At 43.1% G+C, this 182,679-nt stretch carries 145 protein-coding genes, 1 tRNA gene and 1 pseudogene; 37 read left to right on the forward strand and 110 right to left on the reverse strand.

Annotation, left to right across the window (positions count from 1 at the left end; all coding sequences use genetic code 11):
• Nucleotides 1–305 precede the first annotated feature (305 nt).
• The 9 genes and pseudogenes from GTK07_RS15305 to GTK07_RS19290 all read left to right on the forward strand — a co-directional run.
• Complete coding sequence (locus GTK07_RS15305) at nucleotides 306–1,094, forward strand: hypothetical protein (protein WP_163636125.1); 789 nt, start codon at nucleotides 306–308, stop codon at nucleotides 1,092–1,094.
• On the forward strand, nucleotides 1,091–1,576 hold the full coding sequence (locus tag GTK07_RS15310; RefSeq protein WP_163636126.1) for a hypothetical protein: 486 nt from the start codon (nucleotides 1,091–1,093) through the stop codon (nucleotides 1,574–1,576). The genes GTK07_RS15305 and GTK07_RS15310 overlap by 4 nt, the downstream gene beginning before the upstream one ends.
• A 171-nt stretch (nucleotides 1,577–1,747) precedes the next feature.
• Nucleotides 1,748–2,095 carry a plasmid mobilization protein gene (locus tag GTK07_RS15315; protein ID WP_163636127.1) on the forward strand — a complete coding sequence of 116 codons (348 nt, stop codon included), beginning with the start codon at nucleotides 1,748–1,750 and terminating at the stop codon, nucleotides 2,093–2,095.
• Nucleotides 2,085–3,134: a relaxase/mobilization nuclease domain-containing protein gene (locus GTK07_RS15320; RefSeq protein ID WP_163636128.1), complete on the forward strand. Its 1,050-nt coding sequence runs from the start codon at nucleotides 2,085–2,087 to the stop codon at nucleotides 3,132–3,134. The genes GTK07_RS15315 and GTK07_RS15320 overlap by 11 nt, the downstream gene beginning before the upstream one ends.
• A gap of 11 nt (nucleotides 3,135–3,145) precedes the next feature.
• Nucleotides 3,146–3,451: a hypothetical protein gene (locus GTK07_RS15325; protein ID WP_163636129.1), complete on the forward strand. Its 306-nt coding sequence runs from the start codon at nucleotides 3,146–3,148 to the stop codon at nucleotides 3,449–3,451.
• A gap of 120 nt (nucleotides 3,452–3,571) precedes the next feature.
• A complete protein-coding gene (locus tag GTK07_RS15330) occupies nucleotides 3,572–3,769 on the forward strand; it encodes a hypothetical protein (RefSeq protein ID WP_163636130.1) in 198 nt (65 codons plus the stop codon).
• Nucleotides 3,770–3,829: 60 nt separating this feature from the next.
• On the forward strand, nucleotides 3,830–4,645 hold the full coding sequence (locus GTK07_RS15335) for a Fic family protein (RefSeq protein WP_163636131.1): 816 nt from the start codon (nucleotides 3,830–3,832) through the stop codon (nucleotides 4,643–4,645).
• 138 nt (nucleotides 4,646–4,783) lie between these two features.
• Nucleotides 4,784–5,617 carry a Fic family protein gene (locus tag GTK07_RS15340; RefSeq protein WP_203583819.1) on the forward strand — a complete coding sequence of 278 codons (834 nt, stop codon included), beginning with the start codon at nucleotides 4,784–4,786 and terminating at the stop codon, nucleotides 5,615–5,617.
• A gap of 112 nt (nucleotides 5,618–5,729) precedes the next feature.
• Nucleotides 5,730–6,506 (forward strand): annotated as a pseudogene (locus tag GTK07_RS19290) (recombinase family protein); the annotation flags it as partial.
• A 793-nt stretch (nucleotides 6,507–7,299) separates the two neighbouring features.
• On the opposite strand, the gene GTK07_RS15350 reads toward GTK07_RS19290, so the two are convergent.
• The 5 genes from GTK07_RS15350 to GTK07_RS15370 all read right to left on the reverse strand — a co-directional run bounded on the left by GTK07_RS15350 (nucleotide 7,300) and on the right by GTK07_RS15370 (nucleotide 11,101).
• Nucleotides 7,300–7,373, reverse strand: a tRNA-Arg gene (locus tag GTK07_RS15350).
• Nucleotides 7,374–7,476: 103 nt separating this feature from the next.
• Entirely contained in the window at nucleotides 7,477–8,355 is an 879-nt protein-coding gene (locus GTK07_RS15355; RefSeq protein ID WP_163636132.1) for a sugar phosphate isomerase/epimerase family protein, read from the reverse strand.
• Nucleotides 8,356–8,515: 160 nt separating this feature from the next.
• Nucleotides 8,516–9,115: a YceI family protein gene (locus GTK07_RS15360; protein WP_163636133.1), complete on the reverse strand. Its 600-nt coding sequence runs from the start codon at nucleotides 9,113–9,115 to the stop codon at nucleotides 8,516–8,518.
• A gap of 81 nt (nucleotides 9,116–9,196) precedes the next feature.
• Nucleotides 9,197–10,462: a hypothetical protein gene (locus GTK07_RS15365; protein ID WP_163636134.1), complete on the reverse strand. Its 1,266-nt coding sequence runs from the start codon at nucleotides 10,460–10,462 to the stop codon at nucleotides 9,197–9,199.
• Between the two features lie 33 nt (nucleotides 10,463–10,495).
• A complete protein-coding gene (locus tag GTK07_RS15370; RefSeq protein ID WP_163636135.1) occupies nucleotides 10,496–11,101 on the reverse strand; it encodes a YceI family protein in 606 nt (201 codons plus the stop codon).
• Between the two features lie 344 nt (nucleotides 11,102–11,445).
• Here GTK07_RS15370 and ppdK point away from each other — a divergent pair, with 344 nt between their 5' ends.
• From ppdK to GTK07_RS15390, 4 genes are all read left to right on the forward strand, one after another.
• The gene (ppdK, locus tag GTK07_RS15375; protein ID WP_163636136.1) at nucleotides 11,446–14,172 is read left to right on the forward strand and encodes a pyruvate, phosphate dikinase; all 2,727 of its coding nucleotides are present in this window, start codon (nucleotides 11,446–11,448) and stop codon (nucleotides 14,170–14,172) included.
• Nucleotides 14,173–14,322: 150 nt separating this feature from the next.
• The gene (locus GTK07_RS15380; protein ID WP_163636137.1) at nucleotides 14,323–15,219 is read left to right on the forward strand and encodes a cation diffusion facilitator family transporter; all 897 of its coding nucleotides are present in this window, start codon (nucleotides 14,323–14,325) and stop codon (nucleotides 15,217–15,219) included.
• Between the two features lie 97 nt (nucleotides 15,220–15,316).
• Nucleotides 15,317–17,047: an alpha/beta hydrolase-fold protein gene (locus tag GTK07_RS15385; RefSeq protein ID WP_163636138.1), complete on the forward strand. Its 1,731-nt coding sequence runs from the start codon at nucleotides 15,317–15,319 to the stop codon at nucleotides 17,045–17,047.
• Nucleotides 17,048–17,101: 54 nt separating this feature from the next.
• Entirely contained in the window at nucleotides 17,102–17,896 is a 795-nt protein-coding gene (locus tag GTK07_RS15390) for a hypothetical protein (RefSeq protein WP_163636139.1), read from the forward strand.
• Between the two features lie 102 nt (nucleotides 17,897–17,998).
• Here GTK07_RS15390 and GTK07_RS15395 read toward each other — a convergent pair whose 3' ends face one another.
• The 19 genes from GTK07_RS15395 to GTK07_RS15485 form a co-directional block, all read right to left on the reverse strand.
• Complete coding sequence (locus tag GTK07_RS15395; protein ID WP_163636140.1) at nucleotides 17,999–18,667, reverse strand: bifunctional 4-hydroxy-2-oxoglutarate aldolase/2-dehydro-3-deoxy-phosphogluconate aldolase; 669 nt, start codon at nucleotides 18,665–18,667, stop codon at nucleotides 17,999–18,001.
• 100 nt (nucleotides 18,668–18,767) lie between these two features.
• Nucleotides 18,768–19,817 carry a sugar kinase gene (locus tag GTK07_RS15400; RefSeq protein WP_163636141.1) on the reverse strand — a complete coding sequence of 350 codons (1,050 nt, stop codon included), beginning with the start codon at nucleotides 19,815–19,817 and terminating at the stop codon, nucleotides 18,768–18,770.
• Between the two features lie 135 nt (nucleotides 19,818–19,952).
• A complete protein-coding gene (locus GTK07_RS15405) occupies nucleotides 19,953–21,056 on the reverse strand; it encodes a bile acid:sodium symporter family protein (protein ID WP_235932890.1) in 1,104 nt (367 codons plus the stop codon).
• Nucleotides 21,057–21,083: 27 nt separating this feature from the next.
• Nucleotides 21,084–23,282, reverse strand: a complete 2,199-nt coding sequence (locus tag GTK07_RS15410) for a pyrroloquinoline quinone-dependent dehydrogenase (RefSeq protein ID WP_163636142.1) — start codon at nucleotides 23,280–23,282, stop codon at nucleotides 21,084–21,086.
• Between the two features lie 57 nt (nucleotides 23,283–23,339).
• Nucleotides 23,340–23,801, reverse strand: coding sequence for a nuclear transport factor 2 family protein (locus GTK07_RS15415; protein WP_163636143.1), 462 nt, complete (start codon nucleotides 23,799–23,801; stop codon nucleotides 23,340–23,342).
• A gap of 7 nt (nucleotides 23,802–23,808) precedes the next feature.
• The gene (locus tag GTK07_RS15420; protein ID WP_163636144.1) at nucleotides 23,809–24,753 is read right to left on the reverse strand and encodes an RraA family protein; all 945 of its coding nucleotides are present in this window, start codon (nucleotides 24,751–24,753) and stop codon (nucleotides 23,809–23,811) included.
• A 114-nt stretch (nucleotides 24,754–24,867) separates the two neighbouring features.
• Entirely contained in the window at nucleotides 24,868–26,367 is a 1,500-nt protein-coding gene (locus GTK07_RS15425) for a mandelate racemase/muconate lactonizing enzyme family protein (protein WP_163636145.1), read from the reverse strand.
• Between the two features lie 23 nt (nucleotides 26,368–26,390).
• Nucleotides 26,391–27,923 carry a SusD/RagB family nutrient-binding outer membrane lipoprotein gene (locus GTK07_RS15430; RefSeq protein ID WP_163636146.1) on the reverse strand — a complete coding sequence of 511 codons (1,533 nt, stop codon included), beginning with the start codon at nucleotides 27,921–27,923 and terminating at the stop codon, nucleotides 26,391–26,393.
• Between the two features lie 10 nt (nucleotides 27,924–27,933).
• Complete coding sequence (locus GTK07_RS15435; RefSeq protein ID WP_163636147.1) at nucleotides 27,934–31,437, reverse strand: SusC/RagA family TonB-linked outer membrane protein; 3,504 nt, start codon at nucleotides 31,435–31,437, stop codon at nucleotides 27,934–27,936.
• A gap of 91 nt (nucleotides 31,438–31,528) precedes the next feature.
• Complete coding sequence (locus tag GTK07_RS15440) at nucleotides 31,529–32,722, reverse strand: FecR family protein (RefSeq protein WP_163636148.1); 1,194 nt, start codon at nucleotides 32,720–32,722, stop codon at nucleotides 31,529–31,531.
• Nucleotides 32,723–32,807: 85 nt separating this feature from the next.
• Nucleotides 32,808–33,350 carry a sigma-70 family RNA polymerase sigma factor gene (locus GTK07_RS15445; RefSeq protein WP_163636149.1) on the reverse strand — a complete coding sequence of 181 codons (543 nt, stop codon included), beginning with the start codon at nucleotides 33,348–33,350 and terminating at the stop codon, nucleotides 32,808–32,810.
• 249 nt (nucleotides 33,351–33,599) lie between these two features.
• A complete protein-coding gene (locus GTK07_RS15450; protein WP_163636150.1) occupies nucleotides 33,600–35,351 on the reverse strand; it encodes a hypothetical protein in 1,752 nt (583 codons plus the stop codon).
• On the reverse strand, nucleotides 35,344–37,566 hold the full coding sequence (locus GTK07_RS15455) for a tryptophan-rich sensory protein (RefSeq protein WP_163636151.1): 2,223 nt from the start codon (nucleotides 37,564–37,566) through the stop codon (nucleotides 35,344–35,346). The genes GTK07_RS15450 and GTK07_RS15455 overlap by 8 nt, the downstream gene beginning before the upstream one ends.
• Nucleotides 37,563–38,837 (reverse strand): BatA domain-containing protein, encoded by a 1,275-nt coding sequence (locus GTK07_RS15460; RefSeq protein ID WP_262887589.1) that lies wholly within the window; start codon nucleotides 38,835–38,837, stop codon nucleotides 37,563–37,565. The genes GTK07_RS15455 and GTK07_RS15460 overlap by 4 nt, the downstream gene beginning before the upstream one ends.
• Nucleotides 38,837–39,736 carry a DUF58 domain-containing protein gene (locus tag GTK07_RS15465; RefSeq protein WP_163636153.1) on the reverse strand — a complete coding sequence of 300 codons (900 nt, stop codon included), beginning with the start codon at nucleotides 39,734–39,736 and terminating at the stop codon, nucleotides 38,837–38,839. The genes GTK07_RS15460 and GTK07_RS15465 overlap by 1 nt, the downstream gene beginning before the upstream one ends.
• Nucleotides 39,737–40,128: 392 nt before the next feature.
• Nucleotides 40,129–41,136: an AAA family ATPase gene (locus GTK07_RS15470; RefSeq protein ID WP_163636154.1), complete on the reverse strand. Its 1,008-nt coding sequence runs from the start codon at nucleotides 41,134–41,136 to the stop codon at nucleotides 40,129–40,131.
• Between the two features lie 10 nt (nucleotides 41,137–41,146).
• Nucleotides 41,147–41,767: a DUF4159 domain-containing protein gene (locus GTK07_RS15475; RefSeq protein ID WP_163636263.1), complete on the reverse strand. Its 621-nt coding sequence runs from the start codon at nucleotides 41,765–41,767 to the stop codon at nucleotides 41,147–41,149.
• Nucleotides 41,768–41,858: 91 nt separating this feature from the next.
• Nucleotides 41,859–43,175, reverse strand: coding sequence for a TldD/PmbA family protein (locus GTK07_RS15480; protein ID WP_163636155.1), 1,317 nt, complete (start codon nucleotides 43,173–43,175; stop codon nucleotides 41,859–41,861).
• 24 nt (nucleotides 43,176–43,199) lie between these two features.
• Nucleotides 43,200–44,840, reverse strand: coding sequence for a TldD/PmbA family protein (locus GTK07_RS15485; RefSeq protein WP_163636156.1), 1,641 nt, complete (start codon nucleotides 44,838–44,840; stop codon nucleotides 43,200–43,202).
• 343 nt (nucleotides 44,841–45,183) lie between these two features.
• Between GTK07_RS15485 and GTK07_RS15490 the strand changes: the two genes are divergently transcribed.
• Nucleotides 45,184–45,873 (forward strand): aspartate/glutamate racemase family protein, encoded by a 690-nt coding sequence (locus tag GTK07_RS15490; protein ID WP_163636157.1) that lies wholly within the window; start codon nucleotides 45,184–45,186, stop codon nucleotides 45,871–45,873.
• Here the strand turns inward: GTK07_RS15490 and GTK07_RS15495 are convergent.
• Entirely contained in the window at nucleotides 45,851–46,897 is a 1,047-nt protein-coding gene (locus tag GTK07_RS15495) for a zinc-dependent alcohol dehydrogenase family protein (RefSeq protein ID WP_163636158.1), read from the reverse strand. The two genes, GTK07_RS15490 and GTK07_RS15495, sit on opposite strands and share 23 nt — an antisense overlap.
• Nucleotides 46,898–47,056: 159 nt before the next feature.
• Here GTK07_RS15495 and cls point away from each other — a divergent pair, with 159 nt between their 5' ends.
• Nucleotides 47,057–48,463, forward strand: a complete 1,407-nt coding sequence (cls, locus tag GTK07_RS15500) for a cardiolipin synthase (RefSeq protein WP_163636159.1) — start codon at nucleotides 47,057–47,059, stop codon at nucleotides 48,461–48,463.
• On the opposite strand, the gene GTK07_RS15505 is transcribed toward cls, so the two are convergent.
• The 11 genes from GTK07_RS15505 to GTK07_RS15555 all read right to left on the reverse strand — a co-directional run bounded on the left by GTK07_RS15505 (nucleotide 48,458) and on the right by GTK07_RS15555 (nucleotide 57,600).
• A complete protein-coding gene (locus GTK07_RS15505) occupies nucleotides 48,458–49,465 on the reverse strand; it encodes a 2-hydroxyacid dehydrogenase (RefSeq protein WP_163636160.1) in 1,008 nt (335 codons plus the stop codon). The genes cls and GTK07_RS15505 overlap by 6 nt on opposite strands.
• A 22-nt stretch (nucleotides 49,466–49,487) precedes the next feature.
• Nucleotides 49,488–49,931 carry a hypothetical protein gene (locus tag GTK07_RS15510; protein WP_163636161.1) on the reverse strand — a complete coding sequence of 148 codons (444 nt, stop codon included), beginning with the start codon at nucleotides 49,929–49,931 and terminating at the stop codon, nucleotides 49,488–49,490.
• Between the two features lie 54 nt (nucleotides 49,932–49,985).
• Nucleotides 49,986–50,426, reverse strand: a complete 441-nt coding sequence (locus GTK07_RS15515) for an Hsp20/alpha crystallin family protein (RefSeq protein ID WP_163636162.1) — start codon at nucleotides 50,424–50,426, stop codon at nucleotides 49,986–49,988.
• A gap of 68 nt (nucleotides 50,427–50,494) precedes the next feature.
• Nucleotides 50,495–50,899, reverse strand: a complete 405-nt coding sequence (locus tag GTK07_RS15520) for a hypothetical protein (protein ID WP_163636163.1) — start codon at nucleotides 50,897–50,899, stop codon at nucleotides 50,495–50,497.
• An 81-nt stretch (nucleotides 50,900–50,980) separates the two neighbouring features.
• Complete coding sequence (locus tag GTK07_RS15525) at nucleotides 50,981–51,394, reverse strand: hypothetical protein (RefSeq protein WP_163636164.1); 414 nt, start codon at nucleotides 51,392–51,394, stop codon at nucleotides 50,981–50,983.
• Nucleotides 51,395–51,406: 12 nt separating this feature from the next.
• A complete protein-coding gene (locus GTK07_RS15530; RefSeq protein ID WP_235932891.1) occupies nucleotides 51,407–52,276 on the reverse strand; it encodes a universal stress protein in 870 nt (289 codons plus the stop codon).
• Between the two features lie 40 nt (nucleotides 52,277–52,316).
• Nucleotides 52,317–53,132, reverse strand: a complete 816-nt coding sequence (locus GTK07_RS15535; protein WP_163636165.1) for a universal stress protein — start codon at nucleotides 53,130–53,132, stop codon at nucleotides 52,317–52,319.
• 3 nt (nucleotides 53,133–53,135) lie between these two features.
• The gene (locus GTK07_RS15540; protein ID WP_163636166.1) at nucleotides 53,136–53,984 is read right to left on the reverse strand and encodes a universal stress protein; all 849 of its coding nucleotides are present in this window, start codon (nucleotides 53,982–53,984) and stop codon (nucleotides 53,136–53,138) included.
• Between the two features lie 104 nt (nucleotides 53,985–54,088).
• Nucleotides 54,089–54,925: a universal stress protein gene (locus GTK07_RS15545; RefSeq protein ID WP_163636167.1), complete on the reverse strand. Its 837-nt coding sequence runs from the start codon at nucleotides 54,923–54,925 to the stop codon at nucleotides 54,089–54,091.
• 88 nt (nucleotides 54,926–55,013) lie between these two features.
• Nucleotides 55,014–56,063, reverse strand: coding sequence for a response regulator (locus tag GTK07_RS15550; protein WP_163636168.1), 1,050 nt, complete (start codon nucleotides 56,061–56,063; stop codon nucleotides 55,014–55,016).
• The gene (locus GTK07_RS15555; RefSeq protein WP_235932892.1) at nucleotides 56,041–57,600 is read right to left on the reverse strand and encodes a sensor histidine kinase; all 1,560 of its coding nucleotides are present in this window, start codon (nucleotides 57,598–57,600) and stop codon (nucleotides 56,041–56,043) included. Before GTK07_RS15555 ends, GTK07_RS15550 begins: the two co-directional genes overlap by 23 nt.
• A 56-nt stretch (nucleotides 57,601–57,656) precedes the next feature.
• Here GTK07_RS15555 and GTK07_RS15560 point away from each other — a divergent pair, with 56 nt between their 5' ends.
• The gene (locus GTK07_RS15560) at nucleotides 57,657–58,064 is read left to right on the forward strand and encodes a hypothetical protein (protein ID WP_163636169.1); all 408 of its coding nucleotides are present in this window, start codon (nucleotides 57,657–57,659) and stop codon (nucleotides 58,062–58,064) included.
• Here GTK07_RS15560 and GTK07_RS15565 read toward each other — a convergent pair whose 3' ends face one another.
• The 3 genes from GTK07_RS15565 to GTK07_RS15575 form a co-directional block, all read right to left on the reverse strand.
• Nucleotides 58,065–58,886 (reverse strand): universal stress protein, encoded by an 822-nt coding sequence (locus tag GTK07_RS15565; RefSeq protein WP_163636170.1) that lies wholly within the window; start codon nucleotides 58,884–58,886, stop codon nucleotides 58,065–58,067.
• A gap of 160 nt (nucleotides 58,887–59,046) precedes the next feature.
• Nucleotides 59,047–59,337, reverse strand: coding sequence for a chaperone modulator CbpM (locus tag GTK07_RS15570; RefSeq protein WP_163636171.1), 291 nt, complete (start codon nucleotides 59,335–59,337; stop codon nucleotides 59,047–59,049).
• A 4-nt stretch (nucleotides 59,338–59,341) separates the two neighbouring features.
• Complete coding sequence (locus GTK07_RS15575; protein WP_163636266.1) at nucleotides 59,342–60,250, reverse strand: DnaJ C-terminal domain-containing protein; 909 nt, start codon at nucleotides 60,248–60,250, stop codon at nucleotides 59,342–59,344.
• Between the two features lie 195 nt (nucleotides 60,251–60,445).
• Here GTK07_RS15575 and upp point away from each other — a divergent pair, with 195 nt between their 5' ends.
• Nucleotides 60,446–61,099, forward strand: coding sequence for a uracil phosphoribosyltransferase (gene upp, locus GTK07_RS15580; protein WP_163636267.1), 654 nt, complete (start codon nucleotides 60,446–60,448; stop codon nucleotides 61,097–61,099).
• Nucleotide 61,100: 1 nt separating this feature from the next.
• Here the strand turns inward: upp and GTK07_RS15585 are convergent, their stop codons facing one another.
• The 7 genes from GTK07_RS15585 to GTK07_RS15615 form a co-directional block, all read right to left on the reverse strand.
• Nucleotides 61,101–62,471: an MBL fold metallo-hydrolase RNA specificity domain-containing protein gene (locus GTK07_RS15585; protein ID WP_163636172.1), complete on the reverse strand. Its 1,371-nt coding sequence runs from the start codon at nucleotides 62,469–62,471 to the stop codon at nucleotides 61,101–61,103.
• A gap of 7 nt (nucleotides 62,472–62,478) precedes the next feature.
• The gene (locus GTK07_RS15590) at nucleotides 62,479–63,321 is read right to left on the reverse strand and encodes an ATPase (RefSeq protein WP_163636173.1); all 843 of its coding nucleotides are present in this window, start codon (nucleotides 63,319–63,321) and stop codon (nucleotides 62,479–62,481) included.
• Nucleotides 63,322–63,534: 213 nt separating this feature from the next.
• The gene (locus tag GTK07_RS15595; protein ID WP_203583820.1) at nucleotides 63,535–64,062 is read right to left on the reverse strand and encodes a hypothetical protein; all 528 of its coding nucleotides are present in this window, start codon (nucleotides 64,060–64,062) and stop codon (nucleotides 63,535–63,537) included.
• Nucleotides 64,063–64,102: 40 nt separating this feature from the next.
• Nucleotides 64,103–64,363, reverse strand: a complete 261-nt coding sequence (locus GTK07_RS15600; RefSeq protein ID WP_163636175.1) for a heavy-metal-associated domain-containing protein — start codon at nucleotides 64,361–64,363, stop codon at nucleotides 64,103–64,105.
• A gap of 18 nt (nucleotides 64,364–64,381) precedes the next feature.
• A complete protein-coding gene (locus tag GTK07_RS15605; RefSeq protein ID WP_163636176.1) occupies nucleotides 64,382–64,873 on the reverse strand; it encodes a hypothetical protein in 492 nt (163 codons plus the stop codon).
• 24 nt (nucleotides 64,874–64,897) lie between these two features.
• On the reverse strand, nucleotides 64,898–65,563 hold the full coding sequence (locus GTK07_RS15610; protein ID WP_163636177.1) for a hypothetical protein: 666 nt from the start codon (nucleotides 65,561–65,563) through the stop codon (nucleotides 64,898–64,900).
• 173 nt (nucleotides 65,564–65,736) lie between these two features.
• Nucleotides 65,737–66,882 carry a helix-turn-helix transcriptional regulator gene (locus GTK07_RS15615; RefSeq protein ID WP_163636178.1) on the reverse strand — a complete coding sequence of 382 codons (1,146 nt, stop codon included), beginning with the start codon at nucleotides 66,880–66,882 and terminating at the stop codon, nucleotides 65,737–65,739.
• Nucleotides 66,883–67,095: 213 nt separating this feature from the next.
• Here GTK07_RS15615 and GTK07_RS15620 point away from each other — a divergent pair, with 213 nt between their 5' ends.
• Both GTK07_RS15620 and GTK07_RS15625 read left to right on the forward strand, forming a co-directional pair.
• Entirely contained in the window at nucleotides 67,096–67,671 is a 576-nt protein-coding gene (locus tag GTK07_RS15620) for a DJ-1/PfpI family protein (protein WP_163636179.1), read from the forward strand.
• A 206-nt stretch (nucleotides 67,672–67,877) separates the two neighbouring features.
• A complete protein-coding gene (locus tag GTK07_RS15625; RefSeq protein WP_235932893.1) occupies nucleotides 67,878–68,201 on the forward strand; it encodes a winged helix-turn-helix domain-containing protein in 324 nt (107 codons plus the stop codon).
• A gap of 18 nt (nucleotides 68,202–68,219) precedes the next feature.
• Here GTK07_RS15625 and GTK07_RS15630 read toward each other — a convergent pair whose 3' ends face one another.
• From GTK07_RS15630 to GTK07_RS15675, 10 genes are read right to left on the reverse strand one after another with little or no spacing between them, the layout of a single operon-like run.
• On the reverse strand, nucleotides 68,220–68,975 hold the full coding sequence (locus tag GTK07_RS15630) for a sulfite exporter TauE/SafE family protein (RefSeq protein ID WP_163636181.1): 756 nt from the start codon (nucleotides 68,973–68,975) through the stop codon (nucleotides 68,220–68,222).
• 1 nt (nucleotide 68,976) lies between these two features.
• Nucleotides 68,977–70,143, reverse strand: coding sequence for a molybdopterin molybdotransferase MoeA (locus tag GTK07_RS15635; protein ID WP_163636182.1), 1,167 nt, complete (start codon nucleotides 70,141–70,143; stop codon nucleotides 68,977–68,979).
• Nucleotides 70,143–71,135: a GTP 3',8-cyclase MoaA gene (gene moaA, locus GTK07_RS15640; protein WP_163636183.1), complete on the reverse strand. Its 993-nt coding sequence runs from the start codon at nucleotides 71,133–71,135 to the stop codon at nucleotides 70,143–70,145. Before moaA ends, GTK07_RS15635 begins: the two co-directional genes overlap by 1 nt.
• On the reverse strand, nucleotides 71,128–72,024 hold the full coding sequence (gene moaCB, locus GTK07_RS15645) for a bifunctional molybdenum cofactor biosynthesis protein MoaC/MoaB (protein ID WP_163636184.1): 897 nt from the start codon (nucleotides 72,022–72,024) through the stop codon (nucleotides 71,128–71,130). The genes moaA and moaCB overlap by 8 nt, the downstream gene beginning before the upstream one ends.
• Complete coding sequence (locus GTK07_RS15650) at nucleotides 72,025–72,468, reverse strand: molybdenum cofactor biosynthesis protein MoaE (RefSeq protein WP_163636185.1); 444 nt, start codon at nucleotides 72,466–72,468, stop codon at nucleotides 72,025–72,027.
• On the reverse strand, nucleotides 72,458–73,474 hold the full coding sequence (locus tag GTK07_RS15655) for a HesA/MoeB/ThiF family protein (RefSeq protein ID WP_163636186.1): 1,017 nt from the start codon (nucleotides 73,472–73,474) through the stop codon (nucleotides 72,458–72,460). Before GTK07_RS15655 ends, GTK07_RS15650 begins: the two co-directional genes overlap by 11 nt.
• The gene (locus tag GTK07_RS15660; RefSeq protein ID WP_163636187.1) at nucleotides 73,471–73,707 is read right to left on the reverse strand and encodes a MoaD/ThiS family protein; all 237 of its coding nucleotides are present in this window, start codon (nucleotides 73,705–73,707) and stop codon (nucleotides 73,471–73,473) included. Before GTK07_RS15660 ends, GTK07_RS15655 begins: the two co-directional genes overlap by 4 nt.
• Nucleotides 73,707–74,306, reverse strand: a complete 600-nt coding sequence (locus GTK07_RS15665) for a nucleotidyltransferase family protein (RefSeq protein WP_163636188.1) — start codon at nucleotides 74,304–74,306, stop codon at nucleotides 73,707–73,709. The genes GTK07_RS15660 and GTK07_RS15665 overlap by 1 nt, the downstream gene beginning before the upstream one ends.
• Entirely contained in the window at nucleotides 74,303–75,457 is a 1,155-nt protein-coding gene (locus tag GTK07_RS15670) for an XdhC family protein (protein WP_163636189.1), read from the reverse strand. Before GTK07_RS15670 ends, GTK07_RS15665 begins: the two co-directional genes overlap by 4 nt.
• Nucleotides 75,454–76,608, reverse strand: a complete 1,155-nt coding sequence (locus GTK07_RS15675) for a cysteine desulfurase family protein (protein ID WP_163636190.1) — start codon at nucleotides 76,606–76,608, stop codon at nucleotides 75,454–75,456. Before GTK07_RS15675 ends, GTK07_RS15670 begins: the two co-directional genes overlap by 4 nt.
• A gap of 180 nt (nucleotides 76,609–76,788) precedes the next feature.
• On the opposite strand from GTK07_RS15675, the gene GTK07_RS15680 reads away from it, so the two are divergent.
• Both GTK07_RS15680 and GTK07_RS15685 read left to right on the forward strand, forming a co-directional pair.
• A complete protein-coding gene (locus GTK07_RS15680) occupies nucleotides 76,789–77,199 on the forward strand; it encodes a DUF3052 domain-containing protein (protein WP_163636191.1) in 411 nt (136 codons plus the stop codon).
• A 29-nt stretch (nucleotides 77,200–77,228) separates the two neighbouring features.
• Nucleotides 77,229–78,281, forward strand: coding sequence for a glycoside hydrolase family 43 protein (locus GTK07_RS15685; protein WP_163636192.1), 1,053 nt, complete (start codon nucleotides 77,229–77,231; stop codon nucleotides 78,279–78,281).
• A gap of 27 nt (nucleotides 78,282–78,308) precedes the next feature.
• Here the strand turns inward: GTK07_RS15685 and GTK07_RS15690 are convergent, their stop codons facing one another.
• The 18 genes from GTK07_RS15690 to GTK07_RS15775 form a co-directional block, all read right to left on the reverse strand.
• Entirely contained in the window at nucleotides 78,309–78,992 is a 684-nt protein-coding gene (locus tag GTK07_RS15690) for a potassium channel family protein (RefSeq protein WP_163636193.1), read from the reverse strand.
• Between the two features lie 11 nt (nucleotides 78,993–79,003).
• A complete protein-coding gene (locus tag GTK07_RS15695) occupies nucleotides 79,004–80,791 on the reverse strand; it encodes a TrkH family potassium uptake protein (RefSeq protein ID WP_163636194.1) in 1,788 nt (595 codons plus the stop codon).
• 136 nt (nucleotides 80,792–80,927) lie between these two features.
• Nucleotides 80,928–82,808, reverse strand: a complete 1,881-nt coding sequence (locus tag GTK07_RS15700; RefSeq protein ID WP_203583821.1) for a helix-turn-helix domain-containing protein — start codon at nucleotides 82,806–82,808, stop codon at nucleotides 80,928–80,930.
• A gap of 464 nt (nucleotides 82,809–83,272) precedes the next feature.
• Entirely contained in the window at nucleotides 83,273–86,629 is a 3,357-nt protein-coding gene (locus GTK07_RS15705; protein WP_163636196.1) for a VCBS repeat-containing protein, read from the reverse strand.
• Between the two features lie 138 nt (nucleotides 86,630–86,767).
• The gene (locus GTK07_RS15710) at nucleotides 86,768–88,522 is read right to left on the reverse strand and encodes a RagB/SusD family nutrient uptake outer membrane protein (protein WP_163636197.1); all 1,755 of its coding nucleotides are present in this window, start codon (nucleotides 88,520–88,522) and stop codon (nucleotides 86,768–86,770) included.
• 21 nt (nucleotides 88,523–88,543) lie between these two features.
• The gene (locus tag GTK07_RS15715; protein WP_163636198.1) at nucleotides 88,544–91,750 is read right to left on the reverse strand and encodes a SusC/RagA family TonB-linked outer membrane protein; all 3,207 of its coding nucleotides are present in this window, start codon (nucleotides 91,748–91,750) and stop codon (nucleotides 88,544–88,546) included.
• Nucleotides 91,751–92,000: 250 nt separating this feature from the next.
• Nucleotides 92,001–92,708 carry a gluconate 2-dehydrogenase subunit 3 family protein gene (locus tag GTK07_RS15720; protein ID WP_163636199.1) on the reverse strand — a complete coding sequence of 236 codons (708 nt, stop codon included), beginning with the start codon at nucleotides 92,706–92,708 and terminating at the stop codon, nucleotides 92,001–92,003.
• Between the two features lie 3 nt (nucleotides 92,709–92,711).
• Nucleotides 92,712–94,433, reverse strand: a complete 1,722-nt coding sequence (locus GTK07_RS15725) for a GMC family oxidoreductase (protein ID WP_163636200.1) — start codon at nucleotides 94,431–94,433, stop codon at nucleotides 92,712–92,714.
• A gap of 164 nt (nucleotides 94,434–94,597) precedes the next feature.
• Entirely contained in the window at nucleotides 94,598–95,827 is a 1,230-nt protein-coding gene (locus tag GTK07_RS15730) for a multiheme c-type cytochrome (protein ID WP_163636201.1), read from the reverse strand.
• Between the two features lie 16 nt (nucleotides 95,828–95,843).
• Nucleotides 95,844–97,265: a glucuronate isomerase gene (gene uxaC, locus GTK07_RS15735; protein WP_163636202.1), complete on the reverse strand. Its 1,422-nt coding sequence runs from the start codon at nucleotides 97,263–97,265 to the stop codon at nucleotides 95,844–95,846.
• A 49-nt stretch (nucleotides 97,266–97,314) separates the two neighbouring features.
• The gene (locus GTK07_RS15740) at nucleotides 97,315–98,511 is read right to left on the reverse strand and encodes a Gfo/Idh/MocA family protein (protein ID WP_163636203.1); all 1,197 of its coding nucleotides are present in this window, start codon (nucleotides 98,509–98,511) and stop codon (nucleotides 97,315–97,317) included.
• A 6-nt stretch (nucleotides 98,512–98,517) separates the two neighbouring features.
• A complete protein-coding gene (locus GTK07_RS15745) occupies nucleotides 98,518–99,846 on the reverse strand; it encodes a Gfo/Idh/MocA family oxidoreductase (RefSeq protein ID WP_163636204.1) in 1,329 nt (442 codons plus the stop codon).
• A 4-nt stretch (nucleotides 99,847–99,850) separates the two neighbouring features.
• Nucleotides 99,851–101,215 (reverse strand): 3-keto-disaccharide hydrolase, encoded by a 1,365-nt coding sequence (locus GTK07_RS15750; protein ID WP_163636205.1) that lies wholly within the window; start codon nucleotides 101,213–101,215, stop codon nucleotides 99,851–99,853.
• 38 nt (nucleotides 101,216–101,253) lie between these two features.
• Entirely contained in the window at nucleotides 101,254–102,549 is a 1,296-nt protein-coding gene (locus GTK07_RS15755) for a TRAP transporter large permease (protein ID WP_163636206.1), read from the reverse strand.
• A 5-nt stretch (nucleotides 102,550–102,554) separates the two neighbouring features.
• Nucleotides 102,555–103,013 (reverse strand): TRAP transporter small permease, encoded by a 459-nt coding sequence (locus GTK07_RS15760; RefSeq protein ID WP_163636207.1) that lies wholly within the window; start codon nucleotides 103,011–103,013, stop codon nucleotides 102,555–102,557.
• On the reverse strand, nucleotides 103,013–103,993 hold the full coding sequence (locus GTK07_RS15765) for a TRAP transporter substrate-binding protein (RefSeq protein ID WP_163636208.1): 981 nt from the start codon (nucleotides 103,991–103,993) through the stop codon (nucleotides 103,013–103,015). The genes GTK07_RS15760 and GTK07_RS15765 overlap by 1 nt, the downstream gene beginning before the upstream one ends.
• A gap of 34 nt (nucleotides 103,994–104,027) precedes the next feature.
• The gene (gene uxuA, locus GTK07_RS15770; RefSeq protein WP_163636268.1) at nucleotides 104,028–105,233 is read right to left on the reverse strand and encodes a mannonate dehydratase; all 1,206 of its coding nucleotides are present in this window, start codon (nucleotides 105,231–105,233) and stop codon (nucleotides 104,028–104,030) included.
• A 13-nt stretch (nucleotides 105,234–105,246) separates the two neighbouring features.
• The gene (locus GTK07_RS15775; RefSeq protein WP_163636209.1) at nucleotides 105,247–106,065 is read right to left on the reverse strand and encodes an SDR family oxidoreductase; all 819 of its coding nucleotides are present in this window, start codon (nucleotides 106,063–106,065) and stop codon (nucleotides 105,247–105,249) included.
• 109 nt (nucleotides 106,066–106,174) lie between these two features.
• On the opposite strand from GTK07_RS15775, the gene GTK07_RS15780 reads away from it, so the two are divergent.
• Complete coding sequence (locus GTK07_RS15780) at nucleotides 106,175–106,873, forward strand: NUDIX hydrolase (RefSeq protein WP_163636210.1); 699 nt, start codon at nucleotides 106,175–106,177, stop codon at nucleotides 106,871–106,873.
• A gap of 111 nt (nucleotides 106,874–106,984) precedes the next feature.
• A complete protein-coding gene (locus GTK07_RS15785) occupies nucleotides 106,985–108,322 on the forward strand; it encodes an alpha-L-fucosidase (RefSeq protein ID WP_163636211.1) in 1,338 nt (445 codons plus the stop codon).
• 196 nt (nucleotides 108,323–108,518) lie between these two features.
• Here the strand turns inward: GTK07_RS15785 and GTK07_RS15790 are convergent, their stop codons facing one another.
• From GTK07_RS15790 to GTK07_RS15855, 14 genes are all read right to left on the reverse strand, one after another.
• The gene (locus tag GTK07_RS15790; RefSeq protein WP_163636212.1) at nucleotides 108,519–109,409 is read right to left on the reverse strand and encodes a PorP/SprF family type IX secretion system membrane protein; all 891 of its coding nucleotides are present in this window, start codon (nucleotides 109,407–109,409) and stop codon (nucleotides 108,519–108,521) included.
• A 32-nt stretch (nucleotides 109,410–109,441) separates the two neighbouring features.
• Nucleotides 109,442–114,880 (reverse strand): T9SS type B sorting domain-containing protein, encoded by a 5,439-nt coding sequence (locus tag GTK07_RS15795; RefSeq protein WP_163636213.1) that lies wholly within the window; start codon nucleotides 114,878–114,880, stop codon nucleotides 109,442–109,444.
• A gap of 11 nt (nucleotides 114,881–114,891) precedes the next feature.
• Entirely contained in the window at nucleotides 114,892–115,440 is a 549-nt protein-coding gene (locus tag GTK07_RS15800; protein ID WP_163636214.1) for a DUF4347 domain-containing protein, read from the reverse strand.
• 478 nt (nucleotides 115,441–115,918) lie between these two features.
• The gene (locus GTK07_RS15805; protein WP_163636215.1) at nucleotides 115,919–116,566 is read right to left on the reverse strand and encodes a Crp/Fnr family transcriptional regulator; all 648 of its coding nucleotides are present in this window, start codon (nucleotides 116,564–116,566) and stop codon (nucleotides 115,919–115,921) included.
• A gap of 283 nt (nucleotides 116,567–116,849) precedes the next feature.
• Entirely contained in the window at nucleotides 116,850–118,097 is a 1,248-nt protein-coding gene (locus tag GTK07_RS15810) for a YdcF family protein (RefSeq protein WP_163636216.1), read from the reverse strand.
• Between the two features lie 60 nt (nucleotides 118,098–118,157).
• A complete protein-coding gene (locus tag GTK07_RS15815) occupies nucleotides 118,158–119,834 on the reverse strand; it encodes a RagB/SusD family nutrient uptake outer membrane protein (RefSeq protein WP_163636217.1) in 1,677 nt (558 codons plus the stop codon).
• A gap of 7 nt (nucleotides 119,835–119,841) precedes the next feature.
• The gene (locus GTK07_RS15820) at nucleotides 119,842–123,210 is read right to left on the reverse strand and encodes a SusC/RagA family TonB-linked outer membrane protein (RefSeq protein WP_163636218.1); all 3,369 of its coding nucleotides are present in this window, start codon (nucleotides 123,208–123,210) and stop codon (nucleotides 119,842–119,844) included.
• Nucleotides 123,211–123,301: 91 nt separating this feature from the next.
• On the reverse strand, nucleotides 123,302–123,895 hold the full coding sequence (locus tag GTK07_RS15825) for an RNA polymerase sigma factor (protein WP_163636219.1): 594 nt from the start codon (nucleotides 123,893–123,895) through the stop codon (nucleotides 123,302–123,304).
• Nucleotides 123,885–124,871, reverse strand: a complete 987-nt coding sequence (locus tag GTK07_RS15830) for a FecR family protein (RefSeq protein ID WP_163636220.1) — start codon at nucleotides 124,869–124,871, stop codon at nucleotides 123,885–123,887. Before GTK07_RS15830 ends, GTK07_RS15825 begins: the two co-directional genes overlap by 11 nt.
• Before the next feature lie 792 nt (nucleotides 124,872–125,663).
• A complete protein-coding gene (locus tag GTK07_RS15835; RefSeq protein WP_163636221.1) occupies nucleotides 125,664–127,118 on the reverse strand; it encodes an alpha-L-fucosidase in 1,455 nt (484 codons plus the stop codon).
• A 140-nt stretch (nucleotides 127,119–127,258) separates the two neighbouring features.
• The gene (locus tag GTK07_RS15840) at nucleotides 127,259–128,968 is read right to left on the reverse strand and encodes a SusD/RagB family nutrient-binding outer membrane lipoprotein (RefSeq protein WP_235932894.1); all 1,710 of its coding nucleotides are present in this window, start codon (nucleotides 128,966–128,968) and stop codon (nucleotides 127,259–127,261) included.
• 10 nt (nucleotides 128,969–128,978) lie between these two features.
• Complete coding sequence (locus tag GTK07_RS15845) at nucleotides 128,979–132,074, reverse strand: SusC/RagA family TonB-linked outer membrane protein (protein ID WP_163636223.1); 3,096 nt, start codon at nucleotides 132,072–132,074, stop codon at nucleotides 128,979–128,981.
• Nucleotides 132,075–132,503: 429 nt separating this feature from the next.
• Entirely contained in the window at nucleotides 132,504–133,613 is a 1,110-nt protein-coding gene (locus tag GTK07_RS15850; protein WP_163636224.1) for a glycoside hydrolase family protein, read from the reverse strand.
• Nucleotides 133,610–134,650 (reverse strand): carbohydrate-binding family 9-like protein, encoded by a 1,041-nt coding sequence (locus GTK07_RS15855; RefSeq protein WP_163636225.1) that lies wholly within the window; start codon nucleotides 134,648–134,650, stop codon nucleotides 133,610–133,612. Before GTK07_RS15855 ends, GTK07_RS15850 begins: the two co-directional genes overlap by 4 nt.
• Before the next feature lie 202 nt (nucleotides 134,651–134,852).
• Here GTK07_RS15855 and GTK07_RS15860 point away from each other — a divergent pair, with 202 nt between their 5' ends.
• Both GTK07_RS15860 and GTK07_RS15865 read left to right on the forward strand, forming a co-directional pair.
• Nucleotides 134,853–135,935: a sensor histidine kinase gene (locus GTK07_RS15860; RefSeq protein ID WP_163636226.1), complete on the forward strand. Its 1,083-nt coding sequence runs from the start codon at nucleotides 134,853–134,855 to the stop codon at nucleotides 135,933–135,935.
• The gene (locus tag GTK07_RS15865) at nucleotides 135,932–136,624 is read left to right on the forward strand and encodes a LytR/AlgR family response regulator transcription factor (RefSeq protein WP_163636227.1); all 693 of its coding nucleotides are present in this window, start codon (nucleotides 135,932–135,934) and stop codon (nucleotides 136,622–136,624) included. The genes GTK07_RS15860 and GTK07_RS15865 overlap by 4 nt, the downstream gene beginning before the upstream one ends.
• 251 nt (nucleotides 136,625–136,875) lie before the next feature.
• Here the strand turns inward: GTK07_RS15865 and galK are convergent, their stop codons facing one another.
• The 5 genes from galK to GTK07_RS15890 all read right to left on the reverse strand — a co-directional run bounded on the left by galK (nucleotide 136,876) and on the right by GTK07_RS15890 (nucleotide 144,685).
• Entirely contained in the window at nucleotides 136,876–138,006 is a 1,131-nt protein-coding gene (gene galK / locus GTK07_RS15870; protein WP_163636228.1) for a galactokinase, read from the reverse strand.
• A gap of 39 nt (nucleotides 138,007–138,045) precedes the next feature.
• Complete coding sequence (locus tag GTK07_RS15875; RefSeq protein WP_163636229.1) at nucleotides 138,046–140,490, reverse strand: glutaminase family protein; 2,445 nt, start codon at nucleotides 140,488–140,490, stop codon at nucleotides 138,046–138,048.
• 18 nt (nucleotides 140,491–140,508) lie between these two features.
• On the reverse strand, nucleotides 140,509–141,708 hold the full coding sequence (locus tag GTK07_RS15880) for an aldose epimerase family protein (protein ID WP_235932895.1): 1,200 nt from the start codon (nucleotides 141,706–141,708) through the stop codon (nucleotides 140,509–140,511).
• A gap of 32 nt (nucleotides 141,709–141,740) precedes the next feature.
• Nucleotides 141,741–142,808, reverse strand: coding sequence for a cellulase family glycosylhydrolase (locus GTK07_RS15885; protein ID WP_163636230.1), 1,068 nt, complete (start codon nucleotides 142,806–142,808; stop codon nucleotides 141,741–141,743).
• 422 nt (nucleotides 142,809–143,230) lie between these two features.
• On the reverse strand, nucleotides 143,231–144,685 hold the full coding sequence (locus tag GTK07_RS15890) for a glycoside hydrolase family 43 protein (RefSeq protein WP_163636231.1): 1,455 nt from the start codon (nucleotides 144,683–144,685) through the stop codon (nucleotides 143,231–143,233).
• Between the two features lie 697 nt (nucleotides 144,686–145,382).
• Here GTK07_RS15890 and GTK07_RS15895 point away from each other — a divergent pair.
• The 8 genes from GTK07_RS15895 to GTK07_RS15930 all read left to right on the forward strand — a co-directional run bounded on the left by GTK07_RS15895 (nucleotide 145,383) and on the right by GTK07_RS15930 (nucleotide 155,923).
• A complete protein-coding gene (locus tag GTK07_RS15895) occupies nucleotides 145,383–148,334 on the forward strand; it encodes a sensor histidine kinase (protein WP_203583822.1) in 2,952 nt (983 codons plus the stop codon).
• 74 nt (nucleotides 148,335–148,408) lie between these two features.
• Nucleotides 148,409–149,152, forward strand: coding sequence for a LytR/AlgR family response regulator transcription factor (locus tag GTK07_RS15900; RefSeq protein ID WP_163636233.1), 744 nt, complete (start codon nucleotides 148,409–148,411; stop codon nucleotides 149,150–149,152).
• 217 nt (nucleotides 149,153–149,369) lie between these two features.
• On the forward strand, nucleotides 149,370–149,996 hold the full coding sequence (locus tag GTK07_RS15905; protein WP_163636234.1) for a hypothetical protein: 627 nt from the start codon (nucleotides 149,370–149,372) through the stop codon (nucleotides 149,994–149,996).
• Nucleotides 149,997–150,000: 4 nt separating this feature from the next.
• On the forward strand, nucleotides 150,001–151,389 hold the full coding sequence (locus GTK07_RS15910; RefSeq protein ID WP_163636235.1) for a hypothetical protein: 1,389 nt from the start codon (nucleotides 150,001–150,003) through the stop codon (nucleotides 151,387–151,389).
• A 110-nt stretch (nucleotides 151,390–151,499) separates the two neighbouring features.
• The gene (locus GTK07_RS15915; protein WP_203583823.1) at nucleotides 151,500–151,844 is read left to right on the forward strand and encodes a hypothetical protein; all 345 of its coding nucleotides are present in this window, start codon (nucleotides 151,500–151,502) and stop codon (nucleotides 151,842–151,844) included.
• Between the two features lie 9 nt (nucleotides 151,845–151,853).
• On the forward strand, nucleotides 151,854–153,677 hold the full coding sequence (locus GTK07_RS15920) for an OmpA family protein (RefSeq protein ID WP_163636237.1): 1,824 nt from the start codon (nucleotides 151,854–151,856) through the stop codon (nucleotides 153,675–153,677).
• Between the two features lie 52 nt (nucleotides 153,678–153,729).
• On the forward strand, nucleotides 153,730–154,380 hold the full coding sequence (locus tag GTK07_RS15925) for a hypothetical protein (RefSeq protein ID WP_163636238.1): 651 nt from the start codon (nucleotides 153,730–153,732) through the stop codon (nucleotides 154,378–154,380).
• 448 nt (nucleotides 154,381–154,828) lie between these two features.
• Complete coding sequence (locus tag GTK07_RS15930) at nucleotides 154,829–155,923, forward strand: formylglycine-generating enzyme family protein (protein WP_163636239.1); 1,095 nt, start codon at nucleotides 154,829–154,831, stop codon at nucleotides 155,921–155,923.
• A gap of 2 nt (nucleotides 155,924–155,925) precedes the next feature.
• On the opposite strand, the gene GTK07_RS15935 is transcribed toward GTK07_RS15930, so the two are convergent.
• The 4 genes from GTK07_RS15935 to GTK07_RS15950 all read right to left on the reverse strand — a co-directional run bounded on the left by GTK07_RS15935 (nucleotide 155,926) and on the right by GTK07_RS15950 (nucleotide 159,896).
• Nucleotides 155,926–156,099 (reverse strand): hypothetical protein, encoded by a 174-nt coding sequence (locus tag GTK07_RS15935; RefSeq protein ID WP_163636240.1) that lies wholly within the window; start codon nucleotides 156,097–156,099, stop codon nucleotides 155,926–155,928.
• A gap of 38 nt (nucleotides 156,100–156,137) precedes the next feature.
• The gene (locus GTK07_RS19485) at nucleotides 156,138–156,335 is read right to left on the reverse strand and encodes a YaiO family outer membrane beta-barrel protein (RefSeq protein WP_163636241.1); all 198 of its coding nucleotides are present in this window, start codon (nucleotides 156,333–156,335) and stop codon (nucleotides 156,138–156,140) included.
• A gap of 340 nt (nucleotides 156,336–156,675) precedes the next feature.
• Nucleotides 156,676–159,216: an ABC transporter permease gene (locus tag GTK07_RS15945; protein ID WP_163636242.1), complete on the reverse strand. Its 2,541-nt coding sequence runs from the start codon at nucleotides 159,214–159,216 to the stop codon at nucleotides 156,676–156,678.
• 2 nt (nucleotides 159,217–159,218) lie between these two features.
• On the reverse strand, nucleotides 159,219–159,896 hold the full coding sequence (locus GTK07_RS15950) for an ABC transporter ATP-binding protein (RefSeq protein WP_163636243.1): 678 nt from the start codon (nucleotides 159,894–159,896) through the stop codon (nucleotides 159,219–159,221).
• A 78-nt stretch (nucleotides 159,897–159,974) separates the two neighbouring features.
• Between GTK07_RS15950 and GTK07_RS15955 the strand changes: the two genes are divergently transcribed.
• A complete protein-coding gene (locus GTK07_RS15955) occupies nucleotides 159,975–160,655 on the forward strand; it encodes an arylesterase (RefSeq protein ID WP_235932897.1) in 681 nt (226 codons plus the stop codon).
• Between the two features lie 130 nt (nucleotides 160,656–160,785).
• On the opposite strand, the gene GTK07_RS15960 is transcribed toward GTK07_RS15955, so the two are convergent.
• A complete protein-coding gene (locus GTK07_RS15960) occupies nucleotides 160,786–161,709 on the reverse strand; it encodes a hydroxypyruvate isomerase family protein (protein WP_163636245.1) in 924 nt (307 codons plus the stop codon).
• Nucleotides 161,710–161,966: 257 nt separating this feature from the next.
• Between GTK07_RS15960 and GTK07_RS15965 the strand changes: the two genes are divergently transcribed.
• Nucleotides 161,967–162,785: a PIG-L deacetylase family protein gene (locus GTK07_RS15965; protein ID WP_163636246.1), complete on the forward strand. Its 819-nt coding sequence runs from the start codon at nucleotides 161,967–161,969 to the stop codon at nucleotides 162,783–162,785.
• Between the two features lie 197 nt (nucleotides 162,786–162,982).
• Here GTK07_RS15965 and GTK07_RS15970 read toward each other — a convergent pair whose 3' ends face one another.
• The 10 genes from GTK07_RS15970 to GTK07_RS16015 all read right to left on the reverse strand — a co-directional run bounded on the left by GTK07_RS15970 (nucleotide 162,983) and on the right by GTK07_RS16015 (nucleotide 178,546).
• Nucleotides 162,983–164,416, reverse strand: coding sequence for an SLC13 family permease (locus tag GTK07_RS15970; protein ID WP_163636247.1), 1,434 nt, complete (start codon nucleotides 164,414–164,416; stop codon nucleotides 162,983–162,985).
• Between the two features lie 82 nt (nucleotides 164,417–164,498).
• A complete protein-coding gene (locus tag GTK07_RS15975) occupies nucleotides 164,499–167,114 on the reverse strand; it encodes an exo-rhamnogalacturonan lyase family protein (RefSeq protein WP_235932898.1) in 2,616 nt (871 codons plus the stop codon).
• A gap of 58 nt (nucleotides 167,115–167,172) precedes the next feature.
• Complete coding sequence (locus tag GTK07_RS15980; protein ID WP_163636249.1) at nucleotides 167,173–168,009, reverse strand: ROK family protein; 837 nt, start codon at nucleotides 168,007–168,009, stop codon at nucleotides 167,173–167,175.
• A gap of 4 nt (nucleotides 168,010–168,013) precedes the next feature.
• Entirely contained in the window at nucleotides 168,014–169,276 is a 1,263-nt protein-coding gene (locus GTK07_RS15985) for an MFS transporter (protein WP_163636250.1), read from the reverse strand.
• A gap of 52 nt (nucleotides 169,277–169,328) precedes the next feature.
• Nucleotides 169,329–170,216 (reverse strand): PIG-L deacetylase family protein, encoded by an 888-nt coding sequence (locus GTK07_RS15990; RefSeq protein ID WP_163636251.1) that lies wholly within the window; start codon nucleotides 170,214–170,216, stop codon nucleotides 169,329–169,331.
• A gap of 198 nt (nucleotides 170,217–170,414) precedes the next feature.
• The gene (locus tag GTK07_RS15995; protein ID WP_163636252.1) at nucleotides 170,415–171,794 is read right to left on the reverse strand and encodes a RagB/SusD family nutrient uptake outer membrane protein; all 1,380 of its coding nucleotides are present in this window, start codon (nucleotides 171,792–171,794) and stop codon (nucleotides 170,415–170,417) included.
• 17 nt (nucleotides 171,795–171,811) lie between these two features.
• Nucleotides 171,812–175,336 (reverse strand): TonB-dependent receptor, encoded by a 3,525-nt coding sequence (locus GTK07_RS16000; protein WP_163636253.1) that lies wholly within the window; start codon nucleotides 175,334–175,336, stop codon nucleotides 171,812–171,814.
• 43 nt (nucleotides 175,337–175,379) lie between these two features.
• On the reverse strand, nucleotides 175,380–176,582 hold the full coding sequence (locus tag GTK07_RS16005) for a FecR family protein (RefSeq protein WP_163636254.1): 1,203 nt from the start codon (nucleotides 176,580–176,582) through the stop codon (nucleotides 175,380–175,382).
• A 147-nt stretch (nucleotides 176,583–176,729) separates the two neighbouring features.
• Entirely contained in the window at nucleotides 176,730–177,317 is a 588-nt protein-coding gene (locus GTK07_RS16010; RefSeq protein WP_163636255.1) for an RNA polymerase sigma factor, read from the reverse strand.
• A gap of 29 nt (nucleotides 177,318–177,346) precedes the next feature.
• Nucleotides 177,347–178,546, reverse strand: a complete 1,200-nt coding sequence (locus tag GTK07_RS16015) for an NAD(P)/FAD-dependent oxidoreductase (RefSeq protein WP_163636256.1) — start codon at nucleotides 178,544–178,546, stop codon at nucleotides 177,347–177,349.
• 253 nt (nucleotides 178,547–178,799) lie between these two features.
• Here GTK07_RS16015 and GTK07_RS16020 point away from each other — a divergent pair, with 253 nt between their 5' ends.
• The gene (locus GTK07_RS16020) at nucleotides 178,800–179,654 is read left to right on the forward strand and encodes a MurR/RpiR family transcriptional regulator (RefSeq protein WP_163636257.1); all 855 of its coding nucleotides are present in this window, start codon (nucleotides 178,800–178,802) and stop codon (nucleotides 179,652–179,654) included.
• Nucleotides 179,655–179,900: 246 nt separating this feature from the next.
• Here GTK07_RS16020 and GTK07_RS16025 read toward each other — a convergent pair whose 3' ends face one another.
• Together GTK07_RS16025 and GTK07_RS16030 are read right to left on the reverse strand one after the other, a co-directional pair.
• Complete coding sequence (locus GTK07_RS16025) at nucleotides 179,901–180,785, reverse strand: dienelactone hydrolase family protein (RefSeq protein ID WP_163636258.1); 885 nt, start codon at nucleotides 180,783–180,785, stop codon at nucleotides 179,901–179,903.
• A 512-nt stretch (nucleotides 180,786–181,297) separates the two neighbouring features.
• Complete coding sequence (locus GTK07_RS16030) at nucleotides 181,298–181,810, reverse strand: DUF5004 domain-containing protein (RefSeq protein WP_235932899.1); 513 nt, start codon at nucleotides 181,808–181,810, stop codon at nucleotides 181,298–181,300.
• A 422-nt stretch (nucleotides 181,811–182,232) separates the two neighbouring features.
• Here GTK07_RS16030 and GTK07_RS16035 point away from each other — a divergent pair, with 422 nt between their 5' ends.
• Entirely contained in the window at nucleotides 182,233–182,559 is a 327-nt protein-coding gene (locus GTK07_RS16035) for a sugar-binding protein (protein ID WP_163636260.1), read from the forward strand.
• The last annotated feature ends 120 nt before the right edge of the window (nucleotides 182,560–182,679 follow it).

Genomic DNA, 182,679 nt, shown 5'->3' on the forward strand with positions numbered 1-182,679 from the left:
GAATCAATGAGAAAAAAAATTAAAAATAAACGTTAACTTCAGCACCAAAATGAGTCGATCTCGTGCACTTGATTTGCACTGCTCACTTTCATCCGCCGCAGGTGGTATACATTGACCGCCCTATCCACCTTGATGGATTTGTACGGTCTTCCCATTTATAAGGAAGAAGTTATAGACTATCTTTTGGAGGGTAATTGCGATAATCAGTTTCTGCTATTTATGTTCTCTTCAAAAGGGTGGATACGGCCAAGAACGAAGAGATGTATTATTTGAATCTTTTCCGTTACATTGATTAAATTTATACCATGTCGGAAACCCTATATAAAGTACTGGATTTCAGTTGGCCGATAGGCCGACAGTCGTTCAGGGAAGTCATTAGTGAACTGAATGGTCATTCCCCTTCCCACAAAAAGTCTGCGCTTTCAGAAGGGCAACTGAAAACCCTTATCGCGGCTATCTTTACGTATGGACTTCATTATGACGAAGTCCCCAAAGAGCAAAGGGAACTGCTGTTAAAGGCAATTTTGGAAGATAAACAACCGCTGTTTGACCTGTCCCAAACCTTTGGAAGACATCTGATGAACAACCTGGGTAATTCTGCGAAATTACAGCTGGAAGCACTAAAAAATATCGAATATGACTTTAAACGGCCATTGTCCAATGAACCGCTAGTGGATTTTGTAGAAATGGAACTCTTGGATCAGACCACCTCGTACCGGAAATGGGAATATGGCCGATTCTCCGTAGTTTACATGGCCGCTCATTTATCGAAGCATGTCGGATGGGAAAGTATGGAGAAAACCGTGAAAGAAAAGAAGCTCCTTCCCGAAGGTTATCTCAAAAGTCTTGGTAAGGAATTGGAAAATGCCCGCTATGGTCTCGATGCCCACGAACAATTACTGCTACATCTTATCGTAAAGGCCAAGCTCTGGCCAAAAAAGACTACCATGGCCGATTATTTATTGGCGGGTTCGATAACACAACAACACATTTTGGGCCTCTCCCTCCGGTCCGAAAAACTTGCCAACGCTTTGGTAAATGCTATAGAGCGAACTCCAACCATAAACAGACGCAGGGGCGGCCCTAAATTATGATTCCATCGGAAAAACTGCTCAGCTATCTGGAAGATTTGGCCAAGAAGGAACATCCCGAGGTCAACGGCAAGGAATATTCCCGATTACAGGTCCTATTGGCCGAGCGTTTGGTACGCGATGTACAAAATGCCATCGGCATCGCTTCGCAGAAACCGAAACTTTCCCGCAGGAGGGCCTTTATCGTAATCTTGGAAGAACTTTATTACAATGTCCCCAACTATCCCAAAGATCTTACCCTTCAAGGTATCCACAGAAGGGCTTCCCAACGGTTCGAATTTATGAACAGAGACGTAAAATCCTTTACAACGCCCATGGAGGTGCATCCTAAAGACCCCTGTACTTTTTATGAGGACAACGCACATGGCAAGGCACGCTATAGATCCGCATTAAAGCATCTCGTATTGGAATCCCATAGATACTTTGAGGTTCCTGAAGCGGAGGCTTCCCTTAAAATCCTTTTTGAGGACGTAAAACTCTGCTGAATCGATTTACCGTACAACACTCCGTGTACGGCAAAGCCCTTATTGACTTGCGATATGTTTTAGGTTTGGCCTAAGTTAATCGGAGGTCACGTAGCAAGTTGTGTTTTTGTAAACAAAAACTGCGCACTTCGTTTACAAGTGACCTTTGGAACAATACCAAATTCATGGCAAATGGCAAGACCTAAAAAGGACATATCAAAACAAAGGACGATTGTCATCGCTTTTAGGGTTTCACAAAGCGAATACTTGATCATTACCAATAATGCGGAGACAATTGGATTATCCGTTGCCGAGTATATCCGAAGAAAATGTACAGGAAAATCCTTGCCGACCAAAAAGGTAAGCCCATTGGACCGGAAACTTTTTGTCGAGCTGAGCCGGGTGGGAAACAACCTGAACCAACTTGCAAGGGTGTCAAACTCAGGTATCCGTGACCCGTTCAATATCATTAAACAATTGGAGGAGGTAAAAATGCTATTGAAACAGCTCAAATCAAATATAGCGAACAATGATAGGTAAGATAACAATAGGGAAAGATTTCTATGGTCTTCTGGTCTACAATGAAAAAAAGGTAAACGAAGGAGTAGGATATGTCATCGATTCCAATATCGGGCATTCCACAGCGGTAAACATGACACAGGAATTCAATTTGATCAGGCAATTGCGTCCGGGACTTGGGAATGCGGTCCTTCATGTCTCCCTAAACCTTCCTTATTCGGATTTCTTGGACGATAAGGAGTTCGCCTCGTTCGGTTGCGACTATCTGATGGAGATGGGTTTTGACAACAACCAGTTCATCATGTACCGCCATACCGACACAGAACACGAACATATCCATATAGTGGCCAACAGGGTCAGGTATTCTGGCAGGATAACAAGTGATAGCATCATCAAAAGAAGAAGTCGGGAAGTGCTCAATGATCTGGAAAGGAAATATGGACTGACCCAAATTCTGTTAAAGAACGGAACCAAAAAGTCACTTAGCCAAAAGGAAATCGAGAAAACCCTGAGAACAGGTAATCTGCCCATCAAACTTATCCTTCAGGATAAAATTGGTTTAGCAATCGAAAAAGCATCGAATACGTCTGAATTTATTTCAATGCTCGAATCGAACGGTATTTCGTCCAGGTTCAATATAAGCAAGACCACGGGCAGGGTCTCGGGCATATCGTTCAACCATCAGGGCATAGTGTACAAAGGCAGTACGCTTGGCAAAAAATATTCATGGAACAGTATCGTAAAACAAATCGATTATGGGCAAGACAGAGACCGTTCAATTATACTATCGGCTAATGGAAAAGAACGGGGAACTGATAGAGTTGGCGAAGGAAACCTTGGAACGGCAATCAAACCTGAGCCAAGAAGTGAGGGAGTTGCAAAAGGCACTGAAGATCTTGCTCAACAATCAAAAGGTCATGTGGGAAAAATTGAGGGAAATGGAATGACCGGGCCTGTGGCAAATGAAACGGAGTGGACCCCTTTCAAACTGGAACTCAAAGATGATATTAATAAGAAAAAGTCCAAAAGAAAGAAGAAAAGGAAAGGGCTGGGTCTGTAGAACATGAACTTATGAAAGATAACAACAAGCAGGAACATTCAGGATTGTCCCCTTCCGAGATCCAGGTATTGGAAATGGTACGCAGCAAAAGGTTCCTATCCATCAAACTGATCATCAAAAATGGGGAGGTCGATGCCATTGAAGGTCTGGAACGATTGGACACAGGGGAGCGTATCATTGATATGTTGAAACAACATGATTTTCAAAATCTGGAGATCAAACAGAGCAATGGTAAGATTGTCTGTGTGAACAGGATCTTTAGAAAAAAGATCGGCCCTGCTCAAAAAACCCAAAAGTTGTTGACCGACAACCCATAAGTATGGAATAAAACAATGATCCCACAAGGGATCAGATCGATTAAAAAAGGTAAATTAAAGCCTGCTTTACAAATACGGTAGTGACCTTCAAGATTCAGGAGCTATTGCCATTTATAGGAAATGTCAAACCCGATAATCGAGCTAAAGCGGAAAAACAGAACATTCAACAGTACGTGGCTCAAGACATTTAATGGTTTTGAGGATTGTTCGGAGGAAGAAGCGGAAAAGATTGTGGAGCAACTCAAACAACTGGCCGATATAGTCTGCGGCCATGTCCAAAGAACAGAGCATGAACGTACCGATCAAAAAGGCTTTTGACTTTTTTGCAAAGAACAGGGATAAAGTTTTAAATTAGATTGCCATAAAATAGATGGAGCCATGAGAAATGACCTTAAAGAGCTGATCGATATAAAGGAAAGGTACCTGGAACTGTCCAAGGGCGTTCTGGACTACGACAAGTTCAACCAATATGCCATTACCCATCACAGCACCGTGATCGAAGGGTCGACCCTCTCATTGGAGGAAACGTTCATTTTGCTGGACAAAGGCCTGACGCCCAACAACCGTCCATTGGAACACTCCCTAATGGCCACGGACCATCTCAAGGCCCTCAAGCTGATCATCGAGTGGGCCAAATCCAAAAAAATCCTTGAAAGCAAGGATATCCGGGAGCTATCGGCAACTATAATGAAAGGGACCGGCTCCAAGATATCGACCATGGCCGGGGATTTTGATTCGTCCAAAGGGGATTTCAGAAAGGCGACTGTCAGAAATGAGGATAGGATCTTTATGGATCAGGCCAAAGTTCCCGGAGAGGTCGATCGCCTAATGCGGGAACTGTCATCGACCATCAATGGGAAAAAGGACTTTGTCGGCAGCAACCTACTTGCATTTGACATCCATTTCCAGATGGTCTCGATACATCCCTTTGCCGATGGCAATGGAAGGCTCTCCAGATTATTGATGAACTATGTGCAACTTTTTCATGGCCACCCTATGACGGTAGTTTTTCCGGAAGACAGGAGACAGTATTTTGATGCCCTGGAAAACACAAGGAGAGGCGAGGACATTTCAATATTCAGGAATTTTATGTTAAATCAAGCAAAAAAATATTTTGAACGGGAAATAGGGATTTTGAGCAAGGAGCAAAAACGTTCCAAATCAAAAGACCGTGGAATTTCATTTATCTTTTGAATATAAATGACCAATGATCGGACGGGTACCGGAAACAATTATTGGATATTTGAAGGGCAGTCCAAGAGCGGCCCACGACCCGATGGCAATTCGTGTCATTTCATTGACGATTGCCTTAATATCATAAATTTTGAATTAATGATGGAAGGAAAGGATCCGTTTGTAACGATCAGAAAAGAATACGATTCATTGAGGGAGGAATACGATGAAACCATCGTATCGGCCTTTGATGCAGATGATTTCAAAAGATACAATGAAATCCTGTTCTCGGCCCATAGTTGTGGCATTGAGGGCAATAGCTTCAGTGTCGACGATACCAGGGAGCTTAAGGAAAAGGGATATGCCGTTAACCTTGTCAACAAGACTTTACTGGAGGCCTTCGAAATAATGGATCATTTCGATGCGTACGGTCATATGCTGGAAAACCATGGTTCCGAATTGAACGAATCCTTTGTCAAAACTATCCATAGAATAGCCACCAAAAATACTTTGCCATATAAAGGGCATAGGCCCGGGGAATATGCCAAGACCCAAATGGCCGCCGGCGATACCATATTTCGTGACACAAAAAGGGCCATAGCGAACATGCCCAGGCTTTTGTCCAGTTTTGACGATGCAATCAGAGACAGAAAAGTGCCCCCTTTGGAGTTGAGCGCCATATTCCATAAAATGTTCATTTACAGCCATCCCTTTCCCGATGGCAATGGAAGGGTGGGCCGGTTGATATCCAATTTTATTCTGGAGAAATTCAAACATCCCCATGTGATCATTTTGAAGGAGGAAAGGCAAAACTATATCGATGCCCTCAAAGCTTCGGAGAAGCACAACAATATGTTGCCGATAATCAACTTCTTTTATGATACCTCCATCAAAAGGATGCAAAAGGAAATAGATCAAAAAAAAAACCTTTCGAAGAATTTCAACCTGGGTATCAAAAACGGAAGAAAGAGTAACAAGGGCATTTCATACTGAAGTGTGGAAAATGAACAGATTTTGCTAGATGGATTGTCCATGGCAAGGGGCAATACCGAGGAAATCTTGGAACAACCTAAAAAACTGATAACATAGCCCAAAAAGAGAGCATATGAACTTAGAGGTATTCGGTCAATTTGCGAAAAAGGAAAAAGGAAGGATAATAGGGAAAAACAACACGGCCGTTATCTACACCCGTGTTTCCAGTAAGGAGCAATTTGACAACAATGCCAGCCTAACGACCCAACTCAAATATTGCCAGGAATATGCAATTCGAAAAGAATTGGAAGTATTGGAATATTTCGGGGGCACCTATGAATCCGCAAAGAGCGATGAGCGCAGGGAGTTCCAAAGGATGCTCAGCTATGTCAAAAGGAGAAAGGACATCGGCTATATCATCGTCTATTCCTATGACAGGTTTTCCAGAACGGGTGCGAACGGTGCCTACATCAGCGAACAGTTAAAAAAGCAGGGGGTGGCCGTTATCTCGGCCACCCAGGAAATCGATGTGACCACAAGTGCGGGTACGTTCCAGGAAAACCTGTACCATATGTTCTCCCACTTCGACAACCAGATCCGTAGGGACAAATCCATTACCGGAATGCGGGAGAAGCTGCGGAGGGGCCATTGGACGGGTGCCTATCCATTTGGGTATACCAATACGAATCCCGGGAAAGGGAAGATCCCGAATTTTGTGGTCTCGGAGGAAGGAAGATTGCTCAAACAGGCTTTTTTATGGAAGGCAAATTCCAATATGTCCCATGTCGAGATTGCAGAACGACTTAAAGACAAGGGCCTGGACATACATGCAAAAAGATTGACGGACCTTTTCAGGAACCCGTTCTATTGTGGGCTTATCGTGAACAGTCTTATTCCCGGTGAAGTAATCCAGGGGAAACACGAGGCCCTCATATCGAAAGAAATGTTCCTTAAGATCCACAATCTGCTCCATGCAGGTGAACCACCGAAGAAATATTCGTTCGATGACGAAAACCTGCCGTTGAAGATGTTTGTCAGATCTTCGGTCTGTGGAACGCCCTACACTGGATATATCGTGAAGAAAAAAGGCCTGTACTATTACAAGAACAGGCGCAAGGGCAGCAAGGAGAACAGAAGTGCCAATAAGCTCCATAAAGAGTTCCTGAACGTATTGGGCAGGTTTACACTGGCCGACAAAAAGTATATCGGACCTTTGACCGATATCATACACGATACCTTGATCGATAAAAACCAAGAGGCACTTGAGGATCAAAAGCGGTTGACCAAAGAACTCGGCCAACTTAAAGAAAGGATGGACACATTGGAGAGAAGATATGTCTTGCTGAACGAGATCACAAAGTCCCAGTACGACCTTTTCATGCCGGAACTGAAAGCCGAACAAAGGGAACTGGAGGTGAAAATGGAAAATGGGGAAATAAATAGTTCGAACCTCAAAAAGTCCGTGAAATTGGCACTTCATTACGCCTGTAACCTGCCTTCATTGTGGAAGTTAGGGGATTTGGAAACCAAAAGGGCCATACAATATATGGTGTTCCCCGACGGGATTGGGTATGACTTCAAAAACAAGCGAGTTCGAACTTTTCGGGTCAATGAGATTTTTGGCGCAATCTCTTTGTTTTCAGGGGATTTGAAGGGCAAAGGAAAAGGGGACTTCCACTCAATTTGCAGAAAATCCCCTTTAGTGATCGCGGAAGGATTCGAACCTTCGACCGTCTGCTTAGAAGGCAGATGCTCTATCCAGCTGAGCTACGCGACCCAACTTTGCGGGTGCAAAGATACTAATGTCAACCGTTGTAAAAAATATTTTTTTTGTTTCTTCTAAGATTTCAAGAAATCACCGATCAAACATTCATTAAATATTAGTCGAAACCTATCTTTTTAAGACCTTCGTGGCTGATCACGATCACTTCCAAAGGTTTTTTGTCCCAACTCATATCCTGTTCCACAAAATACTTTACCATCCCAGAGGTTTTCTTTTCTTTTAAAATCCTGCCAAAATCAATGGTTCCCTCTCCTACTGGTGCAAACTTGCCTTCCTCATCCATATCTTTTACGTGCCAGGACTTGAACCTACCAGGGTATTTCTCGAAGTAGGCAACAGGATCCGCTCCTGCCTTGGTTACCCAAAACAAATCCATTTGAAAATTCACGTATTTAGGATCGGTGTTCTCCAATAAATAAACGATTGGAATTACACCCTCGGCATTTTCTTTGAATTCAAAATCATGATTGTGGTATAACAATTTTAAACCAGCTGCCTCACACTTTTTACCTATTGTTGTCAATACATTGGCAAAATCCTCCATTGTGCCTTTCATTCCCATGGTTCTTGTACCTGGGTCAAAAGTGAACATCCCCATTGGAGGCACGGGAATTGTGAAGTATTCAAACCCTACCGCCTTAACGTCCGCAATCAATTGGTCTACATTTTCCAGGGTAACCATACCCATATGGGTACTTACTGGTTTTAAGTCCTTACTTTCCAAATAAGCCTTGAATTCTGCAGGTTCCATTCCATAGAATTTGCCTTCATTATAACCTGCAGCTTCCACATAGGCATACCCGGCTTCGGCCACCTTGTCCAAGGTGCCTTTGGCATCCTCACCCATGTTGTCCCTAACCGTATAAAGGGCCAATCCGCCAAAATTATCCTGTGCTTTACAGGAAATGGCCAAAAAGGTCATACTTAGGGAAGAAAATACAATCAATCCCTGTTTTGCTAAAAATCTGTTCTTCATTATGGTTTGTAGTTAAATTTTAGTTTAAAATGCCCTACAATATACTGCTTTATTCACAATTTTTATCTTGATGAAACAATCCGTTCAGCCTATAACAAAAAGCAAAAAATCCGTTGGATATCACATCGCAACGGATTTTCATATAAGAGTACCGATTATATTAAATTTCGTTCATTCTAAGGGCCATATGTACCTGGATCTCATTATCCACCTTGATCATGCCCAAAACTTTTTTAGGGGGTTCCAAGCCAAAATCGGTAAGCTTTAAGGCCAAGGTTCCCTTTACACAGATACCACCCTTTTGTTCGCAGTTTAAAACGGATTCGTATTTACGTGTAACTCCGGCAATCTTGATCTCCATTCCCACCGAAATGGTCTCCTTTTCAGGTTGGGGAGGATTCACATATAAAAGTTTCAATTCCACTTCAGGATGCCTTTCAGATTGCAACAGTTCCCTAAAATCTTTGTTGATGGCCTTTCCTCCACAATCGAAACAATCATTGGCCAGTTTCAATTTGGCATTCTTGAAAAGGATGTGCTGTGCCTTTTCATCATAGATCAACCGAATGGGAAGTTCCAACTCTTGTAGATTGTATTTACAGGTAAATTGATTGACATTGGTTGTACCGGAAATGACCACTTCACTCTCTGGGGCCACACGAACGGTTGCCTCGCGTTCCGGATCGGGATCAGTAAACCAAAGGAGCGACACTGGTAGCATCCAGAGGTATTTGGTGATGTGTGGAAGTGTGGTTAACATGTCAATTAAAGATAAGGATTTTAGTTTGAAGACCTAGGACAAAATTGCCCTAGGTCCTCTGTCATTAAAACCAATGGTTTTTTAGAAACTGATCACAGCCTCTAACAAAACCCCATTAAATTTACCATCATTAAAGATGCTTGTGTCACTATAACCATCATAGGTTTGGTTCACGTATTCAAATTTGGCAAGGATATTCTTGGTCAAGAAGGCACCGAATCCCAACTGTAGTCTGTCAATGGTAATGTCCTCCCCGGCGGCAGTTTCCGCATCAACGGTATTGTATCTGCCGGCAAGGTAGAAGTTTTCATTGTTACCAAAACGGTAGATCAATTCCCCTGCCAATTGTGTGGCATTTCTCTTATCGGTTTCGGCATCGGCCTTACCACTGGCAGTTTCAATGGTTCCGAAAAACTCCAATCCTTTGTATTTCAAGAAAGGGTTGATCATAAAGGAAGTGATCTCATTGGTCATTCCTGGGTCATATCTACCAGAACGGAAGTTGCTAGAAGTTGATGCCTCTGTATTTTCCATCACCAAATAGTACCTAGAACCTGAACGGTCTGCGCTGTATAGGTAAACCCTACCAGATTTGCCAGTACTGTACATGGATCCTGTGATACGCAATCTGAAATCATCGTTCAATTGTTTGTCATATCCCAACTTGGCCAGGATAGAGGCTCCTGTTTGATCAGGGTTGTTCACCGCCTGGTTCAATTTGCCATTGGAAAGTCCGAACATTCCGATGAACCCATTTTTCCTGAAATACACCTCCCCGCCAACTTCTGTTGTGAAGGCATCCATGATCAGGTTACCTACAAAAGGATTGTATATGGCTTGGGCGTTATCTGTTCTTCTGAAGTGGGCATCACCATAGTTGTTTTCCATGTGCCCTACTTTTATTGTCAAATATTGCATGGCATCTTCCAAGAACCCAGGGCTAATGAAATCCAAGTTGTCCACTTGAAAATACCCCCCTTTTACGTAAGGTTCTGGGTGGTGTCTAGAGGAAAGGTAGGTTCTTAAGTGCATACGAACACCTTTGGCCAAGGCCACATCCAAATCCAAGTTGGCGGTTGCCAAGTTAAAGTTGTCCCCGATTGGGATCAACTCAACAGCTCCAGAGTTTTCATGGTCCAAAGCTTGGAACTGCAAGGTAGATGACCCACCCACTCTTACTTTGACCCCGTCAAAGGTCAATACAGTATCTTTTGGGGCTTCAAATACATTGATGCCATTTTTATCGGGAGAACGATAATTATCCAGTTGACGATTTTGGGAAAACCCCATAAGGCTTACCATGAACAAGGCAGAAGCCAATAATCCGTGTTTTACATATTTTCTCATTGCTATAGATTTTTAAGTTGAGTATTTTGATTTTTATTTTGTCCAGATGGTGTTGTAGTGAACCTCTATTTCGTCACCGGTCTTTATGGTGCCCAACAATGCTTTGGGAGGTTCCACACCAAAATCCGTCATTTTTAAGGGCTTTTTTCCTTCGAGCTCCACCTTATCCCCATTGATGGTCAGGTTAAAGGGCAATTCCACTTTATTGGTCTTGCCAGCAATGGTCAGGTTGCCAAGGGCCACCATTTTATAACCTTTGGAGGCAGAAACCACGGGAGAAATGCTCTTCACTTCCAACATTTGGAAAGTGATCTGCTTGTGCTTGTCCGTGTTTAGGGCTTTGTAGGTGTTTTTATCCATGCCATCATGCCCGCTTTTCAAGCTTTCCACATCCACCACAAATTTTAAGGTGGATACAGAGGGAAGATCGCCCGATGCATCAAGGACCAAGGTTCCCGATTTTTGTTCCGCCACTTCCTCCCAATCATGGAGGGTAGAGGTTCCGGTTACCGTAACCTTTCCTTCACCATTGTTGAGTTTAAAGTTTTGTGCTGCAAGTGTTAATGGAATTAGGCCAAATGTGATCCAAAGGAAGATTGCCTGTAATGTGAACTGTCTTTTTCTTATTTGAGATTCCATAGTTTTTTGGTTTTGTATGGGACAAAGTTCTTTCAGGTTGCAAAACCAAAAGATGATAAATGTCAGTATTTTCCTAAGTATTTGATTTTAAGTAACCTAGGTTACAAAAAAGTTTTATTTTTCTGATTTTAAAAGGTTTACCGACCACTTTTGTATATATCCGCCGGGTATTTACCATCAAAATGGGTCCATGGCTTTCCATATAGAACAAATCACCTTTCTGAGGAATGTTTTAAACAAGGGATCACTCTAAAACCCTGATTTTTATCATGTTCTAGGGGCCGGTTTGCTGCTACTTTTACATACGCATTTTAGCACTTGTCAATTTCTTAATCATTATAAAGATGGAAACACTTACAGCAAACCAATTAAGCGTCTATTCCTTTGGGAATAAAAAGGCCGATGGCAGTCGCGATATGAAGGAGCTATTGGGAGGAAAAGGCGCCAACTTAGCCGAAATGAGCCGAATCGGCATTCCCGTGCCTCCCGGATTTACCATTACCACCGAAGTCTGTACACAATATAACCAAGAAGGAAAAGAGGCGGTCATTGAACGAATTGAACCCCAAGTTAGGGAAGCCATTACCCGTATTGAAGAAACAATGGGGGCCATTTTTGGGGATGATGAAAACCCTTTATTACTTTCTGTGCGTTCAGGTGCCAGGGTTTCCATGCCTGGTATGATGGATACCGTTCTTAACCTGGGCTTGAATGATGAATCCGTAAAAGGGGTCATCAAAATGACCGGCAACGATCGTTTTGCATGGGATTCCTACCGCCGTTTCATCCAAATGTACAGCAGTGTGGTCATGGGCCTAAAACCTGAATCCAAGGACGATCTGGATCCGTTCGAAGAAATCATGGAGCATTTGAAAGACAAGCGTCGAATAGAACATGATACCCAGTTCACCGTTCAGGACCTTCAAGATTTGGTATACGACTTTAAGGATATCGTTAAAAAAAGAACGGGCAAGCCTTTCCCTACCAACCCATGGGATCAACTTTGGGGTGCCGTGGCCGCTGTTTTTGATAGCTGGAACGGTGACAGGGCCATTTACTATAGAAAAATGCATGGCTACCCAGAGGATTGGGGCACCGCGGTGAACGTTCAGGCCATGGTATTCGGTAACATGGGAGAAGACTCCGGAACCGGGGTTTGCTTTACCCGGGATGCCGGAACCGGTGAAAACAAATTCAATGGCGAATACCTCATCAATGCCCAGGGTGAAGATGTTGTGGCCGGTGTACGTACCCCACAACAAATTACCCTTTTGGGATCCCAACGCTGGGCCCAATTGGCACAGATTGAGGAAGAGGAACGTCAAGAAAAATATCCTTCCCTTGAAGAATTGATGCCCGATATCTACAAGGAACTCTTTGAATACCAAAACAAATTGGAGACCCATTATCAAGATATGCAGGACATGGAGTTTACCATTCAACAAGGTAAGCTTTGGATATTACAGACCCGTAACGGGAAACGTACCGGAGCTGCCATGGTTAAAATTGCCATGGACCTGCTCAAGGAAGGATTGATCGATGAAAAAAAGGCCCTGATGCGCATTGAGCCTAACAAACTTAACGAACTGTTACACCCCATCTTTGATCCAGATGCCTTGGCAGATGCCGATGTGATTGCGCAAGGTCTGCCTGCCTCACCTGGGGCAGCTACCGGTCAGATCGTTTTCTTCGCCGATGAGGCAACCAAATACAAAAACAGCATTTTGGTGCGTATAGAAACTTCCCCAGAAGATGTGGAAGGGATGAACTTGGCCAGAGGTATCGTTACCGCCCGTGGCGGTATGACCTCCCACGCTGCCGTTGTGGCAAGGGGAATAGGCAAGTGTTGCGTTTCTGGTGCTGGTGCATTGAAAATCAACTATAAAACCAGAACCCTAAAAGTTGGTGACCATGAATACCACGAAGGGGATTGGATTTCCATCAACGGATCAACAGGTAACATATTGGAAGGAAAAGTTGCCACGAAAGAACCAGAATTGAGTGGCGAATTTGCAGAATTGATGAGCCTCTCCGATTCTTATGCCCAAATGGAGGTGCGTACCAATGCCGATACCCCCAAGGATGCAGAAATTGCCCGAAGCTTTGGTGCCAAAGGTATCGGGTTGACCCGTACCGAGCATATGTTCTTTGAAGTGGACCGAATCAAGGCCATGAGGGAAATGATCTTGGCGGACACCATCAAAGGTCGTAAACAAGCCTTGAAAGATCTGTTACCCATGCAACGTGGTGACTTTGAAGGCATCTTCCGTGCCATGAAGGGTTATCCCGTAACCGTCCGTTTGTTGGATCCCCCATTGCACGAGTTTGTGCCCCACCAATTGGCCACGCAAAAAGAATTGGCCGATGACCTTCACATCTCCTTGGCTTCCGTGAAAAGTAAAGTGGCCGAGTTGGAAGAGTTCAACCCCATGTTGGGACACCGAGGATGCCGTTTGGGAAATACCTATCCTGAAATTACCGAGATGCAGACCCAGGCCATTATCGAGGCTGCCCTTAACTTGAAAAAGGAGGGAATCGTGACCAAACCCGAAATCATGGTGCCATTGGTTGGTACCGTTGAGGAGTTTAGACAGCAAAAAGAAGTGATCGATCAAACCGCTCAAGAGGTCTTCAAAAAACGTAAGGATACCGTGGAATATTCCGTAGGTACCATGATAGAAACGCCAAGGGCCACTTTAGTGGCGGATGAAATTGCCAAAATTGCCGACTTTTTCTCCTTCGGAACCAATGACCTTACCCAAATGACCTTTGGATATTCCCGGGACGATTCAGGTAAGTTCTTGCCCATCTATTTGGAAAAAGGCATTTTAAAAGCTGATCCGTTCGAAGTTTTGGATCAAAAAGGGGTTGGACAATTGATCGAATTGGGCACTACCAGGGGTAGACAAACCCATCCCGGACTTAAAGTCGGGATCTGTGGTGAACATGGTGGCGAACCAAGTTCTGTTGGCTTCTGCCAAACTGTTGGTATGGACTATGTGAGTTGTTCACCCTATAGAGTGCCGATCGCAAGGGTTGCAGCCGCACAAGCAGCGATTTCCAAAAACTAAAGCCATTACCTAACCATTCTGTTTTTTTTAAATCCCCGGACTTGAAAAGCCATCAAGTACCGGGGATTTTATTTATAAAATAGTAGCGCAATCTTCCAGTCCTTCGCTATTTTTTTGTCTATTTTGCAAGAGCGTTTCAACTTGCTTCCTTTGGAAAAACCCAGTAACGAACAGACCGCGATACGAACCACCTATTTCAGCATTTTTGGTAATGCCAGTCTGGCGTTGATAAAAGGTTTGGCGGGATTCTTCGGAAATTCGTATGCCTTGATTGCGGATGCCATTGAATCCACTACCGATATTTTCTCCTCCCTTTTGGTCCTTTTCGGACTTACTTATGCCAAGAAACCTGCCGACGAAAATCATCCCTATGGCCATGGTAAGATTGAACCTCTGATTACCTTCGTGGTCGTGGCCTTTTTGGTGACATCAGCTACCATCATTGCGTATGAAAGCGTACTGCACATTCAAACCCCTCACAAGACCCCGGAATCTTGGACTCTATATGTTTTGGGGGCCATCATCCTTTGGAAAGAGATTTCGTTTCAGATCGTGATCCGGAAAAGTAAGCAGACCCACAGTTCTTCCCTTAAGGCCGATGCATGGCACCATCGTAGCGACGCCATCACATCGGTTATGGCCTTCATCGGTATTTCCATTGCCCTTATTTTTGGAAAGGGCTATGAAACAGCCGACGATTGGGCGGCGCTTTTTGCCTCGGCATTTATCCTCTATAACAGCTATTTGATTTTTAGACCTGCTTTGGGCGAAATCATGGATGAGCACCAATACGATGACCTCATTCTGGAAATACGTGAAAAAGCTCGGGAAGTCGATGGTATATTAGGTACCGAAAAATGCTTTATCCGTAAATCGGGAATGAAATACCACGTGGACCTTCATGCCATTGTGGATGGTTCCATTCCCGTGGAAAAAGGACATTGGATCGCCCATAATCTAAAAGATTATCTGCGAAAGGAAATACCCAATCTGGGGCACGTGCTCATCCATATTGAACCGGATGAGTTTACTGATAGAGTGGAGTAGCGCTTCAAATCCATAATTGGGAAGTGGCAATAAATCCTTTGTTTCCATGGGTTTGTGATGGAAATGAAGTATCTTTTTCATCTAAAATCCAACCGTCATGAAAAATTTCCTTTTGCTTTTTTGCAGCTGCTGCCTCTTGTTCGTCTCCTGTGAAAAAAAGGCAAGCTCAAAGTACAGTATCGATGTGAGTTTTACTTCGGAAATAAGTCCTGAAAAAAAAGATGGCCGATTACTTTTGATGCTCTCTACAGACGACAGTAAGGAGCCTCGGTTCCAGATCAACGATGGACTGTCTACCCAACTCATTTTTGGCGTCAACGTGGATGACATGACCCCTGGACAACCTATAAATTTTGATGAAACCGTTTTTGGCTATCCCTATCCAAGTCTCGCCGATGTACCTCCCGGCGAATACAACGTGCAGGCCCTTTTGCATGTGTACGAGACCTTTAACCTGTCTACAGGCCATACGGTAAAACTCCCTATGGACAATGGCGAAGGACAACAGTGGAACCGTTCCCCTGGAAATCTTTATAGCAAACCCTACAAAATAACCGTTGGCAGCAATGGTATCGAAAACATATCCGTGGTCATGGACCAAGAAATACCACCCATTCCCGAGCCCGAGAACACCGAATGGATCAAGCACATCAAAATGAAGTCCGAAAAATTGTCCGCATTTTATGGACGGGACATGTATCTGGGTGCCCATATTTTGTTGCCCAAAGATTTTGACAAACATCCCGAGGCCAAATATCCCTTGATGGTGTTCCATGGTCATTTCCCCAGTGACTTTGGCGGATTCCGAACTACTCCGCCGGACCCGAACTTGGAGCCGGAATATTCTGCACGTTTCGATTTGGATGGATACAACATCATTCAACAGCAAGAGGCCTACGATTTTTACAAACGCTGGAACGACCCTGATTTTCCACGTTTCCTCATCATCGAAATTCAGCACCCTACCCCCTATTATGACGATTCCTATGCGGTGAATTCCGCTAGTCAGGGACCGTGGGGCGATGCCATTACCTACGAACTCATACCCTATATAGAAAAACAGTTCCAGGGTATGGGTGAAGGTTGGTCCCGATTCTTGTACGGTGGCTCCACGGGTGGCTGGGAAGCCTTGGCCGTGCAAGTGAAATATCCCGAGGAATACAACGGCTGCTTTGCCGCCTGCCCCGACCCTATCGACTTTAGGGCGTATTGCCTCACTAATATTTACGAGGACAAAAATGCCTATTACTACGATTCCCCACACAAAAAACTGGAAGTGCCCTCGCATAGAAATTATTTGGGGGACATCCAATCCACGCTACGGCAGGGCAATCATTTGGAACTGGTCTTGGGTGATAAATCCCGATCTGGGCAGCAATGGGACATTTGGGAAGCCACCTATTCTCCCCAGGGCGAGGATGGCTATCCCGTGCGCATTTGGGACAAAAAAACAGGGGAGATCAACCACGAAGTGGCCGAGTATTGGAAAGAAAACTATGACCTACGCCATATTTTGGAGCGGGACTGGGACAAATTGGGCGAAAGTCTAAAAGGCAAGATCCATCTCTATTGTGGCGACATGGACAACTATTATTTGAACAACGCCGTGTATTTGATGGAGGATTTTCTGGAAAGCACCACAGATCCCTATTATGACGGCGAAGTGTTGTACGGGGACCGTGCGGAGCATTGCTGGAACGGCGACCCCGACCAGCCCAATGCCATCAGCCGTTTGCGGTACAATACCATGTATGTACCCAAAATCATGGAGCGTATCTGGGAAAGTGCACCCCAAGGGGCGGATTTAACGAGTTGGAGGTATCAGTAAAATTAGAAATGCGACAGAATACACTGCACACGAATCATATATAATTAAAAGACCTTGGGAAAGAAGAAGAAAATAATAATAGATACCTTTAATCCTTATGAAAATCGGTTTCCAAATAGAAAACTGGTTACGAGAGATACTTTACTTCTAATAAAATATTTACGCTCTGAAGGTTATAATGTTATTATTGAACCTGATAATGGGCTTCCCCTACAATATCTTTACAAAAAGGGAATCGCAGAGTTTTTTGCAGACCCAATAAATATTACACTAATAAACATTCCTATAACCATATTAACAAATATAATTTCAAACCAAATCCAAAAACTATTTGACCAAAAAGAAACTATAATTAAAGAGAATATCAATATTAAAATTGATAATTCCACTATTACATACAATTATTTAGGTGAGCATCAGGAAAAAAGTAACGACAAGCTTGTTGCTCAAAAACGGAAAGAATTAAAGGATGGATTTGACAAATGCTTTGAAATAAAATCTCCTTACGAGGATTTACCTACTCCTGTATTTTTAGAGCATAAACCCAAAATAGTGGGTTGGTGTTGGCTTTGGAGTGATGATGAAGGACTTAAATCTAGAATGGTAATAACTGATAAAATTATCAAACGGAGGATTTCTCAAAATCGATTGAATGGACTAAGTGTCACTGGGATTGCAACGAAAACACAATGCTCAATTTGTAAATCTGATTTTGTTGTTTGCAACCACATTCCTGGAAAAAAATACAAAGGAAAAAAATGTTCGAACACTATAATTGAAACAGACTATGTAGAAACAAGTATCGTTAAAGAACCCATTAATTCACAGTGCTTAATTAACTATAAATAGTTAATGCCTTAAACCATAGTAGCTATTCGTTACTCACAATAATGAACTACATATAAATGGAAACGAGTAATCACTTTGATAACAAAACAATCAAACAAATTTTCACTTAACCAAACCCTGAATAACCCCCAAAACTTCCTTCACGGTATCCGTCAATTTTGCAAAATCCCTTTTTTCCAGAATTTCCTTAGATATCAGTTGGGATCCCATGCCCACACAGGTGACCCCGGCGGAGAACCATGCCTTTAAATTGACCTCACTGGTATCCACCCCGCCTGTGGGCATGATGCTCGTCCAAGGTTGTGGCCCTTTGATCGCCTTCACGAACCCGGGGCCGTACGTGGAACCAGGGAACAGTTTGATGATCTCCACCCCCAGTTCCTCGGCTCGGTTAATCTCAGTAAGACTGCCACAACCAGGGCTGTACAGTACTTTTCTTCGGTTACAGGTTACGGCAATGTCTTCCCGCAAGGAAGGCGTTACGATAAAGTTGGCTCCCAATTGCATATAGAACGAAGCGGCCGAGGCATCGGTGATGCTCCCTACGCCCATGATCATACCAGGCAGTTCTTGGAGTGCATATTTGTTGAGCTCGGTGAACACCTCATGGGCAAAATCGCCCCGGGCAGTGAATTCCATCAGTCGGGCTCCGCCCTCGTAACAGGCCTTCAACACCTGTTTTCCCAATTCCACATCGGGATGGTAGAACAGGGGCACCATGCCCGTTTCCGCCATTGTCCGTGCCACCGCTATCCGTGAATATCTTGCCATATCGTTTCTTTAACCTTTTTACTTTTTACCCTTTACCCTTTTACTTTTTACTTTTTACCCTTCACCTTTTGCTTTTCTTTCACCTTCTACCCAGCAACCTTTATCTGGCTACCCTTCCGGAAGCATCGCCTCCCATCAGTTTTTCAACCTCCTCCACGGTCACCAAATTGGCATCGCCCACGATCGTATGCTTCAGGCACGAAGCCGCCACGGCAAAATTAAGCGCTTTCTGGTCATCATTGGGCCATGTGAGCAATCCGTAGATCAATCCGCCCATAAACGAATCTCCTCCCCCTACGCGATCCACAATATGTGTGATTTGGTATTCCGGGGAAGTGAACATATTTTTTCCATCATACAATACCCCTGCCCAGGTGTTGTGCGATGCCGATAGGGACCCCCTCAAGGTAGTGATTACCTTTTTTGCGTTGGGGAACTTTTTCATCATTTGCTGGCATACGGACAGGAAAGCCTCTGCCTTTACATGCTCTCCCTGGGTGGTGATGTTCAACCCTTCGGGTTTAATCCCAAAATGCTTCTCCGCATCTTCCTCGTTCCCAAGAATGATATCGCAGTACGAGGTCAGTTCCGTCATGATGGCCTCGCGGTCTCCTCCGTATTTCCAGAGCTTGGCCCTATAGTTCAGGTCCGTGGAAACGGTAAGTCCGTGTTTTTTGGCAGCCTTTGCCGCCTCGATGCAGGCATCGGCAGCACCTTGGGAAATGGCTGGGGTAATCCCTGTCCAGTGGAACCATTCGGCCCCTTCAAAAACGCTGTCCCAGTCCACCATGCCCTTCTGTATCTCGGCCATGGCCGAATGGGCACGATCGTATACTACCTTGCTTCCCCGCGAAACGGCTCCCGTCTCCAAAAAATAAATGCCCAACCGGTCACCACCGAAGATGATCTTATCGGTGCCTACTCCACGTTTGCGCATTTCCATCTGGGCACATTCCCCGAGGTCATTTTTTGGCAATCGGGTCACAAAATCCACAGGGATGCCATAATTGGCCAAGGATACGGCCACATTGGACTCGCCCCCGCCATAGATCACATCAAAACTGTTCGCCTGTGAAAACCTTAAAAATCCCGGTGGTGCCAATCGTAGCATGATTTCACCAAAGGTGATTACTTTTTTTGTCCCTTTCATGTTCATTTATATTAGTTGTAATGTAAATATCTTACTATCTTCTTGATTGAGAAAAAGAAGAACGCACTTGGAAAAGCTGCACGTTCTTCTTTAAAACTAAACTAACTCAAACAATCTATTCTTCTATTCTTTTCTTTAACTTTTTGCTTCAGAAACTATTTTTTCGGGGGCACTTTTGTGCCAGTAGGAGGCCAAAATGGATCCGGTAATGTTCATCAACGGTCCAAAAACTGCAGGGGCAAGTCCCATAGTGGCAATCTTGCCCAGCGAATTGGCAATCCCGGAGGCCAATCCCCCATTCTGCATCCCCACTTCAATGGAAATGGTTCGCGCATCCCGCTCTCCCATACCTACTACCCGTGCAAACCAATATCCCAAAAAGTAGCCAAAAAGGTTATGGATCAATACCAAAATAAGCAATGTTCCCCCAATATCCAGAAGACTGTCCCTGCCTGCCGCCGTAATCACGATGATGATCAAACCTATGGCCAACATGGATAATAACGGCATGACATCATCCAACCATTTGGTCTTTCCATGCAACAAATAATTGAACAATAATCCGGCACCAATAGGTAAGATGATCATTTTGGTGATGCTCCACATCATGGCCAATACCTCTATCTCCACAAATTGGCCAGCCAACAGTTTCATCAACAAAGGTGTAACAAAAGGTGCCAATAAGGTGGCAATGGATGTGATGGTAATGGAAAGTGCCAGATTGGCCTTTGCCAGATAGGCCATTACATTGGAAGCTACACCACTGGGAGAACAACCGATCAATACGATTCCCGCAGCGATCTCTGGGGGAAAACCACTGATATTGGCCAGAACATAACCGATTATCGGCATAATGGCCAATTGTGCGGTCACCCCCACCAAAACACCCTTTGGGGATTTGATGATCTCTGCGAAATCCTTGATGCTCATGGAAGTTCCCATGCCGAACATGATAATCTGGATCAATGGGATGATCAACGCCGTCAACTTAAAGTCCCAAATCTGCACAAAATATTGGGGCCAGTACAAGGAAAGGGCCACCCCAGCAAAAATGAGTACGGCAAAAACAAACCCTTTCAGCATCTTATAACCATTAAAGCCAATGGCCAAAAGCACAAAAAATGCAATGATAAAAGGACCTGCATCCGAAATATTCCCTTGAATAGCCTTGTAAGCAAAAATCAACAAGGCCACTGCCGCCAGGCCCAGGGACATGTTATGTAAAGTATTCTTTTTCAAAATCAAAAATTTTAAATGTTAGTTTTGTTATTGTTCCTTTAATGCAAAGGCGATATAATCCCCACCTGGTTTTTGTCCCCGGCCACCACCTGCGGCAATCACCACATATTGCTTGCCATCCACTTCGTAGGTGATGGGTGTCGCAAATCCCCCTGCTGGAAGTTGATGTTCCCAAACCACCGCTCCGGTCTTTTTGTCAAAGGCCCTTATTTTTTCATCTTTTGTCCCGGCAATGAATACCAATCCACCTGATGTCACTATGGGGCCGCCGTAGCTTTCTGTACCTGTTATGGGTACTCCCTTTTCTGTGAGTTCCGGATATTCACCGAGAGGAACCCGCCATAAATAATCGCCTGTGCTCAAATCGATTGCGTTCAGGGTTCCCCAAGGCCTTTTTATGGCCGGATATCCATTCTGGTCCGTTAGTTTTTTCCATGTCTTGATCACATACTTGGCCTCGTAACCAAACTTCTTTTCTTCTTCCTCGCCTTCTTGACTTGCCATTTTTTCAGGATTGACAGTTTGGTGCATTCCTGTGGGCAAATCCAAAATATAGGCGGCAATGGCCCTTCTTCCTTCTTCAGGAATATGTTGGAACGAAGGCATCCTTCCTGTTCCCGATTTCAGCAACTCCAAAATCTGTGTTTCCGTGGACCGTTCGCCAATACCCACAAGGCTCGGAAACTCAGTAGTACCGGTTCTATCCGTACCGTGACACATGGCACAGTTTTTTTGATAATGTTCCTCTCCCGTTAAAACCTTATCCATCTCCTTTTTTCTGGATTCTGCATTTTCCATGACCAAAAGCCAAGGATCATCGTTGGAGTTTTGATAGAGAACCCCATCCAAATCGGTTGCATTTCCTCCCCATTCTGCCCCGCCGCTATATCCGAACATGATGGTCCCTTTTTCATTGGGCAGGGCAAACTTTTTATCTGTCCGATATTGGTCGAACAGTTCCTTAACATAGGCATGCGATTCAGGGGACAAATCTGTGATGATATCCTCCGTAAAAATTTGATGCGACAACGGTGCGGGTTTCAAGGGAAATTTTTGAACAGGATAAGGATGCTCGCCCGGCAATCCTCCTTCCGTAGGAACCGAACGTTCCTCAATCGGAAAAATCGAAGCTCCGGAATCCCTGTCCAGAACATAAATGAGTCCGTCCTTGCTCACCTGCACCACCACATCCAACTTTTTGCCATTGTGGGTTATGGTCGCCAAATTGGGTGGACAAGGCAAATCCCTGTCCCAAAGGTCATGTTGTACCGTTTGAAAATACCATTTTAGTTTTCCTGTGGACGCATGCAGCGCTACCACACAGTTCCCAAAAAGATTCTTTCCTTCCCTATTGCCGCCGTAAAAATCCGAGGATGCCGAACCTGTTCCGAAGTAGACCACTCCTCGATCTACATCCAAGGACATACCTCCCCAGCTATTGGCCCCTCCCTGTTCTTTATAAGCCTCTTTTGGCCACGTATCATACCCTTCTTCGCCAGGTCGGGGAATGGTATGGAATATCCACTCCAACGCTCCTGTGATAATGTTGAAAGCACGGACATCTCCGGGAGCGGCATTGCCTCCTTCGGAAACACTGGAGCCCGTGATGTACAAATCTTTGTGAACAATTCCCGGACTAGTAGCATTGACGGCTGCAGCACTAATGTCCACATCCAAACCTTCTGCCAATCCTGTATGAAGGTCTACCTTTCCTTGGATTCCAAATGTTTCAATTGCTTTGCCTGTTCTTGCATTTACAGCATAGAGAAAGGAACCGGAGGTGTAGAGAATCCGTTTGTCCTCGCCTTTTTCCCAATAGGTGATTCCCCTGTTGGCACTGATGTTGTACCTTCGACCATCCGCTATAGGTTCAAACTTCCAAAGTTCCTCCCCCGAGGCAGCGTTCAAGGCAAAGAGGTTGAGTTCTGCGGTGGTGCCATACAAAATACCATCTTTCACAATGGGCTGGCACTGGATGGCCTTCGGTCTTTCGGGAACCTTTCCATTCACATAGTCACGGGCATCATAAACCCATGCCACTTCCAAATTCTGGACATTTTCTTTATTGATTTGATCTAAAGGGGAATATCTTTTGTTGCTCCGATCACCTCCGTAGACAGGCCAATCTTTTCCCGTTTCCAAATCAATGTATTCATCCTTTTCCGTTCCCACGGCACATCCGAATACCATAAAGCCTACCAAAACCGACAGCGTCACTTTTTGCATTTTAATTCCTCAAGTTTTTGAAAATTCATTTAACTACGCACAAAAACCTTGAGATTTTTAGTTGGGAAGCCTATATGCCTGACGTGCCAGTAGTACCATCTTGTCATTTTCATCCAACTGGAACACCATAATGATCCCGATATGTACCTTGGCCGGTTGCCCTGCATTTGTGGCATCGGCAGAAAGTATGTGCCTAACAATGGCGACATTTTCCGATATGTTCACACTTTGATCATCATTGGTAATGGAAATAAACTGAAAGGATCCATTGACCACATCATCAACAAACTCTGCCTGGTCCTGTATTTTTCCACTGGAATGGCCATAGCTCAGATTGGTGGCCGTTATGGCATTGAGTGCGGCTTCGTCCCGTGCGATGACAGCATCATCAAACCTTTTAAGGGTCTGTAACACCATTTCCTTGTCCAATTGTTTCTGGTCTGCGGAAGAGGCACAAGATGTGATGACACACACACCAATGAACAATATGATCTGTTTACTTATTCCTATTTTTTCCATAATCAAATCAATAATTGTTCTTTTTAAGATGGTCGTCCAATTCGGCGCGGGTCATCGGTAATTTGGTATCAGGATATTTTTTAAGCCAGTTCAAAAAATCGGCTTTGATCTCTGGTGTCCATCTAGTATCGATTTGACCTGCGGTATAGGTTTTCTCGCGTAATCTTTGGAATCCAAACTCATCACGCAGTGCCACCACTTCAGAGGAAATAACCAATTCTGGCACAAGATGGGAGGGTATGAAAATAGTTCCATGCCTATTGGCCAAAACCACATCTCCAGGCAACACGGTGGCCCTTCCTATACGTATGGGAGCATTTATGGTGGTAAGCATTTGTTGCTGTAGATAGGAGGGGTCCTCATCACGGTACCATCCATTAAATCCTTCTATTTCAAGAAGTCCGCCCAAATCCCGAACACCACCGTCAAACACCACTCCGTTTTTGGAGTTGGCATAAATGGCATTTCCCAAATTGGATCCGATGAGGGTCCCATCAATGATCCTTCCATAACCATCGGCCACATACACATCTCCGTTGACCAGAATCTCTATGGGCCAAGAATTGCTTCCTCCAATGGTGTCCCTTTTTTCTTTGGCTCCCTGCAGCTTTACATATTTATTCAAATCTGGGCGCAAGGGCATATACTGTGCGGTCACCACGCGTCCGGTCATGACTCCTTCAGGGTGGATGATCTTCCAGCCTCCCTCGTATTGGTTATTGAATCCTTTTTGGCGGAGGTAGCCCCAGGCTTCCTCTATCCTTATTTTTTTTAATCGTTGCAAAAGAGCATCCGATACCTTGGGCCTTCCATCGGCAAAACGCTCTCCTTTCCATTGATCTGTGAGTGCTTTTACATATTCCGGGGAGGAGCCCACCTTCTGCGCACTCATACCAAAGGTTGCCATAAAACAGGCCAACAGGGCGATGTGCTTCATCTTATTTTTTTTCATTTTTGGATTTAGTTTGGTTCATCAAAAATTTTAATCAAAGCCCATGATCTTTAAAATTGACCATGGGCCTATCTTTAATTAACTAAACAACTTATAAACAACTTAGCTTCACTACTAACTATAAGTTCTATCATGCGACCTTAACTCGTCCCATTCCTTGGTAGACTTGAAGAAGCTTTTATCCGATGGGTGCAAGTGTTCCTTAACCACATCTTCGTTCAATTCTATTCCAAGTCCCGGGGCCGTCAATGGTACCGTGGCAAATCCCTTGTCTATCATTTTGAATCCGCCCACGGTCGTTACAAGGTCTTCCCACCATGGCAAATCCACGGAATGGTGTTCCAATGCGAGGAAATTTTGGGTAGCTGCCGCACAGTGTACGTTGGACATGAAGGAAACTGGGGTACCTGCTTGGTGCATCGCCATCGCAATGCCATATTCCTCGGCATAATCCCCAATTCTCTTGGTTTCAAGCAAACCTCCTGAGGAAGCCAAATCAGGATGGATGATATCCACCGACCTGTTTTCAATCAACGGTTTAAAATCATTCAAGAGATAGATGTCCTCCCCTGTGGTGGTAGGTGTCTCGATTGCCTGGGTAATGGTCTTCCATTGTTCATGATATTGCCATGGCACCATATCCTCGAACCAAGCCAAGCGATATTTATCCAATTTCTTGGCCAATCGGATACCATTGTTCAGGTCGAAGTGGCCATAGTGATCGGTGGAAATGGGAATCTCGTACCCTACCATATTACGGACATTTTCCACAATCTGGGCCAACTCATCCAAACCTTTTTCGGTAATCTGTATTTGGGTAAAAGGATGCATGGTGTTCCCATAGGACATCATGTTCCTGCGATCTCCCCACTGTGCCAAAACTCCCCTATCGTTTTCCCAAAATTTACCGTTGACCACGGTTCCTGGCTTTCCCCGTAATTCACCAATGGAAACATCCATTTTTAACCAAGTGTAGCCCTGCTCCTTGGTCCTGTACTCAATCAAACGCTTCTGTTCTTCCGGGGAACTGGCTTCAGGGGTATCCGCATACATCCGTACCTTGTCCCTATACCTCCCACCAAGCAATTGCCAAGCGGGTACATTGTAGGCCTTTCCGCAAATATCCCAAAGTGCCATTTCAACACCACAGACACCTCCCGCTTGGCGGGCTGGTCCTCCAAATTGTTTGATGCTTTTGAAAATTTTTTCCACATTACAAGGGTTTTCACCTAAAATGCGGCTCTTCAGGAAAAGGGCATATCGTACATCCGCAGCATCCCTGACCTCTCCCAAACCATAAATGCCTTGGTTGGTTTCTATTTTGATAATGGCCGTACCTCCCATAACACTGGTCAGTGCATAGCGCATATCCGTAATCTTAAGGTCTGAGGGGGCCGACATCCTGCTCACTTTGGAAGTGGTCTGGGCAATCGTGTCTTCGATGCCCAAGCCCATCATGCCGGTCATGGCAATACCTCCCAAGGCTGTTTTCTTAAGGAAATCACGTCTAGCATCCGTGGTTTTTGGGTTTTCGATTTCTGCCTGTCTGGCCAGTTTATAATCGCTTTCTTCTTTTTTGTTCTTTGCTATGATATGTTTTAATACTGATTTCATGTGCATTTTAATTTAGTTTGATTTTACTGTTGGTCCCACCAAACATGGGTATCGAGGTTGTCGGGTCCCATGCGGGAAACAGCCTCATTCAGATTGGCCCCGTTGACTGCAATTTCAGCATTGGGGTACGTTAACCTATTGATAAAATCCCCTGTGATATCCTGTCCAGGATAAGTATTTGGAGGCAATACCGGAAATCCGGATCTCCTGAAATTCGCATAGGCTTCCGGACCATTGAGAAATGAAGAAACCCAGTACTGTATATTGATCAATTCAATATTATTGGTGCCATCCAAAGTATGTGCGGCCACATACGAATCAATATCCGCCACATCTATAGCAGTCTCACTACCATAAGAAGCCATTTGCTCCATATGTGCCCGGATTCCTGCTTCAAAATAATCTTGGGGATTACCTGCGATCCATCCCCTTTCGGCAGCTTCCGCCAATAAAAGTTGGGTTTGCGAATAGGTCAACAGAAACATGGGGGAGCTAATGGTGACCATTCTTCTTCTATCTACCTGGCTAAATGCATAGAAGCTTTCCAAGCCAAGGTCGGCTACTACAGGGTTTATGGATACGTTGTCATACCCCACCGGCATACCGATTTGATCTGTAGGATCGGTAGAGGCGTTATCCACCGTTTGTTCCGCCCCCGAAGCCGCTCCAATATAGCGGACCGCAATAGAAGCCAACCTAGGATCAGAATTTGAGGATAGATAATCCACAAAATATCCAGTCAAATAAAAGTTATTGGCTTCCGAACCATTCAGATAACTACCAATTGGATTATTGAAGTTATTATCGTGGCGTACTACAAAATTATCATCATTGGACTCCAAAACACCCCCATTGAATGCATAAACCGTAGTTTCTTGGGCCAATTGCGGGTCCACTTTTACCAATCGCATGCCAATACGAAGCAGTAAGGAATACCCCAACTTTCTCCATTGATCCAAATCCCCAGCATACATGACCTCTCCATCTTCATCCTCCGCGGTATCTGAAAAACCTTCCACGGCCGCTTTCAATTGAGTGATCATATCCGTATAAATAAACTCTTGGGAATCGTACTTGGGCAATACTATCTGGTCGGAAAATCCTTTGCCTGCTTCGGAATATGGAACATCGCCATAAGTGTCCGTCAATACCATGAAGGCATAGGACTGTACAATCGTGGCCATGTGCAGAAGATTGCTCCTTTCCGGCTTATCTGTCAATTGGGCAATCAAATCACCTGTATGTTTGATCACATTCTCGTAATAATCCGTCCATTGCAATTCGGTTGCACTTCGGTTATCCTGATTGTAGTTGGCCCCGGTCAAAATCCCCGAGTTGGGGGTAACCATTTGTTGTGCGATACCCATATCGTAGATGACCTGTCCGTTGGAAAAGGACAGACCTATGATGGCATTGTTCAACAAGAAGGCAGGGTCAACACTTTCGCTGGTAGGATCTACTGAATTGGTGTTTATTTCGTCGAAATCTTTCTCACAACCAATAAAGAGGAACACAACCATAAGCATTGTTGCTATGATCTTTTTATTGTCTTTCATAATTCTTCTCTTAAAATTTTAGATTTAGATTAAAGCCCATGCTACGCGTTGTAGGTACACCGGTAGATTCCAATCCCGAAACGTTGTCCGAGCTGTAACTGAAAGAATCTGGATCAATATTGTCTACCCATTTCTTTAGTAATAGCACATTATTGGCCACGAGGCTCAAGGTAGCTCCCCTCAAGAAGGAGTCCTCAGGAATGAACTTTTTGAAATCATAACCCAAAGTCACTTGCCTTAATTTCCAATAACCACCGTTGTATACAATGGGTTCAATGATTTGTGAAGACCTTACGACTTCCCAATATCTTTGCGATTCAGTGGCCACGGTATTGGTATCTCCCGCTTGGTTTACCCCATCACCGATCACACCGGTGTCCCTTCCTGGAAGGGTCATTTTGTGCAATCCGTGGCGAACCGCGTTGAAGTTGGTTCCCGAAATCATCTTGTTGCCCAACTTAAAATCTATCAAGAAAGAGAAATTGAAATCCTTGTATTTAAAAGTATTGGTGATACCTCCTATCCACTTGGGAAGGGCACTTCCAAAGTATTGGATCTCATCGGTACGAAGGGCACGGCCATCGTCTCCAAAAATCTGCCTTCCTTGTTCATCACGTTTATATCCGAAACCGGCCAATTGTCCGATTTCCTCTCCAACGACTTGGTACAAAAATCCATTGAAAACGTGATTACCCACTAAAATGGACTCACCAGGGGTATCGGTCAACAGACTGATCACCTTAGTCTTGTTGTAAGAAGTATTCACGTTTACATCCCACCTGAAATCATTGGTTCTGATCGGGTTTAGACTGAGCATGGCTTCCACCCCATCACTCCTACTTTCACCACTATTGATCAAGGTGCTCACAAATCCAGATGTATTAGAGATTTGTGCGGGAATGATCTGATCTATCGTGGTCTTGCGATACACGGCGACATCCAATCCGACCCTGTTATCGAACATTCGAAGATCAAGACCAATCTCGGTTTCCTTGGTACGCATCGGCCTCAAATCAGGATTGGGCAACGTACTGGTATTGGCACCTGCAACAGGTTGCGGATCACCGTTGTTGTTTGGAAAAAAGTTGGAATTAATGTCGTAGAACAACGCATCGGAATAGGGAGGCACATCTGTATCGCTACCCACTTCTGCATAGGCTATGCGAAGTTTGGCAAACGTAAGCCAATCCGGTTGTTCGGCGAATGCATTGGAAACAATATAGCTAGCGGCTACGGAAGGATACAAGATGCTCCTGTTCTCCGGTGACAAAGTGGAAAACCAATCATTTCTTAGCGTGGCACTCAAAAAATATGTATCCTGAAAAGAAATATCCGCTGCTCCGTACAAAGAATTCACGGCACGTTCGGACAAACTATAGGAAGGATCCTTCACACGTCCATTCTGAACCGTATACAAATCACGGATGACAAAATCCGTAACATCCACCCTATTCACATCCAAAGTACGTTTCATCCTGTTCCCGCCCACATTCAAGCCAATGGACAAATCTTCAGAAATATCCTTGTTTGCCGAGATAAGGAAATCCACATTTGTCTCTCTAAACCTTCTGGCTTCCTGTGTATAAGTACCATTCACAAAACCTTCCGGTGCTGCGGCCCTTGATGCCTGTCCTGTTGGGAATCCGTTATAATCCTGCGATCTTGACCAATAGTCCTGACCGCCACGTAATTGCGCGTTCAACCAAGGAAGTATGTTGTATTTAAGGGCAATATTGCCGAAAATCCGGTCGCGCTTGATGTTGTTGAATTGCTCGGAAAGTGTGAAATATGGATTGGTCCTGTTCCTGAACCGAGAATACACATACTCGTTCCCGTTCTCATCAAACTTGTTGGCTTCCAACACGTCCAATGGCATGGAATTAGCCAAGTTGAAGAGTGAGACCGGAATAGTATTGTCCTGTTGACCAACGTTGGGAGGATTAGTGTTTTTCTCGTTGGAATAGTTGATATGCGCCTCAAAGCTCAAGTCATCGGACAAATTGTATGTTGTTCCCAAACTGATGGTGCTCCTGGCGAATTCATTGTTTGGGGTAATTCCTTCACTTTTCAAGTTGGATAGCGATACATTGAACCCGCCTTTTTCATTTCCGCCTGCGAAAGAGATGGAGTTGGTCACATCTAAACCGTTCCTGTAGAATTTCTTGATCCTATCATAAACCGGTACATAGGGAACTTCAATCCCATTGAACAGGATCTGAGTCATACCCGGCTCAAAGCGTTCCCCAAATGACCATTGTCCTGAAGTCGGGTTGGCAGAAGTGGGTCGTACCCCATTTTCACCTTGCCCATATTGGTATTGGTAATCCGTAAAATCCAAAGGAGTATGGTTGGTCACATTTAAATTGTAAGTAATCCCCAATCCATCACCTGATCCACGGCTCTTGGTGGTGATCATGATTACACCGTCCTTGGCCCTAGATCCATATAGTGCGGCTCCCGTAGCCCCTTTCAAAATGGTCATGCTCTCAATATCATCTGGATTGATACTGGAAAAACCATCACCACCATCCGAAAATACACCATCACTATTGGTGCCCACTTCAGTACTGGTACTTCCTGGACTTGTTCCAAAAGTTGTATTGTCAATAGGAACACCATTTACCACGATCAAGGGGTTATTGGTCCCAGAAATGGAAGACTGTCCACGGATCCTCACCTTGGAAGAACCACCTGGGCCCGTGCTGAGGGACGAAATATTGACCCCGGCCACCTTGCCTTGAAGGGTATTCATGAAGTTTGAAGAACGGTTGACGTTCACCTCATCCGCATCCACCTGGGCCACGGAATAGCCCAATTTTTTGGTTTCTTGCTTTATTCCCAAGGCAGTTACCACAACCTCGTTCAAGTTCTGGGTATCTTCCTGAAGCACCACGTTAACAACGGATGCACCACCAACGGGAACCTCTTTCTTGGCAAACCCGATGGAACTTACCACCAAAATAGCGTTGGGGTTTTGGACCGTGATCTGGTAAAGTCCGTCAAAATCTGCGGCCACACCATTAGTAGTGCCTTTTTCAATTACGGACGCACCGGGAATGGGTGCCCCAGTGGCATCCGTTACTTTTCCCGAAACCGTGTTTTGCACCGGGGCGGTTTCAGCACGACCCGATTTGGAGTTAGGAGCCTCCAAAACATTAGGCCTAAGTTTCAATACAATTTGTTGTTTGTTGAAAATGTAAAGAATGTTGGTTCCCTGGAACAACTGATCTAAAATTTCAGTGATCAATTGTTGATCTGCCGACACCGTAACCTTGCGGTGGGTGTCGATTTTTTTGTTGTCGTAAAAAAACTTGAATTCCGACACAGATTCAATCTGCTCGAACACTTGCTCAATCTCCACATTGTCCATGGCCAACGTTAGTCTGGTTTTCTGTGAATAGGAATTGGCATGTGTCGAGAAAAATGAAACTATAAAAAGAAAAACGGTCAGTTTCACGGTTAACGACAGGTTGTTAGTTAAACAAGGCAAAGTGCGCTTGATGTAATTTTTCATACCTTTGTAATGTTTTTAGTTAACTTATTTTTTAAGTTGATAATCTCAATCGGGAAGATGTTGCAGCATTTCCCGATTTTTTTATGTGCATTTATTTCATAGGCGACTCCTGGTTTTGGTTATTTAATATGGTTATTTGCTTTCCTTCTATTCTATATTCGAATTTGGTTTCCGATACAAAAGTATTCAGCACCTCTTCCATGGATTCCACATCAAATGTTGCGGTGAACGTTCTATTGTTCAGCGATTCATTTTTGTTATCGATGATAACTCCATAATGTCTTTCCAGTTTTTTGATGATTTCCCTGAACTTCATTCCCCTCAACACCAATTTGCCCTGCATCCAACTGGTATATTGGTCCGTATCCACCTTTTCCATCTGTGCAGATTTGGATTTCTTGTCCCACTGGGCCATGTGCCCTGGTATTAACAGTAGAGAATGATCTTGGTCCAAATCAATGCTCTGGTTGGCATTCACTTTTACCGAACCTTCCACCAAGACCGTGCTGATATCTTCTTCCTCCGGATAGGCAGAAACATTGAACTTGGTTCCCAATACCTCTACATCCATATTATCACTGGTCACCACAAAGGGATGGTCTTTGTCCTTAGAAACCTCAAAGAATGCCTCGCCCTGCAAATAGACCTGTCTCTTTTTTCCAGGAAGGAAAGTTACCGGGTATCGCAATGATGAGCCTGCGTTTAAGTAAACATGGGAATTATCGGAAAGTATGATATCGAAACGCTGGCCGTTGGGAATCGTCAAGGTATTGTACACCAGTTCATCCATGGTTTCATTATGGGTATAGTTCAATTGGCGGCCACTTCTTTGTCCCAGTTTATTTCCTTGCTTGTCCACAAGTTCTTGTTGGTCAGAAGATGAAAACTCAATTTTTTCACCATTGTCAAGTACCAACACAATTCCCTGCTGCGATTGAACCATTTCCTCTACAACCTTTCCACTTTTGAAATTGACGCTCCAATAGAAGTACCCAGCAGCCAGTGCTATTATCAAAATGGCTGCATATTTATAAGTGCCCTGCAGCATTCCATGCTTATTTACTTTCTTGTTGGAGGTATACCTAAGCATTACTTTTTTCCAAGCATCCTCGGCATTCAATTCTGTCAATGCGGAAATATCACCGCCATTGTTATGAAAATTTTCAATGCTTTGAAACAGGAATTGATTTTCTTCAGATTCCGACAGCCATCGCTCTAACTCGGATTTTTCCGAATGGCTCAATGTGGAGGTCAGATTTTTATGCACCAAAAAGGCAATTTCCATAAGTATTCTGCTTACCGGTGCCTAGCACCCTTTACCTATAGAATTATGAAAACAGAAAAACGGGTAGTGGTTATTTGTTAAAATTTCAATTTTTAACACTTAAAAAAGCAACAACGGCAATAATTAAGCTAAAAAAATGAAATCCACTTAAGGTGTGACGGAGAATTTTGAATGCTTTTTTAAGGTGGTACTTGACTGTATTGGTTGAAATTCCCATAATGTCCGCCGTGTTTTGGTACTGTAATCCTTCAATGATGCACAATTCAAATACTCGTTTACTTTGCTCGGGCAGAACATTTAGGGCCATTTGAACCTTTGCCTTTTCCTCTTGATAGATCAATTCTTGCTCATAGGATGTATCCAACAATGAAATGGTCTCATCCAACTTATGGACTTTTTGATCCTGTTTTATCTTTTGTAAACTTGCATTCTTTACTGCAACCTTAATGTAATTGGAAAGTCCTTCAATCTTATATACCTCTTTTCGAGTTAGCATTTTTACCATTACATCTTGGACCACATCCTCCGCAGCTTGCATGTCATGAAGGTAGGCAAACGAAAGAAAGCACCATTCCTGATAGTGTAGTAAAAAGATTTGTTTTATGGTCTCGTTAATTGGTTTTTTCATTTATCAAAAAATGCACCCAAAAGCATGAGGTCGTTTTCTATTGTGAAATAGATAAAATAAGCGCTAAAATTTTGAAAAATCCATCTAATATATTCAAATAATTCTGAATATGTAAAAATAGACCCGAAAAGAATTAAGATAAACTTCTGCTAACCTTTAATTTATTCTTTTTTATGAAGTGTTTTGTGGAGAGGCTTTTCTGAAGAAAAGTGGGCGTTGGATCATTGTAAAATCCCTATATGAAGTAATCTATTGGCCGGATAATTTAGGTTCCAACCAAAGCCAACCCATACATAATAGGAACAGAGCATAAAACCAAACAGGTGCAATGGGTTGAAGGATTTTGGTAAGTGCAATGTCTTGTTCCAACCCATTTTCATTGATTCCAAATTCCTTAGTATTGGCCATCATCCTTTGTCTCTGGGAAACCGTTTTACGTTCATCTCCACTAAAGACATAATATGGAAACGTAGCAATGGAGTCTTTTTGGATTTCCAATTGGTTCCAACCTGGTTTCCTTGGATATGTAGTGCCTTGCCAATAGGAAGAAACTTGCAAATCCTGTTGTAGAGGAATCAAGGCTCCTTCTGTCTGCGCTTGTGGTGTTTCCAAACGGGTCCTTACATAAAATTGAAGAGGTTCGTCAATATGTGGGATTTCAGTCAAGGACTCCCATTCGGCAAGTTTTTCACTTTTCCGGACAATCCTGTCCAAAATTTTGGTCCATAATCTGGCATACAATCCTTGGTCTCCTTCCAAAATGAGTTGATAACTGTTTCTCAAGACCGAGCTGGCCATCTTGCCCTTTCCCCTTACCAAATAAGAAGCTATCGTCACAGAATCCATTAAAATGGATTGGACAGGAAAATCTTCCCTGAACATATATGGGTATTTTTCCAATGTACGGGAGGACCCACTAAAACTTACTTTCTCCGGATAATCCACATTGAACTTCAAAAAAGAGTTCTTTGAATTCTTGAAAAGAGAGGTATTGGGCTGTACAAAAAGCCCCAACCCATCCACCTCAACACTTTTTTCGAGTGCCGTTCGTGAAGAGGCGCTTAAATCCGCATACGAATCAGCATCGATAATGAGCAGGTCAACATCCTCTAAATCCTTTTGGGTGAACTGATAAACAGGCTTGGAAGCGGTGTTGAAATATTCAAACTTGTACTTGTTCCTGGTGAGTTGTGATCGCACCGAAACCTCATGCCCCATTTCTGCCAGAAAATTTTTGAGGTATTTGGTTTCAAAAGCAGGAAAGTCATTGACCATCAATACTTTTAAAGGCCTCATATTCTCCACGATTATGGGCAAGGGCTCCTCAGAAGCTATTGTGCCGTCCTGATCCTTTTCCACCAAGGCATAAACAAATCTTCCACTGGCTTTGGGGCTGGCCGTAAACTCCAATTCTTGACTCTCTGTTTCTTCAAAAAGTATGGAATCCAAAGGATTCCCCGCGTTGTCAAGCAGTATTGCCCAATGGTCTTTTTCCGGTTGCATATATTCGGCCCGAACATGTAACGCCTCACCCAAATTAATTTGTTTTTCATGCCGGATCACGGACCAACCTGAAGTTTCACCTGCTCCTAAAAATGTTATCGCCCTATCCTGCATTTGCCAAAAATCGAAGGGTCTTAACCCATTCCCCAAAAGAAACAGGGAATCGGCTTTATCTGTTACCTTCAAGATTTCTCCCGGAGCATATCGTTCCACAGGAATGCCTTTATATTTGGATCTCAAACTGTCCAACTGCGCTGATCGGAATCCTTCTGTCAACACGATTCCCCTGCCTTTGGCTTGCTCCATTGGAAGTGCTGGCTTTAACATCATCAACCCCAAACAGGACAACCCGGTAAAGGATGTCATTATTTTTACCCAAAACCTTATTTCCCTGCGTTGCGACCATTCCTTCCAAATAAAAATGGTCCATAACAACGCACAGCCCAATAGTACTGGCCATAGCAATTTTGGGTTCAACAAGGTCGGCCCATCAGTCATTTTTGCCCAATTCATTTATGAATAACCTATTGATCTCATCGTCATATTGCTCCATCTTTCCCGGGTTGTTTTCAACCTGTGGCAGCACTGAAAGCAATCCTTTTTGTACCTGGGTATAATTCTCCCTTGTTCTATTGACGGACTTATCCAAATCCCTTAACCCTTGGAGCACTTTCAGATATTTTAGAGGCTCTTCCACCGCCTTTTTGGCCAGTTCGTTACCTGCATCTTGAAAAAGTACTCGATCCATTTCCGTAAAATTGGACCCTTGGATCAGTTGTTCCAATCTTGATACTGTTTTACGGGAAGAAGCAAAGGACATCTGATGATCAAACTCTTGTTTTTTGTCAAAATTGGTGATGGTCTCAATGTTACCGGTCAATCTTTTTTCTTCCTTGATGGGAGGTGGGTCAAAGCCGATGCGGTGCACATAGATACGGGCACTGTTCTTGATTTCTTGAATGATCTTTAAGGCCTTGTACTGATACGGCAACGATTTTTCAGGTTGGTATAATCTTAGGTAGAGTTCCGCATCCCACATAATGCTCAGGGCATCCCGAAGCTTGGCTTTCAACGATTTTTCAAAAAGGGTAGATTCCTCAGGATCGTCATGATTGTGGAGGTAATCGTGCAAAGGATCTTCCTCTTCTTCTCCTCCTTCTTCATTATGCCCTTCATGTTCTTCGACCAGATTGTGTTCGTTGTCACTATCGTGTTTATGGCTATAGGCATCCAGAAGGTCTTTCTCTTCTCCTTCCTCTCCCTCGTGTTCGCTTTCAACGGAGCTCACCTGACCAGGGGCCGCCTGTAATTCGGTTTCATCGCCCATGAACTGACCGTATTTTAACCTTAGGGACTTCTGGTCAAAGCCCAGTTCATTGCTCTTGAACTTAAAATCCTTTTCGGGGAGATTCGGTTTGTCCTTGATCAATTTTTCGGTATCGATGATCAACTGTCGCTGACTTCTAAAATAGTCCGGCATTTGGTCCACACCCAAGGTGCTTTCCACGGCAAAATCATCGGTAATGGTATCGCGAATAACAGCAAAATAGGTCTCACTTCGCGAAATGTTAGGAGATGGAATTTTATTGTCCAAGGCCTCCACATAAAAATAAAGCTCATCCCCCGGGTCCATTTTCAGTTTGTCTAGATCCAGTAGCTTTTTCAGTTGCAGTTGTTTTTTTCCTTTGGAAAGTGTACCGTCAAAACGAATGGTCTCCTCACGAAACTTGACCGATTCCCCTGAACCCTTGCTCACTGTGGCTACAATGTAGGCACCATTGATTCCAAAATCGTCCGAAACCTTAGTGTTCAGAGGCAATTGCTTGACCTCGTTGTATTCAAAATAGCTGTATTGGTCCAATCCGTCAATTTCAACCAAGGGAGCTTGATCTTCAATGGCTTCCATGGAATATAGATCGGTCACAAATTTGTTGCCGTTTGCACCCTCAAAAGAAAAACTATAAAACCCGGAAGCTTCCAATGTTTGGGAGAGGATAAAACCTCCATTCCTTTTGGTCAGGGAAAATAATTCCCCCATACGGTCCATTTGAACATTGGAAACTTCCCCGTCAAATTCCAATTGCCACGAAATCACAGTACCAGTTACGGCGCTAATATTCGGGTTCTCCGTACTTATGATGGCAATGCCGGTGTAATCAGGTTGATTGATGATAATCTTGGTCGAGCTAAGTTTTGGAATTGCTGTATTGGTTTCCACGGAATCCAAAGGAGCAAATTGTATGTTTTGAGGGGTTGAAGGTGTTTTTGGATTTTGCTGAAATTCCTTCAGCATAAACTGGATGGCCAGTCCGATCATGATCAACCCGAACATCGCCATGGCCGCCATGGGTAACTGATGCGGAGGTTTCAATTTGGTTAGGACCGCATCCAATTGTGTTTCCACACGATAGCGTTGCAACTTGGAAAGGTTGGAAAGTTCCGATTGCGGTAGCATCAACAGACCACTGCTATAACCAGCTTCGGGCACATGGGCATCCACGTAGGCAACCGTTTGCTCCGCAGATAATTTCCAAGGCTTGAAAAGTAATAAAGCTACCGCCATGCCCACTACAAAACCTAAGAACCCAAGGTAGAAACTTTGGCTCGCCAAATAGAAAAGACCGGCAACGCCAACAGCGTACAGAGCACATTCCGTGTATTGCATTTGCTGCCATCGCCTTTTAAAGTCGTTCAATCGCTTATCCCCCATCATTGTCTTTTTACATAAGCGGTTACACGTTCCGCGATCATTAAAAGTACCAGTATCCAAAACACCCATTGGGATACATCCAACAAGGTTGCCCGTTCCTTTTTCTTGGGTTCACCGACATAGTTGGGCTTTAGTTCGGCAACGTCCATTTGGCGCTGATCATATTGGGTTACCGATGGTGTTACGGCCGCATCCAAATCCAAAAGGCGTAGCAATTGTTCCGTAAAATGCTGTTCGGTGGTATTCTCTGTGTTCAATTTTGAAGTGAGCCAATAGACATTCTGTTGCTCGCTTTCCTTAATCAATTTGTTGGACAATATATCTTCTTTGAATATCAACCATTTACCCTGTTTGGGCTCCCAATTCTCCTTGCGAAGCCAAATGTTCAATCCGACTTCATTTTCAACATCAGCATCAACGCTTTGGACCTGGATTTTTCGATCCAAAAACTTGGAAAGCGCACGAAAGGAAGCCTCCAGATATTGCCGATCCGTTTCGAATTCCGTATCCGCCATGATGTTGACATATACCGTATCCAAATCCAACACGGGTATGGTTTGTATATTCCCATCGACCTCCAATTTCAAACTATCCTCCTGCACGCTAAATCCATCAGATAGTGTTTGTTTTTTGAAATAGGTGGTTTGTCCATTCCCCTGCAATGAAACCAGTTCCATCTCTTTTTCTCTTTGATAGGCCAAGAATGGCTTTCCTGCAAGCGTGTCCGACTCCATCACCACCCAATGAATCTTTTTATGGGTTTTGGGTCTCCTGGATTTGATCCCTTCCGCGTAGGCCCTGGTGAATACCACAATGCTATCCGAGGCCAAAGAATCCATTCGCTGCACCAACTGCCAGTATGATGGAACCATAGGTTCCGATGGTAACTCCATATCGGTTTCCCATTCTGGAAACCCTTGTTTTAGGAGCAATACCCGTGAGGATTCCCCAAGACTATCCAACAACCCCACCAACGAGGAATGATGGGCCAAAGAAGGCTCTACTAAATACGTAATCTGTTTTTTATTGGGTTTGATGCGCCATTGTGGACCGGCCATCAACAACACCACTAATCCCACAATCAACATCCGAAGCAACAATAACAACCATTCGTTCAGTTGAATGCTACTGGATTGCCTGGAATTGGATTCGTCCAACAATTGAACACTCCCAATTTTAATGGTCTTGGCCTCCTTTTTACTCCACAAATGAATGGCCAGGGGAACTAAAAGTCCCAGCAATGCCCATAAATATGTCGGATGGGTATAAACCATTAATTGAGTCGTATACGTTCTTTTAAAAATAATTGCAGGGCGTCACCCAAATGGGCATCCATGCGAAATACATAATGGCTAATGCCTTGGGAAAGCAATCTTTCCTTGGTTCTGGCAATTTTATCTTCCAATGCCTTCAAATAAGCTGCTTTGGCCTTATTGACATCTACCTTGACCTTGGTCCCGCTTTCCAAATCTTCAAAAGTGACGGACTTTTTAAAATCAAAATCCATTTCGTTGCCTGCCATGATCTGGATGACCACCACCTCGTTGTTTGCCGTTTTCAAGCTTTTTACAAAATCTGAAAGTTCCGTGGTTTCCTCGTACATATCGGTCAAGAAGAAAACCAATTCCTTGGTGCCCCTATTGTGTATCCGTTTTGCCGCCACGGAAAGTTCTGGCCATTTTCCTTTGGAAGAAATCTGTAGGAGTTCCAACAACATTCGGTTGTAATGTTTTTGGTCTGCCTTGGGATAGATGCTTACAAAGTCATCTTGGTTCAAGGCAAACAAACCAACGGCATCTCCTTGCTTTTGGGCCAAATGCGACAAACACGCTACCAAAATCCTAGCGAATTCTAGCTTAGAGACCCCATTTTCAGTATGTTCCATGGAGGCACTGGCATCCACAATGAATTTGACCACTACCTGACTTTCCACTTCGGACTGCTTGATGTAATACCTTCCCGAACGTGCCAACATCTTCCAATCCAGCAACCTAAGGTCGTCACCGGGTTCGTAACCACGGTATTGACTAAACTCCATACCAGGTCCCACGCTCTTGCTCCGGTGCAGCCCGGACAAATAGCCTTCCACCACAATACGGGAAATCAGGGAAAGTCCCGACACCGTATTGATGATCTCTGGCTTTAATAGATCGTGGTAGTCCGTTGTGGCCATTATTTATCCTTTGTTTTAACTTATCCCTGTTTGATTACTCAACTTGATAATTTTTGATTCATTAATTCAAAATGATCGTCCTTCTTCCAAATATAAATTAGACAGGTAACGACATTAAAGAAAATCAACAAGAAGGTCCATTCTGATTTTAATTCCTTTTCAATGTTTTTATAACTCCATAGTCTAAATATCAAATAGCCAAGTTGGAATAAAACCAAACTATTTACAATTGGACTTTGGAATTCATATGATACAATGTTTTTTGAAAACCAAGCAATCGATTTGGGGTTGATGAAAGTCCATATATAAACAAGTCCAATAATAGAAGGTATGCTTAGTAATATTTTAGTTAGGCTCTTCATTATTTTTTTAAACTTTCAACTTAGAAAACTTTATTTCCCATCCTTTAATTTGATGGCATCCAAGATTTGTTGGGTCACCGCATCTGAAGTGATGTCTTCGGCCTCAGCCCTAAAATTCACCAAAACCCGATGGCGTAACACGGGCAAGGCAACCGTTTTAAGGTCATCCAAAGAAACTGCCAAACGTCCTTCCAAAAGGGCATTGGCCTTGGCCGTTAAGATCATGGCCTGCCCGGCACGGGGACCCGCTCCCCAATCCACCCATTGTTTCACATATTCCACAGCAGTGGTATCGGGTCTTGTGGCACGAATCACGTCACTCACATATTGGATAAGTCCATCGCTGATGGAAACCTCACGAACCAGTTGTTGCAATCGCACAATATCATCACCATCGATCACCTTGTTCAATTGGGCCTTTTTGGTTCCTGTAGTTGCTTTTAAAATGGCTGTTTCATCTTTGTCTGTTGGATACCCAATTTTGATGTACAGCAGGAATCGATCTTGTTGCGCTTCGGGCAACACAAAAGTTCCGGATTGTTCAATCGGGTTTTGGGTGGCCAAAATGAAAAAGGGTCTATCCAAAGGATAGGTCTTGTCCCCATAGGTTACTTCAAATTCCTGCATGGCCTCCAAGAGGGCCGCTTGCGTCTTAGGCGGGGTCCTGTTGATCTCATCCGCCAAAATGATATTGGAAAAAATAGGCCCTTTGTTGAACTTGAAGAATTTTTTACCCGTGGTATGGTCCTCTTCCAATATTTCGGTACCGATAATATCAGAAGGCATCAAATCGGGCGTAAACTGTATCCTTTTGAATTTTAAATCGATGGCATTCGCGAGGGTGCGGATCATCAAGGTCTTGGCAAGTCCGGGTACGCCTTCCAAAAGGGCATGACCGCCTGCCAAAAAGGTAATGAGCAATTGGGACACAGTTTCTTCCTGCCCGATGATTACCTTGCCTATTTCTTTTTTGAGCGCCTTGAGTTTATCCGAGAGTCCCTCTACTTCGCTCGCAATTTGTTGTAGTTCTTTATCCAAGTTAGTATCGTTAAGAGGTTAGGGCATAAAGGACAATATTCACCCCAAAACGGGTATTGTCAATTTTATACCATCGTTTGTTCCTAAAATCGTAATCCCATTCGCAACCGTAATCCTTGTTGCTATAGAGCACCCCGATCCGTCCGTTGATCATGATGGCCTTGAGATAGTCGTGCACCAAGTCATCCCCCCAACCGTTCAGTTCTTGGGACGTAGTGGGCGGACCGTCCTCAAATTCAAAAAAAATGGAATAGATTTCGTGATCGTTGGGGATTTTCTGAAGCTGCCCCGGACCAAAGATCTCTTCCATCTGCCGTTCAAAGGATTTGGCAAAAAGACCATCAATGTCGTGGTTGCAATCATCGGCAAAAACAAATCCACCGTTGCGGACGTATTTTTCAAAGTTTTCCCTTTCCTTTTTGGTGAACTGGACCAACTTATGCCCCGAGATATAGCAAAAAGGACTTTTGAAAATATCGTCGCTCGCCAAAGTGATGATCTTTTCTTGGGTGTCCACTTTTAAGGTCGTGTACTCGACCAACGAGTTCAGCAGATTGGAGGGCATACGTTGATCCACGTCCCAATCGCCGGATTCGTATTGTAAACGGGTGAAAAAGAATTCGTTGTCCAAAGCCATAAAGGTTGTAGGCTAAACCATTATCAAAATAAAAACTGGCGGTTACGGAACTCCCTTAACCACCAGTTTGTTTTTGTCAAGATTTCTATACGGCGTCCGAAAGACTGGTGAACGTAAAGTCACGAATCTTCATGTAAGGAATCAGGTTACCGTCTACACGGACTTGCTTTCCTAACGACTCAAGGTTGTTGAGCATGATGATGGGACTTTCGTTGAACCTGAAGTTTTTAATAGGATGTTTGATCCTACCGTTTTCAATATAGAACGTTCCGTCACGGGTCAATCCGGTGTAGAGCAAAGTTTGGGGATCCACACTGCGGATGTACCAAAAACGGGTCACCAAAATCCCTTTTTTGGTTCCTTTGATCATATCCTCCAAACTTTCATCGCCTCCTTCCATAATACCATTACTTGGGAATGGAACGGGATCTACTCCTTTTTGTTCCGCCCAATAGCGATCATAGGCGAGGTTTTTGACCACACCATTTTCAATCCACTTCGTCTTTTTCAAGGGCATGCCCTCCCCATTCCAAGTAGCGGTAGGCACATCAGGATTTAAAGGATCGGACCAAAGGTTGACGCGTTCATCCACAATTTTTTGGCCCAATTTATTTCCACCATCAGGAGCGGACATAAAGCTACGTCCCTCATCAGCAGACCTCGCATTAAAGGAAAATATCATATTCCTCAACAAATCCGATGCTGCGGCCGGCTCCAAGATCACTGTGTATTTTCCTGGTTCGATTGCTTTGGCCTCTCGGGACATCACTGCCTTGTCAATTGCTACTTGGGATGCTTCTGCTGCGTCAAATTTGGTAATGTCGTTATAATCCCTGGTCACCCATCCCGAACCAGTACCATCATTGGTACGCATGGTCACTGTAAAATCCATATTGGTGGATTTGTTATAGGCAAACAGACCATTGGAATTGATCATGGCCGAAAAACGGGCACCATCGTTCAAAAATCCTGCGGCGGTCACATCTTTGGCTGCAGCCGGAACAATGCTTTTACTAGCCACTTCAGCCCTAAATTCAGGCGTAGTGTTTGCGGTGGCCTCCACGTAGGTTATGGATTCATCGTACACCTGAGGGCCCAAAGGTGCCATAAACTCTGGATTTTCAGGTGACAGATTCGCCAATTCCTCAGCCCTTCGAACCACTTTTTCCAAAGAGGCATCATCGAACTCATCAATAGTTGCGGTACCTACCTTTTTTCCAAAACTGGATTGTACCACCAAACTCTGACTGGATTGGTACCCTGCGGTGGATACCGTATTTCGGGCATATCTGATGTTACCACTATTGCTGCCACTAAGGTTGATTTCACAGGCATCGGCCTTGGAAAAGCTCAATGCCTTTTCCAATATTTTTTTTGCTTCTTCTTCTGTATATATAGCCATCGTCTTATTATTTAAATGAAAACCTTAAATGGTCCTACCGGTATTGATCACATTAATTCCGTTAAATCTTGCCGTAGAGCTTCCGTGGGAAACTGCACTGACTTGGGAAGGTTGGCCCTTACCATCGAAGAAGGAACCGAACAACCTGTAATCGTCCTTATCACAAATCTTCACACAGGAATTCCAGAACTCCTGAGTGTTGGATTGGTAGGCCACATCTTCCAACATGCCCACAACTTCACCGTTTTTAATTTCGTAGAACATGGTTCCTCCAAACTGGAAGTTGTATCGTTGTTGGTCGATGGAATAAGATCCTCGTCCCAAAATGTAAATTCCTTTTTCCACATCCTTGATCATGTCCTGTAGGGAATACTTTTCCTTACCGGGCTCCAAAGAAACATTGGGCATACGTTGGAACTGTACATCTTCCCAGCTTTGTGCATAACAGCACCCGTGGGATTCGTTTTGGCCAATTACATGCACTTGGTCCCTAATGGCCTCGTAGTTCACAAGCACGCCATTTCGGATGAGGTCCCATTTTTTGGTCTTCACGCCTTCATCATCATAACCTACAGCTCCCAAAGAGCCAACCTGGGTTTTATCGGCTACGATGTTTACCACATCACTTCCGTATTTGAAGTTTTTGGATTCCCATTTGTCTAAAGTGGCGAAACTGGTTCCTGCATAATTTGCCTCATATCCCAATACCCTATCCAACTCCAAAGGGTGTCCCACGGATTCATGTATGGTTAGGCCCAAGTGGTTAGGTTCCAAAATCAAATCATATTTACCCGCTTCCACGGACTTGGCGGTCAATTTTTCCTTGGCCTGTTTGGCCGCCATGGTGGCATCTTCCACAATATCGTAGCTATTGCGATATAGTTTGATACCTTGTGGACCGACCAATTTTTCGGACTCCAATCCATCCATATACTCATAACCCATACCCATTGGGGCACTCATTGCTTGACGGGTCCTAAATTTCCCTGCTGCACGGTCAATGGCGGTTACGGTGAACGTTGGCCAAATACGATGTACGTCTTGGTCTATGTAGGAACCATCAGTCGAAGCAAAATACTTTTGTTCGTTTACCATGAAAAGGGCAGAGTTCACAAAGTTGGCACCATTTTCAATGGCGGCTGCATTGGCACTCAACAATAGGTCTACCTTATCTGAAATAGGTACTTCCTTAAAATCTTTCTGAATGGGCGTTTTCCAAGAAACTTCCCCGTATGCTTCAACAGGAGCCAAAACTACAGGCTCTTTTTGAATTTTGGAGTTGGCCTTTGCAATGGCCACAGCTTGTTCGGTGGCCTTTTTGATACCATCTTCGGTTACCGCATTGGTAGAAGCAAACCCCCAGGTTCCATTAGCAATCACACGGATTCCGATTCCGAACGATTCCGTGTTCACCACATTTTGGACTTTGTCCTCCCGAGTGAATACATATTGGTTCAAGTACCTTCCGATCCTTGCATCGGCATAGGTGGCCCCCAAGGATTTGGCCGTGTTCAGGGCCACATCGGCCATTTTCTTTTTGAGTGCTACATCCATGCCGGGAGCGAGCAGGGCCTCTGCGGGAATGTTGTTCCCCAAAAGCAATGAAGGCATCATCAGTGCCCCCGTTCCCAAACCGGCATACTGTACAAAACTTCTTCTTTTCATATGTTTCGGTTATCTGATTTACTATTTTTTGATCGATGTAGCGGAAGATAGCATAGCTACGTTCCACACTCCTTTTTCAAGAGGTCTCTAAAAATAAGTAGAGCCATGCTTGTTTTATGTTAATTTTAACCTAAAATCCCCCAACGACAGCCTAATATCCCTAAACGACTAGCTTGGTTTATTGACCAAACAAAATCAGGTGCCATTTTTTAACATTTCCCATTGTTAAAAAATACCTGTTTCATTCAATCTTGATGGCACAATGAGTTTGATCATTTTATTTGTTATGATTTTATGTAATTTGTTACGGAATCATTACTTTTTTTGAACATATCCTTAAAGCATGAAAACATTGGGAATGATAGGGGGCACTTCCTGGCACTCCACCATTGAATATTATAAATTGATCAATCAAATGGCGTCCCAAATTATTGGCGAACAGGCCAACCCGCCTTTGATCATCCATAGCATCAACATAGAACTGATGCGGGAACAGGACCGGGAAAAAATCAATGCTAAATATTTGGAAACATCCCTGAAACTACAAAATGCAGGTGCTGAGGCGATTGTAATCTGTGCCAACACGCCCCATATGGCCTATGACTTTGTGCAACCCAAGATCAAAATCCCCATTCTGCACATTGCCGATGCCACTGGAAGGGAAGTCCAGCGTTTAGGATTGAAGAAATTGGGGTTGTTGGGAAATAAGCCCACCATTACCGGAGATTTTATTTCAAAAGTGCTGAAGAAAAATTATGGGATTGAAACGATCATTCCAGAAGAAGAGGCCATTCCACAAGCGCACCACTATGTTTCCAAAGAATTGACCCTAGGTGTTTTTTCAAAAGAGGCCAAGGCCTTCTTTTTGGAACAGATACAATTGTTAAGAAAAAAAGGCGCTGAAGGTATTATTTTAGGTTGCACTGAGCTGCCTCTCTTAATCAAACCTGACGATATTGGTATTCCAACATTGGCCACCACCGACCTTCATGCCCAAATGGCCGTGGATTTTATCTTTCAAAATCATCAATGACCAATATCCCCTTATTGGAAAACTTGTCCATATTAGGCAATTCTATAGTGATATCCTCCAAAGAAATGGTCCGTTCCACCAATTTTTCAGGTTGGAGTTTGCCCTCTTTGATCATTTCCAGCATGGCCGAATAACGAAAGGCCTGCATACCATGACTGCCCAAAATTTCCAGTTCATTGGCCAAAACTTTGTCCATAGGCACCTTTGGATGTTGATGGTCGCCCGTCATCAAACCTACCTGAATATGTTTTCCTCGCTTTCTTAGGTTGGCCACAGAATTGAAACAGGTCACTTGGCTTCCCAAGGCGTCCAAGGAAACATGTGCACCACCATGGGTGAGTCCTCTCACTTCCTCCACTACATTGCTTGATTTGGATGCATTGACCGTTTTGGTTGCCCCTAATTCCGAGGCCAATTTCAAGGTTTCATCATGAATGTCGATGGCAATGACCTGTGCACCCAAGGCATTGGCGATCATAATGGCGGAAAGGCCCACGCCCCCGCACCCATGGACGGCCACAAACTGACCTCCCTGTACCTTGCCTTGATCTACAACGGCCCTGAAAGAAGTAACAAACCTACAGCCCAATATAGCAGCAGTGATATCCATTATTTCTTCCGGTAGTTTTACCAAATTAATATCCGCGTGGTCCAATGTCACATATTCTGCAAAGGATCCCCAATGGGTAAATCCCGGTTGGGTTTGATTATCGCAAACCTGGTGGTTTCCTGAATGACATTGGGGGCAGGTGCCGCATCCGCATACAAAAGGAACGGTAACCCTATCCCCTACTTTAAAATTTTTGACGTCCTTTCCGACTTCGACAATGATTCCAGCCAATTCATGACCGGGCACATGGGGCAGCTCTATATCGGTATCGTGACCCATCCACCCATGCCAATCACTACGGCAAAGACCTGTGGCTGTCACTTTTACGACCACCCCATGATGTTTTGGTGTGGGATCTACAACATTTTGTAAGGTAAGGGGGCCTTGGAATCTTTCGTAAACAATGGCTCGCATGAAACTTAGGTTGGTTTGCCAACAAAGGTAAAATGAAAACAGTGATTTAAATCATGAAATTGGACAATGGCATCCTTATCTTACCCATGGCATGAAAACGATCAGCTTTTTTGAACCGAAAGCGCGTTATCTTTAACATAAATAGAAAGTTATATTCCCATGCTCTTACCCATCGCCATAGGAGTTTACATTTTGATCGCCCTGATCTTGGTTGTAAGTTTGCTTTTGAACGGGGTAAGACCCAGCAAGACCTTGGCATGGCTATTGGCCATTTTCACCATTCCCGTTGGAGGTGTATTGCTTTATCTTTTGTTTGGAAGAAATAGAAGAAAAAGTAAAATGTTCTCATTGAAAAATTCCGTTACGCATCTTAAGGACATTCCTTATGTTCATTGTGAACCCCCACTGTCTAACAACAAGCGAAAAATAACCCACCTCATACATAAGACTGTTAACTGTCCGGTTACGTGTGACAATGAACTGAGCTTGTTGCAAGATGGTAAAATCACTTTTGAAAGTATTTTTGATGCCTTGGAAAGTGCCCAGGAGCACATCCATCTGCAGTATTACATTTATGAGGATGGTCTGTTGGCGGAAAAGCTTCTGGATATCTTCCAAAGAAAAATTGCCGAAAATGTTACAATAAGACTATTATATGATGGCATCGGAAGTTATTCCCTGAGTAAAAAATACCTAAAAAAATTAAAGGCCATAGGGGTGGAAACTGCACAGTTTCTTCCTTTTAGGTTTGGACGGTTCCTTACCGCCCTCAATTACCGCAACCACCGCAAGATCATTGTTGTGGACAATAAAGTAGGATTTACTGGTGGGATCAACATATCCGACAAGTATCTTAAAGGTGACCCCTCCTTAGGAAAATGGCATGATACGCATTTGAAAATTGAAGGGGAAGCCGTTGATTACCTAAACCGGATTTTCATCACGGATTGGTATCTGGCAAGCGGAATCCATGTAGACATGAACCCTTTTAAAATTGCGCGACCCACTACCTCCCAAGTTTCACTTCAGATTGTACCCAGTGGCCCGGATGATGATTTTGATGTGATGGAGCAAGTGTATTTTTCCATCATCAACAGTGCAGAGAAATACCTGTACATCGTAAACCCGTACATCATCCCCAACCATGCCATACTGCAAGGATTGATGACCGCTGCGCTTAGCGGCGTGGATGTTCGATTGTTGATGTCGGCCACTACCGATATCAAACTGGTGGACTGGTGCGTCAGGGCCTATTACGAGTCGTACCTAAAGGCAGGGATCAAAGTGTATCTGTTCTCCGATGGTTTTTTACACAGCAAGGTAATGCTCTGCGATGACGAGATTGCAAGTATCGGAACCGCTAACCTTGACAACAGGAGCCTGCAACAGAATTATGAGGCCCAAGCCTTTGTTTATGATACCGTACTTTGCCAACATATGAAGAGGGAGTTTTTGGAGGACTGTGCCAAATCCGAATTATTGAATGATTACTTCAAATACAGCCAACGTCCCTGGTTGAACAAATTGATTGAGGGATTTGCCAAACTGTTGAGTCCGCTTTTATAGCGCAAAGGTCTGGTACCCCAACTCATTTTTACAGGTCCTCCCCTCTTCCCAACAATCCAAATTGTACAGGGTTGTGGCCGCAATACGCTGCAAGGCTTCCTTGGTAGCAAAGGCTTGGTGAGGTGTAATCAACACATTGGGCATGGCAATGAGGTCTTTCAGTTTTTGGTCCTCAATGCCCTTTTGGCTAAGATCTTTAAAAAAGATGCCCCGTTCTCCCTCATACACATCCGTGGCATATCCCCCTAGAATTCCTTTTTTTAGGGCATCAATCAAATCTTCTGTTTTTATGATCCCGCCACGGGCCGTGTTGACCAAAAATGAGCCCTTTTTCATCGAATTGAAATGGGAAGCATTGATGGAATGATGGGTTTCATGGGACAGTGGCACATTGATACTAACAATATCGGCCCTTTTGAACATTTCTTCCAAAGGAAGGTATTCCAGGTCGTAATGGTTTTCCAGATATTGGTTTTGGTGAATATCGGTAGCAATCACCTTGCATCCGAAGGCATGAAAGATGTTTACCAATATGGAACCAATCTTACCTGTTCCATATATGCCCACCGTCTTTCCGTTCAGGTCTGACCCGATCAAATTGTCCAATGAAAAGTTATATTGGCTCACCTGCTGATGGGCCAATACCAATTTCCGGTTGAGGGCCAAAAGAAGGCCAATGGCATGTTCCGCAATGGCATGAGGCGAATATTCAGGGGCATAGGCCACCTTTAAACCAATCCTCATAGCGGATTTAATGCTCACATTGTTGTAACCCGTGGCCCGAAGGGTAATATACTTTACCCCAAGTTCCTTTAGGATTTCGAGGACGACCAACGAAGCATCGTCATTTGAAAAAATGGAGATGGCATCGTAACCGGCGGCCATTACCGCTGTGGTGGCATCCAAAGCTTCGGGTACAAATTTGATCTTGTGCCTCTCCCCATTGGCCCTCTTGAGGTTATCCACCTCAAAATCCTTGGCGCTGTAAACCAAAACTTTCATTGTTTTTGTGTTTGTATCAACCTTAATTCAACAGCCTTTTTTGCTTTTTCCTTTTGATCACCTGCGAAACAATATCGAACATCCTATTCTTGGCCTCGCGATATTTTACAAAATAGCGTTCCATTTCTTTTTCGAGGTCGGCATGGGTGTCCAAGTAGGCATTCTCCATCCTCGCTTGGTTTACATCATCGACCATGATCTGAAGTTGGTTTTCATGCAACTGTACTTTTTTAAAAAGATCTATCAACTCTTTTTCAGACTTGTTCAAAACTTCCACAACGGGCTGTACGGTATTGAACATGTCAGAATCGATAATATCCAAGGTATAATCCTTGATCATGCTGTTCAGGAATTTTTGCTCGTCCATTGCGAATTTTAATTCGGAGGACCATTTTTTGGACGCATCGTGTAATTCCTCAGCTGTCAACCATTCCCTAAAGGTCCCTTTTTGGATTTTTGCTTTCATTGTTTTTAGTTTTGGCGGCAAATGGATTTTCCTCCATTTGCCGCAAATTCTTACTTAAACCACTTCGATCACTTTTTTGGGTTGTTCCTTGGCTTCTTCCATTTTAAGAAGATGCAATTTTAAAATCCCATTTTTGTAAGTGGCTTTCACTTCTTTTTTTGGATCTACGGAATGGGGCAATTGCATGGTTCGGGTAAACGAATTGTAATTGAACTCCCTTCGGGTGTAGTCTTCATCCTTTTCGGTTTCTTCTTTGCTTTTTTGAGCAGAAACTTCCAAAAGGTCATCTTTCATGGTAATGTTGAAATCCTTTTTGTCAAACCCTGGGGCGGCAATCTCAATTTCAAAATCATCATTGTGCTCCTTCACGTTCATTGATGGCATGGATTTTTCCAAATTGAAAAAATCATCATCAATAAAAGTGTCTCGATTAAAAAAATCGATCAAGCTTTCATTCCATGGAAATCGCTTTCCGTTTAATTTAACCAGTGACATAATTAAAATTTTTAGAATAATGAATCTTTGTTATACCATATCCAATGCGCCGGCATTGGTACCATATCTCAATCCTGCGGTTTTTTTCGCTTTAGAATCGATCCCGCATAGCTGTACACCTTGTTCTTCAAATTGAGATAGCTCTCGATATAAGCCGTCATGGCATCCTTGAACGCTTGGTGTTTCTGATAATAGTGGGCATCACAGTCATCTGTGGTGCATTCAACCAGTCCGCCTAAATGCTTTTCATGATCGAGAATCGCCTTTTTCAATCGGTTCTTTTCCTTTTTGGAAAGGGCAAATTCCCGCTTAAAATCTTCCAGCCTCTCAAAAAGATTAGGTGTCCTTGGCTCAAATACATAGGAGTTCAACAACCGTTGTATGAAGAGCATTTCGTCATCAATAAACTGTAGGTAGGAGCTCCAGATTTGGAGTTCCTTATGCAAATCCCCTATTTTTCCCAATGTGACCATGACCCAAGGTTTTTAGTTCCAAGGCATTCATCAAGGTAAGGTTTGGTCGGTTTTTTTCAAATGATTTAAATCATTTGGTGGTTATCGATCATTCAAACCAAAGGTTTGTTTTACAAGTGCCGTGAATTGATTCTGGGTCATACTGTCCGCCTTTTCAGTGGCAATTATCTTTTGGGCCAAAGCGGGGTAATGTTCTTCCAGTTCACCCACGAACTTTTCTGGGGCTTCGGCCGGTCCAAAAATGGCCAATTCATCCACATCTTGCAGTTCCAAAGTTATGTTTTCAAAATACCTTTTTAGTTGATGTTTTTCCCGCTCCAGGTATTTGCTGTCCTGCACCACATCTTGTGGCCCCCAGTTGGCCTTGGAACGTGATCCGCCTTTGGGATTGAAAAATTCCAATTCGGACTCTACATTGAAAACACTTTCCCCATCCTCTTCCAAGACCACACCGAGGGCCTCTTTTTTATCCAACCAAATTCCAACTTTTTTCATCTTTTACATTTTTCAGTTATCATTGAGTTCCAAAATGGGCACTTCAGGATCATAGCCTATTTCCTTTACCAAGGGGTTGGACAGAATGCTTCCAAAGAACAGATGCTTCCTGTTCATAAAAACGATCATATCGCAATGTTTGCTTTCCACAAACAGATGGATTCCCTTGCTCACCTTCACGGAGGACAAAAAATGGGTTTCATATTCGGTTCCTTCCAAAATATCGAGCAATAATTTTTTGTTTTCCTCTTCCATCCTATTCAGTTTACCATCCTTATCCCGATCTATGTGCAATACATTGATCTTGGCACCATGCAATTTGGCTATTTCGATGAGGTATTCGATTTCCCGTTTTTTAAAATGCGTTTTGTAATCGGTCGGGAAGACAATTTCCCTTGGAGGTTCTACGGAATAATCGCTTGGAACGGCAATTACAGGACATTCCTTGATGCGTTCCATCACTGATACGGTATTGGTCCCAAAAACCCTAGCCTTGGCATCCGTAACCCCTTTGGTACCCATAATGATGATGTCGATGTCTTTCTTTTCGATTACATTACGTATGGCCTCGGTAAGACTGTTGAAGGTAACAATGGTATGCAGGGTATGCTTTTCATTATCAGGATGCAGATCAAGGAGTTCCATTAAACGGGCCATGCCGTCTTCTGCCTCTTTTTTTGCAGCCTCATATAAAGGTTCACCAATCTCGGGCACTCTCATGCTGTCTAAATTATAGCCAGAAACATGGAATGCGTTCAAAAGGTAAAAATCGCACTTAACGTCTTTGTACAACTCAAAGGCATATCTAATGGCGTTCAGGGCATTTTTTGAATAATCCGTGGGTAACAATGCGCGCTTGTCCATGGCTTTTATGTTTTTCATTAAAGCTACACCCAACTTTGAAAACACACCATGACCTGCATCATTTTGGTCGGTCCGGAAGAATCAAAAAAGGAACCGTTAATTTGGTGTTCAGGTCTTTGATGATTCCCTTACCGATAAATTCCAAAAAGAAATGATGTTGGTAGTAGACCATGCAAAGCATGTCAATGTTCCACAACTCCACAAATTCCAAAATGGTACTGACCTTATCCTGAAATACAGGTAAGACCACTTCTTTGGAAAGGTTCTTGGAAATCGCTTTTAAAAACTTAGCCCTGTGTTTGGCCATAGAATCTGTTCCCTTGCTTTCTTCTATGCTCATAGGCAACAATGTACTATCCATGATATTGGAAAAAAATAAAAGCGCCCTCACATTTTCCTCGGCAATGGCATTGACATAATTGGATACGAAGGCAATTTTTTCCACAGGTTTAAAATCAATTTCCAACGGAACGATCAACACTGGACACTGGTTAACTTCACGCACCAATTGCATGGCATTGTTACCAAACAAAATGTTGGCACCCTCTTCTTTGGCCTTGTTGCCAATTACCATCAGATCAATCGGAAATTCCATGGCATATCCCAAAATTCCCTTGGTCACACTATGGCACAGGGATACTTTTTTGATTTGATGATTGGAATTTTTACCCAAATCCAGCACTAACCTATGCGCCATGGCATCCAACCCTTGCACGGATTCCACTTGTTCGTTTTCTGAAACATTCCCTGCGGAAGATGTACACACATTTACCAGATGAAAGGTGCATTCCTTACTTTTGAACAGCTTAGCCGCATAATACAGGGCATTGTATGAATTGTTGGAAAAATCCGTTGGGACCAAGATTTGTAACATGGCTTAACTTTTAAGATTATAGGGAAGTACCAAAAATGGGATTTGACTGTGAAGACCCATATTCTTAATTACGGGCTCTATAAACAAGCGTTCCAAAAAGGTGTGTTTGTTTTTGACCATGACCAATATTTCGGCGGTCACTTTTTCCTGTATGGCATTGATGGCGATAGCCAACTCTTGATCGGGCACATCGTGAAAAATATGGTTTTGTTCCACCATCAAACCTTCTAAGTGGCCCCTGTTATTTTCCTGTGTTTCCGTTAATCCCTCTGGGGAAGCTACATGCATGATATGGATCTTGGAATGCCATAATCTGGCCAATTTCAGTAGGAAGGCAACATCAATCTTATCAAAATCGACTTCGAGGTCGGTAGGAAATAAAATTTCTCCTGGGGTTGTGTACTTGTAATTTGCTGGAATGACAAGTACCGGAATTTGGGCGCGGTTGAGCACATGAACTGTATTGGAACCGAACAAAATTTCTTTGGCACCTGTTGCTCCCTGGGTGCCCATGATGATAAGGTCCACTTGTTCTTTCTTAGCAAATAACCGGATTTCATCTTCTAGGGTATTGAATGCCGTATGGGTAACAAATTGATGTTTGGGATTGTCGAACTTGGCTTTGATACGCTCCCGGGTTTTATCCAACTGTGCTTCCGCGGCGTACTTTAAATCGTCAGGTAGACCTATTAGGCCCGGACTTCCCAAGGCATAATCAATACGATAAATAGCAGGGGTATAGGTGTGCATAAGGTAAAAAACGGTTGTAGTATTTTCCAACAACCTAGCCGCATAGCTGATGGCATGGAACGCATTTTCGGAAAAATCGGTGGGCAGTACAACCTTTATCATGACGCATTTGCTTTACATCCTACAATGGCATAAAGCTAGCTACCTATTAATCGAAATACTATGATTTCCATCACATTAAAAACCAGTTGCCGTTTTATGTTGATTTATTGATGGATGACATAAAAGGGCACCTTGGTATGAAAACTGATTTGCTCCACCAAAGAATCGAACAAGATCAATTGAATGAAATTCAGGTTTTTGGCTACCATGACCATCATGTCAATGTCTCTACTTTCCACAAAACATTGAATGGCGGACTTTACACTTTTGTTGGTTATGGTGTGGGCACTGTACCGGGCCGGAAAGGATTCTTCCATAAAATCTAGCAGGTAATCCTTATTTGTGGTCTGTTCAGGATTTAGGGAATCATGCCCTTTCATCACATTCATGACCCTAAAATTACCGTCTCCCAACTCCAGCATTTCTGACATAGAGCGTAATATTTCGTGGGAATAGAAAATATTGTAATCCGTAGGAAAGGCAATTTCTATAGGTTTTGAAAACGCTACATTATTGGGAACCACCAAAGTATTGCACTGCACCTTGGTCACTACATCACCAGCATTGCTGCCTACCACTTTTTCTTGTAAACCGGAGACGCCTTTGGTCCCCATTACAATCAGGTCGATGTGTTGCCCTTCCACGTGCTTTTTTATAGTTGGAACGAAAAAGCCATTTTCATGAAGGGAGTAAAAGTAATGGTTGGGGTTGTTGTTAAGTTTTCGTGTGCTTTCCACCAATTCCAGCAACTTTTTTTTGGAGGTCGACGGAATTGTACCCTTTGTCCCGTCAACCGCCTCATCCTCCAAATTGGAATCCAAAACTGAACCCACATACAGCAAATAAAAGCTGCACTCCTTGGCATCGAACAATATCTGGGCATATTTTAACGCGTTGGTGGAGTTTTCAGAAAAATCCGTAGGGATCAAAATATTCTTCATCGGGCTTCTGAATAAGGTCCAAAGTTTAACATTCCCTTAAACACATGGAATGATAAATATCATGCCTATTTTCCTTGAACCCCCAATATCAATGCACCCGCTCCAATGCTGCTTTGTCCAGCACCACAATATTTCTGTTCTCAATCGTAATAAGCCCTTCGTTTTTGAAATCGGACAAGGTCCTGATCAAACTTTCCGTGGCAATGCCTGCCACGCCTGCCAAATCGCTCCGTGCAATTTTTAAGGGACTGTTCTTTCCTCTGTTCATGGCCTTGCAATACATCAACAGGGTCTGTGCCGTTTTCTTCCTAACAGAGCTATAGGCCATTTGCAACAATTGCTTTTTGATCTGTACCAAATCCTCCGCAATGACATCCATCAGTTCAAGGGAAACGTTCTTGTTCTCTTCAAGGATCGATTTCACCTTTTCCTTATGGAGCCCTGCCAATTCCACATCCTCAATGGCCACCGCATATTCTTGGTAAGGAAAGTTATCCGTTAGCGAGGTAAATCCCAAAAAATCGTCTTCGGAACAGACGGAGGTAATAAGTTCCTTGCCTTCTTCGTCCAGACCACAACTTTTGACCACCCCTTTTAAAATGAGGTACACCATATTGGAGTGCTCGCCTATAGTATAAATGGTTTCATCCTTTTTATATGTGAACAACTGTCCGTGGTCGTCAAAGAAATTCTTCAGCTCGTTAAGGGAACGTATGTCATCTCCTTCTTTATGGGTGGCCTTCCGATCCAAAAAGGAGTTTTCCAAATGTTCCGCTTTTTCCAACCGGGAGTAAATGGCGCCTAAAAGTTCTTCCTCCTCAAAAGGTTTGGTAAGGTAATCATCCGCTCCTAAATCCATGCCTTTGCGAACCTCGGAACGTTCAGTTTTGGCCGATACAAAGATGAAGGGAATATGCCGGGTCTGATCACAGGATGCCATTTGTTCAAGCACTTCATAGCCATCCATTTCGGGCATCATGATATCGCAAAGTACAATATCCGGGCGTTCCCTTTTGGCCAGTTCCAGAGCCAACTTTCCATTGGAGGCCGCAAAAACCCGAAACCCCGAGAGTCCCAGCAATTCTTCTACATTTTCGCGTAAAGAGGTGTCATCCTCAACCAGAAGCACTTTTTTCATTTTCCTTGTTGTTAATGGGTATGTGCAGTGTAAATGTGGAGCCCTTGCCCAACTCACTTGTAAAAGTGATATTGGCGCCAAGGTTGTGCATATGCTGGCGTACTATGTTCAACCCTATCCCCGTACCCTGAACAGTGAGTACGTTACTGGCCCTAAAATACCGATCAAAAATAAAGGGTTGTTCCTTCTTAGGGATTCCAAGTCCTTGATCCGTGATAGCAATCTGCAATGCGGCACCTATCTTAGTGGCCTTCAGTTCTATTTCGGTATCCTCGGGGCTATACTTTATGGCGTTGTGCACTAAATTGGAAAGTGACAGGGCCATGATCTTCTCATCAAAATCGATGGTTATACCTTCAATATCCATAGGATATCGGATTCGTTGACCTTCCTTCAAAAGCGTATTGGAGTCGTAAATGACCTCATTGACCAACTTGCTCAATGGGAAATTAGTGATATTGTAATTGACTTTTCCTGTATCCAACCGTTCAATCGATAGAAAATCGGTAAGGATGCTATCCAAATGTCTTACCTTAGACTTAATGGTGTTGATGTGCTTGTCCCTTTTATCCTGTTGATCGGTTTCGGTGTATTTTGACAAAAGCGAAGTGGAAGTCAAAATACTGGTCAAAGGAGTTTTGAACTCATGCGAGACCAAGGACAAAAATTTGGTCTTGAGTTCGTTCAGTTTTTTTTCTGCTGTCAAGGCTTCCCTAAGTTGTTGGGTACGTTCCTCAACGGTGTTCTCCAATTGTTGGGTATAGGTCTTTCGTTCCGTGATATCCAATACAATGGCCACACAGACCTTCCGTTTGCCAATGGCCGACAATTGAAGGTGCACCTCCACCGGATAAAGGCTGCCATCCTTCCGTTTATGAACGGTTTCAAAGTTTACTTTCTCCCTTTTTCCCCCGATCAATGGGGCCACCAATCGTTTCATCACTTCCATGGAGAGTTTCGGTTTAATGTCCAGTACAGACAACCGGTTTAACTCCTCCAGATGATACCCAAGGTTGAGTTGGGCCCCTCGGTTTACGTTGATGAATACAAAGGTTTCGGCATCAAAGACATAAATTTCGTTCAGTGATTCATCAAAGATCTGGAACCAATAATCTATGGTCTGTTCCGCCTTTTTACGTTCCGTAATGTCCACAACAATGGCCATCACATATTTTTTGTTCCCCAGACTGAAGGGGTTCAGGCTTATTTCCAAAGGAAACCGCTGCCCGTTCTGTTGTACTCCAAATAATTCCAGGCCAGGGCCCATGGTCCTTGCCTTTCCTTCCTCAATAAAATCGCGGACCTCATGCCGATGCCTTTGGCGCAATCCTTCCAAAATCAATACATCCAATGGCCTACCCACCAAATTTTCTTCTTGGTATCCGAACATCCTATTGGCTGCAGAATTGGCCGACACAATCTCCTGCGATTCATCAACAATGACCACTCCTTCGGAAATTACTTCCGAAATTACCTTCAAGACATCGTATTTTTCCAATAGTTCCATAGCCACCTTAAAGGTACTGATTTTGGTCATAGGCCGGTTTTTTTTGCATGCCTATCTTTATTTATCAAGCACAGGAAAATAGCAAAATGATGGGAAAAAGTAAGAAACAAGGGAATGAACTGTATCAAAATTTAGGTAAGCTTTTTTATGCCGTTGCAATGGCCGATCATAGCATTCACGTGAAGGAATTGGAAAAACTGAATGAACTGGTCCATGATATTTGGCTGGATATGGATACCGTTGAGGATGGATATGGTACGGACGCCGCCGCCCAAATTGAGACCGTTTTTGAATGGCTCTTGGAATATGGGAAAAATGCTGATGACGTCTATGAGGAGTTTGAACAGTTTTATACCGAAAACAAACCATTGTTTACGCCCAAGATCAAACAATTGACCATGTCCACAGCTAGGGCAATTGCCTCCTCGTTCTCCGGAAGCAACAAAGCCGAATTGATCCAACTTGGCAGATTGGAACTTTTGTTCCGTTCCTGATCATAGTTTGATGGTCATCACGGGTAATTTGGCATGGTTGGATACATTTTCGGCCAAGCTTCCTACTAGAAAATGGGCAAAGCCTTTTCTTCCGTGGGTGGGGATTACCAATAGATCCACATTGTTCATCAAACAATAGTTGAACAATCCTCCTTCTACGGTATGATAGTTATAAAAGTGCACCTCAACGGATTGGTCCAGTTCTCTTTTAAAGTCAGCCACTCGTTTTCTCACATCATCAACTCCCATGAAATTGGCCCCTGCATCATTTATATACACTATTTCAATAGAGGCCGATAACAGCTGTGCAAGCGCGGATGCTTTTTTAAACGCAGGGATACTTTCATTTTCCAAATCCGAGGCAAAAACCATTTTGTTTACTTTAAAATCAAGATGTTGATGTTTAATGACCAAAACGGGGATTTCAGAAGTGCGGATTACCTTTTCGGTGTTGGATCCCACAAATAGATCGGACAAACCACTCGTGCCGTGAGACCCCATGACCACCAAGTCGCAATTTTGCTCTTTGGCCACTTGGTTCACTTCCTTAAAGTCCTTATAGTTTTGGATGATGACCTCAACGGGGATTTCCCGGAGATACTCTTTTTTGGTAATGTCTTTTAGTTTTTTCTTCGCCAATTTTAAATAGTACTTGGCCTCCTGTTCTTCGGCAATTTCCGAGTTGGCCAATACGGATTCAGACATGCCTATCATATGAAGCAGTACAATCCCAGATTCATGTTTTTTGGCCATTTGGGCGGCTACCTCAAGAGCATATTCCGAATACTCGGAAAAATCGGTGGGTACTAGAATTTTTTTCATGATATCCGAAGTTATCGCCATGGGATTTTGTTCTTGAACCAAAAATCCAAAACGCCTATACTTGTGATAGTTTCCATTTGTTTGGATTTTAGCTTAAAAGTAGAAACCATGTCTCCGCAATCCTATGACCTAGGTCATATCATTATGAATACGGAGCAGCCTACCCCAACCTATCCAACTTTCTGCGAAGGGCGACAACTTCTTGCTGAAGGTTCTGTACCTGCTCCAATAAATGGTACACGGCCTGTATCCCTTCTGGGTTTATGTCGAGTTCGCGATGCAACCGCACCATTTTTTCAAGGATGGGCAATTCTTCCATAGGGATGAAGGCTTCCTCTTCAACATGGTCTACCCTCAAAAGTTCAAACTCCTGCATGGAGAGAACAAAGGATTCCTGCACCCCGTGATGCTCACAAAATGTTTTGATCGATATGTAGTTTTCCTGTGCCATGTTTTTATGCTAGGTTGGCTTTTTCAAGGGCTTCAAATAAGGTGCGTTGTTCTGGGGTAAGGTTTTTGGGAATGCTCACATTATAGGTCAAAATCAAATCCCCGAACTGACCTTCCTTTTTATATTTGGGAAATCCTTTTCCCTTTAGTTTGACCTTGGTGCCGTTGTCGGTACCTGGCGTTACCTTTAATTTTACTTTTCCGGTTAAGGTTTCCACCACTATTTCACCACCGAGTACTGCTTTTACCAAAGGAACTTGGACATTTTTGTACAGATCGGCCCCATCTCTTTTAAAAACCGTGTTGTTTGTGATGAAGAAGGTGATATAAAGGTCGCCTGCAGGGCCTCCTTCAATTCCGGGCCCGCCATGCCCGTTGATCTTGATGGTCTGTCCATCTTCGATGCCGGCAGGGATACTTAACCGGATGTTCTTCCCATTCACGGTGAGGGTCTGTTTTTTGGTGGTATACACATCCATAAGTGACAAATGCAATTCCGCATGGTAGTCCTGACCGCGGTAACGAACTTTTTGTCCCCGACCACCAAAGCCAGTGGCACCCCCGAACATGGATTCAAAGAAATCCGAAAAATCCTGGGTAGAACCTCCCGAGTGGGAATAGGTGTATCCTGAATAATCGCCCTGCGGCCTCTGTGCCCTTGAACGTTTTGCCTTTTCAAATTCTTCGGCATGTTGCCAGTCCTTTCCGTACTGGTCATATTTTTTCCTTTTATCAGGGTCCGAAAGTACTTCATTCGCCTCGTTCACCTTTTTAAAGTTCAATTCGGCATCCTTGTCATTCGGATTCAAATCGGGATGATATTTTCTGGCCAGCTTCCGATACGCTTTTTTAATGTCGTCGGTGCTTGCACTTTTATCAACCCCCAAAACCTTGTAATAGTCAATAAAATCCATAGTTGAAATTGTATTCACTTTTTGAAACATCCTGTGATGAACCCAAAATTCTTCCCAAGAAAATTCCTATTCAAATTAAGAAAAAGTTGGGTAAGGTCCACAATGACCGATATCAGGAAATCCTATAACCTCCCTTCCGAAGTTTCTGCCTATTTTTACATAGAGCACAACACCCAACCGCCAAAGTTATTGCTGATGATAGTACACCAGTTCGATCAGACCAATTCCGTTTTGAATACCTTCTTGGCAGAAATGCGCGACATCCATATTCAAAAAGATCCCATGCGCTTTAGAAGGAACATTGAACGGATTGGAGAGGTACTTGCCTATGAAGTGAGCCAATCCTTGGACTATGAGGAAGCCGAAATTACCACACCCCTTGGCAAGAAAAAGACCTACCTATGCTCGGACCAACTGGTGCTTTGTTCGGTATTGAGGGCGGGCCTCCCCCTTCACAATGGACTATTGAGCTTTTTTGACGGTGCGGAAAATGCTTTTATCTCGGCTTATCGCCATCACCCCAACAATGAAGATGATTTTGAAGTAATCGTAAAATATTTTGCGGCACCTTCTCTGGATGGCAAGATTTTGATCCTTACCGACCCCATGTTGGCCACTGGTAAAACTTTGGAGAATGTGCTGAAGGCTTTAAAGGGACATGGTACGCCAAAACAAATCCACATCATATCCGTTATCGGTTCTAAAATGGGTGTTTCCAAGGTAGCTCAGGTTTTTCCTAGGGATACACAACTATGGATCGCTGCCGTGGATGAGGGATTGTCCAGTAAGGGATATATTATTCCTGGCCTAGGCGATGCGGGCGACTTAAGTTATGGGGTAAAATTATGATTTAAAGCCAAAGTTCAATCACCTCGTTCAATTTGGGAATGTGGCAATGCCAACCGAACCTTTCTTGGATTTTTGATTTATAAATTTCCATTGCTGTATTTTCTCCATGAATCAAGAATACCTTTTCCGGAACATTTTGGATAGCGCCCATCCAAGTTAGCAGTTCTTCTTGATCGGCATGGGCGGAAAGACTCTCCAAGTGCATGATATTGGCGTTGATGTCCACATATTTCCCGAACATTTTTAGCTCAGTGGTACCTTCCAAAAGTTTACGACCTCGGGTTTCTTCGGCTTGGTAGCCCACCAACAAAATGGAAGTCGATTTTTTACCCGCCAACTGTTTGATGTAGGTCAATACCCTACCTCCAGTGACCATTCCACTTCCTGCTATCACGATTTTTGGTCTTGGGTCGTCAATGGTTTCCCATGTCTCCCGATAGGAACTGACCAGATTTATATGGTTGCACATATTGTTGTATTCTTCCTGGGAAAGCTTGTGCCATTTTGGATAATGTTCAAATACCTCCAACACGTTGGTACCCATGGGACTGTCCACGAATATGGGAATATTGGGAATCAGGTTCTTGCTATATAATTTCCACAATTGATACATGAGGGATTGTAAGCGTTCCACCGCGAAGGATGGAATGATCAAAGTACCCCGTTCTTTTATGGATCGATCAATCAGTTCGGTGAGTATTCCGGCAACATCTTCTTTCGGGTGCAATCTATCGCCATAGGTACTTTCCACAAAAAGATAGTCTGCCCATTGGGGTTGTTTGGGCGGATTGAGCAGGTCATCCTGCATTCTTCCCACATCCCCTGAAAAAACAAAAAGCTTCCCAAAAAGGTTCAATTCGATAAAGGTGGAACCAATGATATGTCCGTTATACTTGAAGGTGGCATGGCAATTTTCAGACAAGGTGACTGCTTCCCCCTCCTCAATATTTTCAAAAAGATTTAGAGCCGCGTCCACATCGTACTGTGTGTAAAGAGGAAGTGCAGGATGATGTTTGCTATAGCCTTCCCTATTGGCCCTCTCGGCTTCTTCTTCATGAATCTTGGCACTGTCCTCTAAAATGATCTTAGCTATTTCCAAACTGGGGGCCGTTCCTAAAATCTTTCCCGAAAAGCCCTGACGGACCAACAAGGGCAAATATCCGCAATGGTCCAAATGCCCATGGGTCAATAATACCACATCAATATTTGCAACCTGAATGGGCAGGGGTTCCCAATTTTGCAACCTGAGTTCCTTTAATCCTTGAAACATGCCGCAGTCCACCAAGATGTTAATCTGATCCGTTTCCAAATAAAACTTAGATCCTGTAACGGTTCCAGCTCCTCCTAAAAACTGTATCTTAAGTTTGTTCATACCGATCTTACATTACACACAATGATTTCATCTCGCCCAAAATGCGTTCCTTTCTTCCATTGGATACCCCAAGGTGGTCCAATAAAAAGCTGTCCTGCAACAACTGACGGCAAAGCACTACATCACGTTCCAACAAAAAATCCTTTTCCCGATTGCTGAGTAAAGTAGAAACGGTTATCGGATATAGTCCCAACCTATCAATCCGGTCCTTTAGTCCATCCCCTTCTGGGTAGTCCCAACTTAACAAATACAGACCCATACATTTTCCATATTGAATGGCATCCATGGTAAAACGGGTATTGGTGACCACCCAACCCAACGTGTCTTCAAAATCCTTGTCTTGGTTGGACTCAAGTGGACCTTTAACATCTTGATAACGGGAGTTGATGTACAAGGGAACTTTTACATTGCAATTGAGCCCGTCCTCACTATGGAATTTGCATTCAATAATGTTCAAGGTGCCATTTTTAATGGCCAGCACATCAATTTCATGGGAAACGCAGGTTCCCTGTAACACCTCGCCTACCTTGGTACGATACCCGGAATAATGTAAGATCCCACTCAAAAATCGTTCGAACGGAAAACCGGTGGGTCCCAATTCATAAATGGCTTTTTTTAATTTGTATTTGGAGGCATAGATGGACTTTCTTTTTTTCAAAAGGGCAAAAGCACGATTGTGAATTTCCCTAGTGGTGATGCCCGGGTACAGTTCATCCTGAACCATTTTAACGATTTCCTGTACCGTGGTTTCACTTGCACCGCTAAGTCGAAGTGATTTTTGCAACTTATCGATGGAAAACCGAACCTTTTCCCCGGTTGATTTGGTGATGTCTATCTTCTTATGTGCCATAATACTAAATTAAACAACCTAGAGCTTCTTTTTACTAAACCCAACCGCAAGTTGACCAATATCACTTTGCAAAAAAACCTAAAAACTTTTTACTTATACCGATTAAATGAAATGGGCAACACCTTGCTGAAATCATCAGTTTGGCATTGCCCATTCCTCATTACAAAATGAAAGCTAAATGACCTTCATTTTCAAACACCAATCAAAAAACAATCATGATACTTTTAGGATTTTACCTTTTTCATCAGTATACACCCTCATTTTTTTATCGTTTTTGCCAAGGAGCAGTTTATATCGTTCCTTGGCCTTTTTACCTTCGTAGTGTACCATTTTAAAAGCATCTTTTTCAATGGTCCAACCGGGGTACATTTGCGCTACGGAATTTCTCACAGGAGCTGGTGGGGTAACGTTTTTAAGATGTTCCACAGAACTCAAAAGCTCGCCCTTATGGTTATATGTGGCTTCCAAATATCTATCGGCACCTTGGTTTAGGGTCAATTGATAGGTGTCATACCCTGATCCAGGTTTATGGGCGGTATCCACAAAAACTTCCTCATCAATTAATTCCAGCGGGATGGTGGCATACTCGGTAACAGAAAATCCCGGAAAATCCTTTTCCACTGCTTCCACAATGGCAACAGGTACTTCTTTCTCATTCACTTCAGCCTTAAATAACACTTCTTGGGCATAGGTTTGGGCCGACAAACCTGTTAAAACTAAGCCCATAATTAAATTTTTCATGATATAAATTATTTATGTTTTACTTTATTTTTCAGTTATTTTAGATGGCGAATATTCCCTTGGATAAAATATCAAAACCCAGTTTTCCCACTTCTTTTTGAATGTTTTCCACAGAGACCATTCTATTGGTCCGGACCACCAGTTCTTTCGGATATTTTTTGTGGTCGATAGTAACGTCATCAATACCCTTCATTTTCAATAATTGCCTTTTAATCTCGGCCAAATCGTCCATGGTCTCGGCATTGGTGGTAAAGATTCTGCCACGCGTATCCGGCACTATATTTTTTGATAGAAAACTCATCGCTTGTTGTTTTATAGATTATTCTGCTTTTTGTTCGACATAGTTGAAAACTTCTTGTTTTTCCAAGGAGGTAAGCCCTCGATTGAAATCCAACAACCATGCTTCCAATTTTTTTGCTGCAACCTTATCCTGTCCTTGGTTGGACAAATAGGTGCCATCCTTTTTCTGAACATTGATGGATAGATTGACTCCCGTTTCACTAGTGTTTGGGAACAACAGGGTATTCAAGGTCACAGTTTCATTATCCAATGGAGGCAACATTACATCTTTTGATACCATTTGAAGGTCTCCCTTTTCATACCCCAGAATTTCCGATTTGCCCCCGTGCTCCAGAATATACTGTTGCCAATGGTCCAGTACAAAATCTTCGCCCAAACCAAGGATCTCTGTGGTAAAATTGATTTCATTGGGATAGTAGGGCAATTTTTCCTCGATAACGGAATTACTGGCCTGGGCATTTATCATTCCCATGAAGCCCACACAAATTGTATATGTTAACCACGTTTTCATTTTATCAGGATTTATTCATTTGCACTATCTCAAGGGTAGATTCCCTTCCAAAATTTCACTCTCCAAAAAATCGGATGTTTTGGCATTGTGCACTTTTACTTTCTCCAACCATTGTTTGTACTCTTTGCCCAGTTCAACACCTTCGGCATATAGTTTTTTAGCGGTATCCTTATTATCGGTTTTAAGGTCTTTGTTGAAAGCATCCAAGGCTTCCATATTGTTGGTGAACACATCCCTGACCTGATTTTCTTCTTTATTTTTGGTAGATGTGAGCACGTAAAAATCCTCGGTGACCAGATAATTGTGCTTAATGACGAGTTCTGCCTCCAAAATGGTTTCTCTAAATTCGTTCAATTCCACGGTTCCTCCATTTTTTAAGGTGTTGGCCATCTCATCAAGTTTAAAAACTGCTGAGTCCAGTTGATCTTTTCCTTTCAAGGTCAAGATTACCCTACCACTTTCATTGATCAATCCTTGCTTTCCCTTTTGGATTTCTTCTGCAGCTTTCAAATTGTCCTTGTTCTGGACAGATTGTAGCGCAAGTTCAAAGTGGGCATCGGAAATATTCGGGATTTCCAATTCGGTGGTTTCATCTGCCAAGGCAATTTCCTTATTGTCCTGGTTTTTGCATGATACTGATAAAAGCATCAGTAAAATCAAGAATGTACTGTTGGTGAACTTTGCTTTCATTGTAGTAACTTTTAGAAATTCGTACTTCATTTTGTCCACACAAAGTTCCACAAGCAAATGCTCAAAGCCTAGTATTTTCAAGGGATTGGAGTTCGGAATTCAGAAATTCGAACTTTTTTGACACAACTGTCCATTTAAATAATCCTTGAAAGCGAAAGGTAAAACCCAATATGTTATTCCGGTCTAAGTTTGGCAGGCGTAGTCCCCTCAATTTTCTTAAAGGCAGCGTAAAAAGTGCTCTTGGAATGAAAGCCGGCCTCCATACCAATCCCTTCTATGGACAGGTTTTTGCATTGGTCGCTGGAGAAAAGTTCTTTGGCGTATTCTACCCTAAAACTGTTGATGTAGTTATTAAAATTGGTCCCCAACAAACTGTTTATGGATTGTGAGATACGACGTGGGTGTTCGTGTATTGCTTCGGAAACATCTACAATGGTAAGGTCTTCCTTGGTAAAACACCTGCTCTTTACCATATGGTCCTGGATGCGGTCCAATACTTGTCTGAATATTTCCTGCTCATCAGGAGTTTTAATGGTTTTCATGTGTGCAGGGTTTTCCTTTATGATTTTATCTTCATTTTTATCAAGTTCATTTTTGACATTCGAAGGAACATTCAAAATGGAATGATAAACCGGTGAAACATTCTGTTGAGCAAATCCTTGGTAAGAAATCCAATAGATCAGCACAACGTTCACTACTGAATAAACAAGATAAACCGAACGATCTTCAGTGAGAAAAGTGAGCAGGAACAATACACTGAACAAAATACTGGCATAGATAAAATAAGTGGACCACTGCAGGCTGCGATGCAAAATCAAACTGTATTGGTTTTCCAGTTCGGTACGATGGCGAGCAAGCCATCTCAAAGCCAAAATTTGAATGATCAGGGAATACCCCATCCCGAGCAAAAAATAAATTAGCATGGCATTGGAATCCTTGATCCATGTTTTGATATGCAAAGGCAAAAAGAAAACCACAACCCCGACTATCAACTCCAGGAACCCTGGTATCATGGTCCAATAACTGGGCCTTTCATCTTCAAGAATTGAAATTTTTTGAAGGTAGATGTAAAACAAGGGATACGCCAAAAAGTGAAAACTCACTGGAAGAAGAATCAAATGGGGCCATTTTTGCAAAACACCCAGTTCATGAAAAATGTTCTCCAAAGGTTCCAAGGAAAACAGGATGACAAACAGTCCCAAATACACTACTGTCTTCCGCCTTCTTGAATGGATCACAATCAACATGACACCCAGCAGCAACCCCTGCACAAGCCCCAGAGTGTCCAAAAGTGATACTAGGTTGAATGTTTCCTTCATGTGTAACGGGTACTGTTATAACATTTCGAAGATATGCATTCCATGGTGTTGTGCCGCACACAACCAATAACTTTATAAAAGCTCAAAAAGAATGGTATCCACCGATGGATTTAGCATAATCTTAGCATGACTTTCAAAAGGAATACTGCAATCCATAAGTATCTTTATAATGCTACAGATAAATTATTTACAAATCCAATAAATATTAAAAAAATGAAAAAAGTATTGTTCCTTACCGGAGATTTTGCCGAGGACTATGAAACCATGGTCCCCTTTCAAATGCTCTTAATGGTTGGTTATGAAGTACATGCTGTCTGTCCTGACAAAAAGAAAGGTGATACCATTAAAACGGCCATCCACGATTTTGAAGGCGACCAGACTTATTCCGAAAAGCCAGGTCATAATTTCGCCCTTAACTACAGTTTTGCCGATGTAAACCCCACCGATTATGCCGGATTGGTCATTGCCGGAGGGCGTGCCCCAGAATATCTAAGGTTAAATCCAAAAGTTTTGGAGATCACCAAACATTTCTTTGATGCAAACAAACCGGTGGCTGCAGTCTGCCATGGCATACAGATCCTTACTGCGGCCGGAGTGGTAAAAGGACGGAAACTGACCGCCTACCCTGCTGTTGGGCCCGAAGTGACGGTGGCCGGTGGGGAGTTTCAAAGTATTCCCGTGGACGGGGCCTACGTGGACGGTAATTTGGTGACATCCCCAGCATGGCCAGCACATCCTGTGTTTATTCGGGAATTCTTGAAATTAATGGGCGCCACCATCACGATTTAGTTTGAAAAGGGTTTCGATGCCCACAAAACATTTAAAAGGACAAGACCCGATCAGAACAAAAGGTTTTGTCCTTTTCTTTTATGGTTGGGGTCATTGGCCCTCAAAATTTATCGCTAAATTGAAAAGTAATATATGTAGTTCCTACATTACATATGTTGGAGTTTTACTATTGAAGAACAATTATGGAGGTACACAAAGAACTTCGAATGCGATGTTGGATCGACATCGATGGGGAAAAGTTTTTCGGGCCGGGGCGTGCCCAATTGTTGGCCCATATAGACCGGCAAGGTTCCATCAGCAAAGCTGCCAAAGCTATGGGCATGTCCTATAAAAAGGCCTGGTCCATGGTGGATGATATGAACCAAAAGGGGCAAGAACCCTATGTAATACTCCACAAAGGTGGAAACAAAGGAGGTGGTGCCGCACTAACGGAAACCGGAAAAACAATTCTAACAGCCTTTAATGAATTGATGGAAAATTTGAATGAAGCCCTTCGGGACGGAGAGGAAAAAATCCTTCGTTTGGTTTGACCCAAACAGGTCCCAACCTTAAATTTTGACACCAAAACCATGTAGCAAAATCAACCTTAGACCTACATAGAGTACCAAAATACTGGTAAGAATTCCCAAAAACTTGAGATTGAACTTTCGGTTAGAGAGGTATGACCCTAAACTTCCTCCCAACACCACAGCCACTACAAGCTGAAGCATGAGACTCTGGTTCAACCTAAAGGTTCCCGCCACGTGTAACCCGACCAAACCCGAAAGGGAATTGACCAGAATAAACACTGATGCCAAAGAGGCCACAACCCGGGGATTGGCCCATTTCAATAGGTTCAAAACCGGGGAAAGGAAGATACCTCCTCCTATTCCCGATATTCCAGACAAAAGTCCAATACTCCCTCCCAGCAACAGCTTTTTGGTGTTGTTGAATTCCTTGGATTCCAACTTTTGTTTCACGAATCGCAACAACATGAAAATTCCTGCCAAGATCAGGGCACTTCCCAAAATCAGAAAGAAAGCCTTTTGCGAAAGTCTAACCTGGGTGCCCACATAGGCAAAGGGAATGCTTAGTACCAAAAACGGCCAGAACATCTTAAAACTGAACACTCGGTTCCGAATGAACACAAATGTCCCGATTGTGACCACACAAATATTTAGGATGAGTGCCGTGGAACGGATTTCGTAGAAATCGGTAAGGAACAGACTAAGAATGGCCAAATAGCTAGACCCACCTCCAAATCCCACAGAGCTATAGAACAAGGCTATCAAAAAGAAAACTATGGGCAAGTATTCTATAGGCATGTCAGGAAATGAGTTTGCATTTGATCAGGTCTCCTTTTTTGAATTTTTCACCCAATTCAACAAACGCCAAGGCATTGCCCAAAGCCATCGACTGGATCATGGACGAACCTTGTCCATCTAAAATCTGTGCTCCATCAGAAGTCACTCGAGCCTTTAAAAAGGAAGGCCGATCAAAACGGTTTTCATAGTCATGCCTCAGTGGAAACCTATACCAAGGCAGTCCCAAATCTGTATGCCCGCTCCATTTTTGTAGCAAGGGCAACACATATATGAAAAAACAAGTCAACGATGAGGCCGGATTACCGGGCAAAGCAAACGCAAACTGATTCCCTTTTCGACCAAAATACAAAGGTTTACCCGGTTTTTGGAAGACTTTATAGAACAGTTCCTGCACTCCATTTTCCTCCAACGCCTGTTTTACAAAATCATAATCACCTACCGAAATTCCCCCGGAAACAATTAAAACGTCACAGGTTTCCATGGATTTTTGGATACTTTTTTTAGTCTCCTCAAAATCATCCTTAACCTGTAGCTGTTGGGCACATTGAAACCCGAACTGTTCCAAGGCCCCTGCAATCGCAAAACTATTGGATTCATAAATTTGGCCTTCCTTCTTCGGTTGACCGGGTTTCACCAATTCATTTCCTGTGGTGATCATGTGAATCCTCGGTTTGGAAATCACTTTCACTATGTCCAATCCCAAACTTCCGATCAATCCTAAAGAAGAAGGATTCAGCACATGGCCTTTTTGAAGCACCAATTGTCCTTTTTGGAGTTCGGCCCCTTTTTTACGGATGCTTTGCCCTGCCTTTGGCATTTCATCCAAAAAAAGATGGTTTCCCTGCACCTTGGTTTTTTCCTGCATCATCACTGCAGAGGCACTGGCAGGAACCTTTGCCCCAGTAAAAATTCGGACCGCCTCACCGTCTTTTAGCGCTGTCTCCTTGGTATCTCCCGCGGCAACTTCCCCTACAATTTCATATTCTAAATAAAGCCCACAAAGGGCATACCCATCCATGGCCGAATTGTCAAAAGAAGGCATATCAAAAGGAGCCACAATGTCTTCGGAAAGGGCAAGGCCCAAAACTTCCTGAAGCGGTTTGGTTTCCACTTTTGAAGTTGTTTCTTGACTTTTAATGCTATTTAGGGCTTCTTCTATGGTTACCATTATCCTCCTATTGATATCATGGAACGGTTCTGTTCGTAATGTTCCTCCTCCATTTTTACTTCCATACCGTCCCGTGAATGCTTTTTGGATTTGATGGCGTTGATGATGATGTCATCCAACTTTTCACCATTTCGTAAGGGTGATAGTAAATCAGTCTCCGAAGTGGCGAACAAACAGTTTTTCATTTTTCCATCTGCCGTAAGCCTGATCCTATTGCAATCATCGCAAAAAGGATTGGTGATGGTGCTTACGATACCGAAACTGCCTTTGTGGCCCTTCACTCGAAAATTGGTAGAAGTACTGTGCTTGGGGTTTTGCAGTTCTTCAATTTCACCAAAACTGGAACCGATAGTGTGCAAAATTTCTTCCCTTCCCACACCCTTGTTCCAATCCCATTTGTTCCCCTTGAATGGCATAAACTCTATGAATTTGACCACTAAATTTTTGTTCTTGGTCAATGCAATAAAATCATTGATCTCGTTATCATTGACCCCCTTGATCAGGACCACATTGAGTTTGAGGTCCATATCCATCTCCAAGGCTCTATTCAAATTGGCCATGATGCGCTCGTAATAATCCCGCTTGGTGATGAACACGGATTTGGCTTTATCCAACGTATCCAAACTAAGATTGATTTTCCGAAGGTCAATCTTTTCAAACAGGTCAAGATATTTATCCAGAACGATTCCGTTGGTCGTCAACTTGAGCGTTACTCCCAACTTGGACAATTCTTCCACCAAAAAATCAAAATTCTTCCGAACCAAAGGTTCGCCACCCGTCAAGCGAATGGTATCCACACCCAAATCCCTAAACGTACGCGCCATCTCAATGATCTCTTCCAAGGTCATGATGTTGGGCTTTTCAATCAATTCGATACCTTCTTCGGGCATGCAGTAAAAACAGCGCAGGTTGCACCGATCCGTCAACGAAATCCTCAGATACGTATGCGGCCTACCGAAATTATCGATTATTTTGGGGGTTCTTTCAATCATGTCGTTTTCCTTCTATCACCTTAAATGCATGCAACACATGGGGGAAAATGGCTTCCATGGACTCGATTGCCCCCCGGGCCGAACCTGGCAGAGCCAGTATCAATTTTCCGTCTTTTATCCCTGCCACGGAGCGTGAGAACATGGCATACGGCATACGGTCCTGACCGTAGCTTCGCATCTGTTCCTCCACACCTTTCAATCTAATCTCCAATAAGGGTTCCAAGGTTTGAGGCGTTACGTCGCGAGGGCCCACGCCCGTACCACCGGTATATATGATGAGGTCCGATGAAGTGGTCTCCAAAATTTTCACAATCTCCGATGGTTCATCCGGGATGATGGCTTTCATCGTTTCCATTCCTAAATCCTGAAGTTTTTGTATGATTCCTTCTCCCGCGGTATCCTCTCCTTTTCCTTTGGAAATGGTATCGGAACAGACCACCACATGGGCCTTTAAACCTTCACTGTTTACTTTATAGGATGATTTTCCGCCCTTCTTCGATTTGAGTCGAATGGTTCCGATTTCCACATTTTTATCGATGGGTTTCAGCATATCGTACATGGTGAGCGCCACTACGCTGGCCCCATGCATGGCCTCTACCTCTACCCCTGTTTTATAAATGGTCTTTACCGTCAGGGTGATGTAAATCTCCAGCCCTTTGATTTCATATTCAATCCCTGTGAATTCAATGGGCAGAGGATGACAATCAGGCAAAAGGTCTGGTGTTTTTTTCACCCCCAAAAGTCCGGCGGCTTTGGCCATCTCGAACACATTTCCCTTGGGAACCCTATTGTTCTTTAGGGCATCGATGGTTTCTTGGCTGCTCGTTTTTACGATGGCCTCTGCGGTAGCTTCCCGCAGGGTGTTCACTTTGTGTGTTATATCGACCATTTATTTGTTTACTTTCCATTGATGGGTTTCATCCTCGAATATTTCCTTGCCGAAGATGGGTACTTTCGCCTTGATTTCCTCCACAAAATAATTGGTGGCCTCGATGGCGGTCTTTCTGTGGGCGGACGAGGTAAAAACGAACAGGCATAGTTCCCCTGCCTTCACGGTGCCCAAACTATGGTAAATATGGGCGCAGGTAATATCGAATTTTGCAAATGCCGCTTCCCTTATCTCGTGGAATACTTTCCCAGCCATTTCTTCGTACGCCGTGTACTGAATCGCAGCCACCGTTTTGCCATCGATCTTATCGGCCCTTATCTGGCCCAAAAAAATACTGTGGGCCCCAATATTGGTCTTGCTCTGATGGTTCGCCACCGACTGGGCAATTTTCTCGGGGGGTATGGCCCCCTCCACAAATACCTTTTTTAATTTTTTAGTCTCCATTGATGATGGTTTCAATTCCTCCTTCCACATTGATCAGGTTACTGAACCCGAATTCCCTTTCCAATATTTCTATGGCGTTCTGGCTCCGTTTGCCAGATTGACAAAACACCATGACTTCTTGGTCTTTCGGTATTTCATGATGGCGTACCACAAGGTCGGCCATCGGTATTTTTAGGATGTTGTTCCCACTGGGTTTGGGCTGCTCAAAGGATTCCCTGACATCCAAATACCATTGAAATTCACTTTTTAAGGTGCATTCCACTTTTACCGGAACAATGCCACTCATTATGATTTTTTCTATTTCTTCTGGACGTTTTTTTATGTTGATGATTTGTTCCGCTCCTGAAAAAATGTTGAAGAGCTTCAATTTGCTCGATAACACTTCGCCTTTCCCTAAAATCATTTTCAACACCTCGGTTGCCTGCATAATACCCAGCATTCCTGGTAAAACCCCAAGGACCCCGGTTGCCTCACAACTGATATTTTGTCGTGTTGTTTTGGGGAAAAGACACCTATAACTTGGTCCATTTTGGTGATTGAACACCGAAAGTTGTCCTTCATTTTTATAAATGGAAGCATACACCCATGGCTTTTCGGACAATATGCAAGCATCGTTGATCAGGTATTTGGTTTCGAAATTGTCGGTGCCATCTAGAACAATATCATATCTGTCAATTATGCTTTGCGCATTTTCTTGTGTCAAGGCTTCCTGAATGATCTCAAAAACCACCTCACTATTTCTTTTCGACAACTGTTCCGCCGCCGCAACGGCCTTTGGTTTGCCCAAATCTGATTCTTGGAACAACACTTGTCGGTGAAGATTGGTCACATCCACCTTGTCATGGTCCATAAGGCCAATGTTTCCGACACCTGCAGCGGACAAATACAAGGCAGCAGGGCAACCTAATCCACCCACACCAATGATTAACACTTTGGCATGGCGTAGTTTGTCCTGTCCTTCAGTACCTACTTCCTGTAGTTTTATTTGTCTTTCGTATCGGTTCATCCTCCTGCGAAGGGTGGTAATAGGGCCACCTCATCCCCATCTTTTAAAATGATGTTTTCATCCAAATTTTGGTTCACGGCCACTTGAATGGATTCTTGATCCATAATTCCATGTGGATTTAAACACTTCAATTTTAATTCATATGCCGTAGTGGGTGCTGTCAAATTCAAGACCTCCTCATTTGTGCCTTTTGCTTCGGCAACCAGACCAAAATATTTTACGGTGACCCTCATTATTCCAATCCTTTCAATTTTTCAACATCCGCTTCCGTATCGATATCAAAACCACCTTGTTCAAATTCTATGGTCCTATAAACGAAATCTGCATTCATGGTTAATTTTTTAGCGCCTTGGTCCCCTTTTAAATTTTCCAAAAACGTAAAGGCCGATTTGGAAAAAATGGCCGGCACACCCAATTCTGAACCATATTTGGAATATGTTGCCATTGGTTTTTGGTACACATGTGCCATGCTCAATCTTTGTATGTATTCCGTGGTCAACATGGGCTGATCGGAAAGCAGCAAAAGGATGTGTTCCAATTCTGTGTCTCGAGTCAATTCCTGTAGCCCTATTTTTATGCTGCCTGCCATCCCTTTTTCCCATTCCGGGTTTTGTACCACTTCAAAATTCTTGATATCCACTTCATTTAGAATCAAATCCTCATGGGAACCCAAAACCAAAATTTTCTTATTGAAATCCAACTTTTCAACCAAATCAATTGTGTGCTGTAAAAGTGGTTTTCCTTTGAACTTTACTAATTGTTTAGGTCTACCCAATCGGCTTGATCCACCAGCCGCCAAAATGACTACTCCTATTTTTGCCGTTTTACTCAAATATGTATTTTTTGAAATTCGGTCCCTTCCTTGTCATGGATGGGGGCCGATCTATGTTTTAAAGGTCGTGCCTGTTTTCCTTTCAACACGCTTTGTATTTCTGCCAAAATGGAAAGTCCTATCTCGGCCGGAGTTTCTGCTCCAATTTCCAATCCCACAGGGGCATGGATCTTGGCCAAATCCTGTTGAGAAATCTGCAATCCCTTTTGATCCAGATCATCCAACATTCGATTGTACTTTTTCAAGGGGCCCAAAATACCAATGTAAAAAAGTTGCGGTTGACCCAGTAAAAGTTCCAAAACCGACAGGTCATAATTATAATTATGGCTCATGAGCACAAAACAAGTCCGTGCATCGATATTTATATGTTTCAGGGTCTCTTCCGGTTTGGATACCAGCACTTGACAAGTCCCTGCAAAACGTTCCTTGTTGGCATGCGTTGGGCGACCATCGGTGACAAAAACTTTCCATCCCAAAAGTTCGGCCTGTTGGGCCAAGAGCTGGGCATCATTCCCGGCGCCTACCAAAACCAATTTAACGGGTGGTTGAAGCACTTCTACAAATACATATTGCTGGCCAGCTTTCGTTGCCAATGACACAAAACTTGATGTGTTTTCTGCAAGAGCTCTTTTGCCTTCCGCTATCAAAATTTCGGAAACTTTACCACTCATATACATGGAAGTCGCCACTGCTGAAGTGGTAACCATCATTATGGTGCCAAGTTGTTTTTCCCTACTTTCCAAATTGAAGCCAATGATAATGGCAACTGTCTCTTCTTTCTCCGAGGTTTTTCCCAATAATTCACAAGCATTTCCACTTGAAGTAAAATCAATGGGTTCGAACAATACTTGAATTACCCCGTTACAACCCAATTGCGCTCCAATGACCGCATCATCCTCATCACTGGTATCGTAAGTGACCAATCTATTTTCTTGTCTTTCCCAAGCATATAGGGCCTTGCGTAGCGCATCACCTTCCAAACAACCACCGCTGATGGCTCCTGTAATGTTTCCATATTCATCCACCAACATTCGTGCACCCTCCCTACGATACGATGATCCCTCCACATGGACGACAGTGGCCATAACACAGCCTATGTTTTGGGCTTTCAACTCTTTATACTTTTTTATGATGGCATCCAACTCTCTCATGCAGATACTGTTTTAAGCTGGTTGACCACCCTTTCAATTTCTTCCATGGCCAGCATTATGTCTCTTGCCGTGGTAGCCCTCCCCATACTAATTCGAAGGCTGGCCAAAGCGGTTCGTTCATTATGACCCATTGCCATCAACACATGGGACGGGCTAACCAGGTTCGCAGTGCAAGCTGAACCTCTGGAGACAGCCAGCCTTTTTAAATGCAATAGCAATTTGGAACCCTCTATCCCTGAAAATGAAACATTGGTTGTATTGGACAATCGTGGCGAACCTGTCCCATTTATTACGGCACCTCCCATCTGGGTAAGTCGCAATTCCAGTTGTTCTCTCAACTTCAACAATCTTTCACTTTCCTCTCTTATTCTGAAAGTCATGATTTTACAGGCTTCCCCGAACCCTACAATGGCCGGAACATTAAGTGAACCCGGGCGTAACCCTTGTTCCTGATTTCCACCAAAAAGATGCTTTTCCAGTTTTATTTGATTCTTTTTGTTCAGGTACAAGGCCCCTATTCCCTTCGGGCCATATATTTTATGGGAAGAGAAAATAGCCAAATCAACATTTAAATCTTTCAGGTCGACAGGAATTTTCCCAACGGCCTGGGTGATGTCTGACATGACCGCAACACCATTTTCGTGGGCAATTTTAGCAATTGGTTTCATGGCATGGATGATACCTGTTTCATTGTTTGCCAACATAAGGCACACCAAAATGGTCGTAGGTAACAAAGCCTTTTGAAACTGTTCCAAGTCAATGCTCCCTTGGCTGTCCACATCCAAATAGGTCACTTGCAAACCTTGGCTTTCCAAGGCCTTCATGGTTTCCAATACAGCCTTGTGTTCCGTTTTGCAGGTAACAATATGATTTCCCTTATGCTGATTTGCTTTACAGAATCCCATCAAGCCCAAATTGGCAGCTTCCGTGGCACCAGAAGTGAAAATGATTTCACTTGGACGGCAACCCAGCGACCTTGAAATTTGGGTACGTGCATTTTCCACGGCATCATCGGCATACCATCCATAGGAATGATCGCTTGTAGCATTGCCAAAGTGTTCGGAAAAATAGGGCAGCATGGCCTCCAACACTTCTGGATCTACTGGTGTTGTAGCGTTATAATCAAGATAAATTTTATCGTTTACTACCATAATTTCCCGTTATGTATGCGCGTACATATTGCAATTTACTAAGATTTCAGGACCCTTTCCTACATTTTTCAAACCATTTTTGATGAAATCCAAACAAAAAATCCGCTTTTCCCTTGCCGATTAAGTTTGTATCTTCCAGATTCAAACCGTTATCCATCAATACTCTAAAACCGAGATAAAATGACCGAAGGCTATTCAGGCACTCCCTTGGCTAAAAAAATGGGCATAAAACCAGGGTTCAAAATTTCAGTATTGAATAGGCCAAATGAGTATTTTGGTTTATTTTCGGATTTGCCAAACGACTTGGAATGGATTGATGACACCTCTTTCAAAAAGGATCTTATCCATTACTTTTCGGATAGTAAGGACCAACTGGAACAAGATATCCGTAAGCTTCGACAAGAGATTGAACAGCGTGGGGCAATCTGGATCTCTTGGCCTAAGAAAATATCTAAAATGCCGACTGACCTGGATGGAAATGTGGTCCGTGAGATTGGATTGCGGAATGGCCTAGTGGATATTAAAGTCTGCGCTGTTAGCGAGATTTGGTCTGGACTCAAGTTCGTTATCCCTGTCAAGGACAGAACATAAATTATTAAATTACCGACTAAACCATTTAAATGAATTCAACCCGCAAATTACGGTCATCAGCTTTCTTCCTTGCATTATCATCAATATTGGCCTTAGGTTGTAAATCCTATCAGGGTACAGCAGAAAAACAAACTTCTGGCAATCCTATTTTTGAAGGTTGGTACGCCGATCCCGAGGGAGTAGTTTTTGGGAAAGAATATTGGATCTATCCTACTTTTTCTGCTAAATATACAGACCAATTATTTTTGGATGCCTTTTCATCAAGGGACCTGGTTACTTGGAAAAAACATTCCCACGTTTTGGATACCAGTATTATAAAATGGGCCAAACAGGCCATTTGGGCACCCGCAGCCATAGAAAAGGATGGGAAATATTTTCTCTTTTTCTCTGCCAATGATGTGCAACGACCTGGGGGACCCATGTGGGATACTGAAAACGACATCAACCATTATGGGGGCATTGGTATTGCCGTTTCGGCATCACCCGCTGGGCCGTTCAAGGATTATTTGGGAAAACCTCTGGTTTCTGATTTTTACAATGGTGCCCAACCCATTGATCAATTTGTCTTTAAGGATGTGGATGGCACCCATTATTTCTTCTATGGAGGATGGAGCCACTGCAATATGGGGATTTTAAATGATGATTTCACAGGGTTTGTCCCTTTTGAAGATGGCGAAATTTTTAAAGAAATCACTCCCGAGGGATACGTGGAAGGCCCTTTGATGTTTTTGAGAAACAAAAACTATTATTTGATGTGGTCCGAAGGTGGATGGACCAATGATACCTATAAAGTGGCCTACGCTATGGGAGATAGTCCAAGAGGCCCATTTAAAAGGATCGGAACCATTTTAGAGGCCGATCGTTCGATTGCCACAGGTGCGGGGCATAATTCCGTTATCCAGGTTCCAGGGACAGATGATTGGTATATGATCTATCACCGTAGGCCCATCCCTAATTTGGACAGGGACCATCGGGTGGTGTGTATCGACAAAATGGAATTCAACCCGGACGGAACCATCAAAAACATTATCATGACTTTTGACGGAATACGGCCTCAATTGATTTCGAACCCTAAAAAGTAAAAGTGATACAATTTTAAACCTTAAGGTTTAGTCCTTCAAGAATTTTTTGATATCCTTATTGGCGCCATATACCACAATCAGATCATCCTTGTTGAGCACACTGTTGGGATTGGCAACACCTTTTACCTCGGTAACATTTTTCACCTTGCCCACAATAGTTCGTTCCGTAGTATTGGCAATGGTGGTCAACACCAAAAGATTGTATTGCTCGCGAATATTACTGTCCTTAATGGTCTTCCCGTGAAGTTTTAAAGGAACACTTACTTCCACAATACTGTAATCATCGTTTAATTCAAAAGAGTCTACCACTCCTTTCAAGCATAATTTTTTTGCCCAGCGTTCCGCAGATTCTTCCTCTGGATGTACTATTTCGTCCACACCAATGGCATGGAGTACTTTTTCATGCAAGGTATCAATGGATCTGCTGATCAACTTTTTCACTTGAAGGTTCTTGAACAATGCTGTGGCCATAACACTGGCCCCTTTATCTTCCCCAATGGCCACTACAACCATATCGGTATCCTTCAAGGGCAGTCCGGCCACCGTAAACTCGTCCGTGGCGTCCATGCAAATGGTATGGGAAATATATTCTTTGTAATGATCTACGCGATCCATGTTAGTGTCTATACCGATTACTTCATTTCCTGCCTCGGTCAATTTTGCCGCCAAAGAGGCCCCAAAGCTTCCCAATCCCACAACAATATATTTCATAAGCCTGACTTTTAATTGATGGTGAGTTCCTCCACCGGATACTTATAATTTTTCTCTTTTACTTTTTTGAACACGGCAATCAATAGGGTCAACATACTCACCCTTCCCAAAAACATGACCACAATGATCACAAATTTACTGGCAGCACTCAAATCAGCCGTTATGCCAAGACTCAATCCAACCGTGCTATAGGCCGAAAAACACTCAAAAGCAATGTCCAACAACTTTTTGTTCCCGTCAAAAACAGAAATCAAAATAATGCCCAATCCAATGACCAATAGGGATAGGGAAATGACCGCAAAAGCCCTTCTTACCGATATCTCGGATATCTCCCTCCTAAAAATCTCTATCTTGGCCTTACCCTTGGCAAGACTCAGGAAGTTGAGGGTTGCTATAGCAAAGGTGTTGGTCTTGATACCACCTCCTGTAGATGCCGGTGAGGCACCGATCCACATTAAAAGGAATATCATCATAACAGTGGAAAAATCCAGGGATCCCATATCCACAGAATTGAAACCGGCCGTCCTGGGCGTAGCTGCACCGAATAAGGCAGTTACCCACTTTCCGAATCCATTATGCTCCGCCAAGGTATTGTTGTACTCATTAAAATAAAAAAACAGCGTACCTACAATGGTCAAAGTAGTTGTGGTTAGTAGGGTAATACGGCTGTTGAGTGTCAACACCCATGGTTTATAGGTCTGCCGTTTACCACGGAAATAGAAGAACATCCTGAGCAAAAAGTATTTTAGGTATTTGATGATATTGACCACAATGGGAAAACCCAACCCCCCAAGTACAAAGGCGATAATGATTATGATCTGAAAAGTATAGTTATATCGGATTCCTGATTCGAACAAGCTGTTGGGCAACGTGGAAAAACCAGCATTACAAAAGGCCGATACCGCATGAAACACGGAAAAAAAACTACGCTCAAAAAAAGAACCGAAGAAAAATTTATCCAAGCTTAAATATATCAGCAGTGCAGCCACCAATTCAATGGAGAAGGTGATGACCAAAATTCGCTTTAATGTAGAGAATACCTCCCCGAGCTTGCTCGAACCCGTCATATCACTGAGTGTCAACTGGTTTTCATAGGAAGCCCCTCCTTTAAAAAAGTAACTGAAGAAACTCGCAACGGTCAAGATACCGATTCCTCCTGCCTGTATCAAAAAGAGGATAATGGATTGGCCAAAAGTGGTGAAATAAGTTCCTGTGTCCACCACTATCAAACCCGTAACACACACAGCACTGGTTGACGTGAACAAGGCATCCAAAAAAGAGAGCCCATTATAGGTGGCATTGGGAAGCATCAAAAGTACCGCTCCCAACAAAATGATAACGAAAAAACTGGCAATAAACAATTGCGCCGGATTGAGCAAGGTCCGCTTGTAATTGATGTTCTGCTCGGAAAACTCCCTGATGAAGGTAAGGATGATGGCAAACTTCACCCAGTTATCGTTGTACAAAAAGGAAATATGCCTGTGCGCCTCTTCTCCTAAAAAATGGGCGTAAAGAATGACTATGGTGGCAAAAATACTGAAGACATCAAAGATGACTACAGAACGCTTCATCTGTTTGTCTTGCTGCCAATACCGTAAACCAGTTGCCACGATACCAAGAGTGATTACAACAAAATAGTAGGTGTTGTACCAAACTTGAATTTCCTGGGATTTGTCGAAACCAAAATCGATTATGAACAAAAACAATCCAAGGATACTGGCATAAAATGCAATTTGAAAAAGATATTTGGAATACTTCAGATAATCGGGACGTTCATTTCCCCAATTGATAAGGGCCATAGAATACCAAGATTCGTTTTGTAGGAACAAAGGTAGGTATTGTACCTTAAAGAATTGGGAGATTGATCTGAATTGTTAAAAATCAACCTTGTTGATTATCAACGGCTAATCTAAATGCCACCGATCAAAATCCAACTTATTGATGGTCTTCCCCTTCTGATTCCCATTGGCTGGACTCGTCCTCTTCGTTCAACTTTTCAATGAAATAGGAAGGCAAGATTCCCAAACGTTTTTTAAATGCGGAATAAAACGTATTAAGGTTATTGAACCCGCTTGTTGTTGCTATGTAGGTCAGTTTGCTGTTCCTATATTCCTTATCTTCCAACAACCTATTCAACAAATGATTGATCCTGAGCTCATTGATATAGTTGTTAAAATTGGATTTTTTTTCATGGTTGATTACCTGTGAAAGATACTTTTGATTGGTCTGTAACAAATCCGCCAAACTGCGCAGGCTGCATTTTGGGTTTAGAAAAAATGCTTCGTCCTCCAACCGGTTGAGTTTGGTCAAGATAATTTCCTTGATGTCCTCATCCATATAATTAGATCCTGAACTTGTCTTGACCACCTGTCCACTAGGGTTTCTAACTTTATCCAGCGCGACCAATTTTTTTTGATTCAGCTTTTCTACCGCCAATTCCTTGGTTCTCGCAAATAGCAACTTATTTTTCTTGCTCACCCTGAAATATGAGATTGTGGCAATACTGCCCAATGCCAAGGTGAGCGCAAAAATGATGGTCATAAAGCGATAGCGTTCATCTTGTACCTCCGCCTTTATCTCAAGAATTTCCTTTTGTTTCGAGATTTCCGAAATACTCCTCTTGGCTTCCAATATCTTTACACGCTGTTCCGATTCTATGGAGAAAAGGGAATCACTGACCTTGAGATAGAGATCTGAAAAAAATGCAGCCTCTTTTTTGTTTCCCATTGCCTTGTTTATGGAAGCCAACGATTTACTTACTTCCTTGATCACATCAAAGGCATTGATTCCTTCGGCGGAGGCATAGGCCAGTTCATAATCTTTCTTGGCAGTGATGCTATCCCCTTTTTTTAAATGTAGGTCTGCCGTGAGCAAATGAACACGTGGTTTTCTAAACCTATAATTGTTGGATTCAATAATGTGCTGCGACCTATTAAGAAAGTCCTGTGCCTTTTCAAACTCGGACTCTTCTATATAAATGGTAGCAATGTTCATGTACACCACACTTTGGATGTAACTTCCCGGGCTTCCAAAAGTATTTTCAAGCTCCAGATAAAAATCATAGATTTTAAGAGCTTCCTTGCTCCCTTTAATTTTATGTGTCATCCGGGCTATTTCGTCAATCTTTGGAAAAATAAACCGGACTTCTTTTAACTCCAATATAAAATCAAGTCCTTTTAAACAATTTTCCAATGCCTTATCGTATTCGCCAAGTCTGAGATAAAAATGGGATATGGCAGAATACGCCCTCATCATACTATAATGGTTCTTTGAGGCCTCTCCTTTTTCAAGTAAATTCAAAGCAGTCTCATAGGCAAGGTCATACTCTCCCCTCTCTGTAAAAATATAGGATTTAAGGGTTTCGCCATCCGCTTCTATGGCACTGTAATATTGGCATTTGTCATGAGTCTCCACCTCATCGATGAGATCCATGGCCCTGTCAAATTCGCCCTGAATGAAAAATATAAAGGCCTGGTTCAAATTGGTTCTCAAATAAGCCCCATCATAGCCAATGCTCGAGGCAATTTGGTGTGCTTCATCATTGTGCTTTTTTGCTTGTACGGTAGATTTGAAAATATAACGCGTGAACAATTCCAAACAAAGGTCTACTCTTTCCTTTCCTTCGGCCTGGGATTTTTGTTGCAGGAGTATTTCTAAACTTGGTAACCGTTGCTCATCTACCAATTTTTCAATTTCTTTAAAATAAGTATCGAGCTGTAACGGTGGCGGTGATGTTATTTTTGATGGTCCTTGTTGATTATATGCTGGTGCCATTGCACAGAAAAGCAGTATAACCAATATATTATTTAGTGACATGAGGAGTGTTAGTTAGTTAGTTTATTGTGCTGTAAAGGTTCCGGTCAGGTTTTTTAGCCTATCCCGAACAGGAGAGCATTAACCGGATAATATTGCTCCACTAAATGATCTAAAACTTGCTTCCATATTTTTTACAATTTCACTGTAATTCCTTTTAGATGTTATTTTAACTTTAAATTAACAAAAAAAATGGATAAGAAAAAAAGCAATGTTGAACAATTACAACATTGCTTCTAACTAAACTTGAATTAAACCTCAACTAACTCAAAATTATTCAGGAACCTAATCCATCTATAAATCTTGAAGACCAGTTAACAGCATAATTAAAACTAACTCAAATAAATTTAGTTCATACAACGGGTTAAAACACAATTAATTAAAGTAAAACACCTCCAAATTCATGAATTTTAACCCACTGCATATTATTGTTAAAAACGGGCTTTTTTTTTGACCTTTTTACTTCATTAAAGCATGCTTTTTTTATGGCTTGTCTTGCCCGATAATTCTCTAAAAACCAATAGTTTTCCCTTATTCTGCGTCACAAAGATCATACTTGCCCCAGATACACTTTTAACCATGGCCATTGCTTTGGCATCCCCTGGCACCATAAAACCACTTGAGGAAGTTTTTTGCGGTACAAATTTTCCCTTACCATCTCCTTTTAAATACACGCCATTGAAAGCATCGTACCTGCCAATGAATATTTCATTGCCAAAGTCATTCCCCACTCCGAGGATATCCATGTTCCCATCGCCATCCACATCGGTAAGGAGCACATCGTTCAATGGGGCCAGTTGTGCTTCAATGGGCAAGGAGTGAAAAGCAAACTTGCCATTGCCCAAGTTTTCCAAATAAACACTTTCATCAAAATTTCCCTCCAATTTTAGTGCATCCTTCATTTCCTCCTCACTGAACAAGGTGTTCAAGGAAGCTTCGGCATAATCCCTAAAGTAATCGAACTTTTTCCTGAACAAGGGACTTTGTAAATTCAAATCGCCCCAAAAATTTACGGGATAGGGTTGATACATTCCTTTGGTATCTTTCAAATAGGCAAAAAAGACAGGGTCCTGGGTTCCGTTTGCATCAAAATCCTTCGTTAACAAACGTACGGGTCTGTCTTCCGAGGGTTGAAAAAAATTGTTCCTTCCTAGGTTACCTGCAACAAAATCAATATCCCCATCACCGTCCATATCCTTGGCCTTTATGGATTCCCACCAACCTATTTTTCTTTCCAGTCCGGTTTCTTCAACTTTTTGAAAAGAGGTCGTTTCATTTTTAAAAAATGTAATGGGCATAAATTCTCCTACGATTACCAAGTCTGGTTTGCCATCTGCATCATAATCGGTCCAAATGGCATCGGTAACCATCCCCACATTTACCAGTTTGGGCGCCAATTCTTGGGTAACATCCTTTAGAATTCCATTGTCATTTTTAAGTAGAAAGCTTCTTTCGGCCATGGGATATTTACCGGCAGGGGTTCTTCCTCCCACGAAAAGATCTATAAACCCATCGCCGTCAAAGTCTGCCGCCCTAACAACCGAACCGCTTGCACTGATCTGCGGTATCCTATTTTTGTCGACAGTAAAATTTCCTTTGCCATCGTTTATCAAGATACGATCGTTGTAAAATTCACTTCCCTCAGCAAATTCATTGCTCCCTGAAACCAGGTAAAGATCCAAATCACCATCATTGTCAATATCGAACAACTCCATGCCCAATTCTTCAAAGCCCATCTCCTGTTTGTCAACAAACATTTGGCTTTCATTAAAATTGCCATTTGCATCTTGAAGCATGATTGTAGGTGAATAGCCCGCTGAACTTCCGACAATAACATCTTCGAAAGTATCCCCATTAATGTCTCCTACCACAAGGCATGGTCCGTTCTGTGTTAATTTATGCGGAAGAATCCTTTGCTGGGAATTAAAATCCACAAAGTCTTGTTCCGTATGTTTATAGTCGATTCCAACTTGCGCTGAAACTTCAGATAATGTAGGATTTACCAATGGATTGGATTTCAACTCGAACATATCCGGGTTTTCCTGGTTTTTGCCGTTCTTATAATCCAACTGTACCAATTGATTCGTCGGAACGTTGTTCAAAACGCTATATTTTCCATCCGGCCATTCCACTTCAATCTGGGTTATCGTTTTATTGGCTCCCAAGCCAAAATGGGCAATGGGTTCTATGGAAGACATATACCCCCTACTGAGATAATGCTGGTAGTATTGCTTTTGATCATCTCCGTAGTGGATCAATACTTTTGTGCCGATGGCCAGCGGATTTTCTTTGCTGCCTTTTAGTTGTAACCTGAGGGAATTATTCTTTCCAAAAGCTTCCTTCTCGGATTGGTTTTCAAAAACAAATGCCTCCTCATTTATGTTGTTTACCACATAATCCAAATCGCCATCATTGTCCAGATCCGCAAAAGCCGCACCATTTGAGAAGGACGGAATATTCAAGCCCCATGTGGTGCTTACTTCTTCAAAGGTCCAATCCCCTTTGTTCCTGTAGGCATAATTTGGAATTTTCACCACGGGAATGGAATCGAGGATTTGGGCGGGACTAAGAAATGATGCCGCCCCTAGTCTAAAATCACCAAAATCACGATCCGTAACATCCCTTGGAAATCCATTTGTAATCAAAAGATCCCGAAATCCGTCATTATCCACATCCATAAAAAGAGGTGCCCAACTCCAATCCGTTTTCGATATTCCGGCCATAAGACCGATTTCGCTAAAATTACCTCCAGTACCAGAACCTTTGTGCAACATGTTACGCATGTACTGGTATTGGTAGTCGTATCTTTCGTTCAGGATATATTCCAAATAATTGGTGCTCCCAATGGTTGTTTTCATACGTTGGTTGGTTTCCCCCAACATGTCCAAGGTGATAATGTCCAAGAAACCATCGTTATCATAATCCGCGATGTCGGAACCCATGGAAAACTTGCTTTGATGTTTTATAAAATCCTCTATTTTATTGGTAAAAGTTCCATCACCATTGTTTATGTAGAGGAGATCATTGGTCAAATAGTCGTTACTAACATGAATGTCGGGCCATCCATCGTAGTTCAAATCTGAAATTGCAAGCCCCAAACCAAAACCTTCGTAAACGATTCCGGCCTGCAAGGTGACATCGGTAAAAGTACCATCACCATTATTGTGATAGAGCTTGTCATTACTTATCGCCGTACCATCATTGATTTTAGGACGATAGTTGGTCGGTAGGGTATGAACCTGTTGGTTGTTCAGCACATAAAGATCCAGAAGACCATCTTTATCATAATCAAAAAACGTGGCATTCATACTATTGCTTGAGTCATCAATGCCATAATTGGCTGCCATTTCACGAAAGATGGGAACTCCGCTTTTGTTAAGTCCCTGATTCACAAAAAGCAGATTTTTTCTATGTTGTCCTTCCTCTTTCATGGCCGTGCATATGTAAACATCAAGCCATCCATCCAAATTAATGTCAACAACGGCTACTCCTGTACACCATCTATCTTCGGCGCCAATGCCCGATTGCTTGCCAACTTCCTTGAACTTAAAATCCCCTTGGTTCAAATACAATTGATTGGCCACCTGGTTACCTGTAAACAAAAGATCACTTTTACCGTCATTGTTGAAGTCCCCTACGGCTACACCTCCACCATTAAAAATATATTCACTGGTAAGTATGTTAAAGCTATCCGTTTCCTCAATCCTGTTATTGAAGTAAATACCTGTATCATCCGCATGTTTTTGCTTGTACAAAACCAACGGGTCTTTATGGCAAGAGCTTAAAAAAATAATTAACAACAATAGGGGGATACTCCTTCTCATGTTCAATTGTTTAAGTAGTTGGAAAGGCATTTAACTATGTTAAAATCACTAATTTCCTATAATTTCAAAAGGCCGTGATAATAAATATCAAGGCCTTTTGATTGCTAGGCTACTAATTCTAAAAATAAAAAAACTTTTTTAGTACGCGGGATCTTGTGTCAAGGTTGGCGCACCGTCTTTCACAGATCTATCAATCGCTTCGATCGGAATTGGGAAATACTCATTTTTATTCTGTTGGAACGACCTTCCTGACAGATAAGTCCTGTGTTGTGATTCGCTTTGCAAATACGCATTCAAAACGCTAGCGGATACGCCCCAACGCTGAAGGTCAAAAAAGCGGTGTCCTTCCATGGAGAATTCCAATCTGGTCTCAAAACGTACAGCCTTCCTGGCCACATCTTTGTCAGTCCATGGAGTCTCGTACTGAGAAATCTCATAGTTAGCCGCAGGAGTCCCTTCAACAATTGTAAAGTCGTTACGCTCCTCACCTTGGGTGGCCAAGGGTACAAAACCATCTGGATTGGCCGCTCTAGCCCTAATCTGGTTAACCAAACCTCTTGCCACTTCCAAGTCACCAATCTCTACCTCTACTTCTGCAAGCCAAAGAATGATCATATCCAAACGCATAAGTCGGTAGTTATTGGCCGATAGGTTACCCCATCCACCTTGTCCGAAAGCTTCTGGTTCCGCAACATGTTTCATACTGAAAAAAGGTCCGGCGTAAGTAAGGTCACGAACGAAATCTGTTTGGTAAATCTTGAATCCTTTATAAAGAATACCTGGTCTACCCACAGAATGGTCGATACGTGGATCCAAAGGTCCATTATAAGTTGACAAAGTGGTCACAGGATCTACTGTGGAAGGCACATCCTCGTTGTCAAAAGTATCCAACATTGGAAGTCCACCTTCGGTCTTGAAGGCATTCACCAAGTTTTGCGACACTTGATAAAATCCACAACAACCCCAAGGATCGATATATGGGTGAGCCAAACCGATACCTCTGTTCGCAGCATCACCGGTAGCGCTGCTAATGGCATACTGAACCTCAAAAATAGATTCTGAATTGTTACGGGTAGCCACCAAGAAATTGTCTTGGTACTTGTCCATCAAAGAGAAAGGACCATTGTTCAAGATATCTTCCAAAATTGGTTTGGCTTCTTGCAATTTAGTTGCATTGGCAGAACCATCAGAATTCCATCCTTGGTACATTTTGGCCTTGGCCAAAAATGCTTTGGCGGCCCAACTTGTAGGTCTTCCCACTTCACTTTGTGTCTCTGGTAACACGGCGGCGGCGGCGGCAAAATCCGCTTCAATGAACGGCCATATTTCACGGTCGTTCGGAATCTTGGTGCTCTCAAGGTCGTTCAAATCAAAGTTTTCGTCGCTAATATAAGTAGGCATCCTCCACATCTTTCGTGCTTCAAAATGGAACAACCCTCTTAAAAACCTAGCTTCAGCAATAATCTGTGCCTTTTGTTCTTCTGAAGCATCCTCAACTTTTTCCAAAGTTTTGATGACATTATTGGTCGCGGCAACTCCTTTATAAAGCCCTCTCCATTTGTCCCTAATATGAACATTGAAGGATTGGAAGTCATATGCTTCAATGAAAGACTGCTCGGGTTGGTCACCCGCATCGGTTCCTTTTAAAGCATCATCAGAGGCCAAATTGAACACCCAGTTTTGAATGTCGTTATGCCATGTTTGGCCTTCCAAGCCACCGCCGGGCACCATTGTATAGGCACCGAGCAAGAGACCATTTACTCCATCCAATGTAGCAACATCCGATTCACTGAACTGGCCCTGTGGCTGTCTATCCAAAAAATCGTTGTTACAACTTAGTACCAAAGCTAACAAGCCAAGAGTTCCAAGTAATGTCGATATTATCTTTTTCATTTCTGTAAACATTAGTTTTAGTTATTTAAGTGTAACATTTAACCCCAAACTTATTGTTTTGGCCACTGGTTGTGAACCTCCATCATAACCTAAAGTAAGGTTCCTTCTTGAGTCGTCCGCATTGCTCAATTGAACTTCAGGGTTAAGACCTGTGTACTTGGTAAAGGTGGCTATGTTCTGCGCTTGCACATAAACCTGTGCCCTGTCCAAGCCAATTGTGGATATAATTTTCTCAGGGAAGTTATAGGTCAATTGAATGTTTTTTAACCTGAAGAAACTACCATCCTCGATCAAGTAAGAAGAAGGTCTACTACTGATCTGGTCATTGGCATCCATAATTGGTGAAGTGGCACCAGGATTGGCGGCCACCCAAGTACTAGGATCTGCCGTTGGGTTGGTTGGTTGCCACGCATCATACAATGCTCTTTTGCTTCTGTTACCTTGGAAGGTATTGAAATCCGCAAAATATCTCACGTAGTTAAACACATCGTTACCCTGTGAACCATTTCCAAAGATATTCAAATCCAAATTTTTATAGCTCAAATTAATGTTGATACCATAGGTGAAATCAGGGTGCGGGCTACCGATAATGGTACGGTCATCATCATTGATAACCCCATCGTTGTTAATGTCAGCCACCCTAAATTTACCTGGCGCATTATAATCTCCATAAGGAGCCCATGCATCGGCCTCGGCCTGTGATTGGAAAATACCCAAGGTTTTGAAACCATAGAAAGAAGACAATGGCGAACCTGCTTCGGTGATGGACAAAGCCGGAATCCTTCTACTTTGGCCAAAAATTCTGGTACTTTCTCCTTCAAGAGCGTCAACATTGTTCGTATAAGTTGAAAAGTTGGCACTCACTTCATAAGAGAAATCTCCTTTTTTATCTCCATAGCTGATTCCCAAATCGATACCTTTGTTGGTCATTTGCCCAACGTTGAAAGCTGGTTCATCAGCTTGTCCTGCAGTATAGGTAACCGGAACGTTGATCAACATGTCCGTAGTGACCCTTTTCCATACATCCAAGTTAACGGACAACTTATTATCCAACATTACCAAGTCCATACCGATGTTGTTGGAAGTAGTGGCCTCCCACTTGGCATTTGGATTTCCGAATGCTCTTGGAGCAAATCCAATCTGTGGAGAACCGGTGGAACCATCAATTGGATAGCCTCCTGTTAAGATATCTGAACGATAAGTGGTATAGGCATTATAGTCACCAATTTGCTGGTTACCTGTTTTACCCCAACCATAACGAAGTTTCAAGTTATCGATCCAAGTAACATTATCCATGAACTTTTCATCGGACATCCTCCAACCCAAACTGAAGGCTGGGAAGAATGCACTTCTGGAGGCTTGTTGGAATCTAGACGAGGAATCGTTTCTCAAGATCACCTGGGCCAAATACTTTCCGTCATAGTCATAGTTCAACTGACCGAATTGCGACCATAAGGTATAATCTTGAAATACATATCCTCTGTTGGTTGCCGTTGTGGCATCACCCAAATCCAGATAGCTCAAGATATTGGTCGTTCCGAAAGCATATCTCTCACGACGGGCCTCAAAACGCTCTTCAAATTGCTGAATGGATTCCACACCCACATACGCTTTAAAATTGTGGACTTCATTGAACGTTTTGGCATAGGTCAATGTATTGGTCCATGTCCACTGATATTCATATTGCTCTCTAGCTTCTGAACTTCTGATAAAATTACCCTCAACATATTCAGGCTGTGGGCGGTCCAAATTCCTTACTCTTTGCACCCTAGCATCCACACCAAAACTGGTACGCAGATCAAGGCCTGGAATCAACTCATAGTTTCCATAAGCATTCCCCAATAGTCGCAGACCGTATCTTCTATCGTCCTGATCTCTAAATAGTCTTGCATATGGGTTGAAGTTATTTCCCAAGTTGGCTCCCCTACTACCTGCAAAATTACCGGCAATATCATAAATGGGAAGTAAAGGATGGTGTTTGTAAGCACCGGAAACCGGGCTTTGCTCATCATCATTGGAAACGTTTCCTTTCAGGTTATCAAAGGAAGTTGTGAAATTTTCTCCAATGGTCAATTTCTTGTTCAATGTCTTGAACTCTGTATTTGCCCTCAAAGACACCCTATCATAGCTAGCGAACTTCACAACGCTCTCTTGGGAGAAATAACCTAGACTAAAGGCATAACGTGCAGATTCCGTAGCACCGGAAGCCGAAATGTTGTGGCTTTGGATTGGTGCCGATCTGGTTACAGCATCCCACCAATTGGTATCGGCAGAACGCGTAATGGCATAGATATTGCCTGGTTCCAAAGCATAAAGGCTAGGATCTGTGCCTGGATCTCCCTCATTGGCGCCACTAGGGAAAACATAATCAGGTATGGTAACCTCACCATTGGGTCCGAAGGTATACTGTCCATGGCTTGGCGTTTTACCAGCATATAAATCGGCCAAATACAAATACCTACCAAGTTCCTCAGCATTCAAAGACTCTGCGTCCTTAGCTGGGGACTGAATTCCATAGAATGTATTATAGGTAATGGTGGGTTTGCCCATTTTTCCCTTTTTGGTGGTGATGATGATAACCCCATTAGCGGCTCTAGACCCATAAATAGAAGCTGAAGAGGCATCTTTCAATACCTGTAAAGATTCTATGTCATTGGGGTTCAAGTTTGATTGTCGCTGGGATGGTACACCATCTATAATGTAAAGGGGGTCGTTGTTACCCAACGTACCGAAACCACGGATACGCACTGTGGCCTCTCCACCTGGTCTTGCATCGTTAACGATGGTAACCCCGGCGGCCCTACCTTGCAATTGTTGCGAAAAAGTAGTGGCAGGGACCGATTTCAGTTCATCGGTATCCACAACGGTAACAGCACCTGTCAAATCCTTTTTGGCCTGGGATCCATATCCCGTAACCACAATCTCATCCAATCGGTTGGCATCCTCTTCCATCGTCACATTGATTGTGCTTTGCCCATTGACGGGAACTTCAATCGTTTTGTAACCGATATAGCTAATTACCAATGTCGCATCACTAGGGGCATCGATGCTAAAGTTACCGTCAAAATTGGTCTGGGTTCCATTGGTAGTTCCCTTGACCAGAACGTTGGCACCCGGTAAGGGCCCCGTCTCATCGGACACCGTACCCGTTACGGTCTGGGCTTGCGCAAAACCCATACATAGTACAGCGGCCAAAAAAATAATTCTCTTGAAAAAAGGTTTTTTCATAAGTTCAATTTTAGGTTTGTGTTAGTTAATCAATTGAGATTCCATCAACTCCGACAGATGGAAAAAACATACAGTTTGTGTATGGTAAACTTAGATTTTAAAGGCTATACTTGTTGAGACATACACTATTATAAGCCTTCAAATTCATGAATTTTATAATAAACCATTCCAGTTTTTATGCTTTTGGAAATAAATTTCTTAAAATCAACCTATGGTAGTGTTTTTAAAATAACAGACCTGGTCATCTTTATCAGGTCAATAGATTCCCGTGTTCGTCCCATTCCGCAATTTCGTTCCGTTTACTTTGGTCCACACATTTGGCAATCCATTTGGGATCATAGGCCACTCCATGCTGATCGAGCACATCTTGGGGAACACCATCCCATATATTGGGTTGATTACCTTTATAGCCCAAATCGACAATTCCTACTCTGGAAGTGTAATATCCGGTAACCGTTAAATTTCGCATCAAGGCAAAAAATTGAATTTCCAAAGGTTGTTCGTCCAAAGGAATTTCGGCATCCTGAAATGCAATGGTATCCAGAATTTGCTTTTGCTGTTCCAAGGATGCACTTTTAAATTCTTGATTGAAATGAGAATTACTTTGATGATCCAACCACATAAGACCACCTTTCAAAGTGAGTTCCAATTCAGGAATATCCTTGGCTATGAACTCAATAAACTCAGGTACTTCGGCCTCGATTGGTCCCCCGTGAGGTTCCTTTGGAGGTAAAATGATGGTACTCAACAAGGTAATGGTCTCCATTTCATGTTCGTTGAACAATTGGATTGCCTTTAACTTTTCAATACGTTCCAACTCTTCAGGAGTCCTTCCAAAGTAAGGGCCTTCAGATGGTACAGGTACCTCAATTTCGGTATCCGACTTACATCCGTGGAACATCAGGGCAGAAGCACCAGCCCCCATAATGATGGTTTGTATACTTTTTCTTCTGTCCATTTCCTATATATTTTGTTGTTTCAATTGTTCAATGATGTAGTCCGATGCACGCCAAGACAATGCCAAGATGGTCCATGTACAGTTTTTGTCCGCCTGTGAGGTAAAAGGCCCTGCATCTACAACAAACACGTTGTTCACATCATGCAATTGGTTGAATTTGTTGGTCACTGAGGTTTTAGGATCGTCTCCCATTCTTGTGGTTCCCACCTCATGAATGATTCTCCCAGGTGCAAGTAGTCCGTAATCAATATCTGCAGAAGGTTTATCGCCCAAGGGCTCACCCCCCATATTGTGGATGATTTCTTCAAAAGTATCTTGCATGTGTTTGGCCTGCTTCACTTCCAAGTCAGACCATCTATAGTTGAACTTGAGCACCGGAATTCCAAATTGATCCACAGTGGTGGGATCGATTTCACAATAATTTTCTTTTCGGGCGATGCCTTCACCCCTGCCGGCCATGTGAATCACTGAGCCGTAATATTTTTTCACATCGTCACGCAGCACATCGCCATATCCTCCCACATTGAGGCCAAAGAACTTATTGAACTCATTGGCATTAAAACCAAAGCCATAGTTGGGTTGACGCATTCCTCCCCCTATTTCAATATGATAACCACGCGGAAAATCCAATTTGCTATTATCTCCCCACCATGGAGAATACACGTGCATGCCACCTGTACCATCTTCATTATAGGAAACCTTTCGGTTCATAAGGGCAGGGATAAATGCAGAACGGCTTGCCCCAGTGGAATCATGGAGGTACCTACCCACATGATCGCTACTATTACCCAATCCATTTGGATGTTGTTTGCTCTTGGAATTCAACAAGATACGAGCAGAACTACAGGCAGAAGCGGCAAGTACAATAACCTTACCCCTTAGTTTATATTCCTTTCTGTCATCCTTGCTGATATAGGACACCCCTGTAGCCTTGCCTTCCTCATCGGTTGTAACCTCACGCACCACGGAATTGACATATATTTTGACCTTACCTCCACTCTTTTGTGCCGGGAATATTAAACAACTACCGGATGAAAAATCGGCATATACGGAACAAGATCTGGAACATTGTCCACAGTAAAAGCAAACACCCCTGTCCTTGTTGATTCGCTTGGTCAACATGGAAAGCCGACCAGGAATTACAGGTACCCCTGATTTTTGGGCTCCGTTTATATAGAAAAGCTCATGCAATCTTGGTTTTGGCGGCGGTAGAAAAAATCCATCAGGATCATTTTCCAAACCTTCATTGGTACCGTATACCCCAATGAGTTTGTCTACCTTATCATAATACGGTTTCACATCTTCATAGCCTATGGGCCAATCATCCCCATGACCGTCACGGGTCTTTCCTTTAAAGTCCTTTGGGCCAAAACGAAGCGAAATCCTTCCCCAGTGATTGGTCCTACCGCCCAACATATGGGAACGGAACCAATCAAACTTTGTCCCAGGTTCATGGGTATAGGGTTCCCCTTCAATTTCCCAGCCACCATAGGCCATATCCCAACCTCCAAAGGCCCTTGTGGTACCTGCACCCCTGTTTGGGGATTCGTAGGGCCACTTCAATTGGGTCATTGTTTTGGGATCGGCAGGGTCAAAAAACGGACCCGCTTCCACAACGGCAACATTTAATCCGGCATCAGCCAGTTGTTTGGTTGCCATACCCCCTCCTGCTCCTGAACCAACAATGATCACATCATATAGTTCCGGCGCTTCTTTGATCTGCATAATAGATTTTCTTTGAAATAATTGTTTGGGAAAATAGTGTTATGGCCCATGAAAATTAGGGAATTGAAAACAAAACGGACCCAAATTCAAGAATTTTATAAAATATGAAGTTTTCTTGGCGAATCGCCTATGGTATTTTTTCCAGTGCCGGATTTCTTACGTAATCAGTTTGCTTGTTTTTGAAGTATCCCGTCCACATAAATCCCAATAAGATGTGTCCTGATATTGACCGATGTTTCTTTAGCGTTGTCTTCTAGTTGTACTTTCATGGTCTGGGAAGGAAAAAGTGGCATATGACAACTGATGCAATTATTTAAATCGGACAAATTTAGACCCGAACCATCGTGAAGGTCTTTTGGGGACATATGGCATTCAATACACTTGGAATTAAAATGTTCCGTTTGCCCACGTTGACCCTGATGAGGGTCATGACAGGTGGTGCAGCTTAAGGTACTTGAGTTTTTATAGCACTCACTGCTTTTAAGGAGACCATACTGGTTGCCATGCACATCAAGTTGTGCCTCGGGTCTTCCAAAGTTGTAGTTTTTCGCATAGTCGTCCAATCGTTCCCCGGTTACAAATGAAAAAGGGTTGTCCTTTATTTGAATAGCGCGCAGCCCAGAATGGCATTGGACACAAATGTCCATTTTCAATTGCCTGGCCAACGTGTCTATTTTGATCACCACATCTTCATCCAATTGCTGTGGGTTACCGGTTCTATAATCAACATGCTTTTTTAGGGGGCCATGGCACCGTTCACAATCTATGCCATAAATAAAGGACTCTCTTTCATAAATATTGGTGTTTCCTTTAAAATCACCGTTCTTGGCAAACGTTACATGACATTTGATACAGTTATCCGTTACCGACCTGTTGAATTTATAGTTCGGATAGCCGGGACTGTTGATAAAATCATCGGTGAGTGTAAAATATGATAGCTGTAGTTGCGTAAGAAAATCTTCCTTGAACGTCAAATAGGATTGGCCTTTTACCCCGGAACCGACAACAATATCCAAACGGGATTTATCCATTATTTCCCCCGTAGTTTTGGAAGATATGGTTTGATAATATGTATCTCCCTCATGTATCATCCGTGCCACGCCATCAATGAGTTCAACTTCATGGGACGGATTATCGAAAGGTCCTTTCAAGGTCTCTTCACTTGCAATTGCCGAGGTGTTGAAATGGGGTGTATTTATGTGGGTTTTATAGATATTTTGATGACAGGGAATACAGGATTGGGATCCTGCAAATTGCTCACCATTGTAATGAGTAGGCATCTCTTTGTCCACAGTTTGATAGACTTCTTTCTCTCCTGCGTCCATAAGAAAAAACAAAAGTATGACCCCTACAAGAGCGATCAGGACATATCCTATTTTAGTTTTGATATTCACAAGCAATTTTATTCAGTCAATTATCTAAAGAATTATGTTGAAAATCAAAATATTTCTTGGCATTTCCATAGCAAATATCCATGACCATATTGCCAATCAGCTCCACATCATTGGGTAATTCACCTTTTTCAATCTCTTCTCCCAATAGATTGCAAAGTATCCTTCTAAAGTATTCATGGCGGGGATAGGAAAGAAAACTTCTTGAATCCGTGAGCATTCCAATGAAGCAACTCAACAGCCCCATGTTGGACAGCGCGTTCAATTGTTTCGTAATACCATCTTTTTGGTCTAAAAACCACCAGCCCGATCCAAACTGCATTTTTCCCTTTATGGTTCCATCATTGAAATTGCCAATCATGGCCGCCAACACTTCATTATCCGATGGATTCAAATTGTACAAGATGGTCTTTGCAAGCTTGTCCTTTGAATCCAAGGCATCCAAAAATCGGGACAAGGTATAGGCTTGCGGATAATCACCCATGGAATCCCAACCCGTATCCGGACCCAATTTATGAAGCATACGGGAGTTATTATTTCGAAGTGCTCCCAAATGGAACTGTTGCACCCATCCTTTGGCATGGTATTGTTCTCCCAGAAATAATAGTAGTGCCGTCTGGTATTTCTCAATTTCAACAGGAGTCAACTGTTCCTCCTTTTCTTTTTTGGTGAAAATGGATTCAATTTCAGTGTCCGAAGCTTCCGTATAGGGAACATAACTCAACCCGTGATCGGAAAGTCTACAGCCGTTTTCATGGAAATAATCGACTCGTTTGGCCAATGCATCACATAAAGTCTTGAAGGAATTAATTTCCAACCCACTAGCCTTCTCCAATTTCCGTAAATAGGATTTGTATCCGTCATGGGAAATGAGCAGCGCTTTGTCCGGCCTGAAAGATGTACTGATGTGGACTCCGTATCCGCTCTTGGCCAATTTCCTGTGATGTTCCAAGGTATCAGTAGGATCTTCCGTGGTACAGACCACCTCAACATTCATGTTTTGGATCAGCTTTTGGCAGCTATATGCTGCGCTGTTCAATCTTGTGGAAGCTTCTTGATATATTTCTTGGGCAGTTTTCTTGTTCAACAGCAAATCGATGTCAAAATACCGCTTAAGCTCCAAATGCGTCCAATGGTACAATGGATTTCTTAGGGTTTGGGGAACTGTTTCTGCCCATGCCTGAAATTTTTCAGCATCACCTGCATTACCTGTAATGTATTTTTCATTAATCCCGACCGTACGCATGGCCCGCCATTTATAATGATCGCCATTGATCCAAACTTGGGTGAGATTTTCAAAAACATGGTCCGCTGCAATTTGGTCCGGAGGCAAGTGGCAATGATAGTCTATGATGGGTTGTTTTGCCGCATAGTCATGATAGAGTTCTTCCGCAAATTTGCTTTGCAGCAAAAAATTATCTGTTATAAAATGGTTTTTCATCCTCTTTTCTTACTCCCTTGAATATTCTTCCTATTCAAACTCTTTTAAACTACCCCAAAATATCGTTTACCATTTTTGTGTCAGTTTGTACGATGGTATTCCCATACATGGCATCGAGGCCCATCTGCACACACATTGCGGCCATGGCCCCTGTTTTGGCATTGGATATGGGCCGTGTGTTGTTAACAATATTGTCCCTAAAGTCAATCAAGGCCTGTTTACTGGGATCGTCATGGTCAAAATTTACGGGTATGCCCCTGTCCTGGTCCCAATTCAAGGTGGCGCCAGAAACACCATCTACCTGGCCCATTTCTTTTTGGTAGCCTCCTTCCGGGTAATACCAAGCCTTAACATAATCCAGGATATAGGCTCCTTTATCTCCCATCACTTTCACTTTATAGTCGCCCATGGCATTGCTGGTCAAACAAGTAAAAGATGCCCTTACTCCATCGGGATAGCTATAAATCAGATGGATGTTGTCATAGGTTTCACGACCATCCTTCCAATAATCGATTCCTCCCACACCCATGACCTTTTCAGGCATAGAACCCAGTACCCAATTGGCAAAATCCAACTGGTGCGAACAAAGTTCCGCCAAAAGTCCTCCTGAAAACTCACGGTACATCCGCCAATTGATCATACGCTCCCATTTGGGATCGGGAACGGGCCTTCGCCAGTTGTTGTTTCGGTTCCATTGGCATTCAAAAGCGGTAATTTTACCAATCTTCCCTTTTTTAATTTCATCAACAATGTGAGTGTATAACCGAGAACTATGGTATTGGTGGCCCGCCTGAAAAATAGTACTTGAGTTTTCCGCAGCATTCACCAACGATCTTATGCCATCATATCCCTTGGCCATGGTTTTTTCGCCGTACACATGTTTGCCTGCTTTTAGGGCATCGGTCACGATTTGGGAGTGTGTGCTGAACGGAGTTGCGACCAGTACGGCATCCACATTCTTATCATCCAACAACTTTCGGTAATCCTCATAACCTTTGGCCTTACCTTCCACTTTGGAAAGGCCCGAACTGAGCCTGAAAGGCATGATATCACTACAGGCCACCACCCTCATATTCGGTATTTCGTTGATAAAAGGAATAAGTCCGCCACCACGGTCCCCCGTTCCAATAACCCCTACATTGATGGTTTCATTGGCACTTGGGTTTGCAGCACCCAAAACCGTTGGTGCGTACATCACAACAGAACTGGCCAAACTACCCTTTACTATAAAATCGCGTCGCTTCATCTTTGTTTAAAGTTTAGGTTCCCATCCATTTTCATACTCCCGCTTCCAGCCCCTCATAGCTTTTTCACTGTTCAACACCTTGCCTGTTTGGGTATCAATCTGAATGGTATGGCGGGCATCGTGGGCCATATTGCCCAAGTGACAGAGCATGGTGGAAACACTGGCGTCCCTTATATCCGAATTTAAGGACGTGTCCTTTCTGATGGCATTGAAAAAGTTGCCCACATGGTCCACATCCAGTCCGCCAATGCCTTGGGTATTTAAAGTGGCACTGATGTTTGCCTCATCTTCCTGTTTGATCAGGTTTCCACCCAGATCATATAATTTATAAAAGTTCCGGCTCAACTCCATAACACCTTTACTACCATAAATGGTAATGCCACGGCCAGGTCGTTCCGGTTTCATAATACCACGGCTGTGGGAGGTCCATGTGATGAATTTATCGCCTGGGAAGGTATAGGTTACTTGTTGGTTATCTGGGAATTCCCAGTCATCATCAAAGGTATACTTTCCACCAAATGCCGTAACCGTTTCAGGAAGGTCCACACCCAAGGCCCAACGGCAGATATCGATCTCGTGGGTACCATTGTTGTGTATTTCCCCTGTTCCCCAATTTTTAAACCAATGCCAATTATAGGGATGGACATTGTCTCGATAACTTTCCCGTGGGGCCGGGCCCTGCCACATATCCCAATCCAAGGTCTGGGGCACATCGATTATTTTACCATGTCCGATGGACTCCCGATTGTTGGAGTAATACGCCTCTCCTTTGAAGACATTCCCTAGTACTCCTTTTTTGATATCCTCCACAGCCATCATAGAAGTTTTGGCCGATCGCTGCTGGTTTCCCATCTGTACCTTTTTCCCATACTTGTTACTGGCCGCCACCAAAAGATCATTTTCATGGGGATCATGGCTACAGGGTTTCTCCACGTACACGTGTTTTCCCGCCTGTAGGCCCATAATGGCCATCGGGGCGTGCCAGTGATCCGGTGTAGCAATAAAGATGGCGTCCACATCCTTATCTTCAAGTACTTTACGAAAATCCTTTTCCACCTTTGGAACATACCCGATATGTTCTTGGCACCAAGCATTGTGTTCTTCCAAAATCGTATCATCCACATCACAGCTATACAAAATCTTGGCATTGGCATCTTGATGAATGGCCAAAACATGGGCCTTGGCACGGCTCCTCACACCGATTACCGCACAGTTGATTTGGTCATTGGCCCCCAGAATTCGGGCATTGGCCCAAGAGGGTAATACCATACCGCCCAAGGTAACGGCGGCAGTTCCGGTAGTTGTTTTTTTGATGAAATCGCGTCTTGTGGTCATGGTCTTATTCTTTTTCGGTGGTTTTTATCTTGATGTTCCTAAAACTTACCCTATCCCCATGGTCTTGCAATAAAATGGGACCCGTTGGAGCTTCGCCAAAATTGGGCCATACCACATACTTACTTTCGGAAACAAGCTTTTTGAATTCGTCGCTTCCCCGTTCGTATTCCAAGACCTTCATACCATTGAGCCAGTGTTCCACATGATTTCCTTTGGAAACGATATGGGCGGTATTCCACTCCCCAATCGGGTTGGCGGGTTTATTAGAATCCGCTTTGATAAGATCGTAGAGCGATGCCAAAGTTCGGCTCCCTTCGTGGTTACCCAATTTGGCATCGGGATGGACAGCATCATCCAGAATTTGATATTCCAACCCAATGGATGACCCTGGGCCTTTGTTCAAATCGGTATTCACATAATATTTAATGCCGCTATTGGCACCTTCGGTCAATTTAAAATCAACCATCAATTCAAAATCCCCGAATAGCTCTGTGGTCACAATATCGCCGCCAGCCGCCGACTCTTCACCACCGGATGACAAAACGGTCAAAACCCCATCTTCTATCTCCCAGCCTTTATCCGGAAAACTATCCAATCGGGCCCCTCTCCATCCATTGGTGGTCTTGCCATCCCATAACAATTTCCATCCATTTTTGGCCTCGTCCACATTGATAACGTTTTGGGTCACCACGGGTTGCAGGGACATGGGTTTGGTATATTTTGAAAGACTATCGGTCAAAATCTTGATATTGCGCCACGCAATCTCCGTTCCCGACTTTTGATCTTTTCCAATGCTGTGTACTTGTAGCGCGATAAACCCACTTGGTGTTTTATCATCTATCAAATGGGCGGCAGGAACACCATTGATCCATGTTTTGATGGTATCACCGATCGCTTCGATGCGATAATGGTTCCAATCGTTTTGTCTGAAGGCTTTTTGGGCCTCTGGATTGTCGTCCAAGGTCACGAGCCAACCCCTTCTTCCCTCATCATAAATGCCCGCACTCCAGGCCCTTTCCGAAGGATCGATTTCAATCTGATAGCCGTGCACCCTTCCATTTTGGTAGTATGGAAAACTATTGCTCCTAATCTGTATTCCTGAATTCATGGTAGAATCTACTTTGTAATCCAACTCCAAAATGAAATCATCGTACATCTTATCGGTGGTCAAAAAGGAATTTGGGGTATCATGGACCGTGGAGCCTACAATGGCATCGTCCTCAACCGCATAATTGGCTTCGCCTCCCTTTTGGTTCCATCCGTTGAGCGTTCCATCAAACAAATCGACCCAAGGGGTGTCATCCTTGGGAGTTTCGGCACAGGCCCAACACAGCAGAAGTACCAATGTCCCGTATTTTAGTTTGTTCATTTTATGTGTCATATTTAAAAGTTTATTGTATAATTCGATTATAGTCCAAACAAACCCGGTAGCCAAAGGGCCAGTTCGGGGATATACGTGATCAGGAACAAGGCCAGTATCATTGCCGCAAAAAGGGGCAACAAGGGTTTTATCACTTTTTCTATGGATGTCTTTGCAATACCCACCCCCACAAAGAGTACCGAACCGACCGGAGGGGTGCACAAGCCGATACATAGGTTCAATATCATGATGATACCAAAATGTACCGGATCGATTCCCAATTTTGTCACAATAGGCAAAAATATCGGGGTGAAGATGAGTACTGCCGGGGTGATATCCATAAAAATGCCCACAAACAACAGTATCAGATTGATGATGAGCAACAAAGCAATCTTGTTATCGGTAATGGACAAAAGCCCGGTACTGATATCCTGAGGAATATGCTCAAAGGAAAGGGCCCAAGACATGCTCATGGAAGCTGCGATCAACAACATGACCACTGCGGTAGTAGATGAGGCATTTAAAAAGATCTGGGGCAATTTTTTCAAGGTAATCTGCTTATAAGCAAAGCCCAACAGAAGACTATAGAGTACTGCGATAGCAGAGGCTTCGGTGGCCGTAAAGATGCCCGCTACAATACCCCCTATGACCAAAACCAATAAAAATAAGCTCGGGACGGCATCAATAAAGGTTTTAAAGATTTGCCTAAAAGTGCTACGTTCCCCAGTGCCATATCCTTTTTTCTTGGCCCAAAAAATGGTGACCACCATCAACAACAAGCCTGTGAGAAGACCAGGGATATAACCCGCCAAAAAGAGTGCTGCTATGGACGCCCCACCACTAGCCAGTGAATACACAATCAAAATATTGCTAGGCGGTATGACCAATCCCGTGGTGGCAGAAGTAATGTTCACTGCTGCCGCGAATTCCCTATCATACCCTTCTTTTTCCATCTCTGGCCCGAGGATACTGCCCATGGCCGAGGCCGAGGCCATGGCCGACCCTGCAATGGCCCCCATAAACATGGCCGAAATGATATTGATCAAGGCGAGGCCTCCCGGCATAGCCCCTACCAAAGATTTGGCAAAAGCAATCAATCTGTGGGCAATCCCCCCCTGGTTCATCAATTCTCCCGATAAAATAAAGAAAGGAATGGCCAGTAAGGCAAAACTATCCAACCCAGTAGCCATCCTTTGGGAGATGGTCGCCAATGCAGGCAAGGTAGGAACGCTCACCAATAAGGTCAACATGGAAGATATGGCAATGCTCCACGCTACGGGAGTACCGATTGCCAAGAGGCCCACAAAACTGATAATCAATACAAGTAAGGGGATATATTCCATAGGGTCTATTCGGATATGATGTCAAAAAAATTGTAGTAAACCACAATCAGCCCACTTAACGGAATTACAATATACACGTATGGCAAAGGTACCCCCAATGCAGGGGATAACTGCTTTAGTTCATAGGTGGTAAACACTAACCATCCACCGCCCGTCACCATAGCGGCCAAACAAAAAATTATAATGAAAATGGACACGCCTCTTTTTAACCATTTCTGATTTTTCACACTGGCCCGTTTGGCCAATACATCTATGGCCACATGACCCTTTTTCCCAGATACAAAGGCAGCCCCCAACAGGCCCAGCCAGATCATCAGGAATCGGGCGAGTTCATCCGTGAAAGCGCTCGGCTCCCCTAGAACATATCTGCTGAACACCTGCCAAAGCACGTTCAGCACCATTAGGCCCATCAGCAACACCAGAAGATGTGCCAAAATACTGTCCAATGTTTTTTTGAAGCCCATCAATTTGTCATGTTTTTGATCTGTTGTATCATGTTGTTCAATTCTTCATCCGCTTCATACGCTTTGTACATTTCCTTTGTCATTTGGATGAAAGGCTCTTTGTTGGGATATGAAATCTTCACCCCTGCCTTCTGCACTTCTTCCAACGCCTCCGCTTCTGAATCCGCCCACAATTTTCGTTGATGGCCCAAAGACCTTTTCACCGCTTCGTTTACCCATCCTTGCTCTTGCTCTGAAAGTTTGTTCCAAAATTGGGTGCCTACAATCAATACATCAGGGGAAAAAGTGTGCTCATCCAATGCATAGTAGGGACAAACTTCATAGTGTTTGGAAAGGTAAAAACTGGGCGGATTGTTCTCTGCCCCGTCCACTACTCCTTGTTGAAGGGATGTGTACAATTCTCCCCAAGAAATGGGGGTTGGCGACCCTCCAAGGCTTTTGACCATATCCATGGCCGTGACACTTTCCATCACCCTGATCTTGAGCCCCTTTAGATCTTCTGGGGAATCAACAGGCTCGTGTTCGGTGTAAAAGCTTCTAAACCCGGCATCGTAATAGCCCAGTCCTTTCAATCTAAATTGCTGTGCATTGTCCAACAACGCTTGTCCGATGGGGCCATCCAGTACTTCAAAGGCATGCTTTCTGCTTTCAAAAAGATAGGGTAGTCCCAAAATGCGGGTCTTGGGGGCAAAGTTTTCCAGGGTAGCGACCGATACCTTGGTCATGTCTAGACTACCCAATTGTATCAATTCCAAAATCTCCCGTTCGGTTCCCAATTGTTGGTTTGGATAAATTTCAATGCGAAGTTTCCCTCCTGAAATATTTTCTATGTCTTCACCCATTTTTACCATGGCCCTGTGCACGGAATGGTTCACATCCAATCCATGGGCCAACCGGATGGTCTTCACGTCATTTTCTTGCATGCAGCCGGTAAACTGTGCAATCAAGACAAGCGATAAGACCACCCTGAAAAATTTCATTTTACTATTATTTGATAAAGCTTAAGTGCTATTCTCATGTCCACGATCTTTCAATGCCCAACATCAATCCTCTCAATTCCGCCAATCCCCTGAGTCTACCAATAGCCGAATACCCCGGATTGGTATGTTTTTTCAGATCGTCCAGCATTTGATGGCCATGATCGGGCCTCATCGGAATTTGCCAGTCCGTTCTTCCTTCCTGTTTACGGCGTTGTTGTTCCTTCAGGGCTTTCTCCATTATATCGAACATATCCACGTCCCCTTCCAGATGGTTGGCTTCATAAAAATTGCCTTTTCCGTCCCTTTTTGTGCTTCGCAAATGCATAAAATGAACCCGATCGGCAAACCTTTGGAACATGGTCCCCAAATCATTGTCCGCCCTCACTCCCAACGATCCCGTGCAAAAAGTAATGCCGTTGTGGATGGATGGCACCTCCTTAAAAATATGGGCATAATCCGCTTCGGTGCTCATAATTCTTGGCAGGCCCAAAATGGGAAACGGCGGATCATCCGGATGGATGCACATCAAAATCCCATGTTCTTCTGCCACTGGGACAACTTCCTTTAAAAATTCAACCAGATTGCCTCGCATTTGTTCGGCATCAATGCCCTTGTAGGTATCCAAAATGGTTTGGAACTTTTGCAGGTTATACCCGTTTTTAGCATCCAAATACCCTTCGGAGGAACCCGGAAGTCCTGCAATAATGTTCTTGACCAACAACTGAATTTGATCTTCGGACATCCCATCAAAATATGCTTTTGCTTCAGCAATCTGTTCCTTGGTATAGTCCTTTTCCGCTCCGGGCCGTCTTAAAATATGGATATCAAAAGCAGCCAAGGCATTGAATTCAAAAAACAAGGCCTTGGAACCATCTTCCACAGTGTATGCCAGATTGGTGCGCGTCCAATCCAAAACGGGCATAAAATTGTAGCAGACTACCTTTACATCGCACTGGGCCAAATGCATCAGGCTTTGTTTATAATGGGCAATATGTTCTTTGTAACTTCCTGAACGGGTCTTGATGTTTTCATGTATTGGGAGTGATTCCACAACCGACCATCTTAGTCCGACATTTTCCAACATGGTTTTTCGTTCCAAAATGCTTTGCACGGGCCAAACCTCCCCATTTGGAATATGATGCAATGCCGTGACAATACCTGTGGCACCGGCCATTTTGATGTCTTCCAACGAAACAGGGTCATCTGGCCCGTACCAACGCCAAGTCTGTTCCAATCCCATTTGCATTCCTTGTTTATACACCGCTATAAGCACTAAATCCCCCATCAATAGGTATGATGGCACCTGTAACAAAACTGGCAGCATCGCTGATGAGCCAATGCACGGTACCGTGCAATTCATCGGCTTTCCCAAATCGCTTCATGGGGGTGTTATCTATTATTCTTTTACCACGGTCGGTATAGCTGCCATCTTCATTTAAGAGCAGTTTTTTATTCTGGTTGCTGATAAAAAATCCTGGGGCTATGGCATTTACGCGAAGGCCTTCCCCAAATTTCAGGGCCAGTTCGGTGGCCATCCATTTGGTGAAATTATCAATGGCCGCCTTGGATGCCGAATAGCCTACCACACGGGTAAGTGCCCTTGTTGCTGCCATGGAGGATACATTAAGGATGCATCCATGACCTTGGTCCGCCATTTGCTTTCCAAAAACCAAGGAGGGGATTACGGAACCATCCAAATTCAATTCGGACACTTTCCTAAAGTCTTCCATTTGCAGGTCGAAGATGGTCTGTCCTTCTCCTATCACAGCACCTGGCATATTACCCCCCGCGGCATTGATGAGTACATCTATGCTACCCCATTCCTGCACCACCTTGCTCTTAACTTTCTCCAGAAACTCTTTATCCAACACACTTCCCGAAAATCCAAACACATCGGAATAAGTTTCCTTCAACAATTTGACCTTTGCAATTACTTTGTCTTCGGTCTGGCCCAAAAGAACAATCTTGGCTCCTTCTGAAAGCAGGTACTCCGCCATGCTTCCTCCCAATACTCCGGTGGCACCGGTAATCAAGATGACTTTATTGGATATATCGAACAATGATTTTCCCATTCCTGTATGATGACCCAAATATTTGGGGGATTTTTTTCAAAAATTATTATTTCTGTGTACTTTAGACACGGATACTAATTTAGAAGTTTTAGTCCAATAAAAAAATCAAATGAGCAATAAAAAGGTATTGGAGCCGCCGAATCTTCAAAATTTAACAGTAAACGCTGATTCATTTGAATGTTCTATAACAACCGATATTGCCGTATTCGGATATGTGGACCATCGGTTGAAACTATTGCTCACTAAACGTTCGGTTGGGGAATTTACCAACCACTGGATGTTACCTGGGGGGGTTATGGAAGCCAACGAGACCCTGAAGGATTGTGCCAGTAAAGTATTGCTTGCCCTGACTGGGGTAAAGGACATCCATTTTGAGCAGGTGAAAGTGTATTCCGATTTAAAAAGGCATCCTTTAAAGCGCGTAATCACCGTTTCTTTCTATGCCATGGTAAGGCCGGAAAATCATCCCCTTTTTCTTAAGGGAAATGTGGAACAGATCTCATGGTTTGATATGGAGGAAATCCCTGTGAACCTGGGATTTGACCATGCCCAAATCATCCATGACGCCCATATGTTCCTTAAAAACAACCTTAAGGACCGATTGATCATGGGGGAATTATTACCCAAACAGTTCACCCTATCAGAACTCCAAGGTCTATATGAAGACATTTTGGGGATCAAATTGGATAAACGTAATTTTAGAAAACGAATCTTTCAGATGGAAGTGTTGAAAAACACCGGGGAAGTCAAGGCAGGCATTAAAGGTGGCCCCGTTCTTTATGAATATGATGTTTCGGTAAAAGGATGATTCCAATAAAAAAATGACACGTCGAAATGCATCAATTAAATCCGAAAAAATAATATCTTACAAAGACATCCAAATAGACAAATCTCAGGAAATCAACTAAACAACCATACCATGAAAACCAATCGAGCACTTAGTATTTTGTTCTTCTTTATATCATTTATATCCTTTGGTCAGGGCCAGAAAGATTACAAACCCACCAAAGAAAACCTGGAAGCTCGAAAATGGTTCCAAGAGGCAAAATTTGGGATGTTTATCCATTGGGGCGTATACAGCATTTTGGGTGATGGTGAATGGGTGATGAACAATCAAAATATCCCTCTACAGGCCTATGAAAAGCTGCCTACTTTTTTTAATCCAACTGGCTATGATGCCGAGGCATGGGTAAAAATGGCAAAGGATGCGGGGATGAAATACATTACCATCACTAGCAGGCACCATGATGGGTTCTCCATGTTCGATACCAAGGCCAACAATTATGACATTGTGGATAGTACTCCCTATGGAAAGGATGTCCTGAAGCAATTAGCGGATGCTTGCCATAAAGAAGGCATCAAACTCTTTTTCTATTATTCTCTGTTGGACTGGCACAACGACGATTATTTTCCTCGTGGCCGTACAGGAACCGATATTCCAGGTCGAGGTGCAGGGGAATGGGACAACTACATCGCCTTTATGAAAGCGCAGTTGACCGAGCTCTTAACCAACTATGGTGAAATTGCGGGTATTTGGTTTGATGGGCATTGGGATCAAAAACTGTGGGATGGTGAACGGTTTGGGGCCCTCCAGGTAGATTGGCATTATGATGAGATCTACAAATTGATCCATGAACTACAGCCCCAATGTTTAATTGGGAACAACCACCATTTGGCTACCATTGAAGGGGAAGATTTTCAAATGTTCGAAAAGGACCTGCCAGGCAAGAACACGACCGGTTTTGGTACATCGGCATCGGATATTGGTAAACTGCCCATGGAAGTTTGTGAAACCATCAACGGTTCATGGGGTTTCAATTTGCAGGATAGACGACATAAATCGAAGGAAGAATTGATCCATTTCATTGTTAAGGCTGCCGGGTATGGAAGTAACCTATTGCTCAACGTAGGTCCCATGCCCAATGGAAAAATCCAAGAAGAACATCAGGAATCCCTCAAAGAAATTGGCGCATGGATGCGAGAAAATGGTTCAACCATCTATAGCACCATGGCCGGGCCTTTCCTTCCCAACGAAAAATTTGCCACGACCAGAAAAGGAAACACCATTTTTCTACACATTTTGGATAGAAGTCAGAAAATTTTCTTGGAGGATTTTGGCAAAAAAATTAAAGATGTGAAACTGTTCCCCGACCAATCTAAATTGACTTTTCAACAAAACAAATTCGGTTTGTTCGTAGAAGTACCTAAGGACAAAATCGACAGTGTGGACACCATCGTAGAAATTACCCTAAAGTAACTTTTGCCATATTTGATTTTCGATTTTACCTGATAGGAATACCTAAATTGAAAATCACACATCAATAAAAAGGGTTGCATTATAATGCAACCCTTTGTTTTTCAATTAAATAAAATCATGTGAAAGATTACTCCCTGTTAGGTTATAAACCAATTGCATGGGTCAAAACCTTTGGGTTTGGCCATTCTTTAGCCTTTTACATCCTCAATCTCATAAAAAGCTCGTGGGTATTGTTGTCCAACCCATTGATCGGACTCTGCAGGGCAGTCTCGTAGGCATACCCTATGTTCAGACCATTACTGACATTGAAGAGCACCAGACCACTGACACTCTCATCAAAACGGTAAGAGGCACCAAATTCAAAACGCTCCCCAAAATCCAGGATCCCCGTAAGTTCAAGGGACACAGGCGAGGCATCTGCATAACGGAACATCCCCATGGTCTTCAAATCCAAGGTCTTACCAAGAAGAAAGGTGTACCCCCCGCTCAAATAGGCATGCATCCGGTCCACACCAAGGTAGGCGTTACCATCACGCTCTTGTAAACGCTTAGGGGTCAACAGTTTTGGTGCCGACAGGGAAACAAAATATCTGTCGTGTTTCAAATAGGCCCCAGCTCCCACATTGGGCGTGAACCGGCTTTCATAACCCATGAGTGCTCCATCCTGTCCTACCCCATAAGTGACCAATCCGTCTGTATTGGCATCGTAGGAATTCGCGCTCCCCTTGAGTCCAAAGTACAATGTATGCTCCGCATCCAACTGTATATGGTATGACACATCGATGGCCACCCAAGTCTGGCGCTCAATAAAGGTCTTATCGTTCAAGATGGAAACCCCGAGCCCCACTTTTCTTCCTACAGGCATTCCAAAAATGGCACTTTGGCTTTCCGGTGCCCCTTGAACGCCTGCCCATTGACTCCGAATTCCCAAGGAGAACTCCGTGGACTCGGAACTTCCCGCAAAGGCCGGATTATAAATGTTCATATTGTACCTGTAAAAAGTAAAACTAGGGTCCTGTTGGGCCTTAACGGCCACCGAAAGGACCAAGGCCATTATAAGTACTGCTATTCTATTGATTGTATTCATGATTTTAATTGTGCTTTTTGTTTTGTTGATTTTTAATAGTTGATAAAGATCCATCCCTGTAGCGGTGCATCGCCATTGCCCAGATCAATAATGTATAGGTAAGATCCCGACGGAAGCTTTTCGTTCCGGTTCTTATAGAAACCTCCCCAATCATTGTGATAGGATCTTGTGCCAAATACCTCATGCCCCCATCGATTATACACCTTAACCACATTGTTGGGATAATTGTCGATTCCCGGAATAATCCAAGTATCGTTATTACCATCTCCATTGGGAGTGAACGCCTGGGCTGGGACCAAAGTGGGTTCCTCACTAGTTGGGAAAGCATCATCCCCATCCAGTACACCATCGTTGTCATCATCGTCATCCAAACTATCGGGTATACCATCACCGTCCGTATCCAAAGGAGTGCTTGAAGCATCTGTTGGGTCTGTACCTTCGTTCAACTCAACTTCATCGGAATACCCGTCCCCATCATCATCCGTATCAGCATTGTCACCAATCCCATCTCCATCGGTATCGGTGTCTTCACTGGCATCTGTTGGGAATGCATCTTCATTGTCAAGTATACCATCGTTATCATCATCGTTGTCCACATTGTCCCCAAGGCCATCGCCATCACTGTCCATGTCCTCTATCCCATCATTGTCATCATCTGTATCGGCATTGTCACCAATTCCATCCCCATCAACATCCGAGCTTTCATTCGGGTCTGTTGGAAAGGCATCCTCATCATCGGGAAGTCCATCGTTATCGGCATCATTATCGGCATTGTCCCCAGTTCCGTCGCCATCGGTATCGGTATCCTCCATGGGGTCTTTAGGGAAGGCGTCGTTGCTATCCAAGGTGCCGTCACCGTCATCGTCGTCATCGGCATTGTCCCCAGTTCCGTCCCCATCGGTATCGGTATCCTCCATGGGGTCTTTAGGGAAGGCGTCGTTGCTATCCAAGGTGCCGTCACCGTCATCGTCGTCATCGGCATTGTCCCCAGTTCCGTCCCCATCGGTATCGGTATCCTCCATGGGGTCTTTAGGGAAGGCGTCGTTGCTATCCAAGGTGCCGTCACCGTCATCGTCGTCATCGGCATTGTTCCCCGTTCCGTCCCCATCGGTATCGGTATCTTCCGTTGGGTCCTTAGGGAAGGCGTCGTTGATGTCCAAAGTACCATCTCCATCATCATCGTCATCGGCATTGTCCCCTGTTCCGTCCCCATCGGTATCGGTATCCTCCGTTGGGTCCTTAGGGAAGGCGTCGTTGCTATCCAAGGTGCCGTCACCGTCATCGTCTTCGTCGGCATTGTCCCCAGTTCCGTCCCCATCGGTATCGGTATCCTCCATAGGGTCTTTCGGGAAGGCGTCGTTGATGTCCAAAGTACCATCTCCGTCATCATCGTCATCGGCATTGTCCCCTGTTCCGTCCCCATCGGTATCGGTGTCCTCCATTGGGTCCTTAGGGAAGGCATCGTTGCTATCCAAGGTGCCGTCGCCGTCATCGTCGTCATCGGCATTGTCGCCCGTTCCGTCGCCATCGGTATCGGTATCCTCCGTTGGGTCCTTAGGAAATGCGTCGTTGCTATCCAAGGTGCCGTCTCCGTCATCGTCGTCATCGGCATTGTCGCCCGTTCCGTCGCCATCGGTATCGGTGTCCTCCGTTGGGTCCTTAGGAAATGCGTCGTTGCTATCCAAGGTGCCGTCTCCGTCATCGTCATCATCGGCATTATCGCCCGTTCCGTCGCCATCGGTATCGGTATCCTCCATGGGGTCTTTAGGGAAGGCGTCGTTGCTATCCAAGGTGCCGTCACCGTCATCATCGTCATCGGCATTGTCGCCCGTTCCGTCGCCATCGGTATCGGTGTCCTCTGTTGGGTCTTTTGGGAAGGCGTCGTTGATGTCCAAGGTACCGTCGCCGTCATCGTCTTCATCGGCATTGTCCCCAGTTCCGTCGCCATCGGTATCGGTATCCTCCGTTGGGTCTTTTGGGAAGGCGTCGTTGCTATCCAAGGTGCCGTCGCCGTCATCGTCGTCATCGGCATTGTCCCCTGTTCCGTCCCCATCGGTATCGGTATCCTCCGTTGGGTCTTTTGGGAAGGCGTCGTTGATGTCCAAAGTGCCATCCCCGTCATCGTCGTCATCAGAATCGTCAGGGATTCCATCACCATCGGTATCTTGGGCTGCTGTAATATCTGCACTATAAGTAATGCTACTCAATGCATCATCCCCATCCTTCACTTTAAATGAAAAGGAAGCGTAGCTTTCGCCAAATTCACCAGTCTCCGTGATATATACCAACAAAGTCACATCATCGACCATATCATTGATGGATACCGGATTGCCGTTATATGTCAATGTTCCTTTTGAGGGAAGAGAAACAATCTGAATGCCGTTGAAGGCATCACTGGGGTCATCATCAGTAAAAGTGAAATCGCTTACGGCAAATGCATATCCTAAATCCTGAATTACATCCACCGTAATGTTTCCTCCTTGGGGAGCATCATTCACATTGTTGATGCTAAAGGAAACGGTAACCGTTTCAGAGAAAGAAACCGCATCTTCAAAGTTATAGGTGAAACTGTCCGTTCCTGACTCGTCACCATCATGCTCATAAGAAAAGGTACCATCCGCATTGAATGTAAACGATGCCGCATGGGACGGGTTGGTAATGATATGATACACTAAATCATCTCCATCTACCTCCACATCGTTGGTGGAAACATCCTCGTTCAAGGTTGCATTTTCATCCAAATTGAAGCTGTCAGCATTTGCCACAGGGATATCATCCGCAGGTAAAATGGAAAGCGTGATATTGGCCGTTACCTTTTGCCCTTGATCGTCCAATTCATAGGTTACGGTATCGGTACCATTCATGTTGGCATCGGGAGTATACACTACTTGGTTACTTTCGTTGACCACGGCAGTACCTTTGGTGCCCTGTACCGTGATAGTGACCGTTGGTGTGGCACCTGTATCATACACGTCGTTGTACAACACATCAATGGGGTCCGATACGGTATCTTCATCCAAAATGGCCAAGTCGTCATCTGCGCTGACCACTAGGGTAATATCGTAAGGTCCAAAAGTGGCCGTACCCACATTGCCTGCATTGTCCTTAACTTCAGCATGGATATACCATCCTGAACCTCCAGAATTGAATGAAGTTGTTTTGGACTGGCTATTGCTCCATGAGGTCCAAGCCGCATTATCCGTTGCCGGTGGGGTGGCACTTTGTACTTTTGCAAAACGCTGCACATCAAAACCACTACCCCCGTTTTCATCCTGAAAAACCAATTGAATATCGGTATTGGTATCCAAGCTTCCACTGGATGGGTTAGCCGTAATGGTCGGCAGGGTATTATCATCAACAATGGTCAGCGTTCGATAGAACGGTTCCGACCAAACCCCTGTATCTGTTTGGGTACGCAAACTGATGATGTAATCCGCAGAAAGGTTGTTATAGGCCGAGAAATCGGTCATTGGAGTCGTGGCATTGTAAATCTGGGTATCGGTTGGGTCTCCGTTACCATCGTAAGTTCGTTGGGTCACGATCCATTCTTGGGTGGATAAGGTCCTGCCGTAAGGGTCAACCGAGTTATCCTCAATGGCAACTGTCATGTTCCCAGTATAGGTGTTGATCAAATCAGGTTGTATGTTGAACTGTGCTATAGGCAGATCGGTACTGCCACCGGAGCCTGATGTCTTTTCAACATAGATACTGGTGGGACTACTCCAGGTACCCTGATGGTCCTGAACTGTCAACATCACCAAGTATTGGCCATCAGGTACTGAATTTTTGTCAAACTGTCCTATGGTCCAATCATTTGTAGAAGCGGCATCAACGGATTTCCATTTCCATTCGGATTGGGCAATACCATTATTTGAACCTCCATCCAAGTCATAGGAGGTATTGTTGATGAACCCAGTATCACTGCTATAGGTAAAGCTTGCCACTGGTCTACGGTGAAAGAACAACGTGGTTGGTGCCGTTGGCATTTCTTCAAAGGTGAAGGTGTACTTTCCTGGCTTTTCATAATACTCGGGTACATCTTCCAAGTACAGTCCACTCCAAGAAACACGTCCCGTGTTGTTTTCAAAATAGGTTTCATCATGGGTAATTTTCCAGCGTCCGCTTGGGTAACTGGCATTGGCCGTATTGTTTTTCAGCTGTGCCGGATCCACATCGATCTCCACTGAAGTACCCGCAATAAAGAACTCACCTGCACTCACGGTACCGAATTGGTATTGCTCATAAATGTATTGGGCTATATCGTCGATCCAAGTAGACCAACTTCCGGCATCCCTATTGACAAAGGTTCCCTGATTGTTGTTCTGGGTAATAAACCGTTCAAACTGTGCCTCATTGGCATTGGTTCCCCAACCGATGTAATGGATATCCTCGTTGATGGTACGCATCAAGATTTCGGAAAGATCGGTGTCCACATCAAAATCGGCAACTTCAATATCATCCAGGTTTACGTTGAACCTCAGTGCACTGTTCCTCCATTGTGGCTCACGCAATACATCTTTAAAGGCACGCAGCTCCAATTTTTCTATATTGATATCCTTGAAATAGGCACCAGATTGTTCGTGTACGTAAAAACCATAACTTCCTTCAGAGAAAGTTGCATCGGAAATGTTGAACGATTCAATCCAATCCGTACCGGCACTTCCACCCCCTCCTTTTCTTGAGATTTTGATATCGTCACCACTCATTTCAATCTTAAATTCAATGCTCTGCCCATCATAATAGGCGGCAAACATATCGGCACGGTTACCATCCCAGCCATAGGTTGCTGTACCAGAATTACCGCTATTGGTGTTCAAGGCCAAAACGGTTTTAACCCCGTTTTCAATTTTTATGATGGCCTCGGCAGGGTCACCGTCTGTTCCATAGCCGCTCACATTTCCACATGCTGTATGGTTGTCAATGATATAGGCATAAAAGTTTTGGTTGTCCACTTTTCTAAAGATAAAGCCTACTTCACCATGTACATAAGGTGCACCTATTAACCCCCAGGTTGCAGAAATGGAACCATCGGCTATATCCCCTGTGGGATCATACATGGCATATCCATAACCGTTGTAACGGCTCACAAAATCCGCAATGATTCGGTTGGTTCCGGAATCAAAGGTGAAGTAGTCTCCTGTGTAAGAAGAATGGACCGGTGGTTCGGTACCATTAAAGTTCATTTTGTTCCAGTTGTTGAAAATGTCACTGGCATCGGCCTGGTCGGAAGAAATGGAGCTTCGTTGAAAGGCCTCCACACGGAGTTTTCCCAAAGGGATTCCCTTAAGATGCATGGCTTGTTCAAGATCGGCCTCAAAGGTGGATAGATCCACATTAGCCGAGCCAACAGTTACCATGACATCCACATTAGGGCCCTGTTTTACGGTCATGTCCACGGTTTGGGCCTGTACGGCTCCAAACAGAAGAAAAAGTAAAAAGAATGATAAGGTATTTGTTAAGGTTTGTTTCATGGCTGGTAGCTCTATTTGAATATTGAATTATTGACAGGTTGGTTCATGGTGGTATGATCAAAGTCCAAATCTGCCCCGAAAATGGAGCTACAATTCGTAGGAACTGCAATGTTGAGATAAGCCTTGTCACTAATTTTCTTCAGCAAGGCCAGTCCTTCTGGATTTGAACCGAGGTTACAATCGTAAATAAGAAGCTGTATGTGAATTCCTTGGAATAGCCCTTCGAGCATGGAAAGCTCAAATTCTTGGTCTACAGCATCGGCATCATAGGTTTTGCCCCCGAGCTCCATAGCGTTGTAGTTAGCGTTGGCAAATAGATGGACCACCTGTGTAGACCTGCTCTGCTCCAGATATTGTCGGATGGACTCCCACGGATTTTTGGGCGCATTAACTTCAAAAACTGGTATTCCCGATGCCAAATGATCGAGTACTTGCTGTTTTTGGGAATAGTTGGAATCGATGACGACCAATTCATTGGATTGCGCCATGCTCCTAGTAACAAAAAGGATGATCAGCATCAAAAAGAAGATTGAAGATTTCCGGTTAACTTGATTTTTCATTGTTTTGTTGATTTTGATTTTATTGGATTAAAAATGATTTGTTCTGTATGTTCCTTCCGCCTAAAAAAGACATGGGAGGGTCAGGCCGCCCAAGGGGCAGCAATTTTTATGGATGTCCTAAAAGTCCTTTTGGACTATGGGGTCCGATCAATAAGTCTGTGATTGTTTATCCAGAAGTGCTTTAGTAGATTTCTTTCATGACAAGGGAATCTTATTAATTGTTTCAATTTGTTTGGATAACATTTTTTCCTACTTTTTAAATCAAAAAATGTAGATTTTTTCCTATCCTTTGTCTAAGAAACGGAGGTGTAGGAGTCTTATTTCAACAAATCTTTTAGGGAATTGACAAAAGTCAATTTCAGGTTATTTTCTTACAAAAAAGAGAGTAATTCAACCAATAAATCCGTATCAATCAATGTAGTACGCTCTTTACTTGGAATACAGTATTGGGAGGAATTGATTAGATATAAAAGAAAAACTAGGAAGTGATCTTCTTTTCTTTCAGTAAACGGGATAAGGTTTCTGGTCTCATTGCCAAGTAAGAGGCCAAATATTTTTTAGGTATCCTGTTGATGATGTGAGGATTGAGATTTTCAATGAAAAAATTCAATCGCTTTTTAGCATTGGGAATCCTGGCCAAGTATACCCTATGTTCTGCCATTATGTAATATTCCTCAAGCAGTATTCTGTAGATTTGTCGCATTTCGGAAAAATTATTGAGGCAATATTTGTAATCCTCATACTCCAAATAATCACAGTGGGTTTCCTCAAGGCTCTGAATGTATTCCCTGGTCGGCTCGTTCCTAAAAAACCCGGTTATCGAGGTAAATACTTCATTCTCGCTATCGATCCATGTAGTAATCTCTGTGGAGTCACTTTTAAAATACCCTCTTACCATACCCGTTTTGATAAAGTACAATTTATTACATACTTCACCTTTTTTGCTTATAATCTCATTCTTACCAAAAGAACAGCTCTTTATTTTTGTGGACAGATATGATTTTATACCGGATCCGAGTGGATAAATGGAATTGAGATAAAAGAGGACAAAAAGGTTTTTTTCAGGGCTTGGTTTGGCAATCATGCTTTGAATGAAATTTCTGGAGAACAGAAAGGCGTTTCCCAAAAATAGTATTTTGAAGAGATTAACGAGTTTCAGCAGTTAGGTAATTTCGCTGAATTTGACAAATGTCAATTTATATGCGTTCAGAGGTTGTTTGGGAGATACAAAATTCAGATATCACAGCCTCCCAACCCATAAAAATTTATAAAACCCAGTCGGTTTCGAAAATACTGTCAACCAATTAAAAGGCGCAGTATCATAAGATCCCTGCGCCCTTTCCAATTAAACAAACAAACTCACTCAACTTTGATTCATTCCAACTAAAATGCTCTATTTCCTAATCCCATCAAGGGTCTAAAGGTTGATAGGGATTTTGATGTGTGGAAACTTTGTTTCCCGTAAATTCCAAGGTGAATGGAGACAATCTCTTGTGTAGGTCAACAGGTTGGTAGCCCAGTTCCTTTTGGCAACGTTCCTTAAAGACATTACTCTCCACATAAGAGCTATGCCATGGATTGGTAACCACCAGACTTTTTTTATCTATGGGTATACCATATTCAATCATCAATCGCGTGGCATTCCGCATGTTGGTGGTGGTATGCCTTGCATAGGGTTCTATAATGATACGCTCTTCCGGTACCCCATATTCCTCCATCAATTCCCTCTTCATTTCCACCGCTTCACAATAAGGGGTCATATAAGGATGGACGTGACCACCGGATACTATAATGAACGGGGCTTTGTTTTCCCGATATTCCTTCATGGCCAATTGAAGATTGACTTTCCCAGCAATGGAAAGTTTGTCCCTATAGTTTTCCGGACCACCACCCAAAACCACAATGGAGGCATAATCATACGCTCCAAAATCGATTGTTTTGACAGCTTGTACGGCCTTGGCATTTTCCTTTTGGCCCAAGGGGTCATAGCGTACGGCTTCATCCTTGTGGTTGGCATACAATAATGAGAGGGAAAGATTCAAGCTGGGTTGGAAAAACAAGTTGGTTTCCCTTGCATCTTGCCGTGCCTGTTGTCCCAAAATGGAAACGGCATAAACATATTGTTTGGACCTTACATCAAAGGATACGGAGTCAATGTTTTGATAAAATGGCATTTTCCCCGTCCCATAAACCTCTAGAACCGTATCCAATCCTTTGGCACACAACTCCCAAGCCTTGTAAAGGAATTCATCATCTGGATGGCTTTCAAAATGGGCATATTTATGGGATTTCCTTAGTTTCTGGATCAAACTTGAAAATGCGGCATTGCTCTCGGATATTTCCATCAACCGTTTTCCAACGGTCTGTATTTTTTGTTCACTCCATAAAAAAGGAGCAACAACCTCGGTAACATTTTTTGGAGGAGCATCCGGTACTTCAGTTTGACTCCCGAGCATGAAATCTTTCAAAATTTCATCCTCCCGCAAAAGCTGACTGACTTTTTGGTCATCCATAATAGCGGAAAACAAATAGAAGTTCTTATCCTGCAATCCTTTCAAGGTCTTGTTCGGATATTTTTGGTCTTGCTGCTTGGTCTGGGCCATTGAAATTATGGAAAGACCAAAAACCAATGAAAAGAGGAGAAGTTTTTTCATCATCTTGAATAAAAAAGGGCGGCTCCAATGCATACTGAAGCCACCCTATATTTAATTTCCGGATTAATAGCCGTTGTTCTGGGTCACCAAGCCGTCATCCACACTGTCAATATATTCCTGTGGAATAGGCCAGTACTCATTTTTGCCAGCGGTGAAGGCAGCATTTGTCAAATGGCTCCTCCTTGTTTTTTCAACCGAGAGGTAATCATCGATCACTTCCTTGGCAACACCCCAACGCACCAAATTGAAGAATCGGTGTCCTTCCATGGCCAGTTCCAAACGGGTTTCCATACGCACTTTGTCCCTAGCATCGGCGGCATCGGTCCAAGTAGTATTATAGGTTCCAATATTGTAATTGGCCGCATCTGTGGCTCCATCCAAAGTTTGGACGTATTGGGAATTGGCGGCACGTTCACGGATTTGGTTTACCAAGCCGCGCGCTTCTTCCAAGTTCCCCAATTCTACTGCAGCCTCGGCCCTCCACAACAATACTTCCGCATAGCGGATGATATAATAGTTCAGGGCATCCACATAAGGCCAAACCGTTACATGGTAAGGGGAATTTGCTGACAATATCCGTTTTTTGGGACCAAATGGACCATAGGTGGCCAAATCACGGGCCCAAGTATCCTCGTAAAGAATATTCAAATCCTTGTAGGGAATACCTGGTCTGCCGACGGTGATATCCAATCTAGGGTCCACAAAATCGGTGTCGGCAACGTCAACATTGTCTTCCACTGGCAACCCATTGGCATTGGTCTTGAATGCATTCACCAAATTCTGTGAGGGACGATGGAAACCATATTGGGAGTAATACGGTCCTCCGGGGGCCGTCAATCGGTCACCTATACTTCCATTATAATTACTGGATTGTCCATCGTTTACGGAGTATTGTACCGCAAAGATCACTTCTTTTCCATTATCATTCTCAGGCAAGAAAACCGATTGGAAATCATCCATAAGACCATAGTTTCCTGCCATTACCAAGGTAGTTGCATCATAGGCCTGTTGCCATTTATCCTGGAACAGATACGTCTTTGCCAAATATGCCATAGCGGCCAATTTGGTAGGTCTTCCCACTTGTTCTTGGGTATTGGGCAACACATCATAGGCCGCTTGGAAGTCATCTTCGATCTTGCCCCATAGTTGGTCCGAAGTGAACTCTGTGTTAGAACGGGCATAATCGGAAACCGTTTCCGCTGTTTCGTCTATATACGGAATTTGATTGTAGATTTTTTTGAGTTCAAAGTAATAATGGCCTCTTAAAAATCTAAGTTCCGCAGTTCTTTGGATCTTTAGGGATGCATCAAAGTCCTCGGAGGCATTCAAAAGTTTCATGGCCTCATTGGTCCTTTTCACCCCTTCGTACAATGCCATCCACTTTCGTTGCACATCGTAGGTGGTTGGAGAAGTGTTGTAAAGTTCCATTTGATGGATCTGGTTTTGGTCGCCGGTTCCGCCACCGCCTTTGTAACAATCATCAGATACCACATCGCCAAAACTCCAGTTGGAAGCCGGGGAATTATAGGCATTACTGGCCCCGTCAATCTGTCCATTAAGAACGCTATAAGCCGAAATAATGGCTTTTTCAACGTTTTCCGCTTTGGTCATTTCCGAAGGGGAAACTTCACCAAAGGTGACCTCTTCCAAATAATCCTTGGAACAGGATCCCAAGAGGGTAAGTGCCATTGTGGCTCCTACCATCATATATTTTGATTTTGCTTTCAATATGTTTTTCATAGCTTTTTTAGAGTTTAAGGTTACATCCGATTACAAAAGTCCTGCTCGGAGGATACAATCCACGATCGATTCCAATGTCGAGGTTCCTATTGCTACCCGAGTAGTTTTGAAGCCCCACTTGTGGGTTCATCCCACTATAATCGGTTATGGTGAACAAGTTGCTTGCTTGGGCATATATTCTCAATTTGAGGCCACCAAGCAATTCTGGGTTAACGTTGTATCCCAATTGCGCATTGGTCAACCGAACATATGATCCGTTCTCCACATAGTAGCTAGAGGGGCGAATGTTGTTGTTAGGGTCATCCAGGGATAAACGTGGAATGCTGGAATCGGTATTGTTTTCGGACCAAGCATCCAACAAGACATTCTCTTTGTTATAAGCTGCTTGGTTGAAGAAATGGTTCTTGTACTTGGTAAAATTGTAGGTGTCATTGCCGAAGCTTCCATTAAAGAAAAGACCCAAGTCAAAATTCTTATAGTTGAACTGTAGATTAAGGCCCAACATGACATCGGGGTGAGGGGAACCAATAAACGTCCTGTCATCGGCATCCACATCACCATCGCCATCCACATCCTTGAACTTGATATCACCGGGTTGGGCATTGGGCTGCAGTCCATAACTATCCACCTCAGCCTGACTTTGGAACAATCCTTCGACCACATAGCCATAGAACGAGGCAATCGGCTGACCGACAGCACTTCTGGAAATCTCTTGGTCAAAGTTTACACTGTGCAAGGATGAACTTGGAATACCCAAATAATCGGACGTGTTCAACTCTGTCAACTCGTTCTTTGACCCGGTAAGATTGAGACCAATCTGATAGCCCAAATCACCCACTTTGTCGTTATAATTGACATTCAATTCAAATCCGTTGTTCTTCATTTTCCCATCGTTCACCCACTGTCCGTCATTGGTACCCCCATAGGTCAACGGAACGGTGTTGTACACCAAGATGTCATCGGTTTTCTTGATGTAGTAGTCAGCAGTAATGTTCAGGTGATCTTTCAAAAGGCCCATATCCACACCAATGGAGGTCTGGGTCGTGGTCTCCCATTTCAAATCGGGGTTCGGGATCCTGGATTGGGTAAGTCCGATGTATACGGATTCCTGGGCACCATCAATGGCATAGTTGGAGTTCGCATTGTTATTGCGATAACTATCCACAGTGGCGTAATTGGAAATATCCTGATTACCTGTTTGTCCCCAGCTTCCTCTCAAAAGCAGGGAAGAGACAATTCCATCTGGATTAAAAAAGTCCTCGCGGTCCAACCTCCATCCCAAAGAGAATGCAGGGAATGTTCCCCAGCGGTTGTCCTCGTTGAACCTTGAGCTACCATCACGCCTAACGGTGGCCGTAAAAAGATACTTTTCATCATAGTTGTAGTTCAACCTTCCGAAGTAAGAGTTAAGTGACCATCCGGATGCGTTACCGGAATTGAGCATGTTCTCGGTTCCAAAACTCAAATACCTGAAGTTTTCATCCTCGTACAAGAATTCACTTACCGAAGCACCAAAACCTTCATAATTGTACTCGATGGCCTCCTGCCCTACCAACACATCCACATTGTGGGCACCAAACTGCTTTTTATAGTTTAGCGTATTGGTAAAGGAGAATTGATAATTGAAGCTATTGGACGTGGATAACGAATTGGTGTTGTTGGTGGAAAGAATTTCATTAAACGTAGGCGAAAAACTCCTGATGTTATAATTCTGATAATCCAATCCAAAAGAAGTCTTAAACGTAAAATCCTTGATGTATAGATTGGCATATACATTTCCCAAAGCTTGGACCCGTTTCTGCTTGTTGTCCTTATTGCGATACAATTGGCCCATGGGGTTTTGGGTATCGTTGAGTGGGTTACCTGCATATTCCCCATTGATATCCTTAACGGGGACTATGGACGGGAACTGCATGGCACTCAAGACAATACTCCCCAAAGCACTATTGGTACCTATGGAAACCTGCTCCTTGTAATTGGCCGTAAAGTTTTCACCAATGGTCAAGAAGTCGCCAATGTTATAGGATGAATTGAACCTTGCTGAATACCTCTCAAACCCCGTGTATTTGATCAAACCTTCCTGGTTGTAATATCCCAATGAAAATAAATGCTGCCCTTTGGAGTCCCCTTTGGCCAATGATACGTTATAGGATTGAACGGTGGCCGTTTGCAAAATCTGCTTTACCCAGTCCACATCAGCGCTAGGGATGGTCTGTTCGTCATTCAGCCATTGTGGGATTACGGCCTGCGCGGGATTGTCCCCATAAATATCGTGGGAAGGAGTTCCCCCATCATTGATCGTAGCTTGCCATAAAAGATCCCCATATTGCTGGGCATTGAGCATTCTTGGAAGGTTATATGAGGATTGAAGACCGGCATAACTGTCAAAGGATACTACATATTCCCCACCGGTATCCGACCCCTTTTTGGTGGTAATGATCACAACACCATTGGCGGCACGAGATCCATAGATGGAAGCTGAGGCAGCATCCTTCAATACCTGTATGGTTTCAATATCGGAAGGATTGATCCCATTAAGTCCGTTGGAAGCAGGGATTCCATCCACGATTACCAATGGATCGTTACTATTAATCGTACTAAAACCCCTAACGCGAATGGAAGTTCCCCCACCAGGAGAATTATCGCTCATGATCTGTACACCGGGCAAACGACCATCCAACATTTCCACCACATTGGCCTTGGGTTGGGTATTTATTTCCTCAGGGGAAACAGAAGCAATGGCACCCGTAATGTTCCTTCTGGCCTCTGTGCCATACCCCACCACCACGATTTCATCCAGTTGGGACGCGCTTTCAATGAGGGTGACCGTTACGTTCTCCATATTTTCAATGTTCACGTCCTGTCTTCTGTATCCAATATAGGTTATGGAAAGTGTCTTGAAATTGGAAGGGATTTCCATCGTGAACTTTCCATCAAAATCGGACACTGTGCCATAATCGGTCCCTTCAACAAATACGTTGGCCCCTGGAATGGGGTTGCCCGCCTCATCGATCACAGATCCGGATATTTTTCGCTTTTCCTGGATAAACTTCACCAAAACGCCTTGTTCCGTTACCCGAAAATCCACATTGGCCTTGTTTTTAATAACTTCAAGGACGGTTTCCAGATTCCCTTTGGTCACGTCTATGCTGATGCGTTGATCCAAGGATTCGGCATCCGCAGCGTAGATGAATCTTTGGCCGGTCTGCTTTTCTATAAGGTCGAACACCTTTTCCAAAGCAACACTTTTAAGGTTAAGGTTGATCATGTCGAAATTTTGTGTATTCACCACATTGGTTACGGATATGGGGACATTACTTCCCCTACCCAACAATGGAAGACACAGTAGCAATGCTAACAAGCTTATTTTTTTCATTTCTTAAAGAGTAGTTTAATTATTGGTTCTCGATATTTTTTTAGGTTCTACTAATTTTGCTGTTCAGTTTTTCATAGATTTTGTTGTGAGGTTAATATTGTTTGTTCTTGATCACCGCCTTTCTAATGGTTTTGAGGGCTATAGCCATGTGGTTTTCGACCGTCTTGATGGAAACGCCCAAGATCTCTGAGATTTCCTTGTACTTGAGCTCGTCCAATCGGCTCATTTCAAAGATTTGTCGGGATTTTTGGGGTATTTGGTCCAGCACATCCGTAATCCGTTTTTTATAGAATTCCCTTTGCTCTTGATCGATGATTTCCTGTTCTATGCTGGGACTAGATGCTTGCTGGTTTTCCTGCCCAAACTCCAGAGGTTGTTTAAGATGAGAGTATGCCACGGGCTCCAATAACTTGTTCTTTACCACCACATAGAGATATGGTTTGGGGTTTCGAATCTCGTGTATGCGCTCATAACCGTTCCACAATTGAATGAAGACATCGGCCACCTTTTCCTCGACAATGTCCAATTTTGACTCATAGGTGAGTCCAAACCGACAAAGGCTTTCATAATACCTGTTGAAAACAGTTTCCAAAGCCTCATTGCTCCTTTGCTGTATTAAACTGAACAGTGCTACGTCTGTCATGCTGTTAAAATCCATCAACTCTGGGGAATGTTTAGTTTTCATTGCTGGGGGCTATTGAAAATTTTTTGGGGGATACCGGGGTAATCTTCACATCGGCAATGAATTCCAATGTTTGTATGAACTGTTCAAGGTCTTGGTCTTCGAACGCGGCACTAATTTTTTTGCTGGCAACCAAATCATCGGAGATGACAAACTCCACTCCATAAAATTGATTGATGGGAATCAATGCATCGCCCAAGGGCATATTATCCAATAGAAGGATATTGTCTTTCCAGGCCGTGGTCTTGGATACATCAAAATTGCGTTTTATCACTTCACCTGTTTCCGTATTCAGTTGCAGTTCCTCATTGGGGCTCAACTGTATTTTATCGCCAGAATCCTTCAAAGTGACCTGAACCTTGCCGCTTTCCAAGGACACGGTCTTTGTTCTCCCCTTGGTATTGACATTGAACTTGGTTCCCAGTACTTGAACCGTCAATCCGTCGGTGTTTACGTGGAAGGGTCTATCAACATCCTTGGAGATGTGGAAATACGCTTCCCCTTCCAACCAAACCTCCCTGCTGTTCTTGGAAAAGACTTCAGGAAATTTTAGTTCAGACCCGGAATTTATCATTATCGATGATCCATCAGGCAGGGTAATTTGTTTCCGTTCCCCTTGTTGGGCTATGATATGATTGGTGTACCGGGAAGCATCACCCATTGAAAACAGGTACAGGGAAAAACCGATCAGGACTACCGCTGCTGCTGCCAAGATGACTTTCATCTTGGTTTGGAGAAAAACTCTTTTTCCCGATGGTTTTGCGGTGATAGCCTCTCTTATTCGTTTTCCAGACCGTTCTTTTCTAAGCGGTAAATCGGGTTTGGGATAGCACTCCCACAATAACTTATAATCTTGAAAGCGGTCCCGTAAACCATCATCCAACAGTAGGTTTACCTCGAACATTGACCTCTCCTGGTCCGTGTTCATCTCTCCGGAAAGCTTTCGAGCACATTTGATATCCTCCTTGGATATATCCATAGTATGTCTTTTACACATAGGAGGGTGAAAAGGTAGAATTACCCCCAGATCACAATGTCATCAAAATGCAAAAAGAGAATTAACTTAAGGTTAACCGTTGGGATTTACCTCGGAGACTGGCTTCTGGCTGCAAAATGACCTTGGCATTATGCATTAAATTGGGCATCAAGAAAAGGGTATATTATCAGATCGAATCGACTTTGGAAATATGTCAAAACCAAAAAGAGGTTACACAACGGGGGTTAAACAAAAGCCTGATGAACTGAGCTATATCAGAAACAATGTCGCAGAGGCATACAGGTACGCGAGACGGGACCCTTCTGTTTTGGGGGCACAGACGAAAGGAGACCAAAAAAGTATGGGGAAGCAGTCTTTCGATAAACAAAAGGAGGCAATCGAACTCAAGAAAAGCTGGGGCGTGTGCAGATTGAGCCGATACCCCAAAAAAGCAATAGTCATCCCGGCTGGCGGCAGGTTTTATGGTTTCCGGTAAGCACCGGAAGGGAAGGGATGTACCTTACCGAGACGGGTAACGGTTCTATCAAAAGTAGTCAGATCCGATTGGTCTTTGAGCATCTCAATGCCATAATAACTGGGTAGAAATGAGCTTAGGGTAGAATGGTGGTATCATCAAAAATGCAGGCCAAGGTCCTAATCGGAACTATCGATATTCCAGTGGATAGAGACTTGGTTCAATAAAAGCAGGAAATCCAAGAATTGGACGATAAGACCTTGGAGGAATTTGAAAACGAAATGTACAACCAAAACCAGTTGTATGCCCTGATCTAATTGTCAATAGATTTCAACATTGGATAACACAGGACAACCCAGAGATTCGGTAATGGCCACTTTCAATTTTGATGTCCTTGTTTTCTCAATGGGCAAGATTCTCTTATATCCGATTGTGGTTTCACTGGCAATCTTTTTCCAGGAGCCGCCCTGCCATGCAAAAACATCAAAGGCCGCCACACGCTGTCCAAGTGGAATATACTCCTGCAATATCAAAAAGTCAATCGTTTTCTCCTCTCCAAAATCAATTTCAAAAGATGCCGAGGTAACCCCATCATCAGTAGACCAGTATGAGTCTTTATCTTCATCTATCATTTTTGATGGCGCATAGGTTTCTTCATTACCACGGAATGAACTTGCCTCAATATGGGCCATAATTGCCAAGTTTTTATTAAAAACACTATCCAAAATCTTCCTAAAACCTTGAAGGGCAGCAACATCCTTCTCATGAAACAGCCCCCTTCTGTCCGGAGGTATGTTCAACAAAAGATTGGAGCCTCTTCCCACCGAAGTCAGGTACAACTGAAATAGATTTTCAGCACTTCTTACCAAGGAATCCTGGGCTTGGTGGTAAAACCAACCTGGTCTTATAGAAACATCCACTTCTGCCGGAATCCAACGGCTTCCGCCCTTGGTACCATGCTGCAAGAGTTCTTCAATCCCTGCCTTTCCAGCATACAAGGTATCTGGAGTTATGGTATTCCAATTGGTTTCTCCTGCCAGGCCTTTTTCATTTCCTACCCACCGGATGTCGGGTCCGGCATCACTAAAGAAAAGTACTTGAGGCTGTATGGAGTCTACCATGGCCAAGGTGGTAGGCCAATCATAAAATCGTTGTCTGTCAATGGTCCGGCTTTCACGCGCCCCTCCATAATACCCATCACCGCCATTGGCCCCATCGAACCACATTTCAAAAACTGGCCCGTAGCCTGTGAACAATTCTTTTAACTGGTTACGATAGTATTCTACATAAGAAGCCTCACCATAATCGGCCCTATTCCTGTCCCAAGGTGAGAGATAGGTACCAAACTTAAGTCCGTATTTTTTGGCCGATTCGGAAACTGATTTTACAATATCTCCCTGTCCCGATTGGAATGGACTCTTCTTGATGGAATGTTCTGTATACTTAGAGGGCCAAAGTGCAAACCCATCATGATGTTTGGCTGTTAAAATCACCCCTTTAAAACCGGCATCTTTTAATGTTTTGATCCATTGGTCCACATCAATAGCGGAGGGGTAGAACAATTCTGGTGATTCATCCCCATAACCCCATTCCTTATCCGTAAAGGTGTTGATAGTAAAATGTATAAAGGCATTTAGCTCCATTTTATGCCAAGCCATTTGGTCATCCGAGGGAGTGGCACCTAGGGGTTGTGGTGGCAAAACTTCTTGTTTTTCAGAGCAGGAAGAAATTGCAAAGACCAACAGAACGAACAACGACCGGAAATATCTGCACATATAACGTTGAGGATTTTAAGTGGAACAACAATATATAAAAAAGTAAAGGAAGATCAGATCTTCCTTTACTCACTTAACTCTAATTAAACTAACTCAAATTATGAATTGATCCACTTAAATGAATCCATAATAACTATGGCCTATTGTGCAAACCAAAGTGTAGTTCCTTGTAAATCTGGTCCTTGCGCAGCGTTTGCTGCTTCAGTATTAGGACCATTAGTGTTGTAAGCCCCAGTACCATAGCGCATTCTTTGTGGGTATGCTCCATTTAGTGTACCTGCACTGTACAAATCATAGTCGGATACCCCAGCCGATAGTTCGGATGGATAGCCACTATCCCTTACGATGGACCATGCTTCCGAGCCATCGGTATAGGCCGCGATCCATCTTTGGACGCTTATTTTTTCAAGGTTCTCTTCTGCAGAACCATTCAATAACGCAATGGATTCGGTTGCCAAAAAAGTCTCAATGGAAGCATCGTCAACTCCCCAAATCTTCATGGCCTGTCTGATACCGTTTTGGTACAACGTTTGGGCATCACCGGTTGCCAAACCTTTCACAATCGCCTCAGCTTGCAAGAAATTGCCTTCCGCAGCTGTAAATACGATTTCTGGGAAAATATCATTCCCTTGGTTTTTGGCATTGATGATCAATTGCGCTGGCCTTGAGAATAGTGCTTCCTTAACATGGGTTTGGATCAACGAGTTCAATCGTGTTGGTTGACCAACATAGTAAGGAGTGTCCGTTGCCACATTGATAGTAACCGTGGCTTGTCCGTCCACATTCGTGCCATCCACCCTTGTATAGCTCACTCCAACGTTATCCAATTGAGCCAAAATAAAGTCTACATGTTTGGCAAAAAGACCAACACCTGGTCCTTCAACAGGCTCTGTAAATACAACTTCGCCCCCATCTATAGGCTGGGCATACATGGGCAACCTTGGATCGTTGTTGTTCTGAAGATAATCTATCAAGGTCTTGCCTACGGTCCAGTTAGATCCCACTCCGAAGTTATACCAAACATCTCCGTAAGCGGCATTGGACCATTGGGAAATTTCAGTGTCCTTCTCCATTAAGGCATTATCCGTTTCCAAAACCAAAAGATCGGCAGCCATAGCCTCTGTAATGGCCGCATTTGCAAAATCAGCTCCTGGCGCACCTTGGGCCCTAAGGGCCATTCTTAGCTTAAGGGTATTGGCCAACTTTTTCCATTGTTGGAGGTCACCCCCAAAGAACAGATCATTATTGGACAAAAGTTCAACGCCTTCTCCTGTCACAGTTGATGAACCGATAATTTCCATGGCCTGGTTCAACTCATTGATCACTCCTTCATAGATTACCGCCTGAGAATCGTAAACAGGGGTAATAATGTCAGGATTCAAAGCTTCCGAATAGGGAACCATGCCAAATACATCCGTATAGGTTTGATAATACAACCCTTTCATGATCAATCCGATGGCATAGTAGTTTTGGTTCTCAAGCTCTCCTCCTTCTTTAACAAAGTTCAAAAAGGCACTTAGGCTTGAGGTATAGCCTGACAAGTAATCATAGGCCGCATCTGTATACGCAGAATCATAGGTATAAGAAAGACCATCATTCCACCAGCTACCATTAAATCCAAAACAGAACTGACCTGCAAAACGATCCCAGTGGATCAATTGGGCCCTCCAGTAAGGATAACGGTTGGGAGCATACAATTGAATCTGTGTCTCCGTTACAAAATATTTCGCACTGACCTCATCTGACGTGAAAGCATTGGGCTTTACGTTGATCTCGTCAAAATCGGAACAACTTATGGCGAACAACAGGACGGCCAAGGCCATTCCCATTTTCATGATTTCTTTTTTCATTTTCATTTTTTTATAATTTCAGGTTAAGGTTCAACCCAAGGCTTCTAACCGTGGGTACGTTATTAATGGAAATACCCTGACCGGTCAACCCAGTTCCCAAAGTGGCATCTGGATCAATATCCTTTGCCTTTTTGTAGAAAAAGAACATGTTTCTTCCAATAACCCCCAACGAAGCGGAATTCAATCCAATCTTGCGTACCAAGTTGCTACTGAAATTATAGGTCAATGCAAATTCCCTCAACCTCACGTTGGTTTGTTCATAAACATAGTTCACGCCAATGGATGACATGGCTCCCCAGTATTCCTGTGCAGTGATGCTTTCAGTATTGGCTACACCCGTATCCGAGTTAATGGCATCTACCACAACACCACCGTCCCTGTATTGAAGGGTTCTTTCAGAAACACCGCTTCCATCCAAGCTGGCAGAGGTTGCTGAGTAGATTTCCCCACCAACACGACCGTCAACCAAAACTCTTAAAGATAGATTCTTGTAATTGAAGGTATTGGTCAAACCACCGATCCAATCTGGTTGGGAATTGCCCAAAAGTTGTCTTTCAGAAGAAGCATATGGAATACCTTCGGCGTTTACCAATTTGTTGCCAGCTTCGTCAGTGGCCCAAACGGTTCCGTAGATATCACCGATACCACCACCCACATTTGCAGTAATGGCAATGTTACCAGAGTTGGTTGTGTTCAACACCGTTCCATCCAATCCTTCGATCAAGGAATTTACGGTGTTCTTGTTTTTGGAGAAGTTAAAGGAAACATCCCAAGAAAAATCCTTGGTACTTACAGGTACACCACCAATCAAGAATTCCACACCTTTATTCTGCACTTCACCAATGTTAGACTTGTAGTAGTTATACCCGGTAGCTGCTGGAACAGGAAGGTCATATATCATATCGTTTGTAGTGATGTTGTACAAAGAGAAATCAACATATAAACGGTTGGTGAAGAACCTGGCTTCAGCACCAAATTCCATGGATTTAACACTTTCAGGTTTCAAATCCTCATTGTATCGGATGTTGGGAGAACTCAAGGTAGTAAGTCCCAAATATCCTTGTTGTGGCACATCGAAAGTTTGGTACAATTGGTACACACCGGTATCGTTACCTACTTCGGCCCAGCTGGTCCTTAGCTTCAACATGTCCAATACATTTTTATCGGGATCGATAAACCTATCCAAAAGCACCGCATAACTCACAGAAGGATAGAAATATGATCTGTTGTTGGCCGCCAATGTAGAAGACCAATCGTTCCTGGCTGTCAAATCCAAATACATGAAACTGTCATAACCCAAGGAAACCGAGCCGTAAATTGAATTTACTTTTTTGATCTCCATTGGTGTATGGGTACTTGCTTGAATACTTGTATTTGCCAACAAGGCCCTTGTTGGTATCTTAAACTGTTCACCACTGACGTTCATGGCCTCGGATGTACGCTTGCTCAAGTTACCGCCTACATTTGCCGTTAGGTTCAACTTTTCAGTAATATTCTTGTTCGCTGTGATCAAGAAATCAGAGTTCAACTCGGTGAATTTGTTATCCGTAAATGAAAGGTTCCCGTATCGCTTATAGTGATGTCCAACAGGGTTGATAACTTCTGTCCTAACATTGGTGATGTCACCACCAACCCTTATGAAAGCTGATAACCAATCGGTAAACTCATAGTTCAGTTTTCCAAAACCAAGAAAACGATCACGTCTTTGGTTGTTGGTATCCTCGTATTGGATCCAGTATGGATTACCAACACTTTTGTTGGTTCCTGCATAGCTAATCACATCGTAATCACTTAAACTATTTGCTGGGTCATACAACGAAGGATTATCTATCTGATAAGTCTTCAAATCATTTACATCCACACTTCTTGGCATGTAGTACACATAGCCCAAAACACCTTCGGAACCCAAGTTTACCCTATTGGTCAAATCTTGTGTGAAGTAAGTGGCTTTTCCATCAAAACTCAATTTATCGGAAATGTCCACCAACGTCCTAAGGTTTAGGTTGTGGCTTTGTAATTTTGAATTTGGAATAATGGAAGTAGTATAGTTATTGGTATACGAAAAACGCATGCTGTAATCTTCGCCTCCTTTATCAAGCGATACGGAATTGATAAGCTTGGCACCCGTTTCAAAATAATCTTTAACATTATTAGGATGTGCAGAATAAGCTTTGGTATCACCGGTGAAATACAGTTGTTGAGAACCATCCATGCGAGAACCCCATGAAGCAGTACCCATTCCGGCCATATCAGCATAAGGAGAACCATTTGTTCCTTGTCCGTACTCATTTTGATACTCAGGCAAGAACATTGGATTTTCCAAGGTTACATTTGAATTGAAGGATATGCCCAAGCCTTTACCTTTAGTACCCTTTTTAGTGGTAATCAACAAAACACCACTTGCAGCACGTGAACCATATAGGGCAGCTGCGTTAGGGCCTTTCAATACAGAAACGGACTCGATGTCCTCTGGGTTCAAATCCGTGATACCCCCACCGGTAACAGTGCTACTGTACACGTCGCCACCAGATTCTGTTCCTGACATGTCGATTGGAATACCATCCACCACAATTAGGGCCTGGTTGTTACCGGTAATGGAATTGTTACCACGAAGTACAATTCTGGAACCCGATCCCACGCCACCTGATTGGTTTACAACCAAACCGGCCACCTTTCCTACCAAGGAGTTGGCCACGTTGTAGTCCTTTACGGTGTTGATCTGATCCGATTCCACTTCGGTTACGGCGTATCCCAAGGATTTTTTCTCCCTGCTGATACCCAAGGCGGTCACTACGACCTCATCCAACAACTGGGTATCCTCTTCCAAGGATACATTGATGGTACTTCTTCCTGAAAGGGAAGATTCGAACGGCTTGTACCCTAAATAGGTATACACCAAAATGGCATCACCGCTAGAAACTGTAATGCTGTAATTGCCATCAAAATCGGAGGTGACTCCGTTGCTGGTTCCCTTTTCAACAATATTGACCCCTGGCAGCGGAGCCCCTGTTGCGTCAGAAACCGTTCCGGTAACGGTCTGTGCCATTGCTGCCTGTAAGGAGAACAATAAGGCAAAGACCATTACATACGTTAGTTTTTGAATCATGTTAGTTTTTTTGATCTTTAATTAGGTATTAGGTTCTGAGTCTTGTTAACATTAAGTTAACCGAGTGAAAATGATGATTACAGGAAGATTGTAGAAAAAATTTCGACCAACAACGACGCTGAAAAGCCGAAGGGATGAATTAGGCTTTTAAAAATTTACCGGAAAAGTTAAATTGGAGCACTACCAAGATTGAAGTCATCCTACCGCGGTCCCTTAGGTACAAGAAGAATGTACAACCCTAATAAAACAAACGGTTCCGAAGGATTTAACTGTGTAGTAACGAACACTTATTTACGGGTTCACCCCAACTTCAAGCAATAAAAAAATCCTTTAAACTATGGAAAGCCACTACCAATTACCCATAGTTTAAAGGACTCTTTTTAAATTTGATTGGGACCAACCCTATTTACCCCTAATCAAACCAAATTTTTATTCAGCTCTTTTGGAAGACTTGATGACCTTGAATTGATCTTCGGTTATTGCAGGACCGTCAAAAAACGAAACTCCCTTAGCGCCATTTTCCTTGGCCTCTTCTATTGCTTTTGTCAAATCTCCTGGTGTCATTCCGGGCACATAGATTCCTGTGTGCAATTCCGTATCCTTTTCCCTAAGATCTTCCACCCCCTGTTTCGTAGCAAAACCGACCCAGTCGGTACCTTCATTATAAAATTCATTGTAAATCATGGGCAACACCATATCAATATCCCATTTATCCCATCTTTGCCGAACCATGTGATCTGCCATTTCAGGGTATGGAAACACTGCAGCCGTTAATAGCTTATTGTTCTTATGCACAATCTGGTAGGCCTCATTGACAACATTCCTGATCTTGTTGAGACGGAACTGTTTCCATTCCATATCAATGGCTGGATTTTCCATTTCCCTAGGATTTTTGTGGTATTCCTTCTGAAATTCTTCGACACAGACATCACAATAGCAGAAATCATATTCAGGGAGTTCCCCATTCTGAACCAAATCGTACTTGGGTAAAAGCCCGATGGGAAGATATACATCAGGAAACCTGATATAATCCAAATGTACGCTGGCCACATCATCTACTTTGGAAAGTCCCTCTACCAATCGTAGCACATGGTTGCGGGATTCCTTGCGGGAAGGGCATAAAAACTCATAGTAGCCCACATAGGGTCTGTGATCATAGGCAGACTCCCCTTTTCTACTTACCACATACCATTCAGGATGTTGACGCACGATCGAATCTCCAGGCCTGTTCATGGCCATGATCCATGCATGTACCTCCAAACCTTCATTTTTGGCCAAAGGGGCCAAACGCCCTAAAAGAACCGGATCTGTATTGGTATTGATCAAAATGGCGTCCAATCCATTTTCCTTATATTTTTTAAATTCAGCAATGTAGGAAGTCTCATCCCGCTTGGGATCCGCGGTAATCCAAGTCCAATACTTGAACGGTCTTTCAGATACAACCGGCTCCTCTTTTAGTTGGGGCCTTTGGTCTATGTTGTCCAAACATGATGCCATGCCAATGGCTAAAAGTGTCCCGAAAATTAATGGTAGTTTCATTTTTTGAGATTTTTGGTTAGTTGGTATTTTCCGTCTTCACGGATGGTATATGTATGGCCGGTGAACGGGCTTTTGGCAAATAGGTTCCAACCCATGCCATGAGGTTCCAATTCCAATGCTATTTTGGTACCGTCAGATAATACTGGTTCCAATTCTAATAGTTTTAGGGAATCGGCAAACGCTCCATGTTCTGCCCAATATTTTTTTTGCTGTCGGTAAAAAGAATAGAGCAACCATCTAATTTCTTCATCCCTTGGAATTGTAAACGAGACCTGCTTGCCAGATTCCTGGGAAGAAAAATAAGCATAGCCCCAATGTTCCGGCTCATGCATATTGATAACACCTTGGGGAGACCACACCCAATTATATTCGGGCAGATACTTTCCTTCCCCGTTCTTTTTTCTTCCGTATTTTCCGTTTTCAAGTTGAAAATCCCAGTTCACCCTTGAAAAATTGATGCGCCAAAATTGGCCTTCGGGAACATCGTTGCTTCCACTTGCCTCGGTCAACACGGACCATGGCATTGCAATTTCTACACTCCAACCGGTGTCAACATCACTTGGGTCGTTCAGTGTTCCGTTCACGTGAACCGCTGTTTTTATGCCAAGGATGTCCCAACTATCTACGACCGGACCTTGTTCGCGATAGGGTTTTACCAGCATGAGGTCCCAAACTGTATTCAAGGCATTCATTTCAAATTCATAATAGTTATGGGTATCCCCATCGGGATCGATGAATATCTCAAAATCGTTGTTATAAAAAATCACAGCATCTCTTTCCGTAATATCTGCCCAAACATGGGGTTCTTCCAACTCGGCAAAAACATAAAGATACTTCGTGTCCCAAAGCATACGTACATTGGTCTTATAAGTGGGTACCCTCACTCCTTCAATGTCCACAAAATTTTTGGATACTTTGGCATTTTTCCATGAGGATTCATTTGCCAAACCATCCACAATAATGGAATCCATCGTCCTGTGCACCACTATGGCCCTAGGTGGGTCCAGATGTTGTCCTGCAGCAGCCAACTGCATCATAAGTGGAAAGCCAAAAATTATTCTTTTAATAAGATTATGCACGCGCAAATAAGCTATAAAGGGTCCTTAATTCATCTGCCACTCCCTGGCCAACATTAAATCTTTGGAAAAATACCTAATTTCAGCCCTATTAATTGTTCTTTATTAGACCAATGACAAATTTGAAAAGCCCAATGTCCAAAAAAAACAAGAAATCCAACGAATGCGTGCATTAGATCAATTAAGTAACAATTTCCTGGTCAATGCCGTGACCGAGTATAAGATAAGGCCAATCCACCATATTATTTTTTGGGCCATCTATTTTATTTTCAATTTTTTAAGATGGGGCAGTTATTTCAATGATTACATTTATTCCTTTAAATCGAATCTTTTAGGGTTTCCCATCCATATTACGCTTTCCTATTTCGCCATTTATTATTTGATCCCAAGGTTTCTATTTAAAAGGAAATATATATCCTTTATCGCAGCACTTTTCCTGAGTATTTTGATAATGGTCACCATCAAATACCTTCTCACACATTTTTTGATCAGTTACAATGTTTGGCCCGAGGGCCCGGAGACCTATAGTATGACCTTGAACTTTACCGTGGTCATGATGTTGGGGGAACTATATGTGATCTCCTTTGTGGCTTCCTTCAAATTCACCATGGATTATTTGCGGGAGACAAGAAAAGCGGCCCGATTGGAAAAAGAGCAATTGGAAACGGAATTACGATTTTTAAGGGCTCAGATCTCTCCCCATTTCTTCTTCAACACATTGAACAACATATACTCCCTTAGTTTAGAAAAATCGGATAGGACCCCAGAGACCATCATTAAACTTTCCGACCTGATGCGTTATGTGCTTTACGAAACCAAGGACAAAAACCAAAGTCTTAAAAAGGAACTTCGTTTTATCCAGAATTATTTGGATCTGGAGCAAATGAGGTACAATGAAAACCTTGAACTGGAATTTACCGTCAAAGGCAATCCAAAGGGCCACAAAATTGGTCCTCTACTATTGGTCCAATTCATAGAAAATGCTTTTAAACATGGTGCCAACAAAAACATTGGAAAAGTTAAGATCAGTATCCAAATATGTATTGAAGAAAAGTTTCTGTACTTTCAGGCACGTAATACCAAACCCATGGACAATAGTCCTGAAACATCCAAAAAACCAGGTGGAATTGGATTGACCAATGTGGAAAAAAGATTGAAATTAAGATATGCCGAAGACGAATATAGATTGAGTATACATGACGAATCAGATGAATATGTTGTTAATTTAATGCTCACCCTTAGATGATTTTAAAATGCGTTATCATTGATGATGAACCCCTTGCGGTAAAAGTCATCGAAAACCATATTTCCCAGATAAAAGAACTGCAATCGGTCGCCGTTTTCAATAACGCCATTGACAGTATGGAGTATTTGAGGGAGAACAAACCTGACCTTCTTTTCTTGGATTTAAACATGCCCGTACTAGATGGCTTCAGTTTTTTGGAGAGTTTGGATGACAAGCCTATGGTCATCATTACAAGTGCCCATGCCGAGCACGCAGCCAAAGGATTTGATTTAGAGGTACTTGACTATTTGGTTAAACCCATATCGTTGCCTCGGTTCATCAAGGCCATAAACAAAGCCATGGCCAAATTGAAAAACGACTCCAAAGGAGACTCTACCCAGGAATACATCTTTGTTAAAGTGGACAAGAAAAAGATGAAAAAAATCTATTTGGACGAAATTGTCCTCATAGAAAGTTTGAAAGACTATATCAAAATCATCACGCCCAAAGAAAACCATATTGTCCACAAAACACTTAGCGCTTTTACAGATGAACTTTCGGATGAGAAGTTCATCAGGATTCACCGGTCCTACACCGTTTCCATTGACAAGATAGATGCATTGGAAGGAAACAGTGTGGAAATTAAGGGAAAACGATACGTAATCGGGCGCAGCTACTTAGAAGATGTAAAGGCGCGTATCCTTGAATAGCCAATTCCGTTCTTCCAAAATCGAGAACAATAAAATGAATCAAAAGAGATTTTTCTATAGAAACCCGGTCACTTGTTGAATAGACCTTAATGGCAGGATGCTGCACATTAAAAAGAAGAAAACAATAGATTTCGTAATCCTTAACCTAAGCATATAGCTATTTATATTTACCTAACAATCCGTGCTTATTTTTCTTCAATGCAGATTAAACAAGCCTACAGATTTTGTTTTTCCGTATGATGCATACCACATTACCCCTTGCCGTCCAAAATTGTGGTCCCCTTGCTGGGAACTGTTTGAAATGCCGAAAGCTCCAATGAGAATTTTTCTTTATATACTTTACCGGCCTCATTGACAAAGGGCTCTATGGCATCTTTATGGACAATGTTCAATGTGCATCCACCGAAACCGCCACCCATCATACGGGCCCCTAGGACCTCTTTCCAGTTTTTGGAAAAATCAACCAAAAAATCGAGTTCCGGACAACTGACCTCAAATTGTTCACTCAAACCTTGGTGGGTCTGATACAATAAAGCCCCAAAGGTCTCCATTTTATTAGCATGAAGGGCCGTAACCGCATCAAGTACCCGTTGGATCTCTTGCACTACATAGGAACATCTATCATAGATTACATCTCCCATCTCTCTTCTGCAATCGTCCAACATTTCCATTGTTACATTTCTAAACGTGCCTCCTATTTGGAAATGTTTCCCAACAACGGCCAATCCATTATGGCATTGTTCCCTACGAACATTATATTCACCAAAAGCCAGATTGTGTTTGACGTTAGTGTTCAACAATAAAATCCTATAAGGTTCTATATTGATTGGAATGTACTCAAAATCCAAGGTTTTGCAATCCAGCAACATCACCTGTTCGTCCTTGCCCATCACGGATGCGAACTGGTCCATAATGCCACACTTGGTGCCCACGTAGTTATGCTCTGCCCGCTGCGATAATTGAATGATGTCCCATTTTTGCAGCCCAAGGTCAAACAATTCATTCAACCCGAAAGCGAGCCCACACTCCAATGCTGCGGATGAGCTCACTCCCGATCCAATGGGAAGTTGGCTCTCGATGGTACAATCAAAGCCTCTCAGTTTATTGCCCAACAACATGAGTTCATGTAACACCCCGAGGATGTAATTCTCCCAATCGTTGCTGCTTTTGGAGATATTGCCCAAATCAATGTGCACTACTTCCCCGAAACCTTGACTATGGATCCTGCAATCCCTTTCGGTACCGTTTTTTCCCAATTTAAAGATTATGGCCTTGTCTATTGCCGCGGGTAGGACAAAACCATCGTTATAGTCCGTATGTTCCCCAATGAGGTTGATCCTTCCAGGAGAAGAAATCACCAAATCAGTATTCAGTTCATGCATTGAATTTTCCTTTACCAGGTATTTATGAAAATCTCTCGCCTATTTTTTCCATTTGTCCTCCAACAATTTGATAAAGTAGCCCCCGACCACGCTTCTGGCCTGGAAGCCCCTTACCTCCCCACTGCTCGTATAATGCCAATCACTCATGGGAACACGATCAGGGGATTCCTTGGCAAAGTCGATCACAGGATCGACCAAGGCCTTAAATTCACTTGGATTATCCGTTAAAGTGGCCGTCCACAATATCCAATCCGATTTTGTGTAATCTGATCTATTGTCCAAAGGAAGACCATACTTGTTTTGATGTTTGAGGTAATAGGAAATCTCGGTATCGTATACTTTTTGCGGAAATAGATCAAAGCCAAATATTTTGTCCCATACCAGATTATACTTTTGGCTCCAGGTATTGGGGTCATCAAAAGTAAGGGCATAGTGATCGCCTCCATCGGCCAATCGCATCCATTTTTGGGCCATGGATTTTGCCATGGCAAGATACTTTTCACCCAATGCATCTTTACCCAATTCGCTGGCCAAATAACCATAACTGCCTAGGGCCACGATGGCTTTAATAGAAAGGTTGGCATTGCGGGCAAGGTGTCCAGCAAAGTCGTCGGTACACAATTGGTTACCTGGGTCAAACCCCTTATCGGCCAAATATTCCGCCCACAAGCTGAGGGTTTCCCAATGTTCTTCGGCATATCCCGGATTGCCTTCTGCCATGGCTATGGCCGCTGTTAAAATAATCATGTTTCCCGATTCCTCCACAGGCATTGGCTCTCCATAGGTTTGGCCGTTTGCCATGGGATATGTGCCCAGATCATGCGCTGCAAAAGGTTCCTTGTACCTTCCACTTTCCGAATAATAAAAGATACCGGTGAGCATACCTTTCATAAGTTCCGGATTGTACAGAAGGTACAGGGGGGATGAGGGATACGTAACATCCACCGTGTTTATGCAACCGTTACTAAAGTTTTCTTTAGAAAGGAACAGGGTTTCACCATCGGGGCCTTGTACCAACTTATGGGCCGCTATGCTCTGTCTATAACCAATTTCGCATAATGCTGCATAGGATTGCCCGCCAACGGCCGTTGCTTTCTCCCTTAATTCCTTGTCAAAAGCATCACATTTTGCCACAATAGCCCTGTACTCTGTGTTTGCCTTGTCCAACTCGGCAAGAATGGAATTGTCCCCATTTCGATTCCACCAAGGTCTGAGGTTCTGCCCAAAGTATTGGATACTAAGAATATCATCGTAGCCTACCAATACCCTATATTCTTTTTCCGCAGCTATTCGTTCCTTTGGAAATGTAGCTCCCAAAACAAGTTCTTTTCCGTTGGTTAGAAACGGGTGCTGGGTACCATCCTCAAAGTCGGATCGCGCTTCCCCGGAAGTAGTCACATTTAGCAAGGCGTGGGCTTCATCGGGAGTTGCCACATACAGATATCCCCAATCGATCCTGAGGTTGTCCCCTTTCTTTTCCAGAATCGGTTGTGCCTGTGTTCCTGCCTTCAAAAAGGATAGTTGGGATGTTGCCGATTTTTCAGCGACCACGGATTGGCTGGGGTCATTGGTGCCCAAAGCGGTGGAAGCCCCAAAAAACAATTGTACGTCATGAGGCTTGTCATCATTGGGAGTCGTTTTAAATGTTACGTACGATACGGGCCTTGACAAGACATCCAAATCGTTTAACAGCAAGGGAGAGGTAAAAGTCAGTTGAAGATCGATTCCCCCGCAGGAAAAACCATAAGTGGTTTGGGTAGCCGTCATGTTCAGATGGGTCTGTTGGGCCATTTTCATCTGTGAGGTGGGCTTCACCAAATCTACCAGTCCTACATCAACATATTGATCACCTCCTGTATTCTTCACATGAACGGCTAATACATTACCCTTTTTTTTGAGCAGTTTCACAAAGGTTTCTTCCATTTCCTCATATCGATACTGACTGGCACAACAAGTGGCCATGAAGATTTCCTGACCATTCAGATACACCTCAATATTGTCATCATAATAGAGTTTGAGGAAAAGTTTGTTGAAATTCAGTTCATCCAAATTGAAGTTTCTTCGATACCAAATATCATCTGTGGTCCATTTGGTCTTGGCCTTATAATCGTTGCCAAACGGCCCTGATCGTGCATCCCACTGGGCATCATCATAATCTGTTCCATACCAATCACCTTCGGGTGACCTTGTGGTCATTTTCACGGAATACCCCATTTCTCCACCAGTGGAAAGGACTTCTTTGTAATTAGTGGGTTCCTTTCCCAAAAATCTATAATTGATACCGTCCACTTTTAGGAACCCGATCAAGGGTTGATCGGTTCCTGTCCAATGCTTGGTAGGCTCACCGTTCAATTCATCCGAAAAAGACCAGACGCTAAAATAGGGATCGTGTGTGATCAAAGGATAGGCAGGTGCTTGTCTGTCCTGAGGATATAGGATTTCTGCCCAAAGGAAAAGGGTTACTAAAACAATATTTTTTTTCATTATAATCTTGATTGATTTTTAGTTTCTCACACTGAATCTGTACACCGATTTGGTCATATATTTTTCACCAGGTTCCAAGGTGATCTGAGGAAAATCAGGGTGATTGGGTGCATCCGGGAAATGTTGTGTTTCCAAAGCAAATGCGGTACGGTAAGCATCCGTTACACCAGATTTAAATGTGTTTTTTCCCAACATGAAATTCCCACTATAAAATTGTACCCCAGGTTCCTGCGTCATGACATCCATGACTATCCCATTGCGGTCCCCTACAATGGTTCCGACATGGTTCATTCCCTCTTTTTGGGTTTTGTTCAAAACAAAATTGTGGTCATATCCCCCTCCGTTCTTCAATTGAAGGTTCTCATCTGAAATTCGCTCCCCAATGGTATGCGGGGTTGTAAAATCAAATGGGGTTCCTTTCACCGGGGCCAATTCCCCAGTGGGAATAAGCCCAGAATCAACGGGCGTATAAGCGTCTGCAAACAGGGTCACCTCATGGTTCAAAATGGTTCCGCTTCCTTCCCCGTTCAAATTAAAAAAGGCATGATTGGTTAGGTTTACCACGGTTGTTTTGTCCGTTGTGGCTTCATGCTCCATTACAATCGCCCGGTCGGCCGTAACCGAATAGGTCACCTTTACCGATAGATTCCCAGGAAAGCCCTCTTCCATATCTGGAGAGTTGTATTGAAAGACCAAGGTTTGTGCATTGGGTTGCTGCACATCCCAAACTACATCCTGAAATCCTTTTTTACCGCCATGTAGGGAGTTTTCCCCATTGTTGATGGGAATATTGTATTCCATACCATTTAAGGAGAACTTTCCTTTGGCAATGCGGTTGCCTACCCTACCAATGGTAGCCCCAAAATACGGTTCAGTGGAGGTTATAAAACCCCTTGCACTGTTAAAGCCTACCACTACATCAGTCATTATTCCATTCTTATCGGGTACCCAAAGACCAACGATACGGCCACCGTAGTTGGTCATGGCCACCTCAATGTCCTTGTTTTTTATCCAGTACAACCCGACTTTCTTTCCGTCAACAATGGTATCAAAATCCGATGGTTTTAAAACCGATTCCAATCCCACTTCTTTACTGTTCGCATCGTCGGATTGTTGCATGGTGTCCTTTTCCTGGTTCTTGCATGAACTCATTTGGTTGATGAGAAATACAGCAAGAACCATATATAAAATGTTGCTTTTGGTCATTTTTGCAGCCATTGGTTACACTTTTAAAGAAGACCCCGATTTTATTATTTTCCGTTCAACTTTTTTATCAAATCCACCTCATCCTGACGATATGGGGTTCCGTCTTTTCGGAAGATGTCATGAAACCATTCTACGGGTTCTTCGCCACTTTCAATAGGTGTGTCCCATTGGTATATAGTGTTGGTCTTTCCCTTCACCAATCCCCAATTAATAGCCCCTATGTTTTCCTCCTTCAACATAGGCATGATGTTGGAAAACCGGCTATTGCGGGTTCTGGCCATATATTCGGTACAGATCATGGGCCTTCCGTGGGTCCTTAACAACTCAATGATCAACTTGTGATCCTCTGGGTTCCCATAATGGTGGTAGGTTATAATATCAGAATGGAGTGCCTGAAAGGCATTAAGGTCCACCAATCCCCAAGACCAGATTCCTGCCGAGATGGGTTGTGAGGGATTTACCTCCCTAGCCCAAGAAAACACTGCTTGCAACAAAGGCATGGAATCGTTGATCTTCCCCGAGTTTCCCGGTTCGTTGTACAAGTCCCATAGCAAAACCCTTTTATCATCCTTGAAGGTTGTCAGAATATCCTTTACATACGTTTTCAAAAAAGGAAAATTTGCTTGGTCTTTAGATGCTGGATCACCTGGATCTTGCATCCAACCCGAGTTATGGGTACCTGTTATAGGTTCCGGTTGTTTTCCGATCTTGGGCTCTTTCCCCCAAACATCATCAAAGATGACGAACATGGTCTTGATTCCCTTACTATCCGAAATATCCAAATATTGGTCCATCCTTTTCTTGAAACCAATTGGATCTTGTTTATACGCCAAACTATGCAGGTATACCCGCATAACGTTCATGCCAATCCCTTGGGCATAACCCAACTCCCTATCTATGGTCTCTGGATCAAAGGTATCCTCTTGCCACATTTCCAATTGGTTAATGGCCGTACTTGGAATAAAATCAGCGCCATTGAGCCAATTATGTTGACCATACCATTTTTCGGCCTTTTCTATTGACCACTTTTGGGACGTGTTAGATTGTGCAACAGCTAAGCCTGAAGTCAGGCAAAGGGCCGCAATCAATAAGCTTTTGATTTTGATTTTCATTTTGTGTTTGTTTTGGTCTATTTTTTTTGTGCGGTTTTAAAGATAGAAAATATATGTAATTTTTACATTTAAAATTACCTAACCTTAAAAAAGGTTTGGTGATTCTTAAAAAACTAACGCAAACCAGCCTTATGGGAATAGTTTCCGGGCCAATCAATCAAGTTGACCGGGATCTTAGCTGAACCTAGCATGCTAAATAGTTCTTTGTAAATCTTCAACTAAAGGTAGACTGAACCATCAAGACCCATGATGAAATATTTGGCAACTTTTTCTCAAGCACATTGCCAATTCAACATAATACATAATCACGCCGATACACCTTTTTTGTACCAAATCCGTAACCCAATTCTTGTGAAGTAAATTTCCCCAAGGCGACTGCCGAATACCAAATCAACTAGCTGTTGGGGCGACAAACCATCATTTTAGTATTTTATACTAAAATCATCAAACCTTCCTTCCGCATCACCAGAAACGCCGTCCTTTTTAATCTGAATGCCCACTTTCATACCAGAAGACCACCAGATGAGGTTGTCCCCTTCCATCGTATTGAATGATTTCCACTTTTCATCAGCAGTACGATAGCTAAAATCAATTTTTCTGGAATTGGTCACTTTTGCCTTGAGCCAAACATTGCCCGTGTTTTTTAATGCTACACTGGCAATTTCCTCGTATTTGCCATCAACGACCCGCCACAGTAGTAATTTCCTATTTTTTACACCAAGACCAAGACTTTTGTCCTTGGTGGTGTAAAATATAAGGCCCTTTAGGGCTTGATTTATATTTGTAACCCTTACAGAGAATTCAAAATCTGAATCATCGGGAATAATACATAAAATAGCTCCTGTTTTATTTTTGGGGTCTGGATTGGTTTCCATCAACTTCAGTTCACCATTAACAAGTTCAGCCTCAAAATCGGTGGCCAGTAAATTTTTACGCCAAAATTTGTTCAATGAGGTTTGATCAAAATTATCGGTACGGTTTTCCACAAGTCTATCCTTATCCGAAGTTTCCTCTTCTACTTTAAAATAAGGCCAACCACTACTTTCATCCCAATACATTTCACTTAATACCGCGGCCCGTCCGAGAGTAGGAAAGCCCTTGGTGTTATAGGCATGGTATAGGTAGTACCATTTATCCCTTGTATGGATCACCGTGCCATGTCCTGGGCATTTCCATGAATTGTTTCCTATTATAAGGGGATTATTGGGAGCTTTCTCCCAGGGTCCTTCCATGCTTTTAGCCCGCGCAACTCCAACCTGATAGTTACATTGCGGACCGCAACATCCGTTGCCTGAATATATCATATAAAGATATCCCCCTCTTTCAACAATGCATTGCCCTTCGATCATGTTTCCCTCAAATTCATTATCGTCTGCTGTGATGGTTACAAATTCCTTGCCCACAAGTGACAAACCGTCGTTTGACAATTTTGAGCCTAAAAGGGTAACCGGTTTACTGGGCTCCAAACCATAAGCTTTCCATGTAATATATGGAGTTCCTTTATCTTCAAATACAAAGGCATCTATGGCTTCATTGCCCCATTCTATTATAACTCCTTTATCTTCAAATCCTTTTGAAATATCTTTTGTGGTGGCAACACCGATTTTTGAAATGCCATCCTTTGCCCTTGCAGTATAATAGCAATAGAAAGTACCATCCTTATAATATAGCTCAGGTGCCCAAAAACTGGACATGGTCCAATCCGGTGCCTTTTGGAACACATGACCCACAAGTTCCCAGTTTTTTAGATCGGTGGATTTATATATAGGATAAATCGGGGCCCAATCTCCTGAAGTTCCGGCTGCATAATAAATACCATCGACTTCAATGATTGAAGGGTCTGGTAGTTCCCCTGGGATAACTTGGCTTTGTTCCACAGGGCTTTGGGCTTTCAATGGATGATTAAACAAAAAGGTGCAGGTCAAAAAAAGAAAGAAACTTAGTATTTTACGGCCCATTGAAAATAATTATAGGTTTAGATTCATCTAATTTAAAAAAGAATCCTTACAAGATACTGAATTACGGAAATGCATTGATTGAGTGGAAAAAGCCTTCCTGACTTAAAATACACACACTATGATACTTAAAACAATAGGACTACCAAGTTGAGTGGATCCGCTTTTAATCCTAGGCACTTTAATGTGTTAAACTGAACATGCCTAATAAATCGATATTCTTCAACCTTTTCCTTTTTTTAAGTCAAAAAATAGTTGACAACTAGGTCGTTTGACCCATTTTCATCCGTAAATAGCATTACTTCATTTTATCATTTACGATTTCAGCCAAATTCTGTGAAGCTCTAGCAATCCTGAAACTTTCTTTGGGTAGGGTTTTATCCCATTATTTTTTCAACCAAATCGATCTTAAACACCAGAATTACATAATTTACTTCCTATTATGTATAAAAAATGACCTCTGGCTCATTGCTATATACAAAAAGGAGGAAAATCCAATATTTTAGTGTTGTAACAAAAGGGCCTTCTGGAATATCCAGAAGTATTTTCAGATTTTGGGTATATGTCATTTTCTTTCAAAAATTATAGAACTATTATCTGGAGAACTTGTCTTTTCAACATGTTGTTTCTCTGTTGGACCACTGTTTCGGCACAGCGGGTTCTTATGGAAAACTATACCATGGAAAATGGCTTGGCTACCAATGTTGTCTACGACATTTTCCAGGATTCCAAAGGCTTTATGTGGTTTATGACACGTTTTGGCCTGAGTCGATACGACGGTGCGCGTTTTACCAATTTTACGACCAAAAATGGATTGCGATCCAATTTTGTTTCTGCTATGTTCGAAGGACCCAATGGTATCTTATATGTGGCTTCAGGTGATAACCTGCAAACGATCGTTAATGGGAAGGTTGGGCCAAACATTTTGCCCGGGTCCATGGCCATTGAGGCATTCTACAAGCAACCCGATGGTTCTTGCATCCTCACCACGGACAATTCAGGTTTGGTTAGGTATTCTGAAGGAAAACTGCAACAAATCACTCCAACATATCCTGGACCAAACAGCTCATTGATCATCACCCCTGCAGGGAATCTATTAACAGGTGGACATTTCATTGAAAAGACAGAGTACATTTCTTCCCTTAAATTATTCGATCCCAATGGCAAACTATTGGATTTTGCCCCACCTGGAGAACCGAATGATGCACAGAATCTTTTCTTGGACATCCATGGCAACATTTGGGTGTGCGCCGTAAATGGTCTTCAATTACTTTCTATGGAAGATGTGGATGAAGGCCGCATAAAGTTTTGTTCCCTACCAACACCCTTTGACCATGCCATCTTGAAAGGAAATGTACAGGATATGCTTCAGGATCGGTACGGAAATTATTGGATTGCCACTAACGAAGGGTTGGTGCGCATAGGGCCTAGTGGGCAGCTCACCGTTTTCACCGAAACGGACGGATTGGCATCCAATAAGGTCTTGAAGTTGCATGAAGACCAAGAAAACAACCTTTGGGTGGGAACCTTAAAGGGGGTTACCAAGATTTCGTTAGGTGGCCATTTACAGTACTTTACTACCCAAGATGGTTTGGCAGACAACGAGATTCAAAGTGTTTTGGTACTCAGTGAAGAGGAGATTTTTGTAACCACCACGAACGGCCATTTGCAAAAATTCAATCCACTGACCATGTCGGTCACAACATTGGCATCCATAAAGCCGAACAGTTTCTTTAAGATTTTGACGACCCGCACCGGGCAACATTTTGTGGCCTTGAACGAGGAGTACCGATGGACGGCCAAAAAACTTTTCAAATTTGATCCCAAGCAAGGATTACAAGGAGAGGAGATTGCTTTTGACCATTCTTTTTTTAACATGGAAACCGATGGCAAAGGTCATTATTTTATGGCTGGCAATCACGGTTTATATGCGTACGATCCAAAAACCGAGGAACAGTTGAATCTGGCGGGCATTAAGGACAGGGTAAACCAAATTGTATTTGACAAGGATGGAAACCTTTGGGCAGGAATGTGGGATGGCAAGCTCTTCCGGGTCGAACTTTTTTATAATGGGGATCCTATTACGGCCAAAAAAGATGATTTAAGCCATCTGATGAAGGGAGCCCGCACCGGGCTTATGTATGTTGATGCCATGGGTAATGTTTGGGCCGGATCTCGGGATCAGGGTGTTACCAAAATATTCAAGGATACCAATGGGGTCTATCAAAGTCTGCAAATGACCCCAGAAGATGGTTTAATGGCCCCCTCCTGCTATGTGGCAGCAGAAGATAGCCAAGGAAGTGTTTTTATTGCTTCGCAATTGGGGCTTGACAAACTGCTGCCCGTTGGGGATTCTTATAAAGTACTCAATTTCAGTAAAGAAAATAACTTCTATGATGAAATCTGGGATGTGAAACGAACCGTGGATGGCATCTTTTGGGTGGCCACGGCATCAGGACTGGTCCGTTTTGTAGATCAGTTTACGGAAACCTTGCCACCTCCCAAAGTACACATTACCCAAATCATAAACAAAGCAGAAAACGAATCTGTCAACTTAGATCCTGCGGAATTGAAAGAGACTATTCTGCCCCATGGCCAAGGCAATATTCAATTCTATTTTGCGGCCCTTTATTTTGTGAACGAAAGTGCGGTAAAGTACAGTTATCGATTGTTGGGTGCTTCGGATGAAAACTGGAACACCCTTACCAATGGCACCTCCGTTTCCTATGCAGGGTTACGTCCCGGAAAATATCGGTTCGAAGTACGGACCCTCAACTGGAACGACCTTCCGGGCACATCGGACGTTTTTGATTTTGAGATTACTCCTCCTTGGTGGACCACTTGGTGGTTTATGTCCCTGTCCTTTGTCTTTATTACCGGGGCCGTATATTATTTCATGAAGCGGCGTATTGATCACATCAGGTACAAGGCTCAAATGGAACAAAGGATCACCGAAACGGAAATGAAGGCGCTTCGGGCCCAAATGAATCCGCACTTTATCTTTAACTGCATCAATAATATAGATGCTCTGGTGCAAAGCAATGATCGCTACAATGCTACCGTTTATTTGAACAAATTTGCCAAATTACTCCGTAATGTACTGGATAGCTCGCAGCAGAGAACCGTCTCTTTGAGTATGGACATGGAGACTTTGGAACTCTACGTTTCCTTGGAACAACTTCGGGACAAAGGGAAGTACGAGGTTTCCATCAATGTGGATAAAAACCTATTGAAAGGTGATTTTCAGGTACCGCCGTTAATCATACAGCCCTTGGTTGAAAATGCAATTGTGCATGGCTTGCGAAAAAATCAGGGGACAAACGGTAAACTCCAAATTTCGGTTACTGGACAACATCCCTTTGTAAAATATGTCATTGAGGATAATGGTGTGGGCCGGAACAATAAAAACTCCAATAAAGCAAAAGGACACAAGTCCTATGGTACCCAAATGAGCAGTGACCGCGTACGGTTTTTCAACGAGGAGGATAAGGCATCCATTCTCTTCATTGACAAAGAGGAAAATGGTGTTCCAACAGGAACAAGGGTTGAAATATTATTAAAGGTCGAATGATTTATCCGCTAAATTGCCCATTCGTTCATCTGCTTTTGAAAAGCTTAAATGGTTAAAATTAATTTGAAACAAAGATGTTAAGAGCTATTATCATTGATGACGAGGAAATGGGACGAATTGCTCTAAGGGAAAAATTGACCCATTACTGTTCAAATGTTGAAATTATAGGGTTTGCAGAAGACGGGACAACAGGCTTTAATCTCATTGAAAATTCTAACCCCGATATTGTTTTCCTTGATATTGAGATGCCTATTATGGGAGGGTTCGAAATGCTCTCGCAACTCAAAGACCAATCCTTTCATTTGATCTTTACCACAGCTTACGATCAATATGCCATTAAAGCTATTCGGTTTGCTGCTTTTGATTATTTGTTGAAACCCATTGACATTGATGAATTGAAACAGGCCGTTGACCGCATCCAAAGGGAAACCATTAAGGATGCCCGTGAAAAACTTGAAGTGCTGCAGCATAACCTGAAATCCGAAAGCGTAACGGATAAAATTGCCGTTCCTACCTTGGAGGGATTGTTGTTCCTGACCATAGAAAATATGGTCCACTTGGAGGCCGATAGTAACTATACCACCATATATTTGGCCAACGGAACAAAGGAAGTGACCAGCAGGACCTTGAAGGATTACGAGGATCTTTTGCCCAAGTCCATGTTTTTTAGATGCCACCATTCACATTTGGTCAATTTGAAAACCATTAAACGTTACATCAAGGGAGATGGCGGCCAAATTGAACTTGAGAATGGGCATTATGTTGCAGTTTCCCGAAGAAAAAAGGACGAATTTCTATCCAGATTCAAATCCCTGTAAACATTTAGAACAGGATAAAGTCCTAATTTATCCGCAGAGGCCATTATAATTTTCAACTTGCTTTCAAGGTACATTTCCTAAAGAACCATTTCTATTACCAATTACAGGTTAAAACCCGCCAACCACTCATTCCCATATACATATAGTTGGTTTCCGCTCTAGTTTTGAAGGTGTTCCCTTAAAATATGCACCAATAATACCATAACAATTGCAAACAATGAAACCATTCCTTTTTACTTTTTTGACTTTGGCCATGCTCATTTTCACAAGTTGTAGCGATTCCAAGAAAACCGAAAACAAGGAACCGGAACCCGCGGAAGAGGTAGCTGTTGCAGCTCCGACCCAAGACGGCATCGATCTAAAACAGAACGGCGATTACTCAGCTTTGTTCAACGCCACACAGGAAAATTGTCCCCTGATGACCCCAGAGGAATTGGAACAGGCCCTTTCCCTTGCAGCCGGGAGTGTTGAAACTGAAGGTTTTGCTTGTTCCAGCAGCATTACCCAACCCGATGGGAGTAAAGGACGGTTGGTTATCAATACCGGTACATTGGCCAGTTTGGAGGATGTGAAAAACGAAATTTCCAATTATTTGAAGGATAATTCAGGGTTGCTTTCCGCCCAGATCAGCGAATCCGGTGATACATATCTATGTATCCATAAGGCTAGGGGATCTCTTTTCATTTTCAATCCAAAACTTGAACGTTATGTGAATATTGGTTATGGATCTAGGGCAGCGGCAATAGTGAACAAAAAGAAAGGAATAGAAACCGCTGCTGAAACAACCATGAGAGAGCAAGCAATCATCATTGCCAATAAACTTCTGGAAAAATATAAAAAATAACTCCATGGGATCATATAGACACTTTTTACTAATTGTGCTTGGCATTTTGGTATATCATAGCGCCCTAGCCCAACCCTATACCTTGAACAAAAAACTCACGCCGATTGAGTTGAAACTTCAAAAAGACACCCGAAAAGGGCATGAAGAAGAAAAGGGTATTGTGTTTTTTAATAAGATGGACAGCTTGGTCATGTACCATTACGTTACAGGACATGGCATGTTCCAGATGGTAGATGTACTCGTATCCAGCGTTGACGGGGAGCCCTTGAAGGCAACCTTGGTAAAGGACAACTGGGAAGATGAACAGGAGCAGCAAACAACCTCTTCATCATCAGACGACATCATCAATTTTAAAGTCAGGTCTTATGGGTCTTTTGGCATAAAGGTCGAAGCCGAAGAGGTAGGTGCCTTGTACAATATCACCCTTTTGGCAAGTAAACCGGTCAAGGCATATTTGGGGAGCCCTTTCCGAAAAATAAAGGACAGCGAAATGAAGGCCGATGAAACTACAGAAATCACCGGTACCACTAACACCAGAGGGGACAATAAATGGCTGTATATCGCCTTAGGTGTTGCCTTGCTGGTTATTGGACTATTGGCCGGAAAACTATTGGGAAAAAACAAGAGCTCGGCAACATTGGTGCTGGTATTGCTTGGGTTTTCATCCATGTCATTCGTGCAAACAGGTCCTGAAGGCGCCTTCCTATCCGTGAAAGAGTTTGAAGAATTTGTAAAGGACAACAATGCCCAAATGAAGAATTTTGAGGCGTTACTTAAGATCATAAACGAAAAAGTACCAGCAGACTGGAATGCGGCAAAGTTTAAGAAAACCACGGAAAGCATCAATAAAAATATTGGTGTAATCATGAAGGCTTGGAGTTCGGCTGCCAAGGTGTTCGATCTTTATCACGGGTTGGGCGAATGTATGAGTGCAACCCCGATTCCCGGGGAACCCAATATACCTTCTTTCTGTGATGATGAGCTTTTGACAGGAGCCACAGGTTTTGGGGATAATCTGGGAAGTTGTTCCGAGTGTTATTATCAAGCCCGCACTGAATTCAACAATGTTCGATATAATCTGGAAGAGTTGGCCACCATATACAGCTGTACCAAGAAATTCACCGATGCGGCTCTTGCTTTTGGTGACAACGCATCGGGGATCCACGCCGTAACGGGTCTGGCATGGCAGAACGAACGCCGTGGAATTGAAAAATCCATTACCGATTTGGAAAATGCCTATGATAAAAAATATGCGGAATTCATGCAGCGTTTGGCCGAAGCCATGCAACAACTCAATATCTGTGAGGCCAAATTTGGTGTGGAAGATTGGTATGATCGTTTCGGATTTATCTATTATGAATTCATGAAGGACAAGTACAAACGAAAAAAGTAATGTTAAAGGGTTCTCTCCCATTTTGTATATGGGTTGTACTATTGTTGGGTTGCATGAAAAGCAGGGATTCCCAATATGTCCATAACCTAACACTTGACGAAGTTCAGGGCATGATCATCATCGCAAAGAAGGATGGCCAGGTGGACACCCTTCATAATCCAGCTCCAGAGGAAGGCGAATTGGACTTGGTAGGACCTTCACCCGACAACCGGATGATCTTGCTCACGGTCCCTACGGGTGACGGTGGCAGAGCATGGGTTTATCACATCGGAAAAACCGAATTGCATGAAATAGAAGGGGGCTTTGGCCTTGGTGAAATCGGCTGGCGGAATAAGGGTGGTATTGTGTTGCATCAAGGATGTGTTATGATGACTCACTGTAAAAAACTTGAGTCGAAAAATGTTGATTCCCCGTGGATCATGGAGTTAGTGGAAGATTTAGGGAAAACCGAATAAAGAATAACAATGTCAAGAAACCTATCAAAACTACTACTACTAAGTTTATGTGGCCTTGCAATATGTTGCTCCAAAGGAAAAAAGGATGGAAATAAGGATGAGGTTACACACACCCCTTCAGAAACGGAAACGGTTTCAAAACCACAAAACAATGCTTCGGATCCCAACCCTACTGAGGATGGTGTCCTGGATGTAAACTTAAGCGACCAAAAACAACTGGATATTTTTGTCAATGCACTGCAAGCGGATGATGCCGTTTTGGGGCTTTTTGAAGAAAAACTGAGAAAAGGCGGATTTTCAGAGGTGGAACTCCTCGAAATAAAACATCGCCTTTCCACTTCAGTTTCAGACGAAGTTTCACAACAAACATCCATCAACAATTCCGGGGATGCCGTTAAAAAATCAGCTCAAAACCTTTTTAAGACTGTGGCCAAAGGTACTGACCAAGTAATGCAACGGGGCAATCCAAACGCCCAGAGAGTAGAAGATCTGATCAACGAAAGACTGGCTCTCATCAACCAGAAAACAGGATACAATGCCAATGCCATGGAAGATTTGGCAAAAGCAAAAATGGCAGATTTTATGGGCGGCGATAAAAGCCTTCTTTATGAAAAAATGACCCAGGCGGGCGTTTACAATGCATATGGACTCCGACAAGCGCAAGAAACCATTGCAGCCACCAATAATCCGGACAGTATTGCCCAGGCTATGGCCGGTTACCTAAAAATGACCGAAAGGGAAATCCAATTGTTGGGAAAGGTACCATCCTTTGAGCGATACTTGAACGAATTGGAAGCCCGTGAAAACAAAGCCGCGATATTGGACCCCGAAGTTGAAAAACAGCTACAAAGTGGAAAGGCCTCCCAGGCGTTTACCAAATTGTTGAATCATCATACTAAAATAGCAAGCCTCAATGCCAAATCCATTCTGAATAAGTCAAAAAAGGCCCGTGCCCAGTTCCAAAAACTCAACCCTACTTGGAACGGGGAAGATGACGCAGTTGGCAACACCTATTTTGATGAAAAGGGCAATGTGGTGTTCCTTCCCTTGGGAAAGATCTCTTTTGCAGATAGGGTCGTAAGCCATAAACCTGGATTTCCGAAAGGCGGATTTTCTGAAGGTTCCCTTGGTGAACCCGATTTACCCAAGGACACAGGTAATTTCGATGCCCGATTCTGTAGTATAGGAATTGGCGGAGTACTGGTTTTAGAATTTACCGATAATGCCCTCACCGACGTCAATGGTCCCGATCTGTTCATTTTTGAAATAGGTAAGGTAGAACCTACCGTACTTGAAATTTCCAAAGACGGCAATGAGTGGATCCATGTAGGGGAGATTGAAGGTGGAACGGCAATGGTGGACATTCATGAATTTGTGAAACCGGGAGAAACTTTCACCTTTGTTAGATTGACCGATTTAATGACCGAAAGTGGTATTCCCGGTGCCGATGTGGATGCCGTTGCCGCTATTGGCGGTGCAATACGACTACAACTGGATAGCTCTGTTTTATTCGAGTTCGGTAAATTTGAACTTAAACCAGAAGCCGAAGTTTTGCTTTCGGAACTCATCCCACAAATTGAACAATTGGGAAAAGGGACCATTGTGGTGGAAGGGCATACAGATAATATTGGAAACGCAGTTTCAAATAAAACACTATCGGAACAACGGGCACAAAGTGTAAGCCAAGTATTAAAATCTTTAATGAAAGGATCGGCAAACAACTTTTCATGGCAAACCAAAGGTTTTGGGGATTCCCAACCCGTTGCACCGAACAACACCGATGAAAACCGCCAGAAAAACCGTCGAGTGGAACTGCTGATTTTACCCAAATAGTAAAGTAACAGCCCCTACTTTTAAATAAACAATTGATAATTAACGATTTAAAATGAAAAAAATCAGTTTCATATTCGTTTTTACCCTTTCCATACTCTGGATGTCCTGCAAGAACAATTCCGAAGCTCAAAATATTGAAACGGAACAGCCAAAAACAGAAAATTCAAATCCAGCAGCTTCCCCATCTGAAACAATGATGGGTTCTGTAAATGATTTGAAGGCAAATGCCGAGATCCTCAGAAAAACAACGCCGATTACCAAAGAAGTGTTTAAAGAATGGTTACCAGATGAGTTGTTGGGAATGCAGCGCACCGGTTACACATTGGGTACCATGGTCATGGGTGAGATAGCATCAATGGAAGCACATTATACCTCGCCGGACAATGTCCGTAAACTGAAAGTGGAATTGATGGACTGCGCAGGTGAGATGGGAGCTTCGGTAGCCATGGCCGCCCAGGCAACCTTGGCAATGGATTACGAGGAGGAAAGCGAAACCAAAAGTGAACGGACTATTACCAAAAATGGTGTAAGGGCCGTAGAAAAATACAATAAAAAGAAAGGAACTACCGTTGTAGAATCTTTATTTGGAAATCGCTTTTATATAAAGGTCACAGGTGAAAAAATGGAGCCTGACGATGTTTGGGAGGCCCTAACCGCCCTGCAAGTGGAAAAATTATTCCAGTCCACAAACGGAAACCAATAAAGGGAACCACCTCTAAAAGTTACAATTATTCGATGGTTCCCAGAAAGCGGGCGTAAAGAGAAAAGTACCATTTTTGCCATTGCCCCGAAAATCCTTCCTAAAAGGATGCAACGGGACAATATATCATCACTTCCGACAATTTTAAATCGATTCATTTCTAATCCAATCTGGATAACCGAAAACTATATGATTTTTTCAGCGACACAGATTCGCTAAACCATCTATACCAGAACCCAACTTAAGTAAGCATTACAGAAGAACTTCTTAGGAAACTTGGGCAATCAGGAGTGAAATTTGGTGATACTAGCTCCCTAAACCAACAATTCCTAGGCGAATATTATACAACCCGTTTTCCTCGTAAGAATTGAAAAGGTTGTTCCAAGAAAATTTAAAAACACGAAATTAGCAGCACAGTTTAGAACAAAACATCGGGATAAAACCAAAACCAATGACATTAAAGTATAATGTTGCACTTTATATTATCCTGTTTATCCTCTTGGCAAATTGCAAGCCTAAAACAGATGGTGCAAACAAATCCATGGGCATAACGGAAATAAAGGAAACTCCAAAATCCAGAAATCCGCCAACCAAAACTCCAGAAGGCATGGTCTGGATTCCTGGTGGGGATTTTATGCAAGGTGCCGTTACCAAGGACAAGATGGCCATGATGCATGAAAAACCAGCGCACCAAGTGCATGTGGATGGTTTTTTTATGGACATCCATGAGGTCACCAATGCCCAGTTCTCCAAATTTGTGAGTGAGACAGGTTATGTAACCGTGGCCGAACGGGAAATTGATTGGGAGGAAATGAAGAAGCAATTACCAAAGGGCACCCCCAAACCCCACGATTCCATTTTGCAACCAGGCTCGTTGGTGTTCAAAAAGACTAAATCCAGCGTACCCAACCTATATGACTATTCGCAATGGTGGGAATGGAAAATCGGTGCCGATTGGAAACATCCCAACGGACCAAACAGCACTGTTGAGGGCAAGGAAAACGAACCTGTGGTGCACATTGCCCTTGAAGATGCCTTGGCCTATTGCAAATGGGCCGGGAGGCGGTTACCCACTGAAGCGGAGTGGGAGTATGCTGCACGAGCAGGCAAAAAGGATGAACTGTTCTTTTGGGGAAGCGATGTCTCCCTGTTAAGTTCCCATGCCAATTCATGGGAAGGGGAATTTCCGGTAGAAAACACGGAGGAAGATGGATTTGAACGAAGGGCACCCGTAATGAGTTATCCCAAAAATGATTTTGGACTATACGATATGGCCGGAAATGTCTGGGAATGGACCAATGACTGGTACAATACCAATTATTATAAGGAACTTGCGGACAAAAACGAGGTTACCCAAAACCCAACAGGAGCTTTTAAGGCCTATAATTCCTCTAACCCATATGCCGAAGAAAAAGTGATAAAGGGTGGTTCTTTTCTATGCAGCGCCTCCTATTGTGCCAGTTATCGGATCAGTGCCCGTATGGCCACAAGTCCTGATTCAGGGATGGAGCATTTAGGTTTTAGGACCGTCTTGCAAGGCAACTAGTATTAAAGCCTTTTGATATACCCCAGTTTAATGGAATATTGGTCGTCAAAAGTATCGGTCTGGAACTCTACTCTACCATAGGTCAGTTCGGCATAGATGACATGCGAATCACCAAGAAGTTTTCTAAAACCTAGGGTAAAGTTATCGGACCTTAGTTTTGTAGCGTTCTCATACAATACATTATTCGCCGTGTTGTCAGGGGAGAACCCTGTTCCTACCTAGCCATTAAGTAATCATCCGACCCACCAAAATAATATCGTGTCTCCAAAGCATAGGAATTCCAAATGCCGCTGCCGGTTGGCGAAAGATATACGCGGGCGTTGAACCAATAGTTCCTGTAGTATTTGCCAAGGCAAAAAGTGTAGATCCAATTGTCATCTACAAACCTTAAGTATCTAAACCCTGCATCCAACTCAAAGGCAGCGGGAAGATTGGAATATTAGGAAAAATCTGCCCAAGGGTACGAGACACATCATAGGCATTAACCCATTAACAACATGTGCTGCAGCCACATTAATATGTTTTACAGTCAATAATATTGTTGTCCCCAACAATATAAAAGATATTGTAGTATTAAATTTCATGGAGGGTAATCCTGAAACCAAGAGGGTCAAGGAATCTATTTTCAACATCCATCCAATAATGCCATAAATGACACAAGAACCAGTATACACGTTTGGGAAGCTCAATCATATTAGCAGTCAGCCTAAATTCAACCCTAATGGGTATCCAATAAAGTAAGGGTAGGCTATTTACTCATTTTCCTTTTGCAATACTGATATTGGGGAATTCCTGATAATCTCAATACTGGTACCAACCCCAATGGCAAATACCAATATCGTTATGGACGGCAAAATGACCATAAAAGGAATAGATGAAGGAACAAAAGCAGTATCAAAAAGAATGTAGGCCAATAGGGAACTGCCCAACACGGCCAAAACCACACCCATAAAAGCGCCTAAAAACCCAAGAACTGCGTATTCCAAAGCAATCATCTTTAATATCTGGGAGCTTTTGGCACCCAATGTCCGTAATAAGGCCCCTTGTCTCATCCGTTGATGCTTACTGCTATAAATGGCACCCATTAGCACTGCAATGCCTACAAATATGCTGAAAAAGGCCATAAAATTGATAACCCAACCAATTTTGCCCAAAATATCCTCCAATAGACCTAAAATGCGCTTGAGGTCCAATATGGAAACATTGGGAAATTCACTGACCAGTCGTTGCTGTAATTTGGCGGACCCTACATCAGTGGAAGTTCGGGTGGTCATTACCCCAAACTGTGGAGCATTTTCCAGCACACCAATAGGAAAAACAATGGAGAAATTGGGCTGTAATCGGGTCCAGTCCACTTCCCTAATACTCCTTACCACTGTTTTCATGATCTTACCCTGCACATTGAATGTGACCTCATCCCCAACATCAACTTGGGCCATGGTTGCAAAATCACTGCTGACGGAAATGGGTATGCTTTTTTCATTTTGTGCGCGGGAAATCCAATTACCAGCCACAATTTTCTCGGAGCTGACCAAGCTATCACGGTAAGTGACCCTAAATTCATGGTTCAAAATCCATCTACCTATCTGGGACGTGGAATCTTTCCTTATTTCAGACACCTGCTTATCCTTCAAAGCTTCTACCCGCATGGTCACGATCGGGATTTTATCTATCACCGGGAAGCCTGAAGATTGAAGGGTTTTTGCCACAGCACTAACTTGAGTGGTCTGGATATCCATTAATATCATGTTGGCAGTATTGGCCCTATCTTCCATGGCCGCTTTTTCCAAGAGCATATCTTTGGTAAAATACAAGGTGCTGATCAAAAAAGTTCCTATACCAATGGACAAAACCAACACCAAGGTTTGGTTCTGAGGCCTAAACAAATTCTTTAGGCTTTGGCGCGCAATGAATCCCCAAGAATGTGGAAAGAATTTTTTGAGCATCGCCATAAAAAATTGAGCAACACTGGTAAGAACCAAAAACACCACAAAAAGCCCCATTACGAAATAAATCGATCTGGCCAGATCGCCTAGTAACCAATAGGCAAAGCAAAACACAAATCCTATGATACCCAACCCGACGGCAAAGGTTGCCCTGATAGATCTGGAGGTGTTTTCCTGCACTACCCTTAAGGTCTGTAACGGCGAAACGTACAAAGTTTTCATCAAAGGATAGAGGGCAAACAAAACGGACATGGCCGTTCCAAGGGAAAGCCCCAAGAGTACACTTTGAAAGGACAAGGTAATGTTTACATCGACCGGAAGCAGGTCGCCCAATAAAATTGGAAACAATTGCTGAAGTACATATCCAAACATAATCCCGAACAAACCGCCGATCAAGCCCATACAAACGATCTGGATGAAGAAAATGAGATAGCTCTGCTTCTTGGAAGCCCCTAAACATTTAAGTACTGCAATAGACCTTAACTTCATTTGTACATAAATACCCATGCCGCTGGCAATACCCACACAGCCCAGCAATAGTGAAATAAAACCAACAAGGTTCAAAAACTTCCCAAAGTTGTCGTAACGCCTTCCTAAACGACTGGCTTCAGAAAGATGGGTGTCCAAATCAGCGTGCTCCTCATCCAAAATAGACTCCAACTTCTTGTTTAAATCTTCCAAATCCTGGTTTTCCTTGGCCTTAAAATAATATTTGTAATCAATACGGCTACCGGTTTGAACAAGCCCTGTATCATCAATATTGGCCAGCGGAATCAGTACGGGAGGTGCTATGGCCCCAAAAACGGAGGTGCTACCCGGTACCGTTTCCAATGATCCTGCAATTGCAAAGCTTTTGGCCCCAAGTTTTATACTGTCGCCTACTTTTAGGTTGAATTGGATCATAGTGGTCGCATCTACCAATGCCTTACCCTCTTTGTATCTCCCAGCAGCTTGTTGTGGTACCGTTTCCAATTCCCCATAAAATGGAAATCCTCCATCTATACCCCTTACCTCCACAAACTTGGTCGCACCTTTACCTGGAAACGACGCCATGGAAGGGAAATTGATCTCCCTGGCGTCCGCTCCACCAAGGGAGTCAATGATCGCCTCCACCTTTTGAGTAATGGGTTGGTCGCTTTCAATAACAAAGTCGGCCCCTAAAAGTGCCTTGGATCTTTGGGCAATATTTTCTTTGAGCAAACCGCTAAAGCTGTGAACACTCACCACAGCTGCAACACCCAAGATAATCGATAAGACAAAAAGGGTAAGTTTACCATAACTGGCCCTACCATCGCGCCATGCCATTTTAGCCAACCATGAAAAGCCTGCTTTCTTTCCCTTATCCATGATCAACCCTGTGTTTGTTCAATCTTACCTGACCTGAGGCGAATGCTTTTATCCGCCCTTTGTGCCAGTTCCAGATCATGGGTAACAATGACCAGGGCAGTTCCTTGTTCCTTATTCAGTTCGAATAATAATTTTTCTATTTTGGCCCCGGTCTCATCGTCTAAATTTCCAGTGGGTTCATCGGCGAAAAGAATGGCGGGTTTATTTGCAAATGCGCGTGCCAAAGCCACCCGTTGTTGCTCGCCTCCAGATAATTGTGAAGGGTAATGCCCCGATCTATTTTCTAGTCCAACCTTTGCCAACAACTCCTTCCCTTGTTCCTTTGCCTTCTTTATTCCTCTTAATTCCAAAGGAACAATCACATTTTCCAATGCCGTAAGGGTAGGCAACAATTGAAAATCCTGAAAAACAAAACCAACGTTCTGATTGCGCAACAATGCCCTTCCATCTTCATTTAATTGGATCAAATTTTGATCACATAGCCATATTTCACCATCATCTACTTTGTCCAAGCCGGCGCATAACCCAAGTAGGGTAGTTTTACCACTACCCGATGGCCCCACAATGGCAAACGTTTCACCATTGGACACTTCAAAGGAAACATTGTTGAGTACATGAAGGTCTTGGTCTCCACTCCTATAGGTCTTAGAGAGGTTTTGAACTTTTAATATCTTTGACATAACACGCATTTGGTTGAATTTTTCAAAATACTAAAATCGATTATGACCAAGATACCATCAAAGATCCCCAGGCCGTTAATGTTTTGCTATTTTTTTATGTTATTGTCTTTGGGCTGTGGCGAAAATGTAAACAAACCAAAGGAAGAGCCAGCAACTGAAGATACAGATCAAAAACTTGAAGTTGCCCGTTCCTATGGAAAAATACTCTTTTTTGGGGACAGTCTTACAGCTGGCTACGGTTTGGAAGTCAGTCAAGCGTTTCCTGCCCTTATCCAGCAAAAAATGGATTCTTTGGGGTTGGAGTACAGTGTTGTCAATGCTGGGTTGAGCGGAGAAACCACTGCTAGCGGAAAAAACAGGTTGGGTTGGGTTTTGGAGGATCGTATTGAAATTGTAATCTTAGAACTGGGAGCCAATGATGGGCTCCGCGGAATTCCTTTGACAGAAACGCGGACCAACCTGCAGAGCATGGTAGAAATGGTCCGAGAAAAGCTTCCCAATGCCAAGATTATTTTGGCCGGGATGAAGATACCACCTAACATGGGGCCAGCATATACTGCTGAATTTGAAAGTATTTTTCCTGATTTGGCATCAAAAGAAAATGTTTCACTCATCCCTTTCCTCCTTGAAAATGTTGCCGGAATTCCAAGTCTCAATCAAAGTGATGGTATCCACCCGACCATACAAGGACAAAAAATCGTAGCCAACAATGTTTGGGATATTTTGGGACCAATGTTGGCGATGGAAAACCATCAGTAAATGGTTTGATATCTGAAATGTACTCAGCCTGATCAATGGGTGGGAAAGATTGAGAAAAGAAAAAAGGACTTTCAATCTATTCCTCTATTGCTTTTTGGTGAAGAATCCCCCTGTTTTGACTTACGTTAAATTAAAATGAATCAGTGGCCCTGTAGGCTTCGATCACAGCCTGTTCGCCTTCCTTACCTTCCATGGAATTACCGTGCTCCATACCTACAATGCCGACAAATCCTTTAGAGTGGATATGCTTGAATACATTTTTAAAGTTTATTTCGCCAGTGGTTGGTTCATTTCTCCCTGGATTGTCGCCAACCTGAAAATAACCGATCTCGTCCCAACATGCATCAATATTGGGAATAAGGTTGCCTTCCTGGATTTGTTGGTGGTAGATATCGAAAAGTATCTTGCAGGAAGGGCTATCGACGGACTTACATATTTCAAAGGCTTGAGGGCTGTCCGTTAAAAATAGTCCGGGATGGTCCCGAAAGTTCAAGGGCTCCAAAACCATGGTCAATCCATGGGGTTCCAAAAGGGAACAGGCCTGTTTCAACGATTCTATGACGTTGGCGGTCTGATATGCTTCCCGCAATCTCAGGTCTACATGACCAGGGACCACCGTCATCCATTTAGCATTGACCCTTTTTGCAACCTCAATGGACTCCTTTATTTCTTTCAGGAACTTTTCACGTAGTGATGCATCTCCGTTGGCGAGATTGGGTTTGTTCCAATAAATTTCATGGGCCACAAAAACTCCCATTGTAATGCCCCTTTCCATCATGGTTCTGGCCATTTTCTCCTGAAGGCTTTTGTCCCTGCCTTTCATCTCATTGTCCTCAAAAGCGGTGAAGCCCATGTCTGCCATAAAATTTAACTGGTCAATAGGATCAGTGCCAGCAGATTCCCTGAACATTCCCAAATGGGGGGCATAATTAAGATTGAATCCCTTTTGTCCTTTGCTCGAGGGCCTTTCGGTAGCGGATAACACTCCTACTCCACCCAAACCCAATGCGGTGGACAGCATCATTTTTCTTTTTACAAAATCCCTTCGGTTCATAGATTATTTTTTTAACAACTTAATATCCTCAGACACCCACTTGTTCAAAACAACAGTTTAAATATAACCAGAATTGTATGGAATAAACAGTAAATTCTTCAATCCCGTCAAGAACAGGGTATAATCCCTCTGATCAATGGGTTATTAAAAATGTTCCGTGCATAACTGCAACGGAACCGTTATATTTAGTAGCTTAACTTATTCATATTTTTTGCATGGAACAATACCAACCTAGTAAAACCAAAACACTTCCATTTATGAAAAATCCAAATTTCAAATTTTTATTCAGTTCTGCCCTGTCTTTAGTTCTTATGCTATCCGTACAGCATGAAATTTATGGTCAGAAACCTCTTGAAGGAAAGGTATTGATGGCGATTTTTGCACACCCTGATGATGAGGGAACCGTTGCTCCCATTCTCGCCAAATATTCCAGGGAAGGAGCCCAAATACATTTGGTCACCATAACTGATGGCAGGTATGGTTCCAACGAATTCAACAACCATATGGAAGGTGATACATTGGTTGCTATTAGGAGAGAGGAATTAAAGTGCTCCGCGGCAATTTTAGGGGCCAAACTTCATCATTTTGATTATCACGATCAATTAAGGGCAGCCGAAGGTTATGATGGGCATATACCACAGGCCCGTGGAATCATTAAAGACCTTAATGCCATTATTGGAGAAGTGAAACCAGACGTTTTAATTACATGGGGGCCGGATGGTTGGTCCAACCATATGGACCATCGTCTTGTTGGAGCGTCAGTCACGCAAGTGTTTCTGTCCAAAAACTGGGATAAACCCGTGTCACTTTATTTTTGTGGAATTCCTTCCGATCTGATAGAAAATCCAGAAGAAAAGATGTTACATGGTCTGGAGAGGAAATATTTGACCACCAAAGTAGCTTTTACCGAAGAAGATCTGGACAAGGCCTACCTCTCCCATAAATGCCATAAGAGTCAAATAAATCCTAATACCACAAGGGAAGACCTGAAGAAGAATTGGTATAAAAACACGATGTTCATATATCTCAGAAAGTTTGAAGGGCCCAAGGAGGTATCCGACACTGTTTTTAACTAAAAGAATAGTATTCCATTTGTAATCAAGGTACCTATAAAGGATACCAAAATTTAATCGAAACTACTGAAATGGCCAATGAGTGGCTAGCTTATTGTTTGTTGTTTCAATAGTTTTGAACTTCAAAGTATCTCGTAATTCATATAATTGCCATCTAAAATACCCATTGGCCCCTAAAACCTACCTTTGTGTCTCAACCTTTAGAGGTTCCATAGTAACGGGAGAAGAAAATAAATGAAAATGGCCATGACAACAATGGAGACTATGTTCATAAAAAAACCGGCTTTGACCATATCTGGTATCTTCAGGTATCCAGACCCAAAAACAACCGCATTTGGTGGTGTTGCCACCGGAAGCATGAAAGCACATGAGGCTGCGGAGGTACATGCAACCATGATCATATAAGGATCTATTCCCAATGTTACGGCCAAAGGTGCCAAAACTGGAAGCATCATGGCCGTGGTGGCCAAATTGGAGGTAACCTCGGTCAAAAAATTGATACAGGCAATAACAAGAAACAGCAGTACCAATAATGGCAGGCCATCAAAAAAAGTCATCTGGGAACCTATATAGCTTGCAAGTCCTGTATCCTCAAATCCCTTTGCAATTGCCATTCCTCCTCCAAACAATAAAATGATACCCCATGGAATCTGAACCGCTTCCTCCCATGTGAGAAGGGCGCCTTTCCCCTTCCCAATTGGGATTATAAATAAAAGTACCGCTGAGCCAATGGCAATTATGGTATCGTCAATACCCGAAATGAAATTTTGGAGGAAAAAGGAGCGGGTAATCCAACAAATGGCGGTCAAGATAAATATCCATAAAACCAGCCGTTCTTCCCTGCACATGGGTCCCAACTGGGCCAACAACCTGTTTATTTCTTCCTTCCCTCCGGGAAACTTGCCCTGTCTTAAGGGATATGCAACCCTGGTAAGATATAACCACGCCAAAACCAGCATAATTGTGGCTACCGGAAGCCCAAATTTCATCCATTGCCAAAAACTCACATCCACACCATAGGTTTTTTGAACAAATCCAGCAAAGACCAAATTTGGGGGCGTACCGATCAAGGTTGCAATACCTCCTATGGAAGCGGAATAGGCAATGGCAAGCATCAACATCTTACCAAATATCCCATTCTCATCTTGTGGTGTTATGGGGTTGTCCTTTAATTGTTTAATGATGGAAATTGCCATGGGCAGTACCATTACCGTAGTTGCGGTATTTGAAATCCACATGGATAGGAATGCGGTTGCCACCATAAACCCAAGAACAATGGTGTACATATTGGTACCAATGATCCTTATAATGTTCAATGCGATGCGCTTATGCAAATTCCATCTTTCAATGGCTACTGCCAACATAAATCCGCCCATATACAGAAAAACATATTTATGTCCGTAACTAGCGGTGGTTTCACCTAGATCCAAAGTGCCCAATAAAGGAAAAAGAATGATGGGCAATAGGGCCGTCACGGCAATGGGCAACACCTCCAAGACCCACCAAACACCTATCCAGACGGTTGCTGCGAGAAGGTTTTTCCCTTGAACGGAAAGCCCATCGCCCGTAAAGAACAAATGGATAAGAATAAAGAGTAACGGGCCAAGGACAAAGCCCAAACGTTTGTAGCGCATTTTATGATATTGTTTAGGATATGTACATAAAAAAAGGGCACCGATCATAGACCGGATTGCCCTTTTCATTAACTAGTTGGTCTTAGTTTAAATTCTCTTGGTCCAGCCAATACAACAAATATGGAATGTTGTAGGCATGTGTCCATCCAAACACACGAAGTCCTTGGTTGGTTTGCCAGTTGGTAAAGCGGCCTTTGCTTTCGGGTAGATTGGAAATTTTGACCAGATCATCACTATAATCAACCGCGTTTTCATAAGCCTCGGGCTTCTTTGGCAACTCTCCTATTTTGAGAACCTCTGCCCTGGCAAGTGCCTCATTTAGGTATACTTTTTCTCCACTGAACTCATATCCCAACAACAATGGATAGATTGTGGCCAGATAAGATTCCATTTCGTGGTTTAAAGGAGGTACGTCACGAACCCATCTTGCGTGGTTGACCAAAGCCTTTTTGACCCTTTCGTCCCCAGTAATCTGTTGGTATTTGTATAATCCTTGGGCCACATAGGTCTGGCTATATCCATATCTGTCCAACAAAAGGTTTCCTCCTTGTCTTTCTTGTAGTTCCAGCATGATGTTTACCCTTTGATCCAATTCGTCTTTATACTTTTTGAGCTTGGTGGCATCATAAAGTTCGACCAAATTGAGAACGGACAGATACAGTCTTCTTCCTCTTAGGTCATGTTCCCCCCAAATTCGATTGATATAGGTATCACCGGTCATTTTAGCAACTTCAAGAGCCCGATGGTCGGCTGCCAGAAAGTAATCCGCAATCCATCCCTGGATCCAAACGTGTGCGCTCAAAAGGGCGTTCCAATGCTCGTTGGCATGCCTTCTACCTATTCCCAGATAGGGCGTGGATTCCGGCTCATCTTCATAGTTCCAAAAATCGATGGCATCATTGATTTGACCGTAATATGTACGCTTTCTTGGCCAGTGGATGTTGTCCACGTCCATGGTATGTCTACTCATGGCCTGTGCCAGATTGAAATATTCCGGATCTCCTGTTCTCATAAAATTGGTCCAAAGCATAAAATCCGTTGTGGGCTCGTTATTCGTCCACATGACCCAGCTACCATTAAAGAAATAGGTCTTACCATCCCCATAGTCGAAAATTCCATACCATGGCTCGTTCTGTTGGTTATAGGCCCACCATTGGTATTTATATTGCAATGCATTCTCAAACTCCGGGTGCTTTTCGGAAAAAGGGGCCATGTTGCCATACACTTTAGAGCCGGTGTACCATTCTGGGGCGGCGTGTGCCACGGGACCATCCAAAACATAATCCATTTTCTCCCCCACTCCTTCCGTTGAATCGTTATCATGGAAATAGTAGATAAACTCTGTGGTTTTAGTGATGCCCTGGGCAAAGTTGTCCAGCATTTCACCATCGCTCTCAGTGTTTGCCCTGGCAAAACTTTTTGGTCCATTTTCCTTAGGCCAGATACTTCCTGTCAACGTAGATGTGGAAGCGTCCAATTCTATTCCTTTGGGATATTCCTTCAGGAAATTCTTGATACCGATTCCAACCCCTCTTTTACCGTCGGAAACATTTATCCAACCTTTTGCCCTTTGGGTTTGGGCCACATCAGTACCTGATTTGGTGACAATTGCCTCAAAGCTTGGTTTTGCCTCCATCCCATCTTGACCTTCATCCTTTTTAAATCCATTCATGTAAAGACTTCTAAGGCTCGGGCTCTTTCTGGACTCAGGTCCTTTCTGTAGCAATTGAACAGTTTCATTACCCGTTACGGCCACCTTTTCCATCACGGTTTTGGAGTCTTCCTCTTTCCAGTCCCCATCATACAAGGGCATGGTAACACTCACATTATCATCCAAATGATATTTGAGTTGGAGACCTACCCCGGCAATTTGATCATTGGGTTCTGTCCATCCCGGATCATCCGCGGTTTGTTCGGATAAGATCTTATCGTTTTGTGTTGCAATATTGGCATGCTGGCCTTCCTGGATCTTATGTTTGTCGGGAATGCCTGTATAGGTCATGGTGTGCAATACCTTTATATAACTTTTACCCGCATAGGTATGCAACCAAATGGAAAAAGGTGATATGTTGTTGTCCGGCCTGTTATAGGTGTATGTTCCCTCTATCCTAAAAATGGAATGCATGGGGCCTGAGCCTTTCTCCCGGAACACTTCATTGATGACGGCCTTGGAGGCATCAATCCCTGCGTCATCCAAAATATCCAAGAAAGACCCTCTGTTCTCTCCTTTTGATGATCCGATCAATTCATTTTCCGAGAACTTTCCATCTTTGTCGGAATCCAGGTACACTTCATCCAAAAATCCATTCCCTTTTTTATGGATTGAAAAAGAAAGTGGCCCTGTGTTCACATCTATTCCACCTTGTGGCCTCATATTATTGGTGGATACAATCTTTTCCTTTGGGAGCATGGGTGCCACGGCATCCCCATATTCAAGGACATAATCGGAACCTTCTTCGGAGAAAAAGAATACCCATACCCATTTGATACTCTCATCAATTGGCCCCCAATTGGCTACTTCGGTAGTCTGACACGGAATCTCCGTGCCATCAGCAGTCAACAGCCTAAGGTTGTCCACAGATTGGAGTTCTCCTTTCGGAAAAGGAATCCCTAATGTTATGGGAGCTCCTTTTTTATTGTTTTCTATTGTAATACTTACCTGTTTGCCAGGTTCCGGCTTTGCACATGATTTTAGCAAAAAGCATGTTAGCAGTATCGTTATTAATATTCTCATTTTGTTTGATAAGGTTATTCGTTTACAGACATAGTGCAGCTGCACCCAATATGGGTGAATCCACCAAATCTGATGTTTTGATTTTAAAATGTTCCAATTGTTTTTGATAGGCAAATGAATCCAATGCACCTTTTAATGACTGCTCAAAAAAAGCATATGCATTGCTTATAGACCCACCAAGAATGATGGCCTCCGGGGCATACATGTAGAGAATGGCCTTGACCGCCTCTCCCAAATGGTGCCCATATTCGTTGAAGGCCATTAGTGCGGCCGCATCTTTTTTTAAGGCTTTTTGATATAGGATCTTGGCAGATTCCCCATACTTTTCATCAAAGAAAAAACTGCCGGCATAATGCTCCATAATACCACCTTTATAGGGAAGCATGCCCACTTCTCCCGCGCCGCACAAAACACCATTGTACAACCTATTGTCTATTAAAATACCCATGCCGAGTCCCGTTCCCAACGAAAGGGCCACACAGTTTGTATGATCCTTGGCCTTTCCGAAGTGTTTTTCGCCCAATGCAAAACAATTGGCATCGTTGTTTATTTGCACGGGCACTTTGAATTCTTGCTGAACCAGTTCCTTCAAGGGAACCTTTTTCCATGAAGGAATGTTCTGCACATCGTATACAATGCCTGATTCCGGGTCTACCACCGCCGGGACTCCAATACCTATGGCTTCAACGGAACCGGCCATTACCTTATTTATGCTTTCAAAGAGTTTTTGGAGTGTGGCTTCTTCGGTATCATTTCGGTTGACTTCTACCAAGTGGCTTTGCAATACCGATCCGTTGAACACCTTACCCGCTTTAATATTGGTACCACCAATATCTACCCCTATAACTTCCTTTTTCATGGACTTAACTTTCTCTTTTTAGGTTAATGGTCTTGTTATTGACCAAAGGTTTTGCCCAAAATCCAATGGTTAAAATGAAAGCCAGTGGAACAAGTAAAAAGAACATTCCAGATCTAAGGGTCATCATCTCACCTAATCCCCCAACAATGAATGGGATTACCGCACCACCTGCAATCCCTGTACAAAGAATGCCCGATAGCGAGCCATGGTGCTGTCTTACAGAGTTAAGGGCCAATGAGAAGATGATGGAATACATGACCGAGATAAAGAACCCAACCATGGGAAAACCTATCAAAGCCATTTGTGAAGAGCCAATCAAGGCCAACACCAAGAAGAGAATAGTTATTGCCGTTGCGAATATCAATAGTTTGCGACTGTCCATAAATTTTAAGAGCACAAGGCCTAAAAGACATCCAACAGTAAGCATGGCCCAAAAATAGGATACCGTATCCGCCCCAACTGTTTGTGGGTCCAATCCATGGTATTGGTACAAAAACTGTGAAATCCAATTACCCACTCCTTGCTCTGTACCCACGTAACAAAAGATTCCCAAGAAATACAGTATGGTCCATTTGTTTTTCAATAGATCCCAATAGGAGCTTCCATCCCCGGCCTTTTCATCCTCATTTTTCTCAAATTTGGGGTACCTCGTCATAAAAACATAAATGAACAGCAGTACGGATATAGCCGCAAACACTATATAAAGTGATGCCCAAGGAAGGTTTTCGGGTACCCACGAACGCAATGTTTCCGCTATGGCATCTCCTTGTGTACCCTTCTTGTCCACCAAATATTTATATAAATAAGGACTTAAAAATGAGGCTGCTCCGAAAACCAATTGCGCCAGTACCGAATTGAACGCAAAATGTTCCTCACCTCCCGCAACCCTCAACATTGGATTGATAATGACCTGCAATACAGCCATACAGCAACCCAGGGTAAACAATGTTATGCTGAATACTCCATATTGGGGTACCAAGGCAAATCCCAGGGAAGCAAGTGCCATGACCAAAAATGAAACCGACAGTAGTGTCCTCTCACTATACTTTTCCGAAAGGAATCCGGCCGGTATGGACATGATTCCATAAGCTATAAAAAAAGTGAACGGGAGTAAGCCTGTCAATGTCAGGCTAAGGTCAAAACTGTCCTTCACATCTACTATAATAGAATTGAGGATATTGGTTATGAATGATATTACAAAGAATACCAGCATTACCAGGCCGATTATATGATAGTATCTCTTGGTCGTGGACTTGCTATTCTCCATTGATGGTCAGTTGGTTATTTATCTGGATTTCTTCCTGGGTTTGGTTTTGGGGTTACTTGCCTCCCAACATCGGGAACAGTTGTTTGATTTCCTCTTCCGTGGGTTGTTTTCCATATTCGCAGATTTCAAAGAATTCTATCTGCTGTACTTTGGACATGTCCCTGCCTGGATACCATTTTTTTGCCGCTTCCAAGGTGCTTGCATCAGGCTTTCTGTTCATCCACTTGTTCTTCAACCATACCAAACGTTCCTGTTCACCGGTAGGAATGGTAGAAAGGTCTGTACCTGTTGTCCATGGCAACCACTCGAACATTTGGGAATCATGGGCGGCCAATCCTTTTACTTTGGTGTCAATGACATCATCTACAATGACGGCAATATCTTTTTGGAATGGATATGGCTTTTGAAAATGATCGCTCATATAAAGAAAAACAGGATTCTTTTTAAGAGGAGGCGTGTCTGGGGCAACATTGGGAACAATATTCATATAAGCCGCATCCTGAACAACGGAGCCGGCGTTTCTATGATCTGGATGATAATCATTGGGCCTAAGTCCCAATACAATATCGGCATCCCATTCACGGATACGACGGATGACCTCTAGCCTCACATTCAATGTAGGGAAGAGTTCACCATCATGGTTGTCCAGTACTTCATATTCCGCAATACCCAATGCCTTGGCGGCATCCTTTGCCTCTTGTCTGCGTTTTTTGGCCAAAGGCCCACCACCCATGCTCTGGTGACCAGCATCCCCATTGGTAAGCGCCAGGAATTTCACATTGTGTCCCATTTTTGCAAATAGGGCCGCCGTGCCTCCAAATTTAGAATCGCAATCATCGGGGTGCGCCCCAATGGCTATAATATTCAATACTTTTTTTTCTTGTGCCTGCATCAAAGTGAAGGCAAGGCTTAAGCATAATGCCAATGTTAATTTTCTCATTTTTACTGTATTTATTCATTAAATTTTTGAAATCGATCCACTGGTCACATCATTTGACGCAACCTATTTATTTCGTTTTTCATCATTGATCAGTGTTGATGGGTACCCATAGTACTAAGTAGGCAATTCATGGTATGGGAACCTATCAATCAAACTAACACAACAATGAAAAAAGAACTTGTTTTAACTAATTCATTTTTAATTCTGTACGAAGTTGGGGTTAATGTCCATTTCGCGTTGTGGAATAAAGAAATACTCACGCGTTGCCGTTATCACCGGTTCTGCCTCCATAACCTTGCTAATGGCATTGAATCTTCTTAAATCGGCCCATCTATGGTTTTCAAAGGCAAGTTCTACCCTTCTTTCATGGAGCAGTTTCTCCTCGAATGTACCTGGAGTGGCGGCATTTATCCCTACTAAATCCGCTCTTTCCCGTACTTCATTGATCAAATCATAGCTTTCATCCGTTTCACCCAATGCCTCGGCCAACATCAAAAGAACATCTGCATATCTAAAGACAACAAAGTTGATGTCAGAATCATTCTCAATAGCTATGTCTGCCTGATACTTTTTAATGTATAGGGCTTCCACCACTTCGGCATCTAGGTTTACAAAAGAATCTCCCATGGAGGAACCGTATCTGGAATCACCATCCTCATAGGCCTCTTGCATGGATACCGTAGGTCTGTTCCTTCCATAACCGGCACCTACTTGTAGGGCCGAGCTTGGAGAAAAATCGTTGGTGAACAAACTCCCTTGGCCAATACCTCCACTTATAAACTGTATCTCAAATATGGATTCTTCATTATTCTCGTTATCTATACCCCATAAATCAGCATATTCAGGTACCAGATCATATCCGTAATTTGCAATGATCCTACGCAATACAGTTTCAGCTGCCCCCTTGTTACCCAAGGTAAGCTGTACCTTAGCCAATAGTGTTGCCGCAGCCCCTTTTGTGGCCTTACCTACACTGCTGGAAGGGTAGGAAACTGGAAGATAACCTTCCGCCGTTTCCAAATCTGTGACCAATTGTTGCAATACAACACTTTCCGATACTTGAACCAATTCATCACCGGCCACATAGGGTTCCAATTGCAAGGGAACGTTACCAAAGGCAATGGCCAAATGATAGTACATCAAGGAACGGATAAATAGAGCTTCCCCTGCAATCCTATCGCGAGTGGCCACATCCATTTCTACATCTGGGATACGTTCCAAAATAACGTTGCAATTTGCAATCACCTTGTAGGATTCACTCCAGGCAGTTGACACCTGTTCGTTCAAAGCGTCCTCTGTAAAAGCATTGATCTCCGTATACTGTCTTGCAAGACCGGTTGCATCAGGTCCTTGATCAGTATTGTCGCTCCTCATTTCAAACATGGTCCAATAACCGCGTCCGTAGATACCTGTGCTCTGTAAACCCCTGTAACTGGCATTGATGGCCACTTCAAAATCATCAGCAGATCGGTAGAAATCTGCCTCATTTCGATTGGAGATCGGTGCCAGGTCGGTAAAATCTTCGCTACAGCCTACAAAAAGGGCCGTACTCAGTATTATATATAGTATTCGTTTCATTTTTTTCCGTTTTTAGGTTAGAACTTTAAGTTTATTCCCATTGTAAAGGATTTGGTCAATGGAAAAGCCCCGTAATCTTCTCCCGGAGTCAAACTATTTGTTGTGATACTACTTACCTCGGGATTGTAGCCCAAATAGTCCGTAATGGTGAACAAGTTGGTACCTGTAATGTAGAAACGTAGTCTTTGGATCTTACTACCGAACAGATTATTGGTAGGCAAGGTGTATCCTAGGGTAACATTTCTCAAACGGATATAGGATCCATCCTCTACTTGAAAAGATGATGGTCTTTGGTTATTACCATGGTTACCAGTTCCCCTGTCCGCCCTTGGAACCCATCCATTACCTGGATCGGATGCAGATCTCCAACGATCGTTGAACGCGGCATAGGAATTAAAATTGGCTTCCCCGTTCAACAGGTGTCTTCCGGTTAGGTTAAGGATTTCGTTACCCTCAACTCCTTGAACCAGAAAACCGAAATCAATATTCTTGAACTTAAATTTATTATTGATACCCCAGGTGAAATCTGGGAAATAGCTTCCTGTTACGGTTCTATCATCAGGGGTGATCTGTCCGTCTCCATCAATATCCTTGAATTTAAAATCACCAGGTCCAGGGTTAGGAGCTTGGGTATCAAAAGGAGCATTGTCAATTTCCTCTTGGGTCTGATAAATACCCTCTACAACATAACCATAATAGCTGCCTATGGGATCACCTACCCTTGTTACGTGACGAATTCCTGCACTACCGGTAGAATAGATGGGCTCATTTCCTTCATTCAATGCCAAAACCTCATTTTTGTTTGTTGAGAAGTTGATATCGGTATCCCAGCTAAAATCGCCTACAAAGTTTTTGGTGCTCAATGCAATCTCAAAACCTTTGTTCTGAACCTTTCCAAGATTTCTCAAAGTGGTTTCAAAACCGGATACGGAAGAAATGGCAACGTTCAACAATAGATCCCTTGTTTTGGTGTCATAATAATCCGCCAACACGAACACCCTGTTATTGAAGAGTCCCAATTCCAGACCTACATCAACCTGTTCGGATTTTTCCCAAGTTAAATTTGGGTTAGGAATGGTAGATTGAACAATACCGTTGACCTCATTACCTGCCAAGTTGTAGTTTTGGGGAGACAAAAGTCCTACGGCACCATAGTTTGGTATCTCAAAGTTACCCGTCTGTCCCCAACTCATTCTTAGCTTTAATTCAGATATCGTTTCCGAAGATGATAAGAAGGATTCTTCGTTCAAACGCCATCCCACTGAGAATGAGGGGAAATATCCTGTTTGATTGTTCTTTCCAAAACGGGAAGATTTATCGGAACGGATGGTCCCCGTAAAAAGATATTTGTCCTTAAAACTATAGTTGACCCTAAATAGGGAGGAAAGCAACGACCACTGTTCCTTTACCGATGTTCCGGCATAAACCTGCCCACCGCTAATGGTAGTCACCAAATCATCTGGGTAGTTATTGGCCACTACCCTTTCCAATCGTACATTGTCCCTTTGGGCCGTATATCCCAAGACCGCATCCACATAGTGGTCCCCCAATTCCTTTTTCCAGCTTAAAGTATTCTCCCACAACCAGTTGGTTTCAGTAGAAGAGGATGCCTGACCATAAGGATTACCTACAGTAGAATTACGAAGCAACAAGGTGTTGGCCCTGTAAAAATCTTGGTTGAACAAATTGATATAAACACCACCAAAAGTCTTAAAGCTTAGTTCGGGAAGGATATCGTACGTCAAACCAAGGGTTCCCCTGTTTTGAAATTGGAAAATCTGATCATCCACCCCTTCGATGATGGCCAACGGGTTACTGGCAGTTGTGGTTCCACCGCCCAAATGGGATTGGTTGTTCAATTGGTTTATAGTACCATCCTCATTGTACGGTTTTACAACTGGGGAATGTACTATGGCCGAGTACACAATTCCTGGAGGCGTTGCAAAATATGGAGAATTGGCAGGAACCCTTTGGTTCTCAGTCACAGTGGGTGACAATCTCACATCCAGGTTCAGTTTTTCGGTCAATTGCGAATTAAGGTTCAATAAAACAGAATACCTTTCAAACTTGGATTTCTCAATTATTCCGTTTTGGGAAAAATATCCTGCGGATGTATAAAAACTTGTTTTGTTCCTGATTGGGGAAGCGTATGAGAAGTTATAGCTCTGTACAACACCTGTCTTAAAAATCAAGTCTTGCCAATCGGTATCGGTACCATCCCAGTTCACATAGGCTTCTGGCATTTCATAGTTTGTATTGCCACGGTCACCGGGCCCGATCGGATCATCCGCGGAGGCACCAGGAACATCCACTAGATAATTGTTGTTCCTTGCATCCCTCGTATAATCGATGAGTTCCGGAGCGTTCATCAAATCGATCTTATTGGCTACCGATTGGATGCTAACATAAGAATCAAAAGAGAACACTCCTTCTTCTGTACTGGATCCTTTTTTGGTTGTTATCAATAACACACCATTACCTCCCCTAGATCCATAAATGGCAGCAGCACTTGCATCCTTCAATACCTGCATGGATTCAATATCATTTGGATTTAAGGTTGCCAATGGGTTGATTGTAGGGGGTTGAAAAGCCTGTGACTGGTTGGACAAAGATCCTAATTGGCTGGAAGAAGTCAGGTTACGGGAAATTGGAATTCCATCCACAACGAACAACGGATCGTTTCCTGCAGAAATAGAACCCGATCCCCTAATCCTAATATTTGGGGCGGCACCCGGCTCTCCAGAAACTTCCTGCACCTGTACACCGGAAACTTGACCTATCAAGGCACCTTCTGGTGTAATGGTCGGAACATTCACAATTGTTTCTGGCGTAATGGACACCACAGAACCTGTAACCTTTGTTTTTGCAAGGGTACCATATCCTACTACCACTACTTCCTCCAATGCAGCGGCATCCGGTTCCATTTTAACGGTTACCGATGTCTGTCCTGCAACACTCACTTCCTTGGGCTTGTACCCGATATAGCTAACCAATATAACGGTTACCCCAGATGGAACGGAAAGTTCAAATTTTCCATCAAAATCCGTAGTGGTCCCCACTGTTGTTCCTTTGGCCACAATACTTGCGCCCGGCAATGGAACTCCTGCCTCATCCAATACAGTTCCCGAAAGCACGGCCTGCAGTTCTTGGATTTCAATTCTTTTCTTGGCCAACAATGAGGGCAAAGTTGGCTCGCCAATTTTCTTGATTACAATTTGCCTTGCAATCACCTCATAGTTTAACCCAGAATCCCTAAAAAGCTGCTTTAAGAAGTCCTCTATACAAAGGTCCTTGCTTGCGATGGTCACACTTCTATTAAGGTTTACCTCAGAGGCTTCGTAGAAAAATTTGTATCCGGTAGATTTTGTGATGGTTTCAAAAATGTCGCCAATCCTTTGATTTTCAAAGTTCATGGTAACAACATCGTCCTGTGCACAGTTGGCTGCGTTGCCAAAACTAAAGAGAAGCAACAAGGACAAGCAACACAATACATTTTTACTGAGCCCTCGGACCCAGGTACATAAAGTTTGGTTTTTTTTCATGATTATTTTAGTCTAGTCAGTTAGTATTTGTTTATTGGTCATTTCATTTTTTCACATCATAGGCATTATTTTTTTGCGGTTCCGTAATGGTTATTGTATTTCCTACCTTGGAATAACTGAAATGGGTATGGGCCTGTATGGTCCTTAGGATGCGGTCAAGATCTTCCTCATCGAACATACCGGTGAACCTTCGTTCCCCAAGTTTTTCATGTTTGTTGACAATCTTTATATTGAATTGCCTCTGCAGTCTTTTAATGATTTCTGACATTTCCTCGTTCTCAAAGGACAAAATTCCCTGAGTCCATGAGATATACGGGGTAACATCCACGTTTTCAATCAAAAATTGATCGCCGACTTCTCCTTTACTGGAAGCTCTTTGGGAGGGTTTTAGCATTTGCAGGTTATCGGCCAAGGTATTATCCGGAGACCCAATCCCCACGGACCCCTCGACCAGAACAACTTCTGCAACATTGTCCTCAGCATAGGCCGAAATGTTGAATACCGTACCAAAAACCTGGGTATACATACTTTTTGTTCCTACTATAAAGGGTTGTTCAGGGTTTTTGGCCACCTCAAAAAATGCCTCACCTTCCAAGCGCACCTCCCTTTTATCCATACCCGCAAAAGAAGACGGATATGTAAGTGTGGAACCGGAGTTGAGCATAACCACAGATCCATCTTGGAGAGTTAGGGAAAGACTTTTACCGAATGGTACCCGTAATACATTCATTTTTGATCTTTCCTTTGAATCTGCCATATCGTTTTGTGATAGAACACCTTTTTTCAAGGAAACAACTGTTCCCCCACTCTTACTTTTAACGGTCACGTCAATATCGGGGTCAAAACTTATAACTTCACCATTGTCCAATTGAAGTGTTATTTGGTTCGGGTCCAATCGGGGTTCCGTTAGGGACGATGCATTTCGGGCAACCATGAAATAGACCGAAGAGCCCAACAGAACCACCACCGCAGCGGCATACTTCCACACGCGCTTATCCGTAAACAACCTGCGAACCTTTTTGCTTTCCTTTTCTTTGATGGTCTCCAAGAATTGTTTGAAAGCTTCTTCGGATTCCCATGATGATCGGTTTTGGTAGTTGATCAGGAAATCGGCCTGTACCAATTTTTTAAAAACCTCTTGATTGTTCCCTTTTTTTACCCATTCATACAAAATGGTCATTTCTTCAGCGGAAGCCTCCTGGTTAATGTACTTGGTTATAATCCTCCGGATGTCGAGTTTGGTCATTGGATATCTTTTATCTCTTTATACAACAGACGTGGTTTTTTTAAAAAACCCTTACCACATCGTAAAATTTTAACATTTAAGATGATAAACAGACTGCGAAATCCTTAAAAACCAATAAAGAATTAATTGTTGGATATAGCGTAAAGCCTAGAAGAATATTGAGAGTTGGGCCTTTAGGCGCTTAAGGGCCTTGGTCATATGCACTTCAACGGTTTTAATGGAAATATGTAGTTTTTCTGAAATTTCCTTGTATTTGAGCCCTTCCTTTTTACTTAAAAGAAACACCATTTTACACTGTTCCGGTAAATTCTCGATTTCAGCTTCAACTTTTTTGAGGCGTTCCTCGAACAAGGAGGTATCGGTCTCCAACATATCAAGATAGGCTTCCTGTTTTAGGCTTTCCAAAAGTTCATATTCCTTTTTTTCCTTCCGCTTGCCATCGATGAAAAGATTATAAGCAATCTTAAAGAGGTATTTTTTAAGACTTTTTTCTTTTAAGAAGAGTTTTTCCCTATTGGACCATAGTTTTATGAAGGATTGCTGCACAATATCCTCAGACAGTCCCAGATCTCCAGAAATGGCAGCCATATAATTGCAAAGTTCCTGATGATATTGCTTAAACAAATGGCCATAGGCTTCCTCTGAGCCTTTTCTTAGCTCTTGAACGAGATAATTTTCGTCATGATAGCTATTGCGGTCCATTTGGTTTATAAGTTTTTCCCAATATCCGTACATCCGCACTGGAGTTTGGGGCTATTCTTTATTTAAATCTTTCGGTCTATGACATACCTGGCCTCTTCAACCTGAACAGTTTCCTTGGTTAGATGACGCCAACGATACCGTTCAGAAAATTCATGGGTCTTGCCTTCCACTACATCCGCTGCCATTGGTCCTAGTAAGGGGGCCATCTTCAACCCATGGCCGCTCCCACCCGAACTAACATACAGACCTTTTATTTTAGGATGGTTGTCAATCCAAAAATGCCCATCCAATGTATCCGTGTACAAACATTTTCGGGTATACACCAATGGAGCGTTTGCCAATTCTGGAAAGGTTCCCGCCACAAAAGACCTCATCTCACTAACCTCCGCATCGGTAACATGCCTGTTCCCCCTCTCAGGGTCAATGGTATTGCCATTGGAGTGCTTGGCGATCTTAATGATGCCCTGTTGCTTTAAATAAGGAAATCCATACCACCCAGTATTGGAGATATCCGCTGTAAAAACAGGTAACTTTTCGGCATCAAAATTCCTTTGATCAAGTGGGCGGAGCCAAAAAACGGGATGACCCGTGGATTTCATATAAGGTTTCAATTCGGGCAACAGTACCGGAGTATGTACCCCTGCGGAAACCAAAACATGTTCTGCCCCATACTTTTTGTCCTGTTCTGTACTTACTCCTTTTATTGCGCCATCAATCACATCAAATCTATTCACTGTCTGTCCTTCAAGAATTTCCACACCAAGTTCTCTGGCATGTGCATATAACGTGGTCAAAGTAAGGGTTGCATCCGCATATCCTCCTATCGGATTATAGATGGCCTCGGTATACGCCTTGCAATCAATCGCAGGAAATTTTTTCGATATTTCACTTGGCAACAAGCGTTCAGCACCATACCCCTTTTTCAACAATTCATGGTAACTGTGCTTTTCAAAGTCCTGTCTTCCACTTTCCAAAGATTCTTTGCAAAGCATTAAAAACCCCACTTCATGATAGAGGGTTTTTCCAAAGAAAGCATTCCATTCTTTCCAAATTCCAATAGCCCTTTCAGCCATTGTAAAGTATTCGATATCGGAACCATATTCCATCCTTACTGCCTTGGTAACGTCCATGGATGCTGCCAAATGGTGAGGCACGGAATCTAGATTCAACAGACATACCTTGTATTTTCTTTTGGCCAGTTCCACAGCTGCGGTTATACCAAATATTCCTCCCCCAACAACAAGAACATCGTATTTCTTCATAGCATCACCATTTGGGGCTTTGTCAATCCAAGGTGTTCAATTAGGGAATTCGCAATAAACAGCAAATGCCCCAAACTGCTCCGGTTGGTAAACCCCACATTTAGAACATTTTCCATAATCAACATAAAAAATGAATCAACAAATTATAAAAAAATCTTCAATTAACAACATTACTGTTGTTTTTTTCAAAAAAGTAATATTAATATTGTTTTTTAAGGCTTTTATATTGCTTATATTCGCTAATTTTCTAATTATGAGCACACAACAAATCAAGGATATCTGTATTTCCCAGCTTTCCAGGAAAAGAAAATTGGTGATCCAATTTGCCTTGGATTTTCCGGACAAGGTGGTTTTGATGAGGATGGAGGAGTTTGCAGATCATTTGGGGGTTAATCCGGCCACAGTGGTAAAGGCATGCAAGGCCGTTGGCCTCAATGGTTTTTTTGAGTTGAAGGAATTATTGAAACAAGAGGTGCAACTGACCAGGGTCGACTCCGTATTTACCGGAATGATCCGTGAAGTAAGATCCCAAAACAATCCACAAAAAGTGGCACAAGATGCCATATTGGGGGACATCATGATGTTGCAAAAAACCTATGAAGCGATATCCTTTGATGTTATAGAAAAAATAGCTCGTGCCATCATTGGTTCCAATCACACCTACATAGTGGGTTTGGGCCATCTTGGATTAGTGGCTAACTATATGGAGCGTATCTGTAGATCGGCTGTTTCCCATATTCATGCAAGCACCGAATATCATGGTGAACTTTTTTTGAATATGGAACACTTTTGTGAGAGGGATGTTGTGGTGGGCATCTGTTTGGACAAATGTCAGAACCAAACAATTGACGCCTTAAGATTTGCCAAGGATAGAAACGCCACTACGGTGGCCATCGTAGATTCCGACCTGTCCCCATTAATGGGCGAAAGCGACCTGTCCATCCTAATCAATAGTTCCCATAGTTTTTACTTTGGTGGAATGGTTGGGGCCTATAGCGTGGTGAATGCCATTTTTTATAGCATGGCCAATATACTTAAAGAAGAGACCGTTAACCGGTTCAAGTTTTTCAGGGACATGTCTGAAAAGGAGAATGTTTATAAGCATTGATGCTCATAAAAAAATATTTGAACCATTACAATAATGGCCCTCCAGTCCTAATTTTATCAACCGTTTTAATACACCAAGTTTACTGAAACACCTTGGACAACTTTTTATAAAAATCCCTTTATTCCCAGAATTTCCCTGTTTAATCTTCAAAAAAAGAGTTGCCTTAAATCTCTCCCGTTCAATTAGACATGGATGATCTCGTTGAAAAGTCTGAAAGGTGAAAAATCATAATTCATTTGCCCGTTCTTAGCCTAGCTTATCCTTGAAAAAGTCAATGGTTCGCGTCCAGGCCAATTCAGCAGATTCCTTGTCGTATCTGGGGGTAGTGGTATTATGGAAACCATGATTGACATTTGGATATATAAAAACGGAATATTCCTTTCCGTTTTCCTTGAGTGCTGCTTCATAAGCGGGCCATCCGGCATTCACCCTTTCGTCCAAGCCTGCGTATTGCAGCATCAATGGGGCGTTTATCTTATCGATATCTTCCGTGGGTTGGCCACCATAAAAAGGTACTGCTGCTTCCAAATCAGGCACTTTTACAGCCATCATGTTGGAGATCCATCCACCAAAACAAAACCCCACCACACCAATTTTACCACTACAATACTCATGAGCCTTCAAATAATCGAATGCTGCTATAAAATCTTCCAGCATCTCATCACGGTTCCTTTTTCGCTGCATTTCCCTTCCCTCGTCATCATTGCCGGGGTAACCTCCAAATGGGGTAAGTGCATCTGGGGCTATGGTAATAAATCCTTCCAATGCCGCCCTTCTTGCTGTATCCTCAATATAAGGATTAAGTCCCCTGTTCTCATGTACCACCACAATTCCCCCTAGTTTACCTTTGGCATCCTTTGGCTTTGATAGCAAAGCTTTGATTTCTCCACCACCCTTTGGAGAATTGTAGGTAATATAACCAGAATCTAGCTTGGGGTCATTCTTGTCCACTAACATGGTGTCCACATAGTTCGGCATCAAAAAACTCATGAGTGAGGCAACTGTAACACCCCCAACAGCATATAAACCAAGCTTTTCAATGAATTCCCGTCTTTGGATCTTGTTATGTGCATAATCATCGTACAGGTCGAATACCTCCTGTTTGATATCTTCTTTTTTTAGTTCTTTCATGATGGATGTTGTTTGCTTATCATTAATGTTTTAAAGTGGCTGTAATCCATATTTTTCATATTGCTCCAATAAAAAACATGAAAGCACCCCCTTAAATGGGCGTACATGATTTTACGGCCACGGAAAGTAATGCCGGGACGTACAGATTTTAGCCCTATTTTCCACTTTTAAAGAGCCGTAGGTCTTGCACGGGTTACCAACATGTATTAAAGTAAATGAAAATTACCCAATCCATTATATTTGGAGTTCACTTTTTTGCTTGATTTCGGTTGGACCATTGATCTTTTTGGGAGGGTGTTTGAAAAAATTAAAATAAACCAAAAAATAAAAAGCCAGACAATCCATGGATTGTCTGGCTTTCATTTTGTTATCTGATTGGGAGAACCAAAATCTATATACCGACCATGCGATAAACTGTATTTTAGACTTTTTTCCCTACCATGACATCAGGGGAAGGAACATCTTTATTCGATCTTGGCACCCATAAAACAAATGTATTCATGCAATGGTCATCAAGGAACCAAGGTGTAGGTAAATTCAATACTGGTTTGAATAATGCCCCCGTCCACATCTGTAATGTTATAAATATTGGAATATGAGAATTCCGTTGCTTCTTCGTTGAATTCCAGAGCGGTAATGTATAGCTGGCACGAGGTAACCAAGCTCAAATTTTTAGATCGTAATTGCCAAGTACCCCTGGAAGGGACGCTGTAATCACAATCATCCACGTTACGACCCACCTCATAGGTATAGCTGCGATCTGTTTTAAAGATGTAAACCACATCCTTCTCACATTCATCATATTGTGCAAAAATATCCTTTAAAGGATTGTCCGTATCATCATCAGTCAAATCAATCTCCTTTGCTGACATTACACCTGACAAGGTCCACTCCCCCACCAATGGCTCTTCCTCCGCAAGCAAGGCTCCGGTAAAATTTTCAGGACAATTATTTTCGCTCTCTGAGTTGCAGGAAAAAAGCATGGCACCTCCCAACAACAGAGTCATTACATTCAAAAATTTCATTTTCATTTTATTTTTGTTTTTTACCTAGGATGTTCAAAAGGAAAATTGGTTGTGTTGTCTGATAAAAAAAGTTTATTGGATCCTTGCGAAACTGGGTCCTTTCCCCCAAAGAAAGCCCATCAATAATAACTGGTATAGCAAGAATAGAACAGGTATCTCATTTAGGTTCAATTCAAGTTTGTATTGATAAAATTTGACATGGAGGCAGAATACGAAGACATTTTAATTATAACTCTGTCAATAAACATATGATAATCCAAATTTGGTAACTCACCTGTTGTTGTTAGTTTTGGTCCATGAATCATAACCAAAGATCTTCCTTCCCCGTTTTCTATTTAACCCTTTTAAAATTTAAACAACGTATCTAGTCCAAATGTTTTAAAATTATTCGGAAATTCATGAGAAGAAACTTTTATGGTTAAATGAAAGAATATTTAGTAAAGCCCATACCCACCAATCAATTGCACATTACCGGAAAGGCGGATGACCGGTTATGGAAAATAGCCCATATCCTAACTGATTTTGGTTCGCCTTGGTGTGACCCACCTGACACAGCCACAGAATTCAGGGCCTTATGGGATGATGAGAGCATTTATTTCATGTTCCAGGTTTTTGACACCAGTATCCATATAGACAAGAAGAGTACAGGTAATGAAAGTATAAATGTTTCCGACAGGGTTGAGCTGTTTTTTAGGCGAGATGATTCCCTTGATCCCTATTATTGTCTTGAAATGGACCCAACTGGATAGGGCGGTCAATGTATACCACCTGCGGCGGATGAAAGTGAGCAGTGCAAATCAAGTGCACGAGATCGACTCATTTTGGTGCTGAAGTTAACGTTTATTTTTAATTTTTTTTCTCATTGATTC

The organism is Flagellimonas sediminis, assembly GCF_010500845.1.
GTDB classification, from domain to species: domain Bacteria; phylum Bacteroidota; class Bacteroidia; order Flavobacteriales; family Flavobacteriaceae; genus Flagellimonas; species Flagellimonas sediminis.

What these genes read in the sequence shown, in the direction of transcription:
- GTK07_RS15635 (WP_163636182.1), bottom strand. Translation starts at nt 70,143, where the DNA reads ATGGTAACCATAGAAGAAGCCCTAAATAGCATTAAAAGTCAAGAAACA.
- GTK07_RS15515 (WP_163636162.1), bottom strand. Translation starts at nt 50,426, where the DNA reads ATGTCACTGGTTAAATTAAACGGAAAGCGATTTCCATGGAATGAAAGC.
- cls (WP_163636159.1), top strand. Translation starts at nt 47,057, where the DNA reads ATGCTCTTACCCATCGCCATAGGAGTTTACATTTTGATCGCCCTGATC.
- GTK07_RS15555 (WP_235932892.1), bottom strand. Translation starts at nt 57,600, where the DNA reads ATGACCAAAATCAGTACCTTTAAGGTGGCTATGGAACTATTGGAAAAA.
- GTK07_RS15965 (WP_163636246.1), top strand. Translation starts at nt 161,967, where the DNA reads ATGAAAAATCCAAATTTCAAATTTTTATTCAGTTCTGCCCTGTCTTTA.
- GTK07_RS15955 (WP_235932897.1), top strand. Translation starts at nt 159,975, where the DNA reads ATGTTTTGCTATTTTTTTATGTTATTGTCTTTGGGCTGTGGCGAAAAT.
- GTK07_RS16005 (WP_163636254.1), bottom strand. Translation starts at nt 176,582, where the DNA reads ATGACCAAACTCGACATCCGGAGGATTATAACCAAGTACATTAACCAG.
- GTK07_RS15705 (WP_163636196.1), bottom strand. Translation starts at nt 86,629, where the DNA reads ATGAGAAGGAGTATCCCCCTATTGTTGTTAATTATTTTTTTAAGCTCT.
- upp (WP_163636267.1), top strand. Translation starts at nt 60,446, where the DNA reads ATGATAGTACACCAGTTCGATCAGACCAATTCCGTTTTGAATACCTTC.
- GTK07_RS15995 (WP_163636252.1), bottom strand. Translation starts at nt 171,794, where the DNA reads ATGAAACGAATACTATATATAATACTGAGTACGGCCCTTTTTGTAGGC.
- GTK07_RS15485 (WP_163636156.1), bottom strand. Translation starts at nt 44,840, where the DNA reads ATGAAAAGAAGAAGTTTTGTACAGTATGCCGGTTTGGGAACGGGGGCA.
- GTK07_RS15365 (WP_163636134.1), bottom strand. Translation starts at nt 10,462, where the DNA reads ATGAGAAAATATGTAAAACACGGATTATTGGCTTCTGCCTTGTTCATG.
- GTK07_RS15510 (WP_163636161.1), bottom strand. Translation starts at nt 49,931, where the DNA reads ATGAAAGCAAAAATCCAAAAAGGGACCTTTAGGGAATGGTTGACAGCT.
- GTK07_RS15775 (WP_163636209.1), bottom strand. Translation starts at nt 106,065, where the DNA reads ATGGGAAAATCATTGTTCGATATATCCAATAAAGTCATCTTGATTACC.
- GTK07_RS15540 (WP_163636166.1), bottom strand. Translation starts at nt 53,984, where the DNA reads ATGATAAAGGTTGTACTGCCCACCGATTTTTCCGAAAATGCGTTCCAT.
- GTK07_RS15720 (WP_163636199.1), bottom strand. Translation starts at nt 92,708, where the DNA reads ATGGACAGAAGAAAAAGTATACAAACCATCATTATGGGGGCTGGTGCT.
- GTK07_RS15900 (WP_163636233.1), top strand. Translation starts at nt 148,409, where the DNA reads ATGTTAAGAGCTATTATCATTGATGACGAGGAAATGGGACGAATTGCT.
- GTK07_RS16025 (WP_163636258.1), bottom strand. Translation starts at nt 180,785, where the DNA reads ATGAAAGAACTAAAAAAAGAAGATATCAAACAGGAGGTATTCGACCTG.
- GTK07_RS15860 (WP_163636226.1), top strand. Translation starts at nt 134,853, where the DNA reads ATGCGTGCATTAGATCAATTAAGTAACAATTTCCTGGTCAATGCCGTG.
- GTK07_RS15520 (WP_163636163.1), bottom strand. Translation starts at nt 50,899, where the DNA reads ATGGTCACATTGGGAAAAATAGGGGATTTGCATAAGGAACTCCAAATC.
- GTK07_RS16015 (WP_163636256.1), bottom strand. Translation starts at nt 178,546, where the DNA reads ATGAAGAAATACGATGTTCTTGTTGTTGGGGGAGGAATATTTGGTATA.
- GTK07_RS15560 (WP_163636169.1), top strand. Translation starts at nt 57,657, where the DNA reads ATGATGGGAAAAAGTAAGAAACAAGGGAATGAACTGTATCAAAATTTA.
- GTK07_RS15565 (WP_163636170.1), bottom strand. Translation starts at nt 58,886, where the DNA reads ATGAAAAAAATTCTAGTACCCACCGATTTTTCCGAGTATTCGGAATAT.
- GTK07_RS15360 (WP_163636133.1), bottom strand. Translation starts at nt 9,115, where the DNA reads ATGTTAACCACACTTCCACACATCACCAAATACCTCTGGATGCTACCA.
- GTK07_RS15970 (WP_163636247.1), bottom strand. Translation starts at nt 164,416, where the DNA reads ATGCGCTACAAACGTTTGGGCTTTGTCCTTGGCCCGTTACTCTTTATT.
- GTK07_RS15535 (WP_163636165.1), bottom strand. Translation starts at nt 53,132, where the DNA reads ATGTTACAAATCTTGGTCCCAACGGATTTTTCCAACAATTCATACAAT.
- GTK07_RS15985 (WP_163636250.1), bottom strand. Translation starts at nt 169,276, where the DNA reads ATGGAGAATAGCAAGTCCACGACCAAGAGATACTATCATATAATCGGC.
- GTK07_RS15945 (WP_163636242.1), bottom strand. Translation starts at nt 159,216, where the DNA reads ATGGATAAGGGAAAGAAAGCAGGCTTTTCATGGTTGGCTAAAATGGCA.
- GTK07_RS15670 (WP_163636189.1), bottom strand. Translation starts at nt 75,457, where the DNA reads ATGAGAGAGTTGGATGCCATCATAAAAAAGTATAAAGAGTTGAAAGCC.
- GTK07_RS15625 (WP_235932893.1), top strand. Translation starts at nt 67,878, where the DNA reads ATGCGATGTTGGATCGACATCGATGGGGAAAAGTTTTTCGGGCCGGGG.
- GTK07_RS15320 (WP_163636128.1), top strand. Translation starts at nt 2,085, where the DNA reads ATGATAGGTAAGATAACAATAGGGAAAGATTTCTATGGTCTTCTGGTC.
- GTK07_RS15450 (WP_163636150.1), bottom strand. Translation starts at nt 35,351, where the DNA reads ATGACTGATGGGCCGACCTTGTTGAACCCAAAATTGCTATGGCCAGTA.
- GTK07_RS15910 (WP_163636235.1), top strand. Translation starts at nt 150,001, where the DNA reads ATGGGATCATATAGACACTTTTTACTAATTGTGCTTGGCATTTTGGTA.
- GTK07_RS15490 (WP_163636157.1), top strand. Translation starts at nt 45,184, where the DNA reads ATGAAAACATTGGGAATGATAGGGGGCACTTCCTGGCACTCCACCATT.
- uxaC (WP_163636202.1), bottom strand. Translation starts at nt 97,265, where the DNA reads ATGAAAAACCATTTTATAACAGATAATTTTTTGCTGCAAAGCAAATTT.
- uxuA (WP_163636268.1), bottom strand. Translation starts at nt 105,233, where the DNA reads ATGGGATTGGAACAGACTTGGCGTTGGTACGGGCCAGATGACCCTGTT.
- GTK07_RS15980 (WP_163636249.1), bottom strand. Translation starts at nt 168,009, where the DNA reads ATGAAAAAGGAAGTTATAGGGGTAGATATTGGTGGTACCAATATTAAA.
- GTK07_RS15585 (WP_163636172.1), bottom strand. Translation starts at nt 62,471, where the DNA reads ATGAACAAACTTAAGATACAGTTTTTAGGAGGAGCTGGAACCGTTACA.
- GTK07_RS15745 (WP_163636204.1), bottom strand. Translation starts at nt 99,846, where the DNA reads ATGACCACAAGACGCGATTTCATCAAAAAAACAACTACCGGAACTGCC.
- GTK07_RS15505 (WP_163636160.1), bottom strand. Translation starts at nt 49,465, where the DNA reads ATGAAAGTTTTGGTTTACAGCGCCAAGGATTTTGAGGTGGATAACCTC.
- GTK07_RS15785 (WP_163636211.1), top strand. Translation starts at nt 106,985, where the DNA reads ATGAAAACCAATCGAGCACTTAGTATTTTGTTCTTCTTTATATCATTT.
- GTK07_RS15660 (WP_163636187.1), bottom strand. Translation starts at nt 73,707, where the DNA reads ATGAGGGTCACCGTAAAATATTTTGGTCTGGTTGCCGAAGCAAAAGGC.
- GTK07_RS15675 (WP_163636190.1), bottom strand. Translation starts at nt 76,608, where the DNA reads ATGGTAGTAAACGATAAAATTTATCTTGATTATAACGCTACAACACCA.
- GTK07_RS15310 (WP_163636126.1), top strand. Translation starts at nt 1,091, where the DNA reads ATGATTCCATCGGAAAAACTGCTCAGCTATCTGGAAGATTTGGCCAAG.
- GTK07_RS15595 (WP_203583820.1), bottom strand. Translation starts at nt 64,062, where the DNA reads ATGAAAAATTTAATTATGGGCTTAGTTTTAACAGGTTTGTCGGCCCAA.
- GTK07_RS15765 (WP_163636208.1), bottom strand. Translation starts at nt 103,993, where the DNA reads ATGAAATTTTTCAGGGTGGTCTTATCGCTTGTCTTGATTGCACAGTTT.
- GTK07_RS15845 (WP_163636223.1), bottom strand. Translation starts at nt 132,074, where the DNA reads ATGATTCAAAAACTAACGTATGTAATGGTCTTTGCCTTATTGTTCTCC.
- GTK07_RS15325 (WP_163636129.1), top strand. Translation starts at nt 3,146, where the DNA reads ATGAAAGATAACAACAAGCAGGAACATTCAGGATTGTCCCCTTCCGAG.
- GTK07_RS15460 (WP_262887589.1), bottom strand. Translation starts at nt 38,837, where the DNA reads ATGGTTTATACCCATCCGACATATTTATGGGCATTGCTGGGACTTTTA.
- GTK07_RS15790 (WP_163636212.1), bottom strand. Translation starts at nt 109,409, where the DNA reads ATGAATACAATCAATAGAATAGCAGTACTTATAATGGCCTTGGTCCTT.
- GTK07_RS15400 (WP_163636141.1), bottom strand. Translation starts at nt 19,817, where the DNA reads ATGAAAGGGACAAAAAAAGTAATCACCTTTGGTGAAATCATGCTACGA.
- GTK07_RS15875 (WP_163636229.1), bottom strand. Translation starts at nt 140,490, where the DNA reads ATGAAAAAAAATATTGTTTTAGTAACCCTTTTCCTTTGGGCAGAAATC.
- GTK07_RS15385 (WP_163636138.1), top strand. Translation starts at nt 15,317, where the DNA reads ATGAAAAATTTCCTTTTGCTTTTTTGCAGCTGCTGCCTCTTGTTCGTC.
- GTK07_RS15925 (WP_163636238.1), top strand. Translation starts at nt 153,730, where the DNA reads ATGAAAAAAATCAGTTTCATATTCGTTTTTACCCTTTCCATACTCTGG.
- GTK07_RS15620 (WP_163636179.1), top strand. Translation starts at nt 67,096, where the DNA reads ATGAAAAAAGTATTGTTCCTTACCGGAGATTTTGCCGAGGACTATGAA.
- GTK07_RS15305 (WP_163636125.1), top strand. Translation starts at nt 306, where the DNA reads ATGTCGGAAACCCTATATAAAGTACTGGATTTCAGTTGGCCGATAGGC.
- GTK07_RS15825 (WP_163636219.1), bottom strand. Translation starts at nt 123,895, where the DNA reads ATGAAAACTAAACATTCCCCAGAGTTGATGGATTTTAACAGCATGACA.
- GTK07_RS15655 (WP_163636186.1), bottom strand. Translation starts at nt 73,474, where the DNA reads ATGAACCGATACGAAAGACAAATAAAACTACAGGAAGTAGGTACTGAA.
- GTK07_RS15750 (WP_163636205.1), bottom strand. Translation starts at nt 101,215, where the DNA reads ATGAACAAACTAAAATACGGGACATTGGTACTTCTGCTGTGTTGGGCC.
- GTK07_RS15570 (WP_163636171.1), bottom strand. Translation starts at nt 59,337, where the DNA reads ATGGCACAGGAAAACTACATATCGATCAAAACATTTTGTGAGCATCAC.
- GTK07_RS15370 (WP_163636135.1), bottom strand. Translation starts at nt 11,101, where the DNA reads ATGGAATCTCAAATAAGAAAAAGACAGTTCACATTACAGGCAATCTTC.
- GTK07_RS15550 (WP_163636168.1), bottom strand. Translation starts at nt 56,063, where the DNA reads ATGAAAAAAGTGCTTCTGGTTGAGGATGACACCTCTTTACGCGAAAAT.
- GTK07_RS15530 (WP_235932891.1), bottom strand. Translation starts at nt 52,276, where the DNA reads ATGAAAAACATAAAAGCCATGGACAAGCGCGCATTGTTACCCACGGAT.
- GTK07_RS15315 (WP_163636127.1), top strand. Translation starts at nt 1,748, where the DNA reads ATGGCAAGACCTAAAAAGGACATATCAAAACAAAGGACGATTGTCATC.
- GTK07_RS15690 (WP_163636193.1), bottom strand. Translation starts at nt 78,992, where the DNA reads ATGAAATATATTGTTGTGGGATTGGGAAGCTTTGGGGCCTCTTTGGCG.
- GTK07_RS15525 (WP_163636164.1), bottom strand. Translation starts at nt 51,394, where the DNA reads ATGAAAAAAGTTGGAATTTGGTTGGATAAAAAAGAGGCCCTCGGTGTG.
- GTK07_RS15835 (WP_163636221.1), bottom strand. Translation starts at nt 127,118, where the DNA reads ATGTGCAGATATTTCCGGTCGTTGTTCGTTCTGTTGGTCTTTGCAATT.
- GTK07_RS16000 (WP_163636253.1), bottom strand. Translation starts at nt 175,336, where the DNA reads ATGAAAAAAAACCAAACTTTATGTACCTGGGTCCGAGGGCTCAGTAAA.
- GTK07_RS15695 (WP_163636194.1), bottom strand. Translation starts at nt 80,791, where the DNA reads ATGGCCCTTATCAATTGGGGAAATGAACGTCCCGATTATCTGAAGTAT.
- GTK07_RS15465 (WP_163636153.1), bottom strand. Translation starts at nt 39,736, where the DNA reads ATGGCCACAACGGACTACCACGATCTATTAAAGCCAGAGATCATCAAT.
- GTK07_RS15820 (WP_163636218.1), bottom strand. Translation starts at nt 123,210, where the DNA reads ATGAAAAAAATAAGCTTGTTAGCATTGCTACTGTGTCTTCCATTGTTG.
- moaA (WP_163636183.1), bottom strand. Translation starts at nt 71,135, where the DNA reads ATGATTGAAAGAACCCCCAAAATAATCGATAATTTCGGTAGGCCGCAT.
- GTK07_RS15630 (WP_163636181.1), bottom strand. Translation starts at nt 68,975, where the DNA reads ATGCCTATAGAATACTTGCCCATAGTTTTCTTTTTGATAGCCTTGTTC.
- GTK07_RS15575 (WP_163636266.1), bottom strand. Translation starts at nt 60,250, where the DNA reads ATGGATTTTATTGACTATTACAAGGTTTTGGGGGTTGATAAAAGTGCA.
- GTK07_RS15590 (WP_163636173.1), bottom strand. Translation starts at nt 63,321, where the DNA reads ATGGCACATAAGAAGATAGACATCACCAAATCAACCGGGGAAAAGGTT.
- GTK07_RS15710 (WP_163636197.1), bottom strand. Translation starts at nt 88,522, where the DNA reads ATGAAAAAGATAATATCGACATTACTTGGAACTCTTGGCTTGTTAGCT.
- GTK07_RS15855 (WP_163636225.1), bottom strand. Translation starts at nt 134,650, where the DNA reads ATGATGCAGTTGGCTGCTGCAGGACAACATCTGGACCCACCTAGGGCC.
- GTK07_RS15495 (WP_163636158.1), bottom strand. Translation starts at nt 46,897, where the DNA reads ATGCGAGCCATTGTTTACGAAAGATTCCAAGGCCCCCTTACCTTACAA.
- moaCB (WP_163636184.1), bottom strand. Translation starts at nt 72,024, where the DNA reads ATGGTCGATATAACACACAAAGTGAACACCCTGCGGGAAGCTACCGCA.
- GTK07_RS15815 (WP_163636217.1), bottom strand. Translation starts at nt 119,834, where the DNA reads ATGAAAAACATATTGAAAGCAAAATCAAAATATATGATGGTAGGAGCC.
- GTK07_RS15425 (WP_163636145.1), bottom strand. Translation starts at nt 26,367, where the DNA reads ATGAAATCAGTATTAAAACATATCATAGCAAAGAACAAAAAAGAAGAA.
- GTK07_RS15990 (WP_163636251.1), bottom strand. Translation starts at nt 170,216, where the DNA reads ATGAGAAAATTAACATTGGCATTATGCTTAAGCCTTGCCTTCACTTTG.
- GTK07_RS15880 (WP_235932895.1), bottom strand. Translation starts at nt 141,708, where the DNA reads ATGGCTGCAAAAATGACCAAAAGCAACATTTTATATATGGTTCTTGCT.
- GTK07_RS15865 (WP_163636227.1), top strand. Translation starts at nt 135,932, where the DNA reads ATGATTTTAAAATGCGTTATCATTGATGATGAACCCCTTGCGGTAAAA.
- GTK07_RS15615 (WP_163636178.1), bottom strand. Translation starts at nt 66,882, where the DNA reads ATGAAGGAAACATTCAACCTAGTATCACTTTTGGACACTCTGGGGCTT.
- GTK07_RS15355 (WP_163636132.1), bottom strand. Translation starts at nt 8,355, where the DNA reads ATGAAGAACAGATTTTTAGCAAAACAGGGATTGATTGTATTTTCTTCC.
- GTK07_RS15440 (WP_163636148.1), bottom strand. Translation starts at nt 32,722, where the DNA reads ATGGAAATTGCCTTTTTGGTGCATAAAAATCTGACCTCCACATTGAGC.
- GTK07_RS16010 (WP_163636255.1), bottom strand. Translation starts at nt 177,317, where the DNA reads ATGTACGGATATTGGGAAAAACTTATAAACCAAATGGACCGCAATAGC.
- GTK07_RS15915 (WP_203583823.1), top strand. Translation starts at nt 151,500, where the DNA reads ATGATCATCATCGCAAAGAAGGATGGCCAGGTGGACACCCTTCATAAT.
- GTK07_RS15610 (WP_163636177.1), bottom strand. Translation starts at nt 65,563, where the DNA reads ATGAAAGCAAAGTTCACCAACAGTACATTCTTGATTTTACTGATGCTT.
- GTK07_RS15445 (WP_163636149.1), bottom strand. Translation starts at nt 33,350, where the DNA reads ATGAAAAAACCAATTAACGAGACCATAAAACAAATCTTTTTACTACAC.
- GTK07_RS15740 (WP_163636203.1), bottom strand. Translation starts at nt 98,511, where the DNA reads ATGAAGCGACGCGATTTTATAGTAAAGGGTAGTTTGGCCAGTTCTGTT.
- GTK07_RS15685 (WP_163636192.1), top strand. Translation starts at nt 77,229, where the DNA reads ATGAATTCAACCCGCAAATTACGGTCATCAGCTTTCTTCCTTGCATTA.
- GTK07_RS15335 (WP_163636131.1), top strand. Translation starts at nt 3,830, where the DNA reads ATGAGAAATGACCTTAAAGAGCTGATCGATATAAAGGAAAGGTACCTG.
- GTK07_RS15455 (WP_163636151.1), bottom strand. Translation starts at nt 37,566, where the DNA reads ATGATGGGGGATAAGCGATTGAACGACTTTAAAAGGCGATGGCAGCAA.
- GTK07_RS15895 (WP_203583822.1), top strand. Translation starts at nt 145,383, where the DNA reads ATGTTGTTTCTCTGTTGGACCACTGTTTCGGCACAGCGGGTTCTTATG.
- GTK07_RS15650 (WP_163636185.1), bottom strand. Translation starts at nt 72,468, where the DNA reads ATGGAGACTAAAAAATTAAAAAAGGTATTTGTGGAGGGGGCCATACCC.
- GTK07_RS15415 (WP_163636143.1), bottom strand. Translation starts at nt 23,801, where the DNA reads ATGGAAAAAATAGGAATAAGTAAACAGATCATATTGTTCATTGGTGTG.
- GTK07_RS15950 (WP_163636243.1), bottom strand. Translation starts at nt 159,896, where the DNA reads ATGTCAAAGATATTAAAAGTTCAAAACCTCTCTAAGACCTATAGGAGT.
- GTK07_RS15340 (WP_203583819.1), top strand. Translation starts at nt 4,784, where the DNA reads ATGATGGAAGGAAAGGATCCGTTTGTAACGATCAGAAAAGAATACGAT.
- GTK07_RS15795 (WP_163636213.1), bottom strand. Translation starts at nt 114,880, where the DNA reads ATGAAACAAACCTTAACAAATACCTTATCATTCTTTTTACTTTTTCTT.
- GTK07_RS15600 (WP_163636175.1), bottom strand. Translation starts at nt 64,363, where the DNA reads ATGAGTTTTCTATCAAAAAATATAGTGCCGGATACGCGTGGCAGAATC.
- GTK07_RS15700 (WP_203583821.1), bottom strand. Translation starts at nt 82,808, where the DNA reads ATGTCACTAAATAATATATTGGTTATACTGCTTTTCTGTGCAATGGCA.
- GTK07_RS15905 (WP_163636234.1), top strand. Translation starts at nt 149,370, where the DNA reads ATGAAACCATTCCTTTTTACTTTTTTGACTTTGGCCATGCTCATTTTC.
- GTK07_RS15780 (WP_163636210.1), top strand. Translation starts at nt 106,175, where the DNA reads ATGAGCAATAAAAAGGTATTGGAGCCGCCGAATCTTCAAAATTTAACA.
- GTK07_RS15430 (WP_163636146.1), bottom strand. Translation starts at nt 27,923, where the DNA reads ATGAAAGACAATAAAAAGATCATAGCAACAATGCTTATGGTTGTGTTC.
- galK (WP_163636228.1), bottom strand. Translation starts at nt 138,006, where the DNA reads ATGCATGAACTGAATACTGATTTGGTGATTTCTTCTCCTGGAAGGATC.
- GTK07_RS16020 (WP_163636257.1), top strand. Translation starts at nt 178,800, where the DNA reads ATGAGCACACAACAAATCAAGGATATCTGTATTTCCCAGCTTTCCAGG.
- GTK07_RS15605 (WP_163636176.1), bottom strand. Translation starts at nt 64,873, where the DNA reads ATGAAAACGTGGTTAACATATACAATTTGTGTGGGCTTCATGGGAATG.
- GTK07_RS15930 (WP_163636239.1), top strand. Translation starts at nt 154,829, where the DNA reads ATGACATTAAAGTATAATGTTGCACTTTATATTATCCTGTTTATCCTC.
- GTK07_RS15810 (WP_163636216.1), bottom strand. Translation starts at nt 118,097, where the DNA reads ATGATGAAAAAACTTCTCCTCTTTTCATTGGTTTTTGGTCTTTCCATA.
- GTK07_RS15545 (WP_163636167.1), bottom strand. Translation starts at nt 54,925, where the DNA reads ATGAAGAATATTTTGATCCCTACGGATTTTTCTGAAAACTCCACCAAC.
- GTK07_RS15920 (WP_163636237.1), top strand. Translation starts at nt 151,854, where the DNA reads ATGTCAAGAAACCTATCAAAACTACTACTACTAAGTTTATGTGGCCTT.
- GTK07_RS15840 (WP_235932894.1), bottom strand. Translation starts at nt 128,968, where the DNA reads ATGAAAAAAGAAATCATGAAAATGGGAATGGCCTTGGCCGTCCTGTTG.
- GTK07_RS16035 (WP_163636260.1), top strand. Translation starts at nt 182,233, where the DNA reads ATGAAAGAATATTTAGTAAAGCCCATACCCACCAATCAATTGCACATT.
- GTK07_RS15420 (WP_163636144.1), bottom strand. Translation starts at nt 24,753, where the DNA reads ATGAAAAAAAATAAGATGAAGCACATCGCCCTGTTGGCCTGTTTTATG.
- GTK07_RS15480 (WP_163636155.1), bottom strand. Translation starts at nt 43,175, where the DNA reads ATGGCTATATATACAGAAGAAGAAGCAAAAAAAATATTGGAAAAGGCA.
- GTK07_RS15960 (WP_163636245.1), bottom strand. Translation starts at nt 161,709, where the DNA reads ATGAACCGAAGGGATTTTGTAAAAAGAAAAATGATGCTGTCCACCGCA.
- GTK07_RS15725 (WP_163636200.1), bottom strand. Translation starts at nt 94,433, where the DNA reads ATGCAGATCAAAGAAGCGCCGGAACTATATGATGTGATCATTGTTGGT.
- GTK07_RS15410 (WP_163636142.1), bottom strand. Translation starts at nt 23,282, where the DNA reads ATGCAAAAAGTGACGCTGTCGGTTTTGGTAGGCTTTATGGTATTCGGA.
- GTK07_RS15395 (WP_163636140.1), bottom strand. Translation starts at nt 18,667, where the DNA reads ATGGCAAGATATTCACGGATAGCGGTGGCACGGACAATGGCGGAAACG.
- GTK07_RS15850 (WP_163636224.1), bottom strand. Translation starts at nt 133,613, where the DNA reads ATGAAACTACCATTAATTTTCGGGACACTTTTAGCCATTGGCATGGCA.
- GTK07_RS15800 (WP_163636214.1), bottom strand. Translation starts at nt 115,440, where the DNA reads ATGAAAAATCAAGTTAACCGGAAATCTTCAATCTTCTTTTTGATGCTG.
- GTK07_RS15830 (WP_163636220.1), bottom strand. Translation starts at nt 124,871, where the DNA reads ATGGATATATCCAAGGAGGATATCAAATGTGCTCGAAAGCTTTCCGGA.
- GTK07_RS15715 (WP_163636198.1), bottom strand. Translation starts at nt 91,750, where the DNA reads ATGAAAAAACCTTTTTTCAAGAGAATTATTTTTTTGGCCGCTGTACTA.
- ppdK (WP_163636136.1), top strand. Translation starts at nt 11,446, where the DNA reads ATGGAAACACTTACAGCAAACCAATTAAGCGTCTATTCCTTTGGGAAT.
- GTK07_RS15885 (WP_163636230.1), bottom strand. Translation starts at nt 142,808, where the DNA reads ATGAAAATCAAAATCAAAAGCTTATTGATTGCGGCCCTTTGCCTGACT.
- GTK07_RS15435 (WP_163636147.1), bottom strand. Translation starts at nt 31,437, where the DNA reads ATGAAAAATTACATCAAGCGCACTTTGCCTTGTTTAACTAACAACCTG.
- GTK07_RS15330 (WP_163636130.1), top strand. Translation starts at nt 3,572, where the DNA reads ATGTCAAACCCGATAATCGAGCTAAAGCGGAAAAACAGAACATTCAAC.
- GTK07_RS15755 (WP_163636206.1), bottom strand. Translation starts at nt 102,549, where the DNA reads ATGGAATATATCCCCTTACTTGTATTGATTATCAGTTTTGTGGGCCTC.
- GTK07_RS15760 (WP_163636207.1), bottom strand. Translation starts at nt 103,013, where the DNA reads ATGGGCTTCAAAAAAACATTGGACAGTATTTTGGCACATCTTCTGGTG.
- GTK07_RS15680 (WP_163636191.1), top strand. Translation starts at nt 76,789, where the DNA reads ATGACCGAAGGCTATTCAGGCACTCCCTTGGCTAAAAAAATGGGCATA.
- GTK07_RS16030 (WP_235932899.1), bottom strand. Translation starts at nt 181,810, where the DNA reads ATGAAATTTTTGAATGTAATGACTCTGTTGTTGGGAGGTGCCATGCTT.